This window comes from Streptomyces sp. Tu6071, from assembly GCF_000213055.1.
Taxonomy (GTDB): Bacteria; Actinomycetota; Actinomycetes; order Streptomycetales; family Streptomycetaceae; genus Streptomyces; species Streptomyces evansiae.
This window is the reverse complement of sequence record NZ_CM001165.1, coordinates 7,174,367-7,359,380: the sequence shown is the minus strand read 5'-3', so window position 1 is coordinate 7,359,380 and position 185,014 is coordinate 7,174,367. Positions and strand designations below refer to the sequence as shown.

Sequence of the window (185,014 nt, the reverse complement as noted above, 5' to 3'; positions counted from 1 at the left end):
CTGCCTGGAGGCGGTCTGTGAGGAGCCGCGCGAGCGGGTCGACGGCGTGCTCTACGCCTGCCCCGCCCACGGGGCCGAGGCGGCCTCGCGGATCACCGAGGCGGGATGGACCGCGCTGGTCAAAGTGATGGGGCCCGCGAGCCGGGCCAGGTGCGAGGTCTTCGACGGCGCCACCCGCGAGGCACGTCACCTCCTGGGGGCGTAGCCCTTCTCAGGCGGCGAAGCCGATGTTGGTGACGTACTCGTACTGGCCCCACTGCGAACCGAGGTCCACCACGACCTCGTCGACCCATGCGGCATCGAGGCCGGTGTCGTCTCCGGCCCCCCAGGCGGCGACGATCCGCTCCCACTTGCGGACGTTCAGGGTGCGGTACTCCACGACACGCTGGCGGGGCCGGTCGACGGCGGACTGGTTGACGGGGTGGAACTCGACGCGGGTCCCCCGGCCCTGCCGGTTGAGGCGGGCCAGGCGGTGACGGGCGACGTTCTGACGGCGCACCGCGCGGTAAGCGGCGTCGATCTCGCGGAGCGTGCGGGGTGCGGGTCCCGGCCTTCTGCGCCTTGATCGTGCGGTCCGAGATCGTGAGCCCGGCCTCCCGGGCGGCGGCGAGCTGGCGGGCACTGCTCGTGAGGTAGCGCAGACGGGCGGCCAGGCCACGGCGGGTGGTCAGCGGGGACGCGATGAACCCCGCGAGGCTGTCGAGACGGCGCGCGACGAACTCGTGGCCCTTGACGCCCTGGGCACCGTATGCGCCGAACTCGATATTCCGCTCAGGCATCCCGCTCCCTCCCCCTTCCCTAGGGCTTTCACATTGTATTGCGAGTATATCTACTGTTTTGTACGGGAGTTGACGGCGAACCGTCGCCCCGGCAGGCAGCTGTTATGTGGTGTTACGTCCACGGTGCCGCGCGGGCATAACAGACCGAAGTGTTATGCCTGCGACCTGCGGTTTGATGGCCGAAGGGGGCAGGTAGCGGCGGTCATGACAGATGGCGTGGCGTCAGCACGTAGGCTTGCCGCGGCGCGGGCCCGGAGCGGGCCCGCCTACAGCTCCTCGGGGCGCAGGCCGCGTACCCACCACCAGGCGCCGGCCGTGTCGGGGGCGTACAGGCTCAGGCCGCCGGGGTACTGGCCGTGGTCGCTGATGATGGCGGTCCAGGGATCGGGATCGCCGGGGCCCACGGGCACCCGCCAGCCGTCGAGCGGCCCGCCGTGCAGCTCGACTTCCACCTCGCCCTGCGGATTCGTCGTCATGAGCCGTACGGTACGGCGGCTCAGGACTCCCCGGGGCGTAGTGCGCGGAAGGCGGTCTCGGGGCGGCACACGGGGCAGGGCCGGGCTCCGGCGGAGGCGGCCTGGAGGGCGACGGCGTCGCCGGCGGGCTCGGAGTCGACAGGGGCCCGCGCGCAGTCCGCGCGGTGCACGAGCACGCCACCACCCGTGCAGCCCTCGGCGACGAGCCACCGGCCCGCGCCCCGTCCCCGGCGCGGCCGTGCGCGGGTGTGGGGCGGCGGAGCGTGCGGAGCCGTCCCGTGCGCGCGTGCGGCAGGGATACCTTGGTCCTCCTCACTCAGGTCGCGCCCTCGGTCGCCTCCTGCGTGTCCGGTACCGGTCGACTCTGCATATGTCAGCACTGGTCTGCATCAGGCCTCGCCTATGTCAGCGTGGCCTTGCGTCGAAGAGCGGTCTTGCCGGGCTGTGGGAGGTCGCAGGGTTGATGGCGGCGCGGAGTCGGTGTCAGCAGCCTGCGGCGGCTCCGAGAGCATCCGCGTGCTGTACGTGACGTTGTCGTGGGTCGACGATGTCGCCGCGCGTGACCACCTCGGCGTCAGCTGCCCGCTGGTGCCGGTTCTGTCTGCCTCCAGGGGGTGTCCTTGCGGTCCTTGTTCCACCGCTGGGGCAGGGGCGACCATGGTGCGTCTGTTGCGACCGACCGTGGAGGCGAATGCTTTGCACGCACGTGGACATCGACCCGGTGAGGCAGAGGATCGCCGAGCGGGTGCCGTGTTGGCGCGTCCAGCGGCGCCGATGCGCTCGGTCCGAACTCCCCATCCGGCTGCAGGGCCCGGCGGTACGCTCTCCCCCGCCGCCATGCAGACGCTCCAGCGCACCGCCGGCAACAGAGCGGTGGCCGCCATGGTCCAGCGGACCGAGCCCGCCGAGGACGCGCAGACCGGGAGAGGGGCGCGGATCGCGTCAGAATACGAGGAGAAGCTCCGTAGTTCGAATGCGCTGAAGTTCTCCAGGTACGCGGGCCAGAACAAGAAGACTGCGGTCTACCTCGCGCTCTCCTCGCCCCAAGGGCAGACGTACTACCGGGCAATGTCCTCCAGCGAGTTCGCCTACCTGCGCGACCACAACGCTGTACAGAAGTTGGAGCATTACGGCGGGATTTCACCGGTACGCGAATACGCCGAGAAGTACATGGGCAACGAGGAGGTCACGCACCTCGTCGAGTTCTTCTACTCCACCGGGACCCCGCATGACCCGACTGGCGAGCACCCAGCGACCGACGGCATCCCGGGCCTCGCCAAACTGTCCAACGTCGCCGCCAAGACCGAAAGTGCGGTAACGATCAAGAAGCGTATGGTGGATTCCGGTCTCACGATCAACGAAGAGAAGCTCCAGAAGCAGATTGGGGCGGTGACACCGTCGCTGGGTCTCGGTGAGAAGAGCACGCCGGTGGCACCAAACGCCAAGAGAACGTTCCGACTGAACTTCAATGACTACCTGAGGGCCAAGCTGATCACCTGGCGCCTCGTGGAGTACCGCTGCCCCGCTCGCGAAGTCAGGCCCTGAGGGTGGCGAGACGCAGCCGACTCCGCCGGACCGCCGCCTCGACGCGGGCGAGCACGACGAGCAGCTGCTCGTCGGTGACGTCGCCCGGTTCAGGAGCCGTCGCGGTCCCAGGGGATGGGGTAGGTGACGGTCCAGCTCGGCCCCGGCCTCGGCTCATCCTTACCTCCTGCGGGCGCAGGTGGCGGTGTGGAGCGGTTCGTCGATGGCTGGCGCGGCTCTGATGCCTCGGTGGCGGGGCCGGTGTGACTGAAGACGAAGACGGCCGCCACGGCGACGAGAGCGATGGTCAGCTGCTTGCGCGCGCCAGGAGGCAGGCGGGTATGCGCCCGTACCTTCGTGCCGCCGCGCCAGTACTCCCTCACCTTGACCACGCCGAATCCCCCTCCTCGACAGCGCACGCTCCGAGGACGCGCACCGATCCATGAAAGCACCCACAACTGACCAAGTGTGACTGTACGATCACCTGACTGACAGGCTGTGCCCTTTCACGGTGATGCCGGGCCCGCGCTAGCCCGGCGTCCCGCGCGAGCCCGCACCGCCGCCGCCCGGCTTCGCCGGCGCGGCGGCTTGAGGCTGTTAGCCCGCGGAACAGGAGCGGGCCAGTTCTCCTGGGCGGTCAGCCGTACAGGCTGACGTCACCGAGATGCGCCAGCAACGAGCGCGCGCCGTTCTCGCTGACGACCAGCGCAACGGCCGCATCGTGTCGGTCGGTGTCGTTCAGGGCCTTCTGCGCGGGCCACCGGCCGGCCTGCTTCGCAGCGACCTGCATGAGGTGCGCGGCGCGTGCCGCAGTGGGTGGTGACGACCTGGTCAGCTTCTCGATCTCGTCCGTGAGGCGCCAGAGGTGATCGGAGTCCACCGTGCGCAGCGCGATGGTCGCGAGGCGCACCTCTTCGGTGTAAGCGTCCCAATCCACTACACGGTTGTGCGCTGCCTTGGCTCCGGCGAGTTGCAGTGTTCCCTGCGCCTCATCCCCCTCGCGTCCGCCGGCCTCCTGGCCTTGACCGGCACGCTGACCCTGGCTCCGCAGGCCGGGGCGGCCGAGGCGGAGGCACCCGTGATCGTCACCTCCGGCCGGTCCGGGCCCGCGGAGACCGTCTACGCCACGTGCCCCCAGGGCACCAGCCTGGTCGGCGGCGGCTATGACTCGCAGCCTGCCCACACCGGTATGGGGATCGTCGCCGACGCGGTCAACGCCAACGCCCCGGCCGCATCCAAGCCCAACACCTGGGCGGTACGCATGGACGACGGCGCCGCGAGGGCGTACGCGAGGTGCGGCAAGGACTCCGACCAGGGCCCGACCGTCGTCACCTCCGGCTGGTCGGGAGCAGCCGAGACCGTCTACGCCACCCGCCCCGAGGGCGCCGCCCTGGCCGGTGGCGCCTACGACTCGAAGCCCGCCCACACCGGCTTCGGCATCGTCGCCGACGCGGTCAACGCCAACGCCCCCTCGTCCGGCTCACCCCCGCAGCGCGGGGAAAACGGCCTCGCGGAGTCGCTCGGCGAGGCGAGGACGGCGAGGCCACGGTGCCGGTGGTCGACGTGCGCAACGGAAAGCGTCCGCTGTCCCTTGCCCCGCTCCAGCCTGCATACCGACGACTACGCTGAAGAAGCGGTCCGGGGTTACGCACCAATTTTTTCAGGAATTACGACACGGGACGGCGCATATCCCGGTGAGGCTGGTCGGTGCGCACCTACGACCTGTGAGAAGGAACAATCATGACCACATCAGTTGTGTCCATCGTCTACGTGAACGATGCTCCCGCCGCAGCTCGCTTCTACGGCGACCTCCTCGGCATGAGCCCTTCAATCGAGACCGGGGAATACATCACCTTCGCCCTCGGGCCAGGCGCTGACCTCGCTTTGTGGTCTGGCCGGTTCGACGATCTGTCCCCAAACGTCCCACGGACCAGTGAGGTTTGTCTGGCCACCAACGATGGGCCGGACGAGATCAACGCGATCTTCAAGCAGTGGCAGTCCAAGGGCGTTACGATCCTGCAGGAGCCACATGATGCGGGGTTCGGGCTGACTTTCCTCGCAGCCGATCCGGACGGAAACCGTATCCGTGTCGCACCGCGTGACTGAAAGGCCGCAAGGCGGCAGGCGCGCACGATAGGTGTCGCGCCTGCCGGCGTCCGACTTCGAGAGGACGACGAGTGCCCCACGCGATTGCGCCCCTGAGCGTCGAGGACCGTGGACGGCTCGTGAAGCGGTGCCGGGCACGTCTCATCGCCCACGTTGCCGCTGAGATGGGTGTCTCTCGCGCATGCGCCAGCAAGTGGGTAAACCGCTGGCGGCTGGACGGTGATGCGGGATAGCAGGACCGCCCGTCGATCACGCCCCGTTGCTGGCGTTGGCTTCTCGCCTCGCTGAGCACGGAACGCGCGATTACGAGGCCGAGGGCAGGTCAGGGCCGGATGTGTTTCAACGTGAACTCGGGCAGGGCGTACGGGCCGGCCTGCGGGCTTCGGGGTCGGCGGGGACATCGGCGTCAGTGATGTGCGACGCATGTGCCTTGGCGTTGTCGATGGGTGTGTAGGCCAGTTCGGATTCCGCGGGGAGTTCCCAGAAGCGGCGGGTGTTGGCAGAGACGGCGTACGCCGTGGCAAAGCGGGTGGAGAGCGGAGCGGTCAGCGCGGCGAGGAAGAAACCGACGGCATCGCGCGGGCTGAGCCAAGTCGCCAGGTGGAGCGCCTCGGTGGGGGCCTCCTCGAAGCTGCCGATACGCGGGCAGATCACGGAAACACCGAACTTGTCCGCGTACAACCGCCCCAGGGCCTCGATGGCTGCCTTGCTCACCCCATACAGGCCGTCGGGGCGCACGGGCTCCTGTGGGCCGGTGTGGTGGGCGACGGGATAGAACCCGCTCACGCGGTTGCTGCTGGCCAGTACAACCCGTGGGATCGCCGCACGGCGGGCGGCTTCCAGGACATGCTGGGTGCCCAGCACATCAGCGTCCAGGAGATGCTCCAGTGGGGCCTCGTCCGCCAGGCCGCCCAGATGGAGCACGGCGTCCGCACCGACGAGCGCAGCCTCGACGGCGGTCGCGTCCCGAAGATCGACGATCTGACCCACCTCGTTCGCGACTTCGACCCGGAGCGGAACACGGTCGAGCAAGACCAGGCGGCTCACCTCACGGCGCAACACCCGACGCACAACTGACCCCGTGTTCTCTGCGGCCCCGGTTACGACCACTGTTCCCAACGCCACTGCGCGCCTCCACCGCTCGGCCTCATCAACGCCGTGATCCGGACAGGCTGTGATCCTCTTGTCGGCAGTCACGCTCCTCAACGGGCATGCGCTCACGCGATGTTGGGGGTGTGTCACGAGGTTCATCGCCATACAGCACAGCCCTCGGGCACTCTTGACCCCATCCCGTTCCTGAGGGACCGTCAGCGCGTGCATGCGCGTGCATCTGCCTCACGGATAGCGCGCTGACCCCTCTGCGGCGTAGCAGGTCGACCTCTCTGCGAAAGGGCATCCCATGGCGCACATCCAGCTCAACAACGACCTCCCCGGCATCACCGGACTGATGGCCAACCGGCCGGACACCGCCGCCCCGTTGAACCACCTCGCCGAAACCCTCCTGCGGGCGCCCGCCTCGCTCCCCCAGGGCGAGCGGGAGCTGATCGCCGCGTACGTCTCCCACCTGAACCGGACCCCGTTCTGCGCCGGTTCGCACTCCGCATTCGCCGCCGCGCAGCTGGTGGAGGGTCAGGCGCTGGTCGACGCCGTCCTCGCCGACCCGGCGACCGCTCCCATCGGCGCCAAGCTGCGCGCGTTGCTCGCCGTGGCGGCCGAGGTGCAGGCGGCGGCCCGGGCCGTCTCCGCCGAGGCGGTGGCGGAGGCCCGGCAGGCGGGCGCGAGCGACGCGGACCTGCATGACACCGTACTGATCGCGGCGTCCTTCTGCATGTTCAACCGGTATGTCAGCTGCCTGGACACCGCGCTGCCGGCGTCCGACGACTACTACCTCGAGTCCGCGCACCGGATCACGACCGTGGGCTACGGCCGGTCCGTGAGCGCCCCGGCCTGACTGACGAGTGGCATGAAGGTCCACTTCCTGCCCTTGCCTGATACCACTGGAGGCTCATAGATCTCGATGAAGAACGCCAGGTCGCACGGCCTGGCTCGAAGATCCCGACGATGGCGGAGGACCGGCGGACGGCTCAGTCCTCTGCCGTACACCGGGGTAGCAGACCGTTGCACGGGACGGTGCATCAGTGTCCGATCCCTGATTTCAGGCGCTACTGGATCGGCTGATCGTCGTAGGGCGGCGCGTGGAGGAAGTAGGTCCCGGGACGCGACGGACACTATGTGCGGTCGGCCGACGCCTGGGGCGCTCCGGGTCACGGACGCCGATGTGGGGCCTGTGCCGGCTCAGGCGGCGAAGCCGATGTTGGTGACGTACTCGTACTGGCCCCACTGCGAACCGAGGTCCACCACGACCTCGTCGACCCATGCGGTGTCCAGGCCCGCGTCGTCTCCGGCCTCCCAGGCGGCGACGATCCGCTCCCACTTGCGGACGTTCAGGGTGCGGTACTCCACGACGCGCTGGCGGGGCCGGTCGACCGCGGACTGGTTGACGGGATGGAACTCGACGCGGGTTCCCCGGCCCTGCCGGTTGAGGCGGGCCAGGAGGTGGCGGGCGACGTTCTGACGGCGCACCTGCTGGTAGGCGGTGTGGATCTGGCGGAGCGTACGGGCGGAGGGGCGGCGTGTGCCCTCCAGTTGCGCCTTGATCGTGCGCGCGCTGATGGTGAGCCCGGCGGCACGGGCGGCGGTGAGCTGGCGGGGGCTGCTGGTGAGGTAGCGCAGACGGGCGGTGAGACCACGGCGGGTGGTGACCGGGGAGGCGATGAAGCCCGCGAGGCTGTCGAGGCGGCGGGCGACGAGCTCGTGGCCCTTGACGCCCTGGGCGCCGTACGCGCCGAACTCGATGTTTCGCTCAGGCATCGTGCTCCCCCGTCTCATCGGCCCCGGCGGTGCCGAGGGTGTAGGTGTCCTTGACCTTGACCTCGGTGACGGCGCGGCCCTCGGGGAAGACGTGGTGCCAGTCCCCGATGACGTGCAGCTCGTCGGTGCCCATCGCGCGGACCACTGTCAGCCCGTTCTCATACGCCTTGAACGCCTTCATCCACAGGTTCGCGAACGCCTGGGAGCGGATGAGGTGCATCCAGTCGGGACGGTACAGCTCGCGGTTGTAGTTGCTGGCGCCCATCGTGGAGACGAACTTCGAGTACATCGCCTTCACGTACTCCAGCGTCACCTCGTCGTCCTCGGCGATCGCGCGGTCGCGGGCGTCTTTCAGCTCGGTGCGGAACTTTTCCAGGAGGTTCTCGGTGGAGCCGCTGGTGTACGACTCGTGAATCTCGGGAACCCCGCACAGCCCGTACTTCGGGCCTGAGAGGCGCTGGAGGAGGCGGAGGGTCGGCTCGGTCACCCACAGCGGGCCGGGCTCGTCGCGTGCGCCCAGAGGGTTGGGCAGGTCGGCGTCGTGGTCCCAGGCGGGCGGGGTGATCAGGTGCACGCCGGCGCGGCGGCGGTCGTGCGCGAAGCCGGTGGAGTGTTCGAGCTGGCCGAGGGGGAGGTGGGTTTTGAGGGCGGAGAGGTAGGCGCCGTTGATGTCGAGCGCCGTCACTTTCCACCGCCCTTGCGGGAGGTGGGGGCGCGTCCACTTCGGGCGGGCCTCCCAGATCTGGTCGGGGCCGTGTGCTGACTGCTTGTGCAGGATCTCCGGCAACGCCGGGTGCGCGACGACGTCGTACCGCCCGCCGGTCCGGGTGCGGTCCAGAAGCTCCATCGCGTCCGGGATCGCCTGCTTGATCAGTGCGGCCGTCGCCGCCTCCATGTCGCCGTCGCACTTCGCGAGCGCTGCAGCGACCTTTGCCGTGATGAAGCCGGGCTCGTCCTCGGTCTTCGCGCGGCGGCCCGCGTTCTCCACCCGTACGGGGGGCTTGCCGCCGGCGGCCCGCCGGGCCGGGGGCTGGGAGGCCGCCGGGGTACGGCCGCGTGCGGGAGCCGAGCGGCCGGTGGACGACGGCTCGGGCGCGGCGGGGGCGGGGGCGGGGTCGGCGGACAGGGGGTGGCACTCGGCGGGGTCTAGGTGCTGTACGTAGCCCGCGACCCGGTGCCGGGCGGGCTCGCCGCACAGCACACACGGCTCCGCGACGGCCAGGACGTCGACGTCCTCGCCCTCCTCGCCCTCCTCGGCGTCCTCCGCGTTCCCAGGGCCGTCGCCGATGGCGGAGGTGTCCGGCACAAGGACATCCGGCTCGGGCTCTGGTTCGGGGTCCTGCGTGGGGTGGAGCTTGGCGTGAGCGCCGTCGAGGAAGTACGCGTACCTCTCCCGCGTCTGCCCGCTCGGGTCGCGTCCGGCCTCCCACCCCGCGAGCGTCGAGGTGCTCACCCCGAGCGCGCCCGCGACCTGGGCGCGGGAGAGGGCGAGGCCCTCGCGCAGACGGCGGCGCTCGGACGCGTCGGGCAGGGGGCTCTCCTCGTGGGCGGCGGCGAGGAGCGCGTCGATCGCGCCGAAGTCGTTCATGACGTCTGCTCCCGGGCAGGGAGGGCTTCGGTGGCCTGGGTGGGCCCGGCGAGGAGATCGAGCGGGTCGATGCCCCAGTGCGCGGCGAGCACCTCGCAGTCCTGGAGCGACCACGATGCCGTACCGGTCTGACGGCGGCTCACCTGCCCCTGCGTCACCCCGAGAACAACGGCGAGGTCACGCTGCGTCTGCCCGGTCTGGAACATCACCGCCGCGATCGACGCCCGCAACCGGCCGCTCAACGAACTCATCACCCCCACACCTTACCAGAATAGGCATTGGAAATGCTTATGAGTAATGTTAATTGAGTTTTCCGCATCACAAAGGTGCTTCCCGAGCGGGCGGTCCATCGCGACGGCGTACGTCGACGTGCCGTTCGGCGCGCACCCGCGCCCCTGCGTGCTGGTCGCCGGTCCGGCCGCTCTCCCGAAGAGCGGCCGGGGCGTGCCGCGTTGGCGGGCGTCAGTATGTGGTGACCAGGGGTTTTCCGTGTTCCACGACGTACGTCGAGAGCATCATGGTTGTTTCGCCGCCCGTGTTGACGGCGTTGTGGATGATTCCGGTGGGGATGAAGAACGGGTCTCCCGTGCGGAGGTACAGGGGCGGGCGGTGGTCGTCGAACTCCATGCGGACCTCGCCGCGCACCAGGTAGCCGACCTCGACGCCCGGGTGGCTGTGGCGGCCCGATGCCTCGCCGGGCGGGATTTCCACGAGGGTCTGCGCGGTGTCCCAGCCGGGGGCCGGTGAGGGGTGTTCCTGGAGGAGGACACGTGTCACGTCGGCTGCGGCGGCCGGGGGAACCGTCGCGCCGAGAGCGACGACCGCCGTGCCCGCGCCGCGCAGCAGAGTTCTGCGATTCAGCATGAAAACGCCCCTTTGCGAGGAAGTGTGTGCACTGCTCGCTCGCACTTTAAGAGCACACATCTTCTCGACGCGTCACCATCTTGCATGGTTACTCAATATGTGTGACGCAGTGGCGTGGGCTGGCGCGTGACCTCGCCGGGCTCCGCCCCACGCGCGGGAGCGGAGCGCCGTGCGGGGAGGGTCAGGCGGTGAAGTAGTGGGCCGCCATGTCGGCGAGGAGGCCGGGCCCGGTGGGGTTCCAGTCGAGCAGCGCCTTCGTGCGGGTGGCGGAGGCCGGGGAGTCGAGGGCGGTGTTGCCCGCGAGCCAGCCGAAGTGGGCGGGTGCGTCGGCGGGGGCCACCGAGGTGACGGGGAGGTTCAGGTTCTCGCCGATCACGGTGGCGATGTCGCGCTGCGAGACGCCCTCTTCCGCCGCCGCGTGCAGGACCGCTCCGGCCGGGGCGTTCTCCAGGGCGAGGAGGAAGAGGCGGGCGGCGTCCAGGCGGTGGACGGCGGGCCAGCGCTGGGTGCCGTCGCCGATGTAGCCGGAGACCCCCTTCTCGCGGGCGATGCCGACGAGTGCGGGGACGAATCCGCCGTCACCCTCGCCGTGGACGGTCGGGGCCAGGCGGACGACCGAGGAGCGGACGCCCTTGTCCGCCAGGTCGACGGTGGCGCGGGCGGTGGCAGCGCGCACGGAGCCGGGGTTGTCGTCGTCGCCGACGGGCCAGGTGGTCTCGGTCGCCACCTGGCCGGGGGCGAGGCCGAGGAGGCCCGAGGCGACCGTGAAGGGCTTGCCCGTGCCGGCCAGCACCGCGCCGAAGGCGTCCACGGCGGTGCGGTCGGACCGGGCGGCGCCGAGGAAGTCGCCGGTGAAGGCGATGTCGTGGCGGAAGGCGAGGTGGGCGACGGCGTCGCTGGCGCGGGCCGTCTCCTGGAGGAGGTCGAGGTCGGCGAGGGAGCCGTGGACGGGCTCGGCCCCGGCCTTCTCCAGGGCGGTGGCGGATGCCTCCGAGCGGGCGAGCCCGAGAACGTGGTGTCCGGCGGCGAGCAGTTCGGGGACGAGGGCGGAACCGATCCAGCCGGAGGCCCCGGTGACGAAGACGCGCATGGCGGTACTCCTCAACGTGATCACACTCGATGTCAGTGACTGTCATCGTCAAGGCTAGCACCATGATGGCAGTCACTGACATCGCGACGCGGGGACCGCGTAGAATCGGGCTCATGGCGAGATGGGAGCCCCACACGAAGGAACGGCTGGCGCGCGCGGCCCTGGAGCTGTACAGCGAGCACGGGTACGAGCGGACCACCGTCGCGCAGATCGCCGCTCGGGCCGGTCTCACCGAGCGGACCTACTTCCGGCACTTCCCCGACAAGCGGGAAGTGCTCTTCGACGGCGGGCACAGCCTGGAGACGACGCTGACCGAGGCGGTGGCCGCGGCCCCCGAGGGCGCCTCGCCCCGCGCCGCGCTCGCGGCCGGCCTCGGCGCGATGGGCGCCGGTTTCCGGGGGCTGCGCGCGCAGGCCCGTACGCGCCAGGCGGTCATCAGCGCGCAGCAGGAACTCCAGGAGCGCGAGCTGATCAAGCTCGCGTCCCTGACCCGCGCGCTCGCCGAGGCCCTGCGCCAACGCGGGGTGGAGGAGACGCGTGCGAACCTCCTCGCCGAAGCGGGCTGCGGCGTCTTCAGGACTGCTTTCGTCCGGTGGGTCGGTGACGAGCGGCCGGAGACCGGGGCGTCCGCGGAAGAGATCCCGCTCGCCGCGCTGCTCCGCGAGGGGCTCGACACGTTGGGGGACGCGCTCACCCACGACTGACGCACGTGTCGGGGCAGATCACGGGGCTGGAGACAAGCACTGCGGGGCCCGGCTTCAGGCCCGACAGCGCGACGGGCGGCTCGGTCCCCGTCAGCCGTTCAGGAGGCGCAGGAGGGGTGCGGCGGGGAGGCTGTGGCGGACGTCGCCGCGCGGGCCCGTGGTGGTCGTCGCGGCGAGGAGGGAGTTGAGGACCGCTTCCTCGACCGCGTCGAGCGCGGCGGTGAAGAGGGGGTCGAGGTCCGCGTCGGGGACGAGGGGGGCCGTGGTGCGGGTGGTGCTGAGGGCGAGGCCGTAGTCGCCGGAGCCGTGGCTGTAGGAGGCGCCGGTGCGGGCGAGGGCGAAGACGGCACGGCGCGCGAGGCGGGTGAGGCGTCGGGCGTCGAGCGGGGCGTCGGTCGCGAGGACGACGACGCAGGAGCCTGTGTCGGGGAGCGGTGGGGGGACAGGCAGGCCGAGGTCGGCGGGGGTGACGGTGCGGGAGCCGAGGCGCAGGGTGCCGCCGAAGTTGGCCAGGACGAGGGCGCCGAGGGTGGTCTCGCGTCCGGCGAGCGGCAGGACGCGTGAGCTGGTGCCGATGCCCGCTTTGAAGTTGAGCGCGCTCATGCCCGTACCGGCGCCGACGCAGCCCTCCGCGACGGGTCCCGTGTTCGCCGACGCGAGGGCGGCGCGGACGTGGTGCTCGCCGACCGGGCGGCTGCGGATGTCGGAGAGGAGGCCGTCGTTGCACTCGCCGACGACCGGGTTGAGGCTGCGGACGTCCTCGGCGCCGGGCTGTTCGAGGACCCAGCCCACGAGGGCGTCGGCGACGCGGAACGCGGAGAGGGTGGAGGTGAGCAGGAGGGGGGTCTCCAGCTCGCCGAGTTCGGTGAGTTGGGTCGTGCCGATGAACTTTCCGTAGCCGTTGCCCGCGAAGAATCCCGCGGGCAGTGGGGCGCGGGGGCCGATGCCTTCGGGGAGTATCGCGGTGACGCCGCTGTGCACGCGGGGCGGGGCGGTCACCGTGGTGTGGCCGACGCGGATGCCGGGGACGTCGGTGATGGCGTTGTGGCGGCCGGTCGGCAGGGTTCCCGTGCCGAGGCCGAGGTCTCTCGCCCGGGGTGTGGTGGTGGCGGTCATGCGCGGAGGCTACCGCCCGCCGGGGAATCGTTTCCCCGGCGGGCGGAGGGGGTGCCGGCTCATCGGCGGCGACGGTTCACCAGATCGACTCGACCCACTCGGGGTGGTCGATGAACGGGTTCCGGTTGTGCTGGTAGCTGTCGAAGATGACGTCGTTGCGGTGTTCCTCGAAGGAGCTGGGCGGGTCGACTTCGTTCCACTCCTTGAGGACCGACAGGCGGCCGATCGCGGGTGCGGAGCCGTTGCCCGCCTCGTCGTTGGGTTCGAGGTCGGGGAAGCCGTCGCCGCCGTCGTAGCGGACGGCCATGTAGAGGATCATGCGGGCGACGTCGCCCTTGACGGCGTCGCGCGGTTCGAAGCTGTCGCTGTCGGTGTAGTTGCCGGGAGCGCCGCTGACGGCGCCGCCGCCGTCGTCGAAGTCCTTGTTGCCGCGGGCGCCGTTGACGGCGACGTCCTCGGGGCGCAGGTGGTGCAGATCGGTGCCGGGGCCCGTGGCGGTGCCGAAGTCGCCGTGGCTCTTGGCCCAGACGTGTTCGCGGTTCCAGTCGCCCTGGGCGCCGCCCTGGCGGGACTTGGCTATGGACTTGCCCGTGTACAGCTCGACGATGTTGTCCGGGTTGGCGGGGTCCTCGTCGGTCTTCTTCAGGGCGTCCCACACCTGGCTGTAGGTGACGGTGTCCTGGTCGCTGATGAGGGTGTGCAGGGCGCTCTTGAGGGCGGCGCCCGTCTTGCCCTCGACGCTCGCGTAGTAGTCGGCGGCCGTGGCGGTGGTGACGCTCGCCGTGGTGGTGCTGTCGGTCGCCGTGACCGTGCTGTCGGTCGCCGCGGCGGGGCGGGGGGTGTCGGCCGCGGCGGGCAGGCTCTGGGTGGTGAGGAGGAGCCCTGCCGCCGCCGCGAGGGCGAGGGCGGTTCCGCGGACGGGGTGGGCGGGGCGGGGGTGGTGGGGGGTCATGCGGGGCCCTCTCGCTGGGCGCCGCCCCATGGGCGGCGTGGCGCTCCGTCAGGTCCCGGGGAATGTCCCATGCGGGGCCCGCGCGGCGGGGGCTCCTCACATAATCCTTACTTGTTGTTCTCACAGGACAACAGCAAGCGATGCTTGATCTTGCTCAATCGGCTCACGTTTCGAGCATCTCTTGTCACGGCGTGCGCGGAGAGGGCAGGATGGCGCGCGTCGGCCGGGTCGTGGAGCGGGGGTGTGCGGGAGCGTGGAGCGTACGGACCGCGCGGGTTCAGACCGTACGGATGTCGATGCCGCGTTCCCGCAGGTCCGCGAGCGCCTCGGGGTCCGCTCCGGTGTCGGTGACGAGGATGTCGACGGCCTCGGCGGGGCAGATGCGGGCGAAGGCGCGGGCGCCGAGCTTGCTGGAGTCGGCGGCGACCACGACGCGGCGCGCGCGGGCGCACAGCAGCCGGTTGATGCCCGCCTCGGCCTCGTCGGCCGTCGCGGCGCCCTCGGCGGCGTCGAGGGCGCCCACGCCGAGGACGGCGGTGTCGAGGGTGATCTGTCCGAGGACGCCGTCGGCGAGCGGACCGGTGAGCTCGTACGAGTGCGGGCGGGCCACTCCCCCGGTCAGGACCGTCTTGAACCGCGGGCGGGCCGTGAGCGCGTACGCGATGTTCAGGGCGTTGGTGACGACGGTGAGTGCCTGGCCCTCGCCCTCGCCGTCGGCGAGGTCGGCGCGGGCCGCGAGGGCCTCGGCGACGGCCGTCGTGGTGGTCCCGCCGGTGAGGCCGAGTGCCTCGCCGGGGCGGACGAGCGCGGCGACGGCGTGCGCGATGCGCTGCTTCTCCTCGGCGCGGCGGGCGCTCTTGTGGCGCAGGGGGAGGTCGTAGCCGACGCCGTGCGGGAGGGCGCCTCCTCGGGTGCGGACGAGCATGCGCCGCTCGGCGAGGGTGTCGAAGTCGCGGCGGATGGTGGCGGGCGAGACGCCGAGGCGGTGCGCGGCGTCGTCGACGTCGAGTCCGCCCTCGGCGGCGAGGAGTTCGAGCAGGGCCTTCCATCGGGTGTCGCGCGACATCGGGTGTTCTCCACGTCCGCCCGGGCCGTGCGGCCGGGCGGGGATCGGGGCGGGGTGCGGGCGCGGTGGCGCGCTCCCCCGCGTCGTACAGGGGTCGGAAGCGTCGTACGGGTCAAGAGAGGCGGTCACGTCGTGAGCGTCGTAGCAGTCGAGAACCAAGGGGATCACATCATGAGCCATGTACGGGACGAGCTGGCCTCGCAGCCGGAGTGCTGGGAGCGCGCGGCGGCGCTCGGGGCCGCCGGGGGCCTCGGGCTGCCGGAGCCGGGGGCACGGGTCGCCGTGGTCGGGTGCGGGACCTCGCTGTTCATGGCGCAGGCGTACGCGGCGCTGCGCGAGGGAGCGGGTCAGGGGGAGACGGACGCGTTCGCCGCCTCGGAGTTCCCCGCGTCGCGCCCGTACGACCTGGTGCTCGCGCTGACGCGGTCGGGGACGACGACGGAGGTGCTCGACGTGCTCGCCGCGCTGCGGGGGCGGACGCCGACGGTCGTGGTGACGGCCGATCCGGCGACGCCTGTGCGGGACCTCGCCGACCGGCTCGTCGTCCTCGACTGGGCCGACGAGAAGTCGGTCGTGCAGACACGGTTCGCGACGAGCGCGCTGACGCTGCTGCGGGCGCACCTGGGGCTGCAGCCGGAGGACGTGGTGGCGCGGGCGCGCGAGGCGCTCGTCGCGCCGCTGCCCGAGGGGCTGCTGGAGTGCGGGCAGTTCACGTTTCTGGGGCGGGGCTGGTCGGTGGGGCTCGCGCGGGAGGCGGCGCTGAAGATGCGGGAGGCCGCGCTGGCGTGGACGGAGGCGTATCCGGCGATGGAGTACCGGCACGGGCCGATCAGCGTGAGTACGCAGGGGACGGCGACGTGGATGTTCGGCGAGGCGCCGGACGGGCTCGCGGAGCAGGTCGCCGGGACCGGGGCGCTGTGGGTGGCGGAGCCGGGGGACGAACTGCTCGCGCTCGTGCGGGCGCAGCGCCTCGCGGTGGAGCTGGCGGAGCGGCAGGGGCTGACGCCGGACGAGCCGCGGCACCTGACGCGGTCCGTCGTGCTGCGGGAGGTGTGAGCGGTGGCCTTGGTGCCGACCGGGGAGCTGGTCGCCGAGGCGGTCGCGGGCGGGCGGGGGCTGCCCGCGTTCAACGTGATCACGCTGGAGCACGTGGAGGCGGTCGTCGCGGGGGCGGAGCGGGCAGGGGGCGCCGTCGTGCTCCAGGTGAGCGAGAACGCGGTGCGGTACCGGCTCGGGCGGCTGGGTCCGCTCGCGGCGGCGGCGCGGTCCGCGGCGGTGGCGGCGGGTGTGCCCGTGGGACTGCACCTGGACCATGTGACGGATGCGGAGTTGCTGCGGCAGGCGGCCGACGAGGGGTTCGGGTCCGTCATGTACGACGGGGCGAAGCTCCCGTACGAGGCGAATCTCGCGGCGACGTGCGAGGCCGTGCTGTGGGCGCACGGGCACGGGTTGTGGGTGGAGGCGGAGCTGGGCGAGGTGGGGGGCAAGGACGGCGCTGCCCCACTCGGGCCGCATGCGCCGGGGGCGCGGACCGATCCCGGGGAGGCGGCGGCGTTCGTGGCCGCGTCGGGCGTCGACGGGCTCGCGGTCGCGGTCGGGAGCAGTCACGCGATGACGTCGCGGACGGCCGCGCTGGACCACGGGCTCCTCGGGCGCCTGCGGGACGCGGCGGGGGTGCCGCTCGTGCTGCACGGGTCCTCGGGGGTGCCGGACGAGGAGGTGCGCGCGGCGGTGCGGGGCGGCATCACGAAGGTGAACGTGGGGACGGCGCTGAACGTGGCACTGACGGCGGCGGTACGGGAGCGGCTGGGCGCGGAGCCGGGGCTCGTGGACGCGCGCGGGTACCTCGGCGCGGGCCGGGAGGCGATGTCGGAGGTCGTGGAGCGGCTGACGCGGGTCGTGGCGGGGGCCGGGGAGGGGGTGGTGGCGGGGCGGGGGTAGACGGTCGTCCGGCCCGTACCCCGGAGTTCGGGGTACGGGCCGGGCCTTCGGGCGGGCGCGGCGCCGGGCGCCGTGTCCCAGAGCCTGGACGCGTGCTGGTGCGGGCGCGGTCCCGTGCGGTACAACTTTTCCGTGACCCACGAATCGTCGGTGTGCCGCCCGGTCCTCGAACCGCGCCTCCGCACGGCCGCGTGTTGTTGTCGCTGATCTCTCCCGCCCCGGCTGCCGCCTGACCTTCCCGCGCGGCGCCGGGCTCTTCGCGCCGCCTCCGTACGCCGCCGTCCGACGCGGCGCCGGTCGTCGCGCCGTGCCGCGCTCCCCTCTGCCCCTCCCCCACCGTCGGGGGCGCGCCGTCCTGGATCGTCCCGGCCCGCTGCCGCGGGGCCCGGGGACGCCGCCCCCGCACAAGGAGGAAGCACGATGACCGTCATCAGTGACCGCGTGAGCACCGCCCCGGGCGTATCGGAGGCGGGGCTGCGCCTGACTCCGCTCGGGCCCCGTTTCGGCGCCGAGGTGCACGATATCGATCTCGGCCGGCTGGACGACGGGCAGGTGGCCGCGGTGCGCGCGGCGCTCGTGGCGTACAAGGTGCTGTTCGTGCGCGGGCAGGACATCGACGACGCGGCGCAGATCGCGTTCGGGCGGCGGCTCGGCGAGGTGACGGCCGGTCATCCGGTGCGCGACTCGGGCGACGTGCCCGAGGAGGTGTTCGCGCTGGACAGCCAGGACAACGGTTTCGCCGACGTGTGGCACACCGACGTGACGTTCGTGGCGAGGCCGCCCGCGATCTCCGTGCTGCGCGCCGTGGTGCTGCCGCCGGCCGGGGGCGACACGTCGTGGGCGGACAGCCAGGCGGCGTACGAGTCGCTGACGCCGGGGCTGCGCGCGCTCATCGACCCGCTGACCGCCGTGCACGACGGGAACCGGGAGTTCGGCTACTACCTGGCGCAGCGGCGGCAGGGGCGCGGGAACGTGTGGGAGGGCGAGGTGTTCACGGATCTCTCGCCCGTCGAGCATCCGGTGGTGCGTGTGCACCCGGAGTCGGGGCGCCGGGGCCTGTTCGTCAATCCGGGCTTCACCTCGCACCTGACGGGGGTCTCGGAGTACGAGAGCCGGGGCATCCTCGACATCCTGTACGCGCACCTCACCAAGCCGGAGCACACGATCCGGCACCGCTGGCAGCCCGGCGACGTGGCCCTGTGGGACAACCGCGCCACGTCCCACTACGCCAACCGCGACTACGGGGACCGGCATCGCGTCATGCACCGCATCACGCTGCGGGGCGACGTGCCGGTGGGGCCGGTGGGCGGCTGAGTCACGGCGGCGGACGTGGCGGGCGGGTACGCGGCCCGTCCGCCCCGGTGGCCGGGCGGGGGACCGCCCCGCTCAGCCCGTCGCGCGGAAGGCGATGACCGCGATGTCGTCCTTGCCCGCGCGTACGTGCGCGACGACGTCGCGGACGAGGGCTTCCAGGGTCTGGCCGTCGCGGTGCAGTTTCTCGACGCGGTGGCGCAGGTGCGCGATGCGGTCGGTGATCCTCGCCTCCGGGATCTCCACGAGTCCGTCCGTGTAGAGAAGCAGTGTGTCGCCCTTGGCAAGGAAGAGCTTCGTGCTGCTGCGGGCAGGTCCCGGCGGGGTGCACAGCGGCGGGTCGGGCTCCTCGTCGCCGACGCAGTCGACGGGCCCCGCGGCGCGCAGCAGCAGGGGCGGCGGGTGGCCCGCGTTGGCGAGCGTGACGTGCCAGCCGCGCCCGGGGGCGGGGCACAGGAGCGCGTGCACGGTGGTGACGAGCGAGGCCGTGCCGAGGCCCTGCACCATGCCGTCGAGGCGGTCCAGGGTGCGGGCGGGGTCGGCGTGGGGTCCGGCGTCCCAGGCGAGGCCGCGCAGCATGCTGTTGACGCTGCCCATCGCGGTCGCGGCGTCCAGGTCGTGCCCGGCGACGTCGCCGATCGTGAGGGCGACGGCCCCTCCGGCCAGCCGGGTCGCGTCGTACCAGTCGCCGCCGACCTCGGCGGCGGCGTTGGCGGGTACGTAGCGGGCGCGGATCTCGGCGCCCGCGAGGTCGGGGGCGGCGGTGAGGAAGGAGCGTTGCAGGACGAGGGCGGTCTCGCGGGCGCGTTGCAGTTCCAGGGTGCGGCGCAGGGGGCGGCTGAGTCCTTGCAGGACGTCCTGGAGCAGGCGCAGTTCGAGTTCGGTCGGCGGCGGGTTGCCCAGGCAGTTGGCGACGCTCGCGAGGGCGACGGCGCGGCCGTCCACGAGGACGGGGAGCAGCGCGAGGCAGGTCGCCCCGGCCTCGCGCAGCCACCCCCGCGAGACGGATGAGATCTTGTCCTCGGGCGGTGCGCCGGCCGGGAAGACGACGAGGCGGGGCTCGCGGTCGCGCAGGACCTCCTCGGCCATGTGCCCGAGCGAGAATCCGTCGCCGAGCGGGGGCAGCACGGGGAGGTCGGGGGCGAAGGCGACGCGCTCGGCGGGGACGGCGGAGCGCGCGGCGAGCGCGGACGGCGCGGTGGCGCCCTGGACCTCGAAGACGGCGATCGAGTCGGCGAGATCCGGCACGACGACGGCGGCGGTCGTGCGGAACGCCTCGGACAGGTCGCGGGCCGTGGAGACCTCGGCCATCCGGGCGAGGAGGCGTTCGCGTGTACTGGCGAACCACTCGCTCTCGGCGTCGGCGACGGTACCGACCCACTCGCGGCGCCCGTCCGCGCGCGCGACGGGCACGGCGGTGAGCCGCAGGTGCCGGTAGGCGCGGGGGTCCTCGCCGACGCGTACGCGGACGACGGTGGTGACGTGGGTGGCCCCGGCGTTGGCCTCGTGCCACTCGCGGGTGAAGCGTTCGCGGTCCTTCGGGTGGACGGCGTCGAGCCAGTCCTCGCCGTCCCCGGGCAGCGGGAGGGCGATCCGCCCGGCGTCCTCGGTCCCGGAGAGCCTGGTGACGCGGCCCTCGGGGTCGCGCGTCCAGACGACCTGCGGAACGGCGGAGAGCAGCGCCTGGTAGCGCAGGACGAGCGCGTCGTCGTCGAGGGGGCGCTCGCCGGGGCCCGCGTCGGCGGGGTCCGTCTCGGCGGTGTCCGGGAGTACCTGGGCGAGCAGGAGGAGCGGCGGAGGGCCCTGAGCGGGGCGCAGGGGCAGGCACAGGAGGACGAGGGGGCCGTGCGGGTCCCCGTGGCCCGGTGTCGCGGCCGGCAGGCGCACCCGCTCGGTGCGGCCCGTGCGCCGGGCCCGGTCCAGTGCCGCGCGCAGGGGGCCCGGGGGGACGGGGCCGCCGGGCGGGGCGAGGTGCGGCCCGGCGTGCTCGGCGAACGCGGGGTTCGCGTCGGTGAGGATGTACGTGTCGCCCTCGACCAGCGCGATTCCGGTCCGGACGTGCCGCAGCCCCGGAAGGCCCCTGGTCGCCTCGCCGCCCGCCTCCGGCTTCTCGCTCACCACCTCAGAATCCCCCTCTCTCCCGGCCCCTGCAATCGGGGCGGCGCGGCGGGGCCGCTTGTGGAAGCCGTGTCTGACCGGAGCGGCCGGGGGTACTCGCGGGCGGACGGCACGGTCACGTGCGCACGCGGGAACATCAGGGAGAGGTGAGCGGGACGTGAAGGTGGACAAGGTCGCGTACAAGCCGGTGGGGCTGGCGCTGGGCATGGGCGCGGGGATGGTGGCCGGTGCGCTCTTCCGGCAGGCGTGGAAGAGGCTCGGGCACGAGGGCGAGGCTCCGGGGGCCGGTGACGAGGACCGGCGCTGGGGCGAGATCCTGGTGGCCGCTGCCCTCCAGGGCGCCATCTTCTCGACGGTGCGGGCCGCGGTGGAGCGGGGTGGGGCGACGGCGGCGAAGCGGCTGACGGGGAAGTGGCCCGACTGAGGGCGGAGGAGGCGGGCGGGCACCCGTGGGGAGCGTCTTCGGCGCGCCCCACGGGTGCCCGCGTCTGTCAGCGGTTCGCGTTCACGGGGTCCACGGGTTCTCCGCGGCCCAGGTGGTGTCCTCGGTGAAGCGGTCCGGTGTGTCGTAGGCGTGGGTGCCGCCGGGCGTCGCGAGCCAGACCTCCGAGTTGTAGTGGCGCAGGTACTGGCCGGGGAAGTTCGAGGCCATGAGGCGGACGCCGCCCTCGCCGGGGACGGCGCACCAGGTGGCGTCGGCCTTGAAGAGCGCCGAGCCGTCGCCCGCCTCGCGGTGGACCCGGAACTCGCGGTGGCGCAGGTACTCGCCGGGGTAGTTGCGGGACTCGAAGGAGTAGCACGCGGAGTCGGAGAGGCCGGGGACGATCTTCCAGGTGGCGTCGGCCTTCAGGAGTGCGGGGCTCGCGGCGGTGACGGGCTCGGTGTTCGCGAGGCCGTCGTAGTGGCGCAGGTAGCGGTCGGTGAAGCCCGGGGTCGTGACGCGCAGGGACTTGTAGCCACCGGTCGGGAGGGTGGCGCGGGGCGGGGTGCCGCGCGAGGCGGCGATGAGGGCCTGGTTGGCGGCGCGGACCCGGTTCTCGTCGACCTTGACGGCCTGGCGGTCGTAGGTGAGCAGGCCGTTGGCCTCGTTCTCGACGTCGGTGATCTCGGTGTAGACGGAGGCCGAGAGCCCGGCGGGCATCTGCTGGAGGCGCAGGGCGTCGATGAGGCCGGTGAAGCGGTTGTTCAGGTGGGCCGCGTCGGGCTGGTCCTCGTAGCTGAAGCCGCCGCCGGGGTACCACTCGTGCCCTTGGACGCGCAGTCCGAGGCCGCCGAACTCGCCGAGGACCGCGGCGCGGCTCGCGCTCGGTCTCGTGACGCCGGGGCCGACGTAGTTGTGGTGGTCGATGACGTCGCCGTTGCCACCGTCGACGGCGCCGCAGCAGTTGACGCCGCTCATGTTGTCCACGAGGCGGCTCGGGTCGTACGCCTTGATGTCGTCGGCGATGCGGGCCTGGTCGTACTGGCCCCAGCCCTCGTTCTCGTCGACCCACATGACGAGCGAGGGCGAGCTGCGGTGCTCGTCGATGATCTCGTGATACTCGGCCTCCCACTGCGTGCGGGCGGCGCTGTCGGGGGTGCGCAGGTCCATCGCGGGCATGTCCTGCCAGACCAGGAGGCCGAGCTTGTCGGCCCAGTAGAACCAGCGCTGGGGTTCGACCTTGATGTGCTTGCGGACCATGTTGAAGCCGAGGTCCTTGTGCTTCTGGAGGTCGTACTTGAGGGCGTCGTCGGTGGGCGCGGTGTAGATGCCGTCGGGCCAGTAGCCCTGGTCGAGCGTGCCGGTCTGGAAGACGAACTTGCCGTTGAGGACGGGGCGCTGGACGCCGTCGACGCGGGCGAGGGCGATGCTCCGCATCCCCGTGTAGCTGCCGGTCGTGTCGGTGACGGTGGTGCCGTCGAGGAGTTCGGCGCGCACGTCGTAGAGGAAGGGGTCCTCGGGGGTCCACAGGTGCGGTGAGGGGACGGGGACGCTCAGGGCGCCGCCGACGGTGCCGGTCGCCGTGCCGACCGTCCGGCCGCCGGTGGAGACGGTGACGCGGACCTGGCGGCCGCTGGCCCCGGCGGCGCGGACCGTGGTCCTGAGGGTGCTCGTGCCGAGGTCGGGTGTCATGTCGAGGCGGGTGATGTGCGCGGGGGCGACGGGTTCGAGCCAGACGGTCTGCCAGATGCCGGAGGCGGAGGTGTAGAAGATGCCGCCGCCCGCGTGGGGTTCGACGGGGCCGGAGCGCTGTTTGCCGATCGCCTGGCCGCCGGACTGGGTGGGGTCGAGGACGGAGACGACGACGGTGTTGGTGCCGCCCCTGTTGAGGAGGGCGGTGATGTCGTGGGAGAAGGCGTCGTAGCCACCGCTGTGCTCGGCGCCCGCCTGCTGCCCGTTGACCCACACGGTGGTGCGCCAGTCGCTCGCGCCGAAGTTGAGGACGACGTTCCTGCCGTTCCAGCCCGCGGGGACGGTGAAGGTGCGGCGGTACCAGAGCTTGTCCCCGGCGTTGACCTGCCGCTTGACGCCGGAGAGCGCCGACTCGGCGACGAAGGGGACGCGGATCTGCTCGTTCCACTGCGTGGGCTGTCCCGCGTTCGCGGCGGTCACGGCGAAGTCCCAGATGCCGTTGAGGTTGGCCCAGTCGGGGCGGGTGAGCTGGGGGCGGGGGTACTCGTTGAGCGGTTTGTCGGTGGGGACCTGGTCGGTCCAGGGCGTGGTGAGGGGTGAGGGTTTGGGGGCCCAGGCGCTCGCGGCTGCCCGGGCGGGCGCGGCGGCCGTGAGGGCGCCCGCGCACAGCGCGAGGACGGCGAGGAGGGCGGTGAGCAGGGCGCGCGGGGCGGGTCTGAGGGTGCGGGGCGGGGGTGCGGAGGTCGGGGCGTGCGGCATGGTGCGGCTCCTTCGGGTACTCCGGGCGGGTCTCCACCAGGCGGGCTTTTATCACGTACATGACAAGGCTGGAGCGCGGGACGGGCCGGGCCTCTCGCGGCCTCCCGCCGGGCAACCGGCGGAACAGCAGGGCGACTTGAGGCTCTCTTGACTTTTTACATCGTTGGAAGAGAGCTGTAAACCGTCGCGGCAAGGCCCCGTCCGCCGGTTCTCAGTCCAGTCCGAGGCGCGCGGGGGCGAGGGAGCGCACGCCGTGGAGGGAGAGGCCCTTGTCCGTGCCGCGCAGGAGGACGTAGGCGCCCTTGCCGCCGTTGTGGCGGGGGGCGTGGGCGAGGAGGTCGGCGTGGTGGTCGCCGTCCGCGTCGAGCAGGGCGAGGGGCATGAACTCGTTCCAGTGGGCGGCGTTGGGGCGGCCCGGCATCCAGTCGTCGAGCGCCGTGAGCCGCTGGGTTCCGGCGCGGGTGGCGCGGACGGTGATCCAGTCGTCGTGGCGGTAGGCGCCGGCCGCGCCGATGACGAGGTCGCCCCGGGAGTCGCCGTCGATGCGCCCGGTGAGGACCGAGGAGCCGAAGGCGCCCTCCTCGCCCTCGTACACGTCCGCCTTCCCGCCCGTGCCCGGCCCGCCCGCGCCTCCGTGGAGGACGGTGAGGCGGCCGTGTCCCCCGGGCGCGGTGCCGGGGACGAGGAGTTCGGCCGCCGCGTCGCCGTCCGTGTCGCCCGGGAACGAGGCGAAGCCGCCCTCTCCCGGACCCGCGGCGGCGAGCAGGGCCTTCTCGCGCGAGCGGTCGCGGCGCGGGCCGCTCGGGCCCCCCTTGTAATAGGCGACCGGTGTGAGGTCCGGCGGCGCGTTGTCGTCGTCCTGCGCGTCGTACGCGTAGCCGAGGACGAGGTCGCTCGCGCCGTCGCCGTCGAAGTCGGCGGCGGCCACGCCGGCGGGGCTGCTGTAGCCGTGCTGGCCGAGGTCGAGGGCGCGGGTACGGGCCGGGGCACCGCCCGCGGTGAAAGGACCGTGGAGGACGCGGCCGGGGGTACCGGGGTCCTCGGGCAGGGTGTTCGTGTCCCCGGTGCCGCCTTCGCCGCCGTCGAAGAGGTCGGTGGTGCCGTCGCCGTCGAAGTCCCCCGCGGCGCGGGGGACGAAGCCGCGCGGGGTGCGCAGCGTGCGCGGAGCGGCGAGCCCGCGCGGTCCGCCCCGCAGGAGCACCGTGCCACCGCCCCCGGTGGCCGCGACGAGGTCGGTGTAGCCGTCCCCGTCGAGGTCGGCGCGCACCGGGTTCGTGACGGCGAACCGGCTCGTCCGCCGCGCGTCGAGTCCGTCCTTCGCGCCCCACAGGACCACGCTTCCGCGCTCCTCCGAGCCGAGGACCGCGTCGGCGTACCCGTCGCCGTTCAGGTCGGCCGGGTCCGCGGGGCGGTGCGGGCGCCCGGTGGCGAGCGGTACGGGGCCCTCGGACGCCGCGTCGCCGGAGCAGCCCGACGCCAGCAGCACACCGCACACCGCGACCGCCGCGACTCCCGTTCGCACCCGCCTCATCAGTCCCCCGCTTCCCCTGCGCACGTCTCGCGGGCAGTATGCCGCAGGAAGAGAAGGCGGCGGCGCGTCAGGCGTCCGCCGCGACGACACGGGACACGGCCTCCTTGAGGGGCTGTCACCGGCACGAAAGGGCGGGCAATGACGGCAGGGCTGCGGGACGAGGACGTCGTCGAGGTGGCGGCGGGGGTTCACCTGGTCCACGGGAGCGACACGAACTGGGTGGTCGTCAAGGACGGGGACGCGGCGACGCTCATCGACTCGGGGTATCCGGGCGACCGGGAGGCGGTGCTGGCCTCGCTCGCGCGGCTCGGCGTCGCACCGGAGGCCGTACGGGCCGTGCTGATCACGCACGCGCACGGCGACCACATCGGGGCGGCCGAGCACCTGCGCACCGCGTACGGGACCGACATCCTCATGCACGAGGAGGAAGTGCCGCACGCGCGCAGGGAGTTCCTGCACCAGGTGACCATCGGGAAGATCCTCGCGCGGGCCTGGCGGCCCGGGGTGCTCCCCTGGGCGCTGGGCGCGGTGCGCTCGGGGGGACTGGGCGCGGTGCCCGTCGCCGGGCCGCGGGCCTTCCCCGTCGCCGGGGCGCTCGACCTCCCGGGGCGGCCCGTGCCCGTGCACACGCCGGGGCACACGCGCGGGCACTGCGCGTACCACCTGCCGGAGCACGGCGTGCTCGTCAGCGGTGACGCGCTCGTGACGGGGCACCCCACCTCGCGCCTGGCGGGCCCCCAGCTGCTGCCCGGGATGTTCCACGCCGACCGGGCCCGTACCCTCGCCTCGCTCGCCGCCCTGGAAGCGATACAGGCCGGGACACTGCTCGCCGGGCACGGGCCCGTCCACCGGGGTGACGTGCGCGAGGCCGTCGCGCGGGCCAGGGAGCACGCCGGGGCGTGACGTCAGGTGTGCGGGGGCGTCACGGGGCGCGCGGGGGTGCGGTCCTCGGCGCCCCAGTCGGCGCGTCCGCCCGGTCCGAGGACGCCGGCCTCGCGGGCCAGTTCGGCGGGCGTGAGGCGCGCGAGGGCGCGGCGTGACACGTACGAGACGGCGTAGGGGAAGACGGGCCGCAGGGGCTGGAGGAAGCGGAGCCAGGGCGGCGCGTAGACGGTGGGCGCGCGGCGGGCGATGCTCCGCGCGAGCCAGGCGGCGACCTGCTCGGGCGGGTGGACGCGGCCCGCGAAGGCCGGCTGGTGGGCGCGCAGCGCCCGCAGGACGGGGTCCTCGTCGATGTTCTCGATCATGCCCGTCCCGGTCCAGTGCAGGTAGGCGATGCCCACCGTGACGCCCGCCGGGGCGAGTTCGTTGCGCAGCGCCTGGGCGAAGGACTCGACACCGGCCTTCGAGGCGCAGTAGGCGCTCATCATCGGCGCGGAGCCGAAGGAGGCCGTGGAGGCGACCTGGAGGAAGTGGCCGCGCTTGGCGAGGAGGTGCGGGAGGAAGACGCGAGCCGTTGCGGCGCTGCCGGTGAGGTTGACGGCGATGACACGGTCCCACAGGGCCGCGCCGGTGTGCGTGAAGGGACCGGCGGCGGCGATGCCCGCGTTGGCGACGACGACGGAGGCGGGTCCGAGACGTTCCCGTACGCAGTCGGCGGCGCCGCGCAGGGCGGGCTCGTCGGTGACGTCGACCTCCAGCGAGCAGGTCGGTACGGGCAGTTCGCGGGCGACGGCCTCCAGCGTGGCGAGTTCCCTGCCGAGGAGGGCCACGGCCATGCCGCGCGCCGCGAGGGCGCGGGCGAGGGCGGCGCCGACGCCGCGCGCCGCGCCGGTGACGACGGCGACGCGGCGGGGGGCGGGGGGCTCGTGGGGCGCGCGGCCGGGAGCCGCGTCCGGGGTTCCGCGCCGCATGGGGCCTCCAAGCCGATCGGCCGTAGGGACGTCCTCGTGCCCGCACCACTGTCTGTGCCGCTCTTCGAGCCGCGGCGCTTCGTACGGTCGCGAGTCAGCCGATCACGCGGGGCGGACGGGCGCGAGCGGACGGGGCCCGGACGGGGCCGTTCGGCGGTGCCGGGGCGCGCGGGCGCCGCGAGCGCGGGAGGCTGGGCCGGGACGGCGCGTACCGCTGTGGCACGCGCCCCGGCACGAAGGGCGGTCCCCATGGCGAAGAAGGACAAGAAGCTGCGGCGCGGCGACGACGTGGCGTGGAGCAGCCACGGTCAGGAGGTCGAGGGCGAGGTGACGAAGAAGGTGGACAAGCACACGGAGGCCGCCGGGCGCACCGTGGACGCCTCGCCGGAGGAGCCGCAGTACGAGGTCGAGAGCGACAAGAGCGGCAAGCGGGCGGTCCACAAGCCGGAGTCGCTGCGCAAGAAGCGCTGATCCCGGCCCCGCCTTCCGTTCCGGCGGGCGCCCGGCGGGCACCGTGGCCCCATGAGTGAGTGCGAGGGCGCGGACGCGTACCGGACGACGGCGGAGTTCTACGACATCCTCCAGGCCGAGCGGGACAGCCGGCTCGTGGCGGAGTTGTACGGGGGGCGGGTCGCCGCGGCGCGGGGCGCGGTGGTGGACGTGGGCGCGGGGAGCGGGACGGTGAGTCTCATGGCGCTCGCGTGCTCGGGGGCGCCGGTGCACGCCGTGGAGCCCTCGGCGGTCATGCGCTCGCTCCTGCTGACGCGTCTCGCGTGGTCCCGGGCGGACCGGCGGGCGCGCGTGACCGTGCACCCGGGCACGCTGCCCGAGGCGGAAATCCCGGATTCTTCCGCCGAGTTGGTGGTGTGCCACAACGTCGTTCCGACGCTCGACGGCGCGGCGCGCGACGCGCTGTGGGAGGCGGCGGCACGTGTCCTGGAGCCCGGCGGGCTGCTGCTCATGGACCGCCCTCGCGCGCGGGCGCCGCGCGCGGCGGAGGTCGCGGTGTTCACGCCGGTACGGGTCGGCGCCGACACCTACGAGGGCGAGGTGCGGGAGACGGCGTGCGAGGAGGGGGCCGAGCTGGCGTTCACGTACACCGTGCGGCGCGGGGAGCGGGTGGTGCGGCGGCGTGGCGAGCGGTTCCTGACCCGGATGCTGCCGCCGGAGGTGCTGACGCGGGAACTCGGCGGGCACGGGCTGCGGTGCGAGGAGACCGGGGAGCGGGTGCTCGTGGCGCGCGGGGAGCGGTGACGGTTCGGGCGAGGTCGGGGCGCGCAGGGGAGGTGACCGCCCTCAGGCGAGGTCCCGCAGGGCCGCGCCGAGCGCGGCCACTCCCTCCTCGATGGCGGTGGCGGGTACGGCGGCGTAGCCGAGGACGAGCCCCGGCGGTCCCGGGCGTACGCGGTGCCAGGAAAGGGGCTGGACCTTGACGCCCCGGGCGAGCGCGGCGGCGGCCACGTCGGTGTCGGGGACGGGCGTGTCGAGGGTGAGGGTGAGGTGGAGCCCGGCGGCGGCCCCGTGGACGACGGCGTGCGGCAGGTGGCGGGCGAGCGCGGCGATCATCGCGTCCCTGCGGCGCCGGTGCCGGGTGCGCGACTGCCGTACGTGGCGTTCCAGGTCTCCGCTGTCGATGAGGCGCGCGAAGGTGTGCTGGGCGAGGACGTCGTTGCCGAGGTCGGCGAAGCGCTTGGCGTCGACGAGGGCGTCGCGCAGGTGCGGGGGCGGGACGAGCCAGCCGAGGCGCAGCGCCGGGGCGAGGAGTTTCGAGGCACTGCCGAGATAGCAGACGCGGTCGGCGAGCAGGGTGCGCAGGGCGGGGACGGGGGCGCGGTCGTAGCGGTGCTCGGCGTCGTAGTCGTCCTCCAGGACGAGGCCGCCCTCGCTCGCCCAGCGCAGCAGCGCGCGGCGGCGGCCGCCGCGCGTGACGACTCCGGTGGGGAACTGGTGGGCGGGGGTGAGCAGGACCGCGCGGGCGCCGGTGGCGCGCAGGTCGTCGACGCGGATGCCCGCGTGGTCGACGGGGACGGGGGGCGTGGCGAAGCCCGTGCGGCGCAGGTGCTGGCGGACGCCGAGCGAGCCCGGGTCCTCGAAGGCGACCTGGTCGATGCCTTCCGCGCGCAGGACCGGCCCGAGGAGCGAGAGGGCCTGCGCGGCGCCGGAGAGGACGAGGAGGTCGTCAGGGTGGACGAGGAGGCCGCGGGTGCGGGCGAGCCAGTGCGCGAGGGAGGTGCGCAGGGCGGGCTCGCCGCGCGGGTCGCCGTATCCGAGGGAGGCGGTGGGGAGTTCGGCGAGGACGGCACGCGTGGCGCGCAGCCAGGCGGCGCGCGGGAAGGCGGTGAGGTCGGGACGCCCCGGTGTGAGGTCGATGCGGGCGGACAGCTCGCGCAGGGCGTCGAAGACGGCCTCACCCGTGGCCGGGGCGAAGGGATCGGCGGGCGGGGGCGTGGACGCGCGGGGCGGCGGGACGGTGCGGGGTACGGCGCGGACGACCGTGCCGCTGCGGCCCCGGCCCTCGACGTGGCCGTCCTCGGTGAGGCGCCGGTACGCCTCGGTGACGGCGCCGCGGGAGAGGCGGAGCGCGCTGGCGAGGGTGCGGGAGGGCGGCAGCCGGGCGCCGGGGGTGAGGCGGCCCTCGGCGATCGCGCGGCGCACTTCGGCGACGAGCCAGGCGGTCTTGTCGCGGGCGGGGACGGCGCGGGTGCCGAACGGGAGGAGGTCCGGGACCGGAGGGGACGGCGGTTCGGGTCCCTGAGGGGGTGGTTCGGAGACCTGACGGGGTGGTGGGTCGGGGACACGACGGGGTGGTGGTTCGGGCATCGGGGCGTCCATGGGGTTCATGATGGCCGGCTCGTACCTCCCGCGCTCGTCGCGCTCGCGGCTGCCTGGTCCGTCAAGGAGGCGCTTCTGTAGGGGCGTTCAGGCGAGCGCGAGCGCCGCGCCGAGGGCGACGAAGCTGCCGCCGAAGACGCGGTTCGCCCCGGTGAGCAGGGCCGGGCGGCTCAGGACGTGGCGGCGTACGGCCGCCGCCCCGAAGGCGTATCCGGCGAGTGCGAGGAAGGTCAGGCCCATGAAGACGAGGGCGAGAGGGAGCATGGCGGCGAAGGGATCGGCGGTGCGGGCCGGAACGAAGGCGGGGAGGAAGGCGAAGCAGAAGAGGGTGAGTTTGGGGTTGAGGAGGTTGAGGAGGACCGGCGAGACGAGCAGGCGGGCCCCGGCGGGCGGGGCGGTGGCCGCGTCGACAGCGAGCGTGGCGCGAGCGGTGCGGAGGGTGGTGATCCCGAGGTGGACGAGGTAGGCGGCGCCCGCGTACTGGAGGACGGCGAAGGCGGTGGGGCTGCGGTGGAGCAGGGCCGCGAGGCCGGTGAGGGCGGCGGCGAGGTGGGGGACGGTGCCGAGCGTGCAGCCGAGGGCGGTGAGGAGACCGGCGCGGCGGCCGTGCGCGAGTCCGGTGGAGAGGGTGAGCAGGACACCCGTGCCGGGGGTGAGGACGACGGCGAGGCTCGTGAGCAGGAAGGACATGGTCAAGGGAACCTCCGGGGTGCGTGGGGTTCCAGCCTGGACGGGCGCGTGGTCCTGCGGACAGGGCCAAAACGGGGGTCGTGGAATGGACCAATCGCGGAGGGCCGGAGGACGCGCGTGCTCCTGTCCTCGGGGCGCGGGGGCCGGTGGGGCGGGGGCGCGGAACGGGGTGAGGGCGGGAGTGGGCACAGGGTGAGGACGGGGCGCGGTACGGGGTGAGGGCGGGGGTGCGCACACGGTGAGGGCGGGGGGTGCGCAGGCTGAGACCCCGCCTGCGGGCCTGGTGAAGGCACGAGTCGACCGGGGCGGCGCGCGCGGGGGGCGCGTCACCCGGAGCCGGGCGTTTGATTCCTTACCATCCCTTTCATGCGTGTTCTGGGTGCGGGAACGAAGCGGGTCGCGGCGTGGCGGAGGGACCCGGTGCTCCTGGCCCCCGCGGTGCTGACGGTGGTGATCGGTCTCGCGGCGATCCTGACGCCCCCGCAAATTCCCTTCACGCGGCTGCTCGTGGTCGCGCCCGCGCTCGCGGCCTCGTTGTGGCGGGTGCGCGGGACGCTGCTGCTCGGTGGGGTGTGCGCGCTCGCGGTGCTGGCGTACGCGGTGCTCGACGGGGACCAAGAGTCGATGTTCACGGCGGGCGCGATCGCGGCGGTGGGGCTCGCGGCCGCGTACGCGAGTCATCTGCGTACCCAGCGGGAGCGGACGCTGAACGAGGTGGAGGCGGTCGCGAACACGACGCAGGAGGTGTTGTTGCGCCCGGTGGCGCGGCACGTCGCGCACCTGGAGATCGCGACGCTGTATCTCGCGGCGGCGCCGCACGCGAAGGTGGGCGGGGACTTCTACGCGGCGGCGGACACGCCGTTCGGGCTGCGGCTCCTGCTCGGGGACGTCCGGGGCAAGGGTCTGCCCGCCGTGGGGGTCGCCGCGGCGCTGCTCGGCTCGTTCCACGAGGTGGCGTACGAGGCGCGCGGCCTCGCCGAGGTGGCGGAGCGCCTGGACACGAGCATGGGCCGCTACTGCCGCTCGCGGACGGGCTCGCGCGCGGACGCGGAGGAGTTCGCGACGGCGATCCTGGTGGAGATCCCGCGCGGGGGCACGCACCTGTCGTTCCTGAACTGCGGCCACCCGCCTGCGCTGCTCTTCCACGAGGACGCCCCGCGCAGTCTCGATCCGCCCGCGGCGTCCCCGCCGATCAACCTCGCGGAGATCCTCGGCACGGCGTACACGGTGGAGCGGGTGCCGTTCGGGCCCGGGGACACGTTGTTGCTGTACACGGACGGGGTGACCGAGACGCGAGCGCCGGGCGGCGCGTTTTTCCCGCTGGAGCGGTGGGCGGGCGGGGTTCCGGCGGGTTTCATGCCGCAGGAACTGCTGCGGCGGCTGCACCGGGCGCTGCTGGCGCAGAGCAGGGGGAAGCTGGACGACGACATCGCGTGTCTCGCCGTGCGCTACGAGGGGCCCGCGCCCCCCGCCTGAGAGTCGTCGGCGCCCGTCCGCGCCGGGCCATGCGGGCGGGGGCCGACGGGCTCAGGCGTGCTGCGGGGCGGGTATCGCGCGGGGGCTGCGCCGCGAGGCGGTGCCGGGGACGGGAGCGGAGGGGTCGCTGCCGAGGGCGACGATCTCGTTGTCGGCGTCGACGTGGACGACGCGCGGCACGAGGGAGCGCGCCTCGGCGTCGTCGACCTGCGCGTACGACATGAGGATGACGAGATCCCCGGGGTGGACGAGATGCGCCGCCGCCCCGTTGATCCCGATGACGCCGGACCCGCGTTCGCCCGGGATCGTGTACGTCTCCAGGCGGGCGCCGTTGGTGATGTCGACGATGTGGACCAGCTCACCGGGGAGCAGGTCGGCGGCGTCGAGGAGATCCGCGTCGACGGTGACCGATCCCACGTAGTGGAGGTCGGCCTCCGTGACGGTCGCGCGGTGGATCTTGGACTTGAACATGGTTCGCAGCATCGGGGCACTCCCACGAGTAGGCTCCCTGCCCGCGTTCTCGCAGGTCAAGGGCTGTCCCCCTAGCTTACAACGCTCTCGGGTCCCGTCATGGCGTGGGGAGTGGGCGGGACCGGGTCGGCCGGGGCCCTCCGCGGGCGTGGTGGAGAGAGCCTGGAGACGACGCGGTAGCGGTCACCGCGGTAGACGGAGCGCACGTATTCGACGGGTCGACCCTGTTCATCGGTGGTGACGCGTTCGATGAGCAGTGCCGGGGAGAGAACGGGTACCTCCAGGACGGCGGCCTCGGTCTCGTCGACGAGGACCGGTTCGGTCGACTGGACCGCCTCGTACCCCTCGCTCCGGTGGGAGTCCTCAAGGTGCGCGTGAAGACCGGCCTGCGGGGTGTGCGTGGGCAGGTCGGGGACGAGTTCCCGCGGGATGTAGAGGTGTTCGAGGGAGAGCGGGCGTCCTTCGGCCCTCCACAGCCTCGTGACGTGGACGAGGAGGTCCTGGGGCGCCGCTCCCAGCCGTCGTCCGGGGGTCCCTTCCGCTCGACCCACGGAGCATCCGAGGACCTGGCCGGACACGGTGCCCCGGGTGAGCGGCATGGCGAGGCCGCGGCCGTTCGGGACGAGTTCCCGCATGGTCTTCGCGGGAGCCGCGACGAACATGCCGCGACCGTGCTCACGACGCAGCAGTCCGCTGGCGACGAGTTCGTCCGCCGCCGCGCGCAAGGTCGGTCGTGAGACACCGAGCCGCGCGCTCAGCTCGCGCTCGGAGGGAATGGCCTCTCCCGCCGCGCGTCCTCTGACGAGAGAGAGGATGTGTTGTCGGACCCGCTCCCTCTTGGGTGCGGCGGCGCCGGCCATTCCCCGCGTCCCTCCCGTGTCCTCTTCGACGATCTGTTACTTCCGCGGTTTCTTCCGCGCCCGGGGCTTTCGGGGCGTACCGGTCCCCGCTCGGCGCGCGCGACGGTCCCGGACCGATGGCCGGGACGAGTCGCGTCGGATTCAGGACAGATCCGCGGGGGCCGGGACGGCCGGAGACGCCTGCGGGGTCTCGTACTCGTGGAGGCCGGAGCCGTCCGTGAGGAGCGCGGCGACCGCCTGGGCGGACGCGGTGGAGGCGCCGTGGGTGCAGACGAGTGCGTCCCCGGGCAGCGGGCCGGGCAGCCCGGTCTCGACCACGAGGGCGTCCGGGCGCGCCGAGACGATGTCCGTCAGCGCCCGGCGCATCCACGCGTGGCGCCCCGCGTCCCTGACGACGACGACCAGCGGGCGGCCGTCGGCGGGAGCGAGCACTCCGGCGGGCAGGGGGGTCTCGGCCGGGAGGTCCTCCTCGCGCAACCGCACCGAGGTGGTGTCGGGGGTGCGGGCGCGCAGGGGCGCGGCGATCCCCCACGGCGTTTCCTTGCCGATGGCGAGATTGGTGCGGGGGGCCAGCTCGACGACGTGCGCGGCCCCGGTCAGGGGCAGCCGGGTGCGTGCGGCGTCGCTGAGGCGGATCGCGCGGCGGGCCGCGTCGAGGCCGACGAACGGGTCGGGTGCGCCCGTGGCGTTGCGGCGCAGCTCCGCCGACCAGGTCGCGAACTCGGCCACGCGACGGGCGGCGTCGGCGAGGCGCGCGGCGGGCAGGTCGCCGCCGAGGACGGCCTCGACCAGGGCGTCGGCGAGGCTGTGGGTGATGCCCTCGCTCGCGTTCTCGCCGCCGACGCAGATCGCGTCGGCACCGGCCGTGATGGCGCGCACGGCGGCGCCTTCGATGCCGTACTCGTCGGCGACCGCGCCCATTTCGATGGCGTCGGTGACGATGAGCCCCTCGTAGCCGAGCTCCTCGCGGAGCAGGGTCGTGAGGATGCGGCGGCTGAGCGTGGCCGGGCGGTGCGGGTCGAGGGCGGGCACGAGGAGGTGTGCGCTCATGATCGCGCGCGCTCCCGCCGCGATGGCGGCGCGGAAGGGGGGCAGCGCCTGGCGGGCGATGTCGCGATCGGATGCCTCGTAGACGGGCAGTCCGTGGTGGGAGTCGACCGCGACGTCCCCGTGGCCGGGGAAGTGTTTGGCGCAGGCGGCGACGCCGGCCGACTGGAGGCCGCGAATCCAGGCGGAGGTGTGCCGGGCCACGCTGTCGGGGTCGGCGCCGAAGGAACGGACGCCGATGATGGGGTTGTCGGGGTTGCTGTTGACGTCGGCGCTCGGCGCGTAGTCGAGGCTGACGCCCGCCGCGCGCAGCGTGTGGCCGAGGTCCTGCGCGACGGCGTGGGTCGTCGCGGTGTCGTCGAGGTAACCGAGGGCGTGGTTGCCCGGACGGGTGGAACCGGTGCGCGATTCGATGCGTGTGACGTCTCCGGACTCCTCGTCGATCGCGATGACGAGTTCGGGGTTCTCGGCACGGAGGCGCGTGGTGAGCGCGGCCACCTGCTCGGGCGTCTCGATGTTGCGGGAGAAGAGCACCACGGACGCGAGGCCGTCCCGGATGGCGGCGAGGAGCCACTCGGGAGCCGTGGTGCCGACGAAGCCCGGCTGGAGGACGCCGAGTGCGAGCCGGCGCAGCTCCTTCTCGTTGTGCATGGGGGTGCCCTTCGGGTGGTGCGTGCCGAACCGCCAGGGGACACAGGGGGGTTGCCCCGCGCCGTTTCCTGGTCTGGACCTTTGACCCAACGCGGCGCGGGGCGGGCTGTCAAGTGGTCTGGACCAGAATCGGCCGATCGTTCACCACGTCGTCACACGGAAGCCGGGGCGGAACGTGAAAGTACTGGTCAGTAATGAAAATGACGTGACGTCAGTGACGGATGAGACGTTGACAGGCTTCGCTGGTCTAGTCCAACGTGGAGGGCGAGGCGCCGCTTCGAACCGAGCGCCCCCGTCTTCCTCCTTCCCCGCGTCCGTCGTTCGCGTATGCCGTGTGCCCTGGTCAGGACACCGCGCCCGTACGACGCCTCGCCCTCCCCACGCTCAAGAGCCCTGGAGTTCCCTCATGCCCACGGCCGATCCGTACCTGCACCGTGCCGCGACCACCCGTCCCTACTTCAGCGCGGACGGCGAGACCTACCTCGCCGCCACCCCGCTGCGCGAGCTGCGCAAGACGCGCCCGCTGCGCGTGCTGAGCGAGGAGCAGTTCTCCTTCTGGCAGACCTACGGCTACGTCGTGGTCGAGCAGGCCGTCCCGCGCGAGGACGCCCAGCGACTCCTCGACGTCGCCTGGGAGTTCCAGGGGCTCGACCCCGAACGCCCCGAGACCTGGTACGACGAGCGCGAGTACCGTTCCGAGCTGGACCAGGAGCTGCACATCTACGGATTCGTGGAGGCGTACCACCACGAGCTGATGTGGCAGAACAGGCAGCGCCGGCGCGTGTACGAAGCGTTCGCCGACGTGTGGGACTGCGACGAACTGTGGGTCACCCTGGACCGGCTGAACCTCAACCCGCCGAACATCAAGACCCGCGACCGCTCGCTGATCGAGTTCCGCCCGACCGGTTTCGACATCGATCTGCACTGGGACGTCGACAGCACGCGCGGCATCCCGCCCCAGCGCGTCCAGGGCATCCTCGCGCTCAACGACACCGTGCCCGAGCAGGGCGGATTCCAGTGCTGCCCCGAACTCTTCCGGCAGTTCGACCGGTGGAAGGCCGAGCAGCCGGCCGACCGCGACCCCATCCGTCCGGCCGTCGACCGCTCCGAGATGCCCGTCGTGCGCCCCGAACTGCGCGCGGGCGATCTGCTCATCTTCAACGGTCACCTCGCGCACGGCGTGGCGGCCAATCTCTCCACCGCCGGGGCCCGCGCGGTGCAGTACCTGTCGATGATGCCCGCCCTGGAGCAGCACGAGGAACTGCGCCGCTCGCGGGTGGACTCGTGGCGGGACCTGAGCACCCCCACCTGGAACGGCACCCTCCTGGGCGACGCCGTGCGCCCCGAGGCCGAGCGCTACCCTCGCCCCGAGCTGGACGAACTGGGGGAACGCCTGCTCGGCCTGCGGTCCTGGCGGGAGGCGGACACGAAGGGGGCCGACTCGTGCGCAGCGTCTGCCTGACCCTCCCGACCGACCGGGAGTGCGTGACCACCCTGCGGCTCCTGGGCGAGGAAGCCGCCTACGCGGTCGGGCACTTCGACGTCGAGGTCCACCTCCTCGTCCTCGACTCCAGCGCTCCCGAGACGCGCGCGGCCCACCGGGCGGCGCTGGGGCGGCTCGCCCTCCCTCCGCGCGTGCGCGTCCACCACTTCGACGAGGAGGAGCAGCGCGCCTTCCTGCGTCAGGCGCTCGCGGCCACGGACAGCCCGAAGACCGAGCTGCTGCTCGACCTGATGCTTCCCTCGAAGCCCTCCTACGGGGCGTGCACCAACCGGGCGTTCCTCCTCAGCCTCGCGCTCGGCTGCGTGTCCGTGCACCGCAGGGACTCCGACAGCCGCTACCAGGAGCACGACGGCGAGAAGGTCTTCCCGATCCACCACGAGCTGCGGGCGCTGGGCGCGCGGGCCGCCGACCTGATCGGCGACGTGGACGAGTGCGACCTCACCCCGCGCGAGGCCGCCCGCACCGTCTCCCTGGTCGGGGCGTCCTTCGTCGGGCCGCCCTCCGTCGACATCGCCGAGATCGCCGCCCTCGACCCCGAGGCGTACCACGACGTGGTCAGCCTGTGGGCGCCCGCGGACGCGACCGAGGAGGAGAGGCGGGCGCTGGTCGCCGAGTCGTTCCTCGGCGCGGGCAACGCGGCCTTCGAGGGCGACCACGCGCTGCTGACCCGGGTCGACCCGATGCGGGTCGACATGTGCAACATCGCCTTCCAGGACGTGCACGCCCGCGTCCCGCTGCCCCCCGCGACGAACACCATCGGAAGCGACTACTTCCTCCTCCACCTCGTCCACCACGCGGGTCTCCCCGGCGTCCTGCACAACCGGCACATCGTCAACTACTACACAGGCGAACGCCGTACGGATTCCGGCTTCCTCGCCTACCAGACGCGCTTCGTGAAGTTCCTCCTGTCGATGGCGCACCTCCACCCGGCGTACGCGGCGCTCGCCCGCGCGGGCTCGGACCTCCTGCTCGACGACGGCACCGTCGACGCGGAGCGGGTGGCCGCCATCGTGCGGCGCGCCGCCGTCGTGGACCCGGCCGAGAACCTCGATCGCCTCGACCGCGTCGACGACGCCTACCGCCGACTGGGCGGGCGCTACGCCGACTTCGCCGACCGGCTGCGCCCGTCGCGGGAGTCGTTGCCGGCGGAGGCCCGCTCGGACATGGAGGACTACGCCCTGCTCATCGACATCTGGCCCGCCCTCGTCGCCGGGGCGCGCCAAGCCGGGCCGTACGCCGCACAGGAGGAAATATGACGTCCCCCCCGCGACCACGCCCCGAGGAGCCGGGTGGGCACGACCGGCTCGTGTACGACCTCGACGGCATCCGCGCCCGGTACGCCGAGCTGTGTCGCGAACTCCCCTCCGCCGCCGTGCGGTTCGCCATGAAGGCGGCTCCCGACGACGGGGTCCTGCGCGCTCTCGCCGCCGTGGGCGCCGGGGTGGACGCGGCCGGGCCGCAGGAACTGCGGCAGGCGCTGCGTGCCGGGTTCCCCGTCGAGAGCGTCCACTACGGCAACACGATCAAGTCCGACGCGGACATCGCGGAGGCGTACGCCCTGGGGGTGCGCCTCTTCGTGACGGACAGCCGTGAGGACCTCGCGGCACTCGCGCGCCACGCCCCCGGCGCACGGGTGTTCTGCCGGATCGCCGTGGAGGGCGGGAGCGCGCTGTGGGGTCTCAAGCACAAGTTCGGCTGCGCGCCGGACGAGGGCGTACGGCTCCTGCGCGAGGCCGTCGATCTCGGTCTCGTGCCCTCCGGGCTCTCGGTGCACGTGGGCTCGCAGCAGATGGACCCCGACGCCTGGCGCGAGGCGTGCGATCGTCTCGCGGCGGTACTGGAGGCGCTGGGTGAGGCAGGCATCACGCTGGACCACGTGAACCTCGGGGGCGGACTGCCCGCCCGGGGGTACCTGAGCGCCGCGGGCGAACCGCTCGACCCCCCGCTGGACAAGATCTTCGCCACGCTCCGGGAGGGTGTCGAACGGCTGCGTGCCGTCCACGGCGGGCACCTCGACGTCGTCATGGAGCCGGGCCGGTGGCTGGTCGCCGACCACGGCACCATCCACGCCCGCGTCGTACGCCTGACGCGGCGGCGCATGCCCGACGGCGTCCTGCAGCACTGGCTCTACCTGAGCTGCGGGAAGTTCAACGGCCTCTACGAGATGGACGCCCTCCAGTACCGTCTGCGCTTCCCCACCCGTTCCGCGGCCCCCCGGGTCCCGGCGGTCGTGGCGGGTCCGACGTGCGACAGCGACGACGCCTTCGCGCACGACCGCGGGCACGTGCGGGTTCCCGCGGATCTGCGCTCGGGCGATCCTGTCGAGATCCTCTCCTGCGGCGCGTACGCGCTGAGCTACACGACGCGCGGATTCAACGGCTTCTCCCCCCTCCCCGTCGTCCTCACCGGCGCGTCGCCGGACGCGCGGGGAGAGGGCCTGTGAGCGCGGCGCGCGGGACCGTGGCGTCGGGGCCGGTGGCGTCGGGGCCCGTGATCCGGGGCCTCGCCCCGGCGGACTGGGCCGCGATCGTCTCCCTGGAGGCCGCGGCGTACGCCCCGCTCGGCCTCTCCGAGAGCCCCGCGGTCCTCCGCGCCAAGGCCGCGGTCTCGCCCGGCACGTGCTTCGTGGTGCGCACCGGGGCGGAGACCGTCGGCGGATACCTGCTCGCGCTGCCCAGCCCGCCGCGACGTCCGCCGTCGTGGGGACGCACGGAACCGGCGCCCGCCCTTCGCGAGAACCTGCACATCCACGACCTCGTCGTGAGCCCGCTCCTGCGCGGGCGCGGCCTCGGGCGTCGCCTCGTGGCACACGTGGAGGACGCCGCGCGGGACCGGGGCTGCACCTCCGTCTCGCTCGTGGCCGTGGGCGGGGCGGACCGCTTCTGGGCCGCACTCGGCTACGTCGCCCAACCGGACGTGGCCGTCACCGACTACGGCGCGTCGGCCCTGTACATGTCCCGCTCGCTCACGACGCGGGAACCGTCCCCGGGTCGCTCCGCGTCCCCTGCCCATCAACCCTCACACAGGCGGAGTTGACCTCATGCCCTCCCCCGTTCCCTCGTTCAGACGCGGGCAGTTCGCCACCGCCGCGCTCTTCTGCGCCCTGGGCTTCCAGTACGCCACGTGGGCCTCCCGCATCCCGGCGCTGAAATCCGGGCTCGGCCTGAACGCCGCCGAGGTCGGCTTCCTGCTGATGGCCGCGGGGGTGGGCTCCTGCGTGTCCTTCCCTCTCATCGCGCTGCTGATGCGGCGCCTGGGCTCGCGCCGGCTCGCCCTGCTCTCGACCACGGCGCTGGCCCTCGTCCTCCTCGCCCTGGCCGCCGCCCCCAACTACCCGGTCGCCCTGTTGGTGGTGTGCGTCGACGGGGTCTTCGTCGGTTGCCTCAACACGGCGATGAACGCGCAGGGCGCCGCGCTGGAGGCCCGGTACGCACGGCACACGATGGCGAAGCTGCACGCCGTCTTCAGCGGCGGGTCCTTCCTCGCGGGGGTGCTCGCCTCCGGGGTGCACCTCATGACGTCCTCGCTCGCCGCCCACTTCGCCGTCGCCGCCGCTCTCCTCGTCCTGCTCACGGCGGGCGCCTGGACGGGCCTGCTCACCCGTGCGGAAGAGGTCGCGGCGCCTTCCGCGCCCGCCGAGGCGGAAGCAGCACCGGAACCACGCCGCCGGACGCTGCCGGGCGCGGCCGTGTGGTGGATGTGCGCCGCCATGGTCTTCGGGACGGTCGTGGAGGGCGCGATGAACGACTGGTCCGCCCTGTACCTGCGGGATGTCGCGGACGCCTCGGAGCAGCTCGCTCCGCTGGGCATCTCCGTCGTCTCCGGCGTCATGGTCCTCGCGCGGCTGTGCGCCGACGGCTGGCGTGAGCGCTGGGGCGACGGCAGGGTCGTGGTCGTGGGCAGCGCCCTGGCCGGTTCCGGGCTCGTCGTGGCACTCGCGGCCGGGGGTGTCTGGCCGGCCTTCGCCGGTTTCGCCTGTGTCGGGCTCGGTGTCGCGGCGGTCACCCCGTGCGTCTACGTGGCCGCAGCCCAGCAGGGCGGGAACGCGCTCACGCTGGTCGCGGCCATGGGAACGACGGGGCTGCTCGCCGGTCCTCCGCTGATCGGTTTCGTGGCCAGCGCGAGCAGCCTGGTGTGGGGGCTCGCCTGCGTGGCGGGGGCCGCCTACGTGGTCGCGCTGTGCGGCGTCCGCATCCCGTGGCCGGACCGCCGTGCGCGTACCGGCTCCAGCGCCGAGGAGGCGGTCGCCGCCTGAACGCCCGCGCCGTTCCCCGAGGCCCTCACGAGTCGTTGCCGTGTCCGCCCGTGGATTCCGGACGGGTCCCGGCCACCTCGGCGCGCAGCAGCTCCTCGATCGCCGTCAGCCGCTTCTCCAGGCGTGCGACGTCGGCGCGCGTCGGGGCTCCCGCGGACTGCTTCAGCACGACGAGGAGCTGGCCGTCGGGCTCCAGACGTGCCGAGGCGACGTCACTGATCCCTTCCCCGTTCTGCACCCGGACGGCATGCTCGATCTCCGAGGGGCGCACGGCCAGCCGCCGGACGGCGCCCGTCATGACGGAGCCGTTCTCGACCACCGTCGTCGACGTTCCCTCAAGGACACGGGCGATGCGAGGGCTCGCCACGGTCAGCCGGTTCATGAGCGCGTTGACGGCGACGAGGGTGGCGGCGCCGACGAGGCCGCCCAGGAGACTGTCGTCCGCTCCGATGACGGCGTTCTGCACCACGTTGGAGAGAAGGAAGACCACGACGAAGTCGAAGGTGTTGAGGCTGGCCAGACCGCGTTTCCCGCTGAGCCGGAAGAGGACCACCATCGCGGCGTACACGAGGACGGTCCGCAGGATCTTCTCCGCGATGGGGAGCTGAATCGTCAGCATGTCGTGCCACACAGCCACTCCTCACAAGGCGAATGCCAACATAACGCCCGTCTTGTCACCAGGGAGGCTTCGTCCCTGGTGTGGAGCGGACGAAATACCGGCGCCTCCCCTTGGTCAGCCCAGTTTCGACGGCGGGGCCCCGAAGGCGCGGGTGAAGGCGGCGGTGAAGGCCGCGGGAGAGGAGTAGCCGAGGCGGGCGGCGACCGCGGTGACGCTGTGGGCGGGCAGGAGTGGGAGGGCGGCAAGGAGACGGGCGCGGGCCCGCCAGGTGGCGGGACTTGTGCCGGTGAGCGCGTGGAAGCGGCGGTCGAAGGTGCGCGGGCTCATCGCCGCCGCGCGGGCCCAGTCCGTGTTCGTCAGCGCGGCGTCGGGGGCGGCGAGGTAGGAGCGGCACAGGGCGCGGAAGGGTTCCTCGCGCGGGAGCGACACGGCGAACGGGGCCGGGGCGGTGCGGCGCAGTTCGTGCAGGAGGAGCCCGATGAGCGCGCCGTCGCGCCCGGCGGTGTCGTAGTCGGCGCCCAAGTCGTTCGCCGCGCGCAGGAGTTCGCGGAGCAGCGCGCCGACCTCGATCACGGTGCAGGACGTGGGCCACCAGGGGACGGCGTCCGGCTCGATGTACAGGCTCCAGGTGGTGACGCCCCGCATGCGGACCTCGTGCGGGGTCCCCGGCGGGATGCACACGGCGCGGTCGACGGGGACGGTCCAGGCACCCTCCTCGGTCTCCAGGCGCATGACGCCGGAGGCCCCGTGGAGGAGCTGGGCCCTGCGGTGGGTGTGCCGGGCGAGGAGGTGGTCCGGCGGGTAGTCGGTGCCGAGCGGGAGGACGTCGACCGGGAGGTGGTCGAGAGCGTCGAGGGGGACGTTGCGCACCCGGCCAGGGTATGGCGAAGTCGCGAAGAAAGTCGCCCGGCCTGCGATTGCCCGCCATCTGCCGGGTGCGATGTGCTCGGAGGGTGTCCGTACTCGTACTTCTTCTGCTCGGTCTCGGCGTCGGTGTCACCACCGCGCTGTTCGGTTTCGGTGGGGGCTTCGTGACGGTCCCGGTGATCACGGTGGTGGACGCCGGGCTCGGCGGTGACGCCGTGCGCGTGGCGACGGCGACGTCCGCGCTGGTCATGCTGGTCAACGCGCTCGTCGCGACGCTCGCCGCCCCGCCGCGGGCGCTACGCGGCCGGTGGGCGCTGCTCGTGCTGCTCGGCGTGGGCGGGGCGCTCGGGGCGGTCGCCGGGCGGTTCGCGCCGGGGCCCGTGCTGCGCTGGGGCTTCGTGGCGTACGTGGGGGTCACGGTCGTGGACCTGCTGGCGCGGCCCGGCTTCCTGCGTCCCGCCCGCACGGTGGCGGGGCGGCGGCAGGCGCTGCCGACCGGTGTGGGGCTGCCGATCGGTGCCATCGCCTCGTTCCTGGGTGTCGGCGGCAGCGTGATGACGGTGCCGCTGCTGCGCCGGGCGGGCGCCTCGATGCCGGTGGCGGCGGCGCTCGCCAATCCGCTCACGCTCGCGATCGTCGCGCCCGCGCTGTGCGTCTCGCTCCTGGTGCGCGGAAGCACGCCCGCGGGGGCGGGGCTCGTCGGGGCGGTGGACATCGTGGCGGCGCTGTCGCTGCTGGCCGGTTCGACGGTGGTCGTGGTGCTGCTGCGCCGTCGCCCGCCGCGGGTCCCGGACGCGCTCCACGCGGGGGCGTACGTGGCGCTGCTCGTCGCGGCCGGGGCCGTGGTCGCCACTACCGGCTGACCGCTCCTCGGCGGGAGCGCCCGCACCGTAGAGTCGTCCCTCTACGAGCCCCGAACGAGGAGGGTGGCGCATGAGCGTTCCCGCTGAGCTGGCCGCCGCGAAGTACGTCAGTCTCGTCACGTACCGCAGGAGCGGTGTGGCCGTCGCGACGCCCGTGTGGCTCGCCGTGGACGGCGAGCGGCTCGTGGCGTGGAGCGACGCGCACGCGGGCAAGGTGAAGCGGTTGCGGCACACGAGCCGCGTGAGCGTACGGGCCTGCGACGTGCGGGGGCGGATCGCGGCGGGCGCGGGCACGTACGAGGGGACGGGCCGGGTCCTGGACGAGGCGGAGGGCCGGGCGGCGCGGCGGGCGCTCGCGCGCAAGTACGTGCTCGTGCGGCTCACCGATCTCATGCGGCGGGTGGTGCCGCGCACGAACAGGCCGGGCGTCGCGCTCGCGGTGGAGTTCCCGGCGGGGGTGTAGGGGCCTGGTGCGGGCGACGCCTGCGGGGCCTCGGCGTGGGCGTGGTCTCAGGGTTCGAGGACGACGCGGTAGATGTCGTCGCGGCGCAGCAGGGAGGCGAGGAGCAGGCCCGCGGGTCCGCCGCCGACGGGGCCGACGGTGGCGCGTGCTGGTCCTCGGGGTCGCCGGTGCCGTCGCGCTGACCTCGCCCGCGTTTGTGGCTGCTCGTGTGCGTGGCGCTTGTCTTCGGCACGGCGGACGCGCTGTTCGTGCCGGCCGTGGGCGCGCTGCCGCCCCGCCTGACCCGGCCCGAGCAGTTCGCGCGGGTCATCGGGATGCGCTCGCTCGCGATGCGGCTGAGCCAGATCGCGGCGCCACCGCTCGCGGGACTCGCACTCGGGCTCGGCGGGCTGCCCGTGGCCTTCGCCGCGGCGGGGGTGCTCTTCGCGGGCTCGCTGCCCCTGCTGTTCTCACTGCGGATACGTCCCCCGGCGGCGCCGACCGGGGCTCGCGCCGAACCCGGCAGTCTGCGCGCCGAGTTGCTCGACGGGCTGCGCTACATCCGCCGGCACCCGCTCGTCAGACCGCTGGTCCTCGCGCTCGCGCTGTGCGAACTCGGGCTCAGCTCGACGCTCAACGTCGGCCTCCTGCTCCTCAGCCCCGCGGCGCGGCGCGCCAGGCTTCCGCGCGCGGCGCCGAGGACGACACCGGCTCCCCCGGGAAGAGCCTCGGCCGGGTAGCGGTCCCGGTCGGCAGCCCTGCGTTGTACACGTTCCTGACGGGGCGCGACTCTCCTGCGGGGAAGGCGGAATCCGCTGTGAGCTGTACGTAACGCCCCGTTCACCGTCCGCGCGAATCCGGGGAAACACGCCGTCCCTAGCCTCCTCGTGCCCGGCATCACCACCGTCCCCTGGGAGGCATGCATGAGCACGACGCAGTCACGGCCGTCCGCCGCGACCGAGCCGGAGCCCGACGGCGCACCGCAGGGGGGCGGGGCGGTCAAGGAGACGCTGGAGGACTACACGCTCCGCTTCGCCCCGCGCTCGTACCGCCGTTGGACCCCCATGGTCGTGGCGACGACGGCGCTCGGCGGCATCGCCTACATGGCGGACTTCTCGATCGGCGCGGGGATCGGGCTCAGCCACGGCACGGGGAACGCGCTGCTCGCGATCGGCGTCGCGGCCGTTCTCATCTTCGTGACGGGTTTCCCGCTCGCGTACTACGGGGCGCGCTACAACCTCGACCTGGACCTCATCACCCGTGGTGCGGGCTTCGGTTACTTCGGCTCGGTCCTCACGAGTGTGATCTTCGCGAGCTTCACGTTCATCTTCTTCGCGCTCGAAGGCTCGATCATGGCGCAGGGCCTCAAACTGGGGCTCCATCTACCCTTGTGGATTGGGTACTTGGTGTCGACGTTCATGGTGATCCCGCTCGTGGTCTACGGGATGAAGGCGCTCAGCAAGCTCCAGGTGTGGACGACGCCCGTGTGGCTCCTGCTCATGGTGGGCCCGCTCGTCTACGTCGTCGCCGAGGACCCCGGCACGGTGGACCGCTTCCTCGCGTACGCGGGCACCTCGGGGGACGGCGGGATCAACACCGCCTCGGTGCTGCTCGGCGCGGGCGTGTGCCTCTCGCTCATCGCGCAGATCGGCGAGCAGATCGACTACCTGCGCTTCATGCCGCCGCGCACGGACAAGAACCGGCGCGCGTGGTGGACGGCGGTCGTCATGGCCGGTCCGGGCTGGGTCGTGCTGGGGGCGCTCAAGCAGGCGATCGGCGTGTTCCTCGCCGTGTACATCCTCTCCGGCGTGGGGCCGGCCGCCGCGACCGAGCCGATCCAGCAGTTCCGGGGCGCGTTCGACGCGATGATGCCGTCCTGGCTCGTGGTGCCGCTCGCCGTCGTCCTCGTCGTGATCAGCCAGATCAAGATCAATGTGACGAACGCGTACTCGGGCTCGCTCGCGTGGACGAACTCCTTCACACGGGTGACCCGCCACTACCCGGGCCGCATGGTCTTCGTCCTCGTCAACCTCGGTTTCGCGCTCGCGCTGATGGAGGCCGACATGTTCAGCTTCCTCAACGACATCCTGAGCTTCTACTCGAACTGCGCGATCGCGTGGGTCGTGACGGTCGCGACCGACATCATGGTCAACAAGTACGTGCTGAAACTCTCCCCGCTCCAGCCGGAGTTCCGGCGCGGGATGCTCTACGCGGTCAACCCGGTCGGCGTCGTCTCCTTCGTCGCGGCCTCGGGCCTGTCGATCGCGATGTACTTCCACGCGCTCGGCGACACGGTCCAGCCCTACTCGCCGGTCGCCGCCGTCGTCATCGCATTCGTCCTCACCCCTGTCATGGCCCTGATGACACGCGGGAAGTACTACCTGCGGCGCACGGACGACGGCATCGCGGAGCCGCTCCTGGACGAGAGCGGCAACCCGAGCGCGAGCCCCTATACGTGCCACGTGTGCGCGCAGGAGTACGAGCGCCCCGATGTCACCGCCTGTGTCACGCACGAGGCACACGTGTGCTCGCTGTGCCTGAGCACGGACCGGAGCGGGGAGCACGTGCTGCCGGTGTGAGACCTGGCCGGGGTACGGGGCGGCGCGCGGCCGGTTGGCGCGGCCCCGTCCCGTACCCCCGGCGGTGCTCAGTCCTCCGTGCGCCGCAGCGCCACGACGTCGATCTCGACGAGGATGTCCATGAGGTCCGAGCCGACCGTCGTGCGGACCGGGAGCGGGCCGCCCGCGGCCTCGAAGGCGGTGCGGTAGGCGGCGTCGAAGCCCGCGAAGTCGCGGCGAAGGTGCTGGAGATGGACCGTCGACTTGACGACGTCGGCGAGGGAGAGCCCGTCGGCCGCGAGGACGGCGGCGAGGTTCGCGAGCACCTGTGCGGTCTGCGCCCCGATCCCCTCGGGAACCGCGCCGCTCGCGGGGTCCTGCGGGCCGAGCCCCGAGGTGTACACGTACGGACCCGCCGCGAGGCCCTGGCTGTAGGCGCCCGCGGGCGGGGGCGCCGCTTCGGTGCGCAGGGCGTGACGGGTGGCGCCCTCGGTGGCCTCGGTGGTCGTGTCGGTGGTGGTGTCGGTGGTGGTGTCGGTGCTCATCGGGTCAGGTCCCCTTCCTTCGCGTTGACCTCGGCGTAGTGGTGGAGCTTGTCCTCGTCGACGGTGACGCCGAGCCCGGGACCGGTGGGGACCGTGAGGCTGCCCCCGCGCAGGGTCAGCGGCTCGATGATGTCGTCCGCGTGCAGGTAGTACATGGAGTCGATGGCGCGCGAGAGGACCGGGGTGCTCGCGACGACGGCGAGGTGCGCGGCCGTCGCGATGCCGAGTTCGCCGCCGCTGTGCAGGTTCATGCCGAGCCCGAAGGTCTCGCAGTGCGCGGCGAGGGCCTTGGTCGCGGCGATGCCGCCCCACTTGTAGACGTCTCCGTGCACGACGTCCACGGCACCGAGCCGCACGGCCGGCGCGAACTCCTCGAAGCGCACGAGGCACATGTTGGTGCACAGCGGAATGCGGACCTTGGCGCGCACCTGGCTCATGCCCTCGATGCCGACGCAGGGGTCCTCAAGGTACTCCAGGTCGAGTTCCTCCAGGGCTATCCCGGCGCGGATCGAGTCCGGGACGGACCAGGCGGCGTTGGGGTCCACGCGCAGGTCGATCGCGGGGAGTTCGGCGCGCAGGGCGCGCAGGATCGCGACGTCTCCCGCGACGTCGGTGGTGCCCTTGAGCTTGACGGCGCGGAAGCCGCCCTCGGCGACGACCTTCGCGGTGTGCTCGGCGAGCGCGCCCGGCAGGTCGGCGCCGGTGACGCCGGGCGCGTCGGCGCGCGTGATGAGCGCGGTGAGGGGGACCTCGGTGCGCACGGGGCCGCCGAGCAGGTCGGTGACGGACTGCCCCGTCGCCTTGCCCATGGCGTCCCAGCAGGCGACGTCGAGCGCGGCGAGCGCCGCGTAGCCGAGGTAGCCGTGGAAGAAGGGCACCATGTGCTGCTTGCGGTGGAAGGCTTCGAGCGCGAAGGGGCTCGTGCCGATCAGGTCCTCGGCGAGGACGCGTACGAGCGCGGCGACGGGCTGCCCCCACATCGTCTCGCCCCAGCCCTCGACGCCGCTGTCGGTGCGGATGCGGACGACGGTGCGGGTCTCGCCCGTCTTCGTCTCGAAGGAGGAGGTGAAGGGGTTGAGGAGGGGGAGGTTGACGACGTGGACGTCGACGCCGGTGATCTTCATGGGGTTCCTCGCTGAGTGGTGGTACGGGTGGTACGGGTGGTGCGGGGGGTACGGGGCGGCTCAGCCCGTGCCCTGGCCGGTCTCGGTCCCTGTCGCGCGGTCGAAGGCGAGGACGGCCCCGGCGAGGGCGCGGGCCCGCGCGTCGAGGAGCGCGGCCCCCCGCTCCGCCTGGGCGCCGGAGGCGTCGTCCGTGCTGCCGCCGACGCGTTCCCACTCGCCGTGCCGCTCGGTGGTGAGTCCCGGGTAGGGGGGCCGGTCGAAGAGCGGGGGCGGGTCCACGGGCTCGCGGGCGGGGACGGGGGTACGGACCAGTCCGGGGTGTGCGGCGAGCATGAGCGAGGTCTCGTACCAGCCGGCGTGTCCCGGGACGAGCGCGGCGTGCTCCGCGTCCGCGGCGGCTTCGCCGAGGGACCAGTAGGAGCAGGCGGCGGCCGTGACCTCGGCGCGCAGCGCGAAGCGCTTGACGGCGAGGCGCATGATCTCGTCATTGCCGCCGTGCCCGTTGACGACGAGTACCCTGCGGTGCCCGGTCGCCGCGAGCGAGTCGAGGATCTCGTCGAGCACGAGGCCGAGGGTGTGCGCGGAGAGGGTGAGGGCCGCGGCGAAGAGGTGGTGGGGGCTGTGCCCGTACGGGAGTGTGGGCAGCCGTACGACGTGCGGGACCCGCTCGCCCTCCGCCGCGCGTCCGGCGAGGTGGGCGAGGGCACGCTCCGTGACGGCCTCGGCGAGGAGGGTGTCGGTGCCGAGGGGGAGGTGTGCGGCGTGTTGTTCCTGCGAGCCGATGGGCAGCAGGGCGATGGCGTCGGGGGCGGCCTCGCGGGTCTCGCGCCAGGTGGTCTCGGTCAGGTACCGGTGGCTCACGCGGCTGTCACCCCGGTGGTGCGGCGTGGCAGAGTCGGCGTATGGCGCATGAACGTACTCCTTTGCGGTTGGTGCCGTCCCCGGCCCGCGCGAGCGGCGACGACGGTGGGGCGGCGGGCCCCGGCGCGCTGGGCGCTGTCGAGGTGCTGCCGGGGCGGGTGCGGGCGGCGCTGCTGAGCGGTGCGGGAGTGGTGCGGGAGCGGGCCGACGCGGTCTTCGACCCGGCGGCGGGCGCGGGGGCGGTGGACGCGGCGCTCGCCGAGGTGGCGGGGCTGCTCGCGGCGGGTGCCCCGCTCGGGGTCGGGGTCGCCGCCGCCGGGGTGGTGGACCCGGTCGCGGGGCTCGTCGTGGAGGTGAACGAGGCGCCCGCGCTGCGCGGCTACCCGGTGGCGCGGCGCCTGGAGGCGCTGGTGGGGGCCCCGGTGCGCGTCGAGCACCGGGCGAGGGTGCAGGTGCTCGGCGACCGCTGGTTCGGGCCGGGGCGCGGGCGGCGCTCCTTCGCCTCGGTGTCGACGGGCGAGGTGCTCGGCGTCGGCATCCTGTACGCGGGCGAGGTACTGGCCCCGCCCGGCGGGCGCAGCGGCGCGCACATGACGGTCTCGGCGAGCGGGCGCCGGTGCACGTGCGGGCGGCGGGGGTGCTGGAAGACGGTCGCGACGACGCGGTGGCTGCGCGAGCGGGCGCGGGCGCTGGGGCTCGGCGGCGACGTGACGCTCGGGGCACTCGTCGCCGCACCGGGCGAGGAGGCCGCGCGGCTCGTCGGCGAGTACGCGGAGAACCTGGTGCTCGGACTCGCGACGGTGCAGCAGCTCTTCGCCTGCGGTCTGTTCGTGCTGCACGGGGAGGCCCGCGAGGGCGGTGAGCGGTTCCGGGCGCTGGTCGAGGAGCGGCTGCGCGCCGACGTGCTCGGCGGGGGCGAGCCGGTGCGGGTCGTGGTGAGCGAGGCGGCGGTGGACGACGTCGCGCTGCTCGGGGCGGCGGGGCTCGTGCTCTCGGGACGCTGAGGCGGGCTGCCGCGCGGCTCGGCCCCGTACCGCTGAGGGCGTCGGACCGCCCCGTACGCCCTCCGTGGCGCGCGCCCTCATGCGGCCCTCCGGCGGCGACGGCGCGGGTCGGGGACCGGGACCGCGTCCAGGAGGGCGCGGGTGTACTCGTGGGCGGGGTGGGCGAAGACGTCGGCGGCCGTGCCGGTCTCGACGATGCGGCCCGCGCGCATGACGGCGACGCGGTCGGAGATCTGCCGGACGACGGCGAGGTTGTGCGAGACGAAGAGGTACGTGAGGCCGAGGCGCTGTTGCAGGTCGGCGAGGAGGTCGAGGACGCGGGCCTGCACGGAGACGTCGAGGGCGCTCGTGGGTTCGTCGAGGACGACGAGGCGGGGTTCCAGTGCGAGGGCGCGGGCGATCGAGACGCGCTGGCGCTGGCCGCCGGAGAACTCGTGCGGGTAGCGGTCGAGGACGGTGGGGTCGAGTCCCACCGCGTCGAGGAGTTCGGCGACGCGGGCGCGGCGACGCGCCCGGCCGCCCCTGCCCCGGAAGTCGGGGTCGTGCGTCACGAGGGGTTCGGCGACGATGTCGGCGACCCGCAGGCGCGGGTTCATGCTGGAGTACGGGTCCTGGAGGACGACCTGGAGCTGGCGGCGGAAGCGGCGCAGCGCGGCGTGGTCGAGGCCGTGCAGATCGGTGCCGTCGAAGTGGACGGTCCCGGCCGTGGGTTCGGTGAGGCGGAGGAGGAGCCGGGTCAGCGTCGTCTTGCCGCAGCCCGACTCGCCGACGAGGGCCAGCGTCTCGCCCTCGTGGACCGTGAGGTCGACGCCGTCGACGGCGATGCTCGGCGGACGCCCGGGGAACTCCTTGCGCAGGCCGCGCAGTTCGAGGAGCGGGGTGGCGGTCGCGGTCATGCGGCGGGCTCCAGTCGTGGCGTCGCGTCGAGGAGGGCGCGGGTGTACGGGTGGGCGGGGCGGGCGAAGACCTGCTCGACGTCGCCGCTCTCGACGACCTCGCCGTGGCGCATGACGACGACGCGGTCGGCGGTCTCGGCGACGACTCCCAGGTCGTGCGTGATGAGGACGACGGCCATGCCGTGGCGCTCCCGCAGGTCCGTGAGGAGGTCGAGGATCTGGCGCTGCACCGTGACGTCGAGCGCGGTGGTGGGTTCGTCGGCGATGAGGACGCGGGGGCGGGCGACGAGCGCGGAGGCGATCATGACGCGCTGGCGCAGGCCGCCGGAGAGTTCGTGGGGGTACTGGCGGTAGCGGCGCTCGGGGTCGGGGATGCCGACGTCGGCGAGGGCCTCGAGCGCGGCGGTGCGGGCCTCCTGGCGGCTGTGGCCGCCGTGCAGGCGCAGGACCTCGCTCACCTGGTGGCCGCAGCGCTGGAGCGGGTCGAGGCTCGTCATGGGGTCCTGGAAGACCATGGAGATGTCGCTGCCGCGCAGGCGGCGCAAGGCGCGTTCGGGGCGGTGGAGGATGTCGACGCCGTCGAGGAGGACTTCGCCGCGCGGGTAGACGCAGGGCGGTTCGGGGTTGAGGCGCAGGGCCGCGAGCGCGGTGGCGGACTTGCCGCTCCCGGACTCGCCGACGACGGCGAGGGTCTCGCCCGCGTGGACGGCGAGGTTCACGCCGCGTACGGCGTGGACGGTGTGGGACTCCAGGCGGAAGTCGACGTGGAGGTCCCGGATCTGGAGGACGGGTGTCGTGGTGCCCGGGGTCTGCGGGGCGGGGGTGTCGGTCATCGGCGGTACGCCTTCGGGTCCGCGACGTCGCGCAGGGCGTCGCCGGTGATGTTGACGGCGAGGGAGGTGAGCATGAGGGCGATGCCCGGGAAGACGGCGACCCACCACGAGGTGCCGAGGTAGAGCTGCCCGTCGGCGAGCATCGCGCCCCAGGTGACGGTCTCCTTGGGGACGCCGAGGCCGAGGTAGCTCAGGGACGCCTCGGCGACGATGGCGGCGGCGATGTGCAGCGTGCCGATGGTCGCGAGGGGCGCCATGACGTTGGGCAGGAGGTGGCGGCGCATGATCGCCGGGTGCCGTACGCCGATCGCGTGCGCCTCGGTGACGAAGTCGCGGGTGCGCAGGGACAGCACCTCGGAGCGCACCACGCGGGCGTAGGAGACCCAGCCCGTGATGCCGAGGACGAGGATCACGTACCAGAGCCCGGAGCCGACGAAGCCGACGACGGCGAGGGCGAGGAGGATCGCCGGGAAGGCGAGCTGGACGTCGGCGAGGCGCATGAGGAGGCGGTCGGTCCAGCCGCCGAAGTACCCGGCGGCGAGGCCCGCGAGGGTGCCGAGGACACCGGCGAGGAGGGCGGCGCCCGCGCCGACCATGAGCGAGACGCGTGTGCCGTAGACGACGCGGGAGAGCAGGTCGCGGCCGAGCTGGTCGGTGCCGAGGAGGTGCGCGGAGCTGCCGCCGTGCTGCCAGGCGGGCGGCTTGAGGCGTGCGAGGAGGTCCTGCGCGTTGGGATCGGCGGGCGCGATGAGCGGGGCGAACACGGCGCAGACGAGGACGAGGAGCAGGAAGGCGAGGGCGGCGACGGCGAGCTTGTTGCGCAGCAGGGAGCGTACGGCGGCGGCGCGGGTGCTCGCGGGCGCGGGCGGGGCCGCGGGCTCGGCGGCGGGGGGTGCGGTGGTCGTGGTCATGCGCGGGTCCTCACCCTCGGGTCGAGGAGGCTGTAGGAGAGGTCGACGAGGAGGTTGACGACGACGAAGGTCGCGGCGAAGAGCAGGATCGTGGCCTGGACGAGGGGGAAGTCGCGGTTGGAGATGGCCTCGACGGTGAGGCGGCCGACGCCGGGCCAGGAGAAGACCTGTTCGGTGAGGATGGCGCCGCCGAGGAGGCTGCCGACCTCCAGTCCGACGACGGTGACGACGGGCAGCGAGGCGTTGCGCAGCCCGTGCGTGAGGACGGTCCGTACGGGGCCGAGGCCCCGGGCGCGGGCGGTGCGGATGTGGTCGGAGGCGAGGACGTCGACGAGCGAGGAGCGCAGCAGCCGGGCGACGACGGCGACGGAGTAGACGGCGAGCGTCACCGAGGGCAGGACGAGGTGCGCGAAGCTCCCGTACCCGGAGGCGGGCAGGGCGTGCAGGCCGACGGCGAAGACGAGGACGAGGAGGATGCCGACCCAGAAGGGCGGCGTCGACTGGCCGAGGAGGACGCCCGTCATGACGGAGCGGTCGGTGGCGCGGCCCCGGCGCATCGCGGCGATGGTCCCGGCGGGGAGGGCGACGACGAGGGTGACGACGAGGGCGCCCGCCGCGAGGAGAAGGGTCGCGGGGATGCGGTCGGCGAGCACGGTGCGGACGGGCTGGTTGTAGAAGAGCGAGTCGCCGAAGTCGAGACGCGGCAGGCCCCACAAGTAGTCGAGGTACTGCGTGAGGAGCGGGCGGTCGAGGCCGAGGCTGTGCCGCAGGACGTGTTCCTGCTGGGTGGTCGCGTCCGGCGGCAGGAGGACCTTGACGGGGTCTCCGGAGAGACGGACGAGGAAGAAGGCGACGGTCGCCGTGCAGAGCAGGACGAGGAGCGCGGTGCCGATGCGGAGGGCGAGGGTGCGCAGGATGTGCCCGGAGCGGCCGGGCCGCTTCACCGTCGCGGGTGCCGGGGTGGGGGCGAGGGTGGCGCTCATCGGGTGACCTCCGCGCTGGCCATGTCGAGGACTCCGGCGGCGCCGGGGGTCCAGCGGGGGCGGTTGTTGCGGGCGTAGATGTTGTCGATCTGGTACAGGGACACGAAGGGCGCCTCCGTCTTGACGAGTTCCTGGAGGCGGCTGAAGGCGCGGCGGCGCGTGGCCGGTTCGACGGAGAGTTCCTCGGAGTCCACGAGGGCGTCGGCGCGCTTGTCGTGCCAGCGGCTCTGGCGGCGGTCGGAGCGGACGTTGGACTGGAGCATGCTCTCGCCGTCGAGGGTCCACACGGTGGAGGCGGCGAGGTAGAGCGGGCCGAGCGCGCCGTGGTTGTCGGAGGTGAGGCGCTGGGCGTAGGTGCCGGGGTCGAGGAGGTTGACCCGGGCGTGCACCCCGGCGCGGGCGAGGAGCCCGGAGAGGGCCTCTGCGACGTTGGCGTCGACGTTGGAGGCGGTGAGGGTGGTGTGGAAGCCGTGCGGGTGCCCGGCCTCGGCGAGGAGGTCCTTGGCGCGGCCGACGGAGCGGGTGTACGGGGCGAGGGAGTCGTCGAAGCCGAAGGCGCCGCGCGGGATCATCGCGGGCACCTCCTGCGCCTTGCCGCCGAGTACGGCCTTGATGAGGAGGGGCACGTCGACGGCGTGGTTGAGGGCCTGGCGCACCCGGCGGTCGCGCAGCGGTCCGTCCGTGAGGGTGTCGAGCGAGAGGTAGGAGGTGCGGATTCCGGTGTGGTGGTCGAGGTGGACGCCGGGGTAGCCGTCGAGTTGCTGGGCGGCGTCGGGGGTGAGGCCGCTGACGAGGTCCACCTCGCCGCTCTGGAGCGCGGCGAGCGCCGAGGAGGCGTTGGGGGCCGGGGTGAAGACGAGTTCGTCCGGTCCCGGGCGGCCCCGCCAGTGGTGGGGGAAGGCGCGCAGCCGCAGTTCGTGGTCGCGCTGCCAGTGGGCGAAGGTGAACGGCCCGGTGCCGACGGGGTGGTTGGCGAAGCCGTCGTCGCCGACCTTCGCGAGGTAGCGGGGCGGGACGACGACGCCGCCGAAGAGCGACACCTTGTCCGGGAGGATCGGGTCGTGCACGGAGGTGTGGACGTCGACGGTGTGCGCGTCCACGACGGTGACGCCGTCGACGTACCGCAGTTCCACGATGGGGGACTTGGTGGCGGGGTCGAGGAGCCGGTCGAGGCTGAACTTGACGGCTTTCGCGTCGCACGCCTCACCGTTGTGGAAGCGGACCCCGGGGCGCAGCGTGAAGCGCCAGACCTTCGGCGAGACCGCCTTCCAGGTGAGGGCGAGTCCGGGTCCCAGCTTGTTGTCGCGGCCCCGGACGGTGAGCGTGTCGAAGACGTTGACGAGGACGTTCATCGACGTCATGTCGCCCTGCTTCTGCGGGTCCATCGTCTTCGGGTCGCCGGTCTGGGAGACGCGAAGGACGTTGCCCGCGTGCGTGGCGGGCTCGGTGCCGCAGCCGGTGAGGAGCCCCGTCGCGGCGAGCGCGGGGACGGCCGCTCCGCCGTAGCGCAGCACGGTGCGGCGCGACGGACGGGGCCCGTGTGGCGCACCCCGAGGTATTCGTTCCATTGAGCAACACACCCGTTCCGGCAGATGGAATGCAGTGCGGGTAAGCTAAACCCCATGGGGAAAACGGTCAACAGTCCTTCGCAGGCAGCGGCCCTCGTGGCCCCCGACGTTTCGCCAGGTACGGGCCTTGTCGCCGGTCCTGCGGACAGGACCGCTCCGGGTCCGGTGGACAAGGCGATGGAGGTCCTGTCGGCGCTCGTCGCGACGGGCGCGCCGCACCGGCTCGCCGAGCTGTCACGGCGTACGGGGCTCGCGAAGCCCACCGTGCACCGGCTGTTGCGCTCGCTCGCCGCCGCGGGCTTCGCCGAGGCCGCCGAGGGCGGCAGCTACCGGCCGGGCCCGCGCCTGCTCGGCCTCGCCGCGGCGGTGCTCGCCGAGGAGCCCGTCCTGCGCCACGTCCGCCCGGTCCTCGACGAACTCCACGCCCGTACGGGGTTGTTCGCCTCGTACGCGGTGCGCGACCGGGAGTGGCTGGTGCACGTCGAGGTGAGCGCGCCCGGTACGGGGCTCGCGCTCGGGCCGCGGCCGGGCGAGCGCGAGCGGCTCACGGCGGGCGCCGGGGGCCTGCTCGTACGGGCCCTGGGCGAGGCCGCCGGGACCGAGGACGAGGACGCGGAGGCGCTCGCCGGGGCGGCCCGCGACGGCTGGACCCTCGACCCGGCCGACCCCGGTGCCGCGCGGCGCGCGCTGGCCGTCGCCGTGCACGGCCCGGACGGTGTGCTCGCGGGCGTCCTCGTCCTCAGCGGGCCGCTGTTCACCTTCGACGACACGGCCGCCGGGATGTACGCGCCGCTCGCGCTCTCGGCCGCGCGCAGCATCGAGGCCGGGCTCGCGGCGGAGGCCCCGCCACGCCTGGGACTCGTCGAGGCGGAGGGCGAGGAACGATGAGCGACGTGCGTACGGAGACGGGCGCGGCGCGGCGCGCGCTGCTCGCCGAGGGGCGGGAGCGCGGCCTGTACTCGGGCGCCGCGTGGGCCGTCTCGACGCCGGACGGGGGCGTGGACCGGGGGTGGCTCGGGACCCGGGCCTGGGACGGCCCCGCGCTCGACGGCACGGACCTGTGGGACCTCGCCTCCGTGACGAAACCCGTCGTCGGGCTCGTCGTCATGGCACTCGCCGAACGCGGCGCGCTCGCGCTCGAAGCACCCCTCGCCACCTACCTGCCCCGCTACCGCGACACCCCGCTCGCGCCCCTGACCGTCGCGGCGCTGCTCACCCACACCTCGGGGCTCCCCGGCCAGGTGCCGATGTACCGCACGCACCCGACCCGCGAGGCGCTGCTCGACGGGCTCGCCCGGCTGCCGCTGAGCGGCCCGCCCGGGGAGCGCGTCACGTACTCCTCGCAGGGCTTCATGCTTCTCGGGCTGCTCGCAGAGGCGGCGGGCGGCGCGGGGCTCGACGCGCTCGTGGACCGGTACGTGGCCACGCCGCTCGGGCTGCGCGGGACGGGGTTCGGGCCCGTGCCGCCGGAGCGCGCGGTGGCGACCGAGGAGTGCCCGTGGCGGGGGCGCGTGGTGCGCGGCGAGGTCCACGACGAGAACGCCGTCGTGCTCGGCGGCGTCGCGGGGCACGCCGGGCTGTTCGCCCCGCTCGCCGACGTCGAAAGGCTCGCCCGCTCGCTCGCCGACGGGGCACCCGGACTGCTGCGCCCCGAGACGTACGCGCGCATGACGGCGCCGCACACGGACGGGCTCAACCTGCGCCGGGCGCTCGCCTGGCAGGGGCAGGACCCCGGCGACGCCTCGCCCGTCGGCGGCTCGTTCGGCCCCGGCGCGTACGGGCACACGGGTTTCACGGGGACGAGCCTGTGGATCGACCCGGCGACGAGGCGGTACGCGGTCCTGCTCACCAACCGCGTGCACCCCTCGCGCGAGGAGCGGGGCTTCGGGCCGCTGCGCAGGGAGTTCCACGGGCTGGGGTGGTGAGGCTCCGCCCCGGAGTGCGCCCCTGAAGCTCGGGTGGCGCGCCCCCGGACGCCCCGGGGGTGCGCCCCCGAACGGCGCACCTCCGCACGCCCCCGCCGGACCGCTGCCCGCATCATGCAGGGGGCAGCCGGTGCCCGCGATCCCTCCCGCAGGACGGAGCCTGTCATGCAGCCCGAGCGCTACGAGCTGATCTTCGACGCCGCCGAGATCGTGGGCGAGCCGGGCGGCGGCCCGGCGGCCGTGACAGTGATCCGTACGCAGCAGACGGGCCCGAGCGGCGCCCCGCTCTACCGCGACGAGACGGGGATCGTGCAGGCGGAGATCAACCCCGAGGGCGAGATCAGGATGCTCCCGACGAGTACGCACCAGTCGCCGAGCACCCCGCGCAGCGTGACACCGCTGCCGGACTGACGACGGCCCGCGCGCACCGGGCGGCGTCCCACCCGGCGTCCCCGCGCGGGCGGCCGGCGCGACGCGACCGGAGGCGCCTCCGGGACGGGGCGGTCGGTGGGGCTTCCCGGCGCCGGGCGCCTGTGGGACACCGCGCGCGTACCGCCTCAGGAGGCGGGGCACACCGCCCGTACGTACCCCTTCTCGCCGCGCGGGACGAGGTCCAGGTCGCGCAGCACGACCGCGGGGCGCAGCTTCGGCACCGCGCACGCCGCGCGCAGTCCCTCGCGGGTGTACTCGATGTCGAGGACGTGCCCGTCGAAGGCGCGCAGGTACGTCCCGCACTCCTCGTACGCGCCGCACTCCTCGGTGACGGCGAAGTCGAGGCCGACCTTCTCGCGCCGGGAGGCCAGCTCGGCGGTGTTCTTCTGGGCGATGGCGAGGCCGTGGCGGTGGGCGGTGCGGGCGAGGAGGGTGAGGTAGGCGGTGGCGTCGGCGGCCTTGAGGAGTCCGTGGGAGCGCGTGTAGCTGTCGTAGTTGTCGGGTTCGACGGCCTGGAAGCCGTGCCGGGCGCAGCCCGCGATCAGGTCGCCGACGCGGTCGGCGGCGCGCTTCCTGCGGTCCGGGGTGCGCAGGTCGATGAGCTGCTCGTCCCAGTCGCGGTCGATGACGGCCTTGCCGCGCGCGTCGCGCAGGAGGAGGTCGGCCGGCCAGTCGGCGGTCCGTCCCGGCTGGGCCTGGAACGCGTTGACGTAGCAGACGTTGTAGTGCCCGGTGGCGGGCTTCGCCGCGTGGTCGCGGACGACGATCCGGGCTCCGGCGGGGGGCGGGTAGGAGCCGCCGAGCTGGTAGTCGACGCCTTCGTGGCGGGGCGGGAGGCGCGGTGCCGGGGTCGCGGAGCGGGACGCGGAGGGCGCGGGGTCCGTGCCGCACGCGGCGAGGAGCAGGACGGCGAGCAGGAGGCCGGGCAGGCGGAACGAGAACACCCCGGGAGCCTACGCGGGCCGGGATGCGATGAGTTCCGGTCGGTGGGACGGTCGTAGCTGGTGAGGACGTGCGGAACGGCCGTGCGCCCCGGCCGAGGAGGGCAATCCCATGCCGCACGTCATCCCGAGTCTGTGGTTCGACAGCGAGGCGCTGGAGGCCGCCCAGTACTACGTCTCCGTCTTCCCCAATTCGCGGATCGACCGCGTGACCCACTACCAGGAGGGCGGTCACCGCCCCGCGGGCTCCGTCCTCACGGTCGACTTCACCCTCGACGGGACCCGGCACAACGCGCTCAACGGCGGTCCCGAGTTCCACTTCACCGAGGCCGTCTCGCTCGTCGTGGAGTGCGCCGACCAGGCCGAGATCGACCACTACTGGGACGCGCTGAGCCTCGGCGGCTCCGAGGGCCCGTGCGGCTGGCTCAAGGACCGGTGGGGCCTGTCCTGGCAGATCGTCCCCCTCCCCTTCCTCGACCTCATCGCGGGCCCGGACCAGGAGCGCGCCGCGCGCGCGATGGCCGCCATGATGAAGATGGGCAAGCTCGACCTCGCGACGCTCATGGCGGCGGCGGACGGCGAGGCGAACTAGGGCCCGCTCCGCTCTCTCCCCCCTGCGCCCCATGGCGCGGGTCGCTGGTTCTTCACGCGCCCAGCGTCCGCAGCACCTCGCGGGCGCACGTCGCGGGGTCGTGGTGTGTCGTGTCCGCCTCGGTGTCGTAGCGCACGCCTTCGTGCACCAGAAGGGCCTGACGTGCCGCCATGCCCGGCACCCGGTCCGGCCGTCCGGCCTCGCGCGCCGCGGCGACGGCGGGCGCGCAGCGCACGCCGACCCAGGCGGTGCGCAGCCCGGTGAGCGCGTCCGCCCAGCGGGCCTGCGAGGCGGGGCCGCCGAGGAAGACGTCGTCCACCAGGACGCGGGTCCCGGCCCGCGCGGTCGCCGCGACGCCCGCCCTCCAGGCGGCCTCGACGCGGCGGAAGGTCTCCCCCGGGCGCACCGAGCCGTCGCCCGCGAGAACGATCCCCTCGCCCGTCCCGCCCGCGCCGTCCTCGCGGAGCGCGGCGGGGAGCGCCGCGACGAGGTCGTCCACGGCGCACAGCAGCCAGGGCTCGGGAAGCAGGAGGTCCTGGAGGGCGCGCGCGAGGCTCGTGGTGCCGGAGCTGGAGCCGCCGTTGAGGACGAGGACATCGTAAGGAAGCACGCGCGCAGAGTACGGGACACGGGCCCGCACACAGGACACGTGCCACGTGCGCGACCTGACGGCTGCAGACACACGCCGTACGGGACGCGCGCCGCGTGCGGACGGACCCGTCCGCGCGCGGCGCGCGTGCGGTCAGTCCGCGGCCGGTTCCGTGCGCGTCCCCTTGCCCGTCTCGGTCTCCGTGCGGAAGACGAGGCGGGGCGCGCCCTCCTCCGCGTCCACGACCAGGGCCGTGTTCTCGGGGAGTTCGCCGCGCAGGAGTTTGCGCGAGAGTTCGTTGGTGACCTCGCGCTGGATGGTGCGGCGCAGGGGGCGCGCCCCGTACTCGGGCTGGTAGCCGTGGTGGGCGATCCAGGCGACGGCGGCGGGCGTGAAGGTGACCTCGACGCCCTGGGCGCGCAGTCCGCGCCGCGTCTCGTCGAGCAACAGGTCGGTGATCTCGCGCAGTTGGGTGTCGTCGAGCTGGCGGAAGATGACGATCTCATCGATGCGATTGAGGAATTCGGGCCGGAAGTGCTCGCGCAGGGGGCGCAGGACGCGTTCCCTGCGGTCCTCCTCGTCGCTCTCGGTGTCGTTGCTGCCGAAGCCGAGCCGGCCCTTGCTCGTGATCGCCTCGGAGCCGAGGTTGCTCGTCATGACGATGACGGTGTTGGTGAAGTTGACGGTGCGGCCCTGGGCGTCGGTGAGGCGGCCGTCGTCGAGCACCTGGAGGAGGATGTTGAAGACGTCGGGGTGCGCCTTCTCGATCTCGTCGAGGAGGAGCAGCGAGTACGGGTTGCGGCGCACCGCCTCGGTGAGCTGCCCGGCCTCCTCGTGGCCGACGTATCCGGGGGGTGCCCCGACGAGCCGGGAGACGGTGTGGCGTTCCTGGTACTCGCTCATGTCGAGCCGCACCATGCGGTCCTCGCTGCCGAAGAGCGCCTCGGCGAGCGTGCGGGCGAGCTCGGTCTTGCCGACGCCCGTGGGGCCGAGGAAGAGGAAGCTGCCGATGGGCCGGTCGCCGGTCGAGAGCCCGGCGCGCGAGCGCAGGACGGCGTCGGCGACGGCGGTCACGGCCTCGTCCTGGCCGATGACCCGGGCGTGGAGGTGCTCCTCCAGGCCGAGCAGGCGCTCCTTCTCCTCCTGCGTGAGCGAGCTGACGGGGATGCCGGTCTGGCGCGAGACGACTCCGGCGATGTCGTCGATCGTGACCTCGGCGATCGTGTCCTTGTTGGGGTGCGGGTCGCCGCTGGACTCGATGCGCCGCTCCAGCTCGCCGAGCTTGTCGCGCAATTCGGTGGCGCGTTCGTACTGCTCGGCGGCGACGGCCTGGTCCTTGTCGCGGCGCAGTTGCTCGGCCTCGCGCTGGAGGGCGCGCACATCGGTGCCGCGGGTCGAGGAGCGCATGCGGACGCGGGCGCCCGCCTGGTCGATGAGGTCGATCGCCTTGTCCGGCAGGAAGCGGTCGGTGAGGTAGCGGTCGGAGAGCTCGACGGCCGCGACGAGGGCCTCGTCGGTGTAGCGGACCTGGTGGTGGGCCTCGTAGCGGTCGCGCAGGCCGCGCAGGATCTCGATGGCGTCCGCGGGGCTCGGCTCGGGCACGAGGATGGGCTGGAAGCGGCGGGCGAGGGCCGCGTCCTTCTCGATGTAGCGGCGGTACTCCTCCAGCGTCGTGGCCCCGATGACGTGGAGTTCGCCGCGGGCGAGCGCGGGCTTGAGCATGTTGCTCGCGTCCATCGAGCCGCCGCCCTCGCCGCCCCCTCCGCCGCCCGCGCCGACGACGGTGTGGAGTTCGTCGATGAAGACGATCACCTCGTCGGAGTGCTCGCGGATCTCGTCGACGAGGCCGGTGAGGCGTTCCTCGAAGTCGCCCCGGTAGCGGGTGCCCGCGACGAGGGCCGACAGGTTGAGCTGGACGACGCGGCGGTCCGCGAGGATGTCGGGCACGTCGCCGTCGGCCATGCGCTGGGCGAGCCCCTCGACGACGGCGGTCTTGCCGACCCCGGCCTCGCCGATGAGGACCGGGTTGTTCTTGCCGCGCCTGGCGAGGACCTCGACGGTCTGCTCGATCTCGTTCTCGCGGCCGATGACGGGGTCGATCCGGCCCTGGCGGGCGGCCTCGGTGAGGTCCGTGCCGTACGTGTCGAGCGTGGGCGTCCTGCTGTTCCCGCCGGGCCTGGCGCCGGGCGCGGGGCCCCGCTCGCCGTTGCCCCACGCGCCGCCCTGGTGCTCGCCCTGCGCGGGTCCGGGGCCCCCGGGCGAGAAGCGGGCGGCGTCGAGGATGCGGCCGGCGGTGGCGTCCTTGTTGGCGGCGAGGGCCGCGAGGAGGTGCTCGGGGCCGATGTAGGAGGAGCCGGAGGCGCGGGCGATCTCGTGCGAGTCCATGAGCGCGCGCTTGACGGCGGGGCTCACGGCGATGGAGCTGCGGGCCGGACCGCGCTCGGCGTGCTCGTCGATCTCGGCGCCCACCTGGTCCGGGTCCACTCCGGCCTGGGCGAGGAGTTCCCGCGTGGGCTCGGCGGCGACGGCGGCGCGCAGCAGGTGCTCGGTGCCGAGGTCGCTGCTGCCGTTCTGGGCGGCGTAGTTGGCGGCCTGCTGGACGAGCTGGCGGGTGGGCTCGCTCATGAGCCGCGCGAAGTCGTAGTAGCGCGGCTGGCGCCGCCCCTGGGACGGACTGCCGCCGCCGAAGAAACGTGCGAGGAATTCCCCGAGGGGGTCCTGTCCGTAGTCCTCTGGTCCCATGTACGAGCTCATCTTCGCCACCCGTCAGCGCCGGCGGCCGGGCCGGTGCGGTCGTGCTGGTCAGGTACGCACCCACGGGTTCCCTGCGGGCCCCGGCGTCACACCTGACCCGTCGCGGGACGGGCCGGGTCGTACGGGTGCCCCGGGCGGGGGCGGGCGGTTCGGCGAGGGGCGCGGGATGCACTCGTACGGAGGACCGCCGGACGGTCGTACGAGCCGATGAACCGACAAGTCGACACGCGGAGGGCCCGTGCGGGGCGGGGCGATCGGTCCAGGCCGGTTCTCCCGCCCACGGCGCGGGCCCTCACGGCGGAGACGGCAGACCGAGCCGCCTGCGCGGGGGGCCCGCTCCAGGGGCGGGCCGCCTGAGCGGTGCGCCCCCGGAGCGCTCTCCTACTCCCCCGCCGCCCTCAGCTGCTCCTCCGCCTCCGCCAGGAGCTCCGTCAGCCGGGCGCCGAAGCGCACGTCGCACGCGTGCGGGGTCTTCGTGTCGATCGCCGTCAGCAGCGCGTCGATCGCGGCGGTGAAGGAGGTGACGGAGGTGTCGCGGCCCTCGGGGAGGCTCGCGACGCCCTCGGTGCCCCGGAAGGTGACCGAGACGCCCGCGGCTGCCTTGGGGGCGCTCAGGGTCAGGGCCGCCGAGCTGGTGGCGCCCGAGGTGTGGCGCAGGATCAGGTGGGTCAGGTCCGGTGCGCCGCGTACGGCCGTGATCGCCTCGACGTCGCCGAGGACGGCGAACAGCACCGACAGGGCGTGCGGGCCCACGTCCCACAGGCCGCCCTTCTCGCGGCGCCACGGCGATTCGGGGCTCGGGTCCGCGTCGCTGCCGTACAGGCCGCCGAACCACTCCGCGCGCCCGGTGATCCAGCCGTCCCGCCCGGCGAGCTCCGCGAGCCACTCGGCGGACGCCGGGGCGAAGCGCATGGTCGTGAAGACGACCGAGGAGACGCCCGCGCCCGTGGCGGCGTCGGCGAGGGCGCGGGCCGTCGCGACATCCGTGGCGACGGGCTTGTCGAGGAGGAGGTGGCGGCCCGCCTCGGCGGCACGCGTCGCAAGCGGGGCCTGGACGTCCGGCGGGAGGGCGAAGGCGAGGGCGTCGCTCGCTTCGAGGAGTTCCGCGAAACCGTCCTCGCCGCTGTGGGCGGGGACGCCGTGCGTGGCGGCGAGTGCGGCGGCGGCCTCGGGCCTGCGGCCCCAAACCCCGGTGAAGGCGACCCCGGGGTGCGCGGCGAGCGCGGGGGCATGGGTGCGCTCGGCCCAGGAACCGGAGCCGACGAGGCCGATGCGTTGGGTGCTCATGGGAGCAGTCTGCCCCCGCGCCACCCGCCCTGACCAGGGGTCCCGGTGAGTGCCGGGGCGTCCTGCGCGTGCGGACGGGGGCGCGGGCCCTGACACTGGCCGTGCGGACCGGCCGGGGCCGCGCCCCCCCTTCCCGGCCCGAGCCACGGGAGGCCGGACGATGGCGGAGCAGGAGCGGCACGGCGCGTACCCGCCGATCGCGGAGCACGGCCTCATCGGTGATCTGCGCACGGCGGCGCTCGTCGCGGTGGACGGGAGCGTCGACTGGTTCTGTGCCCCGCGCTTCGACTCGCCGAGCGTCTTCGGCGCGCTGCTCGACGCGCGCGAGGGCGGGCGCTGGCGGATCGCCCCGGTGGCGGACGGCGAGGCGACGTACCACCAGTTCTACTTCCCGGACACGAACATCCTCGTGACGCGGATGCTCACCGAGGACGGCATCGTCGAGGTGCAGGACTTCATGCCGCTGCTGCGGCCGAAGGACGAGGCGCACCGGCAGCGGCTCGTGCGGCGCGTGGTGTGCGTGCGGGGGCGGATGCCGATGCGTATGGGGATCGCGCCGCGCATGGACTACGGGCGGGCCCCGCACGAGGCCCGCGCCACGGCGTACGGGGCCGAGTTCACGGGCCCGGCGGGGGCGCTCGCGCTGCGCACGCGGGTCCCGTTGCGTGTCGAGGGGCGGGACGCGCACGGCGAGTTCACGCTCTCGGCCGGGGAGTCGGCCGCGTTCGTGCTGGAGGACGCGCGCGAGGACACGGGTGGGACGTCGGCGGCCGAGGTCGAGGAGTTGTTTCTCGGCACGGTCGCGTACTGGCGCGGCTGGCTCTCCCGTTCGGGGTACGCGGGCCGCTGGCGCGAGCGCGTGCACCGCTCCGTGCTGACCCTCAAGCTGCTCACGCACGAGCCGAGCGGCGCGGTGATCGCCGCGCCGACGCTCGGCCTGCCGGAGCGGGTCGGCGGGGAACGGAACTGGGACTACCGGTACGTGTGGATCAGGGACGCGGCGTTCTCGCTGTACGCGCTGCTGCGGCTCGGCTTCACGGAGGAGGCGGACGCCTTCACGGGCTGGCTGACGCGGCTGCTGCGCAAGGCGTGCGTGAGCGGCGAGGGCGGGCCGCTGCGCGCGCTGTACACGATCGACGGCGAGGCGGTGCGCGAGGAGGTCGTGCTCGACCACTGGGAGGGGTACCGGGGCTCGGCGCCGTGCCGGGTCGGGAACGGCGCGAAGGATCAGCTCCAGCTCGACATCTTCGGCGAACTCATCGACTCCGTCTACCTGTTCAACAAGTACGGCAAGGGCATCTCGTACGAGGCGTGGACCGACCTGTGCACGCTCCTCGACTGGCTGCTCGACCACTGGGACCAGCCGGACGAGAGCATCTGGGAGACCCGTGCCGGGCGCCAGCGCCACACCTACTCGCGGCTCATGTGCTGGGTCGCGGTGGAGCGGATGGTGCGGGTGGCGCGGCAGCGGGGGCTGCCGGGGGACCTGGGGCGGTGGATGGCGACGCGGGACACGATGTACCGGCAGATCATCGCGGAGGGCTGGGACGAGGAGGCGGGGACGTTCACGCAGCGGCTGCGACCCGGTGACTGCGCGGAGGCGGAGGAGGCGGTGGGCGGGGACGCGGTGGTGGACGCGGCGCTGCTCCTCATGCCGATGGTGAAGTTCCTCTCCCCCACCGATCCGCGCTTCCTCGGCACGGTGGAGGCGATCCGCCGCGACCTCGTCGCGGACAGCCTCGTCTTCCGCTACGACCCGAGGCTCTCGCCGGACGGCCTGGAGGGCGCCGAGGGCACGTTCTCGATCTGCTCGTTCTGGTGGGTGGAGGCGCTGACGCGGACGGGGGACGTGGAGGGCGCGCGGCTCGCGCTGGAGAAGATGTTCACGTACGCGAACCATGTCGGCCTGTACGCGGAGCAGATCGGGCCCACGGGCGAGCAACTGGGCAATTTCCCGCAGGCGTTCACGCACCTCGCGCTCATCAGCGCGGCGGTCAACCTGGACCGGCAGCTCGGGGGCTGAGCGCCGGGGCGGGGGTACCGGAGGGTGCGGGCGGCGGCGGTCGGGTGTGCCCGTCGGCGGCCGGTGCGCGTCAGCGGCCCGTGCGCGTCAGCGGCCCGTGCGGGCGGAGAGGCGCAACGCCCAGCCGATGAGCGGGGCCTGGAGCGGGACGCGGGCCCAGGCGGCGGCGCGGTAGGGCGTGGGCCTGTCGTCCCAGTCGCGTGCCATGCGGATGTTCGCCGGGAGGACGGCGAGGAAGAGCCCGGCGGCGGCGAGCGCGCCCCGGGAGCGGGTCGCGGGGACGGCGACGGCCGCGCCGACCGCGCACTCGGCGACGCCGCTGAGCCGGGTCCAGGTGCGCGGGGAGCCGGGCAGGTTGCGCGGGACGATCGCGTCGAAGGGGGCGGGGCGCGCGAAGTGCAGGGCACCGGCGCCGATGAGGAGACCGGCGAGGAGGGTGGCGGAGGTGTCGGGGCGGGACATCGGGGGGCTCCTCTGGGTGGGGTGTGGCGTGAGCGTACGCCCTGCTCGGGACGGGTGTACGTGGCACGTTCCCTTCCCCGGGTACGGGGGGTGAACCCTGGGCCAACGGGGGTACGCGCTCGCCACGGACCAGGAGCGGGGAGGGCGGCATGACGGCGCAGGCCGAGGCGCGGGCAGAGGCGGAGGTCCCGGAGGCGGGACGCGGGCGGAGCGAGAGCGAGGAGGAGCGGGCCGACCGGCAGTGGAACGAGCTGATGCAGGAGGTGCGGGTCGCGCAGACCGGCGTCCAGATCCTCTTCGGTTTCCTGCTGACGGTCGTGTTCACGCCGATGTTCGACGAGTTGTCGCACACGGACACCAACATCTATCTGACGACGGTGGTGCTCGGCGCCCTCGCGACGGGCGCGCTCATATCCCCCGTCCCCTTCCACCGGCTCCTGTCGGGCCGCCGGATCAAGAAGCGGACCGTCGAGTGGGCGGCGCGCATGACCTTCGTCGGGCTCATGCTGCTGCTCGCGACGCTCACGTCCGCCCTCTTCCTCGTCCTGCGCACGGCGACGCACGACGCGTTCGTCCCCTGGTTCGTGGCGGGGGTCGTCGGCTGGTACGTGCTGTGCTGGCTGATCCTGCCGCTGTGGGCGCGGGCCCGGTACTCGGAGCGGGAGGAGTGAGGACGCGGTGGGCCCGGCCGTGCGGACGGCGGCCGGACCCACCGCGCCGGTACGCGGCGGCGCGTACGCGCGGGGTCAGGCGCCCGGGGTGGGCGCCGGCCTGCGGGCGGGCGCGTCGTCACCTGCGCAGCGGGGGGCACATCCAGGAACGGGCGGACGAGCTCTTCGGCCCGCTCGCCGCCCGCCTCGACACCACGATGGCGCGCTGGTCGCCGCACGTCCCGGAGGAGTTCGAGGCGTTCATGGCCGAGCTGAACAGCACCGTGGACACCCACCTCGCGGAACAGGGCACGGCGGGTCCCGAAGCGACGCCGCCCCCGGCGCGGGGCACCGGGGGCGGCGGGACGACGCGTGCGGGTCAGGACAGGTCGATGCCCGGGTAGAGCGGGTGCTTGGCGAGGAGGTCGGCGGCCTGCTCGGCGGTGCGGGCGGCGAGGCCGTCCGCGAGGACGTACTGGGCCTTGGAGGGCTTGCCCGACTTCGTCGTGCCGGGGCTCGTGCCGCGCAGGACGCCGTCGATGAGGGCGGCGACCTCGTCGAGTTCCGGGGCGCCGAGGCCGCGCGTCGTGAGCGCGGGCGTGCCGAGCCGGATGCCGCTCGTGTACCAGGCCCCGTTGGGGTCCTGCGGGACGGCGTTGCGGTTGGTGACGATGCCGGAGTCCAGCAGCGCGGACTCGGCCTGCCGCCCGGTGAGGCCGTAGCCGGAGACGTCGAGGAGGACGAGGTGGTTGTCGGTGCCGCCCGTGACGAGCTTGGCGCCGCGCCGGGTGAGCCCCTCGGCGAGGGCGCGCGCGTTGTCCACGATCTGCTGGGCGTAGGTCCGGAACGCCGGCTGCCGGGCCTCGGCGAGGGCGACGGCCTTGGCGGCCATGACGTGCGGGAGGGGGCCGCCGAGGACCATGGGGCAGCCGCGGTCGACGTGCTCGGCGAGCGACTCCTCGCACAGCACCATGCCGCCGCGCGGGCCGCGCAGGGACTTGTGCGTCGTGGTCGTCACGATGTGCGCGAACGGCACGGGGTCGTGCTCGCCGGTGAGGACCTTGCCCGCGACGAGCCCGGCGAAGTGCGCCATGTCGACCATGAGCGTCGCACCGACCTCGTCCGCGATCTCGCGCATGACACGGAAGTTGACGAGGCGCGGGTAGGCCGAGTACCCGGCGATGAGGATGAGCGGGCGGAACTCGCGGGCGGCGGCGCGTACGGCGTCGTAGTCGATCCGGCCCGTCCGCGGGTCGGTGCCGTAGCTGCGCTGGTGGAACATCTTGCCGCTGATGTTCGGGCGGAAGCCGTGCGTGAGGTGGCCGCCCGCGTCGAGCGACATGCCGAGCATCCGCTGGTCGCCGAGGGAGCGCCGCAGCTCGGCCCAGTCCTCCTCGCTCAGGTCGTTGACGCCCCGTACCCCCGCGCGCTCCAAGGCGGGGCTCTCGACGCGCTGCGCGAGGACCGACCAGAAGGCGACGAGGTTGGCGTCGATGCCGGAGTGCGGCTGCACGTAGGCGTGGTCGGCACCGAAGAGGGCGCGCGCGTGCTCGGCGGCGACGGACTCGACGGTGTCGACGTTGCGGCAGCCCGCGTAGAAGCGGTGCCCGACGGTGCCCTCGGCGTACTTGTCGCTCATCCAGTTGCCCATTGCGAGGAGCGTCGCGGGGGACGCGTAGTTCTCGCTCGCGATGAGCTTGAGGGACTCGCGCTGGTCGGTCAGCTCCTGGCCGATCGCGGCGGCGATACGGGGCTCGACGGAGCGGACGACATCGAGGGCGCCGCGGAAAGCGGCGGAGGCGAGGGAGGTGTTCCGCTCGGGGTCGCCGGTCGGCTCGGGGGCGGGGAACCGCTCGGGTGCGCTGGACATGGCTCACTCCCAGGTCAGTGTCGAATGGCCCAGGCGCACGACCGCACACCGGGCGGAGGCACCACCCGTGCGGAGGCCGCTTCCTCGTGGTCGATTCCACTGTTCGCGCCAGTCACGGCCCCGGGGGCAGGCTAGCAAGGAACGGGGACCACGGGGCTCGGGCGGCTCACGATGCGGGACGCCACGAGCAGGGCGGGCGCGAGGGAGGATCATGGACGGGGCCGGGGACGACCCCGGCCGCCCGACCACCGACGGAGGCCACGCTGTGCGGTACGTGAAACTCGGCTCGACAGGGCTGGACGTCTCCCGCCTCACCCTGGGGTGCATGAGCTTCGGCATTCCCGACCGGGGCAATCACGCGTGGACGCTCGACGAGGAGCGCTCACGGCCCCTGATCCGGCAGGCGATCGAGGCGGGCATCACCTTCTTCGACACCGCCAACGCCTACTCGGACGGCACGAGCGAGGAGATCGTGGGGCGCGCGCTGAAGGACTTCGCGCGCCGCGAGGACGTCGTGCTCGCCACGAAGGTGTACATGCCGATGCGCAAGGGCCCCAACGGCGGCGGGCTCTCGCGCAAGGTGATCCTGCACGAGATCGACGCGAGCCTGAAGCGGCTCGGCACCGACTACGTGGACCTCTACCAGATCCACCGCTTCGACCCGGCGACGCCCGTCGAGGAGACGATGGAGGCGCTCCACGACGTCGTGAAGGCGGGCAAGGCGCGCTACATCGGGGCGAGTTCGATGTACGCCTGGCAGTTCTCGAAGCTCCAGTACACGGCGGCGGCGCACGGCTGGACGCGCTTCGCGGCGATGCAGGACCACTACAACCTGCTCTACCGCGAGGAGGAGCGCGAGATGCTGCCGCTCTGCGCGGACCGGGGCGTGGGAGTGCTGCCGTGGAGCCCGCTGGCGCGCGGGCGGCTCACCCGTCCGTGGGACGCGGAGACGGAGCGGGCGCGCACGGACGAGTTCGGCAAGACGCTCTACGCGGACGGGGACCGCGAGATCGTCGAGGCGGTCCAGCGGATCGCGGCGGCGCGCGGGATCCCCGCGGCGCGGGTCGCGCTCGCGTGGCTGCTCCAGCGGCCCGGCGTCACCTCGCCGATCGTCGGCGTGACGAAGGAGTCGCACCTGACGGACGCGGTCGCGGCGCTGGATCTCGTCCTGGACGAGAAGGAGATCGCGGAGCTGGAGGCGCCGTACGGACCGCACGAGGTGGCGGGGCACTGAGGTCCCGGGGTACGGGGCGGCGCGGGCGGCGTCTGCCCCGTACCGCCTCGCCTCTCCCCCACCCCGTACGGCGGTACGATCATCATGCCGCCCGAGGGTGCGCGGCGTACCGGCACCGTGACGCCCCCGACGACCCGACGACCGTCGCGGACCCCGGCAAGCGTGACGACCGTGACGACGAGGCGAGGCATGGCTCTCCAGATCAGCACCCTCCAGATCAGCGCGACCAACCCCGAGCACCCCGCTCTCCTTCTGGACCTCCCGTGGGAGCTGCCCCTGGAGGAGTGGCCGGAGCGGTACCTCGTGCCGCTGCCGCGCGGTATCTCGCGGCACGTCGTGCGGTACGCGCGGGCCGGGGACGAGGTGCTCGCGGTGAAGGAGCTGGCGACGCGGCCCGCCGAGCGCGAGTACACGCTCCTGCGGGACCTGGACCGTCTCGGGATTCCCGCGGTCGATCCGCTCGCGGTCGTGACCGGGCGGCGGACGGCGGGCGGGGAGCCGCTGGAGACGGCGCTCATCACGCGGCACCTGGGCGGCTCGATGCCGTACCGCTCGATGTTCGAGACGACGATGCGCCCCTCGACGATGAACCGCCTCATGGACGCGCTCGCCGTGCTCCTCGTGCGGCTGCACCTCGTGGGCTTCGCGTGGGGCGACTGCTCGCTGTCGAACACGCTCTTCCGCCGCGACGCGGGCGCCTTCGCCGCCTACCTCGTGGACGCCGAGACCGGCGAGACGCACACGACGCTGAGCCGGGGCCAGCGCGAGTACGACATCGACCTCGCGCGCGTGAACATCGCGGGCGAGCTGCTCGACCTGGAGGCGTCGGGGGCGCTGCACCCCTCGGTGGACCCCGTCGAGTTCTCGGCGGCGCTCGCGGCCCGGTACGAGGAGCTGTGGACGGAGCTGACCCGGCAGTCGGTCTACCCGGCGGACAAGCGGCACTACATCGACCGGCGGGTGCGACGCCTCAACGACCTGGGCTTCGACGTCGCCGAGATGCAGATCGGCTCGACGGGGGACGGCGAGCGCATCACCTTCCTGCCGAAGGTCGTGGACGCGGGGCACCACCAGCGGCAGTTGCTGCGGCTGACGGGGCTCGACGCGGAGGAGAACCAGGCGCGGCGGCTGCTCGGCGACCTGGAGACCTGGATGGCGACGCAGGAGGACTACGCGCCGGGCGACCCGGCGGGCGCGCGCACCGAGGTGCTCGCGCACCGCTGGGTGCGTGAGGTGTTCCGGCCGGCCGTGCGCGGGGTGCCGCTGGAGCTGCGGCGGAACCTCGATCCGGCGCAGGTGTACCACGAACTCCTGGAGAACCGCTGGTACTTGTCGGAGCGCTCGGGTCGGGACGTGGGGCTCGACGAGGCGACGCGGGACTACGTGGAGCGGGTGCTGCCCGGACAGGGCCCCGCGGCGGGGTGAGCCTCCCCGTCCGGGCAGCGTCGCTCAGTGGCCGCCGGCTGCCGCTTTCTGCTGCTCCTTCGCCGCCGCGCCCGTCGTCACGTGCACGTAGTCGACGACGAGTTGCTGCGGGAGCTGCGTGGAGCCGTCCGGGTCGCCGGGCCAGTAGCCGCCGACCGCGAGGTTGAGAATGATGAAGAACGGCTTGTTGAAGACCCACTGGTTGCCGCCGAGGTCGGCGGGGGTGCGGGTCTGGTAGACGTTGCCGTCGACGGACCAGCTGATCGAGTCGGGGTTCCAGTCGACCGCGAAGGTGTGGAAGTCGTCGGCGAAGGCGGCGCCGCCCGGGAGCGAGTAGCCCGCGCCGATGCCCCCGGAGCCCGAGTAGCCGGGCCCGTGGATCGTGCCGTGCACGGTGTTCGGCTCGAAGCCGACGTTCTCCATGATGTCGATCTCGCCCGAGTTGGGCCACCCGACCGAGCCGATGTCGTCGCCGAGCATCCAGAAGGCCGGCCAGATGCCCTGGCCGCGCGGGATCTTCATGCGGGTCTCGACGTGCCCGTAGGTGCTGCTGAACTTGCCGGAGGTGTTGAGCCGTGCGGAGGTGTACTCGCAACTCCCGTACCAGCACTGGTATCCGGCCGGGTTCTCCTTCTTGGCGGTGATGACGAGGTGTCCGTCCCCGTCGAGGGCCGCGTTGTCGGTGCCCGAGGTGTAGTACTGCCGTTCGTGGTTGTCGACGTTGTCGCCGGTCTCCAGCTGCCACTTGGAGCCGTCGACGGCCGAGCCGGCGGCGCCGTCGAAGTCCTCGGTGAAGCTCGCCGCGGCGGCCCGCGCGGGCTCGGCGTTCGCGGAGGCGGGCAGGAGCGCGGTGGCGCCGAGGGCGGCGGCCACGACGAGTGCGGAGAGCGGACGGTGCCGCCGGAGGGCGCGCAAGGGGGTTCGCACGGGGGTCACTTCGCTTTCGGTGGGGGAAGTGGTGGGGGGAACCTGTGCCGGCGCGGAGCAAGAGGGCGTACGGGGCGTGGGGGCCCCGTGCGTGGTGTGCCCGCGCGCCCGGTGCACACTCCGCCCTCGCCAGGAAGTGAAGCCGCAGGGCCGTGGGGGGCGTCCGCCGCGTTCACTTGTCGGCCTCATCGATTCAAGAGCGGCGGGCGGTGCGCGTCAAGGTGTTCGTCTGGACCAATTGGTGCGCGCGGGGGCTCAGTTGCCCGGCGTGCGGCTGTCCTCGGCCGGGGAGACGCGGCGCTCGGCCGCCGCGCGGAGGCGCTCGGCCATCGCCGCGCAGCGCTCGACCAGCTCGGGCGGTTCGATGACCTCGAAGGGGTGGCCGAGCATCGCGACGTACGCGAGGATGCGGTCCGGCACGCTGCCGCCGCTGACGAGTTCGCAGGCGTGCTCGCCGCGGGCATGGACGAGCGCGGCGGACGCGGGGACCTGGGCGCGTACCTCTTCGGCGGGGGCGTGCACGAGGAAGCGGGCGCGGTGCGGGTAGGCGCCCGTGACCACGCCGCGCTGGACGTAGGCCGCCGCGTCCTCGGGGGCCGGGCGCGGGGTGAACCGCCAGGTGCGCGCGGCGACCTCGGTCATGCGGTCGACGCGGAACGTGCGCCAGTCGTCGCGGTCGAGGTCGTAGGCGAGGAGGTACCACCGGCGGTCGGAGGCGACGAGGCGGTACGGCTCGACGCGGCGCTCGGTCACCTCGCCGCGCGAGGGGTAGCGGAAGCGGGCCTCGACTTCGTCGCGGCAGGCCCCGGCGAGGGTCACGAGGCTCGCGGGCTCCACGCGCTCGGGGCCGCCCTCGAAGAACTCGACGGCCCCGGCGAGCGCGCTCACCTCGTGGCGCAGCCGGGCGGGCATGACGCGGTCGATCTTGGCGAGGGCGCGCAGCGCGGCCTCTCCCGCGCCGGGCCCTCCCCCGCCGGCCCCGGCGAGCAGCGAGGCCGCGGTGGCGGTCGCCTCCTCGTCGTCGAGCAGCAGCGGCGGCAGCTCACTGCCCGCGCCGAGCCGGTAGCCCCCGCCGACGCCCTGGAGGGCGTGCACGGGGTAGCCGAGCGCGCGCAGCCGCTCGACGTCGCGGCGCACGGTGCGGCTCGTGACGCCGAGCCGCGCTGCCAGCTCGGGGCCGCTCCAGCTCCGCCCGCGCTGGAGGAGGCCGAGGAGGACGAGCACCCGTTCGGTCGTACTCCGTTCGCCGTCACGCGCCGCCGTCTCCGTCACCGTTCCCCCTCGTCCGTGATCGCCGCGCCCACTGTGACAGATGTCGCGGACAGGAACCGTCCGCTTTTCCTGTCAGGGTGCGCACACGCCCCCGCACACACGCGCGGGGGGCACGACCGCGGCGAAGAGCGAACGACGAACGGAGCCCGTCATGAGCCGTACCTTCCAGGTCACCTTCGACGCCCACGACCCGGTGGCCCTCTCCCTCTTCTGGCGCGACGCGCTCGGGTACGTGCTCCCCGGCCCGCCGGGTGCCGAACTCGCCGAGGGCGAGGACCCGCTCGCGGCGTGGGACGCCTTCCTCGCGCGGCTCGGGGTGCCGGAGGAGGCGCGCCGGACGCGCTCGGCGATCGAGGACCCGGCGGGTGCCGGACCGCGGGTCTTCTTCCAGCGGGTGCCGGAGGGGAAGACGGCGAAGAACAGGGTGCACCTGGACGTACGGGCCGCGCCGGGGCTCGCGGGCGAGGAGCGGATGGCGGCGCTGGAGGCGGAGTGCGCGCGGCTCGTGGCGCTCGGGGCCCGGCGGCTCGCGCGGTACGAGCCGGAGCCGCCGCTGAGCGCGGGGCACCTCGTCCTCGCCGACCCCGAGGGCAACGAGTTCTGCCTCGACTGACGAGAGCCGGAGGGCTCGGCGGAGGGGAGCGTGAGCACTCGGCCGAGGGCCCGGAGCGGGGGCCGTGCGGGCCGGGCCGGGGCATCGGACCTCCCCGGCCGGGTCCGTGGACTCGTACGTATGATCGAAGCATGACCACCCACCTTTCTCCCGCCGAGGCACGCGCGCGTCTCAAGGAGCTGACCGTCGTCGACGTCCGCTCCCCCGGCGAATTCGCCGCCGGGCACCTGCCCGGCGCCTACAACGTGCCGCTCGACCAGCTCGACCGCGCGGTGCCGGTGCTGCGCGAGACCACCGGTGACGGCGACCTCCTCGTCGTGTGCGCGGCGGGGCCACGCTCCGAGGCCGCGCGGACGCGGCTCGCGGAGCGAGGCGTCGGCGCGGCGGTCCTCAGCGGCGGCACCAACGCCTGGTCCGAGGAGGGCGGCGACCTGGAGCTGTCGGCCGGCGGCGGGCGCACGCCGTGGGACATGAACCGGCAGGTGCGTTTCGCCGCGGGCTCGCTGGTGCTGCTCGGACTGCTGGCGGGGCGCAAGGCGCCCAAGGCCCGGCTCCTCGCGGTGGGCATCGCGGGCGGCCTCGTCCACTCCGGCGTCTCGGGCTCGTGCGGCATGGCCGCCGTCCTCGGCAGGCTGCCGTTCAACCGGCCGGACGACAGCGCGATCGACGCGACGATCGAGGCGCTGCGCGACCGCTGAACCCTCGCACAGCGAAGGGCCGCCCCGTATGCCGAGGCGGCCCTTACGTGTACCCGCGCCCCTCCCTCGCCTCCCGCGGACCGCCCCGCCGCTTGGGGCCGATCGGGGCCGCTCCCGCAACCCGCGCCCGGTCCCGGGCGTTGGCAGGCCACGGCGTGGACGAGCGAGGGAGTGGTCATGGCGAGGGCAGCGAGGCGCGGGGCCGCCGGGCGGGCGACACGGGCGGTACGGGGGCGGCGGGCCGGGGCGCTGGTGCTCGGCCTGGTGTGCGCGGCGGGGGCCGGGCCCGCCGTCGCGGCGCCCGAGCCGGAGCCGCGCGCGGGTGCCGCGTGGCACGCGTGGCGCGCCGCGGGCCCGGAGCGGAACGAGGAGTTGCGCGGGGTGACGGCGCGCGGGCCCGGGGACGCGTGGGCCGTCGGCTACCGCGAGAACGCGGCGGGCGTCGACGTCCCCGTGGCCGAGCACTTCGACGGGACGGCGTGGCGCGCGACGACGGTGCCGGGGCACGCGGGGAACGGCGAGCTGGACGCCGTGCTCGCCCGCGGACGCGCCGATGTATGGGCGGTCGGTTCGTGGGACGACGCGCCCGCGCGCCAGGACCGCGCGCTCGCGCGGCACTGGGACGGCGCGCGCTGGCGCGAGGTGCCGCTGCCCGCCGAGCCCGCGCGCCGCTCCGCCTACCCCCTCGCGCTCGCAGCGGGGCGCGGCGGCGAGGTGTGGGCGGTGGGCGTGACGGCGGAGGACCGCGTGGCCGCGCCCCGCCCGCTCGCCTACCGCTGGGACGGCGAGCGGTGGACCTCGGTGCCCCCGGCCCGGCCGGAAGGCGAGGCGCTGCTCTCGGGGCTCACGGCGGACGGCGCGGGCGGGTTGTGGGCGGTGGGGGTCGCGTACGGGGAGCAGGGCGAGGGCCGGCCGCTGGCCGAGCACTGGGACGGCGCGGCCTGGCGGTCCGTACCGGCGCCGCACACGGCGGGCCGCGGCGAGGCGCTCGACGGCGTGACGGCGCTCGCGCCCGACGACGTGTGGGCGGTCGGCGCGAGCAGCCCGCCGGACGGCACGGGCACGCGACCGCTGGTCCTGCACTGGGACGGCGCCGCGTGGACGCGCGAGGAGGTGCCGGACGTGGCCGGTCAGCTGCACGCGGTGACGGGTGACGGCGCGGGCGGCGTGTGGGCGGTCGGCGAGCGCGAGGACGCGACGACGCCCGCCTTCTCGCTGCACCGCGACGCGCACGGCACGTGGCGCCTCGTGCCGCCCGCCGACGGCGCGGCCGGTGAGGGCGCCTCCTTCTTCGACGTGACCCGCGTGCCAGGCGCCTCGCCGGGCGGCCCCGCGCTGTGGGCGGTCGGCTCGACGCTCCCCCGCCTGGATCCGCCGTGGCGGCCCGTCGTGCAGGGGTACGGGACCCGGGGACCGGGCGCCTGACCGGGCATGGGGGCGCGCCGGGCCCGTACCCGAGCGAGGGGCTCGTACCGCAGGGCTCGCGCGGGCCGTCCTCAGAGCTTGCGGGCCACCAGGAGGGCGGCGCGGGGGGTGCCGTCGGGGCGGTGGCCGAAGTCGTCGAGCGGGACGAGGCGCTCGGCGAAACCGGCCCGGAGGAGGTCGCCGCGGACCGCGCTGTAGGGCCACGTGCGGTAGTACATGACGAACGGCGGCCTGCGCAGCGCGTTGCGCAGTCGCATCGCCGCGTCGAAGCCGCTCGCGGCCCACCACGCGGAAGTGCTCGCGGACAGCGGGGCGGCGAGCGGGAAGGCGAGGACGCCCCCGGGGCGCAGCGACTGGCGGACCCGGGCGAAGAGCCGGGGCCGGTCGTCGGGCAGGAAGTGGCCGAAGGCGCCGAAGCTCACCGCGAGGTCGTAGCCCTCGCGGAAGGGCAGCGCCATCGCGTCGGCGCGGACCCAGTCCACGGCGGGCGGCCCCGTCACGGGGTGGGTCCGCGCGGCGACGGTACGGGCCACTTCGAGCATCCCGGCGCTGAAGTCGACCCCCGTCACGCGGCGGCGGCACAGCGGCAGCAGCGTGCGCAGGCCCGCGCCCGTGCCCGTGCACAGGTCGAGGCCGTCGTCGAAGGGGCCGAGCGGGCGCAGGGCCTTCGTGACGGCGTGCAGCCACGGCTCGGGCGTGCGGAAGGGCGTCGCGTCGAACTTGGGCGCGAGCAGGTCGTAGCCCTGCTCGACGGAGGAGAGCGCCTGGGTGGCCAGCTCGCGGAGAGTCGGTCCCTGAGAGGTGAACACCCGGCAGAGCGTAGTGGCCCCGGGACCGCCTGGACGGGAGGCGGGGTGCGGCGCCCGCGAGCGGTACGGAGGGTTCTTCCGGGCGGGACGGCTGTTCACCTCCGCGCCACGGGGTACCTGGCGGGGTGACGAGGGTCTATCCACTCCCCGCCACGGAATATTTCATCCGTTTAGACCCGTATAAGCCCTTTTGGATGATACGCGGAACAGCTTAGGGGGTATCCGTTTCTTATGGACACGACCCAGTGGAACCTGGCGGCCAACTCGGCCGCGATCATCATGCCGGTCATCGGTGTGTTCGTCGTCGCGGCACTGATCGCGGCCTTCGCCTACGGGCGCAGGCTCCGGGCGCGCCAACCCGCCCCGCCGAAGCCCGACGAGCAGCCCCACCTGCCCGAGGGCGGCCCGATCGGCGAGGAGCGCGAGCTGCGCGAGCCGGACGAGATGGAGCCGCGCGAGGCCCGGCTGACGCCGCACGAGCTGAACGGCGGGGGACGGGGCAGAACCGGCGCAGCCCTTCGCAGAAGGAACGCAAGTGGGACGAGAACAGCAGCGGAGGGTTCGGCAGCGGCGGCTTCGGCTGAGCCGAGCAGGCAACGGGGACACGGGGCCGTACAGAGGGCCGCACACGCGCGCACGCGCGCGTGTGCGGCCCTCTTGCACGTCACGGAGCGGGGCCGTGCCGGGCCAGGAGGGCGTCGCACGCGTCGCGAGGCGGGCACGCGCGATCGCGGTACGGGAGGGTCTGGGGGTGCCGCGCCACGTGAAAGGACACGGTTCGGGGTGCCGCCGCGGATGGCACCGGCCGATCCCGGCCTCGCGGGACGCCTCTTTCGGCGGCCCGGGACATGACGGTCCCGCGAGCACGGCGGTGCCGGCTCGCGGGTCGGAGGTCGGGCATCTCCTCGGGGGTCAGCCGCGCGGGCCCGCCGTCTTTTCGGCCACCGGCGTGACATGCGTGTCGACGCGGTTCATGCACGCGGGGCAGTAGCGCTCACCGGCGTCGTTCGGGGCGGGCGGGGCATCGGGCACACGGGCGCCGCACAGCGCCTTGTCCCCTTCGTCCATCGCGTGCCACACGAGGGACGGGGCTTCCCCGGCATCCTGGGTCGCCTTCAATATGCGCACGGTTCCTCCTCTCGGCCCGGACGCTCGTCCGGCGCTTCAAGAGAACCCCCGGCCGCTCCGGGGCGCACCCGGAGCCGATGCCCCGTGACACCCCGCGACACCCCCGGCGCCCGCCCTGACGTGCCACGGGACGGCGCGCGACGCACCCGCCGGGCCTTCACCCGATTGGGGGCGAGCCGTCCGTCGGGCGCGCCAAAGGCGTCGCGGGAGACGCCTCTCGCGCACTAGGGTGCCCCTCGGCCGCGAAGGGAGGACCATGCGCAGGATTCATCCGGAAGGTCTCCACCCGACCCCCGGCTACAGCCACGTCACCGTCGTCCCCGCCGGACCGACCGCCTACTTGTCGGGCCAGTGCCCCCTCGACACGGAGGGTCGCCTCGTCGGCGAGGGCGATGTCCTGACGCAGACCGACCAGGTCGTCGCGAACGCGCTGCGCGCCCTTGCCGCCGCGGGTGCGGGCCCCTCCGACGTGGTGCGGACCGTCGTCCACGTCCTGACGTCCGACCGGGCGACGCTCGACGCGGTGTGGGAACGCCTGCGGGGCTCGGCGCTCGGCCCGGCGCTCACGAGTGCGGCGACCCTCCTCGGCACCTCGGCGCTCGGCTACCCCGGGCAGCTCGTCGAGGTGGACCTGACGGCGGCGCTTCCGGAGGCTCGGCCCACCCCGGACAACACGAGGTAAGGGCGGCCGACGCCGGTACGCGCACGCGCAACCGCCGCCCGAAGTCCGCCAACAGCGTTCCTTTCAACGGCGCGTGACACCTCGTCCGCCCTCCTCGCTCCCCGGGTTCCCGCGGTCGCGGGCGAGGACGAGGCCGAGCAGGGCGAGAAGCGCGCCCGTGCCGCTGAGGACGTGCAGGGCGACTTCGAGCGGGCCGCGTTCGAAGGCGACACCGAGCACGAGATTCGCCGCCGCGCACGCGAGCAGCACTCCCCACAGCAGCCCCCTGCGCATGGCGGGCCCTCCCTCCCGACGGCCCCGAGGCCGTCTCTTTCCCGACGCGCGCGGGAAGCGAGGCAACCCGGGCCCTCTTCCGCGCATCGAGAGAGACGCGTGTACCTCCTGCGGGTTCCCTGATCGCACCACCGCACCACTATGAACCGCGTGTATACCTCGTGTGTATAGTCGTCGCCGAAGACGCGATCCGACCCCGGATTCCGCCCTGAACTGCGCTTTTCGCGATCATGGCGGGTCGGCGGTGCGCGGTCGCCCCCGCAGCCCCGTTCGACCGAAGGAAGTACCGCCATGCCCGCAGTCCCCCGTCCCGCCCGTCGCCGCGGCCGTGCCAGGATCGCCGCGCTCACCGCGAGCGCCGCCCTCGCGCTCGGCCTGAGCGGCTGCACGAGCCTGCACACGGTGACTCCGGCGAGCGAGCGCGGGCACGCCTCCGCGAAGGTCCTGATGGCCGATCAGCCGGTGGACTGCCGCAAGGCGAAGTGCATCGCGCTCACCTTCGACGCGGGCCCCAGCAAGCACACGCCGCAGCTGCTGAAGATCCTCAAGGAGAAGAAGGTCCACGCGACGTTCTTCCTGCTCGGCAAGAACCACATCGAGCGCTACCCGAAGCTCGTCAAGCAGATCTCCGACGAGGGCCACGAGGTCGCCGAGCACACCTGGTCGCACCGCAGGCTCACGGACCTGTCCGAGAAGGACGTGCGCCGGGAGCTGTCGCGCACCCAGAACGCCGTCGAGGACCTCACCGGCAAGGCGCCCACGCTGATGCGCCCGCCGCAGGGCCGCACGAGCGACGAGGTCTCGAAGATATGCAAGGAGTTCGGGATAGCGCAGGTGCTGTGGAGCGCGACCGCGAAGGACTACGCGACGACGGACTCGAAGCTCATAGAGAAGCGCATACTCGACCAGTCCAAGCGGGACGGCGTGATCCTCCTGCACGACCTGTATGACGGCACCGTCCCCGCCGTGCCGCACATCATCGACGCGCTGCGGGCGAAGGGTTACACCTTCGTGACCGTGCCGGAGCTGATGGCCCCCGGGGCGCCGAAGCCGGGACAGGTCTACCGGCCCTGACGCCCCGCCGTACGACGGCCGCTCAGAACTCCTCGTGCGTGTCCGGGTCGCCGCCGAGCCTGCGCTCCGGGCGCTCGCCGATGCGGCGCAGCTCGTCGTCGGACAGCTCGAAACCGAAGACGTCGAGGTTGGCGCGCTGCCGGCCGGGGTCGGCGGACTTCGGCACGGGCAGGGCACCGAGCTGGAGGTGCCAGCGCAGCACCGCCTGCGCCGGGGTGACCCCGTGGCGGGCGGCGACCTCGCCGATCGCGGGATCGTCGAGCAGTTCGCTGCCCCGGCCCAGCGGGCTCCAGCTCTGCGTCACGATCGCCTTCTCGCGGTGGAAGGCGCGCAGTTCGTCCTGCGGGAGCAGCGGGTGCATCTCGATCTGGTTGACGGTGGGCAGCACGCCCGTCTCGGCCTCCAGGCGGCGCACGTGCTCCGGCGTGAAGTTCGAGACGCCGAGGGAGCGGACCAGGCCCTCGTCGCGGAGCTTGATCATCGCGCGCCAGGAGTCCACGTACTTCCCGACGCGGGGCAGCGGCCAGTGGATGAGGTACAGGTCGACGTACTCGACGCCGAGGCGCTGCCGCGAGGCGTCGAAGGACTTCAGCGTCTCCTCGTAGCCGTGGTCGCGCCCGGGGAGCTTCGTCGTGACGTACAACTCCTCGCGCGGCAGTCCGCAGGCGGCGATCCCGCGCCCGGTGCCGGTCTCGTTGCGGTAGTTGACCGCCGTGTCGAAGAGGCGGTAGCCGGAGGCGGCGGCGGTGCGGACCGCGCTCTCGGCTCCGGCGTCGTCCAGCGGGTAGGTGCCCAGGCCGAGCGCGGGCAGGCGGTGGCCGTCGCTCAGGCCGCGCAGTGGTGCGGGGGTCGTCATACGGGCGCACTCCTCGTGGCGGGGCCCGGCGGGCCCGTTCCCCTCCTCACCTACCACGCGTCCCGGACGCCACACGCGAACGGGGGCCGCTCCCGCGCCGTACGCGGTCGAGCGGCCCCCGGACGGCGCGTCAGCACACGCTGTCGGTGGGCTTCGGGTTGCCGAGGCCGAAGAGGGGGCGCAGCTTGAGGCCCGCGTACGTGCCGAGGAGCGCGACGGCGCCCCAGATCCAGCCGTGCAGGCTGCCCGAGGCGATGCCCGCGAGGTAGGCGCCGATGTTGCAGCCGCCCGCCATGCGCGCGCCGATGCCCATGAGGACACCGCCGAGGACGCCCGCGAGGGCGGTGCGGGCCGGGATCGAGCGGTGCAGGGTCCAGACGCCGCCCGCGGCGGCGGCGACACCCGCGCCGATCATGATGCCGAAGTCCGTGAGGCTGTTCTTGTCGGCGAGGACCGGGCCGTGCAACTGCGCCGCGTTGCCCGCCTGCTGCCAGTACGCCCAGCCGGAGGGGTCGCCGCCGAGCAGGTCGGCGATGCGGCTGCCCCACAGCGCGAAGGCGCTCGTGACCCCCCAGGCGCCGCCGGAGACGAGGAGCACGCCCGCGCCGAGCACGGCGAGGACGAGGGCGCCGGCCCACAGCGTCCAGGAGCCGCGCAGCACGCGCGCGGCGGCCGTGCGCGCGGACGGCGGCACGCCCACCGGCGGCGGGTTGCGGCGGGCCTGGACGCGGCGCGCGACGGCGTACACGACGGCGAGCGCGACGAGCGTCACGGCGAGGGAGCCGCCCCAGCCGCCGAAGTGGTCGGAGAAGAGGAAGGGATCGGCGGCGGGGAGGTCGCGCCACAGCTCCCACTGCCAGGCGGCGAGCGTCGAGCCCGCGACGAAACCGGCCAGCGTGAGGACGATCGTGCTCTGTCCCGAACCGACCGCGAAGAGCGTCCCGGAGGCGCAGGCGCCGCCGAGCTGCATCCCGACGGCGAAGAGGAACGCGCCGATGAGCAGGCCGAATCCGATCGGTCCCGCGCTCGGCGCGGGCGTGGTGCCGAAGAGTCCGGTCCCGGTGCCGATGACGAGCGCGAAGAGCGCGGCGGTCGTACCGAGGAGGAGGGTGTGGGCGCGCAGCCCGGTGCCGTTGCCGACCGCGATGAGCTGCCGCCAGGCGGAGGTGAAGCCGAAGCGGGAGTGGAAGAGCGCGACGCCGAGGGCGATGCCGAGCAGGAGCAGCACGCCGGGCTTGGCGCCGTGCTCGGACCAGGTCCAGGCGGTGAGCCCGGCGCCGATGACGGCGGCGACGGCGAGCGGGATCTTGTTGACGGGCGGCAGGGGCTCGGCAGCGGGCGGCGGGGCGCTCGTGGATACGGGGGCGAGCGGTCCCCTGCGGCTTGCCGGGGTGTCCGCCGTGGGAGCGGGGGCGGTGGTCACGGGGGTGCCTTTCGGGCGGTGGGTGCGGTGCGACGCGGCGGCCCAGGGGGACGGGCGGATCGCTGGGTGGACACGACTGTCCGGATGGCGGGACGCGCAAAGGTACGGGGGTACGTCACCGGGTGCGCGTACGGACGGGAGCAGGTGTCAGCGACGACACAGAGCGTCGTCAACGCTCCAGGAGGTGGCGGCGAAGAGCGCCAGACTGAGAGTGCGTGCCGGTCCGTGCATGCGGACACGATAATCAGACGTTTGGCCGACGTCGCCCCCGCGTCTCGCGATGCGGGACGAAAACCGTTGAGGAGTGAGACGGGTCACGGGTCGGAGCGGTGATGCGCTCACCGGGGACCGGTGACCGGCGGTAGACAGTCCGGATGACGGACACGAGACACGGCCCGCTTCGGCTGCGCCCCGCGCACGAGCGGGACGCCCCCTTCCTGGAGCGGATGCTCCTGGAGGCGTTCCACTGGGACCGCCCGCGCTTCGCCCTCGCCGAACTCCTCGCTCTGCCCCGGGCCGCGCACTACGTGAGCGGCTGGCCGGGGGCCGGGGACTTCGGCGTCGTGGCGGAGGACGCGCGGGGGCGGGGGCTGGGGGCCGCGTGGGCTCGCCACTTCCCGGCCGACGATCCGGGGTACGGGCATGTCTCGCCGACCCTCCCGGAGTTGACGCTCGCCGTCGTCCCCGGGGAGCGGGGCACAGGCGTGGGCGGCGCGCTGCTCGACGCGCTGGTCCTGGCGGCGGAGGAGGCGGGGTGCCCGGGGCTGAGCCTGAGCGTCGAGGACGGCAACCGGGCGCGCGGGCTCTACGAGCGGCGCGGCTTCGTGCCCGTGGGACGCGAGGGGGACGCGGACACGTTGGCGCTCCGCTTCGGGGGCCGATGAGCCGGACGGGCACACGGCGAGGACGCCACCGCGCACCCCCTCCCCCACCACCCGACGCACGCTCGGCCACCGCGTACCGGCGCTCTCCCCACCACCCGACGCACGGCTCGGCCACCGCATACAGCCGCTTCCCCGCTGCCCGCCGCCGCCCCGGTCTGCGCTCAGATGCGCCAGCCGCGCAGCCGTTCCGCCACCGCGTACAGGTCCGCCCGGTCCGCGCCGATCTCCTTGATCAGCTCCGAGAGCGCTCCGTACGGCGGGTCTATGCCCTCGCCGCACTGGCCCATGTACTGGGCGGCGACCTGCGCCGCGTACAGGGAGTTGCGGTGCGGGAGGGGTTCGAGGCGGACGATCGTGTGGAGGAGCGCCGCCGCGCGCCAGGCCGCGTCGGGGTCCGAGGCCGCGAGGGTCGGCATGGTGGTGCGGTGCCGGGAGACGGCGGCGACGAGCGCCGAGTAGTCGGCGACCGAGACGTCCTCGGGTACGGCCCGCTCCTGGACGTCGAGGAGCCAGGCCACGTCCACGAACAGGGCCATCAGGCGACGCTCTTCCCTCCGCCGTGACCGCGCCCGTGCGCCTGCGCGCCGCCGTGACCGGGGGCGCGGCGCCGCGGGGGTATCTCCGTGGGGAAGGCCGCGTCGAACTCCTCGCGCAGCCGGTCGCCCCAGTCCAGCGCCCCCGACACGAACTGCTTGCGCTGGTGCTCCCTGACGCCGAGGTCGTGCAGGTACTGCTTGAGGCTCTTGCCCTCGGCCGCCGCGGCGGCCCTGACGCCTTCCAGCTCCTCTTCGGTGAAGGACACGTTGAGTGACGGCATGCGGGCCAGGGTACCTAGTCGGTACCTGCCCGTGAAGGGTAATGAGCCGTCAAGTGACGCAAGGAACGGACAAGTTCGGTCCCGACGTGGTGGTATTCCGGTCATGACGGGTGACAAGTCGCCAGGCGGGGCCGCGGACGGGCCTACCGGCGGGTCGTGGGGGGAACTGATCGGTTCCGGGCGCAGCGCCGACGTGTACGCGCTCGGCGCCGAGTGGGTGGTGCGCAGGTACCGCTCGGCGCGGGACACCGCGGCGGAGGCGGCCGTGATGCGCCGCGTCGCCTCGTACGGCTATCCGCTCCCCGCCCTGCGCCCCGGGCCCTTCGCCGCGAACGAGATGGTCGTGCGCCGGATCGAGGGGCCGACGCTCGCGCGGGCGCTCACGACCGGGGACGCGAGCGCGGCGGAGGGTGCCGCGCTGCTCGCCGCTCTCCTGCGGCGGCTGCACCGCGTCCCCCCGCCGGAGGGCGCTCCCGCCGGGCACCGGCTGCTCCACCTCGACCTGCACCCGGAGAACGTGCTGCTCTCCCCCGCCGGTCCCGTCGTCATCGACTGGGAGTCGGCGGCGGTGGGCCCGCCGGGTCTCGACTGGGCGTCGAGCGCGCTGATCCTCGCCGAGGCGAGCCTGCGGCTCGACGTCGCCGCTCTCATCGAGCTGTTCCTGCCGGAGTTCCTGGTCCTCGCCCCGCCGGAGCTGGGCACGTACCTGACGGCGGCCCGGGAGCGGCGCGAGAGGATACCGGGGCTCACGGCGGAGGAACGCGCGCTCCCCGGCGCGGCGTTCGCGCTCCTCCCCCCGCTCTGGGCGGACGCGCGTGCTCGCTACGATGCCGAGCGGCATCCGTAGACCGACCGACGCCCCCAAGACCGTAGGAGAGCCGGTTCGTGCGAGACATCGCCGTCTTCAGTGGTAGTGCCCATCCCGAACTCGCGGCGGAGGTGTGCCGGCACCTGGAAGTGCCGCTCTCGCCCGCGCGGATCAACCGCTTCGCCAACGACTGCCTGGAGGTGCAGCTGGAGGCGAACTGCCGGGAGCGGGACGTGTTCCTGATCCAGCCGCTCGTCGCGCCGGTGCAGGAGCACCTCGTCGAACTGCTCATGATGTGCGACGCGGCGCGCGGCGCCTCGGCGGGGCGGATCACCGTCGTCATGCCGCACTACTCCTACGCCCGTTCCGACAAGAAGGACATGCCGCGCATCTCGCTCGGCGGGCGGCTCGTCGCCGACCTCCTCGTGACGGCGGGCGCGAGCCGGGTCCTCGCGCTGACCCTGCACTCGCCGCAGGTCCACGGCTTCTTCTCGGTCCCCGTCGACCACCTGCACGCGCTGCGGGAACTGGCCACGCACTTCCGCAAGCTGGACCTGTCGAACACGACGGTGGTCTCGCCCGACCTCGGCAACGCGAAGGAGGCCGCGGCCTTCGCGCGGCTGCTCGGCACACGGGTCGCGGCGGGCGCGAAACAGCGCTTCGAGGACGACAAGGTGTCGATCAGCGCGGTCATCGGCGACGTCGCCGACCGCGACGTCATCGTCCTGGACGACGAGATCGCGAAGGGCAGCACGGTCCTCGAACTGCTCGACCGGTTGCGGGAGCTGGGGGCGCGTTCGGTGCGGGTCGCGTGTACGCACGGGCTCTTCGCCTCGGGCGCTCTCAAGCGGCTGAGCGAGCAGCCGGAGATCCTGGAGATCGTGTGCACCAACTCGGTGCCGGTCCCCGAGGCCGAGCGCACCGAGAAGCTGACGGTGCTCTCGGTGGCTCCCGCGCTCGCAGAGGCGGTCCGGCGCATCCACAACGGCGAGTCGGTGAGCGCCCTCTTCGACGGGCTCTAGGAGCCGGACGGGCCGCGTGACCGCGTCCAACGTCCCAGGTCGCGGCCGGTCACGGTTGGCGGCACGGGATGCTCCGTACGGGGGACGGGGCGAAACCAGGACGCCGCTGAGCGGTTGTGCAGCGTGTCCCGCTCACGGGGCACCGGCCACCCGGGCTCCCGGGTCCGCCGGGTGGTCACGCAGTCCGACTCATCAGGAGCACGTTTCATGAAGAAGTACCTCGCCGCCGCCGCGCTGTCCGCGTCCGTCGCCGGTGTCGCGATGGCCGCGGCCCCCGCGATGGCGCTCGCCGACGACGGCGGCACCACCTCGGTGAGCGGCAACGGTGCCGCGGACGCCTTCGGCAACTCGACGACCGCCGGTGACCAGAGCCCGCAGGCCAGCCTCGTGAGCGACAGCCTCAACAAGCTGTGCCTCGGCGTCCCGGTCAAGGCCAACGTCGGTTCCCTCGTCGGCCTGCTCGTGCCGGTCGCCGTCCAGGACGTCAACGTCCTGTCGTCGCCGCAGAACCAGCAGTGCGCGGACAACTCCTCGCAGGCGAAGGGCGACGAGCCCCTCTCGCACCTCGTGGAGGACATCCCGGTCCTGTCGGCGAACGGTGTGCGCAACGGCTGACCGCCCGCGGGTCCCGGTGGCCGGTCCCTCCCGTGCGTACGTCGTACGGGAGGGACCGGCCACCGGCCTGTTCAGCCCCGGCCACCGGCCTGTTCAGCCCCGGCCACCGGCCTGTTCAGCTCCCGCCACCGGACCGTTCGGCCCCCGCGCGCTCGGCGAGCCGCGCCCGCTGGGGCTCCACGACGTGGCGCGGGTCCTCGGTCGAGGCGACCCCGGCGGCGAAGACGCCGAAGCGGGTGCAGGCGGAGCCCCCGAGGAGCGCGAGCCCGCCGAGCGCGGTCCCCGTCCGGCCCAGGCGCGGCCCGGCGAGGGCGGCGGCGGCGCCCGCGACGGTGAGCGCGCGAGCGGTACGGAGCAGGGTGCCCGCGCGCCCCTCGCGCCAGGTCTCCGCGACGGGTTCCCCGAGCGCCCGCTCCGCGCGGTGGCTCGCGAGGAGGTCCCCCGTGGCGGCCAGGGCGGCGGCGCAGCGCGCGGGGCCGTGCTCGCACGGGGGGCCGAGGACGAGGGCCGCGCCGGAGGCGGCGGCGGTCGCCGAGGCCGCGAAGAGGTAGGGGAGTTCCCGGTGGACGCCGTGCCAGGCGGGCACGGCGGTGTCGGCGGCGAGCACGGCGGTGTACGTGGCGACGCCGGAGCCGGTGAGCGCGGCGCCGAGGGTCGCGGCGGTGCCGAGGCGTGGGAGGCGGCCCGAGACGGCGGTGAGCGCGGCGAGGCCGGCGCAGGACCCGTACCCGCTCAGGAGCCAGGAGCCGACGCTCATCGGCGAGGTGGGCTTGAGGACCCGCAGCATGTTGACGAAGCGGGCGGGCCGTCCGAGGTCGTGGACGAGGGCGGCGGCCGAGAGGGCGACGGCGCCGAGCGAGGAGAGCTTGAGGGCGTCCGCCGTCGTGTGCCGCCCGGTGAGGTGGGCCCCGGCGGCGAGCACGGAGCCCGCCCCGGCGAGGCCGCCGAGGAAGAAGTACCCGGCGATGTCGCTCGCGGCCCAGGACGGCCTCTTGAGGATGGGGCGCCCGTAGTACGAGGTGAACTCGGCCTTCGGCAAGACGAGTTGTTCGCCTCTCCTGGCCTTGCGGCGGCGGGGGCGCTCTGGTCGGCTCTCGGCGGGGGCGGTCATCGGCGGGCCTTCCTGAGGGCGGCGAGGGCGGCGGGCAGGACGTGGGCGGTGGTCGCCGTGGTGAGCAGGCCGAGCGCGGCGAGTCCCGCGTGTTTCCACATCGCGGGCAGGTCGCGGGTCGTGACGACGGGGTCGGGCGGGAGCCCGTAGACCTCGGGTTCGTCGAGGAGGAGGAAGAAGGCGCCGTCGCCGCCGACGCCGTCGTCCGGTTCGTGCCCGTAGAGGCGGGCCTCGGTGACGCCCGCCTCGTGGAGCTGGTCGACCCGCAGGGCCGCGCGTGCGCGGAGTTCGTCGAGCGGCCCGTACTGGATGGACTCGGTGGGGCACGCCTTGGCGCAGGCCGGTTCCTGCCCGGCGCCGAGCCGGTCGTAGCACATCGTGCACTTGAAGGCGCGGCCGTCGCCCTCGCGCTGCTCGATGACGCCGTAGGGGCAGGCGCTGACGCAGTAGCCGCAGCCGTTGCAGATGTCCTGCTGGACGACGACCGTGCCGAACTCGGTGCGGAAGAGGGAGCCGGTGGGGCAGACGTCGAGGCAGGCGGCGTGCGTGCAGTGCTTGCAGACGTCCGAGGACATGAGCCAGCGCACGCCCTGGGCGGGCAGGCCCTGGCCCGGGTCGGCGAGCGGGAGGCTCGTGCGGTCGCCGGGCCCCGGCGGCTCGGTGACCTCCACGGGGCGGGCTTGTTCGACGAAGGCGACGTGCCGCCAGGTCGAGGCGCCGAGGGCCTGGGTGTTGTCGTAGGACATGGCGCTCAGGCTCAGTCCGTCCTCGGGGACGGTGTTCCACTCCTTGCACGCCACTTCGCAGGCTTTGCAGCCGATGCACACGGAGGTGTCGGTGAAGAAGCCGACGCGGGGCGGGTGCGTGTCGTAGCCCGCGTCCCCCGCCGGGTCGGGCTCGGGTCCCGAGAGCAGGCTCTCGGCGTGTGCGGCGGTGTCGGTCATCGGGTCTCCTCGGCGTGCGGGCGCTCGGTGCCCGTGCGGGCGGTGATCCCGGCGCGGCGGCGGTAGTCGGCGACGAGGGCGGGCAGCGCGGGCCCGCGCGGGCGGCGCCCGGCGCGGATGTCGGCGGTGAGGGCCTTGTCCTCCTGGATGTGCGCGTCGGCGTCGAGGCTGATCGCCATGAGTTCGTTGGCCGCGTCGCCCGTGATGACACCGTTGGGGCCCCAGTGGAAGGGCATCCCGATCTGGTGGATCGTGCGGCCGTGCACGCGCAGGGGTTTCATGCGCTCGGTGACGAGGACGCGCGCCTCGATCGCGTTCCGGGCGGTGATGAGCGTCGCCCAGCCGCCGTGCGTGAGACCGCGCTCCTCGGCGAGTTCCGGCGAGAGTTCGCAGAAGAACTCCGGTTGCAGCTCGGCGAGATAGGGCGACCAGCGGCTCATGCCGCCCGCCGTGAAGTGCTCGGTGAGGCGGTGGGTCGTGACGATGTACGGGTAGACGTCGCTGCCCGGTTCCTCGCCGCTCGGGTGGTAGCGGTTGCCCTCGTGGGGCATGACCTTGCGTGCCGGGGCGCGCGAGACCGCACCGTACAGGGGGTTGCGGAAGGGCGAGTCCTGCGGCTCGTAGTGCGTGGGCAGCGGTCCGTCGTCGAGCCCCGCCGGGGCGTAGAGCCAGCCCTTGCCGTCGGCCTGCATGATGAACGGGTCGTCCCCGCCGAGCGCCGCGACGCCCGAGGCGTCCTCGGGCGGTACGTGCCCGGGAGCGAGGTCCGCCGGGAAGTCGGGCACGTCGTCGCCGGTCCACTCGCCGGCCTCGGCGTCCCACCACACGTACTTCTTGCGCGCGCTCCACGGGGTGCCGTCCGGCGCGGCCGAGGCGCGGTTGTAGAGCATGCGGCGGTTGGCGGGCCAGGCCCAGGCCCACTCCCCCGCGACCGGGCCCTGCAGGGCGGCGGGCGGGCGGCGCGCGGCCTGGTTGACGCCGTCCGCGTAGATGCCGCAGTAGATCCAGCAGCCGCAGGAGGTGGAGCCGTCGTCCTTGAGCTGGGTGTACGCGGAGAGCGGCCCGCCGCCGCGTGTCCTGCCGTTGATCTCGGCGAGGACCGCTTCCGCGACCGGCTCCTCGAGCGGCCCTTCGACGGGGTAGTCCCACGTGATGTCCTGGACCGCCTTGTCGCGCGGGTCCGTGGAGGCGGCGAGGCGTTCCTTGACGCGGCGGCCGAGGTGGTACATGAACCACAGGTCGCTGCGGGCGTCGCCCCCGGGTTCGACGGCGGCGTGCCGCCACTGCACCCACCGGTTGGTGTTGGTGAAGGACCCCGACTTCTCGGTGTGGGCGGCGGCGGGGAAGAAGAAGACCTCGGTGGGGATCTGCTCGGTGCGCAGTTCCCCGGTCTCGGTCTCGGGGCCGTCCTGCCACCACGTCGCGGACTCGATGAGGCTGAAGTCGCGCACGACGAGCCAGTCGAGCTTCGCCATGCCGAGGCGTTGCAGGCGGGTGTTGGCGGAGCCCACGGCGGGGTTCTCGCCCATGAGGAAGTAGCCCTTGCAGGTGCCGTCGAGCTGCGCCATGACGGTCTCGTAGGTGTTGTGCGCGCCGGTGAGCCGGGGCAGGTGGCCGAAGCACCAGTCGTTCTCCTCGGTCGCCGCGTCGCCGAACCAGGCGGTGAGGAGGCTGACCATGTAGGCGCGCATGTCGGCCCAGTAGCCCTTGTCGGTGCGCGTCGCCCCGATGAACGTGTCGAGCGTCTGGTGCGCGTGGGCGTGCGGCATCGGCAGGTAGCCGGGGAGGAGGTTGAAGAGCGTCGGGATGTCGCTGGAGCCCTGGATGGAGGCGTGGCCGCGCAGCGACATGATGCCGCCGCCGGGCCGGCCGATGTTGCCGAGGAGCAGTTGGAGGATGCTCGCGGCGCGGATGTACTGGGAGCCGACGGTGTGCTGGGTCCAGCCGACCGCGTAGCAGAAGGCGGTGGTGCGCTCGGGGCCCGAGTTGCTCGTGACGGCCTCGCACAGTTCGTCGAAGAGCGCGCGGGGGATGCCGCACGTCTCCTCGACGAGTTCGGGCGTGTAGCGGGCGAAGTGCCGTTTGAGGACCTGGTAGACGCAGCGGGGGTGCTGGAGGGTCTCGTCGCGGGGCGGGGTACGGGGGGCCTGGGCGCCGCCGGAGCCGTGTGCCTCGGAGCCCGCGTAGTTGCGCGCCCGCTCCTCGTACAGCTCGTCGGGGTCGCCGGTCGGGGCCTGTACCTCGACGCCCTCGTACTGCCAGCTGATCGGGTCGTACCGGCCGGTGTCCGGGTCGTAGCCGGAGAAGAGCCCGTCGAGGTCCTCGGTGTCGCGGAAGTCCTCGCTCACGAGGCTCGCGGCGTTGGTGTAGTGGACGACGTACTCGCGGAAGTCCTTCTCCTCGGTGAGCACGTGGCTGATGAGCGCGCCGAGCAGGACGATGTCGGTGCCCGCGCGCAGCGGGATGTGCGTGTCGGCGAGGGCGCTCGTGCGGCTGAAGCGCGGGTCGACGTGGATGACCTTCGCGCCGCGCTTCTTCGCCTCCATGACCCACTGGAAGCCGACGGGGTGGGCCTCGGCGAAGTTGGAGCCCTGGATGACGATGCAGTCGCTGTGCCGCAGATCCTGGAGGAACGTCGTGGCGCCGCCGCGCCCGAAGGAGGTGCCGAGCCCGGAGACGGTGGAGCTGTGGCAGACGCGGGCCTGGTTCTCGACCTGTACGACGCCGAGCGCGGTGAGGAACTTCTTGATGAGGTAGTTCTCCTCGTTGTCGAGCGTCGCGCCGCCGAGGCTCGCGATGCCCATCGTGCGCGCGGTGCGCACCCCGTCGCGCTCCCACTCCCAGGTCTCGGCGCGGGTGCGGATGACGCGCTCGGCGACCATGTCCATCGCCGTCTCCAGGTCGAGCGGCTCCCAGTCGGTGCCGTACGGCCTGCGGTACAGGACCTCGTGGCGGCGCGCGGGGCCCGTCGTGAGCTGGAGCGAGGCGGAGCCCTTGGGGCACAGGCGGCCCCGGCTGACGGGCGAGGCGGGGTCGCCCTCGATCTGCGTGACCTTCTCGCCCTTGACGTAGATCTGCTGGCCGCAGCCGACGGCGCAGTACGGGCACACCGAGCCGACGACGCGGTCGGCGGTGGCGGTACGGGGCCGCAGCCCGGCGGTCGCGGGCGAGCGTGCCGCGTGTCCCCGGCCGAGCGGGTCGGTCCCGGTGAGCTGCCGGTAGACCGGCCAGTCGGTGATCCAGGTGCGCAGGCCCATCGCGTACTCCCGTGACGGCGGCTCCGGCCCGGGGCCGGACGGTTCCCCTCCCGACCCTCCCCGTGAGCGCGGGGTCCGGCGAGCGGGCGGGCCCCGGGCGGGTGGCGCGGCCTCGGCGCCCCGCCCGTCGACGCCGTGGCGGCTGCCCGTGCGGGACGAACGCGGAGCGGGTGCGCGGATTCTGGCGGTCGTTAGGCTGACCGGGTGCGGCTCCGGGGCGGGGCGGCGGGTGGTGCGAGGGGGCCGGGGGACGGGATGGCTGCGGGGGCGGAGGGGGTCGCGAGGGCTGACGACGTCGTCGGCGCGGAGGGCTTCGCGCGGGCGGGCGTCCTGGAGGCGCGGGCGGACGGGGCGTGGGGGCGCGGGGCGGACGCGGAGGTGCGGGCGTACGCGGCGGACGTGCGGGCGACGGTGCGGCACCCGCTCGCCTTCCTGGGCTCGGCGCGGCCGTGGCGGTGTCTGCTCTTCGTCCTGGCGGGGCTGCCGCTGGGCCTGACGGTGCTCGCCGCGCTCGCCGCCGTCCTGGAGGTCGCGCTCGTGCTCACGCCGACCGGGGTCGGGCTGTTCCTCCCGCTGGGGTGTCTGCTGCTCGGGCTGCCGACGGCGCGGATCGAGGTGCGCCGGCTGCGGCTGCTGGGCGTGCGGCAGGCACTGCCCCGGCGGCGGCTGCCCCTGCGCCCCGGACTGCGGGGCTGGTCGCGGGCGCGGCTCGGTGAGCCCGCGACCTGGTGGCAGTGCGGGTACGCGCTCGTGCTCGGCACGCTGTACGCGGGCGCGGGCGCCCTGCTGCTCGCGCTGCTCGCCTTCGCGGGGGTGCTCGTGGTGACGCCGCTCGTCGTGTGGGCGCTGGCGCCCGAGACCGTGATGATCGTTCCCGGGCGGCCGGTCCCGGGGGCGTGGGCCGGGCTGTGGTGCACGGGCGCCGGGCTCCTCCTCGTCGTCGTCCTCGCGTGGCCGACGCTGCTGCTCGCCGCCGCCGAGGCCCGCCTCGCGCGGGCGATGCTGGCCCCGCGCGCGGGTGACAGGGTCATCGAGCTGACCCGGTCGCGGGTCAGGCTCGCCGACGCCTTCGAGGCCGAGCGCCGCCGCATCGAGCGGGACCTGCACGACGGGGCGCAGCAGCAACTCGTGGCCCTGACGATGACGCTCGGTCTGGCGCGGATGGAGCTGGGCGGGGAGGAGGCGCCGGGCGCGGCGCTCGTGGAGCGGGCCCGGGGCGAGGCGCGGCGCGCGCTGGAGCAGTTGCGCGAGCTGGTGCGCGGCATCCATCCGCAGGTGCTGACGGATCACGGGCTGCGGGCGGCGGTCGAGGAGGTGGCACGGCGCGGACCGCTGCCGGTGCGCGTGGACATCGCGCTGCCGCACCGGCTGCCCGCGCGGGTCGAGTCGACGGCGTACTTCACGATCACGGAGGCGCTGACGAACGCGGTGCGGCACAGCGGCGGGACGGAGGCCGTGGTGAGCGCGCGGCTGCGCGGCGGGCGGCTCGTGCTGCGGGTGCGGGACGACGGCCTGGGCGGCGCCGATCCGGCCGCGGGCAGCGGGTTGCTCGGGCTCGCGGAGAGACTCGCCGTCCTGGACGGGCGGCTGGAGGTGTCGAGCCCGAAGGGCGGGCCGACGGAGGTACGGGCGGAGGTGCCGTGCGAGGAGTAACGGTGGAGGCGTGGTGCGCGTAGTGCTCGCGGAGGACGCGGTGCTGCTGCGGGCGGGGCTCGAGGAGCTGCTCGAACGGGCGGGGCACGAGGTGGTCGCCGCGGTCGGCGAGGCGGAGACGCTGCGTCAGGCGGTGGAGCGCGAGAGGCCCGGCATCGTGGTGACGGATGTGCGGATGCCGCCGGGGTTCCGGGACGAGGGGCTGCGCGCGGCGCTCGCGCTGCGCGCCGCGCACCCGGGGCTGCCGATCCTCGTCCTGTCGCAGTACGTCGCCTCTGCGTACGCGACGCGGCTCGTCCTGGAGAGCCCGCCGGGCGGCGGCCTCGGCTATCTCCTGAAGGACCGCGTGGGCGAGGTCGCCGAGTTCTTGGAGGCGCTGCGGCGGGTGGGGGCGGGTGAGACGGTCATCGATCCGGAGGTCGTACGGGTCCTGCTCGGCCACCGCGCGGCGACGCACCCGCTCGGCAGGCTCACCCCGCGCGAGCGGGAAGTCCTCGCGCGCATGGCGGAGGGCGGGACGAACCAGTCGATCGCGAAGACCCTGGGCGTGACCGAGGCGGCGGTCGTCAAGCACGCGAGCAACATCTTCATGAAGCTCGACCTCGATCCGGCCGAGGGCAATCGGCGGGTCCTCGCGGTCCTGGCCCACCTGCGGGCGCACGAAGGGGACCGGTGACACGGACGAGGAGACGGGTCACGAGGAGGAGCGCGGTGGCACGGACCGGCGGCGCCCCTGCCGCGAGGTAGGCGAAACCCCACCACCGGACTCCACTTACCGCCCGTGACCTGGGCTTTCCCTTCTCCTGGAATGGAGGGATGACTCTTCGGGAACGACGCGGACTCCGGATACCTGACGGTGTCCCCGGCCGCGTGTGGTGTGCCGTCCTCCTCGGGTGCTGCCTCTTCGCACTCGGCCTGTGCGCGGTGAGCACGCAGGGCCCGCACCGCGTGTGGGGCGGCTGCGCGGGGGCCGGGTACGGGCTCGCGGCGTGGTGCGCGGCGCGGGGGCACGGGCGGTGGGCCGTGCGGTGCGCGGTGGGCGGGGCGCTCGTGGTGCCGGGTGTGTACCTGCTCGCGCGGGGGGCCGGGCAGAGCGAGGTGTTCGTCCTGGAGCGGGCCGCACAGCACCTCGTCCGCACGGGTACTCCGTACGAGAGCGCGCCGGTCGACGTGGCCGGCTACACCCCGTACCTCCCGGGCGCCGCGCTGCTCGGGCTGCCTTCGCTCGTGCTGCCGGGGCCGCCGGGGGACGCGCGGGTGTGGTGCGCGGTGGTGTTCCTGTGCTGTCTGCGGGCGGCGCGGCCCACGGGTGGTGCGCGGCGGTACGGGCGCGGGCTCGCGGTGCTGTGCGCGGCGCCGCCCTTCGCGCTGGCCTGTGTGGTGAGCGGTGTCGACCTGCCGGTGGCGGGGGTGTGCGTCCTCGGGCTCGCGCTCGCGGGGCGGGGGCGGGCGGGGTGGGCGGGTATCGTGCTCGGTCTCGGGTGCGCGGTGAAGTGGACGGTGTGCCCGGCGCTCGCGGTGGCGGCCGTGCTGCTCGCCGGGCGGACCCGTACCCGTCGCCGCACGTCCGTCCTCGCCCCCCTCGCCCTCGGCACCTGCGTCCCGCTCGCCGTCCTCGTCCTGCCCTGGGTCCTCGTTTCTCCCGGGGTGCTCGTGGAGCAGGTCTTCGCGTTCCCCTCGGGGCACGGGCGGCTCGCGACGCCGGCGGCGAGCCCGCTGCCCGGCCGGCTGCTCGCGGGGCTCGGTCCCGCCGGGTGGTGGTGCGCGCTGGTGGTGCTGCTGCTCGCGGCGGGCGCCGTGGGGTGGTGGCTCCTGCGCAGGCCGCCGCGTACGGCGGGTGCGGCGGCGGTGCGGCTCGCGGTGGGGCTGGGCGCCGCCTTCGCGCTCGCGCCCGCCTCGCGCTTCGGTTACTTCGTCGTGCCCTTCGCTCTGTGCGGCTGGGCGACGCTCGTGTCCGGGCCCGCGGCGCAGAGCGGGACGGGACGGGACGGGACGGGCGTTTCACCAGGTGGGAAGGGCCTTGCTGGGCCCACCGGTCACAGGACGGGAACGGCGACCCCATAGAGTGCCCGTCATGACGGAGGGGATACGCACCGCCCCCGGCGGTGTGCAGGCTCGGGGGCGGCACAAGAAGAAGAGCGGACTCGCACGTTCCTCGCTGCTCATGGCGGCCGGCACGATGGCGTCGCGGGCGACGGGACTGATCCGCCAGGTGCTGCAGGGGGTCGCGCTCGGCACGGGTCTGCTCGCGAGCACGTACAACACGGCGAACACGGTTCCCACGAGCCTGTACACGCTGCTCATCGGCGGGGCGCTCAACGCGGTCCTCGTGCCGCAGCTGGTGCGGGCCAGGATGCGGGACGCCGACGGGGGCCTCGCCTACGAGCAGCGGCTCGTCACGCTCGTCCTGGTGGTGCTCGGCATCGGCTCGGTCGCGGCGGTGCTCGCGGCGCCGCAGATCGTCAGCGTGTACCTGCCCGACACCCCGGACCAGCACGAGGCGTACCAGCTCACGGTGACGTTCGCGCGGTACCTGCTGCCGCAGATCTTCTTCTACGGGCTGTACGCGATCTACGGGCAGGTGCTCAACGCCCGCGAGCGCTTCGGCGCGATGATGTGGACCCCCGTCCTCAACAACTTCGTCCTCATCGCGATGTTCGGCGGCTACCTGACGCTGCTGACGGTGCCCTCGGACGTCGCGGGTGTCACGGCGCTGCACGTGCGCTGGCTCGGGATCGGCACGACGGGCGCGCTCGCGCTGCAGGCGCTCGCGCTCATCCCCTTCGCGCGCGCCGCCGGTTTCCGCTTCCGGCCGCGCTTCGACTGGCGCGGCACGGGTCTCGGTCCCTCGCTCGCGGCGGCGCGGTGGACGCTGCTCTTCGTCCTCGCGAACCTGACGGCGATGACGGTCGTGACGCACTACGCGAACCTCGTCGACACGCAGGCGCCGGACGCGGGCGCGGGGTACTCGGCGTACTCGTACGCGCAGACGATCTGGATTCTCCCGCAGTCGCTTGTGACGGTGTCCGTGGTGACGGCGCTGCTGCCGCGGCTGAGCCGCGCGGCTGCCGCCGGGGAGCTGCGGCAGTTGCGCGCGGACCTCGCGCGGGCGCTGCGCATGACCAACGCGTTCATCGTGCCCGCCGCCTTCCTCTTCGCGGCGCTCGGCCCGGAGATCGCGGTCCTGCTCTTCCAGCACGGCGCGGTCAAGACGACGGTGCCGCTCGGTCAGATGCTCCAGGTGCTCGGGCCCGGTCTCATCCCGTTCTCGATGCAGTTCGTCCTCCTTCGCGGCTTCTACGCCTTCGAGGACACGCGGACGCCGTTCTTCATGGCCGCGCTCATCGCGGCGGTGAACATCGTGCTCGCCTACGCGTGTCACGTCGTGCTCCCGGCGAAGTCGGCGGTCGTCGGGATGGCGGCGGCGTACGGCGTGAGCTACCTCGTGGGCCTCGTGGTGACGACGAAGCTGCTGCGCAAGAAGACCCGCAGACGGCTCGGCGGCAAGCTCGTCTCGGCGCACTTCCGGCTCTTCGTCGCCTCGGGCGCCGCCGCGCTCGCCGCGGCGGTGGTGGTACGGGTCGCCGAGCGGCCCGGCACGCTGGGCCTCGCGATCGCCCTCGTGGCGGCGCTGCTCGTGGCCGGGGTCGTGTACCTGCTGTTCGCGCGGGTCCTCGGCATCCGCGAGCTGGACCGCTTCACGCGCAGGAAGGCCGCGTAGGCCCGGGGCCGGGCCGCCCCGGGCGTGTCCTAGGCTCGCGCGCATGACCGCTGACGCCGTGCCCGCTGCCGCCCTCCCCCGCTACCCGGACGTCGTGGCCGCCGCCGCGCGCCTCGCGGGCGTCGCGCACCGCACGCCGGTGCTGCGCTCGCGGCTGCTCGACGCGCGCACAGGCGCGGAGGTGCACTTCAAGTGCGAGAACTTCCAGCGGATGGGCGCCTTCAAGTTCCGGGGCGCCTACCACGCGCTGTCCCGGTTCGACGCGGACCAGCGGGCCGCGGGGGTCGTCGCGTACTCCTCGGGCAACCACGCGCAGGCGGTCGCGCTCGCGGCGCGGCTGCTCGGCATCGAGGCGACGATCGTGATGCCCGAGGACGCCCCGGAGAGCAAGCTCGCGGCGACGCGGGGCTACGGCGGCGAGGTGGTGCTCTACGACCGGTACGCGGGCGACCCGGCGCCGATCGCGGCGGACCTCGCCGCCCGGCGCGGACTCGTCTTCGTGCCGCCCTTCGACCACCCCGACATCATCGCGGGCGCGGGCACGGCGGCCCTGGAGCTAATCGAGGAGACAGGGCCGCTCGACGCGCTGTTCGTGCCGCTCGGCGGGGGCGGGCTGCTCTCGGGCACGGGGCTCGTCGCGCGCGAGATCGCCCCGGGGTGCGCGCTGTTCGGCGTGGAGCCCGAGGCGGGCGACGACGGCAGGCAGTCGCTCGCGCGCGGCGAGATCGTGACGATCGACCCGCCGCGCACCCTCGCGGACGGCGCGCAGACCCTCGCGCTCGGCAAGCTGACGTTTCCCCTCGTCAGGGAGGCGGTGACGGACATCCTCGCGGTCCCCGACGACGCCCTCGCGCCGTGCCTGCGGGACGTCGCGACGTACCTGAAGATCGTCGTCGAGCCGACCGCCGTGCTGGGTCTCGCCGCGCTGTACGCGGAGGCGGAGCGGTGGCGGGGCAAGCGGGTCGGGGTCCTGGTGACCGGCGGCAACGTCGACCTGGAGAGGTACGCCGGGCTGCTCGCCGGAACGCGCACGTCGTAGCCTCGAACACGCGGCGTGCCACGAGGCGCGCCGCGTCCGAGGAAAGGCTTGGGATGACGACGCAGGCGCAGAAGCCGGGGACCAGCGGCAGCGAGGCGACGGGGGCCCCGGGTCCCGCCGATTTCGCGCTCGACCCGGAGGTACGCCACCTCAACCACGGTTCCTTCGGCACCGTGCCGCGCCCCGTGCTCGACCGGCTCGCCGCGCTGCGCGCCGAGATGGAGAGCAATCCCGACGCGTGGTGGCGGACGCTGACGGGGCGGATCGCCGCGGCGCGCGCCGCGGTCGCCGCCTTCCTGCGCACCGCGCCCGACTCGCTCGCCTTCGTGCCGAACGCGAGCGCGGGCGCGAGCACGGTCCTCGCCTCGCTGCGCTTCACGCGCGGCGCGCGCATCCTCATGACGGACCACACGTACGGCGCGGTCGCGATGGGCGCGCGCCGCGTCGCCGCGCTGCACGGCGCCGTCGTGGACACCGTGCACGTGCCGCTCGACGCGTCCACGGAGCACATCAGGTCGCTGTTCGCGCGGGAGCTGGGGTCCGGGGCGCCGGTGGAACTCGTCGTGGTGGACCAGATCACCTCGCCGACCGCCCGCCTCTTCCCGCTCCCGGAGATCGTCGCCGAGGCGCACGCGGCCGGGGCGCGGGTCCTGGTCGACGGGGCTCACGCTCCCGGACTGCTCGCCGATCCGCTGGGGCACGCCTCGGGCGCCGACTACTGGACGGGCAACCTGCACAAGTGGGTGTGCGGCCCGCGCGGCACGGCGGCGCTCGTCGCCGCCGAGGACGTGGCGCAGGACCTGGTGCCGCTCGTGAACTCGTGGGGCGCCCCGAACCCGTACCCGCACCGCTTCGACGAGCAGGGCACGCAGGACGTCACGGGGTGGCTCGCGGTGCCCGGCTCGCTCGCGTTCTTCGCGGAGCGCGGCGGCTGGGACGCGGCGCGCGCGACGATGGACCGCACGGTCACGGCGGCGCAGGCGCTCCTCGCCGAGGCCCTGCACGCCGACCTCTCGGGGGTCACCGTGAACGAGGCCCTGGCGATGCGGCTGATACCCCTCGCGCCCGTCCTCGCGACGGATCCGGACCGGGCGGCGGCGCTCCAGCGGCGTGTCGCCGCGGAACTGCGCTGCGAGGTCTCGATCACGTCGTGGGACGGGCGCGGATTCCTGCGGCTGTCGGCGCACGTCTACAACCGTCCCGAGGAGTACGAGTACCTCGCCGAGCGGCTGCCCGCGCTGCTCACCGCGGCGGCACGCGAGGCGGCCTGAGACAGCGTCGGGGCGGGCGGCGGGAGCACCGGGCGCTCTGCGCCGCCGTCCCCGCGCGCGGCGTCACTGCCCGCGCCGGGGCGGATAACCCGCCCCGGGCGCCCGCCCCACCTCCTTGTGCCCGCCGCCCGTGACCCGCGTCGCCCGTCCCGCCACGTGCCGTACGGCCGCTCCCGTTTCCCCGGCCCGCAGGGAGCGCAGGGCGAGGAGGAGGACGCCGATGTCGTCGAGGTAGACGGGGTCGGGGACGAGGTCGGTGGGGAGGACGAGGTAGAGCAGGGCGCCCCAGAAGACCCAGCGCTTGCCGGCGGGCAGCCCGGCGGCGCGCAGCGTCCTGCGGGTGCGCACGAGGCGGACGGCGAGGACGAGGGCGAAGGCGAGCACGGCCGCGGCGAGCACGGCGAGCACGATCAGCAGGTTCCGCGTGTCGTCACTCATGCCAGGCTCCCTGCCCGCCCTCGCGAGGACCCGCGCCCCCGCTCCTGGAGGTCGTCTACCCGCCTGACGGGGGTTGAGCACGGGCTGTTCGGGGGGCGCGGGGCGCACGGAGGGCGCGGAACGCGGTGCTCTCGTCCGGACTGCGGCGGTGGCCGCCGCGGTCCGGCTCGGTCGCCCGGCCCCTGTCAGGCCGTCGCCGTCACCGTCCACGCCGGGAGGCACGCGTTGCCCCGCGGGCGCGCGCACGCCGCCAGGACGTCGGCCTCGCTCTCGGCCAGGTCCAGGGCGTGGGGCGGCACTTCGCCCTGGGCGCGGGCCTCTTCGAGCCAGTACCGGGCCGCGTCGATCTCCCAGTCCGCGTCCTGGAGGCCGTCGGTGGGGACGGGGACGGCGGGGCCCGCGTGCCAGCCGGTCTCCGCGAGGAGGCGGAGGATCTGGGGGCGCGAGAACGGGGTGCGGATGTTGCCGTCGCCGCGCAGCCCGGTGGCGACCAGGTGGGCCTGGAGGCGGACGGCGAGGAGGTGGGCGAGCTGTCCCGGGGCGCTCGGTTCGGGGTCCCACTCGGCGAAGTGCAGGACGGGCGCCCAGTCCCGGGCGCGCTCCAGGAGGCGGCGCAGGGTCGCGGCGTCCGCCACGTACCAGGAGCAGTGGGCGAGGACGACGGCGTCGAAGCCGGGCTCGGGCGGGGCGGTCGCGAGGTCGAGGCCGAGGCGGGGCTCGACGCGGTCGCCGAGCGGCCCCGCGGCGAGGTGGCGCAGGGAGGCACCGAGGGTGACGGGCGCGCCATAGTCGGCCGGGCCGGGATCGGTCGCGAGGACGTGCCCGGTGAGGCCGACCAGGTCGGCGAGCACGGCGGTGGTGTCGCCCTGCCCGCAGCCGATCTCGACGAGCCGGGCGCCGGGGCGCGGCTTCCAGTGCGCGGCGAGCGCGAGGCGGTGGGCGGTCTGCGCGACCTGGGCCGCCGGCGAGTGGGCGTGACCGGCCATCAGGGCGGCGAGCGCCTCGGGCGTCATAGGGGCGCGGTCCTTCCGGCGGCCGGATGTGTCGCTGGAGGATATCCGGCGCCCAAGGGGCGGGCCCCGGGGGGCGCGGACTCAGTGGGGCAGGTCGACGACCGCGCCCACGGACTTGCCGCCGGGGGTGCGGGCGATGCGGACCTCGCGGCTGAGCGCGCGGACGATCTCCAGCCCGTGGCCGCCGACGCGGGCCGGGTCGGGCCGCAGGAAGGTCGGCGCGACGGGGCTCGTGTCGTGGACGGTGACGACGACGTGGGTGGCGTCGCCGGTCAGTTCGAGGGCGTGGAAGCCGCCCGCGTGGCGCTCGGCGTTGGTGGCGAGTTCGCTGACGACGAGGTGCAGGTCCCCCGTCGTGCGCTCGGGGACGCGTGCGCACCACTCGGCGCCGAGGCGGTGGAGGAAGCGCGTGGTGACGGCGCGCGCGGCGGCGACGCTGCCGGGGGTGCCGTCGAAGTGCGCGACGTGGTGCAGGGGCCGGGTGGGCGCGGGGTCCCCGGCGGCCTCGGCGCCGTCCGCCACGCAGGCGTACTCCGACGCGGGATAAAGCGTTGTCGTCGTGTGCTCGTTCATGGTCTCCAGCCCCCCGTGCGCGTGTGCCTCCGGGACGCGTCGCTGTGCCCGGCTCTCGCCGGATACCCCGGTCATGGGGCCGCACACATGGCGCCGCGTGTGAGGGGGGTCACAGCGTGGGGCGTGGATAGGCTCGGCGGCGGCCGGTGACGACAGTGCGTACGGGGCCGGTGCCGGGCGGAGGCCGCGGCGCGGGCGGCCGTGCGCGGAAGGAAGGTGGGCGGATGCAGGCGCTGGCGATGTCGCTCTTCGATCCGGCGGCCGGGCAGGGTGCCCGTCAGTTCGCCGAGATCGGTCTCGCGCTGCTGCTCTCGACGCTCATCGGCGCCGAGCGGGCGGTGCAGCAGAAGAGCGCGGGCCTGCGCACCCACACGCTGGTGGGGGTGGGCAGCGCCCTGTTCATGGAGGTCTCGCAGCACGGTTTCAACGCGGTCCTCGGGCTGGAGAACGTGTCCTTCGACCCGTCGAGGGTCGCGGCGCAGATCGTCTCGGGGATCGGGTTCATCGGCGGCGGTCTGATCTTCGTACGGCGGGACGCGGTACGGGGGCTGACGACGGCGGCGACCGTGTGGCTGACGTGTGCGATCGGGATGGCCTGCGGGGGCGGGCTGCCGCTGCTCGCGCTCGCGGCGACGCTCGTGCACTTCCTCGTCGTGTGGGGCTACCCGTGGCTCACGCGGTGGCTGCCCGCGCTCTCCTCGGTCGAGCAGGCGGGTCTGACGCTGAGCTACCGCTCGGGGAGCGGGGTGCTCTCCCGTGTGCTCAAGGAGTGCACCGACATGGGCTTCCGGGTCGTGCAGGTGAGCGTGGAGCGGCCCGGCCGGCCCTCCAGGAAGAAGGACCCCCTCGCCGAGGAGGAGGAGCTGGAGACGGGGGCGCGAGCGGTGTGGCTGGAGGTCGAGGGCGCGGGGAGCGTGTACGCGCTCGTCGCCTCGCTCTCGGAGTTCGACGGGGTCCTCGACGTCACGTCGGACCGCGCCGAGGCGGCCGAGTGAGCGGCGGTACGGGTGCGGGGCGGCCCCTGACGGGCGGCGCACCGCACCCGTACCGGAGCCCGCGCACCCGTACCGGTCCGTGAGTGATCGCGCGTCTCACAGGCTCCGCAGCGCCGGGAGGAGCCGTTCGCGTGCCCAGCGCAGGAAGGGTTCCTGGTGGGCGCCGCCGACCTGGACGAGGGCGATCTCGTCGAAGCCGGCGTCGGTGTAGGCGCGTACCGCCTCGACGAAGGCGTCGACGTCGTCGCCGCACGGGATCGCGGCGGCGACGTCCTCACGGGTGACGCTGCTCGTGGCCCCGTCGAAGGAGACGGGGCCCGGAAGCTCGGCGTTGACCGGCCAGGGGCCGAGCGACCAGCGGAACTGCTCGTGGGCGCGGGTGAGCGCGGCCTCGCGGTCGGGGTCGTAGGAGACGGGGAGCTGGCCGACGCGGGGTTTGCCCGTGCCGCCGAAACGGTCGAAGTCGGCGAGGAGTCTCGCCTTGGGCTCGGTGGCGATGACGAGGTCGGCGAGGCGGCCGGCGAGGGCGCAGGAGCGGGGTCCGGAGACGGCGACGCCGATCGGCGGGGCGGTCTCGGGCAGGTCCCACAGCTTGGCGTCCTGGACGCTGAAGTGCTTCCCGTCGTGGTGGACGGTCTCGCCGTCGAGCAGGGCGCGGATGATGCCGACGGCCTCCTCCAGCATCTCGATGCGGACCCGCGCGGCCGGCCAGCCGCGCCCGACGACGTGCTCGTTGAGGTTCTCGCCGGAGCCGAGGCCGAGACGGAAGCGGCCCTGCGACAGGAGCTGGACGGTCGCGGCCTTCTGGGCGATGACCGCCGGGTGGTAGCGCACGGTCGGGCAGGTCACGTACGTCATGAGCGGCAGGCGCTCGGTGGCCTGCGCGACGGCGCCGAGGACGCTCCAGGCGTAGGGCGCGTGGCCCTGTTCCCGCAGCCAGGGGAAGTAGTGGTCGGACATGACGGAGAAGTCGAATCCGGCCTCCTCGGCACCGACCGCGTGCGCCACCAGCTCGCGGGGGCCTGCCTGTTCGGTCATGAGGGTGTATCCGATACGGGGCATGGCACTCGATGTGACCGCGCGGACGGCATGTCAAACCCCAAACCTGCCGAGCGGGTGCCGGACAAATATTCAGCCGTCCGCTCGGGCGGACCCTTCGGTGGGCGCGCGGGAGGGCTCCGGGGCGGGTACGAGGAAGCGGGCGCGCAGGGCCGCGACGGTCGTCCCCGGGACGCCGTGCGCCGCGACGTAGGCGGCGACGCCGCCGTGGTCGCGGTCCAGGTCGTCGAGGAGGTGGCGGACGACGGCCTCGGGGGCGCGTCCGTAGTGCTCCCAGCCGGGGGCGCGACCCCCGTTGCGCGCGGACCAGTCGGCGCGCAGCCCCGCGGTGGCGTGCTCGGTGAGGGCGAAGTCGGCGGCGACGGTGTCGCGGTCGACGCCGAGGAGGGTGAGGACGAGCGCGGCGACGATCCCGGTGCGGTCCTTGCCGGAGGCGCAGTGGAAGACGGCGGGGCCCTCGGCGTGCGCGAGGACGTCGATGACCTGGGCGATCTCCTTGCCGCCGTCCGCGAAGATCTCGCCGAGCTTGTCGGCGAGGTACCGCCAGGGGTCGGGGAGCGGCCCGGTGGCGGCCTGGTCCCAGGCGCGGTGCTCGATGCCGAGGTGATGGAAGGCGAGTCCCTCGCGCGCGGGGACGCGGCCGGTGCGGGCGATCTCCCAGCCGTGGCGCAGGTCGACGACGGTGCGGATGCCGAGCGCGTCGAAGCGCGCGCGGTCGGCGACGGCCGCGGGCTCGTGGAGCTTGGCGAGGTTGTCGGAGCGGTAGAGCACGCGGCCCCGCGTGACGTGTCCCCCGGCGGCGCGGTAGCCGCCCAGGTCACGGAAGTTGTGCAGGCGGTCGAAGGCGAGGTGTCTGTCCACGGTCGTTGATCCTAGGCACCCGTACGGGGGACGGGCGGGGAAATCCGCTTGCGGGGCGCACCCGCTTCCGCGCACGATTCCCCGGTCCGCGCGGGGTCCGTCAGGGTCCCGGCGGGCGTCGTACCCGTATCCGTTCGAGGAGGTCCGCCATGCGCGCTGCCCACTGGTTCGTTCCGCAGGCCATCGCAGTCCCTTCCGACCTCACGGAGCACCTGGGTGCACTCGCACGACCATCTCAACCTCGGCGTCCTCGCCCACGTCGACGCCGGTAAGACCAGCCTGACCGAGCGACTCCTGCACGCCGCCGGGCTGCTCGACGAGCCCGGCAGCGTCGACGCGGGCACGACCCGTACCGACTCCCTCGACCTGGAGCGGCGGCGCGGGATCACCATCAAGGCGGCCGTCGTCTCCTTCCCGCTCGGCGACCGCACCGTCAACCTCGTGGACACCCCGGGCCACCCGGATTTCATCGCGGAGGTGGAGCGGGTCCTCGCGGTGCTCGACGGGGCCGTCCTCGTCGTCTCCGCCGTCGAGGGGGTGCAGCCGCAGACGCGGGTACTGCTGCGCACGCTGCGGCGGCTCGGCATCCCCACGCTGCTCTTCGTCAACAAGATCGACCGGCGCGGGGCGCGCGAGCTGCTCGGCGAGCTGCGGGCACGGCTCGACCCGGCGGTCGTCGCGCTGGGCGTGCCGGACGGGGCCGGGACGCCGGGGGCGCGTTTCCTCCCGTACGCGCCGGACGAGCCCGCACACACCGAGGCGCTCGCCGAGGTGCTGACCGCGCGGGACGACGCGCTGCTCGGCGCGTACCTCGACGGCGGCCTCTCCCCCGCCCGCCTGCGCGGGGAACTGCGCCGCGCGGTCGCGTCGGCGCGGGTCCACCCCGTGCTGTACGGCTCGGCGCTCACGGGCGCGGGGATCGCCGAGCTGCGGGCCGCGCTCGCGGAACTGCTGCCGGTCGCGCGGGGCGGGGCGGAGGCACCGCTGTCGGCCTCGGTCTTCAAGATCGAGCGCGGACCGGGCGGCGAGCGCCGGGCGTACGCGCGGCTGCACGCGGGCACGCTCGCGGTGCGCGAACGGGTGCCGTACGGCGCGGACGGCAGGAGCGCGGTGCTCACCGGTCTCGACGTCTTCGCCGACGGCGGGCCCGTCCCCGCCCGGGAGGCACGCGCCGGGCAGATCGCGCTCGTCCACGGCCTCCCCGGCCTCCGCATCGGTGACCGCATCGGGGCGGGCCCCGCCGACGACGCGGCCCGCGCGACGGCCTCCGCGACCGCCTTCGCCCCGCCGAGCCTGAGCAGCGTCGTCGTCCCCGAGGAGCGCCGCGACGCGCTCGCCCTGTGGCCGGCGCTGAGCGAACTCGCCGAGCAGGACCCGCTCATCGGCCTGCGCCGCGACCCGGCGCGCGAGGAGATCTCCGTCTCGCTCTACGGCGAGGTGCAGAAGGAGGTCATCGCGACGACGCTCCTGGAGGAGTACGGGGTCCGGGCCGGCTTCCGGGCGAGCCGCCCGCTGTGCGTGGAGCGCGTGCGCGGCGAGGGGAGCGCCGTCGAGGTCGGCGAGCGGGACGGCAATCCCTTCCTCGCCACGATCGGGCTGCGGGTCCGTCCCCGCACGCCCGGGACGGGGACCGTCTTCCGGCTCGGCATCGAGCTGGGCTCGCTGCCCCCGGCGTTCCTGAAGGCGATCGAGGAGACGGTCGGCACGGTGCTCGGCGAGGGGCTGCGGGGCTGGCCGGTCGTGGACTGCGAGGTGACGCTCGTCCGCTCCGGGTACTGGCCGCGCCAGAGCCACAGCCACGCGGTCTTCGACAAGTCGATGTCGTCCACGGCGGGCGATTTCCGGCTTCTGACGCCGCTCGTCCTCATGACGGCGCTGCGCGCGGCGGGCACGGTCGTCGAGGAGCCCGTGCACCACTTCCGGCTGGAGGTCCCCGCCGAGGCGTACGGGGCGGTGCTGCCGCTGCTGGGACGGCTCGGCGCCGTACCGGGCGCGCCGCGCGCGGCGGGCGGCACGTACACCGTCGAGGGCGAGATCCCGGCGGCGCACGTGCACGAGCTGGGGCGGCTGCTGCCGGGTCCGAGCCGGGGCGAGGGCGTCCTGGAGACGGAGTTCGCCGCGTACCGCCCGGTGCGCGGCCCGGTCCCCGAGCGCTCCCGTACCGACGCCGATCCGCTGCGCCGCGAGGAGTACCTGTTGCGGGTCGTGCGCGGCGTCCCGGTGGACGGGCGGCGCTGAAGGGGCCGGTACGGGTGCTCGGGGTGTGGTCCCGGGCACCCGTACGGGCTTGTTAGTCTTGGCGGCGACGAAGGGGAGTAGTCCCGCGATACCGGTATGTCGACATACTGGCCGTGCGTACGCCGGGAGGCGGACGCGGGCCCGGCGACCGGGCCGCCCGGCACGCCGGGCGGTGGACGAGACCTTCGGCCAGGCAGGACCGTGCCCGCGACCCCGTGGGCGCGTTCGTCGTGCCGTGGCCGAGTGGTCCTTCCCGCCGGGCGGCGCACGGATCGCGGCCGCGGCCCCGTTCACGAAAGACCGGCACCGCTTCGATGTCTCTCGATCCGCTCGCCATCGTCACGGCCTTCGGCCTCATCTTCCTCGCCGAGCTTCCCGACAAGACCATGTTCGCCTCGCTGGCGATGGGCACGCGCATGCGGCCCCTCTACGTGTGGCTCGGCACCTCCAGCGCCTTCCTCGTGCACGTCGTGATCGCGTGCGCGGCGGGCAGCCTCATCGGGCTCGCGCCCTCCTGGATCGTCTCGCTCGTCTCCGCGCTGCTCTTCGCTTTCGGCGCCGTCCTTCTCTTCCGCGCCGACGCGGGGGACGAGGAGGACGACGAGGACGCGGCGGGCAGCCGCGGGGTCACCGGGTTCTGGCCCGTGTGGACGACCGCGTTCATGGCGGTCTTCATCAGCGAGTGGGGCGACCTGACGCAAATCACCACGGCCAACCTCGCGGCCTCGCGCGGCACGCTCTCGGTCGCGATCGGCTCGTGGGCGGCGCTCATGAGCGTGTCGGCGCTCGCGCTGCTCGCCGGGCGGTTCATCGCGAAGCGCGTGCCGCTCAAGACGGTGCAGCGGATCGGCGGGATCTGCATGGCGGGTCTGGCGATCTGGTCGGTCGTGGAGATCTTCACGGGGTGACCCGGGCGCCCCGGCCGGAGCGCCCGTCCGTCCCGGACGGGGGTGGTCAGGCCGGGGTCAGCCGGAGCTGGATCTCCTTCTCCTGGTCCCCCGACGCGGAGCCGAGCACCTCGACCGCGTAGACCTCGTCGAGGGCTTCCTGGAGGTCGGTGACCGCGTGGTAGCCGCCCTGCGCGGTGAGGTCGAGCGCGGCGTCGATGCGCACCGGAGAGGTGCGGCCCCTGCGGTCGGAGGTGTCGAAGGTGGCGCTCCAGACCGTGGGGCGCTCCCCCGGTGTCTCGCTCGGGGTGTCGCTCGCCGCGCGGTCGGTGCCGAAGGCTCCGGCCAGGGCGGTGAGGACGGCGTCGGCGTCGCGCGCCGAGCAGCCCTGCAGTTCCACGACAACCTGTGCGGACTGGTCCTGATCCATGGTGGTGCTCCTCCCGTCGTGAGGGCGTGACGGTGGCCGTTCCCCGCTTCTTCTCCAGCGTGCGCCGCCTGGCGTCGCGGCGCGACCGGGGCCGTCAGCCACTCGATTCCCGCGGGGCCGGTCCGGTCCCGTGGGCGTCCCCCGTGTGTGGGCGCCCGGCCCGCCCCGTCCCGCCCTCGTCGGTGTCGGGCAGCTCCTCGCTGCCGTCGCGCGCCGGGGGCGGGGACACATCGAGCGGGTCCTCGCCGGGGGTGCGCTGCTGGTCGGGCAGGTCTCTGGGCACCAGGGGACGGCCGTGCTCCCCCGGGGCCTTCGGCGGATGCTCACCCATGCGTTCCTCCTCAGTCCAGTCCTCGTACGACGTTCCCCGCGGGCCACTCGGGATCGGGCGGCTGCGGGGCCTCGGCCTCGTCGCTCCCCACCCGCGGCCTGCCCGACAGGTGGGTGCGCACCTCGCCCTCCGGGGGCGGGGGCGGGGTGGGTATCGGGGTGGGGTGCGCTGCGCTGTCGTGCACGGCGGCTCTCCTCTCGCTTCGCATCCGGTGGGGACCGCCTTCGCGTACCCGCACAGGTCGCGGTCACACGAAGGGTTGTTCGGGCCGGCCCCACGAGGCCGCTGGTCGCGGCCGGTGCGCGGCGGAGGTGCGCGGCGGGCCATACGGCTCAGCGGTACGCGGTGCGGACGGTACGGCTCGGCGGTGCGCGGCGGGCTGTACGGGTCGGCGGTACGCGGCCGGTACGAAGAAATGCGGCCCCGCCGTGCCCTCGGGGGAAGGAGGGCGGCGGGGCCGCTGGCAGCTCGGGGACCCGGGGGGGAGGGTCGTTTCCGAGCTTGCGTCGATGTCCTTGTGCCCCACTCATCCTCGCACAATCCTGTGACGCGGGTCACATTTCGGTTGCGGCGCCGTTCCGGGGACCGCCGAGGCGTCCCGTTCCCGCGTCGCGGAGCACGTGGGCGACGGCCTCGGCCGTGGTGGGGCGCCCGGTGAGGACGCGCAGGGCATCGGCCGTCTCTTCGAGGCGGCGGCGTTCGCGCAGGTCGGCGGGGGCGCGCCGGACACGGTGCTCCTGCCGGCGGTAGCGGCGGAGGAGGCCGTCGAGCAGCACGTCCTGGGGCAGGGGCATGAGGGGAGCACTCCGGCGAGCGGGCCGCCGCGGCGCGCGGCGGGGCCCGGGGACGTACTCCCCGGGGCGGGTACGGGCCACGGCGCGGGCCCGGCGACCGGCACCGCCGGCCATCCTCTCCCCCACCGGGCGCGCCCGCATTCCGTACCCGCCCGTCCGGGGACACGGCCGCCGGTGTCGCCTCCGGCGGCCTGCCCCGGCCCCTTCCGGGAGGGACCGGGCGCGCGGTCAGGCGCGCGCCCGGTCCGTCCCGGAGTCCTCGCGGTGGTCGTCCGCGCGGCTCAGCGCCGCAGCCACACCGCCGTGTCCGTCGGGAGCAGGCCGCCCTCGTCGAGCGGGCCGCTCGCGAGCAGGACGTTCTCGTGCGCGGGCAGCGCGACCGGCGCGGCACCGAGGTTGACGAGGCACAGGAGCCCGCCGGGACGCGCGAAGGCGAGCACGCCCGGCGTCTCGGGCAGCCACTCGATGGGCCCGTCGCCGAAGCCCGCCTCGACGGCCCGCACCCGGATCGCCGCGCGGTAGAGCGAGAGCATCGAGCCGGGGTCGGCGGCCTGCGCGTCGGCCGCGTAGGCCGACCAGCCCTCGGGCTGCGGGAGCCACGGCTCGGTGGTGGAACCGAAGCCGCTGTACGGCGCGTCGGCGGTCCACGGGAGCGGGACGCGGCAGCCGTCCCGACCCGGGTCGACGCCCTCGGAGCGGAAGTACATCGGGTCCTCGACGCGGTCGAGGGGGATGTCCGCCTCAGGCAGGCCCAGTTCCTCGCCCTGGTAGACGTAGACCGAGCCGGGCAGCGCGAGCGAGAGCAGGGCCGCGGCGCGGGCCCTGCGGGTGCCGAGCGCGAGGTCGCTCGGGACGCCGAAGCGCTTGCGCTCGAAGGCGAAGCCGGTGTCCTCGGCGCGGCCGTAGCGGGTCACGGTCCGGGTCACGTCGTGGTTGCAGAGCACCCAGGTCGCGGGGGCGCCGACCGGGGCGTGCTCGGCGAGGGTGCTGTCGATGGCCTCGCGGAGCTGGTCGCGGTCCCAGGGACAGCTCATGAAGTTGAAGTTGAAGGCGGTGTGCAGCTCGTCGGGGCGCAGGTAGCGCGCGAAGCGCTCGGCGTCCGGCATCCACACCTCGCCGACGAAGACACCCCCGTACTCGTCGGCGACGCGGCGCCACGAGCGGTAGATGTCGTGCAGCTCGTCGCGGTCGATGTACGGGTTGGGGTCGACGCCCTCGACGTAGTCGGGCAGCGCCGGGTCCTTCGCGACGAGGGCTGCCGAGTCGATCCGTACGCCCGCGACGCCGCGCTCGAACCAGAAGCGCAGGACGTCCTCGTGCTCCTTGCGGACGTCGGGGTGGTCCCAGTTGAGGTCGGGCTGCTGCGGCGTGAAGAGGTGCAGGTACCACTCGCCGTCCTCGACCCGGGTCCAGGTGTCCCCGGAGAACTGCGAGGGCCAGTCGTTGGGCGGCAGCTCGCCGTGCTCGCCGCGCCCCGCCCGGAAGTGGAAGCGCTCCCGCTCCGGGCTGCCGGGACCCGCCTTGAGCGCGGCCCGGAACCAGGCGTGCTGGTCGGAGACGTGGTTGGGGACGATGTCGACGATGGTGCGGATGCCGAGCGCGCGGGCCTCGTCGATGAGTTTCTCGGCCTCGGCGAGGGTGCCGAAGGCCGGGTCGATCGTCCGGTAGTCGGCGACGTCGTATCCGCCGTCGGCGAGCGGGGAGAGGTACCAGGGGGTGAACCAGATCGCGTCGACACCGAGTTCGGCGAGGTACGGCAGCTTGGCGCGGACACCCGCCAGGTCGCCGGTGCCGTCGCCGTTGCCGTCCGCGAAACTGCGCGGATAGACCTGGTAGATGACGGCCGAACGCCACCAGTCGGGCCCTGCGGGCTCCCGGGAGCTGCCTTCCATCGTTGCATGTCCTTTCGGGCGTCGGCGGGGCGTGCCCGCGGCGCCGTGACGTGAGGCGGTGTCATTCCCTCGTCGGCCCGGCGGCGTCGGTACGGCGCCGAGCCGGACGTCGTGGGCTGCGCGCCACCGCCCCCGCAGCGGGGTCGGAGAAGGGGGCGGCGGCGCGCAGGGCGAAAGAGGGCTGCGGGCCGGCCCCGCCGCGAGCGCGGGGCGGGCCGGTGCGGTCGTCAGCCCTTGGTGGAACCGGCGGAGATGCCGGCGATGATGTGCCGCTGGAAGACCAGGAAGACCAGGAGCATCGGGATCGACGCGATGACCATGGCCCCGATCTGCGTGGACTGCGAGATGTTCTGCGAGAACTGCACGAGCGCCACGCTGATGGGCTGCTTGTCGGTGTCCGAGAAGACCATGAGCGGCCACAGGAAGTCCTGCCAGACCGCGACCAGGCCGAGGATGGAGACGACGGCGAGGACGGGGCGGGACATCGGGAGCAGGATCGACCAGAGCTGGCGGAGCTTGCCGGCGCCGTCGATCTCGGCGGCCTCCAGGACGTCCCGGGGTATCTGGTCGAAGAAGTTCTTCAGCAGGTACAGGTTGAAGGCGTTGGCGACGGCGGGGAGCCAGATGCCCAGCGGGTCGTTGAGCAGGCTCACGTGGATGAGCGGCAGGTCGGCGACGGTGAGGTACTTGGGGACCAGCATCGCCTGCGCGGGCACCATGAGCGTGGCCAGGATGCCACCGAGCACGACCTTGCCGAAGGCGGGCTTCAGCTTGGAGAGGGAGTACGCGGCGGCGGTGCAGAAGACGATCTGGAGGGCCCAGGCGCCGACGGCCTGCACGACCGTGTTCCACAGGTGCGTGGGCAGGTCCATCTGGTCCCACGCGTCGGTGTAGTTGGAGAACTTCCAGTGCTCGGGGAAGAGCGTGGGCGGCGTCCGGGTGAGTTCACCGGCCGGCTTCGCCGCCCCGGTGACCATCCAGTACACGGGGAAGAGGAAGGCGAGCGCGAAGGCGATCACGATGAGCGTGAAGAACGTCCAGTACAGGACCTTGCCCTTGGTGCTGGCGAGGGCCAGCGGCGAGACAAGGGTGCGGATGGACGGCCCGTTCTCACGCTTCTCGCGACGCCTGTCGCGGCGCGTGGGGGGCACGGGGGCCGCTTCGGTGGGCGGCAGGACGGCGGTCATCTGCGCGGTCTCCTCTCAGTCCTTGGTCCGGGTGAGCCACAGGTAAACCGCGGAGAACAGGCTGAGCAGTACGAGGAGCATCGCGCTCAGGGCGCAGGCCCCGCCGAAGTTCTGGTAGCTGAAGGCGTACTTGTAGATCAGGTAGAGCACGGTGGTGGTCGATGCCTCGGGGCCGCCGCCGGTGATGACGAAGGGTTCGGTGAACACCTGCATCGTGGCGATGATCTGGAGGAGCATCAGCATGAGCATCACGAACCGGGTCTGCGGGATCGTGACGTGCCGCACGCGCTGGAAGATGTTCGCGCCGTCCAGCTCGGCCGCCTCGTACAGCTCGCCCGGGATGCCCTGGAGGGCCGCGAGGTAGATGAGGACGGTGCCGCCCATGTTCGCCCAGGTCGAGACGAGGACGAGGGAGACGAGGGCGGTGTCGGCGCTGAAGATCCAGTCCGAGGTGGGCAGATGGAGAAAGCGCAGGACCTCGTTGATCAAGCCCGCGTCCGGGTCGTAGAACCACTTCCACAGCAGCGCGCTCACGACCGGGGGGATCATCACCGGGAGGTAGACGACGATCCGGAAGAAGCTCTTCGCGTGGCGCAGCTCGTTGAGCACCAGCGCCATGAGGAAGGGCACGGCGAAGCCGATGACCAGCGCGAACACGGTGAACATCGCCGTGTTCTTCCAGGCGGTCGCGAACTCCGGGTCGTGGAAGACCGCCGTGAAATTGTCGAAGCCCACCCACTCCGGGTCGGAGCCGGGGATGTACTTCTGGAACGAGATGATGATCGCGCGGATCGCGGGGTACCACGAGAACACCGCGAAACAGACGATGCCGCCGATGAGGAAGGCGTAGGCGCGGAGGTTGTGGACGAGGGCGCGGCGCCAGCGGTCGGCGCGCGCGTGGCCCGCCGGGCGGGCCGCCCCCTTGGTGGAAGGGGGCGGCGCCGCGGCGGACCGCTGAGGTGCCTGAGCAGTCTTCATGGGTGTGGTCAGCCTCGGGCGAGAATGCCGTTGATCTTGGAGTCCGCGTCCTTGAGGAGCTGGTCGATGTTCGCGTCCTTCTTGGTGAGGACGGAGGAGACGACCGAGTCGAGGACGGTGTAGATCTGCTGGGCGCCGGCCGGCTCCAGCTTCGGCTTGACGGTGTCGGCGCCGTCGATGAACGCCTGGTAGTTCTCGACCGGCATGTTGGCGTACTGCTTCTTGAGCGCGAGGTCCTTCTGGTCGCGCTCACCGGTCCACAGGCGCGGCTCGGGCAGGCCGACCGGGGCCTTGTTCGCGGCGGCGCGCTTCCAGTTGTTCAGGCCCTGACCGGGGGTGTTGGTCTGGAACTCCAGGAACTTCAGGCCGGCCTTGATCTGCGCGGGGGTGGCCTTCTTGTTGAACATGTAGCCGTCACCGCCCGCGAGGGTGCCCTTGCCGCCGGGCATCGGGGCGAGGCCGAGGTCCTCGTACTTCGCGCCCTTCTCCTTGACGAGGATCGGGATGTTGTCCGGCGCCGAGAGGTACATGCCGAGCTTGCCGGAGCCCATCATCTGCTGCACGTCGTTGATGATGAGCAGCTGCTTGCTACCCATCGAGTTGTCGCGCCAGCGCATGTCCTTGAGGTTCTGCAGAACGGCCTTGCCCTCGGGGGTGTTGACCGCGGACTTCTTGCCGTCCTCGGTGACGAGGGAGCCGCCCTGCGAGTAGATCTCGGCGCCGAAGTGCCAGCCGCCCTGGTTCTGGGCGCTGTAGTCGGCGTAGCCGACGGTGCCGTTGCCGAGACCGGCGATCTTCTTCGCGGCGGCCTGGACCTCTTCCCATGTGGCCGGGGGCTTCTCGGGGTCGAGGCCGGCCTTCTTGAAGAGCGCCTTGTTGTAGATGAGGCCCATCGAGTAGTTGGTGCGCGGCACCCCGTAGACCTTGCCGTCGACGGTGTAGACGTCGCGCAGTTCCTGCCGGATGTCCTGGAACCACTTGAGGTCCTTGACGTACGGCGTCAGGTCCGCGGCCTGGTTGATGTCCACGACGTGCTTGGCGTCGGTGAAGTACGTGTAGAACACGTCCTCCATCTGGCCGCCGGCGAGCTTGGCGTCGAAGGTCTTGGGGTCCTGGCAGGGGAAGGCGTCGTGCGCGGTGACGTCGATGTCCTTGTTGGCCTTCTCGAACGCCGCGATGTCGTCCTCGAAGCTCTTCCGGTCGATCTTGGCGCTCTTCGGCGGCTCGCAGTTGACGGTGATCTTCGTCTTGCCGCCGGCGGAGCTGCCCTTGCTGTCGTCGTCCGAGCCGCAGGCGGCCAGGCTCGTCAGCGCCAGGGCGGACACAACAGCAACGGTACAAGTACGGCGGAACCCGGAGCTTCTCATCGGTGGACCCCTCTAGGGATGGGAAACCCACAGCTGCTTCGCTGTGTGGCGGCGCTCACTCAATCACTAACCACGAATGTCCGCAAGATGTCGCCGCGATTTCGCAATTCTTTGACAGCGGCATGGATGCGGCCGAGGGCGGGTACCCGCAGGGGCTATCTGTGAGCGGCCGGTGGTGTGCCGCGCCCCCGGCCCGCGCACGGGCGCCCCGAGGGGGCCTCTGAGCAGCGGGTTCGGCGGTCGTGATCCTGCTGTGACCTGGCACGGCGCCACAAACGGGGGACCCTCGGGCGAGGGGGACGGCGGCCCCCTCAGAGTGCCCCGGAACGTTCCCGTACGGGGCGTGGAATGCGTCACTCCGCCCGGTTGCGCACGGCCGGACGGACACGCTCCGGAGTGCGCGCTCAAGGGCGAAGACCTGACGGAGACCGGACGGTGTTCTGAAAGTTATGGACTCCGCACTGTCCGGGGACTTGACGGGACGGGGCCCGGCACGGATGAGGGAGGGGCGGTACGGGGACGGGGCGGACACCGCGTGGTGTCCGCCCCGTCCCCGTACCGCCCCCGCGTGCTCTGTTCAGCCGTTGCGCGGGGCCTGTCCCGTCGAGCCGCGCACGACGAGTTCGGGCTCGAAGAGCAGTTCGCCCGGCGGGACGGTGCGCCCGCCGATCTGGAGGCTCAAAAGTTCCACGGCGGCGCGGCCCATCGCCTCGATGGGCTGGCGCACGGTGGTGAGCGGCGGCTCCGCGCAGTTCATGAAGGCCGAGTCGTCGTAGCCGACGACGGAGACCTGTCCGGGGACGTCGAGGCCGCGCCTGCGGGCGGCACGCACCGCGCCGAGGGCGAGCGGGTCGCTCGCGCAGATGATTCCCGTGACGCCCTGGTCGAGCAGGCGCGAGGCGGCGGCCTGGCCGCCCTCCAGCGAGAACATCGCGCGCACCACGCGCTCCGGCGGCAGCTCGCCGCCCGCCGCGCGCGCCACCGCGCGGGCCATCACGAGCTTGCGTCGCGAGGGCATGTGGCCCTCGGGGCCGAGCACGAGCCCGATGCGCTCGTGGCCGAGCGAGGCGAGGTGGCGCCACGCCTGTTCGAGCGCCACGCCGTCGTCGCAGGAGACGGTGCGGAAACCGAGGGTCTCTATGGCGGCGTTGATGAGCACCACGGGGATCTGCCGGTCGGCGAGTACCCGGTAGTGCTCGTGCGAGGCGTCGGCCTGGGCGTAGGCACCACCCGCGAACACCACCCCGGACACCTGCTGCTGGAGGAGGAGTTCGATGTAGTCGGCCTCGGAGACCCCGCCCTTGGTCTGGGTGCACAGCACGGGGGTGAGCCCCTGCTGGGCGAGGGTGCCGCCGATCACCTCGGCGAAGGCGGGGAAGATCGGGTTCTGGAGTTCGGGCAGGACGAGCCCGACGAGGCGGGCACGCTCCCCGCGCAGCTGGGTCGGCCGCTCGTAACCGAGGACGTCGAGGGCCGTCAGCACGGACTGCCGGGTGGCCTCGGCGACGCCGGGCCGCCCATTGAGCACCCGGCTCACCGTTGCTTCGCTGACCCCGACCTTCTTGGCCACCTGAGCAATTCGTCGCGTCATGACCGCAAGATTAACGCAGCTCTTGCTTGTTATCCGACGTCGTGCGGTGATGCGCTTCCACAGAGGTCCGGACGCCCGGCAAGCGCTTCACGGCCGGGACCGGCAGGTCCGTGCGCCCTGAAAGCCCCTCGGAAGCACGTCACGAGGGCCGAAGGACGGAAGTCCGCAGGTCGGGGACCGGGGCTGCGGAGTGTGTGCGAACCTCGAAAACTTCCACTGTGTCAGCAGGAATTCACGAAACCTTGTTGATGCCTTGCTGTGACGCGCACGACACACCTAGGGTGAGGCCCGCCTAGGCCGCCCCACCGTGCCCACGGCGGGCGTTCCTCCCCCCACAGGAAGGCGCACCACTCCATGCGTGCCAGCGAAAAGCGCACTGCCGTCCCGAGTGACATGCCCATGACCACCAGCTCGGCCACTCCCCCCTCCGCACCCCGGCGACTGCTCCCCCTCGCGGTCGCCGTCGCCGCCGCGGCGACCACCGCCGCGCTGCTCGCGCCCACCGCGAGCGCCGCGCCCCGCCCCGTCGCCCCGCGCCCCGCCGCCGCGGCGGCCGGTGCCTCGCTCCCCTTCACCTCCGTGGAGGCGGAGGACGCCGAGAGCGCGGGCACCGTCATCGGCCCCGATGACACGCAGGGGACCGTGGCCTCCGAGTCCTCCGGGCGGCGCGCGGTCCGGCTCGGGGCCGGGCAGAGCATCACCTTCACCGTGCCGCGGGCGGCGAACGCCCTCACGGTCGCGTACAACATCGCCGACGGGCGGACCGGGGACCTCGCGCTCGCCGTCAACGGGGAGGCGAGCGACGCGAAGCTCGCGCTCACCTCGAAGTACTCCTACGTGGACACCCCCTGGATCGTGGGCGCCAAGACGCACCACCTGCTCGACAACGCGCGCGTGCTGCTCGGCCAGGACCTCGCGGCGGGCGACACCGTGACGCTCACCGCCTCGGCCGAGGTGACCGTGGACGTCGCGGACTTCGAGCAGGTCGCCGCGCCCGCCACGCGGCCCGCCGGTTCGGTGTCCGTCGTCGACCACGGCGCCGACCCGAGCGGTCAGGGCGACTCGACGCAGGCGTTCCGCGAGGCGATCGCCGCCGCCAAGGGCGGCACGGTGTGGATACCGGAGGGGGACTACGCCGTGAACTCCTCGCTCAGCGGCGTCGAGGACGTGACGCTCCAGGGCGCCGGGAGCTGGTACTCCGTCGTGCACTCCTCCAGCTTCATCAACCAGTCGAACGCGGCGGGCGGGGTCCACCTCAAGGACTTCGCCGTCATCGGCGAGGTGACCGAGCGCAACGACTCCAGCCCCGACAACTTCGTCAACGGCTCGCTCGGACCCGGCTCGTCGGTCTCGGGGATGTGGCTCCAGCACCTCAAGGTCGGCCTGTGGCTGACCGGGAACAACGACGACCTCGTCGTGGAGGGCAACCGCATCGTCGACACCACGGCGGACGGCCTCAACCTCAACGGCAGCGCGAAGAACGTCGAGGTGCGCCAGAACTTCCTGCGCAACAACGGCGACGACGCCCTCGCGATGTGGTCGCTCAACGCCCCGGACACCGGCTCGGTCTTCGACTCCAACACCATCTCGCAGCCGAACCTCGCCAACGGCATCGCGATCTACGGCGGCACCGACATCACGGTGAGCAACAACCTGGTCTCCGACACCAACGCGCTCGGCAGCGGCATCGCGATCTCCAACCAGAAGTTCGCCGATCCCTTCTTCCCGCTCGCGGGGACCATCACCGTCTCGGGCAACACCCTCGTGCGCACCGGCGCGCTCAACCCCAACTGGGGCCACCCCATGGGCGCGCTGCGGGTCGACGCGTACGACAGCGACATCGAGGCGAAGGTGAACATCACGGACACCACCTTCACCGACAGCCCGTACAGCGCCTTCGAGTTCGTCTCGGGCGGCGGCACGGGCAAGGCGGTACGGAACGTGACGGTCGACGGGGCGACGGTGGACGGGGCGGGGACCGTCGTCGTCCAGGCGGAGACGCCGGGCCAGGTCGCGATCGGCGGCGTGCACGCGAGCGGTGTCGGCGCGGCCGGGACGTACAACTGCCCCTTCCCCGAGGGCAGCGGCACCTTCACGCTCGACGACACGGGCGACAACAGCGGCTGGGACACGACGTGGGACGACTGCGCGACGTGGCCGGAGGCGAAGTAGGGGCCGCCGCGGCGGCCCCGTGACGCGGCCCCGTTCCCGTACCGGGACGGTGCGGGAACGGGGCCGCGCCGTCTCCTCGGCCATTTACGAGACACCGTGCACCGTATGCGTGCTACTTTTTCAGTGCACGATGCCTCGAAACCTGTCCGAGAAGGAACCTCCGTGACCTCCACCGTGGACCGCCCCGCCGTGCCCGCGCGGCGCCAGGGCCTGGTGCTCGCCTGCCTGAGCGTGTGCACCGCCCTCGTCGTCGGCTTCGTCGCCGCGATCAATCTCGCCGTGCCGCAGCTGGCCGCCTCCTCGCTCCATCCGTCCGCCGACCAGCTCCTGTGGATCGTGGACGCCTACGTCGTCGTCTTCGCCTGCCTCGTCATCCCGGCGGGCGCCGCGGGCGACAAGTTCGGGCGCAAGGGCGCGCTGCTGACCGGCCTCGCCGTCGTCGCCCTCGGCGCGCTCGTCTCCGCCGCGGCGCCGAACGTCCCGCTCATGCTCCTCGGCCGCGCGCTCACGGGTCTCGGAGCGGCCTGCGTCCTGCCGAACTGCGTCGGCGTCCTGCTCCACGCGACGGCGCCCGAGCGGCGCGGTCACGCCCTCGCGGTCTGGGCGGCGGCCACCGGCATCGGCGGAGTCGTCGGCAACATCGGCGGCGGGACGCTGCTCAGCCGCGGCTCCTGGCACACCCTCTTCGTGGCCGTCGCCGTCGTCGCCGCCGCCTGCCTGGCCTGGGCGGCGGCGGTCGCCCCGCGCAGCGCGCGGCACGCGCGGCGGATCGACGTGCCGGGCACGGCCCTGTTCGTCGCGGCCGTCGTGGCACTGCTGCTCGGCATCATCGAGGGCCCCGAAAAGGGCTGGTCGAGCGTGCCCGTCGTCACCGCCTTCGCCGCGTGCCTCCTCCTCGGAGTGGTGTGGGTGCTCCTGGAGCTGCGGATACGGCACCCCATGCTCGACCCGCGCCTCTTCCGCGACGCGCGGCTCGCCGGGGCCGCGCTCGGCATGACCGTCGCGTTCTTCGGCAGCTTCGGGCTCTTCTACGTCAACGCCTCGCTGCTCCAGTACGGGCGCGGCTGGTCCGTGCTCCGGGCGGGCGTCGGCATCATCCCCGTGACGATCCCGTTGCTCCTCGGCAGCCGCCACGTCCCCGCGCTCGTCAGGCGCTTCGGGGTGCCCGCGACGCTCACGGCCGCCTTCGCGCTCACGAGCGCCGGACTCGCCGGGCTCTCCCTCACGACGGACCTCGCCTACCCCTGGTACGGCGCGTGCCTGTTCGTCGTCGGGCTCGGCATCATGCTCGCCGTGCCCACGCTGACCGCCGAGATCGCGGCGGGGCTGCCGCTGGAACGCGCGGGCATCGCGGGCGGCCTCCAGTCCGCGACCCGCGAACTCGGCAGCGCGCTGGGCGTCGCCGTCGTCGGCACGATCCTCACGGCGTCCTTCACCCACCACCTGCCGTCCCGTCCCGGCGGCCACGGCCCCGCGCCGCACACCGTCTCGGAGGCGCTGGAGGCGACTCCGGGCGCGCACTCCGCGATCGTCACGGCGTTCACGCACGGCGGGGACACCGCGCTGCGCGCCGCCGCCCTGATCACCCTCGTCGCCGGGGCTCTCGTGGTGGGCGGCCTCACGCGTGCCCACCGCCGGGCCCGTACCGCGTCGTGAGGCGGGGGACTCCCGTCCGGCGGAGCGCGGCTCCCCCGCTTCGGGGCACGGCAGCCGGGGTGCTCGCTACCCTGTCCGCATGACCGGTTCCGCCCCCCAGGGACGCCCGCGCAGCGAGGCCGCCCGTCTCGCGGTGCTCCACGCCGTCGACGACCTGCTCGTCGACGTCGGCTACGGCGCCATGACCATGAAGGGCATCGCGGAGCGCGCGGGTGTCGGCCGCATGACGGTCTACCGCTGGTGGCCGACGAAGGCCCACCTCCTCGTCGAGGCGTGCGCGGCGGACCTCCCCAAGGAGCTGGCGGTCCCCGACGAGGCCGACCCGGAGCGGCAGCTCACCGGCTTCCTCACCGCGCTCGCCGCCTTCCTGACCGGCTCGGACGCGGGCGCGGCCTACCGGGCGCTGCTCGGCGAGGCGCAGCACGACCCCGAGGTGGGCAAGCTCGTCGCCGGTGCCGATCTGCTCGGCGAACCGGCCCGCGAGGTGCTCGCCAGGGTGCGCGGGACCCTCGGCGGGGTGCCCGAGGACCGCTTCGCCGCGGCCGAGCTGTGCGGGCCCGTGGTGCTCCTCGTCATGTCGGGCTCCCCGGCGCCGGACGCCACCGCCCTGCGCGCGCACGCGGCGCGGCTCGCGAAGGCGTGGGCGTGAGCGCACGCGTACGGGCGTGAGCGCGCGCGTACGGGCGTGGACGCGGGGGGCCCGGTCGTGGACGCCGCGTGTCGGACCCGGGACTCCGTGGCCTCGGGCGTAGTCGCCGGGCCTCAGGCGTAGATCCCAGGCTTCGGCGCGAGCCGTACCGGTACGCGCGCGCCCGAGTTCAGCGAGGCGATGCCCGCCTCGGCGACGACGCTCGCGACGTACCCGTCCCACACGCTCGGCCCGTCGGCGGGACCGCCCGCGCGGACCGCGGCGACCCAGTCCCGTACCTCCGTGTCGTACGCCTCCGCGAAGCGCGTGAGGTAGTCCTGCGCGATCTCCTGGCCCGCGCCGGCCGCGGAGTGCACGACCATCGCGTGGTCCTCGCCGATGCGCGCGCTGCCGCCCTCGCACACCGCCTCGCAGCGCACCTGGTAGCCGAAGCCCGAGTTGACGTAGATCTCGACGTCGACGAGGACGCCGCCGCTCGTCTCCATGACGACGAACTGCGGGTCCTTGAGCCCCTGCGGGGCGTGCGCGGTGGGGCGCGGGCGCAGCACGGTGACGGCGTCGATCTCCTCGCCGAGCAGCCAGCGCGCCGCGTCGATCTCGTGCGAGACGGAGCTTCCGATGAGCATCTCGGAGGTGAAGTGCGGCGGCGAGGAGACGTTGCGGTGGGTGCAGTGCAGCATGAGGGGGCGGCCGAGCTTGCCTCCGTCGAGCAACTCCTTCAGGGCCTGGTACTCGGGGTCGTAGCGGCGCATGAAGCCGACGCGCGCGAGCCGGCCGCCGCTCGCGGCCTCCGCCTCGGCGAGCCGCAGCGCACCGCGCGCGTCGGGGGCGAGGGGCTTCTCGCACAGGACGGGCAGGCCGCGCTCGAAGCAGCCGAGGAGCGCCGCCTCGTGCGCCTCCGCCGGCGAGGCGATGAGCACCGCCTCGACCCCGGGCGCGTCGAGAGCGGCCAGCGCGTCCGTGTGCAGGGTGCAGCCCGGCAGGTCTCCCCCCGCCGCCCGCGCCCGGTCCGCGTCCGGGTCGGCGACGGCCGCGACGCGCGCACCGCTCACCACCCGGTCGAGACGTCGTACGTGGTCGGCGCCCATGTGCCCGGCGCCGAGCACCGCGACTCCCAGTGCCTCGCCCATCCCTGGCCTCCTGACTGACCCTCGCGTGCCTGCCCGGCCGCCAGCGTAGATCACCACGGGCCGGGCACGGAGGCCCCCGGGGGGCGCGGCAGGGGCGCGTACCGTCCGGATGCCGGGCGCCCTGTCTGCGCCGATGCGGACAGGAGGAGGATGGGGGACTGTTCGATCGAGCTTCTTCCTTGGAAGGACATCAGAGCTCTTGAGGCAGAACCCTCCGCCCTCCGCGGTGCGGAAGCCGCCGCTCGACCACGCCTACGTCGGTGAGCATCCGCTGCGCACGCTGGGCTACCTGCTGCGCCCCGACCGGGGCCGCCTGACGCTCGCGGTGCTCGTCTTCGCCGTCAAGCACATACCCGTGTGGCTGCTGCCGCTGGTGACAGCCCGCATCATCGACGTCGTCGTGGACCGCAAGCCGGTCTCCGAGCTGTGGTGGAACACGGCGGCCGTCCTCTTCGTCCTCCTCCTCAACTTCCCCCTCAACATGTACTTCGCCAGGCTGCTGAGCCTGTCGATCCGCCGCACGGGCACCGAACTGCGCGGCGCGCTGTGCCACCGCATGCAGCACCTGTCGATCGGGTACCACTCGCGCGTGAGCGCGGAGGTGCTCCAGACGAAGGTGGTGCGCGACGTGGAGGCGCTGGAGACGATGCTCCAGCAGACCGCCAACAACGGTCTCGGCGCCGTCATGACGCTCCTCGGCGGCCTCGCGGTCATCGGTTTCCAGGCGCCGATCGCGCTGCCGCTCTTCCTCGTCGTGGTGCCGCTCGCGGCGCTGCTCGTACGGCGGTTGCGCGGCCGTATCCGCGCGGACAACGAGGCGTTCCGCGTCGAGGTGGAGCGCCTGTCGACGCGGGTCGGCGAGATGACCACGCTCATCCCGATCACGCGCGCCCACGCCCTGGAGCGCACCGCGCTGCGCCGCGTGGACTCCTCGCTCCAACGGGTCCTGACGGCCGGTTTCCGGCTCGACATGCTGGGCGGCCGGTTCGGCGCGCTGTCGTGGATTCTGCTCAACGTCATGGCGGTCGCTTTCCTGTCCGGTTCCGCGCTCGTCGCCTACTACGGCCTCTTCGGGATCTCGCCCGGTGACGTCGTCATGATCAGCACCTTCTTCACCGGTCTGACGGCCTCGCTGACCGCGTTGCTCAACCTCATGCCGATCGTCTCGCGCGGCCTGGAGTCGGTGCGGTCGGTCGGTGAGGTGCTCCAGGCGCCCGACCTGGAGGTCAACGAGGGCAAGACGGACGCGGGCGAGGTGACGGGAAGCTTCGCCTTCGACGCGGTGGGCTTCCGCTACCCGGACGCGGCCGAGCACTCGGTGCGCGATTTCAGCCTGTCGGTGCGGGCCGGTGAGACGGTCGCGCTCGTGGGCGGCTCGGGCGCGGGCAAGTCGACCGTGCTCAACCTCGTCATCGGCTTCATCCGGCCGAGCGCCGGGCGCATCCTCCTCGACGGCGAGGACATCGCGGGCCTCGACCTGCGCACGTACCGGAAGTTCCTGTCGGTCGTGCCGCAGGAGTCGATCCTCTTCGAGGGCTCGATCCGCGAGAACGTCTCGTACGGGATGGACGGCGAGGTGCCGGACGAGAGAATCCGCGAGGCGCTCGCGGCGGCGAACGCGCTGGAGTTCGTCGACCGGATGCCGCAGGGCGTCGAGACGGTCGTCGGGGCCAGGGGCGCGCGGCTGTCGGGCGGTCAGAAGCAGCGGCTGGCGATCGCCCGCGCCCTCGTGCGCGACCCGAAGGTCCTCGTCCTGGACGAGGCCACGTCGGCGCTCGACAACCAGTCGGAGGCGCTCGTCCAGGAGGCGCTGGAACGCCTCATGCGGGGGCGGACGGTGTTCGTCGTCGCGCACCGGCTCTCCACCATCCAGCACGCGGACCGCATCGTGGTGATGGACCGCGGGCGGCTCGTCGAGGTGGGCACGCACGAGGAGCTGCTCGCCGGTACGGGTCCGTACGCGACGACGCTCCAGCCGCGCGCGTACAGCCGCTGAGGCGTCCGCGCGAGGGGCGCCGCACGGCGCCCGTACGAGGTCACCGCGTGCGGCCGTACGGGCCCCGCTCCCGTCGCCCGGCCGGAGGGTTTCCGGCCGGGCGACGGGGGGCCGCGGCCCGTGACGGGGAAGGTGGCCGCCGGGAGCGGGGCGCAGGGCCCGGCCCCGTACCGGCCGCGTACCCGACGCGTCTTCGCCACGCACTCGGCGCGTACCGGCCGTGTACCGGTTTCGCGCGGACGAGGAGCGGCATGACCGAGGAGCAGGCCCCGGCGGGGATTCGCGTGCCCGACACCCGCCTCGCACGCGAGGCGACCGCGCTGGTGCGCGAGGCGACGGACGACCTGATCTACGACCACTCGCGCCGCGTGTACTTCTTCGGCGCGCTCCAGGGGCGGCGCAGGGGGCTGAGCTTCGATCCCGAACTGCTCTACGTGGGAGCGATGTTCCACGACCTGGGCCTCCTCCCCCGCCACCGCGACAGCGGGCGCCGCTTCGAGGTGGACGGCGCGGAGGAGGCGCGCGCCTTCCTCCACTCGCACGGCGTCCCCGAGGACAGCGTGCGCCGCGTGTGGACGGCGATCGCGCTGCACACGACGCCGGGCGTCCCGGAGTTCATGGAGCCCGAGGTGGCGCTCGTGACGGCGGGGGTCGAGTACGACGTCCTCGGCATCGGGTACGGGGACCTGACGGCCGGACAGCGCGCGGAGGTCGTCGCCCTCCACCCGCGCCCCGACTTCAAGCGCCGCATCCTCGCGGCCTTCACGGAGGGCGTCGCGCCGAAGCCCGCGACGACGTTCGGGAACGTCAAGGCCGATGTCCTGGAGCACTTCGTGCCCGGTTTCCGGCGCGACGACTTCGTGACGACGATCGAGGACTCGGAGTGGCCCGAGTGAGGCGGTGACCGGGGACCTCCCCGGCGGTACTGTCGCCGCCATGACCGCCTTCGCGCACCGTCCCGGCACCGCCCTCCTCGTCGTCGACATGCAGAACGGGGTGGTGGCGCACGCCCACCGCGGCGACGAGGTGGTGGCGACACTCGCGGGACTCGTCGCGCGGGCGCGCGCCGAGGGAGTGCCGGTGGTGTGGGTGCGGCACCAGGACGAGGCGCTGGTGCCGGGAACCCCGGCGTGGCAGCTCGTCCCCGCGCTCGTGCCGCTGCCGGGCGAGCCGGTGCTCGGCAAGGAGTACGCGGACGCCTTCGAGGCGACGGAGCTGGAGGAGGTGCTCGCGGCGGCGGGCGTCGGCCGGATCGTCGTGACCGGCGCCGCGACGGACGTCTGCGTCCGCTCGACGCTGCACGGCGGCTTCGCGCGCGGCTACGACACGGTCCTCGTCTCGGACGCGCACACGACGGAGGACACCGGCGTCGAAGGCGTCCCCGGCCCGGCCGCGATCATCGCGCACACGAATCTCTACTGGTCCCAGCAGGTGGCCCCGGGGCGGGTCGGGGGGACGGCCGAGGCGGCGGACGTGGTCCTCGGGGCCGGGTAACGCGTTGCGGGCGCGGGCGGGCGCGGGCGACACTGCCGGGATGTATGCGGACAGCGACGTGGCCGCGCTCTACGACCTGCTCAACCCCTGGGACCCCGTGCTGAACGCCTGCGACCGCTTCTACCACCCGCTCGTCATGGGCGCGGACGCGGTGCTCGACGTCGGGTGCGGTACGGGGGCCATGCTGACGCTCGCGAGGGAGCGGGGGCACCGGGGGCGGCTCCTCGGGCTCGACCCGGACCGGGCGGCGCTGGAGCGGGCGCGGCGGCGGAGCGATGTCGCGTGGGTCGAGGGGAGGGCGGCGGACGCGCCGCGGGGCGCGGGCTTCGGTCTCGCGACCATGACGGGGCACGCCTTCCAGACGCTGTTGACCGACGACGAGGTGCGGGCCTCCCTCGCGGCGATCCACGGCGCGCTGCGCCCCGGCGGCGTGTTCGCCTTCGAGACGCGGCACCCCGGGGCGCGGGCCTGGGAGCGGTGGACCCCGGCGAACCCGGACGACGTGACGGAGCTGGTGGACGGCGCGGGGCGGGCGCTGCGGTACTGGCACGACGTCGACTCCGTCGCCGGGGACGTGGTCACGATACGGGGGACGCTCGCCGACGCGGAGGGGAGGGTGCTCCGTGTCCTCGGCGAGAGCCTGCGCTTCCTGGGGGTCGCCCGGCTCGACGGCTTCCTCGCGGGGGCGGGTTTCGTGGTCGAGGAGCGGTACGGGGACTGGGACCGGACGGCGGTGGGCGACACCGGGCCGGAGATCATCACGGTCGCGCGGCGGCCGTGAGCGGGCGCAGGGCGCGGAAGGCCGCGCCCGCGAGGAGGTTGAGGGTCGCGCCCGTGAGGAGCGCCGCCGTCAGCGAGTGGGCGGCGAGCGCTCCCGCGAGGGCGGCGCCGAGCGCGTAGGCCGTGATCTTGAGGCTCGCGCCGGTCGTGAAGACCTGGCCGCGCAGTCCGGGGGGCGCGTCGCGGTGGCGGATCGCGAGGAGCGCGGTGAGCTGCGGGCCCTCGCCGGCACCGGTGAGGAGCACGGCGGCGACGAGGGCCCAGGGCGCGGGTACGGCGGCGAGCAGCGGCGCGGCGGCGAGGACCAGGACGCTCGCGCCGAGGAGCGTATCCGGGGGCAGCGCGGTGGGCCTGCGCGCGAGGACGGCGCCCGCCGCGAGCGCGGAAGCGGCGCCGAGCGCGAGGAGGGCGGTGCCGTGCGCCGCGCCGCCGAGGAGCCGTGCGCCGAGCAGCGGCGCGCAGCTCACGAACACCCCCTGCCCGGCGGTGGAGACCGTGCTGACGAGAGTGGCGCGGGCGAGGGAACGGGTCGTGCGCACGGCACGGGCCCCCGCGCCGAGCGCGGCGAGCACGTGGTGCGGGCGGGGTTCCTCGCGGCGCGGCGGGAGGCGGAGGGCCGCCGGGGCCGCGAGGAGGACGAGGGCCAGCGCGGTCGCGACGGCGGCGGGCGCGCCCGCGAGGCTCGCGCAGAGCCCGGCGAGTGCGGGGCCGAGGAGCGTCGCGGCCGTGAAGCCGATGCCGTCGAGGGCCGCGGCGCGCGGGAGCGCGGCGGGCGGGACGAGGGCGGGGACCTGGGAGGTCCAGCCGCCGGAGAGGGCGGGGCCGAGCAGCCCGGTGAGGAGGGCGAGTGCGAGGAGGAGGGGGTACGGGGCCCGGCCGAGGCCCAGGAGCAGGAGGCCGAGCCCGGTCGCGTAGCCGGTGAGCGCCGCCGCGAGGACGTGTCCGGGGCGCCGCGCGCGGTCGAGGAGGGCGCCGAGCACGGGCCCGCCGAGCGCCGCGCTGACGAGGAGCGCCCCGAACAGGGCGCTCGCGCGGGCGGGGCCGCCGGTGACGCCCAGCGCGAGCAGCAGCAGCGCGGGCCCCGCCGTCTCGTCGCCCGTGCGGGCGAGGGCGGCGGCGAGGAGGTGGCGGGCGAGCGGGGACGGGCGGTGCGGCATGGCGGGGAGCGTAGAGACGTAACGAAGAAGCGCACCAGTAGCGTTACTTCCGGACGGCACACGGGAGGAGCACGGCGTGGAGCGGGCGGAGAGGCTGCGGCGGGTGCGGGCGGCGGGCCTGGCGCGGGCGGAGTGGCGGGGACGGCTCGCGGAGGACCGGGTCGCGGCGCGGACCGTCGCGGTGGTCAACGCGCTGCACGTGGACGGGGCGGGGCCCGCCGAGGTCGCAGCGCTCCTCCTGGAGTACGGGGAACAGCCCCCCCGTACGGCTCACGGAGACGGACGTCGCGGCGCTCCGGGGGGCCGCCGAGGAGGTGCGGGGCGTGCTGGTCGCGCCGGATCCGGAGGCGGCCGTGGCGCGGCTCAACGCCCTGCTCTCGCGGTGCGGGGGTCCCCTGCGTCTCACCTCGCACGCGGGCACGGCACCGTGGCACCCGCACATCGACTCCGGCGACGACGCGCCGTGGGACGAGTGGTTCCGCGCCGCCTCGGCGGTCGCGCTGCTTGCCGTGGTGTGGGAGCGGCAGGGCCCGCCGGGCGCCGTCTGCGCGGCGCGCGGCTGTGCGCGCGTGCTGATCCCGTACGGGGCGGGGCCGCCGCGGCGCTACTGCTCGCGGCGGTGCGCGACGCGGGAACGCGTGGCGGCGCACCGGGCCCGTACCGCCGGGGATGTCTCACCCTCGGCTTGAGGGTTCGACTCCCCCGGTCGACGGGTCCGTCAGACCCTCCGCCGCCGCGCGGTCCAGCGCTTCCGTGAGGCGGCCGAGCCGCTCGCGCAGGTCCTCGATCTCGTCGAGACGGAGCCCGGTGGCCCCGGCGATGGCGCGCGGGACGCGCAGCGCGGTGGTGCGCAGGGCCGCGCCCTCCGGGGTGAGACGCACGGCGACGGAGCGCTCGTCGGTCGCGAGGCGTTCGCGCCGTACGAGCCCCGCCGCCTCCAGTCGCTTGAGCAGCGGCGAGAGCGTTCCCGAGTCGAGGCGCACCAGCGCGCCGATGCGCTTGACCGGCAGTTCGCCGTGTTCCCACAGCACGAGCATCACGAGGTACTGCGGGTAGGTGAGCCCGAGATCCTTGAGCGCGAGCCGGTACACGCTGCCGAAGGCACGCGAGGCCGCGTTGAGGGAGAAGCAGATCTGGCGGTCGAGGCGCAGGAACTCCTCCTCGGGCGCTGTCGTGTCTGTCATGGCTCCAGCCTAACGCCACGCCCCCGTTTCAGTTGTGCACAACTTAATTGTGTGCTCTACTTCTCTCACGGCAACACACCTCACGACAGCGAAGAGGGATGGACTCCATGGACGCGATCTACACGGCGGTGGCCACGGCGAACGGGCGCGAGGGCCGCGCGGTCAGCTCGGACGGCCAGCTCGACCTCGGCCTCGCGATGCCCCCCGCGCTGGGCGGCGACGGCAAGGGCACCAACCCCGAGCAGCTCTTCGCCGCCGGGTACGCGGCCTGTTTCGCGAGCGCTCTCGGCCTCGTCTCGAAGCAGGCGGGCGCCGACACGAGCGACGCCTCCGTCACCGCCGAGGTCGGCATCGGCAAGGACGGCGCGAGCTTCGGCCTCAAGGTGACCCTGCGCGTCGAGCTTCCCGACACGATCGACGCCGAGACGGGCCACAAGCTCGTCGAGCAGGCCCACCAGGTGTGCCCGTACTCCAAGGCGACGCGCGGCAACATCGACGTGGACCTCGTCGTCGAGTAAGCCACGGCGTGGGGCGCACCCTCACCCCTCACGGTCCGGGCCCGCGGCGCACCCCTCGCGCTCCGGGCCCGGACCCGTTCGCGGGAACGCTCCGGGTGGGCCTCGCGCGCGGCCCGTGGCTCCTGGTGGGAACCTTGGTCCGTCCCCGCCCGCGCCCTCGCGGCCCGCGTCCCCGTGTGGAGCCCCAGCTGAGCACCGTGCCCGCCGAGATCCTGTCCGTCGCCGTCCTGCTCGGTGTGCTCTTCTTCGCCGTCGCGCGCCCGCGCGGGCTGCCCGAGGCGGTCGCGGCCGTGCCCGGGGCGGTGCTGCTCGTCGCGGTCGGCGCGGTGTCGTGGCACGCGGCCTGGGAGCAGGTGCGCACCCTGCTTCCCGTCGTCGGCTTCCTCGCCCTGATCCTGATGCTCGCCCAGCTCTGCGCCGCCGACGGGCTCTTCCAGGTGGCCGGGGCCTGGGTGGCGCGCTGGTGCGGGGGCAGCGCGAAGCGGATGCTCGGCGGCGTCTTCGCGGTCGCGGCCGTCGTGACGGCGGCGCTGAGCCTGGACGCGACGGTCGTCCTGCTCACGCCCGTGGTCTTCGCGACCGCCGCGCACGCCGGGGCCCGTGCGCGCCCGCAGGTCTACGCGACCGCGCACCTCGCCAACGCCGCCTCGCTCCTGCTGCCCGTCTCGAACCTCACCAACCTGCTCGCCTTCTCGGCGAGCGGCCTGAGCTTCCTCGGCTTCGCGGGGCTCATGGCGGTGCCCTGGCTCGTCGCGATCCTCCTGGAGTACGGGGTCTTCCGGGCGTACTTCCGCGAGGACCTCGCCGCCGGGGTCGCCGCCGGGGAGCGACCGGCCACCCCGCGCACCCCGCTCCTCACGCTCGTCGTCGTCGGGCTCACGCTCGCCGGTTTCTTCCTCACCTCGCTCGCGGGTCTCGAACCGGCCTGGGCCGCGCTCGGCGGGGTCGTCGTGCTCGGCGGGCGCGCGCTCGTCCGGGGCCGTACGACGCCGCGCCGCCTCGTCGCCTCCGCCGCGCCACTGTTCTGCCTCTTCGTCCTCGCGCTCGGCGTCGTCGTCCAGGCGGTCGTGGGCAATGGCCTGGAGCACGGGCTCGGGCACCTCGTGCCCGCCGGGGACTCCTTCGTCTCCCTCCTCGCCGTCGCGGGCCTCGCGGCGCTCCTCGCGAACGTGATCAACAACCTCCCGGCCGTGCTCGCGCTCCTGCCGATCGTGGCCCCGGGTGGTGCCGGGCCCGTGCTGGCCGCGCTCATCGGCGTCAACCTCGGGCCCAACCTCACGTACGCGGGTTCGCTCGCCACCCTGCTGTGGCGCCGCGTCCTGCACGAACACGGGGAGCGCTCCTCGCTCGGCGCCTTCACACGGCTCGGCCTCCTCACCGTGCCGCTCACCCTCGCGGGGGCGACGGCCGCGCTCTGGGCGGGGCTGCGGCTGGGACTCGGCTGAGGGGTGGCGGGCGCGCTCCTCGCGACACACCTCGTATAAAAAGCGGATAAACGGGATCAAATGATCGTGCGCGTTTAGTCTGCCGCCGTGAACAGGCAGCACACGAGGACGTACAGGAGACGAACCCGGCTCGGCCTCCCGGCCGCCGCGCTCGCTCTCGCCGCGGCGACCTTCGCCGCCGCACCGCCCCCGGCCCCGCCGAGTCCCGGGGCCCCCGCACCCGCGCACGCGACCGAACGGCGGGCGCACGCGGAACTCGCCGGCCTCACGCTCGCACCGGTCGCCCCGCTCGGCATCGGCGGCTTCCGCGGCACGTACGGGGTCGCGGACTCCCCCCGCGCGGGCACCACCGACGACGGCGACTTCACCGACCCGGACGGGGTGCTCCCCTACCTGACCGTGACGGGCCAGAAGGTCACCCGCACCGCGGGCGCGAGCGCGCGGGCCCGCATCTCGGGCCTGGCCCTGAGGACCGGCGCGACCGAGTGGGCGCGGGTCCGGCCGCGGGCCGGATCGACCGGCTCGCTCGACACGTACGCCGAGTGCGCCCCCACGCCCACCGGACCCGCCGCGCGGGCGTACGCGCGGAGCGACGCGACCGAGGTGCTGGTCCTCGGGCATCTCGTCGCACCCGGCACCACGACGCTGCGCGTCACGGGCGCCGAGCTGAAGCACCCGTCGACGGTCCGGGACGGCACGCTCACGGTGACCTACGCGGGGTACCAGCAGCCGCAGGGCGAGGCCCCGGAGCGGGCGCGCTCGGCGCGCGCGGGGCTGCGCGTGCACGTCACGGGCACGCTCAGGAACACGCGGGGCGCGATCGCCTACCAGGGCGACCTCGTGGACCTGCGGCTCGGCGAGGTGACGGCCGACTGCGCGCCGACCGCCCCGCCCTCGGCGACCCCGGAAGCGATCACCACCGCCTCCCCCTCGGCGACCCCCTCCCCGAGCGCGAGCCCGTCCCCCTCCCGCACCGCCTCCCCGGTCCCGGCCGCCGCCGGCGCACCCGGACCGCCCGGCCCCCGGGCCGCGCTCCTGCCGGGCGGACCCGGGATGCTCGCGGGGACCGGCACGCCCGCCGCGATGTGGCTGCTCGGCCTCTCGGCCACGCTGGTCGTCGCGGGCACGGGGCTCGTCCTGCGGGCACGCCACGACATCCGCACCTGGGGCGCCTGAGCGAGCCGGGACGCGCCGGAGCCCCGTACCGACGCGGTACGGGGCTCCGGCGCGAAACGGCTCCGGCGGGCTCAGCCCTGGCGGGCCTTCTGGCGGGGGTCCTTGCGGTTGAGGACGTAGACACGGCCACGCCGGCGGACCACCTGGGAACCGGGCCGGTTCTTGAGGGCGCGGAGCGAGTTGCGTACCTTCACGGCGCCACCTTTCGCTGCGGGGCGGGGCTACGGGGACACCCAGCCGACGATGTCCATGACAACCAGGCCGAAGACCGGCGCATTCCCCGCCCGCCGGGCCGACCCCCGCCACCCACCGGACCGGCCCCGCCTGCCGCCCGCCCGGCGCTTCACGCCCTCGCCCGTCCCGCCCCCTTCTCACGCCGCCCCGCGACCACGTCGGCGATCGCGACGAGCAGCGCGGCGATGACGAAGCCGACCGAGACGATGAGGCCGTGGTCGTAGGCGTTCGACCAGCCGTCGTCGGCGAGGCGGCCGAAGAAGACGGAGCCCACGGCCGCGATGCCGATCGCCGAGCCGACCCGCTGCCCCGTCTGGAGTGCGCCGCCCGCGCTGCCCGCCCTGCGCACCGGTACCTCCGAAAGGGTGAGGGTCTGGTTCGGCGAGATGACGAGACCGCTGCCGAGCCCGGCGAAGAGCAGCGGGGCGATGAGGGCCCAGCCGATGCCCTTGCCGGTCACCTGGTGCACCGCGAACGCCGTGCCCGCGAGGCCGATCGCGACCATGAGCAGCCCCACGACGACGAGCGGGCGCCCGAGCCGGTCGACGAGCCTGCCGCCGATCCCCGCCGAGAGCCCGGAGCCGAGCGCGAAGGGCGTGAGCGTGAGCCCCGCCTGGAGCGCCGAGTAGTGCAGCCCGCTCTGGAGGTAGAGCGTGCTCACGAAGAAGATCGACGTGAACCCGGCGAAGTAGAGCAGGCCGAGCGAGGAACCGAGCGAGTACGACCGCACCCGGTAGAGCGCGAGGTCGAGCAGCGGCTCGGCTCCCGAGCGCGTGCAGCGCCGCTCCCACCACGCGAACACGGCGAGCAGCGCGGCGGAGACCACGAGCAGCAGGTACTTCTCGTCGCCCGGCCACTGCCGGGACTGCACGAAGGGCAGCAGCAGCGCGACCACGCCGGCACCGAGCAGCAGCACGCCCACCGGATCGAGTTCCCGCAGCCGCACGCCGCGCGCGCCCGGCGTGTCCGGGAGCAGCCGGTGCGCGAGGACGAGGCAGAGCGCGCCGATCGGCAGGTTCACGTAGAAGACCCAGCGCCAGCCCTCCTCGGGGCCCGCCGCCTGGATGAGGAGGCCGCCGAGCAGCGGCCCCACGGCCGTCGAGATGCCGACGACCGAGCCGAAGGCCCCGAACGCCTTGCCGCGCTCCCTGCCCCGGAACATCTGCTGGATGAGCGCGGAGATCTGCGGCGAGACGAGCCCGCCCGCGACGCCCTGGACGAGGCGCGAGATCACGAGCCACAGGCTCGACTGCGCGGCCCCGCAGGAGGCGGAGGCGAGCGTGAACAGGACGAGCCCGGCCATGAACACGCGCCGCCTGCCGCGCGCGTCGCCGAGCCGGCCGGAGGGGACGAGGAAGAGGCCGAAGGAGAGCGCGTACCCGGACAGCACCCACTGGAGGTCGGACTCGGGGGTGTCGAGACCCGTGCGGATCGAGGGCAGCGCGACGTTCACGATCGACACGTCGAGGAGCGTCATGAACCCGGCGACCAGGCAGACAGCGAGCGCCTTCCACCGGGCCGGGTCCGGGGTGTACGCCTCCTCCGGGGCCGGGGAAGCCGGTTCCTGCTGGGCCACGTGAACTCCTCTGTGCGGGGGACGGGTGGGGCTCCGTGCGCCGGGCGACCAGCGGTCGCACGACGGCCTGGCTGCGCGTACCCCGATTCTGGGCCGGTGCGCCCACTCCCGCACCGCCGGTGGGCGCGCTCCTCGCCCGGTTCGGGGCGGGCGCGTGGTCTGCTGACGGAGCGCGGGTCGGAGGGACGCCCCGCGAGGTGGGTGAGCGCTCACCCACTCAGGGAGCCGGGGAGCGGAGGCCCACGTGAAGGAGTCGCGGAGCGGAAGCACCCGTGTCGACGTCCCCGCCCGCGCGGGGGGCGTCCCGCTGTGGCCGCTGCTCGCGCTGAGCCTCGCGTCGGGCGCGGTCGACGCGCTCGCCGTCGTGGCGCTCGGCGGCGCCTTCGCGGGGGTCATGACGGGCAACCTCGTCTTCCTCGGGGCGGCGCTGGGCAGCCCGGGACTGCCGGAGGGCGTCGCGGCCCCGGCGGCGGCGGTCGGCGGGTACGTGTGCGGTACGGCGTGCGCGGCGCCCGCGCTGCGGGCGCGGTGGGGCGGTCCGCTGCGGGTGCTCGGCGCCGAGACGGTGGTGCTCGCGGTGGTCGCCGTGGTGTGGGCGGCGGGGCGGCCCACGGGCAGCGAGCCGTACGTGCTGCTCGCGGGGCTCGCCGCGGCGATGGGCGGGCAGGCGTCCGCCGTCCTCGCGCTCGGCCCCGCGGGCGCCCCGACGACGTTCTTCACGAGCACCCTCACGTCCCTCGTGCTCGACCTCGCGCGCGGGGGCGGCGTCCGGCGCGCGGCGGCGCCCGTGGCCCGGCTGTGCGCACTCGTCCTCGGCGCGGCGCTCGCCGCGCTCCTGCACCACACGGCGCCCGCCTGGGCCGCGGCCCTCCCCGCCGCCGTTCTCGCCGCGACGGTGGCGGCGCTCGTGCTCGTCCGCGCTTCGCACCCCGGACGCGGACAGACACCGGCCGGGGACTGACCGGAACCGCCCGCCCTGCCCGTTTTGCGCGTGCGTACGGGTGGCCGCAGCCTGGACACATGACCCCACGCACCTCCGGCGACACCACGGACACGTATCCCGTACCCGCGCACACCTCGGGCCCGGACGGCACCGTCGTCCGCTACGGCGACGACGGCGCGGGGCGGGTCCTGAGCGTGTACCTCGATCCGCGCTGCCCGTACTGCAAGCGCATGGAGAACGGGCTCGGCATGGTCATCCAGGAGGCGGCCGACGCGGGACGCTTCCGCGTCGAGTACCACTTCGCGACCTTCATCGACGACGGCGCGGGCGGCAGCGGCTCGCTGCACGCGCTCGCGGCGCTCGGCGCGGCGCTCGACGAGGGCCCCGGGCAGTTCGTGCTCTTCCTGCGGCTGCTCTTCGCCGAGCAGCCGCCCGAGGAGGACGACCGCTTCTCCGACGACGACCTGCTGGTACGGCTCGCGTCCGAGGTGCCGGGGCTCGGCGAGGACGGTTTCGCGGACAAGGTGCGGGCGGGGACGTACCGGCCCTGGGCGCGGTCCGTGTCGATGGCCTTCGTGGAGAGTTCGGTCCACTCCACACCCACCGTGCTGCTCGACGGCGAACCGGTCGCGGTGCTCGGGCCCGGGGGCTACCCCGTCACGCCGGAGTCCTTCCTCGCGCAGATCTCCTGAGCCCCGCCGGGGTGTCCCGGGCCGCGCGGAGGTGTCCCGGGCCGTGCGGCGGGTACGCGGCCGGGCACGGCCGGACGCCCTTCCGCCGAGTGGCCGGGAGGCGCGGGGCCGACGAAGATTGACGGACAGGGCCGCGCGGCCCGCGCGCCGCGCCGACACCGAGGAGGCCGCAGATGGCAGGCGAGAAGAACCCGGAGGATCTGCCCCGCGTCGTCACCCCCGACGACGAACTGCACACGGGCGCGGATCAGGAGATCACGCCCGAGGATCTCGTCCAGGCCACCGGTCGCGACGTGACACCCGAGAACCTCGAATGGGCGCGCAAGAAGCTCGCCGAGGAGGGCCGCGAGGCCATCGAGCGGCTGCTGCCCTGAGCGGGGCGGGTACGGGCGAAGGGGTGGCTCCCGGTCGCGGGAGCCACCCCTTCGCCGTGCCCCGGGGCGGTCGGCGACGCTGCGCGCCGCTCCGGTGCGGTCAGCCGCCCTTCGCCCTGCCCCGGCGCGGTCAGCCGCCCGGTGTCGGCCAGGACTGGGCCGCCGCCCAGTCCGCGTAGGAGGTCCAGGGGATCTCGGGGAACGCGGCGCGCAGGGCGGGGATGTCGACCTGGTAGCCGACCTCCGCCAGGTAGGTGAACATGGCGCCCATGTCGGGGCTCGCGCTCGCCACGGCCTCCAGCGGGATCTCCCGGTAGTCGACCTGGCCGCCCGCCGCGCGGCCGATGTCGCGGGCCATCTCGGCGGGGGTCGGATCGTCGCTCGCGACCTCGATGCGCTGCCCGCGCCAGCGCGCGGGGTCGTCGAGCACGGCGGCGACGAGCCGGCCGAGGTCGGTGCGGGCGACCTGCTGGAGGCGGATGTCGGGCGGCAACGCCATCGTGATCTCGCCGTCCGCGACCTCCTGGAGCTCGCCGAAGACGTTGTCGTAGAAGTACGTGGGCGCGACGACCGTCGCGGGCAGGCCCGAGGCGGCGAGGATCTTCTCGGTGTGCGCCTTGGTCTCGAAGTGCGGGATGCCGGTCCCGCGGTCGGCGCTCGCGACGGAGGCCATGACGAGGAAGGGCAGCGCGGAGCGGGCGGCGGCGTCGACGATCGCGACGCCCTGTTCCTTCTCGGCGTCGAGGCCGTCCTCGAAGGGGGTCGTGACGGCGAAGGCCGCGGCGGCTCCGTCGAAGGCCGCGGCGAGCGAGCCGGTGTCGCGCAGGTCCGCGGCGACCACCTCGACGCCGGAGGCGGCGAGCGCGCGGGCCCTGGACTCGCCGGGGTCGCGCACGACGGCCCGTACGGGCCGTCCCGCCTCGCGCAGCGCCGCGACCACGGCCCCGCCCTGTCCACCGGTCGCCCCGAGTACGGCGATCTTCATCGCACACCCTTCCTGCCGCTCCACACCACCGGAATCCCCGCCGGGCCGTGCCCGTCCCGCCCGAGCCCGCACGCACCCCCACCTTCGTCCCCCGGGACCCGCCGGGCCAGGGGAACGCGCCGAACGGGCGAGCGCGAAACCGGCCGAGGGCGGACGCGACCGCTCGGCACCGGCGCGGGAGCGCGGAGGCCCCCGAGCGCGGCGCCGCGTGCGCCTCCGCGTCCGGACCGACGGCCCGTCACCCCTGCCACGCGTCTCACGCCCCACCCGAGCGGACGCACCACCCGGACGCACCCGCCCGGAGGCACCCGCTCGGCGAAGCCCCGCTCCGCCGCCACCGCAGCGCGCGAGACCACCCTCCGAGGGCGCCCGTCGCGCCGCCGCCGGAGGCACACCACTCGCGCCGCGTCCCCCGGCACGGCAAGCTGGCGGACACCGGCCGCGGTGGGCGGCGGGCGTGAGGGGAGAGCGATGAGCGAGAAGACGGCCGCGGCCGAGGTGGACGATCACCCCGAGGCGGACCGCTACGAGGCGACGATCGACGGCGAGGTCGCCGGGTTCGCCCAGTACATCCGGACGAAGGACCTCATCGCCTTCGTGCACACCGTCGTCGAGCCCGCCTTCGAGGGGCGCGGCGTGGGCAGCGCGCTCGTGCGGACCTCTCTCGACGAGGCGCGCGCGGCCGGGGTCTCGGTGCTCGCGGTGTGCCCCTTCTACTCCGGCTGGATCGCGCGGCATCCCGAGTACCAGGACCTGCTGTACGCGGAGCGGAGCAAGGTCACCGACTGAGCCCGCGGGAAGCGACCGAGCCCACGAGGCGACGAGGCCGAGGAGCTGAGCGATGCCGGACGCAGGCGGGACGGCGGACGACCCGACAAGGCGCGAGGGCGCCAAGCGGTACGAGGGCGCGGAGCTGGCGGTGAGTTACGAGGTGGGGCTCTGTCTGCACGCCGCCGAGTGCGTGCGGGGTCTGCCCGCCGTCTTCGACGTGGAGCGCAGGCCGTGGATCACGCCCGACGGGGCCCCCGCGGCGGAGGTCGCCGAGGTGATCGAGCGCTGCCCGAGCGGGGCGCTCCAGTACCACGGGCCGGGGCACGCGGAGCGGGCGCGCAGACCGACCCGCCTCGCGCTGCACGAGGACGGGGTGCTGCACGCGCGCGGCGACCTCGTCCTCGGCACGCCGGAGGGCACGCGGCGCGAGACGCGCGTCATGCTGTGTGCCTGCGGGCACACGGCGCACAGCCCGTTCTGCGACCACTCGGGCAGCCGCTGCAAGGCGCACGACTGAGACCGCCCGGCCCGGTGAATCGGCGATCGGCCCGGACCGCGGGGCCGGTCGGCCCGGCGGGAGGGGCCGGTCGGCCCCGCGTGCCGGGGCGGGCGGGGGGAACGGGGAGGGAGGGAGCGGGGTGCGGTGACCGTACCGCCCCGGCGACCGGCGGCCGACCGAAGGCCGTGACCGACAGGTGTCACCGACAGCCGTGCTGAAAGGCTTGCGATGCAGGAATTCACGTACGAGACACCGGCCCCCGTGGCGCCCGAGCTTTCGGACGCGGAGCTGGACGCGCTGCTCGCGCACTGGCGGGCCGCCAACTACCTGGCGGTCGGGCAGATCTACCTCATGGACAACCCGCTCCTGCGCGAGCCGCTGCGCCCCGAGCAGATCAAGCCGCGGCTGCTCGGCCACTGGGGCACGGTCCCCGGGCTCAACCTCGTCTACACGCACGTCAACCGGCTGATCAGGCTGCGGCGGCAACCCGCGCTGTGCGTCTGGGGGCCGGGGCACGGCGGACCCGGGGTGCTCGCCAACAGCTGGCTGGAGGGCTCGTACTCGGACGTCTACCCGGACATCAGCCGCGACGAGCGGGGCATGAGGCGGCTGTTCAAGCAGTTCTCGTTCCCCGGCGGGGTGCCGAGCCACGTCTCGCCCGAGCTGCCCGGCTCGATCCACGAGGGCGGGGAGCTGGGGTACTCGCTGCTGCACGCGTACGGGGCGGCCTTCGACAACCCGGACCTGCTCGTGCCGTGCGTCATCGGCGACGGCGAGTCGGAGACCGGGCCGCTCGCGGGCTCGTGGCACTCCAACAAGTTCCTCGACCCGGTGCACGACGGGGCGGTGCTGCCGATCCTGCACCTCAACGGCTACAAGATCGCCAATCCGACGGTGCTCGCGCGGCTGCCCGAGACCGAGCTGCACGACCTCCTGCGCGGGTACGGTTACCGCCCGATCGAGGTCGTGGGCGACGACCCGGCACACGTGCACCGGCAGATGGCGGGGGCACTCGCGCAGGCGGTCGGCAGGATCGACGAGATCCAGGCCGAGGCGCGCAGGGGCCGCTCCACGGACCGGGCGCACTGGCCGATGATCATCCTGCGCACGCCGAAAGGCTGGACGGGCCCGAAGCTGGTCGACGGGCTCCCCGTCGAGGGCACGTGGCGCGCGCACCAGGTGCCGCTCGCCGAGGTGCGCACCGACCCCGAGCACCTGCGCCAGTTGGAGGAGTGGATGCGCTCCTACCGGCCCGAGGAGCTGTTCGACGAGGAGGGCAGGCCGCGCGCGCGGGTCCTGGAGTGCGTCCCGGAGGGGGATCTGCGGCTGGGCGCGAGTCCGCACGCGAACGGGGGGCGGCTCGCCCGCTCGCTGCCCGCTCCCCCGCTGGAGGACTTCGCCGTCACGGTCGACCGGCCGGGGACGAGCACGCACGAGCCGACGCGGGTGCTCGGCCAGTACCTCGCGCGGATCATGGAACTCACCGCCGACCGGCGCGACTTCCGGCTCATGGGCCCGGACGAGACGGCGTCGAACCGGCTCAACGCGGTGTACGACGTGACGGCGAAGACGTGGCAGGAGGAGATCCTGCCGGTCGACGAGCACCTGACGCGTGACGGGCGGGTCATGGAGGTGCTGTCGGAGCACATGTGCCAGGGCTGGCTGGAGGGGTACACCCTGACCGGCAGGCACGGGATGTTCTCGACGTACGAGGCGTTCGCGCACATCATCGACTCGATGGCCAACCAGCACATCAAGTGGCTGGGCACCGCGCGGAAGCTGCCCTGGCGGGCGCCTGTCCCGTCCCTCAACTACCTGCTCTCCTCGCACGTGTGGCGCCAGGACCACAACGGCTTCTCGCACCAGGACCCGGGCTTCATCGACCACGTGCTCAACAAGAGCCCCGAAGTCGTGCGGGTCTACCTGCCCCCGGACGCCAACACCGCCCTCTCCACGGCCGAGCACGTCCTCCAGAGCCGCGAGTACGTCAACGTCGTGATGGCCGGCAAGCAGCCCTCCTTCGACTGGCTGACCCTGGACGAGGCGCGGGGGCACTGCGCGCGCGGCGCGGGGATCTGGGAGTGGGCGGGCACCGAGGAGGGGCGCCTGCCCGACGTCGTGCTCGCGTGTGCCGGTGACACCCCGACGCTGGAGATCCTGGCCGCCGCGCAGATCCTGCGGCAGCGGCTCCCGGAGCTGGCGGTCAGGGTCGTGAACGTCGTGGACCTCGCGCGGCTCCTTCCGGCGAGCGAGCACCCGCACGGGATGCCCGACGCCGACTTCGACGGCCTCTTCACGAAGGACAAGCCGGTCATCTTCGCGTACCACGGCTACCCGTGGCTGATCCACCGGCTCGCCTACCGCCGTGCCGTCCACCCGCACCTGCACGTGCGCGGGTACAAGGAGCGGGGCACCACGACGACGCCGTTCGACATGGTCGTCCTCAACGACCTCGACCGCTACCGGCTCGTCATGGATGTCATCGACCGCGTGCCGGGACTGGCGCAGCGGCAGGCGGCGCTGCGGCAGGAGATGGCGGACACGCGCACGCGGCACCGCGCGTGGGTGCGGGAGTACGGCGAGGACCTTCCCGAGGTGGCGCAGTGGCACTGGGAGGGGTGAACCCGGCGGAGCGCGGCGGCGGGGGCGGGCGGTGAGCGCCGCCGCGCGGGGGACGGGCATCGCGCTGTCCTCGGCGCGCGGGCGCTGGGTGCTCGCGTGCGCGGTGCTCGCCTCCGGGATGTCGATGCTCGACGGGACGGTCGTCAACGTCGCGCTGCCACGCATCGGGAGCGACCTCGATGTGTCGCTCGCGACGCTCCAGTGGGTCGTCAACGCGTACATGCTGACGCTCTCGGCGCTCCTGCTGCTCGGCGGGGCGCTCGGCGACCGGCTCGGCAGGCGGCGCACGCTGGTCGCGGGCGCCGTGTGGTTCGCGCTCGCCTCGGCGCTGTGCGGCTTCGCGTGGGACGGGGGGCTGCTCATCGCGGCGCGGGCGCTCCAGGGGGTGGGCGGGGCGCTGCTGACGCCGGGTTCGCTCGCGCTCGTACGGGCCTCGTTCCGCGAGGAGGACCAGGCGAAGGCGGTGGGCGCGTGGTCGGGGCTGACCGGGGTCGCGGGCGCGGTGGGGCCCTTCCTCGGTGGGTGGCTCATCGACGGGCCAGGCTGGCGGTGGATCTTCTTCATCAATCTGCCGCTCGGCGCGGTCGTCGTCGCGCTCGCGCTGCGGCACGTGCCCGAGAGCCGCGACCCGGCGGCGACGGGCCGTTTCGACTGGACGGGCGCCGCGCTCGGCGCGCTCTTCCTCGCGGGGATCAGCTACGCGCTCATCACGGCGAAGGGCGCGAGTCCCGGGCGGCTGCTCGTACCGCTCGTGGTGGGGCTCGCGGCGGGGGTGGCGTTCCTCGTGGTGGAGCGGCGGGCGCGGGAGCCGATGCTGCCGCTCGGCCTCTTCTCCTCGCGCCTGTTCAGTGTCACGAACCTCATGACGCTGTGTCTGTACGCGGCGATCGGCGGCGTGCTGTTCCTGCTGCCCGTGCAGTTGCAGAACGGTCTCGGCTACGACGCGCTCGAAGCGGGCGTCGCGAGCCTGCCGATCACGCTGCTCATGCTCGTGCTCTCGGCGCCCTCGGGTGATCTGGCGCGGCGGATCGGGCCCCGGGTGCCGCTGACGGTGGGGCCGCTGGTGGCGGCGTGCGGGGCGCTGCTGATGCTGCGGATCGCGCCGGGTGCCTCGTACTTCCCGGACGTCTTCCCGGCGGTCGCGGTGATGGGCCTCGGGATGAGTGTCTTCGTGGCGCCGCTCACGGCGACGGTGCTCGCCTCGGTGGACGCGGAGCGCGCCGGGCTCGCGAGCGGCGTGAACAACACGGCGGCGCGCATCGCGCAACTCCTCGTCGTCGCCGCGCTCCCGCTCGCCGTGGGTCTCTCGGACAACGCCTACCGCAGCGCCCCGCAGGTCAATGCGGCGTTCCACCGCGCGGCCTGGGGCATGGCCGGTCTGCTCGTCCTCGCGGCGGCCCTCGCCTTCTGCTTCGTACGGCGCCCCGGCGAACCGCCCCGCGACGAGGAGCCCGCCGAGCCCCGCTGCCGCACCCACGCGGGCCTCGCCGCTCCCCCGCTGGAGCCGGGGGACTGCGAGCGGAACTGAGGGGGGCGGGGGGACGGCGGATCGGGCCCGGGGCCCCTCCCCCGTCTGAGAGCATCCTGACCATGGACTACCCCCTGGAGCAGGACCCGGGCGCCCCGGTGCGCGGCGGGGTGCCCGAGCACGGCCGGGTCCCGAAGTACTACGCGGTGAAGGCGCGGATCTCCGCTCTGCTCGACACGTGGGAGAGCGGGACGCCGCTGCCGACCGAACGCGAACTGGCCGCGCGGTACGAGGTGGCGCGCGAGACGGTGCGGCAGGCGCTGCGGGAACTGCTCCTCGAAGGGCGACTGCGGCGGCAGGGCCGGGGAACGGTGGTGGCGGGCCCCAAGCTGGAGCAGCCGCTGTCCCTGGGAAGCTACACGGAGGGGGTGCGCAGGCAGGGGCACAGGCCGGGGAGGTCGCTGATCGGGCTCGACCGCTTCCCGTGCCCGGCCGCGCTCGCCGCGGAGCTGGGGCTCGCGGAAGGCGAGGCGGTGTGGCATCTGGAGCGGGTGCTGCTCGCAGACGACGAGCGGGTGGGGCTGGAGAGCACGTACGTGCCGGTGGCGCGGGTGCCGGACCTGGAGCGGGACTTCGACCCGGACTCCTCCTTCTACGCCTATCTGCGCGAACGGCTCGGGATCGGGTTCGGCACCGCCGAGGAGCGGATCGAGACCGTACTCGCCTCGCCGCGCGAGGCGCTCCTGATCGGGACTCCTCCCGCGCTGCCGATGCTGCTGCTGCACCGCGTCTCGCGGGACACGGCGGGGCGGCGCCTGGAGCGGGTCAGGACGCTGTACCGGGGGGACCGGTTCTCGTTCACGACACGGCTGAGCGAGGCGGCGGAGTAGCTCCGTACCGGTGGAAACCGTCACTTACGCCACCCCTTGCATCACGGGATGATAACGGGTCTGGTCCAGGATTGGCGGCCGGTTCATCCGCCGGTCGGCGAACGGACCGCCGCGCGCCATCCGCCGCCGTGAGTCTCGTCGCATGAAGGTCATCGTCGTAGGAGCGGGCGTGGTGGGCAGCATGCACGCCTGGCACGCGGTAGGTCGCGGCCACGAGGTCGTGCACATCGAGCGCGAGGCGGAGGCGCGGGGCGCCTCGCTGCGCAACTTCGGGCAGATCTGGGTGAGCGGTCGGGCCGGTGGCCCGGAGCTGGAAACGGCCCTGCGCGCCCGGGAGTTGTGGGAGGGGATCGGGGAGCGGGTGCCGCGGATCGGCTTCCGGGCCTGCGGTTCGCTCACCCCGCTGCGGACCCCGTTGGAGGTGGGCGTGGCGGAGGCGGCGCTCGCCCGGCCGGACGCGGGCGCGCGCGGCTTCACGCTGCTCACCGCCGAGGAGGCGCGCGCGGTGAATCCGGCGCTGCGCGGGGAGTTCACCGCGGCCCTGTGGTGCGAGCGGGACGCGGCCGTCGAGCCCAGGACGGCGCAACTCGCGCTGAAGGAAGCGCTGCTGGCCTCGGGCCGGTACACGTTCCTCGGCGGGCGCGAGGTGCGGGAGGTCACGGGCGCCGCGCGGGTGCGCGACGACCACGGGGACACGCACGCGGGGGACACGGTGATCCTCGCGACCGGGGCCTGGCTCGGCGGTCTCGTACGGGAACTTGCGGGTCCCGGCCTGCCGGTGCGCCGCGTACGCCTCCAGATGATGCAGACCGATCCCCTGGGGGAGCCGCTGACGACATCCGTCGCCGACCCCGACTCCTTCCGCTACTACCCGGCGTACGCGGGCGAGGCACTGGACGCGCTCGCCACCGGGCAGCCGCAGGCGCCGGTCGCGGCGGAGCACGCGATGCAGCTGCTGATGGTGCAGCGGCGCGACGGCGGCCTCACGATCGGCGACACGCACGCGTACGCGCACCCCTTCCCCTTCGACACGGTCGAGGAGCCGTACGAGCACCTGACGGCCGTCGTCGAGTCCTACCTCGGCCGTCCGCTGCCGCGCGTCCGGCACCGCTGGGCCGGTGTGTACGCGCAGTGCACCGACACGTCCCAAGTCGTGCACCGGCAGGAGGTCTCCGACGGGGTGTGGCTCGTGACCGGCCCCGGGGGCCGGGGCATGACGTGCTCGCCCGCGATCGCCGAACGGACCGCCGACCTCGTCGGCTGGTGACGACACCCGGTCGTCCCCCGGCGCCCCCTCACCCCGCGGCCTCCCCGCCCCGGACGGCAACCGGCCGCTCCGCGCACCCGCACCCGCACCCGCACCCGCACCCGCACCCGCACCCGCACCCGCACCCCACGGAACAGCGCCACCCCGAGGTCACCGCCCCTGCGCGACGACCCGTCGACCCCACGGAAAACGGAGCCCTGTGATGCCCGCAGACAGCACGACCGGCCCCCTCTCCTCCCGCTCCCCCTCGCGCCGCGCCGTCCTCGGCGGCACCGGGGCCGTCCTCCTCGGGGCGGCCCTCCCCCTCTCCCCCGCCCGCGCCGCGGCCCGCACGCCGAAGGTGCTGCTCCTCGGCATCGACGGCGCCCTGCTCGGCCGTACGGCCGCCGCGGGGACCCCGCACCTGGACTCCCTGCGCGCCTCCGGCGTGACCGCGCAGAGCCTCCTCTACAGCGAACCCCTCGCCCCCACGCTCTCCGGGCCGGGCTGGTCCACGATCCTCACCGGCGTGTGGCCCGACAAGCACAAGGTGCGCGACAACACCTTCACCGGCGGGCGGTTCGACCTCTACCCCGACTTCCTGACCCGCGCCGAGCGGTACCGGCCTGCCCTGTCGACGTACGCCGTCGCCTCCTGGAACCCGCTCACCACCACCGTGTTCTCGCCGGAGGTCGACACGCGCGTCTCGACGCCCGAGGCCGAGTACGACACCGGGACGACGCAGCGCGCCGTGGCCGCCCTGCGCGAAGGGAACCACGACGCCGTCTTCGTCCACCTCGACAACGTCGACCACGCCGGGCACTCCTACGGCGCCGCGAGCAGCCAGTACCTGGCGGCGCTCGCGACGGCCGACGCCCAGCTCGGGCAGCTCCTCGGCGCCGTACGCGGCCGGGCCACGTACGCGCAGGAGGACTGGCTCCTCCTCGTGACGACCGATCACGGGCACACCGACCCGGGCGGCCACGGCGGCAACACGCTGCCCGAGCGGCAGACCTTCCTCGTCGCCTCGGGCGGCGGGCTCCCCGCCGGGAGCGTGCGGTACGACGTGCGGATGCCGGACGTCGCGGCGACCGCGCTCGCGCACCTCGGCGTGCCCGTCGACCCGGCGTGGGGGCTCGACGGGCGTCCGCTCGCGCAGAGTTCCGGCGATCCCTTCGACACGCTGCGTCCCGCGCTCGGCACGCGCGTGGACGAGACGGGCATCCCGGCCGGGACACTCGGCTTCACGCACACCGCGCCGAGCGGCTGGAGCGTCGAGAACACCGGCATGAGCGGCGGCGTCACCGAGTGGCGCGGCTGGAGCTTCACGACGGACGAGTTCTGGAGCGCGGCCGAACGCGGGCAGGGCCGCGAGAACAACGTCCGCGCGCGGAACGTCTTCGCGGTCGCGGACGGCGACGAGTGGGCCGACCGCTCGTACACGGGCGGCTTCGACTCGATCCTCGTCAGCCCGGCCTGGGCGGTGTCGGCGGGCAGTGTCCTGCGCTACACGACGTACTACCGGCAGGAGTCGCCCCAGCGCGGCGAGGTGCTGGTGTCGTACGACGGCGCGGCGCCCGTCTCCGTGCGGACGTACACCGCCGACGTGTCCTCGCGCGTCGAGACGATCCCGCTCCAGGTCCCGGCGGGTGCCCGGACCGCGCGGGTGCGGTTCCGGTACACGGCGGGCAACAACTGGTACTGGACGGTGGACGACGTGGCGGTGGTGCGGAGCTGAGGGCGCCGCCCGTCGGCGGCAGGGGCCTGAGGGCGCCGCGCGTCGGCGGCCGGGCGGGAGGGCACGGCTCTCCCGTCCCGCCGCTCCCCAGCCCCGGCCGCCGCCCGCGCGTACGGGCTCACAGCTCCGCGAGCGCCGCGATCTTCGTGTCCTCGCGGGCGAAGGCGACCTTGTCGACCGGCTCGTCCCTGACCTCCGCGACCCGCGCCACGAGTTCCTGCAGCACGCACACCTCGACGAGCGCGCGCTGCGTCGGCGTGAAGCCCTCCGGCAGACGCACCGCGAGCACGCCGGGCGGCGGGGTGACGGAGCGTTCCATGACGGTGAGGACACCGGTCGGCTTCTGCGTGAGCTGCCGCGCGAGCGCCGCCTCGCGCTCCGCGCCGATCACGACGTGGCTCGTCCCGGCCGAGGCGACGTCCATCGGTCCGTGCAGGTACGTCCGCGTCCCGCAGGCCGTCGCCGGGACGAGCGGTCCCTCGCGGAAGAGCAGGGCGACCGCCTCGGCGGTGGTGAGCTGCGGCGCCGAGGCGACGACGTCCAGCGAGCCGCGCGCGAGCGGCCCGGCGGCGAAGTCCGCGAGCGCGCCCGCCGCCCCGCTCAGCGTCTCCTCGACCGCCTCGGCGACGTGCGCCCAGCCGGGGTGCGCGTGCCCGCGCGTGAGCTGGTCGGTGAGCATCCCGAGCGCGGCGTACGTCACGACGAAGCCGACCGTCGAGACCCGGCTGTCGGGGTGGTCCCCCACCGAGTACGTGGTCCCGGCCGCGTCCTTGAGGGGGCTCGTGGCGGCGTTGGTCAGGGCCGCGGTGGGGACTCCGGCGGCACGGAAGCGCGCGACGAGGTCGGTGGTCTCACGGCTCCGGCCGCTCTGCGAGAGCGCGAGGACCATGTCCGGGCCGCCGAGGACGCTCGGCTGGTCGGAGCAGTCGGTGCGCGAGGCGTCGACACCGGCCTCGCGCAGCGCGTACAGCGGCGAGGCGAGCGCGGCGCCGCTCGCGCCGATGCCCGCGAGCAGGACGCGTCGCCAGGCCGGGCGCCACGCGTCGAGCGCGTCGGGGAAGGCCGCGACGACCTCGCGCAGCGCGGGCAGTTCGGCCTCACGGCCCTCGGCGAAGGTGTAGCCGTAGACGGGTGCGGCGCTCACGCGGTCGCCTCCTTCGCGGCGGGCGCGGTGCGCGGGTGCCACGCCTTGCGGGCGACGGCGGGCACGTAGTCGGAGAGGTCCACGGGGAAGTGGACGACGGTGCCGGTCTCGGCCGCGTAGTAGGCGGCCATGAGGAGTTCGGTGACCGCGACCCCGCTGTCGAGCGATTCGGCGGGCTGGCCGCCGTCGGCGAAGACGCGCGTGATGTGGGTGTTCTCGGCGACGTAGCCGTAGGCGGCGGGCTCGTCGGCGATCACGGGCATGAGTCCCTGCTCCGCGTTCTGCTTCTCCAGCAGGTCCTCGCCCTCCTGCTGCTCCAGGTCGCGGGAGAAGAAGACCGTCGCGTCGCCGGAGAGGGAGTTGGCGCTCATCGAGTACTCGGGGCCGAGGAGTTCGAAGGAGAGCCGCATCCCGGCGCCGACGTAGCCCCAGGAGGTCATCGCCTCGACGATGACGGGCTCGCCGTCGCCGTTGACGAAGGTGTACGTCGCGTTCGCGTAGTCCTCGGAGGGAGTCGTGCGGTAGTCCTGCACGCCGGGGTGGGTCTCGGCGAGGCGGGCGGCGTACCGTTCGCGGCCCCAGCGCAGCGAGGCGATGGTGGCGGTCACCGAGACCGGGGTCAGCCACGCGGAGGGGTCGTGTCCTGGCGGCGTGAGCAGGAAGCGGCCGGCTTCGAGGGAGTGGCACATGAGGTCGTTGAGGACGCCGCCGCCCTGCGCCTCGCTGTCCCAGAACCACGCCGAGTGCGGGCCCGAGTGCTCCTCGGTGCAGCGGGCGAGGTAGGGCGTGCCCGAACGGCTCGCGCCGCGCGCCCACATGAGTTCGCGGGTACGGGTCAGGCGGGGCGCGTAGACCTGGTTCTCCAGGTACGCGTGGCGCAGTCCGGCGCCGCGTACGAGGTCCGCGACCTCTCGCGCCTCGGCGAGGTTGCGGCCGAGGGGCTTCTCGACGGCGATGCCGCGAAGGCTCGCGCGTCCGGAGCGCACTTCCTCGCACACGGCGCGGACGACCTCGACGCGGGTGTGGTTCGGGGTGAGGACCCAGACCGCGTCCACGCGCTCGTCCCGTACGAGCGCGGCGATGTCGTCGTAGGCGGTGACTTCCTTGCCGACGCGCAGTTCCTCGGCGTTGGAGGCGAGTTCGCGGGCGCGGTCCAGGGAGCGGGACTGGGTGGCGACGATGTCGGAGCCGCGGATGGACTGCCAGGAGCGGACGTGGAAGTGGGCGATGAAGCCGCTGCCGATGATGCCGATGCCGAGCGGCGCTTCGAGTGGTGCGTTCACGGGTGTGTCCTTGAATCGGTGGTGGTGCGCGTGCCGTCCGTACGGGAGGGGGCGGCGCGGGGTCAGCCCTTGACGCCGGTGAGGGTGATGCCCTCGACGAAAGTGCGCTGGGCGAAGAAGAAGACGAGGACCACGGGGAGGGTGGCGAGCGTCGTGACGGCCATGATCACGCCCCAGTCGGTGCTGTGCGCGCCGTGGAAGGAGGCGAGGCCGTAGGCGATGGTCCAGTGGTCCGGGTTCTCGGAGGTGTAGAGGAGCGGGCCGTAGTAGTCGTTCCAGCACTGGAAGAACATGAAGATCGAGGCCGCCGCGATGCCTGGCTTGGCCATCGGCACCATGACCCGGGTGAGGACGCCCCACTCGCCGTTGCCGTCCATGCGGGCGGCGTCCAGGTACTCGTTCGGGATGGAGAGGAAGAACTGCCGGAGCAGGAAGATCGAGAAGGCGTTGCCGAAGAGGTGCGGGAGGATGAGCGGCCAGAAGGTGCCGACGACGCGGAGCTGGGCCCACATGACGTAGACGGGCACCTGGGTGACCTGCGGGGGCAGGAGCATCGCGATGATGACGGCGAAGAAGAGGATGCTCGCGCCCTTGAAGCGCACCTTGGCGAGCACGTACGCCATGGGCACCGAGGAGACGAGCATGAGGATCGTCGAAACGCCCGCGTAAAGCAGGGAGTTGGCGAACCAGCGGCCGAGCGGCGCGGTGCGGAAGGCGGTCAGGTAGTTCGACCACTGGAAGGGGTGCGGCCACAGGGCGCCGGTGAGCGTCTGGTGCCCGCCCATGAAGGAGGTCAGGACGACGAAGACGACGGGGACGAGGAAGACGGCCGCGAGCGCCACGAGCAGGGCGTGCTCGGCGATCCAGCCGAGGGCGCGCTTGGTGCCGCCCGGCCGGGCGGGCGGGCGTGCCGGGGCGGGGGCGCCGGTGGTGGGGCGGGTGGTGGTCAAGGGCTGGGTGGTCATGGGTCTCAGGCCCCCTTCTGGCGGAAGAGGCCGGCCCGCCGCAGCAGGACCGCCATGACGGCGGCGGCGACGACGAAGAGCACGACGGCCATGGCGGCGGCGTAGCCGAGCTGGAAGCTGCTGAAGCCCTGGACGTACATCCACTGGGTGAAGGTCAGCAGTGAGTCGTTGGGGTAGCCGAGGAGCTGGTCGGCGCCCGCGTCGATGCCGGTCTTGCCGTTGGCGACGCTGGAGGCGACGGCGGCCTCGGTGAAGTACTGGAGGGCCGCGATGACACCGGTGACGGCGGAGAAGAGCACGACCGGCGAGATGTTCGGCAGGGTGACGTAGCGGAACTTGTTCCCGGGGCCCGCGCCGTCGAGTTCGGCGGCCTCGTACTGGTCCTTGGGGACGTCGAGGAGGGCGGCGAGGAAGATCACCATGATGTCACCCATCATCCAGACGCCCAGCAGGAGCAGGGACGGCTTGGAGAGGGCGGGGTCGTTGAACCAGAGCGGCCCTTTGACGCCGAAGGTGCGCAGCAGCGCGTTGACCGGCCCGGCGCCGGGGTTGAAGAGGAAGACGAAGCCGACGACGGAGGCGACGGGCGGCACGAGCGCGGGGATGTAGAAGAGCGTGCGCCAGAACCCGGAGGCGCGCTTGCGGCGGGTGAGCAGGAGCGCGATCCCGAGCGAGCAGGCCATCCGCACGGGGACGAGGATCACCACGAACCAGAGCGTGTTGAGGGCGGCCTTGCCGACGCGGGGGTCCTGTGTGAAGAGGTACTCGTAGTTGCGCAGGCCGATCCACTTCGGGGGGCTCGCGAGGTCGTAGTTGGTGAAGGAGTAGAAGACGTTGGCGCACAGCGGGTAGAGGAAGAACACCACCAGGCCGATGAGGGCCGGGCCCGTCATGGACCAGAAGGTGAGGCGGGCGCGCAGGGTGCGGCGGCGCCGCGAGGTCCGGTGGGCCGCGTCGGGGGCGGGCGCGGTGCGCGCTCTGCCGAGGCGGCCGGCGCGGCCGGGGGGCCGGTTCAGGGGTATCGGGGAATCACTCATGGGTCACTTCGCTCGTCGCAGGCCGAGTGCGTTGTCGATGTCCTTGTCGACCTTCCGGAGGCCGGGGGCGAGTCCCGTTCCCGGGCCCTGCTGGTAGCCGGTCCAGAAGTCGTCGACGGTCGCGGTGAGGGTGGAGCCGATCTCGGTGACCGGGCTCGTGTCGCTCGCGGGGTCCGCCGAGGCGTCGATGAAGGTGCGGTAGGGGGCGGGCGCGTCCAGGCCGGGGGACTCGGCGGCGCTCTTGAGGGTCGGGATGTTCTTGATGCCGTTGGCGAGTTTCACGGCGGCGGCGGTGTCGGTGGTGAGGTACTTGACGAGCGTCCAGGCGGCCTCCTTGCGGGGGGAGCGCTTGTTGACGCCGATGTCGGCCGCCGAGACGAAGCCGCCGCCGTAGTGCTGGCCGCTCCCGGCCAGTACGGGGAAGGGCGCGGTGCCGTAGCGCAGCTTCTTCGCCTGTTCGGCGATGAAGGCGACGCGCCACTCGCCGTCGAGCGTCATGGCGATGCGGCCGGTCTGGAAGGCGTTGTCGGCCGACCACTCGTCGCCGAGTCCCGCGGTGAAGGTCTTGAGCTTGTTGTAGCCGATCTTCCGTACGAACTTCTGCTGCCAGGCGATGAGTTGCCGCCACTCGGGGGTGGAGCCCACCGAGGCGTCGCCGTCCTTCATCCACCGGACGCCCGCGGCGTGCCCGAGGGTCGCGGCGGTGTTCTGCTGGAAGCCGACCAGGGGGTTGAAGCCGAGGGTCCTGATCGAGCCGTCCGCCTTGTAGGTGGTCAGCTTGAGCGCCATCCTCTCCAGTTCCTGGAGGGTGCGGGGCGGAGTGGTGTACCCGGCCCGCGCGAGGAGGTCCTTGTTGAAGTAGAGGCCGTACACGTCGGAGGTGGTGGGCAGGGAGCAGCGGCGGCCGTCGAAGGCGGTGGCCTCGGCGAAGATGCCCTGGAAGTCGTGGGCGGAGACGCCGTCGCGCCGCATCCAGGGCGCGAGGTCCTCCATCGTCTTGCAGGCGGTGCCGAGGGTGGTGTTGACGTTGGTGATCATGGCGTCCACGTCGCCGCCGGAGGAGACGACCTGGGTGATCTTGGTGTCCTGCTGGCCGCTGTGGACGGTGACGCGCACGTCCGGGTACTTCTTCTCGAAGTCGTCCACGGCCGACTGGACGACGGCCGCCTCGCGGCCCGTGTAGTGGTGCCAGAGCTGGACGGAACCGGAGGGGTGGGCGGGGGCCCTCGCGGGTACGGGGCCGTCGGTGCCGGCGGCGCAGCCGGTGAGCAGCAGCGCGGCGGCGAGGAGCGCGGCGCCGGTGCGGCGGTGCCCGGGGCGCGGGCCCGCGGCGGCCGGGGGCCGCGCGGGGCGGGGGCGGGACAGGGGGTGGCGAAAGGCCGGGTGCATCGCGGTGCCTTCCTGCTGAACGAGGTGCTGGGTGTCGCCGGGCGTGCTCCTGGGAGGGGGGTGAGGCGGTGGGGGGGGTGTGCGGGGGCGGGGTGGGGTCAGTCGATGTCGCGGAGGCGTTCGGCGAGGACGCGCGCGTGGTCGGCGGCCGGGAGGGAGCCGGTGGCGCGGGCGAGGAGGGCCTCGCGCAGCCGGGTGCCGAGGGCGGTGCGCGCCCCGTCGAGGACGGCGTCCCCGGCGACGGCGCTGAGCCGTACGTCGGGGTCCCAGCGGGTGTGCTCGCGCAGGTGGCGGGTGGTCAGCTCGACGAGCCGCTCCCCTCCCGCGCGCCCGACGGGCCCGCCGAGGACGACGACCTCCGGGTCCACGACCCCGAGGACCGGGATCACGCTCTGCGCGAGGCGGGGCGCGTAGACCTCGCAGACCCGCTCGGGCAGCGTCTCCCCCGCGAGGACGCGGGCGAAGCCGTCCTCGGCCCAGCCGGTCTCCCGGCCGATGCGGTCGAGGGCGCGCGCGCCGAGGAAGCCTTCGAGGTCGCGGGCCCCGTCGTCGGCCCCGGGGACGCCGTGCGGGACCGGCAGGTTGCCGATCTCACCGGCGCCGCCGGAGGCGCCGCGCAGGACGGTGCCCGCGACGTCCACGGCGAGACCGATGCCGTAGCCGACCCACAGGAGGGCGAAGGTGCCCGCCGGTGAGTACGGGCCCGTGGCGCGCTCGGCGATCGCCGCGAGGTTCACGTCGTTGTCGACCTCGACCTCGCAGCCGAGGGCGCCTTCGAGCTGCCTGCGGATGCTCTTGCGGGACCACCCGGGCAGGGCGGCCACCGAGCTGAGTTCGTCGTGGCGCGGGTCGACGCTGCTGGGGACGCCGACGCGGATGTGGCGGATCGCGGTGAGGTCCACGTCCGCCGCCTCGCAGGCGTCGAGCACGGCCCACGCCACGTCGCGCGCGGCGCCCCGGTGGGCGGGCATCCCGGCCGCCGCCTTGTGGGCGACGGGGTGCCGGGTGCCGGCGAGGTCCACGACGGTGGAGCGCACGCCTTCCTGGTCCACGTTGATGGCGACCCCGTAGGCGAGGTCGTTGCGCACGCCGTACAGCGCGGCGCGGGGCCCGCGGCCGATCGACTCCTCGCCGACGACCTCGATGAGTCCCTTGTCCTCCAGCCGCGCGATCATCTGCGTGGCCGTGGGCCGGGAGAGCCCGCTGCGTTCGCCGACCCCGTTGCGGCTGAGGGGGCCGTGGTCGAGGAGCAGCCGAAGAGCGGTGGCGGCGTTCTGGTCGCCCAGCCACGACGGTGTTCCTCTGACGGCCATTGCCACCGTTTCCTTTCCAGGGGGTTTCCGGTGCGAGGAACGTACCAGAAACTTTCTTAAGAGAAATCCCCCGGCGCAGACGTGACATGTTCGTTACTAAAAGACGGCCAAAAACCGCTTTTGCGGACGTACTTCACCGTTCTCACGCCACCCCTGGCGCTCGCCGGTCCGGTCGACCTAGCATCTCGCAAGAAAGTTTCGAGTTACGGAGGTGGCTTCATGGCCGATGTGCTGCGCGTGGGAGTCCTCGGCAGCGGCGGAATCGCCGTCGCGCCCTACGGCGTCCTGCCGAACGTGGGCGCGTACGGGGGCCGGATCGAGGTGACCGCGCTCGCCGACGTGGACCACGTACGGGCCCGCGCGACCGCCGACCGCTTCGGGATACCCGGCGCCTACGGCTCCCTGGAGGCGATGCTCGCCGAGGCGGAGCTCGACGCCGTCGTCAACCTCACCCCGATCCCGGCCCACGCGGCGACCTCGCGCACGATCCTCGAAGCCGGCAAGCACCTCGCCGTAGAGAAGCCGCTCGCCTCGACGGTCGCGGAGGCGGACGCGCTCATCGCACTGGCCGCCGCGCGCGGCCTCAGCATCGTCGTCGCCCCGCCCGACCTCCTCTACGAGCCGTACGAGCGGGCCGGGGAGCTGCTGCGCGCCGGGACGATCGGCAAGGTGGCCTTCGCCCGCGTGCGCAGCTCGCACGCGGGGCCCGGGGGCGGCCCGGCGGGCTGGCCCTCGGACCCGAGCTGGTTCTACCGCGAGGGCTCCGGGCCGCTCCTGGACATGGGCGTCTACGGCATCCACGAGATCACCGGGCTCCTCGGCCCCGCCCGCCGCGTGGTCGCCTTCGCCGGGGTCACCGAGCCGACGAGGACGGTGCGGGGCGGGCCCTTCGAGGGCCTGGAGATGCCGGTCACGGCCCCCGACAACTGCCTCTTCATGCTGGACTTCGGCGATTCCACGTACGCGGTCGTGGACGGCACCTTCAACGTGCACGCCTCGCGCGCCCCGAAGGTGGAGGTCTTCGGCCGGAAGGGCGTCGTGAGCCTCTTCCGCCCCGACGGACCGGATCTGGAGCTGTACCGGACGGACATCGCGCCCGGCGTGGACGGCTGGGTCGAGCCGACGCAGCCGCTCGCCACCAACACCCGCCGGGGCCGCTACGGGCGCGCCCTCCTCGTCGGCCACCTCGCCGACATCATCCTCGACGGCGCGAAGCCGGTCCTGAGCGCCGAGCACGCCCGCCACGCGCTGGAGATCATGATCGCCGTCGAGACCTCGGCGCGGGAGCGGCGCTTCGTGGAGCTGACGACGAGCTTCTGAGCACCGTCCCCTTTCCGCCTCGCCTCTCCCCAGAACCCCGTACTCCCCCTTCCCCGCCCGCCGTTGGGCCTTTCCTGCCCGCCGCCGGGCCTTCCCCGATCCGAGGAGCACTCCCGTGCCCGAAGAAGCCCCCGCTCCGCTGCGCATCGCCGTCATCGGCTTCGACCACTGGTACGCGGCGATCCCCTTCGCCCGCCGCGTCGCCGCCGACCCCGCGGCGCGCCTCGTCGCCCTCGTGGACCGCGACCCCGCCCGTACCGCCCACGTCGCACACCTGACGGGGTGTACCCGTACCTCCACGGACCCCGCCACCGTCCTCTCCGATCCGGAGGTGGACGCCATCGCGTGCTTCACGAGCGTCGACCAGAACCCGGAGCTGTGCGTCGCCGCGGCGCGCGCGGGCAAGCACATCGTCTCCGTCAAACCGCTCGCCCTGACGCTCGCCGACGCGGACCGCGTCGTCGCCGAGGTCGAGCGGGCCGGGATCGTCTTCGTGCCGAGCGAGTCGCGCCACACCTCGCCGCTCGCCCTGCGCCTGCGGGAACTGCTCGACTCGGGGCGGCTCGGCGAACCGCGCGCGGGCACCTTCGCGATGGACAGCGGGCTGCCCTCGGCCTGGCCCGGCTCGACGGAGGGGCCGGGCTGGTGGGCCGATCCGGCGCGTACCGCAGGGGGCGCGTGGATCGACCACGCGGTCTACCAGATCGACCGCGTCCAGGCCCTCTTCCGCTCCCCCGTCGCCCACGTCACGGGCACGGTGGGGAACCTCGTCCACCCGGGGCTGCCGGTCGAGGACTACGGACACGCGGTGTTCACGCTGGAGAGCGGCGCGGTCGTGACGGTCGAGGACACCTGGATCGCCCCGCCGGGCACCTCGTCCACGCGGGCCCTCGTCGTCGGCTCGGAGGGCGCCGTCCAGTACTCCACCGCGACGGGCACGCTCGGTTTCGCGCCGAAGGGCGGCGAGTGGGCCTTCTCGCGGCTGCCGGACGACACCTTCGACACGCTCGACGTGCTCCTCGCCGCCGTCCGCGAGGGAACGGCCCCGCGCTCCACCGTCCGCACGGCCCGGCAGACCCTCGCCACGTGTCTCGCCTTCTACGCCGCCGTCCGCGGCTGACAAGCGCCCGCCGGACCAGCGGCGGACGCGGGGCTCACGACCACCAACGCGCGAAGAAGCACCGGGAAGACGTGGAAACTGACTACATCGTGGGTGTGGACGCGGGCGGGACCAGGACCCGCCTCAGGTTCGCCACGCCCCAGGGACGTACCCTCTCCGACCACCGGCGGCCCGCCGGCGAGTGGACCGCACTCGACGCCGGGGGCAAGGCCGCCCAGCTCGCCGCCGGGCTGCGCGCGGTGACCGGGCGTCCGCCGCTCGCCGTCGCCGTGGGCGCCCACGGCTGCGACTCGGACGAGGAGTGCGGCGCGCTGCGCGAGGCCGTCGCGGAGCGGACCGGCGTCGCGGTGACCGTCGTCAACGACGCCTTTCTCCTGGAGGCGGCCGTCCCGGGCGAGGGCCCGGCGGCCGGGCTCGTCGTCGGGACCGGTTCCATCGCGGTGGGACGCCGCCCGGACGGCACCTCGCTGTACGCGGGGGGCTGGGGCTGGCTGCTCGGCGACCCGGGCTCGGCGTGGGGCACGGTCCGCGAGGCGGTGCGGCTGCTGACCCGCGCCGACGACCGCGCGGGCCGCCCGGACGATCCGCTGCTCCCGCTCCTGCTCGCGCACTCGGGCGGCGCGGCTTTGCGGGACGTGGTGGACGCCATGCAGCGGCTCCCCGCGCACGAGTGGGCCGGGTGGGCGCCGACCGTCTTCGACGCCGCCGACGCCGGTTCGCCCGCCGCGCGCGCCGCACTCGCGCACGGCGCCGACGCGCTCGTGACCCTCGTCGAGGAGTTGCGGGGGCGGGGCGCGGCGCTCTCCCGGGTCATCGGCGGGGGCACGGTGCTCGCCTCGCGGCCCCGCCTCGCCCGACGCCTCGCCGCGGGCCTGCGGGCACGCCTCGACCTGCCCCTCACGGTCTACCCGGGCGAGCCGGTGGCGGGCGCGGTCCGCCTCGCCCGCGAGCTCGCGGCGGCGGGGTGAGCACCGACCGGCGTGGGGAGGACGCGGGCGACCGCCGAGGCGCTGCCTACGGCCTCGGCGCGTCCCCCTCCGCCCCCGGGGCCCCGCCCCCGTCCTCGTCCTCCGGGCTCAGCTGCGGGTCGAGGTCGTCGCGGACGAGGTCGTGGACGACGAGCTGACGGGTGCGGTAGGCGGAGCGGGCGACGAGGTGGGACGCGACGGGGGCGGTGAGGAACTGGAAGAAGACGACGAGCGCGAGCGTGCCGTTGTCGATGCCGTTGCGCAGCCGCAGCGCCACACCGGCGACGATCAGCAACAGGCCGAGGGTCTGGGGCTTGGTCGCGGAGTGGCTGCGCGCGAGGACGTCGGGCAGCAGGAGCATCCCGAGGACGCCGAGGAAGCACTGGAGGCAGCCGAGGAGGAGGAGCACGGCCCCGGCGAGGTCGGCGGTGCGGGCCCAGGCGCTCATCGGCGGTCTCCCTTGGGGGGTGCGGGTCGCGGGCGGTCGCGTACGGCGATGAAGCGGGCGATGCCGACCGACCCCGTGAAGCCGAGGAAGGCGAGGACGAGCATCACCGGGATGTAGAAGGGGTCGCGGTCCCACGCCGCCTTGACGCCGATGCCCGCGGTGATGAGCGCGGCGACGACGTCGAGCGCGACGGCGCGGTCGAGCATCGAGGGGCCGCGCCAGATCCGTACGAGCAGCAGCGCGCCCGCGAGCGCGACCATGGCCCCCGCGGCGAGGATCAGGTCCCTTTCCAGGGTGTCGAGCGCGCTCACGCTTCCTCCTCGGGGGGCGGGGCCGCGACGAGGCGGACGTCCTCGGCCGTGCCGAAGGCGCGCGCGGTGAGCCGTTCGGTGTGCCACACGGAGCGGCGGGCGCGGTCGATCTGCTGCGGGTCGTCGGCGTCGAGCACGTGCAGGAAGAGCGTCGCCGTCGCCTGCCGGACCTCGATGACGGAGCCGCCGGGGACCGCCGAGACGGCGAGGGCCGTCGCGGTGAGCATGAGGTCGCTGCGGCAGCGCAGCGGCACGGCGACGACGGCCGCGGGGTACGGGCCCGGGGTGAGGATCATGCGGGTGACCCGGACGCTGGAGACGGCCATGTCCCACAGCAGGTAGAGCACGAGGTGGACGATGCCCAGCGGGCGCAGCCGCAGCCCGAGGTCGACGGCGGGCAGCGGGAAGAGGAGGCACACGGCGACGCCGACGAGGACGCCGTTGACGAGGTTGGCCCAGGAGAGCGTGCCCCACAGCAGCACCCAGATGACGGTGAGCCAGGCGATGAGCGGCAGGTCGAGGACCCGCCTGCTCGTACCACCGCCGAGGGTCCAGCTGTAGGGGGAGCGTCTGTTGCCCCGGAAGAGGATGCTCAACGGTGCAGCACCGCCTCGATGTAGGGGGTACGGGCGAGGAGTTCACCGGCCGCGCGGTCGGTGAAGGAGGTGAGCGGGCCGCCGAGGACCGTGTACGAGAGGCCGAGCGCGACGGCGGCGGCCGTGGCGAGGGTCATCGTGAGCGGCAGCCTGCTGGTGGTCTTGGTGACGGCGCGTCCCGAGAGGGTCGCGGGCGCCGCCCGCCCCGCGGGTTCGGGGCGGGTCGTCTCGTCGTCTCCCTCGTCGTCGTTCTCGCTCTCCTCCAGGACCGCGCCCTCGGCGAGCTGTCCGGGCGGGGCCGCGCGCCAGAACGCGAGGTTCCACACCTTCGCCATGACGTAGAGCGTGAGCAGGCTCGTGAGGACGGACGCGCCCACGAGCGTCCACGCCCATCCGCCGCCCTGCTGGGCGCCCGCGCGCAGCAGTTCGAGCTTGCCGAGGAAGCCGGAGAGCGGTGGGATGCCGCCGAGGTTCAGCGCGGGCACGAAGAAGAGCACGGCGAGGAGCGGGGCGCTGCGGGCGAGCCCTCCGAGCCGGGTCAGTTCGGTGGTGCCTCCGCGCCTCTCGATGAGCCCGGCGACGAGGAACAGCGTGGTCACGACGGTGATGTGGTGCACGACGTAGACGATCGCGCCGCCGAGCCCCGCGCGGGTCGCGAGGCCGATCCCGAAGACCATGTAGCCGATGTGGCTGATGAGCGTGAAGGACAGGACGCGTTTGAGGTCGGTCTGCGCGACGGCGCCGAGGACGCCGACGACCATCGAGGCGAGCGCGGCGAGCAGCAGGAGGTCGCCGAGGCGGTGCCCGGGGAAGAGCAGCGTCTGGGTGCGCAGCATCGAGTAGACGCCGACCTTGGTGAGGAGCCCGGCGAAGACCGCGGTGACGGGCGCGGGCGTCGTCGGGTACGAGTCGGGCAGCCACGCGGAGAGCGGGAAGACGGCGGCCTTGATCGAGAAGACCGTCAGGAGCATCGCCTCCAGGAGAGTGCGCGCGCCGAGCGGGATGTCCTGGAGGCGGACGGCGAGCTGCCCGAAGTTGACGGTGCCGCAGGCCGCGTACGTCATGGCGATCGCGACGAGGAAGAGCATCGAGGAGAAGAGCGAGATGATCACGTACGTGGCGCCCGCGCGCACGCGGGGCTCGGTGCCGCCGATCGTGAGCAGGACGTAGCTCGCGACGAGCATGATCTCGAAGCCGACGTAGAGGTTGACGAGGTCACCGGCGAGGAAGGTGCAGGAGACCCCGGCGACGAGGACGAGGTAGGCGGGGTGGAAGACGCCGAGCGGGCTCTCGTCGTCGCGGTCGGCCATGCCCTGCCCGAGCGAGTAGAGCAGGACGAGGAGGGTCACCGCCGAGGAGACGGTGAGCATGAGCCCGGCGAGCCGGTCGGCGACGAGCGTGACGCCGAGCGGCGGGGCGAAGTCGCCGAGGTGCACGACGAGCGGCCCGGTGCGGTCGGCCTCGACCATGAGGATGACCGAGAGCACGAGCACGGCGGTGAGCACGACGACGCTGATGAGCCGCTGGAAGCGGTGCAGGCGCGCCCCGATGGCGAGCTTGAGCCCCGTGACGAGGAGCGGGAGGACGACGGGGAGCGGGACGAGGGAGTTCACCGGGGCTCTTCGCCTTCCTGTCCTGGGTCGTTGGCGGGACCGGGGTCCTCGGTGGCGGAGGGACCTTCGGCGGCGGGGGGCCGTTCGGTGGCGGAGGGGCCATCGGTGGTACGGGGATCCCGGGCGGTGCCGGTGTCTTCGGCGGTACGGGGCCGGGTGCGGCCTTCCGCGCCGGGGCGTTCGGCATCCGTACCGCCGTCCCCAGGACCCGTACCGCCGCTGTCCCCCGGGTCCGCCTGGTCCTCCGGGTCCGCGTAGTCCTCCGGGTCCGCGCCGAGGATGTCGTTCCACAGGTCGCCCGAGGCGTCGCGGGCGCGGGCCTGGTAGGCGCGGTCGGCGCGCAGGCGGGCGCGGAGTTCCTTGCGCTCGGCGCGGTAGCGGGCGCGGGCGCGCGGGGAGTGGCCGCGCGTGGCGCGGATCTCGCGGTAGCGGGCGCGCAGGGCGCTGCGTTCGTCGAGGACCTCGGCGCGCAGGGCGACGAGACGGTCCTCGGTGTCGTCGCGCACTTCGTCGGAGCCCGTGACCTGGTGGGTGCGGTAGGCGAGGGCGAGGAGGAAGGCGGTGGTGGCGAGGGCGATGACGATGGCGGTGAGGGCGACGGCCTGCGGGAGCGGGTCGGTGACGCGGTTGCGGATGATGCGCGGGTAGAGGAGCGGGGGCTCGGCGGCCGAGCCGGTGGAGGCGAGGACGAGGAGGTTGGCGCCGTTGCCGAGGACGACGGTGCCGAGCAGGATGCGGGTCAGGGAGCGGGTGAGGACGAGGGCGCCGCCGACGGCGCAGAGCACGACGGCGGAGACGAGCACCGCGAGGCTCAGGGTCACCGGGCACCCCTCCCCTGCCGGGCCGCGCGCAGCGCCGCGGCGCGCTCGATCTGCCGGTCGATCTTGGCGCCGAGGGCGCGGACGAGGTCGAGGACGACGCCGAGGACGAGGAGGTAGACGCCGCAGTCGAAGAGGACGGCGGTGGAGAGATGGACCTTGCCGAAGACGGCCCAGTCGCCGTGCCAGGTCCAGCCGTGGAGCACCGTCCCGTCGGCGAGTCCGCCGAGCGCGACGCCGGTGGACACGAACAGGCCGAGGCCGGTGAGGAGTCCGGGCCCGAAGGGCGCTGCCGCCGCGAGTTCGAAGCGGCCCCCGGCGAGGTAGCGGGTGATGAAGGCGACCCCGGCGACGAGTCCCGCGACGAAGCCGCCGCCCGGCATGTTCTCGGCGCAGAAGAGCAGGTAGACCGAGAGCACGAGGATCGGGTGGTAGACGAGCCGGGCGACGACTTCGAAGATGACGGAGCGGTGTTCGGGCGCGAGGGTCTTGCCGGCCGCGAGCCAGGTGCGCTCGGGAGCGGTCTCATCGCCCTCGGGGAGCCCGGCCAGGTCGCGGTGCGGGAGGGTCCAGGCGGTCCAGCGGGTCGCCCCGGAGGGGCGCCGCTCGCCGGGGCTCGCGCCTGTCGTGTGGACGGGGGAAGGGGGCTCCCCCGGGGGTCTGGCGGGGAGCGGTTCGTCGCTCTCGGTGCGGCGGTGCAGGTAGATGAGGCTCGTGACGCCGATGGCCGCGGCGGCGAGGACGGCGGACTCGCCCATCGTGTCCCAGGCGCGCAGGTCGACGAGGATCGTCGCGACGACGTCCTTGAGGCCGTGGTGCGCGGTCTCCTCGACCATCGCGCTCCCGGCGGGCGAGGCCGAGCGCACCCCGGCCATGATCCACACGACGCAGCCGATGGCCGCCGCGCCGAGGAGCGCGACGGGGGCGCGGATGACGCGGCGCCAGCGCGTGTAGTTCTCCTCGAAGTGGACGGGCATCCGGCGCAGGACGAGGACGAACACGACCATCGAGACGGTCTCGACGCAGAACTGGGTGAGCGCCAGGTCGGGGGCGCCCTGGACGACGAAGAGCAGCCCGGTCCCGTACCCGCTGAGCCCGACGAGCACGACGGCCTTCATGCGCCGCCGCACTCCGAGGCACAACAGCGCCACGACGCAGGTCAGGACGGCGACCGCGGCCTGCGCCGGGGTGTCCCACAGGCGGGGCGCGGGCGCCCCGCTCCAGGGCTCGTCGACGGCGAGGACGGCGATCTGCCCGGCGAGGACGACGGCGAGGACCGTCGCGATGTACGCGGAGAGCGAGCCGCGCTGCACGAAGCCCGTGCACTGGAGCGCGAGGCGTTCGAGGGCGAGGAGGCAGCGCCCGAAGACGAGGTCGGCGGAGCGCCACGCGAGAGCGCGCCCGAGCAGGTCGACGCGGTCGCGGAGGAGGAAGAGCCCGGTGCCCGCCGCCCACGCGGCGGCGGAGAGCGCGAGCGCGGTGCCGACGCCGTGCCACAGCGCGAGGTGGTAGGGGTGCGCGGGCCTCGTGAAGGCGTCGGCGTACGTGGCGAAGAGGTCCTCGGTGCCCTGGACGGCGGGGCCGAGGAAGAGGCAGGAGGCGGCGAGGACGGCGGGCGCGAGGAGGAAGCCGGGCGCGACGGCGTGCGGCGCGGTGTCGGGCACGCCGGGCTTGCGCGCGAAGGCGCCCCACAGGAAGCGCAGGGTGTAGCCGGTGGTGAGGGCCGAGCCGAGGACGCACCCGGCGAGGGCCCAGCGGTCTGCGGCGTCGCCGTTCAGGAGCGCCTGGAACGCGGCCTCCTTGGCGGCGAAGCCGAGGAGTGGGGGCACCGCGGCCATGGAGAGCCCGGCGACGACGGCGATCGCGGCGAGGACGGGCAGGCGGCGGCCGAGCCCGGAGAGGGAGCGCAGGTCCCGCGTGCCCGTCGCGTGGTCGACGATGCCGGTGACGAGGAACAGCGGGGCCTTGAACAGGGCGTGCGCGAGGATCATCACCCCGGCGGCGAGCCCGGTGTCGTAGGCGCCCGCCCCGGCGAGGACGGTGAGGAAGCCGAGCTGGCTGACGGTGCCGTAGGCGAGGACGAGTTTCAGGTCGTGCAGGCGCAGGGCGCGCCAGCCGCCGAGGAGCATCGTCACGGTGCCGAGGACGAGCAGGAGCGGGCGCCAGGGCTCGATGTGGGCGAAGCCGGGGGCGAGCCGGGCGACGAGGTAGACGCCGCCCTTGACCATCGCGGCGGCGTGCAGGTAGGCGCTGACGGGTGTGGGCGCGGCCATCGCGTTGGGCAGCCACAGGCTGAAGGGCCAGATCGCCGATTTCGACAGGGCGCCGCACAGGATCAGGACGAGGGCTGTCGCGACGGTGCCGGAGGCGGGCGGCGGGTGCGCGACGAGCGCGGAGATCCGGTACGTGCCGGTGACGGTGCCGAGGATGACGAAGCCGACGAGCATCGCGAGCCCGCCGCAGGTCGTGACGGTGAGCGCCTGGAGCGCGGAGCGCCGGTTCTGCTTCACCGTGCTGCCGTGCCCGATGAGCAGGAAGGAGAAGACGGTGGTCAGTTCCCAGAAGATGTAGAGCAGGATCAGGTCGTCCGCGAGGACGAGGCCGAGCATCGACCCGGCGAAGGCGAGCAGGGAGCCGCCGAAGCGGCCGAGCTGCGGGCTCGTGTCCTCGAAGTAGTGGACGCAGTAGAGCAGGACGAGGGCCCCGACGCCGCCCGCGAGGAGCACCATCAACTCGCCGAGCGCGTCGAGCCGCAGCGCGTAGTCCACGTCGTACGCGGGCAGCCACCGCCACACCGTGACGGTCTCCCGCCCGTGCGAGACGTCCGCCCAGGAGGCGAGGCCCCAGCACGCGGCGGCGGCCGGGGGCAGCGCGAGCACGGCGAAGGCCCGTCGCCCGAGCCACCGCACGAGGGCGGGGGCGCACGCGGCGAGCGCGAAGTGGGCGAGGAGCAGCGCGGTCATGCGGCGGTGCGGGAGCGCGGCGAGGGACAGAACACCTGACAGTGATATATCGGGCGCACCTTCGGGGTCCGTCCGGCACGCCGCGCGAAAGAAGCCCCTGCGGCGATCGAGGATGCGGAAACGGGCAGACGCACCTCACGAGACCCTGTCATTCCTCCTGATTGGAGCCCCCGGATGCATGTCACCCTCGACGGCAAGACCGCCCTCGTCTCCGGATCGACCCAGGGCATCGGCGCGGCGATCGCCGCCGGGCTCGCCGAGGCGGGCGCGCGGGTCGCGGTCAACGGCCGCGACGCGCCCCGTACGGAAGCGGCGGCGGCCTCGCTGCGCGAGCGCTTCCCGGAGGCGGAGATCGTGGCGGCGCCCGGCGACCTCGCGAGCGACGAGGGCCTCGCCCAGGTGCTCGACCGGCTGCCGCGCACCGACATCCTCGTCAACAACCTCGGCATCTTCGGCGCGCGCCCCGCGCTGGAGATCGACGACGCGGAGTGGCGGCGGTACTTCGAGGTCAACGTGCTCAGCGCGGTCCGCCTCATCCGCGCCTACCTGCCGGGCATGATCGAGCGCGGCTGGGGGCGGGTGCAGAACCTCGCGAGCGACTCGGCCGTCGTGGTCCCGGCCGAGATGATCCACTACGGCATGACGAAGACGGCGCTGCTCGCGGTGACGCGCGGCTTCGCCAAGGAGGCGGCGGGCAGCGGCGTCACGGTCAACTCGGTGATCGCGGGCCCGACGCACACGGGCGGTGTCGAGGACTTCGTCTACGAACTCGTCGACCGCTCCCTGCCCTGGGACGAGGCCCAGCGCGCCTTCATGCGCGAGCACCGGCCGCAGTCGCTCCTCCAGCGCCTCATCGAGCCGGAGGAGATCGCCCACATGGTGGTCTACCTCAGCTCTTCGCTCGCCTCGGCGACGACGGGCGGCGCGCTGCGGGTGGACGGCGGCTACGTGGACTCGATCCTGCCGTAGGCGGCGACGGCTCCCCCGGGGTACGGGCGCGTGCGCTCGGTAGCGGACGGCGATGCGCCCCGTACCCCATCGGGCGGGCCCGGCTCCAGGCGCCACGCCGGGCGCGGGGGCGATGGGGCATGGCACTTTCGGGGGGAGCGGCCCCACCCGGGTGGGGGTGGCGCGGGGCGCGTGTCATCCGATCGGCGGAATGCGGGAGCCACTTTGCGTAACCGGGGCGCCCGCTGAGCACGGATAGGTGCATGAGGCACCAGAGCTTTTCCGACCGCCGCGCCCAGCGGGCGCCCGGATTACCCGGGATACCGCTGTTCGGGCGATATGCTCACCCGGTCGGTGCGGGCCCCAACCCACGAAAGGGCTGCGGGCTCACGCCTGTTGACGGCCCGTCCGGCCGCACGCCCCCGCGCCCGCCCGGCGCCCCGGTCCCCCGCGGCGCCCACGTCCCCACCTCTTCCGTACGTCCCCCGAAGGTGCTCGATGCCTCGTCCCCCCGTCTCTTCCCCCGGCCCCGTCCCGGCGCCCGCGTCGTCAGGTCGCGCGACCGGTGTGCTGTGGCCGGCGACGCTGCTCACGCTGTTGTGCGGCTACGGCGGCGCCGTCTCGCTGCTCGCCGCGCAGCGACTCGCGACCGCCGTCCTGCTCGGCACGCTGATGGTGCTCGCGCTGTGCGGCCTTGAGGCGCTGCGCCGCCAGCACCGCACGGCGGTCGCCGAGGGCGAGTCGCTCGGCCTGGAGCTGGCCCGGCGGGCGGCGCAGTCCGAGCGCAGGGACGCCGACTGGCAGTCGTACCTGACGGAGCAGTCGGAGCTGATGCGCCTGGAGCTGGAGCACTTCGTGAAGGAGCGGCTGCCCGCGGCGGTACGGGGCCGGACGGTGCCCCCGCCGCGAACGCAGAGCGCCGAGCTGACGCAGGCCGTCGCGGATCTCTTCGAGCGGGTGCTGTGCGAGGTGGCCGAGGAGTGCGAGTACCTGGAGGAGACGCGCAGGCTCGTCCTGGTGGAGCTGGCGGGGCGGGTGCAGAGTTCGGCGCACCGCATCCAGTCGGCGGTCACGGGCCTCTCCGACCGGTACCCGGACGACGCGGAGCTGCTGGAGACGACGATGCTCGCCGACCACGCGGCGACGCAGCAGGCCCGGCACGCGCAGAGCCTGAAGGTGCTGTGCGGGGAGTGGCCGGGGCAGGAGTGGCGGCAGCCGCTGAGTCTCGTGGACGTCGCGCGCGCCGCCTCGGGCCGCATCGTCGCCTACCGCCGCGTCGAGGTGACGGGCGACCCGGCCCCCGCCGTACGCGCCGCGCTCGCCGAACCCCTCATCCACCTCGTCGCCGAACTCCTCGCCAACGCCACGGAGTACTCGCCGCCGCGCACGACGGTCCCCGTCACGGTGCGCGCGGTGCAGAAGGGCGCGGTCGTCGAGGTCCACGACGGCGGCCTCGGGCTCGCGACGGACCGGCTGAGCACCGCGCGCGAGATCGCCTCGGGCCGCAGGCCGCTCGGCCTGCGCGAGGTCGGCGAGGTTCCGCAGACGGGGCTCGCCGTCGTCGGGCAGTACGCGCGGCGCCACGGATTCCAGGTCGACCTGGGCCCCTCGCCGTACGGCGGACTGCGTGCCGTGGTGCTCGTCCCGGCCGCCGCGCTCACGGACGACGAGCCGGGCGGTGACCCCTTCGGCGCGGAGGAGGCGCGCCGCCTGACCTCGCTCGACCCGGCCGAGCGCGTCCCCGGTCTCGTCCCGCACCCGACGGGCACCGCGTGAGCGCCCCGGCGGCGCTGCGCCCGTACGTCATCACGCGCGGGCGCGCGCGGGCCGCGTACGGAATCGCCCTCGAAGCCCTCCTGACGACCCGCCAGGCCCCGCGCCCCCTCCACCTCAACCCGGAGGAGCGCACCCTCCTCGACCTGTGCGCCCGCCCCACGGCCCTCGCCGAGGCCGCCGCCCGCCTCGGCCTCCCGCTCGGCCTGACCCGCGTCCTCGCCTCGGACCTCGTCGTCCAGGGCCTGCTGACGGTGAGCGAGAGCGTGCCCCCGGAGGTTCGGCTGCTGCGGGACGTCCTCGCGGGGCTGCGGCGGATGACGTGAGCGGGGCGGTGGTCCTCCGGCCCTCGGAGGACCACCGCCCGCCGTGCGGGGGACGGAGGCGGCGCCTACAGCCCCTCCCCCGTCCCCCGCCCCAGATACGTCAGCTCCCCCGCGTCCGGGACGGGTATCTCTTGGAAGCCCAAGCGGTCGTAGAAGGCGCGGGCCGGGGTGTTGGCGGTGACCATGCCGAGGTGGACGCGGGGGACTCCCCGGGCGGCGAGGGCGTGGAGGTGGGCGCTCATCAGGCGTCTTCCGTGGCCTTGGCGCTGGAAGGACGGGAGCAGGTCGATGTGGAGGTGCGCGGGGTAGTCCTCGAGGGCCGGGACGCGCATCCGCTCGGGGTCGTGGAGGAGCCCCGCCATGACGTCGTCGCTGTCGGCCGCGGGGCCGCCGGGGAGCGGGTAGCGGTCGGCGTGGCGCGGCAGCCACTCCGTGCGGAAGCGGCCGACGAAGCGGTCCGTGTCCGCTGTGCCGAGCACGTACCCCACCGCGCGCCCGCCGTCGTCGAGGACGAAGCACAGCTCCGGTTCGAAGGCCGCGTACGGGTGCGCGAAGAGCACGGGCAGGACGGAGGGGTCGCGGTAGTGCGGGCGGGCGTCGCCGCCGAGGTGCGCGGTGCGCACGCAGATGTCGGCGAGCGCCTCGTGGTCGGCGGCGCGGTAGGGCCGTACGTACGGGGACATGCGTCGTTCCTCTCCGGGCGGCGCGCCTGCCGCCCGCCCCCGCGCGAAGGTACGACACGGCGGGGGCGGGGCGACAGGGGACGACGGAGAGCGCTCCCATCGGGTGCCCGCCGCGCACCCCCGCTCTGACATCGTTGTCCCGGAGCCTTGTCGAGACCCCATGAGGTCGATTAGCTTGCGTGCGGCGCCTGCTGACGGAGGGACGGACTGCCGCCGTCCTTACTCCCCCCACCCCAGCAGGCGTGACCGTTCCGTGCGCGGCAGCGCTCCCGTGGTGTGCCGCCGCGCCGATGAGGCAGACCGAGAGGCACACCCGCATGAGCATCTCCCGTCGTTCCTTTCTCCTGACCGGCGCCGCCGTCGCCGCGGCGGCCGGGACCGGCTTCGCCGCGAGCCAGGCAGGGGCGGCCCCCGCGCCGCAGGCAGGACCCGCCGCCTCCCCCGCCGGCGACGTCGTCGGCAAGGTCACCGTCGGCTACCAGGGCTGGTTCGCCGCTCCGGGCGACGGCGCCCCCATCAACGGGTGGTGGCACTGGAGCCCCGACATGAGCAAGGCCCCGGCCCCGGGCGCGAACAGCGCGAAGTCCTGGCCGGACGTCTCCGAGTACACGCGCACGTACCCGACCGCGATGCCGGACCTGAACGGCGGCGGCAAGGCCGCTCTGTTCTCGTCCTGGGACCAGCAGACCGTGGACACGCACTTCCGGTGGATGCGCGAGTACGGCATCGACACCGCCGCGCTCCAGCGCTTCAACCCCTTCGGCTCCGAGGGCCCCACGCGCGACGGCATGGCGCAGAAGGTGCGGCAGGCCGCCGAGGCCAACGGCCGCAAGTTCTACGTCATGTACGACGTGACGAACTGGAACGGCATGCGCGAGCAGGTCAAGCAGGACTGGACCGAGAAGATGAGCGCGCACACCTCCTCCTCGGCGTACGCGCACCAGAACGGCAGGCCCGTGGTGTGCGTGTGGGGCTTCGGCTTCAGCGACGACGCCCGCCCCTTCGGCGCCGAGGAGTGCCTCGACGTCGTGAACTGGTTGAAGGCGCAGGGCTGTTACGTGATCGGCGGGGTGCCGACGCACTGGCGCACCGAGAGCGAGGACTCCCGTCCCGGGTTCTCCGAGGTGTACCACGCCTTCGACATGATCTCGCCGTGGATGGTCGGCCGGATCGGCTCCGTCGCCGACGCCGACAACTTCTACGCCAACGTCAACACCCCCGACCAGGCGGAGTGCGACGCGCACGGCATCGACTACCAGCCGTGCGTGCTGCCCGGGGACCTCCAGGACGGGCAGCGGGCGCACGGGGACTTCATGTGGCGCCAGTTCTACAACATGAAGCGCGTCGGGGTGCAGGGCATCTACATCTCGATGTTCGACGAGTACAACGAGGCGAACCAGATCGCGAAGACCGCCGCGAGCGCGGCCGACGTGCCCTCGGGCTCCGGGATCAAGGCGCTCGACGAGGACGGCACGGCCTGCTCCTCGGACTACTACCTGCGCCTGACGGGTGACGGCGGCAAGCTCCTGCGCGGCCAGATCCCGCTGACCGAGACGCGGCCGACGCGACCGGTGGTGTGACGGAGCGCGAACCCGCGCGGGGGCGGTGTTCCGGGTCGTACGGCCCGGGGCACCGCCCCCGCGGCCGTGCGCCCGCGCTCCCCCGGCCCGTACCCGCCCGAAGACCCCCACGGCCCGTCAGAGGTCTTGACAACCCGATTGGTCTGGACCATCCTCCGGTCAGACGGTGGCCACCGTTCCGCACCCGCAGTGCCCGTAGTGCCCTGTTCTCCTCCAAGTAACTCCCTTCCGGAGGTAGTTGTGGAACGCGCCCCCTCTTCGACGACCGGCAGACCCGGCCGCACCCGCCCCTCCCCCCGCTCCCGCCTGCGCCGGCTCCTCGGTACGGGCGCCCTCGTGTCCGCGACCGCGCTGCTCCTGAGCGGCCTCGTCGCGGGGACCGCACAGGCCGCCGACGTCAACAACGCGCAGAACCCCGGCTTCGAGTCGGGGCTCTCGGGGTGGACCTGTAGCAACGGCAGTGGTGAGGCGGTGGGTTCGCCGGTCCACGCGGGCAGCACCGCACTGAAGGCGGCCCCGTCGGCGTCCGACACGGGCCAGTGCTCCCAGACCGTCAAGGTCAAGCCGAACGCCACCTACACGCTCAGCGCGTACGTGCAGGGCTCGTACGTGTACCTCGGAGCGAGCGGCACCGGCACGACGGACGTGTCCACCTGGACCCCCGGCGCCTCCGGCTGGTCGCAGCTGAAGACCACCTTCACGACCGGCGCGAGCACCACCTCGGTCCAGGTCTACCTGCACGGCTGGTACGGGCAGCCCGCGTACTACGCCGACGACGTCTCCGTGCTCGGCCCCGACGGGGGCGGCGGCGGGGGCACCACGCCGAGCGTCCCGGGGGCGCCCGGCGGCCTCAAGGCGGGCGCGGCGGCGGCGACCTCGGTCCCGCTGAGCTGGAACGCCGTCACGAACGCGACGAGCTACAACGTGTACCGCGACGGCGCCAAGGTGCAGTCGGTGACCGGCGCCTCGGCGACCGTCACCGGCCTGACCGCGGCCACGACGTACAGCTTCCAGGTCACGGCCGTCAACGCGGCGGGCGAGTCCCCGAAGTCGGCAGCGGTCTCGGCGACCACGACCTCGGGCGGCAACCCCGGGGGCGGCGGCTCCGTCCCGAAGCACGCCGTGACCGGCTACTGGCAGAACTTCGACAACGGCGCGACCGTGCAGACGCTCGCCCAGGTCCCGGCGCAGTACGACATCATCGCCGTCGCCTTCGCCGACGCCACCACCACGCCGGGCGCCGTGTCCTTCACGCTCGACTCGGCGGGCCTGAAGGGCTACACCGTCGACCAGTTCAAGGCCGACATCAAGGCGAAGCAGGCGGCGGGCAAGAAGGTCGTCATCTCGGTCGGCGGCCAGAACGGCACGGTGTCCGTCTCCGACACCACCTCCGCGACGAACTTCGCCAACTCGCTGTGGTCCCTCATGCAGACCTACGGCTTCGACGGTGTCGACATCGACCTGGAGAACGGCGTCAACTCCACCTACATGTCGCAGGCCCTGCGCTCCCTGTCCGCGAAGGCGGGCAGCTCGCTCGTCCTCACGATGGCGCCGCAGACGATCGACATGCAGTCCACCTCGGCCGAGTACTTCAAGACGGCGCTCAACGTGAAGGACATCCTCACGGTCGTCAACATGCAGTACTACAACAGTGGTTCGATGCTCGGCTGCGACGGCAAGGTCTACAGCCAGGGCACGGTGGACTTCCTCACCGCGCTCGCCTGCATCCAGCTCCAGGGCGGCCTCGCCCCCTCGCAGGTCGGCCTCGGCCTCCCGGCCTCGACGCGCGGAGCGGGCGGCGGCTACGTGGCGCCGAGCGTCGTGAACAACGCGCTCGACTGTCTCTCGAAGGGCACCAACTGCGGTTCCTTCAAGCCCTCCACGACGTACCCGGCGCTGCGCGGCGCGATGACCTGGTCCACGAACTGGGACGCGACGGCGGGCAACGCCTGGAGCAACGCGGTCGGTCCGCACGTGCACGCGATGCCCTGACGGGCGGAGCACCGAGTACGGGGGCGGTACGGGACCGGCAGCGCGTGGTCCCGTACCGCCCCTCCGGGCTGGTGGACCCCGTGGCGCGGAGCCGGACCACTGGAGGCGAGGGGGAAGACGGGCGAGGAACCAGGTGTCCCCGATCCGGCGCAAGGCGTCCTCGTAGTGGCCCGCCCCGGCCGGGGGCGGGACCGGGCGCGTGGGATCGGCGCCGTCGACGCGGTGGGTGACGAAGCAGCTCGTCGCGTGCGCCGAGTCGGGCGGGTCGGCGGGACGCGGTTGTTCGTGGCCGGGCGCCGCGAGAGGCGGTCGGCGGGGCGGCCCCCGACGTGGGCGGCCGGCTCCTCACGCCCGGCGACGCGGCGAGCGGCTCCCGCAGGAAGTCGTCGTGCGCGTCCGTCCATCGGAGAGGTACCGGCCGCCCGGCGGGCCCGCCACGGAATCCGCTCCGCGACGGGGCCGCCGGGCGCCGGTGCCCTCGGGGCGTACGGTCCCTCAGACGCGCCCGGTCGTCACGAGCGTCGGCACCTCGCACGTGCTGGCCACGTCCCGGGTGACACCCTCGTGCGCCGCGTCGAGCAGCGTCAGCATCGTGTCGAGCACGTGGTGGGCGAGATCCGCGGAGGCGCGGTGCGTACGGCCCGTACGGAGCGAGTCGGCCAGGTCGGCGAGGCCGACGCCGCGTCCCGCGCCCGGGAACCCGGCGCTGACGGGCAGTTCCTCCCAGCCCTCGCCCCGGTTCAGCTCGACGGGCCCGTCGAAGCCGTTGGGGTCGGGCACCGAGAGCGAGCCCTCGGTCCCGTACACCTCGATGCGCGGCAGCCGCGCCGCCGGGATGTCGAAGCTCATCACGAGCGTGCTGAGCGCGCCGCTCGCGTGGTGCAGGACCCCGGTCACGTGCGTGTCCACCTCGGCGGGGAAGCGGGTGCCCGCGCGGGGGCCGCTGCCGATGACGCGCTCCGCGCGCGGGGTGGACACCGCGCCCGTGACCTTGGCGACCGGGCCGAGGAGGTGGACGAGCGCGGAGAGGTAGTACGGGCCCATGTCGAGCAGCGGGCCGCCGCCGGGCCGGTAGTAGAACTCCGGGTCCGGGTGCCACGCCTCGTGCCCCGCCGTCGTCATGAAGGCGGTCGCGGCGACGGGCGTGCCGATGCGGCCGTCCTCGACGGCCTTGCGCGCGGTCTGCGTCCCCGTGCCGAGCACCGTGTCGGGGGCGCAGCCGACCCGGAGCCCGGCGGCCCCGGCCGCGGCGAGCACCGCCGCGGCCTCCTCGCGCGTCGCGGCGAGCGGCTTCTCGCCGTAGACGTGCTTGCCCGCGGCGAGCGCGGCGAGGGCGACCTCGGCGTGCACGGCGGGAATCGTCAGGTTGAGCACGGCGTCGACGTCCTCGCGGGCGAGGAGTTCGGCGACCGAGCCGAGCGCGACCGCGTCCCCGGCCCGACCCGCGGCGGCCTTCGCGCGCGTCCGGTCGAGGTCGGCGACGGCGGTGACCCGCAGCGGGCGGGTGAGGCGGTCCAGGGAGTCGAGGTAGGCGCCGCTGATGGCGCCCGCGCCCACGATGCCGATCCTCAGCGGCTCGCCCACAGCAGTCCCCTCTCGGTCAGGACGCGTGCCTCGGGCACGTCGAAGTCGTCGGGCTTGTGGCCGATCGTGTTGACGAAGACGCGTCCCGCGCCGTGGTGGCGGCTCCACACGGCCGGCATCACGACCTCCCGGCCGTGCTCCTCGCCCGCCGGGAAGACCGTCGTGGCGTGCACCTCGATCGCGGGGTCGGTCGCGACCCAGTACTGCTCCGTGTGGACGTCGAAGTCCTCGATCCCCGCGACCAGTTCGTGCCCGGGGACGATGTGGACGCGGTGATCGTGGTAGCCCTCGGGGTGCATGAGGAACTGCCCCCCGGTGAGCCGCTGATAGTCGAGATCGCCGCGGAAGGAGTCCACGACGCCGCCGTGCCAGCCGGCGAAGCCGGTGCCCGCGCGGACCGCCGCGATCAGGCCCGCGCTCTGACCGGGGGTCACCTCGCCCATCGTCCAGCACTGGACGACCAGGTCGGTGGCGGCGAGGCGTTCGGCGTCGGTGTAGACGTCGAGGGTGTCCGAGGTGTCGACCGTGAATCCGGCGTCCTTGAGGAAGGGCAGGAAGAGGTCGGTGATCTCGACGGGTGAGTGTCCCTCCCACCCGCCGCGGACGACGAGCGCCCTTCGGCTGGGGTTCGTCATGGTCTTGCACGCTCCCATCGGTGCTCACGGCCCCGCACGGCCGGATCGAGGCGGGTGGGGGCCGGTCGGTCGCACCGCGCGGGCCCGGGGGAAGGGCTTCGCGGGCACGGGGTGGTTCACGGTGTCGTCGCGCCGGCGACGCCGCCACCGGCGCGGGTGCTCCGCTCGGCCACACGAACGTACGGACGACGCGCCTGGTTTGTCAATCGGCTTGACTAATGCAATCACAGCGTCCGCACAGGACCCCGGGGGACCCCGCGACGGGCTGCCGAGGAGGCGGGGAAAACAATTTAGAAACCGCTTTCCCCAGTCTCGTCACGGCGGGCCCGGTGCGCAAGACTGGCGCGGGTCGCCGCTGGTCGCCGTCCCGCGGACCAGTCGTCTCACGAAGGAGTCACGCCTCATGCCGCAGCCGAGCACGCCGGGTCACGCCCGCCCCGCAGACCCCGCCGCGTGGACCGGGCGGGCACGCTGGGGGCGGCTCGCCGACGACATGCTGCGCGCCGTGCGCCCGTACGCGAGCGAGCGGCACGCGCTGATCCGGCTGCCGGGTCCCGCGAGCGCGAGCGGCGAGTGGAGCGACGGGCTCGAAGGCTTCGCGCGCACCTTCCTCCTCGCCGCCTTCCGGCTGCGCGGCGAGGACGGGCACGACCCGCACGGCTTCGCCGAGTGGTACGCGCGCGGCCTCGCGGCGGGCGTCGACCCGGGGAGCCCCGAGCGGTGGCCCACCTTCGCCGAGGCCAACCAGGCGAAGGTCGAGGCCGCGTCGATCGCGCTCGCGCTCCACGAGACGCGCCCGTGGATCTGGGACCGCCTGAGCGAGCGCACCCGCGCCCAACTCCTCGACTGGCTCGGTCTCATGGTCGGCACCGACATGCCGCAGAACAACTGGATCTGGTTCCAGGGCGTCACCGAGGCGTTCGCGCGCGCGGTGGGCGGGCAGTGGCGCCAGGAGGACCTGGACCGGACGATCGCGACGACGGAGGAGTGGTACCAGGGCGGGGGCTGGTACTCGGACGGGCTGACCGGCGGGGCGCACCGCAACCACGACCACTACAACGGCTGGGCGATGCACCTCTACCCGTTGTGGTTCACGCGCGTACTCGGCGCGCAGGCTCCCGAAGGGCTCGCCGAGCGCTACCGCGAGCGGCTGCGGCTCTTCCTCGCCGACTGGCGGCACCTCGTGGGCGGCAACGGGGCCCCGCTCTTCCAGGGCCGCTCGCTCACGTACCGCTGGGCGGCGCTCGCCCCGCTGTGGACGGGCGCGCTCTTCGACGCGAGTCCGGTGACGCCGGGCGAGACGCGGGGCCTCGCGGCGCGCACGCTCTCCTACTTCACGGAGAACGGGGCGCTCACGGAGGACGGGCTCCTGAGCCTGGGCTGGCACCGCCCCTTCCGGGGGCTCCTCCAGGTGTACTCGGGCCCGGCCTCGCCGTACTGGGCGAGCAAGGGCTTCGCGGGGCTGCTGCTCCCGGCCTCGCACCCGGTGTGGACGGCGGAGCCCGAGCCGCTCGCGGTGGAGCGCGGCGACTTCACGCGCACGCTGGACGGGCCCGGGTGGCTCGTGACGGGCACGGCGGCGGACGGCGTCGTACGAGTCGTCAACCACGGCGGCGACCACAGCGATCCGGCGCGGCCGTGGCCCGACGACCCGCACTACGCCCGGCTCGGCTACTCCACGCACGCGACGCCCGAGTACTCGGCGGACGCGGGCGCGGGCGCCTGGGAGGCGAGCGCGACGCTCGTCGACGAGGCGGGCCGGGCGGCCCACCGCAGGCCGGTGGAGCGGCTCTCGGTCGCGGGCGGGACGGGCGTCTCGCGCTCGCGCGCGCACTGGCCGGTGGACGCGGCGGGCGCGACCTGGGACCCCTTCGGCGGCCCGCCCGCCGCCTTCCGCACGGGCCCCTGGCTCACGGTCGGTTCGGCGGTCCGGGGCTCCGTCGAGGTGCGGGTGGCGCGGGTGGACCCGGCCGCTCCCGGCGACGCCCCGGCGGAGCGCGTGCGGTTCGGCGGCTGGGCACTCCCGGTGGGGACGGAGCCGGTACGGGAGCCGGAGGCGGCGCCCGGAGGACGGGACGAGAGCGGTGCGGGACCACGGGGCGAGGGGGGTACGGGCACCTTCGCCGACGCGCCGTCGGACGAGCCGGGCCGCGCCTCGGTGACCTCGCCCGACGGCCTCGTCTCGGCCGTGACGGACCTGGGCGGACTGCCGCTCGGCTCGGTGCGCTCGGGGACGGGGTGCAGTCCGCTGGCGCGCGACTCGGCCACCCCGCTGCTGACGTCGCCCGAAGCGGCCACGCCGGGCACGGTCTACGCCGCCGCCGTCCACCTCGGTGCGGGGACCCCGGCGGTACTGCCCGGCGTCCGCACGACGTGGGAGCCCGACGGCACGGCGCGCGTGGACGTCACCTGGCCGGACGGCCACGCGCACACCGTACGGCTCCCGGCGCCGCCGCAGGGGTGAGCCGGGCGGCACCGGGGCGGGCGTGGGCGGTTCAGACCAGGATGACGCGGCGCCCCCTCGCGTGTCCGGCCCGGCTGTCGCTGTGGGCCTGCGCCGCCTCGGCGAGCGAGTACGACTTCTCGACGGGGATGTGCAGCCTGCCGCCCGCGATCAGCTCCACGGCCTCGGCGAGCGCGTCCGTCATGCTCCCCGCCGCACCCGAGAAGCGGACGCCGAACGCCGGTGCGTCGAGGTCGGCGATGGAGACCACGCGTCGCGGGTCCCCCGTGAGGCCGACGAGTTCGGGAACGACCCCGGAGCCCGCCAGGTCGAGCGCCGCGTCGATCTCGCCGAGGCCCCGGACGCGCGCGGTCCAGCCCTCGTCGTACGTCGTGGCGAGGGCGCCCAGGGCCCGCAGGTACTCCTGGTTGGCGGCGCCCGCCGTGCCGATCACCTTGATGCCGCGTTCGCGGGCGATCTGGAGGACGGCCGAGCCGACGCCGCCCGAGGCCCCGCTCACGAGGAGCGTCTGCCCCGGTCGCACGCCGACCTCGCGCAGCACGCGCAACGCGGTCTCCACCACGGACGGGTATCCGGCCGCCTCGGCGAACGTCAGCCCCTCCGGCATCGGCGCCCAGGCCCACAGGACGGCCAGCTCGGCGTAGGTGCTCGCGCCCTCCCCGAAGACGCGGTCGCCGAGCGCCACGCCCCGCACCCCCGGGCCGATCTCGTCCACCACCCCCGCGGCGTCCAGCCCGACGCCCGAGGGCAGTTCGAGCGGGTGGGCGCCCAGGACCTGCCCCTCGCGGAGCCGCCAGTCGACCGGGTTCACCCCCGCCGCCCGTACCGCGACACGTATCTGTCCCGGGCCCGCGTGCGGCTCCTCGGCGTCGATCAGACGCAGGACTTCGGGACCGCCGAACTCGGCGAAGCTCACTTTCTTCATGCCGGGAACGTAGCACTAACGGTTAGCTTTTTGAAACCGTTGCGGTTTCGCACCTGATAGCGTGCGGCCATGACCGTGCCCACCGGACGCCGTGAGCGCAAGAAGGCCGCGACCCGCCAGAAGATCGCGGACACCGCCATGCGGCTCTTCCTCACGCGCGGGTACGAGGCGGTGGGCATCCGCGAGGTGGCGGCCGAGGCCGATGTCGCCGTCACGACGCTGTTCGCGCACTTCCCCTCGAAGGAGGCGCTGGTCTTCGCGCGCGACGAGGACTTCGAGGAGCGCCTCGCCCGCGCGGTCGCGGAGCGCGCCCCCGGCGCGCCGCTCCTGCCGCCGCTGCGCGCGGAGGTCCACGCTCTCGTGCGGCACTGCACGGCCGAGAGCGCCGCCCCGGTGTGGGGCATGATCGACGCGTCGCCCGCGCTGCGGAAGTACGAGGAATCGATGCGGGTGCGCCATGCCGAGCGGCTCGCGGCGGCCCTTACGGCCGACCCGGGACTGTCCCGGACGCCGACGGCGAGCCGGGCGCTCGCCCAGTTCGTGATCGACGCCTACGCCCTCGCCCGCGAGGCGGCCGACCCCGAGGGCACGGTGGACGAGGTCTTCCGCATGATCGAGGCGGCCTGGGCCGTCACGGAGCCTCGCGACCCCGCCGCCTGAACACCTCTCACCGCGCGCCGGTGCCGGGCACCCAGCCGCCCGGCGCCGTCAGCGTCACCTCGTGGTCCGTGAAGCCGTGGCGGTGGTAGAAGCGCAGCGCCGCCGCGTTGCTCGCGTAGGCGGAGACCTCGGTGCGGAAGGCGCCGTGGGCGCGGGACCAGTCGAGGCAGCCGGCGAGGAGCCGGGAGCCGGTGCCCGCGCCGCGCATCGCGGGGCGCACGTAGAGGCTCGCGAGGGTCACCGTGCGGACGGGGAGCAGGGGTTCGGGCGCGCGCAGCATCGCGGTGAGGTGGCCGAGCACCTTGCCCGCGCAGTCCGCGACGAGCAGGAGCCGGGCGGGGTCGTCGAGGCCGGCCGCGAGCGCGGCGCGCCCGTGCTCCCTGAACCACGTGGGATCGGCGGCCGGGTCGCGCGGCCCGGCGTCCTCCGCGAAGAGCGCGGCCATCGAGGCGAGCAGCCCGTCGAGGTCCAGGTCGGTCGCGGGCCGCACGTGGACCACGGGCTCGGCCGCCGCGGGACCGCGCGGGACAACGGTTCGTTCGGTCATGCCTTCGACGCTAACGGCCGCCACTGACAGAGGCCCCCGGCGGACGGGCCCCGCCGTCCGGGTGACGGCGACCTCCACCCCGCCACCCGCCGGGCGGCGCGGCGTTGACCGGGTGCTTCCCGCTCCTTCGCGCACGAGAAAGACACCGGTGATCGCCGCATGACCACCTCCAGCCGGCCCACCGCCCTCCGCACGGCTCTTTGCGCGACGGTCGCCGCCGTCCTGTCGCTCGGTCCCGCCGCCACCGCCACCGCCGACGACAACCGGTCCGGCGGCTGGAAGGGCGAGGGCGGCCTCACCCTGACGAGCGAGCAGAACAACGCGGTCGACTCCTACTTGGCGAACGCCCGGCGCGCGGAACGCACGATCAGCGTGCGGGTCCGCGCCGCCGCCGCGCTGACCGGCGCGGAAGTCGTCGGCTTCGACAAGCGCCTGAAGAGCCCCGACTCGCTCAAGCGGAAGGTGGCGGGCACGCTCGTCGAGCAGCCCGGCCGCAACGTGGCCTCCGTCCTGGCCGGAATCGGCGACGCCGTGCGCTACACCCTCCAGTGGGACGACACCGCGTACACCTCGGGTGTCACCCGGGCCTCCGGCGCCCTCGCCGGCTGGGGCAACGAGAGCACCAAGTGGTCCAACACCTGGGGCCGCGCGAGCGGTTACAAGGGGCTCAACACCGGCTGGCGCGCGCCCCGTTCGGGGCAGCTCTTCGAGGTGCAGTTCCACACCCCGGCGAGCAAGCACGCCCAGGAGGCGACGCACCCGCTCTACGAGGAGCAGCGCCTCCCGTCCACCAGCCCGGAGCGCAAGCGGGAACTCCAGCGCGAGCAGGACGCGCTCTTCGCCGCCGTGCCCGTCCCGGCGGGCGCGCGGTCCCTCGCCGCGCCCGCTCCCCGGCCCGCGCCCGTACCCGCGTCCGCGTCCGCGTCCGCGTAGGCGAACCGTCCGAGCGGGGTCCCGGAGCCGTCCCGGGACCCCGCTCAGCAGCTCAGCCCCTCCAGCGCCGAGCGCAGCGCCGCGCGGAGGGCTTCCTCGTGGGTGCGGCGGTCGTCCCGGCTGCGGGCCCAGTGCTCGGCGCCGACGCGCATCGCGCCGTTCATGATGACGGCCTGGACGCGGACCGCGAGGTCGTCCACGGGACGGCCGGTGCGGGCCGCGACGAACTCGGCGAAGACCTCCTCCGCCTCGTAGTGCATCTCCAGCCAGACCGCGTGGAGCGCCGGCTCCTCGACGGCCGTCGCGATGAGCTTCTTGGTGAGCCCGGCCTCCTCGGCCGCGCCGTCGGGGCCCTGCTCGGCCATCGCCTCCGTGAGCGGCCGGCCGGCGGGCCAGTCGCGCAGCTGGGCGATGGCGCGTTCGAGGCCGAGCGCGAGGAGCGGTTTCACGCAGTGCTCCTTGGACGGGAAGTAGCGCCAGAGGGTGCGGGTCGAGATCCCGGCGGCGCGGGCGATGTCGTCGCCGGAGGTCGCCGCGACGCCCTGGGTGCTGAAGAGCCGTACGGCCTCGATCGCGATCTCCCGCCGCGTCGCCGCCTTGCGCCGCTCGGTCAGCGGCGGTCGCCCGGTACGCGCGCCACCCCGGCCCGCACCCGTCTCCGCGTCCGCGCCCGTCTCCGTGTCCGCGCCCGTCTCCGTGTCCGCGCCCGTCTCCGTGTCCGTCATCCCGCTCCTCGTCGCCGCCCGCGCTTCGGGTCCATTCTCCCTCGTCAGCCACTTTTTGCCGCTCACCGCCTTTATGTCATCGAGCGACAGAAAGGAGTACGCTCGGCAGCGCCGATCCGGAACACGTCCTTCCGCGCCGGCCGTACCGTCTTCGCACAGGGAGTCACCATGAGCACCACAGGTCTTGAGGGTCGCCGCGTCGTCATCACCGGCGCCGGTTCCGGCATCGGGCGCGCGGCGGCGCTGAAGTTCGCCGCGGAGGGCGCGCGGGTCGTCGTCGCCGATCTCGACGCCGAGCGCGCGAAGTCCGTCGTCGCGGAGGTCGAACAGGGCGGCGGCAGCGCCTTCGCCGTCGTCGGGGACCTGAGCGACCCGGCCGTGGTCGAGGAGGTCGTGGCGCGGACCGTCGCGCACTTCGGCGGGATCGACGTGCTCGTGAACAACGCCGGGATCATGGACCGGATGTCTGCGGCCGGGGAGACCGACGACGCGGAGTGGGAGCGCGTGCTCCGCGTCAACCTCACCGCGCCGTTCCTGCTGACGCGCGCCGCGCTCCCCCACCTGCTGGAGAGCGGGCACGGCGCGATCGTCTTCACGGCCTCGGAGGCGGGGCTGCGCGGCAGCGCGGCGGGCGCGGCCTACACGACGTCGAAGCACGGCGTCGTCGGCCTCATGAAGTCCCTCGCCGTCATGTACCGCGAGCAGGGTCTGCGCACCAACGCGATAGCCCCCGGCGGCACGGCCACGAACATCACGGTGGACGCGGCGGACGGCGCGCGCGGCCCGGCGACCATCGGCAAGTACATGGCGAACGTGGGCAAGCCCGCGCAGGCCGACGAGCAGGCGGCGGCCATCCTCTTCCTGGCCTCGGACGCGGCGAGCAACATCAACGGAGCACTGCTGCCGGTGGACAACGGCTGGGCGGCTGTCTGATCCCGTCGGCTTCGCCTCCGGGAGCGCCGACGCCGCTCGGCCCTGCGGGCCTCGGGGGGCGGGCCCTCAGCTCAGGAGGGCCCGCCGTCTCACTCCCCCTTGCACCCCACGTGTCCCCAGCCCTTGCCCACCTTCGTGATGTCCTCGCCCGCCGCGTAGGACTGTCCGCAGGCGCCGCAGCGGCCGGGGTACTTGGCCTTCAGGGTCGGGGCCTTGCCGCCGGATTTCGCGCCCGGCCTGCCGCCGGTCTTCGCGCGGGTCGCGCCGCTCGTGCGGGCGGGCTCGGTGCGCGAGGCGCTCGGGGCGGGGGGCGCGGGAGCGCCGTACGCCGTCCCGGCCGCCTCCTGGCTGATCGCGCACTCGCTCGCCGCCTGGTCGGCGATCGCGTTGAGCGGGTCACCGCCGACCTGGTGGGCCGGCACGTACCGGAACTCGACCTCGCGCCCCTGGAGCAGGGCGTCGATGGCCTCCACGAGTTCCTGGTTGGCGACCGGCTTGCCCGCCGCCGTCTTCCAGCCGCGCCGCTTCCAGCCGGGCAGCCACTCCGTGACCGCCTTCATGGCGTACTGGGAGTCCATCCGGACCTCCAGCGGGCGCACCGGGTCCGTGGTCTCCAACAGGCGGAGCAGGGCGGTGAGTTCGGCGACGTTGTTGGTGGCGGTGCCGAGCGGGCCCGCCTCCCAGCGTTCCGGGGTCCCCTCGGCGTCGGCGGCGACCCAGGCCCACGCGGCGCGGCCCGGGTTGCCCTTGGAGGCGCCGTCGCAGGCGGCGATGATGCGATCTGACATCCCTCGATCATGCCAGTCGCCACCGGGTGCCCCGACCACCCCTCACTCCTCGTCCGGGCCGCGCACCCCGTCCTCCGGGTGCAGCCCGCGCCCGTGCCTGCTGCCCGCGAGCGGTGTCGGGGAGAGGCTCGCGCTCTCCTCGCCCGGCTCCAGGAGCGTGTCGGCGGGCCCCACGATGAGCGGATCGGGGATGCCGACGACGGCCGGGTCCTTCGCCGGGTAGTCGAGCCGGGCGAGCAGGCTGCGCATCGCCTCCAGGCGTCCGCGCCGTTTGTCGTTGTTCTTCACGACCGTCCACGGGGCGGCGTCGGTGTCCGTCGCGCGGAACATGTCGATCTTGGCCTCCGTGTACTCGTCCCACAGGTCGAGCGAGGCGATGTCGATGGGCGAGAGCTTCCACTGCCGTACGGGGTCGATCTGGCGGATGGCGAAGCGGGTGCGCTGCTCGGCGCGCGAGACGGAGAACCAGAACTTCACGAGCAGGACGCCGTCGTCGGTGAGCATCCGCTCGAAGACGGGGGTCTGGCGCAGGAAGTGGTAGTACTCGGCGGGCGTGCAGAAGTCCATGACGCGCTCGACGCCCGCGCGGTTGTACCAGGAGCGGTCGAAGAAGACGATCTCACCGGCGGAGGGCAGTTGGCTCACGTACCGCTGGAAGTACCACTGCCCCGCCTCGCGCTCGGTCGGCTTCTCCAGCGCGACGACGCGCGCGCCGCGCGGGTTGAGGCGTTCCGTGAAGCGCTGGATGGTGCCGCCCTTGCCCGCGGCGTCACGGCCCTCGCACAGCACGACGAGGCGCTGCCCGGTGTCCTTGACCCAGCGCTGCATCTTCAGTATCTCGATCTGGAGGACGCGCTTGCGCTTCTCGTACTCGCGGCGGCCCACCTTGTGCGGGTACGGGTAGTTCTCCCGCCAGGTGTCGACGGGTTCGCCGGAGCCGTCGCGGAGCAGGGGGCGCTCGGGGCGGCTGTCGTCGATCGTCAGCCCGTCGAGGAGCGCGGCCCCGGGGTCCTCGTCCGCGCCGGAACCGGAGCCGGAGGACTGGTCGGGCGAAGGGGTCGGCATGCGGGGGCATCCTCACGGGCGGGGGCGGAAGGCGGCCGGTGAAGGCCGCTCCCTCGTCCCTACCCCCGCACCGGGAGATACGCACACCGGGACGTGCGACCGGCGTACGCACGGGGGCGCGGGCCGCTTTCCCGCGCCCCGCGCCGGTGGCGGTTCAGCGCCGTACGCGCACGAGCTTCTTGTTGGTGAACTCCTCCATGCCGTACTTGCCCAGCTCGCGCCCGATCCCGGAGCGCTTCACGCCGCCGAAGGGCAGTTCGGCCGCCGTGCCGCCCGCCTCGTTGACGTAGACCATGCCGGTGTCGAGCTGGGCCGCGACGCGCAGGGCGCGCTCGGGGTCGTCGGTGGCGATGGCGGCGCCGAGGCCGTAGGGGGTGTTGTTGGCGAGCGCGACGGCCTCGTCCTCGGTCTCGACCTTGTAGATGACGGCGGCCGGGCCGAACAGCTCCTCCTGGAAGGCGCGCATCCCGGGGCCGACGTTCGTGAGGACCGTCGGCTCGAACCAGGCGCCCTCGCGGTCGAGGGGCTTGCCGCCCGCGAGGAGGGTCGCGCCGTTCGCGACGGCGTCCTCGATCTGCGCGGCAAGGTTCTCGACGGCCTGGCGCGAGGAGAGCGGGCCCATGAAGGTCCCGTCCTCGGTCGGGTCGCCGGGGGTCACGCCCTGCACGGTCTCGACGAACTTGCGCGTGAACTCCTCGTACTGGTCGGCGAGAACGATGATGCGCTTGGCGGCGTTGCACGCCTGGCCCGCGTTGCCGTACCGCCCGAAGAAGGCGTTCTTGACGGTGCGGTCGAGGTCGGCAGGCCGGAGGACGAGGAAGGGGTCGGAGCCGCCCAGCTCCAGGACGACCTTCTTGAGGTGGCGGCCCGCCTGCTCGGCGACGGCCGCGCCGGCCCGCTCGGAGCCGGTGAGCGAGATGCCCTGCACGCGCGGGTCGGCGATGATCGTCGAGACCTGCTCGTTGCTCGCGAAGAGGTTGATGTACGCGCCGTCGGGCAGGCCCGCGTCCCGGAAGATCTTCTCCATGGCGAGCGCGGACTCGGGGCACTGCGGGGCGTGCTTGAGCAGGATCGTGTTGCCGAGCATGAGGTTCGGCGCGGCGAAGCGGGCGACCTGGTAGTACGGGAAGTTCCACGGCATGATCCCGAGGAGCGGTCCGATGCCCTCCTTGCGGACCACCGCGCTGCCGCCCGCGACGACGTCGAGTTCCTCGTCGGCGAGGAAGCCGGGGCCGTTCTCGGCGTAGTAGCGGTAGATGGAGACGGTGATGTCGATCTCGCCGCGCGCCTGGGTGACGGGCTTGCCCATCTCGCGCGTGATGAGCGAGGCGAGTTCGTCCTTGCGCTCGGCGTACAGCTCGGCGACGCGCTCCAGGACGGCCACGCGGTCCTTGACGTCGCTCGCGCGCCAGGTGCGGTAGGCGTCGGCGGAGCGGTCCAGTGCGTCCTGGATCTCGACGTCGGTGGCCTCGGGGAACTCGCTCTCGGTCTGCCCGGTGGCGGGGTTGACGACCTTGTACGCGGTCATGGTGTCCCTTCGTGCGGTGCGGGGATGGAGTGCGGTGCTGCCTCCTCCCACCGTCTCACCGACCGCCCCGGAACTATCCGCGGGGGCGCGCCCCTTTTTCCTGCGTCCCCGCCGTGATCAGGCAGGACGTGCCCGGCGGGCTCAGTCCGCGGGCAGCCGGGCGGTCCGGTCGCCGTTGTCGCGCATGAGGAGCGAGAGATCGCCCCGTACGTTGACGAACGGCCGTACGCGCGTCGTGCCGCCCGCGGGGTGCTCCAGCGCCGTGTACGGCAGCACGGCGACCCTCTTGCGGTCGACGAGGTCGCCGAGTACCCGGCCGAGGGGGACGGGGGCGACGCCCGGCTCGGGGAGCAGTGCGAAGTCCCACACGTCCTGCGGGGCGCCGTGCCCGGCGAGCGGCATGACGTAGGGCAGCCGGAAGCCGAAGCGTCCGCGGCCCTGGTCGCGCGCGGCGAGCAGGAAGCTCTCGCTGCCCTCCTCGCGGGCCTTGACGCGGACCATCGCGCCGCGCGGCAGGGAACGGACGATGCCGTGGAGCTGTGCGGTGACGAGGAGCCCGGACTCGCCCGTCTCCAGGGCGATGATCTCGGCGTGCGCGGGTCGCCGCCAGGCCCGTACCGCGAGATAGCCGTCCTTGGTGCGGTAAGGAATCCAGTGGGCGAAGCCCGTCCCGTCCTCCAGCGGCGGCAGCCCCAGCAGCGCGCCCTGCTCGACGAGCCCGGCGCGCAGCCTGCGGCGGGTGGTGCCCGCGAGGAGGTACGTGTCCCAGCGGCCCTCGTCGAGGCGGTGCGTGGCCCGGCCGAGCACCGCGGGGCCGGGGTCGGGGACCGGGAGGCGCACTTCGCGGGCGGCGGGGTCGTCGCGGAGCGTGAGGAGGAGTGTGTACGGGCCGGGGAAGGGCGCCGTGGGGCGTATCTCGATCGCGCCCGCGGGGGTGACGAGCGCCGCCGCCGAGGTGCGGGGGCGCGGGGGCTTCCGCGGGGAGCGGGCGCGGCGCGGGTTCTCGGCGCGGTGGGGCGCGGAGAGGCGGGCGGCGGCGCGGGCGGCCTTGCGGGGGCGGGGGGTGAGCGCGTCGAGTTCGGCGCGCTCGCGGGTTCTGCGGGCGTGGACGTCGTCGAGGATGCGCTCGTACGCCTTCGCCGCCGCCTCGGTCGAGTGGGCGGCGGCGTGGACGCGGGCGGTGCGGCCGAAGCGGTCGCGGGTCTCCTGGTCGTCCATGAGGCGCCCGAGCGCCGCGGCGAAGGCGTCGGTGCCGCCCGTGAGGGGGACGAGCAGTCCGGTGACGCCGTGCGCGACGAGCCGCGCGGGGCCGTGCGGGGCGTCGGTGGCGACGACGGGTACGCCCGCCCGCATGGCTTCGAGGATGCCGTGGCCGTAGGGCTCGGTGTCGGAGCTGACGGCGGCTATCGCGGCCTTGGCCCACTCCGGTTCCATGGGGGTGACGGCGCCCATGAGGAGGACGTCGTCGTAGAGGCCGAGGCGGTCGATGCGGCGGCGCAGCGCGGCGTGCTCGGGACCGCGTCCGTAGATGCGCAGGGTCCAGCCGGGGTGCTCGGGGAGCAGCTTGGCGAAGGCGTCGACGAGCCGGTCGTAGCGCTTGCCGGGGACGAGGCGCCCGGCGGCGACGATCGTGCGGGAGGTGCGCAGTGAGGGGGTGAGGCCGAGGTCGGGGCTGCCGGGCGGGACGGCGTGGACGCGGTCGGCCGCCTCGGGCACGGCCGTCCGGTAGGCGGCGGCGTCGGCCTCGGTGAGGGTGACGAAGGCGTCGAGGTGGGGCAGGCAGCTGTTCTGGTCGGCGCGCAGTCCCGGCTCGTGGGAGGCGAGGGTGAGGTGCTCCTGGCCGATGCGCAGGTAGCGGTCGCTGCCGTGGCGGGCGAGGTAGCCGTTGAGCAGGGGGCGCGTCGCGATGACCGCGTCCGCGTCGGTCCAGGCGAGCCATTCGGTGAGCCGCAGGTCGTGCAGGGTGCGGTAGCGCAGGCGCCCGGTCTCGACGGCCGGGTCGGGGAACATGCGGTGGGTGCCGGTGTTGAGGACGTGGTCGCCCTCGTAGCCGGGGGTGCCCTCGCGCATGTCGATGAGGGAGCTGAGCCGCACGCGCGGGTCGAAGGGGAGCGCGGGGGTGTCGGCGACGCGGTGGACGCTCATGACCTCGACGTCGTGGCGCTCGGCGAGGGCCGCGGAGAGGTGGGCGGTACCGCGGATGGTCGCGCCGATCCCGTAGGCGTTGTGGATCAGGAATGCGATGCGCATGCGCGGGCCTCCCCCTTGGTCGTGCACAGGTGTCCGGGAGTCAGACGTTCGCACGGGCGTGGGGTTGTACGAGTGAGGCGTACATCACATCGCGCGGGCGCCCCGTGTGCGGGGTGGGCCCTTTGCGGGGCGCCACCCCCGCGCTCCGCTCCTCGATCGCCGGACGGGCCGGATGTCGCGCGTCGGTGCGGGCCCCGCCCCGGAAGGCGGGGCCCGTCGCGCCGCTACTT

Annotated in this window: 176 protein-coding genes, 4 pseudogenes and 1 riboswitch (1 of these 181 only partly in view); of the genes and pseudogenes, 87 read left to right on the top strand and 93 right to left on the bottom strand. The window is 73.9% G+C overall.

Going from position 1 to position 185,014, the window contains the following annotated elements:
* A partial coding sequence (locus STTU_RS31430; protein ID WP_043256916.1) for a hypothetical protein occupies positions 1 to 205 on the top strand: 205 nt, incomplete at its 5' end.
* Between the two features lie 6 nt (positions 206 to 211).
* On the opposite strand, the pseudogene STTU_RS31425 reads toward STTU_RS31430, so the two are convergent.
* The 3 genes and pseudogenes from STTU_RS31425 to STTU_RS35770 form a co-directional block, all read right to left on the bottom strand.
* Positions 212 to 779, bottom strand: a pseudogene (locus tag STTU_RS31425) (transcriptional regulator).
* Between the two features lie 266 nt (positions 780 to 1,045).
* Complete coding sequence (locus STTU_RS31420; RefSeq protein WP_043256915.1) at positions 1,046 to 1,255, bottom strand: hypothetical protein; 210 nt, start codon at positions 1,253 to 1,255, stop codon at positions 1,046 to 1,048.
* 20 nt (positions 1,256 to 1,275) lie between these two features.
* Positions 1,276 to 1,425: a DUF6233 domain-containing protein gene (locus STTU_RS35770; protein WP_234019430.1), complete on the bottom strand. Its 150-nt coding sequence runs from the start codon at positions 1,423 to 1,425 to the stop codon at positions 1,276 to 1,278.
* Positions 1,426 to 2,092: 667 nt separating this feature from the next.
* Here STTU_RS35770 and STTU_RS31410 point away from each other — a divergent pair.
* Entirely contained in the window at positions 2,093 to 2,800 is a 708-nt protein-coding gene (locus STTU_RS31410) for a hypothetical protein (RefSeq protein WP_043256914.1), read from the top strand.
* A 616-nt stretch (positions 2,801 to 3,416) separates the two neighbouring features.
* Here STTU_RS31410 and STTU_RS31405 read toward each other — a convergent pair.
* Positions 3,417 to 3,689 carry a hypothetical protein gene (locus tag STTU_RS31405; RefSeq protein WP_007830418.1) on the bottom strand — a complete coding sequence of 91 codons (273 nt, stop codon included), beginning with the start codon at positions 3,687 to 3,689 and terminating at the stop codon, positions 3,417 to 3,419.
* A gap of 111 nt (positions 3,690 to 3,800) precedes the next feature.
* Here STTU_RS31405 and STTU_RS35105 point away from each other — a divergent pair, with 111 nt between their 5' ends.
* From STTU_RS35105 to STTU_RS33640, 3 genes and pseudogenes are all read left to right on the top strand, one after another.
* Positions 3,801 to 4,523: a hypothetical protein gene (locus tag STTU_RS35105; RefSeq protein WP_007830413.1), complete on the top strand. Its 723-nt coding sequence runs from the start codon at positions 3,801 to 3,803 to the stop codon at positions 4,521 to 4,523.
* Positions 4,520 to 4,885, top strand: coding sequence for a VOC family protein (locus tag STTU_RS31395; protein WP_043256912.1), 366 nt, complete (start codon positions 4,520 to 4,522; stop codon positions 4,883 to 4,885). Before STTU_RS35105 ends, STTU_RS31395 begins: the two co-directional genes overlap by 4 nt.
* Before the next feature lie 71 nt (positions 4,886 to 4,956).
* Positions 4,957 to 5,115, top strand: a pseudogene (locus STTU_RS33640) (helix-turn-helix domain-containing protein); the annotation flags it as partial.
* A 109-nt stretch (positions 5,116 to 5,224) separates the two neighbouring features.
* On the opposite strand, the gene STTU_RS31390 reads toward STTU_RS33640, so the two are convergent.
* The gene (locus STTU_RS31390; protein ID WP_078519122.1) at positions 5,225 to 6,136 is read right to left on the bottom strand and encodes an NAD-dependent epimerase/dehydratase family protein; all 912 of its coding nucleotides are present in this window, start codon (positions 6,134 to 6,136) and stop codon (positions 5,225 to 5,227) included.
* A 148-nt stretch (positions 6,137 to 6,284) separates the two neighbouring features.
* On the opposite strand from STTU_RS31390, the gene STTU_RS31385 reads away from it, so the two are divergent.
* Entirely contained in the window at positions 6,285 to 6,836 is a 552-nt protein-coding gene (locus STTU_RS31385; protein WP_007830400.1) for a carboxymuconolactone decarboxylase family protein, read from the top strand.
* A 344-nt stretch (positions 6,837 to 7,180) separates the two neighbouring features.
* Here the strand turns inward: STTU_RS31385 and STTU_RS31380 are convergent, their stop codons facing one another.
* The 5 genes from STTU_RS31380 to STTU_RS31360 all read right to left on the bottom strand — a co-directional run bounded on the left by STTU_RS31380 (position 7,181) and on the right by STTU_RS31360 (position 11,298).
* Positions 7,181 to 7,756: a hypothetical protein gene (locus tag STTU_RS31380; RefSeq protein WP_043256909.1), complete on the bottom strand. Its 576-nt coding sequence runs from the start codon at positions 7,754 to 7,756 to the stop codon at positions 7,181 to 7,183.
* A complete protein-coding gene (locus STTU_RS31375; RefSeq protein WP_007830397.1) occupies positions 7,749 to 9,344 on the bottom strand; it encodes a helix-turn-helix domain-containing protein in 1,596 nt (531 codons plus the stop codon). Before STTU_RS31375 ends, STTU_RS31380 begins: the two co-directional genes overlap by 8 nt.
* Positions 9,341 to 9,595: a transcriptional regulator gene (locus STTU_RS31370; protein WP_043257881.1), complete on the bottom strand. Its 255-nt coding sequence runs from the start codon at positions 9,593 to 9,595 to the stop codon at positions 9,341 to 9,343. The genes STTU_RS31375 and STTU_RS31370 overlap by 4 nt, the downstream gene beginning before the upstream one ends.
* Positions 9,596 to 9,806: 211 nt before the next feature.
* Positions 9,807 to 10,208: a cupin domain-containing protein gene (locus STTU_RS31365; RefSeq protein ID WP_007830394.1), complete on the bottom strand. Its 402-nt coding sequence runs from the start codon at positions 10,206 to 10,208 to the stop codon at positions 9,807 to 9,809.
* Positions 10,209 to 10,389: 181 nt separating this feature from the next.
* A complete protein-coding gene (locus STTU_RS31360) occupies positions 10,390 to 11,298 on the bottom strand; it encodes an SDR family oxidoreductase (protein ID WP_043256907.1) in 909 nt (302 codons plus the stop codon).
* Between the two features lie 113 nt (positions 11,299 to 11,411).
* Here STTU_RS31360 and STTU_RS31355 point away from each other — a divergent pair, with 113 nt between their 5' ends.
* Positions 11,412 to 12,002, top strand: coding sequence for a TetR/AcrR family transcriptional regulator (locus tag STTU_RS31355; RefSeq protein ID WP_007830391.1), 591 nt, complete (start codon positions 11,412 to 11,414; stop codon positions 12,000 to 12,002).
* Positions 12,003 to 12,092: 90 nt separating this feature from the next.
* Here the strand turns inward: STTU_RS31355 and STTU_RS31350 are convergent, their stop codons facing one another.
* The 3 genes from STTU_RS31350 to STTU_RS31340 all read right to left on the bottom strand — a co-directional run bounded on the left by STTU_RS31350 (position 12,093) and on the right by STTU_RS31340 (position 15,136).
* Positions 12,093 to 13,118, bottom strand: coding sequence for a P1 family peptidase (locus STTU_RS31350; RefSeq protein ID WP_007830389.1), 1,026 nt, complete (start codon positions 13,116 to 13,118; stop codon positions 12,093 to 12,095).
* 76 nt (positions 13,119 to 13,194) lie between these two features.
* Positions 13,195 to 14,070 carry an endonuclease I family protein gene (locus STTU_RS31345; protein WP_007830387.1) on the bottom strand — a complete coding sequence of 292 codons (876 nt, stop codon included), beginning with the start codon at positions 14,068 to 14,070 and terminating at the stop codon, positions 13,195 to 13,197.
* A gap of 277 nt (positions 14,071 to 14,347) precedes the next feature.
* Positions 14,348 to 15,136 (bottom strand): DeoR/GlpR family DNA-binding transcription regulator, encoded by a 789-nt coding sequence (locus tag STTU_RS31340; RefSeq protein ID WP_007830380.1) that lies wholly within the window; start codon positions 15,134 to 15,136, stop codon positions 14,348 to 14,350.
* 171 nt (positions 15,137 to 15,307) lie between these two features.
* Between STTU_RS31340 and STTU_RS31335 the strand changes: the two genes are divergently transcribed.
* From STTU_RS31335 to STTU_RS31325, 3 genes are all read left to right on the top strand, one after another.
* Positions 15,308 to 16,192: an SIS domain-containing protein gene (locus STTU_RS31335; RefSeq protein ID WP_043256905.1), complete on the top strand. Its 885-nt coding sequence runs from the start codon at positions 15,308 to 15,310 to the stop codon at positions 16,190 to 16,192.
* A 3-nt stretch (positions 16,193 to 16,195) separates the two neighbouring features.
* The gene (locus STTU_RS31330; protein ID WP_007830378.1) at positions 16,196 to 17,077 is read left to right on the top strand and encodes a class II fructose-bisphosphate aldolase; all 882 of its coding nucleotides are present in this window, start codon (positions 16,196 to 16,198) and stop codon (positions 17,075 to 17,077) included.
* 420 nt (positions 17,078 to 17,497) lie between these two features.
* Entirely contained in the window at positions 17,498 to 18,391 is an 894-nt protein-coding gene (locus STTU_RS31325) for a TauD/TfdA dioxygenase family protein (RefSeq protein ID WP_007830376.1), read from the top strand.
* A 72-nt stretch (positions 18,392 to 18,463) separates the two neighbouring features.
* Here the strand turns inward: STTU_RS31325 and STTU_RS31320 are convergent, their stop codons facing one another.
* Complete coding sequence (locus STTU_RS31320) at positions 18,464 to 20,509, bottom strand: SpoIIE family protein phosphatase (RefSeq protein WP_007830375.1); 2,046 nt, start codon at positions 20,507 to 20,509, stop codon at positions 18,464 to 18,466.
* Positions 20,510 to 20,663: 154 nt separating this feature from the next.
* On the opposite strand from STTU_RS31320, the gene STTU_RS31315 reads away from it, so the two are divergent.
* Entirely contained in the window at positions 20,664 to 20,930 is a 267-nt protein-coding gene (locus STTU_RS31315) for a DUF4235 domain-containing protein (RefSeq protein ID WP_007830374.1), read from the top strand.
* An 81-nt stretch (positions 20,931 to 21,011) separates the two neighbouring features.
* Here the strand turns inward: STTU_RS31315 and STTU_RS31310 are convergent, their stop codons facing one another.
* Positions 21,012 to 23,378: a glycoside hydrolase family 2 gene (locus STTU_RS31310; protein WP_007830373.1), complete on the bottom strand. Its 2,367-nt coding sequence runs from the start codon at positions 23,376 to 23,378 to the stop codon at positions 21,012 to 21,014.
* A 211-nt stretch (positions 23,379 to 23,589) separates the two neighbouring features.
* On the bottom strand, positions 23,590 to 24,909 hold the full coding sequence (locus STTU_RS31305; RefSeq protein ID WP_234019349.1) for an FG-GAP repeat domain-containing protein: 1,320 nt from the start codon (positions 24,907 to 24,909) through the stop codon (positions 23,590 to 23,592).
* Between the two features lie 138 nt (positions 24,910 to 25,047).
* Here STTU_RS31305 and STTU_RS31300 point away from each other — a divergent pair, with 138 nt between their 5' ends.
* Positions 25,048 to 25,812: an MBL fold metallo-hydrolase gene (locus tag STTU_RS31300; RefSeq protein ID WP_007830368.1), complete on the top strand. Its 765-nt coding sequence runs from the start codon at positions 25,048 to 25,050 to the stop codon at positions 25,810 to 25,812.
* Between the two features lie 2 nt (positions 25,813 to 25,814).
* Here the strand turns inward: STTU_RS31300 and STTU_RS31295 are convergent, their stop codons facing one another.
* Positions 25,815 to 26,762, bottom strand: coding sequence for an SDR family oxidoreductase (locus STTU_RS31295; RefSeq protein ID WP_007830366.1), 948 nt, complete (start codon positions 26,760 to 26,762; stop codon positions 25,815 to 25,817).
* 249 nt (positions 26,763 to 27,011) lie between these two features.
* Here STTU_RS31295 and STTU_RS31290 point away from each other — a divergent pair, with 249 nt between their 5' ends.
* Together STTU_RS31290 and STTU_RS31285 are read left to right on the top strand one after the other, a co-directional pair.
* Positions 27,012 to 27,233, top strand: a complete 222-nt coding sequence (locus STTU_RS31290; protein ID WP_010268527.1) for a DUF2945 domain-containing protein — start codon at positions 27,012 to 27,014, stop codon at positions 27,231 to 27,233.
* Positions 27,234 to 27,284: 51 nt separating this feature from the next.
* Complete coding sequence (locus STTU_RS31285) at positions 27,285 to 28,016, top strand: class I SAM-dependent methyltransferase (RefSeq protein ID WP_007830362.1); 732 nt, start codon at positions 27,285 to 27,287, stop codon at positions 28,014 to 28,016.
* 42 nt (positions 28,017 to 28,058) lie between these two features.
* On the opposite strand, the gene STTU_RS31280 is transcribed toward STTU_RS31285, so the two are convergent.
* Positions 28,059 to 29,582 carry a PLP-dependent aminotransferase family protein gene (locus STTU_RS31280; RefSeq protein WP_007830361.1) on the bottom strand — a complete coding sequence of 508 codons (1,524 nt, stop codon included), beginning with the start codon at positions 29,580 to 29,582 and terminating at the stop codon, positions 28,059 to 28,061.
* Between the two features lie 99 nt (positions 29,583 to 29,681).
* The gene (locus tag STTU_RS31275; RefSeq protein WP_007830358.1) at positions 29,682 to 30,284 is read right to left on the bottom strand and encodes a LysE family translocator; all 603 of its coding nucleotides are present in this window, start codon (positions 30,282 to 30,284) and stop codon (positions 29,682 to 29,684) included.
* 366 nt (positions 30,285 to 30,650) lie between these two features.
* On the opposite strand from STTU_RS31275, the gene STTU_RS31270 reads away from it, so the two are divergent.
* Positions 30,651 to 31,760 carry a PP2C family protein-serine/threonine phosphatase gene (locus STTU_RS31270; RefSeq protein WP_007830356.1) on the top strand — a complete coding sequence of 370 codons (1,110 nt, stop codon included), beginning with the start codon at positions 30,651 to 30,653 and terminating at the stop codon, positions 31,758 to 31,760.
* Positions 31,761 to 31,811: 51 nt separating this feature from the next.
* Here the strand turns inward: STTU_RS31270 and panD are convergent, their stop codons facing one another.
* The 3 genes from panD to STTU_RS31255 all read right to left on the bottom strand — a co-directional run bounded on the left by panD (position 31,812) and on the right by STTU_RS31255 (position 34,789).
* On the bottom strand, positions 31,812 to 32,243 hold the full coding sequence (gene panD, locus STTU_RS31265) for an aspartate 1-decarboxylase (RefSeq protein WP_043256899.1): 432 nt from the start codon (positions 32,241 to 32,243) through the stop codon (positions 31,812 to 31,814).
* Between the two features lie 59 nt (positions 32,244 to 32,302).
* Entirely contained in the window at positions 32,303 to 33,091 is a 789-nt protein-coding gene (locus STTU_RS31260; protein ID WP_078519067.1) for a GntR family transcriptional regulator, read from the bottom strand.
* Positions 33,092 to 33,232: 141 nt separating this feature from the next.
* Complete coding sequence (locus STTU_RS31255; RefSeq protein ID WP_007830349.1) at positions 33,233 to 34,789, bottom strand: glycoside hydrolase family 3 N-terminal domain-containing protein; 1,557 nt, start codon at positions 34,787 to 34,789, stop codon at positions 33,233 to 33,235.
* A gap of 406 nt (positions 34,790 to 35,195) precedes the next feature.
* Here STTU_RS31255 and STTU_RS31250 point away from each other — a divergent pair, with 406 nt between their 5' ends.
* Genes STTU_RS31250 through STTU_RS31230 form a run of 5 tightly spaced genes read left to right on the top strand, consistent with a single transcriptional unit; the run spans position 35,196 to position 40,548 of the window.
* Positions 35,196 to 36,251: a phytanoyl-CoA dioxygenase family protein gene (locus STTU_RS31250; RefSeq protein WP_007830346.1), complete on the top strand. Its 1,056-nt coding sequence runs from the start codon at positions 35,196 to 35,198 to the stop codon at positions 36,249 to 36,251.
* Positions 36,233 to 37,549: a DUF6271 family protein gene (locus tag STTU_RS31245; RefSeq protein ID WP_043256897.1), complete on the top strand. Its 1,317-nt coding sequence runs from the start codon at positions 36,233 to 36,235 to the stop codon at positions 37,547 to 37,549. The genes STTU_RS31250 and STTU_RS31245 overlap by 19 nt, the downstream gene beginning before the upstream one ends.
* Positions 37,546 to 38,736 (top strand): type III PLP-dependent enzyme, encoded by a 1,191-nt coding sequence (locus STTU_RS31240; RefSeq protein WP_052862447.1) that lies wholly within the window; start codon positions 37,546 to 37,548, stop codon positions 38,734 to 38,736. The genes STTU_RS31245 and STTU_RS31240 overlap by 4 nt, the downstream gene beginning before the upstream one ends.
* The gene (locus tag STTU_RS31235) at positions 38,733 to 39,329 is read left to right on the top strand and encodes a GNAT family N-acetyltransferase (RefSeq protein WP_043256895.1); all 597 of its coding nucleotides are present in this window, start codon (positions 38,733 to 38,735) and stop codon (positions 39,327 to 39,329) included. The genes STTU_RS31240 and STTU_RS31235 overlap by 4 nt, the downstream gene beginning before the upstream one ends.
* A gap of 4 nt (positions 39,330 to 39,333) precedes the next feature.
* Positions 39,334 to 40,548: an MFS transporter gene (locus tag STTU_RS31230; RefSeq protein WP_007830324.1), complete on the top strand. Its 1,215-nt coding sequence runs from the start codon at positions 39,334 to 39,336 to the stop codon at positions 40,546 to 40,548.
* A 25-nt stretch (positions 40,549 to 40,573) separates the two neighbouring features.
* On the opposite strand, the gene STTU_RS31225 is transcribed toward STTU_RS31230, so the two are convergent.
* Both STTU_RS31225 and STTU_RS31220 read right to left on the bottom strand, forming a co-directional pair.
* On the bottom strand, positions 40,574 to 41,179 hold the full coding sequence (locus STTU_RS31225) for a DUF421 domain-containing protein (protein WP_007830322.1): 606 nt from the start codon (positions 41,177 to 41,179) through the stop codon (positions 40,574 to 40,576).
* A 102-nt stretch (positions 41,180 to 41,281) separates the two neighbouring features.
* A complete protein-coding gene (locus STTU_RS31220; protein ID WP_007830320.1) occupies positions 41,282 to 42,037 on the bottom strand; it encodes an AraC family transcriptional regulator in 756 nt (251 codons plus the stop codon).
* An 83-nt stretch (positions 42,038 to 42,120) separates the two neighbouring features.
* On the opposite strand from STTU_RS31220, the gene STTU_RS31215 reads away from it, so the two are divergent.
* The 4 genes and pseudogenes from STTU_RS31215 to STTU_RS31200 all read left to right on the top strand — a co-directional run bounded on the left by STTU_RS31215 (position 42,121) and on the right by STTU_RS31200 (position 45,918).
* Positions 42,121 to 42,897 (top strand): sulfite exporter TauE/SafE family protein, encoded by a 777-nt coding sequence (locus tag STTU_RS31215; RefSeq protein ID WP_007830318.1) that lies wholly within the window; start codon positions 42,121 to 42,123, stop codon positions 42,895 to 42,897.
* A 70-nt stretch (positions 42,898 to 42,967) separates the two neighbouring features.
* Positions 42,968 to 43,360: a PPOX class F420-dependent oxidoreductase gene (locus STTU_RS31210; RefSeq protein ID WP_007830316.1), complete on the top strand. Its 393-nt coding sequence runs from the start codon at positions 42,968 to 42,970 to the stop codon at positions 43,358 to 43,360.
* 145 nt (positions 43,361 to 43,505) lie between these two features.
* Positions 43,506 to 43,998: pseudogene (locus tag STTU_RS31205) on the top strand (MFS transporter); the annotation flags it as partial.
* A gap of 264 nt (positions 43,999 to 44,262) precedes the next feature.
* The gene (locus tag STTU_RS31200; RefSeq protein ID WP_199785052.1) at positions 44,263 to 45,918 is read left to right on the top strand and encodes a purine-cytosine permease family protein; all 1,656 of its coding nucleotides are present in this window, start codon (positions 44,263 to 44,265) and stop codon (positions 45,916 to 45,918) included.
* 68 nt (positions 45,919 to 45,986) lie between these two features.
* Here STTU_RS31200 and STTU_RS31195 read toward each other — a convergent pair whose 3' ends face one another.
* Genes STTU_RS31195 through STTU_RS31185 form a run of 3 tightly spaced genes read right to left on the bottom strand, consistent with a single transcriptional unit; the run spans position 45,987 to position 48,427 of the window.
* On the bottom strand, positions 45,987 to 46,442 hold the full coding sequence (locus tag STTU_RS31195; protein ID WP_043256893.1) for a RidA family protein: 456 nt from the start codon (positions 46,440 to 46,442) through the stop codon (positions 45,987 to 45,989).
* Positions 46,439 to 47,566 (bottom strand): mandelate racemase/muconate lactonizing enzyme family protein, encoded by a 1,128-nt coding sequence (locus tag STTU_RS31190; RefSeq protein WP_007830306.1) that lies wholly within the window; start codon positions 47,564 to 47,566, stop codon positions 46,439 to 46,441. Before STTU_RS31190 ends, STTU_RS31195 begins: the two co-directional genes overlap by 4 nt.
* Before the next feature lie 60 nt (positions 47,567 to 47,626).
* Positions 47,627 to 48,427 (bottom strand): creatininase family protein, encoded by an 801-nt coding sequence (locus tag STTU_RS31185; RefSeq protein ID WP_007830304.1) that lies wholly within the window; start codon positions 48,425 to 48,427, stop codon positions 47,627 to 47,629.
* Positions 48,428 to 48,468: 41 nt separating this feature from the next.
* Here STTU_RS31185 and STTU_RS31180 point away from each other — a divergent pair, with 41 nt between their 5' ends.
* Positions 48,469 to 49,431 carry an ROK family protein gene (locus STTU_RS31180; protein ID WP_234019348.1) on the top strand — a complete coding sequence of 321 codons (963 nt, stop codon included), beginning with the start codon at positions 48,469 to 48,471 and terminating at the stop codon, positions 49,429 to 49,431.
* A 77-nt stretch (positions 49,432 to 49,508) separates the two neighbouring features.
* Here STTU_RS31180 and STTU_RS31175 read toward each other — a convergent pair whose 3' ends face one another.
* From STTU_RS31175 to STTU_RS31155, 5 genes are read right to left on the bottom strand one after another with little or no spacing between them, the layout of a single operon-like run.
* Positions 49,509 to 50,327, bottom strand: coding sequence for an ATP-binding cassette domain-containing protein (locus STTU_RS31175; protein WP_043256891.1), 819 nt, complete (start codon positions 50,325 to 50,327; stop codon positions 49,509 to 49,511).
* Positions 50,324 to 51,160: an ATP-binding cassette domain-containing protein gene (locus tag STTU_RS31170; protein WP_052862446.1), complete on the bottom strand. Its 837-nt coding sequence runs from the start codon at positions 51,158 to 51,160 to the stop codon at positions 50,324 to 50,326. Before STTU_RS31170 ends, STTU_RS31175 begins: the two co-directional genes overlap by 4 nt.
* Entirely contained in the window at positions 51,157 to 52,071 is a 915-nt protein-coding gene (locus STTU_RS31165; RefSeq protein ID WP_043256889.1) for an ABC transporter permease, read from the bottom strand. Before STTU_RS31165 ends, STTU_RS31170 begins: the two co-directional genes overlap by 4 nt.
* On the bottom strand, positions 52,068 to 53,054 hold the full coding sequence (locus tag STTU_RS31160; RefSeq protein WP_043256888.1) for an ABC transporter permease: 987 nt from the start codon (positions 53,052 to 53,054) through the stop codon (positions 52,068 to 52,070). The genes STTU_RS31165 and STTU_RS31160 overlap by 4 nt, the downstream gene beginning before the upstream one ends.
* Positions 53,051 to 54,622, bottom strand: coding sequence for an ABC transporter substrate-binding protein (locus STTU_RS31155; RefSeq protein WP_007830290.1), 1,572 nt, complete (start codon positions 54,620 to 54,622; stop codon positions 53,051 to 53,053). The genes STTU_RS31160 and STTU_RS31155 overlap by 4 nt, the downstream gene beginning before the upstream one ends.
* A gap of 54 nt (positions 54,623 to 54,676) precedes the next feature.
* Between STTU_RS31155 and STTU_RS31150 the strand changes: the two genes are divergently transcribed.
* The 3 genes from STTU_RS31150 (at position 54,677) to STTU_RS31140 (ending at position 56,958) form a co-directional block, all read left to right on the top strand.
* On the top strand, positions 54,677 to 55,510 hold the full coding sequence (locus STTU_RS31150) for a helix-turn-helix domain-containing protein (RefSeq protein ID WP_234019347.1): 834 nt from the start codon (positions 54,677 to 54,679) through the stop codon (positions 55,508 to 55,510).
* Positions 55,507 to 56,547 carry a serine hydrolase domain-containing protein gene (locus STTU_RS31145; protein WP_043256884.1) on the top strand — a complete coding sequence of 347 codons (1,041 nt, stop codon included), beginning with the start codon at positions 55,507 to 55,509 and terminating at the stop codon, positions 56,545 to 56,547. The genes STTU_RS31150 and STTU_RS31145 overlap by 4 nt, the downstream gene beginning before the upstream one ends.
* Before the next feature lie 165 nt (positions 56,548 to 56,712).
* Positions 56,713 to 56,958 carry a DUF6296 family protein gene (locus STTU_RS31140; protein ID WP_007830287.1) on the top strand — a complete coding sequence of 82 codons (246 nt, stop codon included), beginning with the start codon at positions 56,713 to 56,715 and terminating at the stop codon, positions 56,956 to 56,958.
* 146 nt (positions 56,959 to 57,104) lie between these two features.
* Here the strand turns inward: STTU_RS31140 and STTU_RS31135 are convergent, their stop codons facing one another.
* Positions 57,105 to 57,923 carry an endo alpha-1,4 polygalactosaminidase gene (locus STTU_RS31135; protein ID WP_007830286.1) on the bottom strand — a complete coding sequence of 273 codons (819 nt, stop codon included), beginning with the start codon at positions 57,921 to 57,923 and terminating at the stop codon, positions 57,105 to 57,107.
* Between the two features lie 109 nt (positions 57,924 to 58,032).
* Between STTU_RS31135 and STTU_RS31130 the strand changes: the two genes are divergently transcribed.
* Entirely contained in the window at positions 58,033 to 58,512 is a 480-nt protein-coding gene (locus STTU_RS31130) for a VOC family protein (protein WP_007830284.1), read from the top strand.
* 52 nt (positions 58,513 to 58,564) lie between these two features.
* Here STTU_RS31130 and STTU_RS31125 read toward each other — a convergent pair whose 3' ends face one another.
* From STTU_RS31125 to STTU_RS31115, 3 genes are all read right to left on the bottom strand, one after another.
* Positions 58,565 to 59,122 (bottom strand): chloramphenicol phosphotransferase CPT family protein, encoded by a 558-nt coding sequence (locus STTU_RS31125; protein ID WP_007830282.1) that lies wholly within the window; start codon positions 59,120 to 59,122, stop codon positions 58,565 to 58,567.
* Positions 59,123 to 59,254: 132 nt separating this feature from the next.
* Positions 59,255 to 61,843 (bottom strand): ATP-dependent Clp protease ATP-binding subunit, encoded by a 2,589-nt coding sequence (locus STTU_RS31120; RefSeq protein ID WP_043257878.1) that lies wholly within the window; start codon positions 61,841 to 61,843, stop codon positions 59,255 to 59,257.
* A 393-nt stretch (positions 61,844 to 62,236) separates the two neighbouring features.
* Complete coding sequence (locus STTU_RS31115) at positions 62,237 to 63,142, bottom strand: Gfo/Idh/MocA family protein (protein WP_007830279.1); 906 nt, start codon at positions 63,140 to 63,142, stop codon at positions 62,237 to 62,239.
* A gap of 160 nt (positions 63,143 to 63,302) precedes the next feature.
* Between STTU_RS31115 and STTU_RS31110 the strand changes: the two genes are divergently transcribed.
* The gene (locus STTU_RS31110) at positions 63,303 to 65,165 is read left to right on the top strand and encodes a glycoside hydrolase family 15 protein (RefSeq protein ID WP_007830277.1); all 1,863 of its coding nucleotides are present in this window, start codon (positions 63,303 to 63,305) and stop codon (positions 65,163 to 65,165) included.
* A gap of 87 nt (positions 65,166 to 65,252) precedes the next feature.
* On the opposite strand, the gene STTU_RS31105 is transcribed toward STTU_RS31110, so the two are convergent.
* Complete coding sequence (locus STTU_RS31105) at positions 65,253 to 65,627, bottom strand: DoxX family protein (protein WP_007830275.1); 375 nt, start codon at positions 65,625 to 65,627, stop codon at positions 65,253 to 65,255.
* Positions 65,628 to 65,776: 149 nt separating this feature from the next.
* Between STTU_RS31105 and STTU_RS31100 the strand changes: the two genes are divergently transcribed.
* Positions 65,777 to 66,298, top strand: a complete 522-nt coding sequence (locus STTU_RS31100) for a DUF6328 family protein (protein ID WP_007830273.1) — start codon at positions 65,777 to 65,779, stop codon at positions 66,296 to 66,298.
* Positions 66,295 to 66,681 carry a hypothetical protein gene (locus tag STTU_RS31095; protein WP_234019346.1) on the top strand — a complete coding sequence of 129 codons (387 nt, stop codon included), beginning with the start codon at positions 66,295 to 66,297 and terminating at the stop codon, positions 66,679 to 66,681. The genes STTU_RS31100 and STTU_RS31095 overlap by 4 nt, the downstream gene beginning before the upstream one ends.
* Here the strand turns inward: STTU_RS31095 and STTU_RS31090 are convergent.
* Positions 66,657 to 68,147: a glycine hydroxymethyltransferase gene (locus tag STTU_RS31090; RefSeq protein WP_007830271.1), complete on the bottom strand. Its 1,491-nt coding sequence runs from the start codon at positions 68,145 to 68,147 to the stop codon at positions 66,657 to 66,659. The two genes, STTU_RS31095 and STTU_RS31090, sit on opposite strands and share 25 nt — an antisense overlap.
* Positions 68,148 to 68,167: 20 nt before the next feature.
* Positions 68,168 to 68,273: riboswitch (ZMP/ZTP riboswitch) on the bottom strand.
* 139 nt (positions 68,274 to 68,412) lie between these two features.
* On the opposite strand from STTU_RS31090, the gene STTU_RS31085 reads away from it, so the two are divergent.
* Entirely contained in the window at positions 68,413 to 69,381 is a 969-nt protein-coding gene (locus tag STTU_RS31085; protein WP_043257874.1) for an aldo/keto reductase, read from the top strand.
* Between the two features lie 189 nt (positions 69,382 to 69,570).
* Positions 69,571 to 70,806, top strand: coding sequence for a DUF4032 domain-containing protein (locus STTU_RS31080; protein ID WP_043256881.1), 1,236 nt, complete (start codon positions 69,571 to 69,573; stop codon positions 70,804 to 70,806).
* Positions 70,807 to 70,830: 24 nt separating this feature from the next.
* On the opposite strand, the gene STTU_RS31075 is transcribed toward STTU_RS31080, so the two are convergent.
* Positions 70,831 to 71,721, bottom strand: a complete 891-nt coding sequence (locus tag STTU_RS31075) for a glycoside hydrolase family 16 protein (RefSeq protein WP_007830267.1) — start codon at positions 71,719 to 71,721, stop codon at positions 70,831 to 70,833.
* A gap of 267 nt (positions 71,722 to 71,988) precedes the next feature.
* Complete coding sequence (locus STTU_RS31070) at positions 71,989 to 73,005, bottom strand: helix-turn-helix transcriptional regulator (protein WP_007830266.1); 1,017 nt, start codon at positions 73,003 to 73,005, stop codon at positions 71,989 to 71,991.
* Positions 73,006 to 73,156: 151 nt separating this feature from the next.
* On the opposite strand from STTU_RS31070, the gene STTU_RS31065 reads away from it, so the two are divergent.
* From STTU_RS31065 to STTU_RS31055, 3 genes are all read left to right on the top strand, one after another.
* Positions 73,157 to 73,618 carry a VOC family protein gene (locus tag STTU_RS31065; protein ID WP_007830265.1) on the top strand — a complete coding sequence of 154 codons (462 nt, stop codon included), beginning with the start codon at positions 73,157 to 73,159 and terminating at the stop codon, positions 73,616 to 73,618.
* Between the two features lie 131 nt (positions 73,619 to 73,749).
* Positions 73,750 to 74,316, top strand: coding sequence for a rhodanese-like domain-containing protein (locus tag STTU_RS31060; RefSeq protein ID WP_007830264.1), 567 nt, complete (start codon positions 73,750 to 73,752; stop codon positions 74,314 to 74,316).
* 177 nt (positions 74,317 to 74,493) lie between these two features.
* Positions 74,494 to 75,741: a hypothetical protein gene (locus STTU_RS31055; RefSeq protein WP_234019345.1), complete on the top strand. Its 1,248-nt coding sequence runs from the start codon at positions 74,494 to 74,496 to the stop codon at positions 75,739 to 75,741.
* A gap of 71 nt (positions 75,742 to 75,812) precedes the next feature.
* Here STTU_RS31055 and STTU_RS31050 read toward each other — a convergent pair whose 3' ends face one another.
* A complete protein-coding gene (locus STTU_RS31050; protein ID WP_007830260.1) occupies positions 75,813 to 76,550 on the bottom strand; it encodes a class I SAM-dependent methyltransferase in 738 nt (245 codons plus the stop codon).
* A gap of 231 nt (positions 76,551 to 76,781) precedes the next feature.
* Between STTU_RS31050 and STTU_RS35765 the strand changes: the two genes are divergently transcribed.
* Positions 76,782 to 77,402 carry a DUF6479 family protein gene (locus tag STTU_RS35765; RefSeq protein ID WP_324607901.1) on the top strand — a complete coding sequence of 207 codons (621 nt, stop codon included), beginning with the start codon at positions 76,782 to 76,784 and terminating at the stop codon, positions 77,400 to 77,402.
* 60 nt (positions 77,403 to 77,462) lie between these two features.
* Here the strand turns inward: STTU_RS35765 and STTU_RS31045 are convergent, their stop codons facing one another.
* Complete coding sequence (locus STTU_RS31045) at positions 77,463 to 77,678, bottom strand: hypothetical protein (RefSeq protein WP_009062526.1); 216 nt, start codon at positions 77,676 to 77,678, stop codon at positions 77,463 to 77,465.
* A 256-nt stretch (positions 77,679 to 77,934) separates the two neighbouring features.
* On the opposite strand from STTU_RS31045, the gene STTU_RS31040 reads away from it, so the two are divergent.
* Complete coding sequence (locus STTU_RS31040) at positions 77,935 to 78,360, top strand: RidA family protein (protein WP_007830255.1); 426 nt, start codon at positions 77,935 to 77,937, stop codon at positions 78,358 to 78,360.
* Positions 78,361 to 78,423: 63 nt separating this feature from the next.
* Here STTU_RS31040 and STTU_RS31035 read toward each other — a convergent pair whose 3' ends face one another.
* On the bottom strand, positions 78,424 to 78,633 hold the full coding sequence (locus STTU_RS31035) for a hypothetical protein (protein WP_010267646.1): 210 nt from the start codon (positions 78,631 to 78,633) through the stop codon (positions 78,424 to 78,426).
* 291 nt (positions 78,634 to 78,924) lie between these two features.
* Here STTU_RS31035 and STTU_RS31030 point away from each other — a divergent pair, with 291 nt between their 5' ends.
* On the top strand, positions 78,925 to 79,707 hold the full coding sequence (locus STTU_RS31030; protein WP_010267648.1) for a polysaccharide deacetylase family protein: 783 nt from the start codon (positions 78,925 to 78,927) through the stop codon (positions 79,705 to 79,707).
* 22 nt (positions 79,708 to 79,729) lie between these two features.
* Here STTU_RS31030 and STTU_RS31025 read toward each other — a convergent pair whose 3' ends face one another.
* Both STTU_RS31025 and STTU_RS31020 read right to left on the bottom strand, forming a co-directional pair.
* Complete coding sequence (locus STTU_RS31025) at positions 79,730 to 80,563, bottom strand: aldo/keto reductase (RefSeq protein ID WP_043256878.1); 834 nt, start codon at positions 80,561 to 80,563, stop codon at positions 79,730 to 79,732.
* Between the two features lie 130 nt (positions 80,564 to 80,693).
* Positions 80,694 to 81,986, bottom strand: a complete 1,293-nt coding sequence (locus tag STTU_RS31020; protein WP_043256876.1) for a YeeE/YedE family protein — start codon at positions 81,984 to 81,986, stop codon at positions 80,694 to 80,696.
* 374 nt (positions 81,987 to 82,360) lie between these two features.
* Between STTU_RS31020 and STTU_RS31015 the strand changes: the two genes are divergently transcribed.
* Positions 82,361 to 82,870, top strand: coding sequence for a GNAT family N-acetyltransferase (locus STTU_RS31015; protein ID WP_007830247.1), 510 nt, complete (start codon positions 82,361 to 82,363; stop codon positions 82,868 to 82,870).
* Positions 82,871 to 83,031: 161 nt separating this feature from the next.
* Here STTU_RS31015 and STTU_RS31010 read toward each other — a convergent pair whose 3' ends face one another.
* Entirely contained in the window at positions 83,032 to 83,406 is a 375-nt protein-coding gene (locus STTU_RS31010) for a hypothetical protein (RefSeq protein ID WP_007830245.1), read from the bottom strand.
* Positions 83,406 to 83,687, bottom strand: a complete 282-nt coding sequence (locus tag STTU_RS31005; RefSeq protein WP_007830243.1) for a hypothetical protein — start codon at positions 83,685 to 83,687, stop codon at positions 83,406 to 83,408. Before STTU_RS31005 ends, STTU_RS31010 begins: the two co-directional genes overlap by 1 nt.
* A gap of 103 nt (positions 83,688 to 83,790) precedes the next feature.
* Between STTU_RS31005 and STTU_RS31000 the strand changes: the two genes are divergently transcribed.
* The 3 genes from STTU_RS31000 to STTU_RS30990 all read left to right on the top strand — a co-directional run bounded on the left by STTU_RS31000 (position 83,791) and on the right by STTU_RS30990 (position 86,132).
* A complete protein-coding gene (locus tag STTU_RS31000) occupies positions 83,791 to 84,534 on the top strand; it encodes a phosphotransferase (RefSeq protein WP_007830242.1) in 744 nt (247 codons plus the stop codon).
* Positions 84,535 to 84,572: 38 nt separating this feature from the next.
* Positions 84,573 to 85,517, top strand: a complete 945-nt coding sequence (locus STTU_RS30995; protein WP_007830240.1) for a ribose-phosphate diphosphokinase — start codon at positions 84,573 to 84,575, stop codon at positions 85,515 to 85,517.
* 207 nt (positions 85,518 to 85,724) lie between these two features.
* Entirely contained in the window at positions 85,725 to 86,132 is a 408-nt protein-coding gene (locus tag STTU_RS30990; protein ID WP_007830239.1) for a rodlin, read from the top strand.
* Between the two features lie 115 nt (positions 86,133 to 86,247).
* On the opposite strand, the gene nrfD is transcribed toward STTU_RS30990, so the two are convergent.
* From nrfD to fdh, 3 genes are all read right to left on the bottom strand, one after another.
* Positions 86,248 to 87,171 carry an NrfD/PsrC family molybdoenzyme membrane anchor subunit gene (gene nrfD, locus STTU_RS30985; protein WP_007830238.1) on the bottom strand — a complete coding sequence of 308 codons (924 nt, stop codon included), beginning with the start codon at positions 87,169 to 87,171 and terminating at the stop codon, positions 86,248 to 86,250.
* Between the two features lie 68 nt (positions 87,172 to 87,239).
* Entirely contained in the window at positions 87,240 to 88,187 is a 948-nt protein-coding gene (locus tag STTU_RS30980) for a 4Fe-4S dicluster domain-containing protein (protein ID WP_043256874.1), read from the bottom strand.
* Positions 88,184 to 91,444, bottom strand: a complete 3,261-nt coding sequence (gene fdh / locus STTU_RS30975; RefSeq protein ID WP_043256873.1) for a formate dehydrogenase — start codon at positions 91,442 to 91,444, stop codon at positions 88,184 to 88,186. The genes STTU_RS30980 and fdh overlap by 4 nt, the downstream gene beginning before the upstream one ends.
* 255 nt (positions 91,445 to 91,699) lie before the next feature.
* Here fdh and STTU_RS30970 point away from each other — a divergent pair, with 255 nt between their 5' ends.
* From STTU_RS30970 to STTU_RS30945, 6 genes are all read left to right on the top strand, one after another.
* A complete protein-coding gene (locus STTU_RS30970) occupies positions 91,700 to 93,097 on the top strand; it encodes a sensor histidine kinase (protein ID WP_007830234.1) in 1,398 nt (465 codons plus the stop codon).
* A 10-nt stretch (positions 93,098 to 93,107) separates the two neighbouring features.
* Complete coding sequence (locus STTU_RS30965; protein ID WP_007830233.1) at positions 93,108 to 93,773, top strand: response regulator transcription factor; 666 nt, start codon at positions 93,108 to 93,110, stop codon at positions 93,771 to 93,773.
* 194 nt (positions 93,774 to 93,967) lie between these two features.
* Positions 93,968 to 95,161 (top strand): glycosyltransferase 87 family protein, encoded by a 1,194-nt coding sequence (locus STTU_RS30960; RefSeq protein ID WP_043256870.1) that lies wholly within the window; start codon positions 93,968 to 93,970, stop codon positions 95,159 to 95,161.
* 10 nt (positions 95,162 to 95,171) lie between these two features.
* Positions 95,172 to 96,818, top strand: a complete 1,647-nt coding sequence (gene murJ / locus STTU_RS30955; protein WP_043257871.1) for a murein biosynthesis integral membrane protein MurJ — start codon at positions 95,172 to 95,174, stop codon at positions 96,816 to 96,818.
* 43 nt (positions 96,819 to 96,861) lie between these two features.
* A complete protein-coding gene (locus STTU_RS30950) occupies positions 96,862 to 97,857 on the top strand; it encodes a threo-3-hydroxy-L-aspartate ammonia-lyase (protein ID WP_007830230.1) in 996 nt (331 codons plus the stop codon).
* Between the two features lie 53 nt (positions 97,858 to 97,910).
* Positions 97,911 to 99,128 (top strand): aminotransferase class V-fold PLP-dependent enzyme, encoded by a 1,218-nt coding sequence (locus tag STTU_RS30945; RefSeq protein ID WP_007830229.1) that lies wholly within the window; start codon positions 97,911 to 97,913, stop codon positions 99,126 to 99,128.
* A gap of 63 nt (positions 99,129 to 99,191) precedes the next feature.
* On the opposite strand, the gene STTU_RS30940 is transcribed toward STTU_RS30945, so the two are convergent.
* The 3 genes from STTU_RS30940 to STTU_RS35995 form a co-directional block, all read right to left on the bottom strand.
* Positions 99,192 to 99,566 carry a DUF1232 domain-containing protein gene (locus STTU_RS30940; protein ID WP_043256868.1) on the bottom strand — a complete coding sequence of 125 codons (375 nt, stop codon included), beginning with the start codon at positions 99,564 to 99,566 and terminating at the stop codon, positions 99,192 to 99,194.
* A gap of 185 nt (positions 99,567 to 99,751) precedes the next feature.
* Positions 99,752 to 100,579: an SAM-dependent methyltransferase gene (locus STTU_RS30935; RefSeq protein ID WP_007830226.1), complete on the bottom strand. Its 828-nt coding sequence runs from the start codon at positions 100,577 to 100,579 to the stop codon at positions 99,752 to 99,754.
* Between the two features lie 81 nt (positions 100,580 to 100,660).
* The gene (locus tag STTU_RS35995) at positions 100,661 to 101,152 is read right to left on the bottom strand and encodes an ATP-binding protein (RefSeq protein ID WP_043256866.1); all 492 of its coding nucleotides are present in this window, start codon (positions 101,150 to 101,152) and stop codon (positions 100,661 to 100,663) included.
* Positions 101,153 to 101,376: 224 nt separating this feature from the next.
* Here STTU_RS35995 and STTU_RS30925 point away from each other — a divergent pair, with 224 nt between their 5' ends.
* A complete protein-coding gene (locus STTU_RS30925; protein ID WP_010267694.1) occupies positions 101,377 to 102,147 on the top strand; it encodes an MgtC/SapB family protein in 771 nt (256 codons plus the stop codon).
* Between the two features lie 96 nt (positions 102,148 to 102,243).
* Here the strand turns inward: STTU_RS30925 and STTU_RS30920 are convergent, their stop codons facing one another.
* Entirely contained in the window at positions 102,244 to 103,209 is a 966-nt protein-coding gene (locus STTU_RS30920; protein ID WP_043256865.1) for an LLM class F420-dependent oxidoreductase, read from the bottom strand.
* A 69-nt stretch (positions 103,210 to 103,278) separates the two neighbouring features.
* Positions 103,279 to 104,067, bottom strand: a complete 789-nt coding sequence (locus STTU_RS30915; RefSeq protein ID WP_043256864.1) for a tyrosine-protein phosphatase — start codon at positions 104,065 to 104,067, stop codon at positions 103,279 to 103,281.
* A gap of 216 nt (positions 104,068 to 104,283) precedes the next feature.
* On the opposite strand from STTU_RS30915, the gene STTU_RS30910 reads away from it, so the two are divergent.
* Positions 104,284 to 106,305, top strand: coding sequence for an elongation factor G (locus tag STTU_RS30910; protein ID WP_007830218.1), 2,022 nt, complete (start codon positions 104,284 to 104,286; stop codon positions 106,303 to 106,305).
* 314 nt (positions 106,306 to 106,619) lie between these two features.
* Positions 106,620 to 107,213, top strand: a complete 594-nt coding sequence (locus STTU_RS30905; RefSeq protein ID WP_009062570.1) for a TMEM165/GDT1 family protein — start codon at positions 106,620 to 106,622, stop codon at positions 107,211 to 107,213.
* A gap of 46 nt (positions 107,214 to 107,259) precedes the next feature.
* Here STTU_RS30905 and STTU_RS30900 read toward each other — a convergent pair whose 3' ends face one another.
* The 9 genes from STTU_RS30900 to STTU_RS30865 all read right to left on the bottom strand — a co-directional run bounded on the left by STTU_RS30900 (position 107,260) and on the right by STTU_RS30865 (position 115,762).
* Complete coding sequence (locus tag STTU_RS30900) at positions 107,260 to 107,622, bottom strand: hypothetical protein (protein ID WP_007830209.1); 363 nt, start codon at positions 107,620 to 107,622, stop codon at positions 107,260 to 107,262.
* Between the two features lie 94 nt (positions 107,623 to 107,716).
* Entirely contained in the window at positions 107,717 to 107,953 is a 237-nt protein-coding gene (locus STTU_RS30895) for a hypothetical protein (RefSeq protein WP_007830206.1), read from the bottom strand.
* Positions 107,954 to 107,963: 10 nt separating this feature from the next.
* On the bottom strand, positions 107,964 to 108,137 hold the full coding sequence (locus tag STTU_RS34780; RefSeq protein WP_010267704.1) for a hypothetical protein: 174 nt from the start codon (positions 108,135 to 108,137) through the stop codon (positions 107,964 to 107,966).
* A gap of 370 nt (positions 108,138 to 108,507) precedes the next feature.
* Positions 108,508 to 108,747, bottom strand: coding sequence for a DUF5133 domain-containing protein (locus tag STTU_RS30890; protein ID WP_043256863.1), 240 nt, complete (start codon positions 108,745 to 108,747; stop codon positions 108,508 to 108,510).
* Between the two features lie 281 nt (positions 108,748 to 109,028).
* A complete protein-coding gene (locus STTU_RS30885; RefSeq protein WP_007830200.1) occupies positions 109,029 to 110,639 on the bottom strand; it encodes a glycoside hydrolase family 13 protein in 1,611 nt (536 codons plus the stop codon).
* 227 nt (positions 110,640 to 110,866) lie between these two features.
* Entirely contained in the window at positions 110,867 to 111,826 is a 960-nt protein-coding gene (locus STTU_RS30880) for a carbohydrate ABC transporter permease (protein WP_007830198.1), read from the bottom strand.
* 15 nt (positions 111,827 to 111,841) lie between these two features.
* The gene (locus tag STTU_RS30875) at positions 111,842 to 112,804 is read right to left on the bottom strand and encodes a carbohydrate ABC transporter permease (RefSeq protein ID WP_007830196.1); all 963 of its coding nucleotides are present in this window, start codon (positions 112,802 to 112,804) and stop codon (positions 111,842 to 111,844) included.
* 8 nt (positions 112,805 to 112,812) lie between these two features.
* On the bottom strand, positions 112,813 to 114,171 hold the full coding sequence (locus tag STTU_RS30870; protein ID WP_029396748.1) for an ABC transporter substrate-binding protein: 1,359 nt from the start codon (positions 114,169 to 114,171) through the stop codon (positions 112,813 to 112,815).
* A 577-nt stretch (positions 114,172 to 114,748) separates the two neighbouring features.
* Positions 114,749 to 115,762, bottom strand: a complete 1,014-nt coding sequence (locus STTU_RS30865; RefSeq protein ID WP_010267716.1) for a LacI family DNA-binding transcriptional regulator — start codon at positions 115,760 to 115,762, stop codon at positions 114,749 to 114,751.
* Between the two features lie 399 nt (positions 115,763 to 116,161).
* On the opposite strand from STTU_RS30865, the gene STTU_RS30860 reads away from it, so the two are divergent.
* The 3 genes from STTU_RS30860 to STTU_RS30850 all read left to right on the top strand — a co-directional run bounded on the left by STTU_RS30860 (position 116,162) and on the right by STTU_RS30850 (position 120,239).
* Positions 116,162 to 117,934: a glycosyl hydrolase family 28-related protein gene (locus tag STTU_RS30860; protein WP_007830190.1), complete on the top strand. Its 1,773-nt coding sequence runs from the start codon at positions 116,162 to 116,164 to the stop codon at positions 117,932 to 117,934.
* A gap of 162 nt (positions 117,935 to 118,096) precedes the next feature.
* Positions 118,097 to 119,590, top strand: coding sequence for an MFS transporter (locus STTU_RS30855; RefSeq protein WP_043256862.1), 1,494 nt, complete (start codon positions 118,097 to 118,099; stop codon positions 119,588 to 119,590).
* A gap of 79 nt (positions 119,591 to 119,669) precedes the next feature.
* Positions 119,670 to 120,239, top strand: coding sequence for a TetR/AcrR family transcriptional regulator (locus STTU_RS30850; RefSeq protein WP_007830181.1), 570 nt, complete (start codon positions 119,670 to 119,672; stop codon positions 120,237 to 120,239).
* A 113-nt stretch (positions 120,240 to 120,352) separates the two neighbouring features.
* Here the strand turns inward: STTU_RS30850 and STTU_RS30845 are convergent, their stop codons facing one another.
* Complete coding sequence (locus STTU_RS30845; protein WP_007830176.1) at positions 120,353 to 121,369, bottom strand: Gfo/Idh/MocA family protein; 1,017 nt, start codon at positions 121,367 to 121,369, stop codon at positions 120,353 to 120,355.
* Positions 121,370 to 121,568: 199 nt separating this feature from the next.
* Between STTU_RS30845 and STTU_RS30840 the strand changes: the two genes are divergently transcribed.
* From STTU_RS30840 to STTU_RS30825, 4 genes are all read left to right on the top strand, one after another.
* Positions 121,569 to 123,365, top strand: coding sequence for an ABC transporter ATP-binding protein (locus tag STTU_RS30840; RefSeq protein WP_052862445.1), 1,797 nt, complete (start codon positions 121,569 to 121,571; stop codon positions 123,363 to 123,365).
* A 251-nt stretch (positions 123,366 to 123,616) separates the two neighbouring features.
* Positions 123,617 to 124,261 carry an HD domain-containing protein gene (locus STTU_RS30835; RefSeq protein WP_043256859.1) on the top strand — a complete coding sequence of 215 codons (645 nt, stop codon included), beginning with the start codon at positions 123,617 to 123,619 and terminating at the stop codon, positions 124,259 to 124,261.
* 40 nt (positions 124,262 to 124,301) lie between these two features.
* Positions 124,302 to 124,859 (top strand): isochorismatase family protein, encoded by a 558-nt coding sequence (locus tag STTU_RS30830; protein WP_043257870.1) that lies wholly within the window; start codon positions 124,302 to 124,304, stop codon positions 124,857 to 124,859.
* Positions 124,860 to 124,899: 40 nt separating this feature from the next.
* Entirely contained in the window at positions 124,900 to 125,640 is a 741-nt protein-coding gene (locus tag STTU_RS30825) for a class I SAM-dependent methyltransferase (protein WP_007830166.1), read from the top strand.
* Here STTU_RS30825 and STTU_RS30820 read toward each other — a convergent pair.
* On the bottom strand, positions 125,618 to 126,796 hold the full coding sequence (locus STTU_RS30820; protein WP_043256857.1) for an MFS transporter: 1,179 nt from the start codon (positions 126,794 to 126,796) through the stop codon (positions 125,618 to 125,620). The two genes, STTU_RS30825 and STTU_RS30820, sit on opposite strands and share 23 nt — an antisense overlap.
* A 203-nt stretch (positions 126,797 to 126,999) precedes the next feature.
* On the opposite strand from STTU_RS30820, the pseudogene STTU_RS36295 reads away from it, so the two are divergent.
* Positions 127,000 to 127,245, top strand: a pseudogene (locus STTU_RS36295) (ABATE domain-containing protein); the annotation flags it as partial.
* A 60-nt stretch (positions 127,246 to 127,305) separates the two neighbouring features.
* Positions 127,306 to 127,485 carry a CGNR zinc finger domain-containing protein gene (locus tag STTU_RS36290; RefSeq protein WP_420713577.1) on the top strand — a complete coding sequence of 60 codons (180 nt, stop codon included), beginning with the start codon at positions 127,306 to 127,308 and terminating at the stop codon, positions 127,483 to 127,485.
* On the opposite strand, the gene STTU_RS30810 is transcribed toward STTU_RS36290, so the two are convergent.
* The gene (locus tag STTU_RS30810) at positions 127,471 to 127,980 is read right to left on the bottom strand and encodes a MarR family winged helix-turn-helix transcriptional regulator (protein WP_007830162.1); all 510 of its coding nucleotides are present in this window, start codon (positions 127,978 to 127,980) and stop codon (positions 127,471 to 127,473) included. The genes STTU_RS36290 and STTU_RS30810 overlap by 15 nt on opposite strands.
* Positions 127,981 to 128,087: 107 nt before the next feature.
* Between STTU_RS30810 and STTU_RS30805 the strand changes: the two genes are divergently transcribed.
* The 3 genes from STTU_RS30805 to STTU_RS30795 all read left to right on the top strand — a co-directional run bounded on the left by STTU_RS30805 (position 128,088) and on the right by STTU_RS30795 (position 131,119).
* Positions 128,088 to 128,498: an organic hydroperoxide resistance protein gene (locus STTU_RS30805; RefSeq protein WP_009062634.1), complete on the top strand. Its 411-nt coding sequence runs from the start codon at positions 128,088 to 128,090 to the stop codon at positions 128,496 to 128,498.
* A 176-nt stretch (positions 128,499 to 128,674) separates the two neighbouring features.
* Positions 128,675 to 129,943, top strand: coding sequence for an SLC13 family permease (locus STTU_RS30800; protein ID WP_007830155.1), 1,269 nt, complete (start codon positions 128,675 to 128,677; stop codon positions 129,941 to 129,943).
* 87 nt (positions 129,944 to 130,030) lie between these two features.
* On the top strand, positions 130,031 to 131,119 hold the full coding sequence (locus tag STTU_RS30795) for a hypothetical protein (protein ID WP_007830154.1): 1,089 nt from the start codon (positions 130,031 to 130,033) through the stop codon (positions 131,117 to 131,119).
* A gap of 71 nt (positions 131,120 to 131,190) precedes the next feature.
* On the opposite strand, the gene ykgO is transcribed toward STTU_RS30795, so the two are convergent.
* Positions 131,191 to 131,313, bottom strand: a complete 123-nt coding sequence (gene ykgO, locus STTU_RS30790; RefSeq protein ID WP_010276268.1) for a type B 50S ribosomal protein L36 — start codon at positions 131,311 to 131,313, stop codon at positions 131,191 to 131,193.
* 149 nt (positions 131,314 to 131,462) lie between these two features.
* A complete protein-coding gene (locus STTU_RS30785) occupies positions 131,463 to 132,929 on the bottom strand; it encodes an MFS transporter (protein WP_007830153.1) in 1,467 nt (488 codons plus the stop codon).
* A 244-nt stretch (positions 132,930 to 133,173) separates the two neighbouring features.
* Between STTU_RS30785 and STTU_RS30780 the strand changes: the two genes are divergently transcribed.
* The 3 genes from STTU_RS30780 to STTU_RS30770 all read left to right on the top strand — a co-directional run bounded on the left by STTU_RS30780 (position 133,174) and on the right by STTU_RS30770 (position 134,938).
* A complete protein-coding gene (locus STTU_RS30780) occupies positions 133,174 to 133,890 on the top strand; it encodes a DUF1275 family protein (RefSeq protein ID WP_007830152.1) in 717 nt (238 codons plus the stop codon).
* Between the two features lie 59 nt (positions 133,891 to 133,949).
* Complete coding sequence (locus STTU_RS30775; RefSeq protein WP_007830151.1) at positions 133,950 to 134,564, top strand: DsbA family protein; 615 nt, start codon at positions 133,950 to 133,952, stop codon at positions 134,562 to 134,564.
* Between the two features lie 173 nt (positions 134,565 to 134,737).
* Positions 134,738 to 134,938, top strand: coding sequence for a hypothetical protein (locus STTU_RS30770; RefSeq protein ID WP_007830150.1), 201 nt, complete (start codon positions 134,738 to 134,740; stop codon positions 134,936 to 134,938).
* 130 nt (positions 134,939 to 135,068) lie between these two features.
* Here STTU_RS30770 and STTU_RS30765 read toward each other — a convergent pair whose 3' ends face one another.
* Entirely contained in the window at positions 135,069 to 135,923 is an 855-nt protein-coding gene (locus STTU_RS30765; protein WP_043256854.1) for an NmrA family NAD(P)-binding protein, read from the bottom strand.
* A gap of 471 nt (positions 135,924 to 136,394) precedes the next feature.
* Between STTU_RS30765 and STTU_RS30760 the strand changes: the two genes are divergently transcribed.
* From STTU_RS30760 to STTU_RS30730, 7 genes are all read left to right on the top strand, one after another.
* Entirely contained in the window at positions 136,395 to 136,712 is a 318-nt protein-coding gene (locus tag STTU_RS30760) for a GNAT family N-acetyltransferase (RefSeq protein ID WP_010276252.1), read from the top strand.
* A gap of 52 nt (positions 136,713 to 136,764) precedes the next feature.
* Positions 136,765 to 137,211 (top strand): (4Fe-4S)-binding protein, encoded by a 447-nt coding sequence (locus STTU_RS30755; RefSeq protein ID WP_007830147.1) that lies wholly within the window; start codon positions 136,765 to 136,767, stop codon positions 137,209 to 137,211.
* A 210-nt stretch (positions 137,212 to 137,421) separates the two neighbouring features.
* Positions 137,422 to 139,815, top strand: a complete 2,394-nt coding sequence (locus tag STTU_RS30750; RefSeq protein WP_007830146.1) for a phosphoketolase family protein — start codon at positions 137,422 to 137,424, stop codon at positions 139,813 to 139,815.
* Positions 139,816 to 139,846: 31 nt separating this feature from the next.
* The gene (locus STTU_RS30745) at positions 139,847 to 141,343 is read left to right on the top strand and encodes an MFS transporter (protein WP_007830140.1); all 1,497 of its coding nucleotides are present in this window, start codon (positions 139,847 to 139,849) and stop codon (positions 141,341 to 141,343) included.
* 62 nt (positions 141,344 to 141,405) lie between these two features.
* Entirely contained in the window at positions 141,406 to 142,173 is a 768-nt protein-coding gene (locus STTU_RS30740) for a GntR family transcriptional regulator (protein WP_007830139.1), read from the top strand.
* A 142-nt stretch (positions 142,174 to 142,315) separates the two neighbouring features.
* On the top strand, positions 142,316 to 143,440 hold the full coding sequence (locus STTU_RS30735; RefSeq protein WP_007830138.1) for a TIGR03364 family FAD-dependent oxidoreductase: 1,125 nt from the start codon (positions 142,316 to 142,318) through the stop codon (positions 143,438 to 143,440).
* Between the two features lie 202 nt (positions 143,441 to 143,642).
* The gene (locus STTU_RS30730) at positions 143,643 to 145,157 is read left to right on the top strand and encodes an alkaline phosphatase family protein (protein WP_007830135.1); all 1,515 of its coding nucleotides are present in this window, start codon (positions 143,643 to 143,645) and stop codon (positions 145,155 to 145,157) included.
* A gap of 118 nt (positions 145,158 to 145,275) precedes the next feature.
* On the opposite strand, the gene STTU_RS30725 is transcribed toward STTU_RS30730, so the two are convergent.
* From STTU_RS30725 to STTU_RS30700, 6 genes are all read right to left on the bottom strand, one after another.
* On the bottom strand, positions 145,276 to 146,301 hold the full coding sequence (locus STTU_RS30725; RefSeq protein WP_234019343.1) for an SIS domain-containing protein: 1,026 nt from the start codon (positions 146,299 to 146,301) through the stop codon (positions 145,276 to 145,278).
* Positions 146,298 to 147,584 carry a Gfo/Idh/MocA family protein gene (locus tag STTU_RS30720; RefSeq protein WP_007830131.1) on the bottom strand — a complete coding sequence of 429 codons (1,287 nt, stop codon included), beginning with the start codon at positions 147,582 to 147,584 and terminating at the stop codon, positions 146,298 to 146,300. Before STTU_RS30720 ends, STTU_RS30725 begins: the two co-directional genes overlap by 4 nt.
* Before the next feature lie 62 nt (positions 147,585 to 147,646).
* Positions 147,647 to 148,549: a carbohydrate ABC transporter permease gene (locus STTU_RS30715; protein WP_007830129.1), complete on the bottom strand. Its 903-nt coding sequence runs from the start codon at positions 148,547 to 148,549 to the stop codon at positions 147,647 to 147,649.
* A gap of 5 nt (positions 148,550 to 148,554) precedes the next feature.
* Positions 148,555 to 149,442, bottom strand: a complete 888-nt coding sequence (locus STTU_RS30710; protein ID WP_007830128.1) for a carbohydrate ABC transporter permease — start codon at positions 149,440 to 149,442, stop codon at positions 148,555 to 148,557.
* A gap of 147 nt (positions 149,443 to 149,589) precedes the next feature.
* Positions 149,590 to 150,975, bottom strand: coding sequence for an extracellular solute-binding protein (locus STTU_RS30705; RefSeq protein ID WP_234019342.1), 1,386 nt, complete (start codon positions 150,973 to 150,975; stop codon positions 149,590 to 149,592).
* Positions 150,976 to 151,073: 98 nt separating this feature from the next.
* A complete protein-coding gene (locus STTU_RS30700) occupies positions 151,074 to 152,288 on the bottom strand; it encodes an ROK family transcriptional regulator (RefSeq protein ID WP_043256850.1) in 1,215 nt (404 codons plus the stop codon).
* Positions 152,289 to 152,507: 219 nt separating this feature from the next.
* Here STTU_RS30700 and STTU_RS30695 point away from each other — a divergent pair, with 219 nt between their 5' ends.
* From STTU_RS30695 to STTU_RS30685, 3 genes are all read left to right on the top strand, one after another.
* Complete coding sequence (locus STTU_RS30695; RefSeq protein WP_043256848.1) at positions 152,508 to 153,608, top strand: Gfo/Idh/MocA family protein; 1,101 nt, start codon at positions 152,508 to 152,510, stop codon at positions 153,606 to 153,608.
* Positions 153,609 to 153,723: 115 nt separating this feature from the next.
* Positions 153,724 to 154,728 (top strand): Gfo/Idh/MocA family protein, encoded by a 1,005-nt coding sequence (locus tag STTU_RS30690; RefSeq protein WP_007830124.1) that lies wholly within the window; start codon positions 153,724 to 153,726, stop codon positions 154,726 to 154,728.
* Positions 154,729 to 154,799: 71 nt separating this feature from the next.
* On the top strand, positions 154,800 to 155,696 hold the full coding sequence (locus STTU_RS30685; RefSeq protein WP_007830123.1) for an N-acetylglucosamine kinase: 897 nt from the start codon (positions 154,800 to 154,802) through the stop codon (positions 155,694 to 155,696).
* Between the two features lie 46 nt (positions 155,697 to 155,742).
* Here the strand turns inward: STTU_RS30685 and mnhG are convergent, their stop codons facing one another.
* The 6 genes from mnhG to STTU_RS30655 are packed head-to-tail and all read right to left on the bottom strand — an operon-like array spanning position 155,743 to position 162,445.
* Complete coding sequence (gene mnhG, locus STTU_RS30680; protein WP_009062669.1) at positions 155,743 to 156,144, bottom strand: monovalent cation/H(+) antiporter subunit G; 402 nt, start codon at positions 156,142 to 156,144, stop codon at positions 155,743 to 155,745.
* Positions 156,141 to 156,455 carry a monovalent cation/H+ antiporter complex subunit F gene (locus tag STTU_RS30675; protein WP_043256845.1) on the bottom strand — a complete coding sequence of 105 codons (315 nt, stop codon included), beginning with the start codon at positions 156,453 to 156,455 and terminating at the stop codon, positions 156,141 to 156,143. The genes mnhG and STTU_RS30675 overlap by 4 nt, the downstream gene beginning before the upstream one ends.
* Complete coding sequence (locus STTU_RS30670; protein ID WP_010265530.1) at positions 156,452 to 157,051, bottom strand: Na+/H+ antiporter subunit E; 600 nt, start codon at positions 157,049 to 157,051, stop codon at positions 156,452 to 156,454. The genes STTU_RS30675 and STTU_RS30670 overlap by 4 nt, the downstream gene beginning before the upstream one ends.
* Complete coding sequence (locus tag STTU_RS30665; RefSeq protein WP_043256843.1) at positions 157,048 to 158,664, bottom strand: Na+/H+ antiporter subunit D; 1,617 nt, start codon at positions 158,662 to 158,664, stop codon at positions 157,048 to 157,050. The genes STTU_RS30670 and STTU_RS30665 overlap by 4 nt, the downstream gene beginning before the upstream one ends.
* Positions 158,661 to 159,485, bottom strand: a complete 825-nt coding sequence (locus tag STTU_RS30660) for a Na(+)/H(+) antiporter subunit C (protein ID WP_043256841.1) — start codon at positions 159,483 to 159,485, stop codon at positions 158,661 to 158,663. Before STTU_RS30660 ends, STTU_RS30665 begins: the two co-directional genes overlap by 4 nt.
* Positions 159,482 to 162,445, bottom strand: a complete 2,964-nt coding sequence (locus STTU_RS30655; RefSeq protein WP_007830117.1) for a Na+/H+ antiporter subunit A — start codon at positions 162,443 to 162,445, stop codon at positions 159,482 to 159,484. The genes STTU_RS30660 and STTU_RS30655 overlap by 4 nt, the downstream gene beginning before the upstream one ends.
* Positions 162,446 to 162,619: 174 nt before the next feature.
* Here STTU_RS30655 and STTU_RS30650 point away from each other — a divergent pair, with 174 nt between their 5' ends.
* From STTU_RS30650 to STTU_RS30640, 3 genes are all read left to right on the top strand, one after another.
* Entirely contained in the window at positions 162,620 to 163,414 is a 795-nt protein-coding gene (locus STTU_RS30650) for an SDR family NAD(P)-dependent oxidoreductase (RefSeq protein WP_007830116.1), read from the top strand.
* 477 nt (positions 163,415 to 163,891) lie between these two features.
* Positions 163,892 to 165,169 carry an ATP-binding protein gene (locus STTU_RS30645; protein WP_234019341.1) on the top strand — a complete coding sequence of 426 codons (1,278 nt, stop codon included), beginning with the start codon at positions 163,892 to 163,894 and terminating at the stop codon, positions 165,167 to 165,169.
* Positions 165,166 to 165,492, top strand: coding sequence for a DUF742 domain-containing protein (locus STTU_RS30640; RefSeq protein WP_043256839.1), 327 nt, complete (start codon positions 165,166 to 165,168; stop codon positions 165,490 to 165,492). The genes STTU_RS30645 and STTU_RS30640 overlap by 4 nt, the downstream gene beginning before the upstream one ends.
* Positions 165,493 to 165,557: 65 nt before the next feature.
* Here the strand turns inward: STTU_RS30640 and STTU_RS30635 are convergent, their stop codons facing one another.
* Positions 165,558 to 166,175: a GNAT family N-acetyltransferase gene (locus tag STTU_RS30635; RefSeq protein WP_007830114.1), complete on the bottom strand. Its 618-nt coding sequence runs from the start codon at positions 166,173 to 166,175 to the stop codon at positions 165,558 to 165,560.
* Positions 166,176 to 166,492: 317 nt separating this feature from the next.
* On the opposite strand from STTU_RS30635, the gene STTU_RS30630 reads away from it, so the two are divergent.
* On the top strand, positions 166,493 to 167,755 hold the full coding sequence (locus tag STTU_RS30630; protein WP_043256838.1) for a glycoside hydrolase family 71/99-like protein: 1,263 nt from the start codon (positions 166,493 to 166,495) through the stop codon (positions 167,753 to 167,755).
* Between the two features lie 240 nt (positions 167,756 to 167,995).
* Positions 167,996 to 169,747 (top strand): chitinase, encoded by a 1,752-nt coding sequence (locus STTU_RS30625; RefSeq protein WP_007830112.1) that lies wholly within the window; start codon positions 167,996 to 167,998, stop codon positions 169,745 to 169,747.
* Between the two features lie 495 nt (positions 169,748 to 170,242).
* Here STTU_RS30625 and STTU_RS30620 read toward each other — a convergent pair whose 3' ends face one another.
* Both STTU_RS30620 and STTU_RS30615 read right to left on the bottom strand, forming a co-directional pair.
* Positions 170,243 to 171,331, bottom strand: a complete 1,089-nt coding sequence (locus STTU_RS30620) for a Gfo/Idh/MocA family protein (RefSeq protein WP_043256836.1) — start codon at positions 171,329 to 171,331, stop codon at positions 170,243 to 170,245.
* Complete coding sequence (locus tag STTU_RS30615) at positions 171,316 to 171,984, bottom strand: ThuA domain-containing protein (RefSeq protein WP_007830110.1); 669 nt, start codon at positions 171,982 to 171,984, stop codon at positions 171,316 to 171,318. The genes STTU_RS30620 and STTU_RS30615 overlap by 16 nt, the downstream gene beginning before the upstream one ends.
* A gap of 385 nt (positions 171,985 to 172,369) precedes the next feature.
* Between STTU_RS30615 and STTU_RS30610 the strand changes: the two genes are divergently transcribed.
* Positions 172,370 to 174,430, top strand: coding sequence for a DUF2264 domain-containing protein (locus STTU_RS30610; protein WP_007830109.1), 2,061 nt, complete (start codon positions 172,370 to 172,372; stop codon positions 174,428 to 174,430).
* 31 nt (positions 174,431 to 174,461) lie between these two features.
* Here STTU_RS30610 and STTU_RS30605 read toward each other — a convergent pair whose 3' ends face one another.
* Positions 174,462 to 175,355, bottom strand: coding sequence for an NADP-dependent oxidoreductase (locus STTU_RS30605; RefSeq protein WP_007830108.1), 894 nt, complete (start codon positions 175,353 to 175,355; stop codon positions 174,462 to 174,464).
* 69 nt (positions 175,356 to 175,424) lie between these two features.
* Here STTU_RS30605 and STTU_RS30600 point away from each other — a divergent pair, with 69 nt between their 5' ends.
* Positions 175,425 to 176,015, top strand: coding sequence for a TetR/AcrR family transcriptional regulator (locus tag STTU_RS30600; protein WP_007830107.1), 591 nt, complete (start codon positions 175,425 to 175,427; stop codon positions 176,013 to 176,015).
* A 7-nt stretch (positions 176,016 to 176,022) separates the two neighbouring features.
* Here the strand turns inward: STTU_RS30600 and STTU_RS30595 are convergent, their stop codons facing one another.
* A complete protein-coding gene (locus tag STTU_RS30595) occupies positions 176,023 to 176,562 on the bottom strand; it encodes a GNAT family N-acetyltransferase (RefSeq protein ID WP_010265510.1) in 540 nt (179 codons plus the stop codon).
* 159 nt (positions 176,563 to 176,721) lie between these two features.
* Between STTU_RS30595 and STTU_RS30590 the strand changes: the two genes are divergently transcribed.
* Positions 176,722 to 177,495 (top strand): hypothetical protein, encoded by a 774-nt coding sequence (locus STTU_RS30590; protein WP_007830105.1) that lies wholly within the window; start codon positions 176,722 to 176,724, stop codon positions 177,493 to 177,495.
* Positions 177,496 to 177,539: 44 nt separating this feature from the next.
* Here STTU_RS30590 and STTU_RS30585 read toward each other — a convergent pair whose 3' ends face one another.
* Positions 177,540 to 178,220, bottom strand: coding sequence for a TetR/AcrR family transcriptional regulator (locus STTU_RS30585; RefSeq protein WP_043256834.1), 681 nt, complete (start codon positions 178,218 to 178,220; stop codon positions 177,540 to 177,542).
* A 168-nt stretch (positions 178,221 to 178,388) separates the two neighbouring features.
* Here STTU_RS30585 and STTU_RS30580 point away from each other — a divergent pair, with 168 nt between their 5' ends.
* Entirely contained in the window at positions 178,389 to 179,153 is a 765-nt protein-coding gene (locus STTU_RS30580; RefSeq protein ID WP_009062709.1) for an SDR family NAD(P)-dependent oxidoreductase, read from the top strand.
* Between the two features lie 89 nt (positions 179,154 to 179,242).
* On the opposite strand, the gene STTU_RS30575 is transcribed toward STTU_RS30580, so the two are convergent.
* The 5 genes from STTU_RS30575 to paaK form a co-directional block, all read right to left on the bottom strand.
* Positions 179,243 to 179,941: a ribonuclease H family protein gene (locus STTU_RS30575; protein ID WP_043256832.1), complete on the bottom strand. Its 699-nt coding sequence runs from the start codon at positions 179,939 to 179,941 to the stop codon at positions 179,243 to 179,245.
* 42 nt (positions 179,942 to 179,983) lie between these two features.
* Complete coding sequence (gene ppk2 / locus STTU_RS30570) at positions 179,984 to 181,006, bottom strand: polyphosphate kinase 2 (RefSeq protein WP_007830102.1); 1,023 nt, start codon at positions 181,004 to 181,006, stop codon at positions 179,984 to 179,986.
* 154 nt (positions 181,007 to 181,160) lie between these two features.
* Positions 181,161 to 182,534 (bottom strand): NAD-dependent succinate-semialdehyde dehydrogenase, encoded by a 1,374-nt coding sequence (locus STTU_RS30565; RefSeq protein WP_043256831.1) that lies wholly within the window; start codon positions 182,532 to 182,534, stop codon positions 181,161 to 181,163.
* A 141-nt stretch (positions 182,535 to 182,675) separates the two neighbouring features.
* A complete protein-coding gene (locus STTU_RS30560) occupies positions 182,676 to 184,784 on the bottom strand; it encodes a glycosyltransferase (RefSeq protein ID WP_007830100.1) in 2,109 nt (702 codons plus the stop codon).
* A 224-nt stretch (positions 184,785 to 185,008) separates the two neighbouring features.
* Positions 185,009 to 185,014, bottom strand: partial view of a phenylacetate--CoA ligase PaaK gene (gene paaK, locus STTU_RS30555; protein WP_043256829.1) — the 3' end only. The gene runs 1,380 nt beyond the window's last position; 6 of the gene's 1,386 nt are visible here — the last part of the coding sequence; its start codon lies beyond the right edge, outside the window; the stop codon is at positions 185,009 to 185,011.

Bases quoted from the DNA above. Each gene is read 5' to 3' on its own strand.
- STTU_RS31420 (WP_043256915.1), bottom strand. From the start codon at position 1,255: ATGACGACGAATCCGCAGGGCGAGGTGGAAGTCGAGCTGCACGGCGGG.
- STTU_RS31410 (WP_043256914.1), top strand. From the start codon at position 2,093: ATGCAGACGCTCCAGCGCACCGCCGGCAACAGAGCGGTGGCCGCCATG.
- STTU_RS31395 (WP_043256912.1), top strand. From the start codon at position 4,520: ATGACCACATCAGTTGTGTCCATCGTCTACGTGAACGATGCTCCCGCC.
- STTU_RS31390 (WP_078519122.1), bottom strand. From the start codon at position 6,136: ATGAACCTCGTGACACACCCCCAACATCGCGTGAGCGCATGCCCGTTG.
- STTU_RS31385 (WP_007830400.1), top strand. From the start codon at position 6,285: ATGGCGCACATCCAGCTCAACAACGACCTCCCCGGCATCACCGGACTG.
- STTU_RS31380 (WP_043256909.1), bottom strand. From the start codon at position 7,756: ATGCCTGAGCGAAACATCGAGTTCGGCGCGTACGGCGCCCAGGGCGTC.
- STTU_RS31375 (WP_007830397.1), bottom strand. From the start codon at position 9,344: ATGAACGACTTCGGCGCGATCGACGCGCTCCTCGCCGCCGCCCACGAG.
- STTU_RS31370 (WP_043257881.1), bottom strand. From the start codon at position 9,595: ATGAGTTCGTTGAGCGGCCGGTTGCGGGCGTCGATCGCGGCGGTGATG.
- STTU_RS31365 (WP_007830394.1), bottom strand. From the start codon at position 10,208: ATGCTGAATCGCAGAACTCTGCTGCGCGGCGCGGGCACGGCGGTCGTC.
- STTU_RS31360 (WP_043256907.1), bottom strand. From the start codon at position 11,298: ATGCGCGTCTTCGTCACCGGGGCCTCCGGCTGGATCGGTTCCGCCCTC.
- STTU_RS31355 (WP_007830391.1), top strand. From the start codon at position 11,412: ATGGCGAGATGGGAGCCCCACACGAAGGAACGGCTGGCGCGCGCGGCC.
- STTU_RS31350 (WP_007830389.1), bottom strand. From the start codon at position 13,118: ATGACCGCCACCACCACACCCCGGGCGAGAGACCTCGGCCTCGGCACG.
- STTU_RS31345 (WP_007830387.1), bottom strand. From the start codon at position 14,070: ATGACCCCCCACCACCCCCGCCCCGCCCACCCCGTCCGCGGAACCGCC.
- STTU_RS31340 (WP_007830380.1), bottom strand. From the start codon at position 15,136: ATGTCGCGCGACACCCGATGGAAGGCCCTGCTCGAACTCCTCGCCGCC.
- STTU_RS31335 (WP_043256905.1), top strand. From the start codon at position 15,308: ATGAGCCATGTACGGGACGAGCTGGCCTCGCAGCCGGAGTGCTGGGAG.
- STTU_RS31325 (WP_007830376.1), top strand. From the start codon at position 17,498: ATGACCGTCATCAGTGACCGCGTGAGCACCGCCCCGGGCGTATCGGAG.
- STTU_RS31310 (WP_007830373.1), bottom strand. From the start codon at position 23,378: ATGCCGCACGCCCCGACCTCCGCACCCCCGCCCCGCACCCTCAGACCC.
- STTU_RS31305 (WP_234019349.1), bottom strand. From the start codon at position 24,909: ATGAGGCGGGTGCGAACGGGAGTCGCGGCGGTCGCGGTGTGCGGTGTG.
- STTU_RS31300 (WP_007830368.1), top strand. From the start codon at position 25,048: ATGACGGCAGGGCTGCGGGACGAGGACGTCGTCGAGGTGGCGGCGGGG.
- STTU_RS31295 (WP_007830366.1), bottom strand. From the start codon at position 26,762: ATGCGGCGCGGAACCCCGGACGCGGCTCCCGGCCGCGCGCCCCACGAG.
- STTU_RS31290 (WP_010268527.1), top strand. From the start codon at position 27,012: ATGGCGAAGAAGGACAAGAAGCTGCGGCGCGGCGACGACGTGGCGTGG.
- STTU_RS31285 (WP_007830362.1), top strand. From the start codon at position 27,285: ATGAGTGAGTGCGAGGGCGCGGACGCGTACCGGACGACGGCGGAGTTC.
- STTU_RS31280 (WP_007830361.1), bottom strand. From the start codon at position 29,582: ATGCCCGAACCACCACCCCGTCGTGTCCCCGACCCACCACCCCGTCAG.
- STTU_RS31275 (WP_007830358.1), bottom strand. From the start codon at position 30,284: ATGTCCTTCCTGCTCACGAGCCTCGCCGTCGTCCTCACCCCCGGCACG.
- STTU_RS31270 (WP_007830356.1), top strand. From the start codon at position 30,651: ATGCGTGTTCTGGGTGCGGGAACGAAGCGGGTCGCGGCGTGGCGGAGG.
- panD (WP_043256899.1), bottom strand. From the start codon at position 32,243: ATGCTGCGAACCATGTTCAAGTCCAAGATCCACCGCGCGACCGTCACG.
- STTU_RS31260 (WP_078519067.1), bottom strand. From the start codon at position 33,091: ATGGCCGGCGCCGCCGCACCCAAGAGGGAGCGGGTCCGACAACACATC.
- STTU_RS31255 (WP_007830349.1), bottom strand. From the start codon at position 34,789: ATGCACAACGAGAAGGAGCTGCGCCGGCTCGCACTCGGCGTCCTCCAG.
- STTU_RS31250 (WP_007830346.1), top strand. From the start codon at position 35,196: ATGCCCACGGCCGATCCGTACCTGCACCGTGCCGCGACCACCCGTCCC.
- STTU_RS31240 (WP_052862447.1), top strand. From the start codon at position 37,546: ATGACGTCCCCCCCGCGACCACGCCCCGAGGAGCCGGGTGGGCACGAC.
- STTU_RS31230 (WP_007830324.1), top strand. From the start codon at position 39,334: ATGCCCTCCCCCGTTCCCTCGTTCAGACGCGGGCAGTTCGCCACCGCC.
- STTU_RS31210 (WP_007830316.1), top strand. From the start codon at position 42,968: ATGAGCGTTCCCGCTGAGCTGGCCGCCGCGAAGTACGTCAGTCTCGTC.
- STTU_RS31200 (WP_199785052.1), top strand. From the start codon at position 44,263: ATGAGCACGACGCAGTCACGGCCGTCCGCCGCGACCGAGCCGGAGCCC.
- STTU_RS31195 (WP_043256893.1), bottom strand. From the start codon at position 46,442: ATGAGCACCGACACCACCACCGACACCACCACCGACACGACCACCGAG.
- STTU_RS31190 (WP_007830306.1), bottom strand. From the start codon at position 47,566: ATGAAGATCACCGGCGTCGACGTCCACGTCGTCAACCTCCCCCTCCTC.
- STTU_RS31180 (WP_234019348.1), top strand. From the start codon at position 48,469: ATGGCGCATGAACGTACTCCTTTGCGGTTGGTGCCGTCCCCGGCCCGC.
- STTU_RS31175 (WP_043256891.1), bottom strand. From the start codon at position 50,327: ATGACCGCGACCGCCACCCCGCTCCTCGAACTGCGCGGCCTGCGCAAG.
- STTU_RS31170 (WP_052862446.1), bottom strand. From the start codon at position 51,160: ATGACCGACACCCCCGCCCCGCAGACCCCGGGCACCACGACACCCGTC.
- STTU_RS31165 (WP_043256889.1), bottom strand. From the start codon at position 52,071: ATGACCACGACCACCGCACCCCCCGCCGCCGAGCCCGCGGCCCCGCCC.
- STTU_RS31160 (WP_043256888.1), bottom strand. From the start codon at position 53,054: ATGAGCGCCACCCTCGCCCCCACCCCGGCACCCGCGACGGTGAAGCGG.
- STTU_RS31155 (WP_007830290.1), bottom strand. From the start codon at position 54,622: ATGGAACGAATACCTCGGGGTGCGCCACACGGGCCCCGTCCGTCGCGC.
- STTU_RS31150 (WP_234019347.1), top strand. From the start codon at position 54,677: ATGGGGAAAACGGTCAACAGTCCTTCGCAGGCAGCGGCCCTCGTGGCC.
- STTU_RS31145 (WP_043256884.1), top strand. From the start codon at position 55,507: ATGAGCGACGTGCGTACGGAGACGGGCGCGGCGCGGCGCGCGCTGCTC.
- STTU_RS31140 (WP_007830287.1), top strand. From the start codon at position 56,713: ATGCAGCCCGAGCGCTACGAGCTGATCTTCGACGCCGCCGAGATCGTG.
- STTU_RS31130 (WP_007830284.1), top strand. From the start codon at position 58,033: ATGCCGCACGTCATCCCGAGTCTGTGGTTCGACAGCGAGGCGCTGGAG.
- STTU_RS31120 (WP_043257878.1), bottom strand. From the start codon at position 61,843: ATGGGACCAGAGGACTACGGACAGGACCCCCTCGGGGAATTCCTCGCA.
- STTU_RS31115 (WP_007830279.1), bottom strand. From the start codon at position 63,142: ATGAGCACCCAACGCATCGGCCTCGTCGGCTCCGGTTCCTGGGCCGAG.
- STTU_RS31110 (WP_007830277.1), top strand. From the start codon at position 63,303: ATGGCGGAGCAGGAGCGGCACGGCGCGTACCCGCCGATCGCGGAGCAC.
- STTU_RS31105 (WP_007830275.1), bottom strand. From the start codon at position 65,627: ATGTCCCGCCCCGACACCTCCGCCACCCTCCTCGCCGGTCTCCTCATC.
- STTU_RS31100 (WP_007830273.1), top strand. From the start codon at position 65,777: ATGACGGCGCAGGCCGAGGCGCGGGCAGAGGCGGAGGTCCCGGAGGCG.
- STTU_RS31090 (WP_007830271.1), bottom strand. From the start codon at position 68,147: ATGTCCAGCGCACCCGAGCGGTTCCCCGCCCCCGAGCCGACCGGCGAC.
- STTU_RS31080 (WP_043256881.1), top strand. From the start codon at position 69,571: ATGGCTCTCCAGATCAGCACCCTCCAGATCAGCGCGACCAACCCCGAG.
- STTU_RS31065 (WP_007830265.1), top strand. From the start codon at position 73,157: ATGAGCCGTACCTTCCAGGTCACCTTCGACGCCCACGACCCGGTGGCC.
- STTU_RS31060 (WP_007830264.1), top strand. From the start codon at position 73,750: ATGACCACCCACCTTTCTCCCGCCGAGGCACGCGCGCGTCTCAAGGAG.
- STTU_RS31055 (WP_234019345.1), top strand. From the start codon at position 74,494: ATGGCGAGGGCAGCGAGGCGCGGGGCCGCCGGGCGGGCGACACGGGCG.
- STTU_RS35765 (WP_324607901.1), top strand. From the start codon at position 76,782: ATGGACACGACCCAGTGGAACCTGGCGGCCAACTCGGCCGCGATCATC.
- STTU_RS31040 (WP_007830255.1), top strand. From the start codon at position 77,935: ATGCGCAGGATTCATCCGGAAGGTCTCCACCCGACCCCCGGCTACAGC.
- STTU_RS31035 (WP_010267646.1), bottom strand. From the start codon at position 78,633: ATGCGCAGGGGGCTGCTGTGGGGAGTGCTGCTCGCGTGCGCGGCGGCG.
- STTU_RS31030 (WP_010267648.1), top strand. From the start codon at position 78,925: ATGCCCGCAGTCCCCCGTCCCGCCCGTCGCCGCGGCCGTGCCAGGATC.
- STTU_RS31025 (WP_043256878.1), bottom strand. From the start codon at position 80,563: ATGACGACCCCCGCACCACTGCGCGGCCTGAGCGACGGCCACCGCCTG.
- STTU_RS31015 (WP_007830247.1), top strand. From the start codon at position 82,361: ATGACGGACACGAGACACGGCCCGCTTCGGCTGCGCCCCGCGCACGAG.
- STTU_RS31010 (WP_007830245.1), bottom strand. From the start codon at position 83,406: ATGGCCCTGTTCGTGGACGTGGCCTGGCTCCTCGACGTCCAGGAGCGG.
- STTU_RS31005 (WP_007830243.1), bottom strand. From the start codon at position 83,687: ATGCCGTCACTCAACGTGTCCTTCACCGAAGAGGAGCTGGAAGGCGTC.
- STTU_RS31000 (WP_007830242.1), top strand. From the start codon at position 83,791: ATGACGGGTGACAAGTCGCCAGGCGGGGCCGCGGACGGGCCTACCGGC.
- STTU_RS30990 (WP_007830239.1), top strand. From the start codon at position 85,725: ATGAAGAAGTACCTCGCCGCCGCCGCGCTGTCCGCGTCCGTCGCCGGT.
- STTU_RS30980 (WP_043256874.1), bottom strand. From the start codon at position 88,187: ATGACCGACACCGCCGCACACGCCGAGAGCCTGCTCTCGGGACCCGAG.
- fdh (WP_043256873.1), bottom strand. From the start codon at position 91,444: ATGGGCCTGCGCACCTGGATCACCGACTGGCCGGTCTACCGGCAGCTC.
- STTU_RS30970 (WP_007830234.1), top strand. From the start codon at position 91,700: ATGGCTGCGGGGGCGGAGGGGGTCGCGAGGGCTGACGACGTCGTCGGC.
- murJ (WP_043257871.1), top strand. From the start codon at position 95,172: ATGACGGAGGGGATACGCACCGCCCCCGGCGGTGTGCAGGCTCGGGGG.
- STTU_RS30950 (WP_007830230.1), top strand. From the start codon at position 96,862: ATGACCGCTGACGCCGTGCCCGCTGCCGCCCTCCCCCGCTACCCGGAC.
- STTU_RS30945 (WP_007830229.1), top strand. From the start codon at position 97,911: ATGACGACGCAGGCGCAGAAGCCGGGGACCAGCGGCAGCGAGGCGACG.
- STTU_RS30940 (WP_043256868.1), bottom strand. From the start codon at position 99,566: ATGAGTGACGACACGCGGAACCTGCTGATCGTGCTCGCCGTGCTCGCC.
- STTU_RS30935 (WP_007830226.1), bottom strand. From the start codon at position 100,579: ATGACGCCCGAGGCGCTCGCCGCCCTGATGGCCGGTCACGCCCACTCG.
- STTU_RS35995 (WP_043256866.1), bottom strand. From the start codon at position 101,152: ATGAACGAGCACACGACGACAACGCTTTATCCCGCGTCGGAGTACGCC.
- STTU_RS30925 (WP_010267694.1), top strand. From the start codon at position 101,377: ATGCAGGCGCTGGCGATGTCGCTCTTCGATCCGGCGGCCGGGCAGGGT.
- STTU_RS30920 (WP_043256865.1), bottom strand. From the start codon at position 103,209: ATGCCCCGTATCGGATACACCCTCATGACCGAACAGGCAGGCCCCCGC.
- STTU_RS30905 (WP_009062570.1), top strand. From the start codon at position 106,620: ATGTCTCTCGATCCGCTCGCCATCGTCACGGCCTTCGGCCTCATCTTC.
- STTU_RS30900 (WP_007830209.1), bottom strand. From the start codon at position 107,622: ATGGATCAGGACCAGTCCGCACAGGTTGTCGTGGAACTGCAGGGCTGC.
- STTU_RS30895 (WP_007830206.1), bottom strand. From the start codon at position 107,953: ATGGGTGAGCATCCGCCGAAGGCCCCGGGGGAGCACGGCCGTCCCCTG.
- STTU_RS30890 (WP_043256863.1), bottom strand. From the start codon at position 108,747: ATGCCCCTGCCCCAGGACGTGCTGCTCGACGGCCTCCTCCGCCGCTAC.
- STTU_RS30885 (WP_007830200.1), bottom strand. From the start codon at position 110,639: ATGGAAGGCAGCTCCCGGGAGCCCGCAGGGCCCGACTGGTGGCGTTCG.
- STTU_RS30880 (WP_007830198.1), bottom strand. From the start codon at position 111,826: ATGACCGCCGTCCTGCCGCCCACCGAAGCGGCCCCCGTGCCCCCCACG.
- STTU_RS30875 (WP_007830196.1), bottom strand. From the start codon at position 112,804: ATGAAGACTGCTCAGGCACCTCAGCGGTCCGCCGCGGCGCCGCCCCCT.
- STTU_RS30870 (WP_029396748.1), bottom strand. From the start codon at position 114,171: ATGAGAAGCTCCGGGTTCCGCCGTACTTGTACCGTTGCTGTTGTGTCC.
- STTU_RS30865 (WP_010267716.1), bottom strand. From the start codon at position 115,762: ATGACGCGACGAATTGCTCAGGTGGCCAAGAAGGTCGGGGTCAGCGAA.
- STTU_RS30860 (WP_007830190.1), top strand. From the start codon at position 116,162: ATGACCACCAGCTCGGCCACTCCCCCCTCCGCACCCCGGCGACTGCTC.
- STTU_RS30850 (WP_007830181.1), top strand. From the start codon at position 119,670: ATGACCGGTTCCGCCCCCCAGGGACGCCCGCGCAGCGAGGCCGCCCGT.
- STTU_RS30845 (WP_007830176.1), bottom strand. From the start codon at position 121,369: ATGGGCGAGGCACTGGGAGTCGCGGTGCTCGGCGCCGGGCACATGGGC.
- STTU_RS30835 (WP_043256859.1), top strand. From the start codon at position 123,617: ATGACCGAGGAGCAGGCCCCGGCGGGGATTCGCGTGCCCGACACCCGC.
- STTU_RS30830 (WP_043257870.1), top strand. From the start codon at position 124,302: ATGACCGCCTTCGCGCACCGTCCCGGCACCGCCCTCCTCGTCGTCGAC.
- STTU_RS30825 (WP_007830166.1), top strand. From the start codon at position 124,900: ATGTATGCGGACAGCGACGTGGCCGCGCTCTACGACCTGCTCAACCCC.
- STTU_RS30820 (WP_043256857.1), bottom strand. From the start codon at position 126,796: ATGCCGCACCGCCCGTCCCCGCTCGCCCGCCACCTCCTCGCCGCCGCC.
- STTU_RS30810 (WP_007830162.1), bottom strand. From the start codon at position 127,980: ATGACAGACACGACAGCGCCCGAGGAGGAGTTCCTGCGCCTCGACCGC.
- STTU_RS30805 (WP_009062634.1), top strand. From the start codon at position 128,088: ATGGACGCGATCTACACGGCGGTGGCCACGGCGAACGGGCGCGAGGGC.
- STTU_RS30775 (WP_007830151.1), top strand. From the start codon at position 133,950: ATGACCCCACGCACCTCCGGCGACACCACGGACACGTATCCCGTACCC.
- STTU_RS30770 (WP_007830150.1), top strand. From the start codon at position 134,738: ATGGCAGGCGAGAAGAACCCGGAGGATCTGCCCCGCGTCGTCACCCCC.
- STTU_RS30765 (WP_043256854.1), bottom strand. From the start codon at position 135,923: ATGAAGATCGCCGTACTCGGGGCGACCGGTGGACAGGGCGGGGCCGTG.
- STTU_RS30760 (WP_010276252.1), top strand. From the start codon at position 136,395: ATGAGCGAGAAGACGGCCGCGGCCGAGGTGGACGATCACCCCGAGGCG.
- STTU_RS30755 (WP_007830147.1), top strand. From the start codon at position 136,765: ATGCCGGACGCAGGCGGGACGGCGGACGACCCGACAAGGCGCGAGGGC.
- STTU_RS30750 (WP_007830146.1), top strand. From the start codon at position 137,422: ATGCAGGAATTCACGTACGAGACACCGGCCCCCGTGGCGCCCGAGCTT.
- STTU_RS30740 (WP_007830139.1), top strand. From the start codon at position 141,406: ATGGACTACCCCCTGGAGCAGGACCCGGGCGCCCCGGTGCGCGGCGGG.
- STTU_RS30735 (WP_007830138.1), top strand. From the start codon at position 142,316: ATGAAGGTCATCGTCGTAGGAGCGGGCGTGGTGGGCAGCATGCACGCC.
- STTU_RS30730 (WP_007830135.1), top strand. From the start codon at position 143,643: ATGCCCGCAGACAGCACGACCGGCCCCCTCTCCTCCCGCTCCCCCTCG.
- STTU_RS30715 (WP_007830129.1), bottom strand. From the start codon at position 148,549: ATGACCACCCAGCCCTTGACCACCACCCGCCCCACCACCGGCGCCCCC.
- STTU_RS30710 (WP_007830128.1), bottom strand. From the start codon at position 149,442: ATGACGGGCCCGGCCCTCATCGGCCTGGTGGTGTTCTTCCTCTACCCG.
- STTU_RS30705 (WP_234019342.1), bottom strand. From the start codon at position 150,975: ATGCACCCGGCCTTTCGCCACCCCCTGTCCCGCCCCCGCCCCGCGCGG.
- STTU_RS30700 (WP_043256850.1), bottom strand. From the start codon at position 152,288: ATGGCCGTCAGAGGAACACCGTCGTGGCTGGGCGACCAGAACGCCGCC.
- STTU_RS30695 (WP_043256848.1), top strand. From the start codon at position 152,508: ATGGCCGATGTGCTGCGCGTGGGAGTCCTCGGCAGCGGCGGAATCGCC.
- mnhG (WP_009062669.1), bottom strand. From the start codon at position 156,144: ATGAGCGCCTGGGCCCGCACCGCCGACCTCGCCGGGGCCGTGCTCCTC.
- STTU_RS30655 (WP_007830117.1), bottom strand. From the start codon at position 162,445: ATGACCGCGCTGCTCCTCGCCCACTTCGCGCTCGCCGCGTGCGCCCCC.
- STTU_RS30650 (WP_007830116.1), top strand. From the start codon at position 162,620: ATGCATGTCACCCTCGACGGCAAGACCGCCCTCGTCTCCGGATCGACC.
- STTU_RS30645 (WP_234019341.1), top strand. From the start codon at position 163,892: ATGCCTCGTCCCCCCGTCTCTTCCCCCGGCCCCGTCCCGGCGCCCGCG.
- STTU_RS30635 (WP_007830114.1), bottom strand. From the start codon at position 166,175: ATGTCCCCGTACGTACGGCCCTACCGCGCCGCCGACCACGAGGCGCTC.
- STTU_RS30630 (WP_043256838.1), top strand. From the start codon at position 166,493: ATGAGCATCTCCCGTCGTTCCTTTCTCCTGACCGGCGCCGCCGTCGCC.
- STTU_RS30615 (WP_007830110.1), bottom strand. From the start codon at position 171,984: ATGGGAGCGTGCAAGACCATGACGAACCCCAGCCGAAGGGCGCTCGTC.
- STTU_RS30610 (WP_007830109.1), top strand. From the start codon at position 172,370: ATGCCGCAGCCGAGCACGCCGGGTCACGCCCGCCCCGCAGACCCCGCC.
- STTU_RS30605 (WP_007830108.1), bottom strand. From the start codon at position 175,355: ATGAAGAAAGTGAGCTTCGCCGAGTTCGGCGGTCCCGAAGTCCTGCGT.
- STTU_RS30600 (WP_007830107.1), top strand. From the start codon at position 175,425: ATGACCGTGCCCACCGGACGCCGTGAGCGCAAGAAGGCCGCGACCCGC.
- STTU_RS30595 (WP_010265510.1), bottom strand. From the start codon at position 176,562: ATGACCGAACGAACCGTTGTCCCGCGCGGTCCCGCGGCGGCCGAGCCC.
- STTU_RS30590 (WP_007830105.1), top strand. From the start codon at position 176,722: ATGACCACCTCCAGCCGGCCCACCGCCCTCCGCACGGCTCTTTGCGCG.
- STTU_RS30585 (WP_043256834.1), bottom strand. From the start codon at position 178,220: ATGACGGACACGGAGACGGGCGCGGACACGGAGACGGGCGCGGACACG.
- STTU_RS30580 (WP_009062709.1), top strand. From the start codon at position 178,389: ATGAGCACCACAGGTCTTGAGGGTCGCCGCGTCGTCATCACCGGCGCC.
- STTU_RS30575 (WP_043256832.1), bottom strand. From the start codon at position 179,941: ATGTCAGATCGCATCATCGCCGCCTGCGACGGCGCCTCCAAGGGCAAC.
- ppk2 (WP_007830102.1), bottom strand. From the start codon at position 181,006: ATGCCGACCCCTTCGCCCGACCAGTCCTCCGGCTCCGGTTCCGGCGCG.
- STTU_RS30565 (WP_043256831.1), bottom strand. From the start codon at position 182,534: ATGACCGCGTACAAGGTCGTCAACCCCGCCACCGGGCAGACCGAGAGC.
- STTU_RS30560 (WP_007830100.1), bottom strand. From the start codon at position 184,784: ATGCGCATCGCATTCCTGATCCACAACGCCTACGGGATCGGCGCGACC.